The organism is Stenotrophomonas sp. 57 (genome assembly GCF_030291075.1).
In the GTDB taxonomy this organism is placed as follows: domain Bacteria; phylum Pseudomonadota; class Gammaproteobacteria; order Xanthomonadales; family Xanthomonadaceae; genus Stenotrophomonas.
The window spans coordinates 943,291-1,167,305 of sequence record NZ_CP127407.1 but is presented as its reverse complement, the minus strand read 5'-3'; the positions used below and the strand labels follow the sequence as shown (position 1 = coordinate 1,167,305).

At 67.1% G+C, this 224,015-nt stretch carries 211 protein-coding genes, 14 tRNA genes, 1 other RNA gene and 2 pseudogenes (1 of these 228 running past the window's edge); 108 read left to right on the top strand and 120 right to left on the bottom strand.

Features of this window, described 5'->3' with window-relative positions:
* Positions 1-9: 9 nt before the first annotated feature.
* Positions 10-1,764: an oligopeptide:H+ symporter gene (locus QP512_RS05360; protein ID WP_286071233.1), complete on the top strand. Its 1,755-nt coding sequence runs from the start codon at positions 10-12 to the stop codon at positions 1,762-1,764.
* Positions 1,765-1,818: 54 nt separating this feature from the next.
* Here QP512_RS05360 and QP512_RS05355 read toward each other — a convergent pair whose 3' ends face one another.
* Both QP512_RS05355 and QP512_RS05350 read right to left on the bottom strand, forming a co-directional pair.
* Positions 1,819-3,780 carry a prolyl oligopeptidase family serine peptidase gene (locus QP512_RS05355; protein ID WP_286071232.1) on the bottom strand — a complete coding sequence of 654 codons (1,962 nt, stop codon included), beginning with the start codon at positions 3,778-3,780 and terminating at the stop codon, positions 1,819-1,821.
* A 166-nt stretch (positions 3,781-3,946) separates the two neighbouring features.
* Positions 3,947-4,582, bottom strand: coding sequence for a LysE family transporter (locus tag QP512_RS05350; RefSeq protein WP_005408523.1), 636 nt, complete (start codon positions 4,580-4,582; stop codon positions 3,947-3,949).
* Positions 4,583-4,719: 137 nt separating this feature from the next.
* Between QP512_RS05350 and QP512_RS05345 the strand changes: the two genes are divergently transcribed.
* The 13 genes from QP512_RS05345 to QP512_RS05285 all read left to right on the top strand — a co-directional run bounded on the left by QP512_RS05345 (position 4,720) and on the right by QP512_RS05285 (position 19,321).
* Positions 4,720-5,625, top strand: coding sequence for a LysR family transcriptional regulator ArgP (locus QP512_RS05345; RefSeq protein WP_286071231.1), 906 nt, complete (start codon positions 4,720-4,722; stop codon positions 5,623-5,625).
* A gap of 172 nt (positions 5,626-5,797) precedes the next feature.
* Positions 5,798-6,244: a GNAT family N-acetyltransferase gene (locus tag QP512_RS05340; protein WP_286071230.1), complete on the top strand. Its 447-nt coding sequence runs from the start codon at positions 5,798-5,800 to the stop codon at positions 6,242-6,244.
* A 194-nt stretch (positions 6,245-6,438) separates the two neighbouring features.
* Positions 6,439-8,127 (top strand): malate dehydrogenase (quinone), encoded by a 1,689-nt coding sequence (mqo, locus tag QP512_RS05335; RefSeq protein WP_286071229.1) that lies wholly within the window; start codon positions 6,439-6,441, stop codon positions 8,125-8,127.
* A 326-nt stretch (positions 8,128-8,453) separates the two neighbouring features.
* Entirely contained in the window at positions 8,454-10,646 is a 2,193-nt protein-coding gene (locus QP512_RS05330; RefSeq protein ID WP_286071228.1) for a TonB-dependent siderophore receptor, read from the top strand.
* Between the two features lie 274 nt (positions 10,647-10,920).
* Positions 10,921-12,564 carry a malonate decarboxylase subunit alpha gene (gene mdcA / locus QP512_RS05325; RefSeq protein ID WP_286071227.1) on the top strand — a complete coding sequence of 548 codons (1,644 nt, stop codon included), beginning with the start codon at positions 10,921-10,923 and terminating at the stop codon, positions 12,562-12,564.
* A gap of 10 nt (positions 12,565-12,574) precedes the next feature.
* The gene (gene mdcC, locus QP512_RS05320) at positions 12,575-12,895 is read left to right on the top strand and encodes a malonate decarboxylase acyl carrier protein (protein WP_286071226.1); all 321 of its coding nucleotides are present in this window, start codon (positions 12,575-12,577) and stop codon (positions 12,893-12,895) included.
* Positions 12,892-13,800: a biotin-independent malonate decarboxylase subunit beta gene (locus QP512_RS05315; RefSeq protein WP_286071225.1), complete on the top strand. Its 909-nt coding sequence runs from the start codon at positions 12,892-12,894 to the stop codon at positions 13,798-13,800. The genes mdcC and QP512_RS05315 overlap by 4 nt, the downstream gene beginning before the upstream one ends.
* Positions 13,797-14,507, top strand: coding sequence for a biotin-independent malonate decarboxylase subunit gamma (gene mdcE, locus QP512_RS05310; RefSeq protein ID WP_286071224.1), 711 nt, complete (start codon positions 13,797-13,799; stop codon positions 14,505-14,507). The genes QP512_RS05315 and mdcE overlap by 4 nt, the downstream gene beginning before the upstream one ends.
* A complete protein-coding gene (gene mdcG, locus QP512_RS05305) occupies positions 14,500-15,141 on the top strand; it encodes a malonate decarboxylase holo-[acyl-carrier-protein] synthase (protein ID WP_286071223.1) in 642 nt (213 codons plus the stop codon). The genes mdcE and mdcG overlap by 8 nt, the downstream gene beginning before the upstream one ends.
* Entirely contained in the window at positions 15,138-15,995 is an 858-nt protein-coding gene (gene mdcB / locus QP512_RS05300) for a triphosphoribosyl-dephospho-CoA synthase MdcB (RefSeq protein WP_286071222.1), read from the top strand. Before mdcG ends, mdcB begins: the two co-directional genes overlap by 4 nt.
* Positions 15,992-16,912: a malonate decarboxylase subunit epsilon gene (gene mdcH, locus QP512_RS05295; RefSeq protein WP_286071221.1), complete on the top strand. Its 921-nt coding sequence runs from the start codon at positions 15,992-15,994 to the stop codon at positions 16,910-16,912. Before mdcB ends, mdcH begins: the two co-directional genes overlap by 4 nt.
* 104 nt (positions 16,913-17,016) lie before the next feature.
* On the top strand, positions 17,017-18,384 hold the full coding sequence (locus QP512_RS05290; protein WP_286071220.1) for an SLC13 family permease: 1,368 nt from the start codon (positions 17,017-17,019) through the stop codon (positions 18,382-18,384).
* 217 nt (positions 18,385-18,601) lie between these two features.
* Positions 18,602-19,321, top strand: a complete 720-nt coding sequence (locus tag QP512_RS05285; RefSeq protein WP_286071219.1) for a GntR family transcriptional regulator — start codon at positions 18,602-18,604, stop codon at positions 19,319-19,321.
* A gap of 64 nt (positions 19,322-19,385) precedes the next feature.
* Here the strand turns inward: QP512_RS05285 and QP512_RS05280 are convergent, their stop codons facing one another.
* Positions 19,386-19,712: a hypothetical protein gene (locus QP512_RS05280; RefSeq protein WP_286071218.1), complete on the bottom strand. Its 327-nt coding sequence runs from the start codon at positions 19,710-19,712 to the stop codon at positions 19,386-19,388.
* Between the two features lie 31 nt (positions 19,713-19,743).
* On the bottom strand, positions 19,744-20,202 hold the full coding sequence (locus QP512_RS05275; RefSeq protein ID WP_286071217.1) for a hypothetical protein: 459 nt from the start codon (positions 20,200-20,202) through the stop codon (positions 19,744-19,746).
* A 151-nt stretch (positions 20,203-20,353) separates the two neighbouring features.
* On the opposite strand from QP512_RS05275, the gene QP512_RS05270 reads away from it, so the two are divergent.
* Positions 20,354-21,301, top strand: a complete 948-nt coding sequence (locus QP512_RS05270) for a nucleoside hydrolase (RefSeq protein WP_286071216.1) — start codon at positions 20,354-20,356, stop codon at positions 21,299-21,301.
* A gap of 4 nt (positions 21,302-21,305) precedes the next feature.
* Here QP512_RS05270 and QP512_RS05265 read toward each other — a convergent pair whose 3' ends face one another.
* The 6 genes from QP512_RS05265 to QP512_RS05240 all read right to left on the bottom strand — a co-directional run bounded on the left by QP512_RS05265 (position 21,306) and on the right by QP512_RS05240 (position 27,237).
* Complete coding sequence (locus QP512_RS05265; RefSeq protein ID WP_286071215.1) at positions 21,306-22,565, bottom strand: MFS transporter; 1,260 nt, start codon at positions 22,563-22,565, stop codon at positions 21,306-21,308.
* A gap of 78 nt (positions 22,566-22,643) precedes the next feature.
* The gene (locus QP512_RS05260) at positions 22,644-23,657 is read right to left on the bottom strand and encodes a hypothetical protein (protein WP_286071214.1); all 1,014 of its coding nucleotides are present in this window, start codon (positions 23,655-23,657) and stop codon (positions 22,644-22,646) included.
* Between the two features lie 128 nt (positions 23,658-23,785).
* Positions 23,786-25,099 (bottom strand): HAMP domain-containing sensor histidine kinase, encoded by a 1,314-nt coding sequence (locus QP512_RS05255; RefSeq protein WP_286071213.1) that lies wholly within the window; start codon positions 25,097-25,099, stop codon positions 23,786-23,788.
* Positions 25,096-25,836: a response regulator transcription factor gene (locus QP512_RS05250; protein ID WP_286071212.1), complete on the bottom strand. Its 741-nt coding sequence runs from the start codon at positions 25,834-25,836 to the stop codon at positions 25,096-25,098. The genes QP512_RS05255 and QP512_RS05250 overlap by 4 nt, the downstream gene beginning before the upstream one ends.
* A gap of 57 nt (positions 25,837-25,893) precedes the next feature.
* Positions 25,894-26,439, bottom strand: a complete 546-nt coding sequence (locus QP512_RS05245) for a redoxin family protein (protein WP_286071211.1) — start codon at positions 26,437-26,439, stop codon at positions 25,894-25,896.
* A gap of 3 nt (positions 26,440-26,442) precedes the next feature.
* The gene (locus QP512_RS05240; protein ID WP_286071210.1) at positions 26,443-27,237 is read right to left on the bottom strand and encodes an alpha/beta hydrolase; all 795 of its coding nucleotides are present in this window, start codon (positions 27,235-27,237) and stop codon (positions 26,443-26,445) included.
* Between the two features lie 369 nt (positions 27,238-27,606).
* Here QP512_RS05240 and QP512_RS05235 point away from each other — a divergent pair, with 369 nt between their 5' ends.
* The 5 genes from QP512_RS05235 (at position 27,607) to QP512_RS05215 (ending at position 31,150) form a co-directional block, all read left to right on the top strand.
* Positions 27,607-28,251, top strand: a complete 645-nt coding sequence (locus QP512_RS05235) for a DoxX family protein (RefSeq protein ID WP_286071209.1) — start codon at positions 27,607-27,609, stop codon at positions 28,249-28,251.
* Positions 28,252-28,351: 100 nt separating this feature from the next.
* A complete protein-coding gene (locus QP512_RS05230) occupies positions 28,352-28,828 on the top strand; it encodes an EF-hand domain-containing protein (RefSeq protein WP_286071208.1) in 477 nt (158 codons plus the stop codon).
* A 58-nt stretch (positions 28,829-28,886) separates the two neighbouring features.
* Entirely contained in the window at positions 28,887-29,732 is an 846-nt protein-coding gene (locus QP512_RS05225; RefSeq protein WP_286071207.1) for a DUF692 domain-containing protein, read from the top strand.
* On the top strand, positions 29,725-30,459 hold the full coding sequence (locus QP512_RS05220; RefSeq protein ID WP_286071206.1) for a putative DNA-binding domain-containing protein: 735 nt from the start codon (positions 29,725-29,727) through the stop codon (positions 30,457-30,459). Before QP512_RS05225 ends, QP512_RS05220 begins: the two co-directional genes overlap by 8 nt.
* A gap of 52 nt (positions 30,460-30,511) precedes the next feature.
* Positions 30,512-31,150: a ferric reductase-like transmembrane domain-containing protein gene (locus QP512_RS05215; protein ID WP_286071205.1), complete on the top strand. Its 639-nt coding sequence runs from the start codon at positions 30,512-30,514 to the stop codon at positions 31,148-31,150.
* 136 nt (positions 31,151-31,286) lie between these two features.
* Here the strand turns inward: QP512_RS05215 and QP512_RS05210 are convergent, their stop codons facing one another.
* The 11 genes from QP512_RS05210 to QP512_RS05160 form a co-directional block, all read right to left on the bottom strand.
* Positions 31,287-32,423: a metallophosphoesterase gene (locus QP512_RS05210; RefSeq protein WP_286071204.1), complete on the bottom strand. Its 1,137-nt coding sequence runs from the start codon at positions 32,421-32,423 to the stop codon at positions 31,287-31,289.
* A gap of 102 nt (positions 32,424-32,525) precedes the next feature.
* Positions 32,526-34,067 (bottom strand): TerC family protein, encoded by a 1,542-nt coding sequence (locus QP512_RS05205; protein ID WP_286071203.1) that lies wholly within the window; start codon positions 34,065-34,067, stop codon positions 32,526-32,528.
* Between the two features lie 43 nt (positions 34,068-34,110).
* Complete coding sequence (locus QP512_RS05200; RefSeq protein WP_005408494.1) at positions 34,111-34,335, bottom strand: helix-turn-helix transcriptional regulator; 225 nt, start codon at positions 34,333-34,335, stop codon at positions 34,111-34,113.
* Positions 34,335-34,802, bottom strand: coding sequence for a DUF2975 domain-containing protein (locus tag QP512_RS05195; protein ID WP_286071992.1), 468 nt, complete (start codon positions 34,800-34,802; stop codon positions 34,335-34,337). The genes QP512_RS05200 and QP512_RS05195 overlap by 1 nt, the downstream gene beginning before the upstream one ends.
* A 184-nt stretch (positions 34,803-34,986) precedes the next feature.
* Positions 34,987-35,568 (bottom strand): hypothetical protein, encoded by a 582-nt coding sequence (locus QP512_RS05190; RefSeq protein ID WP_286071202.1) that lies wholly within the window; start codon positions 35,566-35,568, stop codon positions 34,987-34,989.
* A 127-nt stretch (positions 35,569-35,695) separates the two neighbouring features.
* Positions 35,696-36,217: a GNAT family N-acetyltransferase gene (locus QP512_RS05185; protein WP_286071201.1), complete on the bottom strand. Its 522-nt coding sequence runs from the start codon at positions 36,215-36,217 to the stop codon at positions 35,696-35,698.
* A complete protein-coding gene (locus QP512_RS05180; protein ID WP_286071200.1) occupies positions 36,214-36,654 on the bottom strand; it encodes a hypothetical protein in 441 nt (146 codons plus the stop codon). Before QP512_RS05180 ends, QP512_RS05185 begins: the two co-directional genes overlap by 4 nt.
* A gap of 71 nt (positions 36,655-36,725) precedes the next feature.
* Entirely contained in the window at positions 36,726-38,468 is a 1,743-nt protein-coding gene (locus QP512_RS05175) for a GGDEF domain-containing protein (RefSeq protein WP_286071199.1), read from the bottom strand.
* 162 nt (positions 38,469-38,630) lie between these two features.
* Positions 38,631-39,656 (bottom strand): AI-2E family transporter, encoded by a 1,026-nt coding sequence (locus QP512_RS05170; protein ID WP_286071198.1) that lies wholly within the window; start codon positions 39,654-39,656, stop codon positions 38,631-38,633.
* Positions 39,657-39,774: 118 nt separating this feature from the next.
* On the bottom strand, positions 39,775-40,827 hold the full coding sequence (locus tag QP512_RS05165) for a sensor domain-containing diguanylate cyclase (protein WP_286071197.1): 1,053 nt from the start codon (positions 40,825-40,827) through the stop codon (positions 39,775-39,777).
* A gap of 146 nt (positions 40,828-40,973) precedes the next feature.
* Entirely contained in the window at positions 40,974-41,981 is a 1,008-nt protein-coding gene (locus QP512_RS05160) for a LacI family DNA-binding transcriptional regulator (protein WP_286071196.1), read from the bottom strand.
* Positions 41,982-42,076: 95 nt separating this feature from the next.
* Between QP512_RS05160 and QP512_RS05155 the strand changes: the two genes are divergently transcribed.
* Genes QP512_RS05155 through QP512_RS05135 form a run of 5 tightly spaced genes read left to right on the top strand, consistent with a single transcriptional unit; the run spans position 42,077 to position 46,721 of the window.
* Positions 42,077-43,129, top strand: a complete 1,053-nt coding sequence (locus QP512_RS05155) for a sugar phosphate isomerase/epimerase family protein (RefSeq protein ID WP_286071195.1) — start codon at positions 42,077-42,079, stop codon at positions 43,127-43,129.
* Positions 43,130-43,156: 27 nt separating this feature from the next.
* Positions 43,157-44,395 (top strand): nucleoside permease, encoded by a 1,239-nt coding sequence (locus QP512_RS05150; RefSeq protein ID WP_286071194.1) that lies wholly within the window; start codon positions 43,157-43,159, stop codon positions 44,393-44,395.
* Complete coding sequence (locus tag QP512_RS05145; protein ID WP_286071193.1) at positions 44,396-45,520, top strand: Gfo/Idh/MocA family oxidoreductase; 1,125 nt, start codon at positions 44,396-44,398, stop codon at positions 45,518-45,520.
* Between the two features lie 19 nt (positions 45,521-45,539).
* The gene (locus QP512_RS05140) at positions 45,540-46,406 is read left to right on the top strand and encodes a sugar phosphate isomerase/epimerase (protein ID WP_286071991.1); all 867 of its coding nucleotides are present in this window, start codon (positions 45,540-45,542) and stop codon (positions 46,404-46,406) included.
* Positions 46,407-46,424: 18 nt separating this feature from the next.
* Positions 46,425-46,721, top strand: a complete 297-nt coding sequence (locus tag QP512_RS05135; protein WP_286071192.1) for a cytochrome c — start codon at positions 46,425-46,427, stop codon at positions 46,719-46,721.
* 10 nt (positions 46,722-46,731) lie between these two features.
* Here QP512_RS05135 and QP512_RS05130 read toward each other — a convergent pair whose 3' ends face one another.
* The 6 genes from QP512_RS05130 to QP512_RS05105 form a co-directional block, all read right to left on the bottom strand.
* Complete coding sequence (locus QP512_RS05130) at positions 46,732-47,475, bottom strand: DUF1080 domain-containing protein (protein ID WP_286071191.1); 744 nt, start codon at positions 47,473-47,475, stop codon at positions 46,732-46,734.
* 11 nt (positions 47,476-47,486) lie between these two features.
* A complete protein-coding gene (locus QP512_RS05125; RefSeq protein WP_286071190.1) occupies positions 47,487-48,062 on the bottom strand; it encodes a gluconate 2-dehydrogenase subunit 3 family protein in 576 nt (191 codons plus the stop codon).
* Entirely contained in the window at positions 48,062-49,747 is a 1,686-nt protein-coding gene (locus tag QP512_RS05120; protein WP_286071189.1) for a GMC family oxidoreductase, read from the bottom strand. The genes QP512_RS05125 and QP512_RS05120 overlap by 1 nt, the downstream gene beginning before the upstream one ends.
* Before the next feature lie 27 nt (positions 49,748-49,774).
* Positions 49,775-50,671: a TIM barrel protein gene (locus tag QP512_RS05115; RefSeq protein WP_286071188.1), complete on the bottom strand. Its 897-nt coding sequence runs from the start codon at positions 50,669-50,671 to the stop codon at positions 49,775-49,777.
* Positions 50,672-51,149: 478 nt separating this feature from the next.
* Positions 51,150-51,872 carry a hypothetical protein gene (locus QP512_RS05110; protein WP_286071187.1) on the bottom strand — a complete coding sequence of 241 codons (723 nt, stop codon included), beginning with the start codon at positions 51,870-51,872 and terminating at the stop codon, positions 51,150-51,152.
* A gap of 140 nt (positions 51,873-52,012) precedes the next feature.
* Positions 52,013-52,609, bottom strand: a complete 597-nt coding sequence (locus QP512_RS05105; protein ID WP_286071186.1) for a single-stranded DNA-binding protein — start codon at positions 52,607-52,609, stop codon at positions 52,013-52,015.
* A 293-nt stretch (positions 52,610-52,902) separates the two neighbouring features.
* Between QP512_RS05105 and QP512_RS05100 the strand changes: the two genes are divergently transcribed.
* From QP512_RS05100 to QP512_RS05090, 3 genes are all read left to right on the top strand, one after another.
* Complete coding sequence (locus QP512_RS05100; RefSeq protein WP_286071185.1) at positions 52,903-53,934, top strand: LacI family DNA-binding transcriptional regulator; 1,032 nt, start codon at positions 52,903-52,905, stop codon at positions 53,932-53,934.
* A gap of 130 nt (positions 53,935-54,064) precedes the next feature.
* On the top strand, positions 54,065-54,967 hold the full coding sequence (locus QP512_RS05095) for an ABC transporter ATP-binding protein (RefSeq protein WP_286071184.1): 903 nt from the start codon (positions 54,065-54,067) through the stop codon (positions 54,965-54,967).
* A 12-nt stretch (positions 54,968-54,979) separates the two neighbouring features.
* Positions 54,980-58,564 (top strand): M1 family aminopeptidase, encoded by a 3,585-nt coding sequence (locus tag QP512_RS05090; protein ID WP_286071183.1) that lies wholly within the window; start codon positions 54,980-54,982, stop codon positions 58,562-58,564.
* 133 nt (positions 58,565-58,697) lie between these two features.
* Here the strand turns inward: QP512_RS05090 and QP512_RS05085 are convergent, their stop codons facing one another.
* From QP512_RS05085 to QP512_RS05055, 7 genes are all read right to left on the bottom strand, one after another.
* On the bottom strand, positions 58,698-58,982 hold the full coding sequence (locus QP512_RS05085; RefSeq protein WP_286071182.1) for a hypothetical protein: 285 nt from the start codon (positions 58,980-58,982) through the stop codon (positions 58,698-58,700).
* Positions 58,979-59,443 carry a GNAT family N-acetyltransferase gene (locus tag QP512_RS05080; RefSeq protein ID WP_286071181.1) on the bottom strand — a complete coding sequence of 155 codons (465 nt, stop codon included), beginning with the start codon at positions 59,441-59,443 and terminating at the stop codon, positions 58,979-58,981. The genes QP512_RS05085 and QP512_RS05080 overlap by 4 nt, the downstream gene beginning before the upstream one ends.
* A gap of 140 nt (positions 59,444-59,583) precedes the next feature.
* Positions 59,584-59,970: an SseB family protein gene (locus QP512_RS05075; protein WP_286071180.1), complete on the bottom strand. Its 387-nt coding sequence runs from the start codon at positions 59,968-59,970 to the stop codon at positions 59,584-59,586.
* Positions 59,971-60,046: 76 nt separating this feature from the next.
* Positions 60,047-60,451, bottom strand: coding sequence for a hypothetical protein (locus QP512_RS05070; RefSeq protein WP_286071179.1), 405 nt, complete (start codon positions 60,449-60,451; stop codon positions 60,047-60,049).
* A gap of 83 nt (positions 60,452-60,534) precedes the next feature.
* Entirely contained in the window at positions 60,535-62,250 is a 1,716-nt protein-coding gene (locus tag QP512_RS05065; RefSeq protein WP_286071178.1) for an alpha-amylase family glycosyl hydrolase, read from the bottom strand.
* The gene (locus tag QP512_RS05060; protein ID WP_286071177.1) at positions 62,250-63,737 is read right to left on the bottom strand and encodes an MFS transporter; all 1,488 of its coding nucleotides are present in this window, start codon (positions 63,735-63,737) and stop codon (positions 62,250-62,252) included. The genes QP512_RS05065 and QP512_RS05060 overlap by 1 nt, the downstream gene beginning before the upstream one ends.
* Entirely contained in the window at positions 63,734-65,926 is a 2,193-nt protein-coding gene (locus QP512_RS05055) for a Six-hairpin glycosidase-like protein (protein ID WP_286071176.1), read from the bottom strand. Before QP512_RS05055 ends, QP512_RS05060 begins: the two co-directional genes overlap by 4 nt.
* Positions 65,927-66,205: 279 nt before the next feature.
* Here QP512_RS05055 and QP512_RS05050 point away from each other — a divergent pair, with 279 nt between their 5' ends.
* Together QP512_RS05050 and QP512_RS05045 are read left to right on the top strand one after the other, a co-directional pair.
* Positions 66,206-68,218: a glycoside hydrolase family 97 protein gene (locus tag QP512_RS05050; protein WP_286071990.1), complete on the top strand. Its 2,013-nt coding sequence runs from the start codon at positions 66,206-66,208 to the stop codon at positions 68,216-68,218.
* A 277-nt stretch (positions 68,219-68,495) separates the two neighbouring features.
* Complete coding sequence (locus QP512_RS05045) at positions 68,496-71,252, top strand: TonB-dependent receptor (RefSeq protein ID WP_286071175.1); 2,757 nt, start codon at positions 68,496-68,498, stop codon at positions 71,250-71,252.
* A gap of 214 nt (positions 71,253-71,466) precedes the next feature.
* Here QP512_RS05045 and QP512_RS05040 read toward each other — a convergent pair whose 3' ends face one another.
* Positions 71,467-73,080: an alpha-glucosidase gene (locus QP512_RS05040; RefSeq protein WP_286071174.1), complete on the bottom strand. Its 1,614-nt coding sequence runs from the start codon at positions 73,078-73,080 to the stop codon at positions 71,467-71,469.
* A gap of 215 nt (positions 73,081-73,295) precedes the next feature.
* Here QP512_RS05040 and QP512_RS05035 point away from each other — a divergent pair, with 215 nt between their 5' ends.
* Complete coding sequence (locus QP512_RS05035) at positions 73,296-74,294, top strand: polyprenyl synthetase family protein (protein ID WP_286071173.1); 999 nt, start codon at positions 73,296-73,298, stop codon at positions 74,292-74,294.
* 76 nt (positions 74,295-74,370) lie between these two features.
* On the opposite strand, the gene QP512_RS05030 is transcribed toward QP512_RS05035, so the two are convergent.
* Positions 74,371-75,162: a dienelactone hydrolase family protein gene (locus QP512_RS05030; RefSeq protein ID WP_286071172.1), complete on the bottom strand. Its 792-nt coding sequence runs from the start codon at positions 75,160-75,162 to the stop codon at positions 74,371-74,373.
* 137 nt (positions 75,163-75,299) lie between these two features.
* On the opposite strand from QP512_RS05030, the gene QP512_RS05025 reads away from it, so the two are divergent.
* Complete coding sequence (locus tag QP512_RS05025; protein ID WP_286071171.1) at positions 75,300-75,893, top strand: SMI1/KNR4 family protein; 594 nt, start codon at positions 75,300-75,302, stop codon at positions 75,891-75,893.
* Between the two features lie 87 nt (positions 75,894-75,980).
* Here the strand turns inward: QP512_RS05025 and QP512_RS05020 are convergent, their stop codons facing one another.
* From QP512_RS05020 to QP512_RS05005, 4 genes are all read right to left on the bottom strand, one after another.
* Positions 75,981-76,514: a hypothetical protein gene (locus tag QP512_RS05020; protein WP_286071170.1), complete on the bottom strand. Its 534-nt coding sequence runs from the start codon at positions 76,512-76,514 to the stop codon at positions 75,981-75,983.
* A 127-nt stretch (positions 76,515-76,641) separates the two neighbouring features.
* On the bottom strand, positions 76,642-78,051 hold the full coding sequence (gene murD, locus QP512_RS05015; RefSeq protein ID WP_286071169.1) for a UDP-N-acetylmuramoyl-L-alanine--D-glutamate ligase: 1,410 nt from the start codon (positions 78,049-78,051) through the stop codon (positions 76,642-76,644).
* Positions 78,032-79,384 carry a UDP-N-acetyl-alpha-D-muramoyl-L-alanyl-L-glutamate epimerase gene (gene murL, locus QP512_RS05010; protein ID WP_286071168.1) on the bottom strand — a complete coding sequence of 451 codons (1,353 nt, stop codon included), beginning with the start codon at positions 79,382-79,384 and terminating at the stop codon, positions 78,032-78,034. The genes murD and murL overlap by 20 nt, the downstream gene beginning before the upstream one ends.
* Before the next feature lie 76 nt (positions 79,385-79,460).
* Positions 79,461-82,055: a bifunctional aspartate kinase/diaminopimelate decarboxylase gene (locus QP512_RS05005; protein WP_286071167.1), complete on the bottom strand. Its 2,595-nt coding sequence runs from the start codon at positions 82,053-82,055 to the stop codon at positions 79,461-79,463.
* 75 nt (positions 82,056-82,130) lie between these two features.
* On the opposite strand from QP512_RS05005, the gene QP512_RS05000 reads away from it, so the two are divergent.
* On the top strand, positions 82,131-83,003 hold the full coding sequence (locus QP512_RS05000; RefSeq protein ID WP_286071166.1) for a PhzF family phenazine biosynthesis protein: 873 nt from the start codon (positions 82,131-82,133) through the stop codon (positions 83,001-83,003).
* A gap of 91 nt (positions 83,004-83,094) precedes the next feature.
* Entirely contained in the window at positions 83,095-83,973 is an 879-nt protein-coding gene (locus QP512_RS04995) for a PhzF family phenazine biosynthesis protein (protein ID WP_286071165.1), read from the top strand.
* Between the two features lie 99 nt (positions 83,974-84,072).
* Here the strand turns inward: QP512_RS04995 and QP512_RS04990 are convergent, their stop codons facing one another.
* Positions 84,073-84,504 (bottom strand): OsmC family protein, encoded by a 432-nt coding sequence (locus tag QP512_RS04990; protein WP_164137267.1) that lies wholly within the window; start codon positions 84,502-84,504, stop codon positions 84,073-84,075.
* Positions 84,505-84,875: 371 nt separating this feature from the next.
* Here QP512_RS04990 and QP512_RS04985 point away from each other — a divergent pair, with 371 nt between their 5' ends.
* From QP512_RS04985 to QP512_RS04970, 4 genes are all read left to right on the top strand, one after another.
* A complete protein-coding gene (locus QP512_RS04985) occupies positions 84,876-85,274 on the top strand; it encodes an HU family DNA-binding protein (protein ID WP_010483539.1) in 399 nt (132 codons plus the stop codon).
* Between the two features lie 296 nt (positions 85,275-85,570).
* The gene (locus tag QP512_RS04980) at positions 85,571-85,879 is read left to right on the top strand and encodes a DUF3861 family protein (RefSeq protein WP_286071163.1); all 309 of its coding nucleotides are present in this window, start codon (positions 85,571-85,573) and stop codon (positions 85,877-85,879) included.
* A 51-nt stretch (positions 85,880-85,930) separates the two neighbouring features.
* Complete coding sequence (locus QP512_RS04975; protein WP_286071162.1) at positions 85,931-86,473, top strand: hypothetical protein; 543 nt, start codon at positions 85,931-85,933, stop codon at positions 86,471-86,473.
* A gap of 82 nt (positions 86,474-86,555) precedes the next feature.
* Entirely contained in the window at positions 86,556-87,152 is a 597-nt protein-coding gene (locus tag QP512_RS04970) for a DUF1439 domain-containing protein (protein WP_286071161.1), read from the top strand.
* Between the two features lie 75 nt (positions 87,153-87,227).
* Here QP512_RS04970 and QP512_RS04965 read toward each other — a convergent pair whose 3' ends face one another.
* Both QP512_RS04965 and QP512_RS04960 read right to left on the bottom strand, forming a co-directional pair.
* Positions 87,228-87,770, bottom strand: coding sequence for a type 1 glutamine amidotransferase domain-containing protein (locus QP512_RS04965; protein WP_286071160.1), 543 nt, complete (start codon positions 87,768-87,770; stop codon positions 87,228-87,230).
* 91 nt (positions 87,771-87,861) lie between these two features.
* Positions 87,862-88,329 (bottom strand): SET domain-containing protein-lysine N-methyltransferase, encoded by a 468-nt coding sequence (locus QP512_RS04960; protein WP_286071159.1) that lies wholly within the window; start codon positions 88,327-88,329, stop codon positions 87,862-87,864.
* 208 nt (positions 88,330-88,537) lie between these two features.
* Here QP512_RS04960 and QP512_RS04955 point away from each other — a divergent pair, with 208 nt between their 5' ends.
* From QP512_RS04955 to QP512_RS04935, 5 genes are all read left to right on the top strand, one after another.
* Positions 88,538-88,993 carry an SUF system Fe-S cluster assembly regulator gene (locus QP512_RS04955; RefSeq protein ID WP_061479214.1) on the top strand — a complete coding sequence of 152 codons (456 nt, stop codon included), beginning with the start codon at positions 88,538-88,540 and terminating at the stop codon, positions 88,991-88,993.
* Positions 88,994-89,012: 19 nt separating this feature from the next.
* The gene (gene sufB, locus QP512_RS04950) at positions 89,013-90,488 is read left to right on the top strand and encodes a Fe-S cluster assembly protein SufB (RefSeq protein ID WP_286071158.1); all 1,476 of its coding nucleotides are present in this window, start codon (positions 89,013-89,015) and stop codon (positions 90,486-90,488) included.
* Positions 90,489-90,561: 73 nt separating this feature from the next.
* A complete protein-coding gene (gene sufC / locus QP512_RS04945) occupies positions 90,562-91,326 on the top strand; it encodes a Fe-S cluster assembly ATPase SufC (protein WP_286071157.1) in 765 nt (254 codons plus the stop codon).
* Positions 91,326-92,588 carry a Fe-S cluster assembly protein SufD gene (gene sufD, locus QP512_RS04940; protein WP_286071156.1) on the top strand — a complete coding sequence of 421 codons (1,263 nt, stop codon included), beginning with the start codon at positions 91,326-91,328 and terminating at the stop codon, positions 92,586-92,588. The genes sufC and sufD overlap by 1 nt, the downstream gene beginning before the upstream one ends.
* Entirely contained in the window at positions 92,585-93,841 is a 1,257-nt protein-coding gene (locus QP512_RS04935) for a cysteine desulfurase (RefSeq protein ID WP_286071155.1), read from the top strand. Before sufD ends, QP512_RS04935 begins: the two co-directional genes overlap by 4 nt.
* A 54-nt stretch (positions 93,842-93,895) precedes the next feature.
* Here the strand turns inward: QP512_RS04935 and QP512_RS04930 are convergent, their stop codons facing one another.
* Positions 93,896-94,363, bottom strand: coding sequence for a hypothetical protein (locus QP512_RS04930; RefSeq protein WP_286071154.1), 468 nt, complete (start codon positions 94,361-94,363; stop codon positions 93,896-93,898).
* Between the two features lie 87 nt (positions 94,364-94,450).
* Between QP512_RS04930 and QP512_RS04925 the strand changes: the two genes are divergently transcribed.
* The 12 genes from QP512_RS04925 to QP512_RS04870 all read left to right on the top strand — a co-directional run bounded on the left by QP512_RS04925 (position 94,451) and on the right by QP512_RS04870 (position 107,071).
* Complete coding sequence (locus QP512_RS04925) at positions 94,451-94,990, top strand: GNAT family N-acetyltransferase (RefSeq protein WP_286071152.1); 540 nt, start codon at positions 94,451-94,453, stop codon at positions 94,988-94,990.
* Positions 94,987-95,319, top strand: a complete 333-nt coding sequence (locus QP512_RS04920; protein WP_012479365.1) for a non-heme iron oxygenase ferredoxin subunit — start codon at positions 94,987-94,989, stop codon at positions 95,317-95,319. The genes QP512_RS04925 and QP512_RS04920 overlap by 4 nt, the downstream gene beginning before the upstream one ends.
* Before the next feature lie 203 nt (positions 95,320-95,522).
* The gene (locus QP512_RS04915; protein ID WP_286071151.1) at positions 95,523-95,915 is read left to right on the top strand and encodes a hypothetical protein; all 393 of its coding nucleotides are present in this window, start codon (positions 95,523-95,525) and stop codon (positions 95,913-95,915) included.
* 113 nt (positions 95,916-96,028) lie between these two features.
* Positions 96,029-98,353 carry a catecholate siderophore receptor Fiu gene (locus QP512_RS04910; protein ID WP_286071150.1) on the top strand — a complete coding sequence of 775 codons (2,325 nt, stop codon included), beginning with the start codon at positions 96,029-96,031 and terminating at the stop codon, positions 98,351-98,353.
* A gap of 49 nt (positions 98,354-98,402) precedes the next feature.
* Positions 98,403-99,080 carry a Fe2+-dependent dioxygenase gene (locus QP512_RS04905; RefSeq protein ID WP_286071149.1) on the top strand — a complete coding sequence of 226 codons (678 nt, stop codon included), beginning with the start codon at positions 98,403-98,405 and terminating at the stop codon, positions 99,078-99,080.
* A 164-nt stretch (positions 99,081-99,244) separates the two neighbouring features.
* Positions 99,245-99,646 carry a hypothetical protein gene (locus QP512_RS04900; RefSeq protein ID WP_286071148.1) on the top strand — a complete coding sequence of 134 codons (402 nt, stop codon included), beginning with the start codon at positions 99,245-99,247 and terminating at the stop codon, positions 99,644-99,646.
* 145 nt (positions 99,647-99,791) lie between these two features.
* On the top strand, positions 99,792-102,212 hold the full coding sequence (locus QP512_RS04895) for a TonB-dependent receptor (protein WP_286071147.1): 2,421 nt from the start codon (positions 99,792-99,794) through the stop codon (positions 102,210-102,212).
* Between the two features lie 169 nt (positions 102,213-102,381).
* Positions 102,382-103,020 (top strand): PepSY-associated TM helix domain-containing protein, encoded by a 639-nt coding sequence (locus QP512_RS04890; RefSeq protein WP_188247970.1) that lies wholly within the window; start codon positions 102,382-102,384, stop codon positions 103,018-103,020.
* 26 nt (positions 103,021-103,046) lie between these two features.
* The gene (locus QP512_RS04885) at positions 103,047-103,565 is read left to right on the top strand and encodes a DUF2271 domain-containing protein (RefSeq protein ID WP_004147429.1); all 519 of its coding nucleotides are present in this window, start codon (positions 103,047-103,049) and stop codon (positions 103,563-103,565) included.
* Positions 103,566-103,642: 77 nt separating this feature from the next.
* The gene (locus QP512_RS04880) at positions 103,643-104,446 is read left to right on the top strand and encodes a DUF4198 domain-containing protein (protein ID WP_286071146.1); all 804 of its coding nucleotides are present in this window, start codon (positions 103,643-103,645) and stop codon (positions 104,444-104,446) included.
* Between the two features lie 52 nt (positions 104,447-104,498).
* A complete protein-coding gene (locus QP512_RS04875; protein WP_286071145.1) occupies positions 104,499-105,470 on the top strand; it encodes an FAD:protein FMN transferase in 972 nt (323 codons plus the stop codon).
* A complete protein-coding gene (locus QP512_RS04870) occupies positions 105,467-107,071 on the top strand; it encodes a sulfite reductase subunit alpha (protein ID WP_286071144.1) in 1,605 nt (534 codons plus the stop codon). The genes QP512_RS04875 and QP512_RS04870 overlap by 4 nt, the downstream gene beginning before the upstream one ends.
* Before the next feature lie 114 nt (positions 107,072-107,185).
* On the opposite strand, the gene QP512_RS04865 is transcribed toward QP512_RS04870, so the two are convergent.
* The 4 genes from QP512_RS04865 to QP512_RS04850 all read right to left on the bottom strand — a co-directional run bounded on the left by QP512_RS04865 (position 107,186) and on the right by QP512_RS04850 (position 110,293).
* On the bottom strand, positions 107,186-107,791 hold the full coding sequence (locus QP512_RS04865) for a HutD family protein (protein ID WP_286071143.1): 606 nt from the start codon (positions 107,789-107,791) through the stop codon (positions 107,186-107,188).
* Between the two features lie 34 nt (positions 107,792-107,825).
* Positions 107,826-108,551 carry a murein L,D-transpeptidase catalytic domain family protein gene (locus QP512_RS04860; RefSeq protein WP_286071142.1) on the bottom strand — a complete coding sequence of 242 codons (726 nt, stop codon included), beginning with the start codon at positions 108,549-108,551 and terminating at the stop codon, positions 107,826-107,828.
* A 16-nt stretch (positions 108,552-108,567) separates the two neighbouring features.
* Positions 108,568-109,653, bottom strand: coding sequence for a L,D-transpeptidase (locus tag QP512_RS04855; protein ID WP_286071141.1), 1,086 nt, complete (start codon positions 109,651-109,653; stop codon positions 108,568-108,570).
* Between the two features lie 352 nt (positions 109,654-110,005).
* Positions 110,006-110,293 (bottom strand): helix-hairpin-helix domain-containing protein, encoded by a 288-nt coding sequence (locus tag QP512_RS04850; protein ID WP_258012983.1) that lies wholly within the window; start codon positions 110,291-110,293, stop codon positions 110,006-110,008.
* 240 nt (positions 110,294-110,533) lie between these two features.
* Here QP512_RS04850 and QP512_RS04845 point away from each other — a divergent pair, with 240 nt between their 5' ends.
* The 4 genes from QP512_RS04845 (at position 110,534) to murU (ending at position 114,159) form a co-directional block, all read left to right on the top strand.
* Positions 110,534-112,027 (top strand): M20 family metallopeptidase, encoded by a 1,494-nt coding sequence (locus QP512_RS04845; RefSeq protein ID WP_286071139.1) that lies wholly within the window; start codon positions 110,534-110,536, stop codon positions 112,025-112,027.
* Between the two features lie 70 nt (positions 112,028-112,097).
* Positions 112,098-112,367, top strand: a complete 270-nt coding sequence (locus QP512_RS04840) for a GlsB/YeaQ/YmgE family stress response membrane protein (RefSeq protein WP_286071138.1) — start codon at positions 112,098-112,100, stop codon at positions 112,365-112,367.
* A 59-nt stretch (positions 112,368-112,426) separates the two neighbouring features.
* A complete protein-coding gene (locus QP512_RS04835) occupies positions 112,427-113,452 on the top strand; it encodes a phosphotransferase (protein ID WP_286071137.1) in 1,026 nt (341 codons plus the stop codon).
* A complete protein-coding gene (gene murU, locus QP512_RS04830; RefSeq protein ID WP_286071136.1) occupies positions 113,449-114,159 on the top strand; it encodes an N-acetylmuramate alpha-1-phosphate uridylyltransferase MurU in 711 nt (236 codons plus the stop codon). The genes QP512_RS04835 and murU overlap by 4 nt, the downstream gene beginning before the upstream one ends.
* A gap of 522 nt (positions 114,160-114,681) precedes the next feature.
* On the opposite strand, the gene hda is transcribed toward murU, so the two are convergent.
* Genes hda through QP512_RS04815 form a run of 3 tightly spaced genes read right to left on the bottom strand, consistent with a single transcriptional unit; the run spans position 114,682 to position 117,682 of the window.
* The gene (gene hda, locus QP512_RS04825; RefSeq protein ID WP_286071135.1) at positions 114,682-115,389 is read right to left on the bottom strand and encodes a DnaA regulatory inactivator Hda; all 708 of its coding nucleotides are present in this window, start codon (positions 115,387-115,389) and stop codon (positions 114,682-114,684) included.
* Positions 115,389-116,558, bottom strand: a complete 1,170-nt coding sequence (locus tag QP512_RS04820; protein ID WP_286071134.1) for an AI-2E family transporter — start codon at positions 116,556-116,558, stop codon at positions 115,389-115,391. The genes hda and QP512_RS04820 overlap by 1 nt, the downstream gene beginning before the upstream one ends.
* Complete coding sequence (locus QP512_RS04815; RefSeq protein WP_286071133.1) at positions 116,555-117,682, bottom strand: DUF2066 domain-containing protein; 1,128 nt, start codon at positions 117,680-117,682, stop codon at positions 116,555-116,557. Before QP512_RS04815 ends, QP512_RS04820 begins: the two co-directional genes overlap by 4 nt.
* Before the next feature lie 112 nt (positions 117,683-117,794).
* Between QP512_RS04815 and purM the strand changes: the two genes are divergently transcribed.
* The 7 genes from purM to QP512_RS04780 all read left to right on the top strand — a co-directional run bounded on the left by purM (position 117,795) and on the right by QP512_RS04780 (position 122,729).
* Entirely contained in the window at positions 117,795-118,853 is a 1,059-nt protein-coding gene (purM, locus tag QP512_RS04810; RefSeq protein WP_286071132.1) for a phosphoribosylformylglycinamidine cyclo-ligase, read from the top strand.
* Positions 118,854-118,874: 21 nt separating this feature from the next.
* A complete protein-coding gene (locus QP512_RS04805) occupies positions 118,875-119,369 on the top strand; it encodes a hypothetical protein (protein WP_286071131.1) in 495 nt (164 codons plus the stop codon).
* Positions 119,366-119,788, top strand: a complete 423-nt coding sequence (locus QP512_RS04800; protein WP_286071130.1) for a hypothetical protein — start codon at positions 119,366-119,368, stop codon at positions 119,786-119,788. Before QP512_RS04805 ends, QP512_RS04800 begins: the two co-directional genes overlap by 4 nt.
* Positions 119,789-119,829: 41 nt before the next feature.
* A complete protein-coding gene (locus QP512_RS04795; RefSeq protein WP_286071129.1) occupies positions 119,830-120,489 on the top strand; it encodes a DUF2238 domain-containing protein in 660 nt (219 codons plus the stop codon).
* Positions 120,489-121,148, top strand: coding sequence for a phosphoribosylglycinamide formyltransferase (gene purN / locus QP512_RS04790; protein ID WP_286071128.1), 660 nt, complete (start codon positions 120,489-120,491; stop codon positions 121,146-121,148). The genes QP512_RS04795 and purN overlap by 1 nt, the downstream gene beginning before the upstream one ends.
* 67 nt (positions 121,149-121,215) lie before the next feature.
* A complete protein-coding gene (locus QP512_RS04785) occupies positions 121,216-122,043 on the top strand; it encodes a DUF3108 domain-containing protein (RefSeq protein WP_286071127.1) in 828 nt (275 codons plus the stop codon).
* 2 nt (positions 122,044-122,045) lie between these two features.
* Positions 122,046-122,729 (top strand): DUF3108 domain-containing protein, encoded by a 684-nt coding sequence (locus QP512_RS04780; RefSeq protein ID WP_286071126.1) that lies wholly within the window; start codon positions 122,046-122,048, stop codon positions 122,727-122,729.
* Between the two features lie 36 nt (positions 122,730-122,765).
* Here the strand turns inward: QP512_RS04780 and QP512_RS04775 are convergent, their stop codons facing one another.
* Genes QP512_RS04775 through QP512_RS04765 form a run of 3 tightly spaced genes read right to left on the bottom strand, consistent with a single transcriptional unit; the run spans position 122,766 to position 124,603 of the window.
* Entirely contained in the window at positions 122,766-123,083 is a 318-nt protein-coding gene (locus tag QP512_RS04775; RefSeq protein ID WP_286071125.1) for an EF-hand domain-containing protein, read from the bottom strand.
* A complete protein-coding gene (murA, locus tag QP512_RS04770) occupies positions 123,080-124,351 on the bottom strand; it encodes a UDP-N-acetylglucosamine 1-carboxyvinyltransferase (protein ID WP_286071124.1) in 1,272 nt (423 codons plus the stop codon). The genes QP512_RS04775 and murA overlap by 4 nt, the downstream gene beginning before the upstream one ends.
* A gap of 21 nt (positions 124,352-124,372) precedes the next feature.
* Entirely contained in the window at positions 124,373-124,603 is a 231-nt protein-coding gene (locus QP512_RS04765) for a BolA family protein (RefSeq protein ID WP_005408396.1), read from the bottom strand.
* Between the two features lie 54 nt (positions 124,604-124,657).
* On the opposite strand from QP512_RS04765, the gene QP512_RS04760 reads away from it, so the two are divergent.
* From QP512_RS04760 to QP512_RS04685, 16 genes are all read left to right on the top strand, one after another.
* Positions 124,658-125,659 (top strand): KpsF/GutQ family sugar-phosphate isomerase, encoded by a 1,002-nt coding sequence (locus QP512_RS04760; protein ID WP_286071123.1) that lies wholly within the window; start codon positions 124,658-124,660, stop codon positions 125,657-125,659.
* 66 nt (positions 125,660-125,725) lie between these two features.
* Positions 125,726-126,274 (top strand): HAD hydrolase family protein, encoded by a 549-nt coding sequence (locus QP512_RS04755; RefSeq protein WP_286071122.1) that lies wholly within the window; start codon positions 125,726-125,728, stop codon positions 126,272-126,274.
* Entirely contained in the window at positions 126,271-126,846 is a 576-nt protein-coding gene (lptC, locus tag QP512_RS04750; RefSeq protein ID WP_286071121.1) for an LPS export ABC transporter periplasmic protein LptC, read from the top strand. The genes QP512_RS04755 and lptC overlap by 4 nt, the downstream gene beginning before the upstream one ends.
* A 99-nt stretch (positions 126,847-126,945) precedes the next feature.
* Complete coding sequence (gene lptA, locus QP512_RS04745; protein WP_164083650.1) at positions 126,946-127,497, top strand: lipopolysaccharide transport periplasmic protein LptA; 552 nt, start codon at positions 126,946-126,948, stop codon at positions 127,495-127,497.
* The gene (lptB, locus tag QP512_RS04740; protein ID WP_005408391.1) at positions 127,497-128,216 is read left to right on the top strand and encodes an LPS export ABC transporter ATP-binding protein; all 720 of its coding nucleotides are present in this window, start codon (positions 127,497-127,499) and stop codon (positions 128,214-128,216) included. Before lptA ends, lptB begins: the two co-directional genes overlap by 1 nt.
* Positions 128,217-128,256: 40 nt before the next feature.
* Positions 128,257-129,675: an RNA polymerase factor sigma-54 gene (locus QP512_RS04735; protein WP_286071120.1), complete on the top strand. Its 1,419-nt coding sequence runs from the start codon at positions 128,257-128,259 to the stop codon at positions 129,673-129,675.
* Between the two features lie 58 nt (positions 129,676-129,733).
* Positions 129,734-130,051 carry a ribosome-associated translation inhibitor RaiA gene (gene raiA / locus QP512_RS04730; protein ID WP_004147311.1) on the top strand — a complete coding sequence of 106 codons (318 nt, stop codon included), beginning with the start codon at positions 129,734-129,736 and terminating at the stop codon, positions 130,049-130,051.
* 21 nt (positions 130,052-130,072) lie between these two features.
* Positions 130,073-130,525 (top strand): PTS sugar transporter subunit IIA, encoded by a 453-nt coding sequence (locus QP512_RS04725; protein WP_286071119.1) that lies wholly within the window; start codon positions 130,073-130,075, stop codon positions 130,523-130,525.
* Positions 130,522-131,472 (top strand): HPr(Ser) kinase/phosphatase, encoded by a 951-nt coding sequence (gene hprK / locus QP512_RS04720; RefSeq protein WP_005408388.1) that lies wholly within the window; start codon positions 130,522-130,524, stop codon positions 131,470-131,472. Before QP512_RS04725 ends, hprK begins: the two co-directional genes overlap by 4 nt.
* Before the next feature lie 27 nt (positions 131,473-131,499).
* The gene (gene rapZ, locus QP512_RS04715) at positions 131,500-132,384 is read left to right on the top strand and encodes an RNase adapter RapZ (protein ID WP_164083653.1); all 885 of its coding nucleotides are present in this window, start codon (positions 131,500-131,502) and stop codon (positions 132,382-132,384) included.
* A gap of 437 nt (positions 132,385-132,821) precedes the next feature.
* Positions 132,822-133,214 carry a PTS fructose IIA subunit family protein gene (locus tag QP512_RS04710; RefSeq protein ID WP_164082419.1) on the top strand — a complete coding sequence of 131 codons (393 nt, stop codon included), beginning with the start codon at positions 132,822-132,824 and terminating at the stop codon, positions 133,212-133,214.
* Entirely contained in the window at positions 133,207-133,476 is a 270-nt protein-coding gene (locus tag QP512_RS04705) for an HPr family phosphocarrier protein (RefSeq protein WP_005408385.1), read from the top strand. The genes QP512_RS04710 and QP512_RS04705 overlap by 8 nt, the downstream gene beginning before the upstream one ends.
* A gap of 2 nt (positions 133,477-133,478) precedes the next feature.
* The gene (gene ptsP / locus QP512_RS04700) at positions 133,479-135,248 is read left to right on the top strand and encodes a phosphoenolpyruvate--protein phosphotransferase (protein ID WP_164082420.1); all 1,770 of its coding nucleotides are present in this window, start codon (positions 133,479-133,481) and stop codon (positions 135,246-135,248) included.
* Positions 135,249-135,415: 167 nt separating this feature from the next.
* Positions 135,416-136,777, top strand: coding sequence for a magnesium transporter (gene mgtE / locus QP512_RS04695; protein ID WP_008266103.1), 1,362 nt, complete (start codon positions 135,416-135,418; stop codon positions 136,775-136,777).
* A gap of 59 nt (positions 136,778-136,836) precedes the next feature.
* The gene (locus QP512_RS04690; protein ID WP_014036236.1) at positions 136,837-137,103 is read left to right on the top strand and encodes a hypothetical protein; all 267 of its coding nucleotides are present in this window, start codon (positions 136,837-136,839) and stop codon (positions 137,101-137,103) included.
* A 71-nt stretch (positions 137,104-137,174) separates the two neighbouring features.
* On the top strand, positions 137,175-137,969 hold the full coding sequence (locus QP512_RS04685; RefSeq protein ID WP_286071118.1) for a prolyl oligopeptidase family serine peptidase: 795 nt from the start codon (positions 137,175-137,177) through the stop codon (positions 137,967-137,969).
* A 140-nt stretch (positions 137,970-138,109) separates the two neighbouring features.
* On the opposite strand, the pseudogene QP512_RS04680 reads toward QP512_RS04685, so the two are convergent.
* From QP512_RS04680 to QP512_RS04665, 4 genes and pseudogenes are all read right to left on the bottom strand, one after another.
* A pseudogene (locus QP512_RS04680) lies at positions 138,110-138,562 on the bottom strand (transposase); the annotation flags it as partial.
* 98 nt (positions 138,563-138,660) lie between these two features.
* Positions 138,661-139,611 (bottom strand): aspartate carbamoyltransferase catalytic subunit, encoded by a 951-nt coding sequence (locus tag QP512_RS04675; protein ID WP_164082423.1) that lies wholly within the window; start codon positions 139,609-139,611, stop codon positions 138,661-138,663.
* A gap of 15 nt (positions 139,612-139,626) precedes the next feature.
* Positions 139,627-140,094 carry a Holliday junction resolvase RuvX gene (gene ruvX / locus QP512_RS04670; protein WP_286071989.1) on the bottom strand — a complete coding sequence of 156 codons (468 nt, stop codon included), beginning with the start codon at positions 140,092-140,094 and terminating at the stop codon, positions 139,627-139,629.
* Positions 140,095-140,113: 19 nt separating this feature from the next.
* On the bottom strand, positions 140,114-140,680 hold the full coding sequence (locus QP512_RS04665; protein WP_005408377.1) for a YqgE/AlgH family protein: 567 nt from the start codon (positions 140,678-140,680) through the stop codon (positions 140,114-140,116).
* An 88-nt stretch (positions 140,681-140,768) separates the two neighbouring features.
* On the opposite strand from QP512_RS04665, the gene QP512_RS04660 reads away from it, so the two are divergent.
* Positions 140,769-141,314: a DNA-3-methyladenine glycosylase I gene (locus QP512_RS04660; protein ID WP_164082424.1), complete on the top strand. Its 546-nt coding sequence runs from the start codon at positions 140,769-140,771 to the stop codon at positions 141,312-141,314.
* Between the two features lie 83 nt (positions 141,315-141,397).
* Here the strand turns inward: QP512_RS04660 and QP512_RS04655 are convergent, their stop codons facing one another.
* Both QP512_RS04655 and QP512_RS04650 read right to left on the bottom strand, forming a co-directional pair.
* Positions 141,398-142,105, bottom strand: coding sequence for a YitT family protein (locus QP512_RS04655; protein WP_029379885.1), 708 nt, complete (start codon positions 142,103-142,105; stop codon positions 141,398-141,400).
* A gap of 111 nt (positions 142,106-142,216) precedes the next feature.
* Positions 142,217-142,429 carry a DUF4287 domain-containing protein gene (locus tag QP512_RS04650; protein ID WP_164082426.1) on the bottom strand — a complete coding sequence of 71 codons (213 nt, stop codon included), beginning with the start codon at positions 142,427-142,429 and terminating at the stop codon, positions 142,217-142,219.
* Positions 142,430-142,710: 281 nt separating this feature from the next.
* On the opposite strand from QP512_RS04650, the gene QP512_RS04645 reads away from it, so the two are divergent.
* Positions 142,711-143,610 (top strand): LysR family transcriptional regulator, encoded by a 900-nt coding sequence (locus QP512_RS04645; RefSeq protein WP_164082427.1) that lies wholly within the window; start codon positions 142,711-142,713, stop codon positions 143,608-143,610.
* A gap of 55 nt (positions 143,611-143,665) precedes the next feature.
* Here the strand turns inward: QP512_RS04645 and QP512_RS04640 are convergent, their stop codons facing one another.
* The 3 genes from QP512_RS04640 to QP512_RS04630 form a co-directional block, all read right to left on the bottom strand.
* The gene (locus QP512_RS04640; protein ID WP_164082428.1) at positions 143,666-144,649 is read right to left on the bottom strand and encodes an aldo/keto reductase; all 984 of its coding nucleotides are present in this window, start codon (positions 144,647-144,649) and stop codon (positions 143,666-143,668) included.
* A gap of 343 nt (positions 144,650-144,992) precedes the next feature.
* Positions 144,993-146,087 carry a PilT/PilU family type 4a pilus ATPase gene (locus QP512_RS04635; protein WP_049411044.1) on the bottom strand — a complete coding sequence of 365 codons (1,095 nt, stop codon included), beginning with the start codon at positions 146,085-146,087 and terminating at the stop codon, positions 144,993-144,995.
* A 147-nt stretch (positions 146,088-146,234) separates the two neighbouring features.
* On the bottom strand, positions 146,235-147,272 hold the full coding sequence (locus QP512_RS04630) for a type IV pilus twitching motility protein PilT (RefSeq protein WP_004147099.1): 1,038 nt from the start codon (positions 147,270-147,272) through the stop codon (positions 146,235-146,237).
* Positions 147,273-147,359: 87 nt separating this feature from the next.
* Between QP512_RS04630 and QP512_RS04625 the strand changes: the two genes are divergently transcribed.
* Both QP512_RS04625 and proC read left to right on the top strand, forming a co-directional pair.
* Entirely contained in the window at positions 147,360-148,037 is a 678-nt protein-coding gene (locus QP512_RS04625) for a YggS family pyridoxal phosphate-dependent enzyme (protein ID WP_164082429.1), read from the top strand.
* 18 nt (positions 148,038-148,055) lie between these two features.
* The gene (gene proC, locus QP512_RS04620) at positions 148,056-148,877 is read left to right on the top strand and encodes a pyrroline-5-carboxylate reductase (protein WP_286071117.1); all 822 of its coding nucleotides are present in this window, start codon (positions 148,056-148,058) and stop codon (positions 148,875-148,877) included.
* A 59-nt stretch (positions 148,878-148,936) separates the two neighbouring features.
* On the opposite strand, the gene QP512_RS04615 is transcribed toward proC, so the two are convergent.
* Entirely contained in the window at positions 148,937-149,812 is an 876-nt protein-coding gene (locus tag QP512_RS04615; protein WP_286071116.1) for a LysR family transcriptional regulator, read from the bottom strand.
* A 98-nt stretch (positions 149,813-149,910) separates the two neighbouring features.
* On the opposite strand from QP512_RS04615, the gene QP512_RS04610 reads away from it, so the two are divergent.
* Positions 149,911-150,513: a short chain dehydrogenase gene (locus QP512_RS04610; protein ID WP_164082432.1), complete on the top strand. Its 603-nt coding sequence runs from the start codon at positions 149,911-149,913 to the stop codon at positions 150,511-150,513.
* A gap of 48 nt (positions 150,514-150,561) precedes the next feature.
* On the opposite strand, the gene soxR is transcribed toward QP512_RS04610, so the two are convergent.
* Positions 150,562-150,996, bottom strand: coding sequence for a redox-sensitive transcriptional activator SoxR (gene soxR / locus QP512_RS04605; RefSeq protein ID WP_164082433.1), 435 nt, complete (start codon positions 150,994-150,996; stop codon positions 150,562-150,564).
* Positions 150,997-151,025: 29 nt separating this feature from the next.
* Here soxR and QP512_RS04600 point away from each other — a divergent pair, with 29 nt between their 5' ends.
* Positions 151,026-152,447 (top strand): MFS transporter, encoded by a 1,422-nt coding sequence (locus QP512_RS04600; protein ID WP_286071115.1) that lies wholly within the window; start codon positions 151,026-151,028, stop codon positions 152,445-152,447.
* A 38-nt stretch (positions 152,448-152,485) separates the two neighbouring features.
* Here QP512_RS04600 and QP512_RS04595 read toward each other — a convergent pair whose 3' ends face one another.
* Both QP512_RS04595 and QP512_RS04590 read right to left on the bottom strand, forming a co-directional pair.
* Complete coding sequence (locus QP512_RS04595) at positions 152,486-154,507, bottom strand: alpha/beta hydrolase (protein WP_286071114.1); 2,022 nt, start codon at positions 154,505-154,507, stop codon at positions 152,486-152,488.
* Positions 154,507-155,481, bottom strand: a complete 975-nt coding sequence (locus QP512_RS04590) for a DUF4105 domain-containing protein (RefSeq protein WP_164082468.1) — start codon at positions 155,479-155,481, stop codon at positions 154,507-154,509. The genes QP512_RS04595 and QP512_RS04590 overlap by 1 nt, the downstream gene beginning before the upstream one ends.
* 172 nt (positions 155,482-155,653) lie before the next feature.
* On the opposite strand from QP512_RS04590, the gene QP512_RS04585 reads away from it, so the two are divergent.
* A complete protein-coding gene (locus tag QP512_RS04585) occupies positions 155,654-156,058 on the top strand; it encodes a GFA family protein (protein WP_164082436.1) in 405 nt (134 codons plus the stop codon).
* A 272-nt stretch (positions 156,059-156,330) separates the two neighbouring features.
* Here the strand turns inward: QP512_RS04585 and QP512_RS04580 are convergent, their stop codons facing one another.
* A complete protein-coding gene (locus tag QP512_RS04580) occupies positions 156,331-157,194 on the bottom strand; it encodes a DMT family transporter (RefSeq protein WP_286071113.1) in 864 nt (287 codons plus the stop codon).
* Positions 157,195-157,325: 131 nt separating this feature from the next.
* On the opposite strand from QP512_RS04580, the gene QP512_RS04575 reads away from it, so the two are divergent.
* Positions 157,326-158,705, top strand: a complete 1,380-nt coding sequence (locus QP512_RS04575) for a PLP-dependent aminotransferase family protein (RefSeq protein WP_286071112.1) — start codon at positions 157,326-157,328, stop codon at positions 158,703-158,705.
* A 98-nt stretch (positions 158,706-158,803) separates the two neighbouring features.
* A pseudogene (locus QP512_RS04570) lies at positions 158,804-159,049 on the top strand (methyltransferase); the annotation flags it as partial.
* 3 nt (positions 159,050-159,052) lie between these two features.
* Here the strand turns inward: QP512_RS04570 and smqnr are convergent.
* Positions 159,053-159,700: a SmQnr family pentapeptide repeat protein gene (gene smqnr, locus QP512_RS04565; RefSeq protein WP_286071111.1), complete on the bottom strand. Its 648-nt coding sequence runs from the start codon at positions 159,698-159,700 to the stop codon at positions 159,053-159,055.
* 159 nt (positions 159,701-159,859) lie between these two features.
* Between smqnr and QP512_RS04560 the strand changes: the two genes are divergently transcribed.
* Together QP512_RS04560 and QP512_RS04555 are read left to right on the top strand one after the other, a co-directional pair.
* Complete coding sequence (locus tag QP512_RS04560) at positions 159,860-160,636, top strand: DeoR/GlpR family DNA-binding transcription regulator (RefSeq protein WP_164082440.1); 777 nt, start codon at positions 159,860-159,862, stop codon at positions 160,634-160,636.
* Positions 160,637-160,647: 11 nt separating this feature from the next.
* Positions 160,648-161,781, top strand: coding sequence for an MFS transporter (locus tag QP512_RS04555; protein ID WP_286071110.1), 1,134 nt, complete (start codon positions 160,648-160,650; stop codon positions 161,779-161,781).
* 9 nt (positions 161,782-161,790) lie between these two features.
* On the opposite strand, the gene QP512_RS04550 is transcribed toward QP512_RS04555, so the two are convergent.
* The 18 genes from QP512_RS04550 to QP512_RS04465 form a co-directional block, all read right to left on the bottom strand.
* Positions 161,791-163,296, bottom strand: a complete 1,506-nt coding sequence (locus tag QP512_RS04550; RefSeq protein WP_286071109.1) for a PepSY domain-containing protein — start codon at positions 163,294-163,296, stop codon at positions 161,791-161,793.
* 11 nt (positions 163,297-163,307) lie between these two features.
* Complete coding sequence (locus QP512_RS04545; protein WP_286071108.1) at positions 163,308-165,446, bottom strand: TonB-dependent receptor; 2,139 nt, start codon at positions 165,444-165,446, stop codon at positions 163,308-163,310.
* Between the two features lie 129 nt (positions 165,447-165,575).
* Positions 165,576-165,962 (bottom strand): DUF2946 family protein, encoded by a 387-nt coding sequence (locus QP512_RS04540; protein WP_286071107.1) that lies wholly within the window; start codon positions 165,960-165,962, stop codon positions 165,576-165,578.
* Between the two features lie 207 nt (positions 165,963-166,169).
* Positions 166,170-166,550 carry a tautomerase family protein gene (locus QP512_RS04535; protein WP_286071106.1) on the bottom strand — a complete coding sequence of 127 codons (381 nt, stop codon included), beginning with the start codon at positions 166,548-166,550 and terminating at the stop codon, positions 166,170-166,172.
* 206 nt (positions 166,551-166,756) lie between these two features.
* A tRNA-Val gene (locus QP512_RS04530) sits at positions 166,757-166,831 on the bottom strand.
* A 172-nt stretch (positions 166,832-167,003) separates the two neighbouring features.
* A complete protein-coding gene (locus tag QP512_RS04525) occupies positions 167,004-167,357 on the bottom strand; it encodes a PilZ domain-containing protein (protein ID WP_286071105.1) in 354 nt (117 codons plus the stop codon).
* A complete protein-coding gene (locus QP512_RS04520) occupies positions 167,354-168,310 on the bottom strand; it encodes a DNA polymerase III subunit delta' (protein ID WP_164082445.1) in 957 nt (318 codons plus the stop codon). The genes QP512_RS04525 and QP512_RS04520 overlap by 4 nt, the downstream gene beginning before the upstream one ends.
* Entirely contained in the window at positions 168,307-168,972 is a 666-nt protein-coding gene (gene tmk / locus QP512_RS04515; RefSeq protein ID WP_164082446.1) for a dTMP kinase, read from the bottom strand. Before tmk ends, QP512_RS04520 begins: the two co-directional genes overlap by 4 nt.
* Positions 168,969-170,030, bottom strand: a complete 1,062-nt coding sequence (gene mltG, locus QP512_RS04510) for an endolytic transglycosylase MltG (RefSeq protein ID WP_164082447.1) — start codon at positions 170,028-170,030, stop codon at positions 168,969-168,971. The genes tmk and mltG overlap by 4 nt, the downstream gene beginning before the upstream one ends.
* A gap of 126 nt (positions 170,031-170,156) precedes the next feature.
* On the bottom strand, positions 170,157-171,521 hold the full coding sequence (locus QP512_RS04505) for an aminodeoxychorismate synthase component I (protein ID WP_164082448.1): 1,365 nt from the start codon (positions 171,519-171,521) through the stop codon (positions 170,157-170,159).
* Positions 171,522-171,712: 191 nt separating this feature from the next.
* Positions 171,713-172,975: a beta-ketoacyl-ACP synthase II gene (gene fabF / locus QP512_RS04500; RefSeq protein WP_286071104.1), complete on the bottom strand. Its 1,263-nt coding sequence runs from the start codon at positions 172,973-172,975 to the stop codon at positions 171,713-171,715.
* A gap of 143 nt (positions 172,976-173,118) precedes the next feature.
* On the bottom strand, positions 173,119-173,358 hold the full coding sequence (acpP, locus tag QP512_RS04495; RefSeq protein ID WP_005408313.1) for an acyl carrier protein: 240 nt from the start codon (positions 173,356-173,358) through the stop codon (positions 173,119-173,121).
* 152 nt (positions 173,359-173,510) lie between these two features.
* Positions 173,511-174,254 (bottom strand): 3-oxoacyl-ACP reductase FabG, encoded by a 744-nt coding sequence (gene fabG, locus QP512_RS04490; protein ID WP_286071102.1) that lies wholly within the window; start codon positions 174,252-174,254, stop codon positions 173,511-173,513.
* A gap of 82 nt (positions 174,255-174,336) precedes the next feature.
* Positions 174,337-175,281 (bottom strand): ACP S-malonyltransferase, encoded by a 945-nt coding sequence (fabD, locus tag QP512_RS04485; RefSeq protein ID WP_286071101.1) that lies wholly within the window; start codon positions 175,279-175,281, stop codon positions 174,337-174,339.
* Between the two features lie 159 nt (positions 175,282-175,440).
* Complete coding sequence (locus QP512_RS04480; protein ID WP_164082452.1) at positions 175,441-176,223, bottom strand: serine/threonine protein phosphatase; 783 nt, start codon at positions 176,221-176,223, stop codon at positions 175,441-175,443.
* A 77-nt stretch (positions 176,224-176,300) separates the two neighbouring features.
* Positions 176,301-177,278 carry a beta-ketoacyl-ACP synthase III gene (locus QP512_RS04475; protein WP_164082453.1) on the bottom strand — a complete coding sequence of 326 codons (978 nt, stop codon included), beginning with the start codon at positions 177,276-177,278 and terminating at the stop codon, positions 176,301-176,303.
* Between the two features lie 91 nt (positions 177,279-177,369).
* On the bottom strand, positions 177,370-177,564 hold the full coding sequence (gene rpmF / locus QP512_RS04470; RefSeq protein ID WP_005408308.1) for a 50S ribosomal protein L32: 195 nt from the start codon (positions 177,562-177,564) through the stop codon (positions 177,370-177,372).
* A 107-nt stretch (positions 177,565-177,671) separates the two neighbouring features.
* Positions 177,672-178,181, bottom strand: a complete 510-nt coding sequence (locus tag QP512_RS04465) for a YceD family protein (RefSeq protein WP_164082454.1) — start codon at positions 178,179-178,181, stop codon at positions 177,672-177,674.
* A gap of 113 nt (positions 178,182-178,294) precedes the next feature.
* Here QP512_RS04465 and QP512_RS04460 point away from each other — a divergent pair, with 113 nt between their 5' ends.
* The gene (locus QP512_RS04460) at positions 178,295-178,864 is read left to right on the top strand and encodes a Maf family nucleotide pyrophosphatase (protein WP_164082455.1); all 570 of its coding nucleotides are present in this window, start codon (positions 178,295-178,297) and stop codon (positions 178,862-178,864) included.
* Between the two features lie 282 nt (positions 178,865-179,146).
* Here the strand turns inward: QP512_RS04460 and QP512_RS04455 are convergent, their stop codons facing one another.
* A complete protein-coding gene (locus tag QP512_RS04455; RefSeq protein WP_286071098.1) occupies positions 179,147-180,988 on the bottom strand; it encodes a glycosyltransferase family 39 protein in 1,842 nt (613 codons plus the stop codon).
* 42 nt (positions 180,989-181,030) lie between these two features.
* Between QP512_RS04455 and QP512_RS04450 the strand changes: the two genes are divergently transcribed.
* Genes QP512_RS04450 through QP512_RS04435 form a run of 4 tightly spaced genes read left to right on the top strand, consistent with a single transcriptional unit; the run spans position 181,031 to position 185,397 of the window.
* Entirely contained in the window at positions 181,031-181,984 is a 954-nt protein-coding gene (locus QP512_RS04450; protein ID WP_111204530.1) for an AAA family ATPase, read from the top strand.
* Between the two features lie 2 nt (positions 181,985-181,986).
* Entirely contained in the window at positions 181,987-182,931 is a 945-nt protein-coding gene (locus QP512_RS04445; RefSeq protein WP_286071097.1) for a DUF58 domain-containing protein, read from the top strand.
* Complete coding sequence (locus QP512_RS04440) at positions 182,924-184,873, top strand: DUF3488 and transglutaminase-like domain-containing protein (protein ID WP_286071096.1); 1,950 nt, start codon at positions 182,924-182,926, stop codon at positions 184,871-184,873. The genes QP512_RS04445 and QP512_RS04440 overlap by 8 nt, the downstream gene beginning before the upstream one ends.
* Positions 184,870-185,397, top strand: a complete 528-nt coding sequence (locus QP512_RS04435) for a Slp family lipoprotein (RefSeq protein WP_014036182.1) — start codon at positions 184,870-184,872, stop codon at positions 185,395-185,397. Before QP512_RS04440 ends, QP512_RS04435 begins: the two co-directional genes overlap by 4 nt.
* Positions 185,398-185,500: 103 nt before the next feature.
* Here QP512_RS04435 and QP512_RS04430 read toward each other — a convergent pair whose 3' ends face one another.
* The 4 genes from QP512_RS04430 to dnaX form a co-directional block, all read right to left on the bottom strand.
* On the bottom strand, positions 185,501-185,860 hold the full coding sequence (locus QP512_RS04430; RefSeq protein WP_286071095.1) for a histidine triad nucleotide-binding protein: 360 nt from the start codon (positions 185,858-185,860) through the stop codon (positions 185,501-185,503).
* 66 nt (positions 185,861-185,926) lie between these two features.
* Positions 185,927-186,526: a recombination mediator RecR gene (recR, locus tag QP512_RS04425; RefSeq protein ID WP_164082460.1), complete on the bottom strand. Its 600-nt coding sequence runs from the start codon at positions 186,524-186,526 to the stop codon at positions 185,927-185,929.
* Positions 186,527-186,608: 82 nt separating this feature from the next.
* Positions 186,609-186,929 (bottom strand): YbaB/EbfC family nucleoid-associated protein, encoded by a 321-nt coding sequence (locus tag QP512_RS04420; RefSeq protein ID WP_010483846.1) that lies wholly within the window; start codon positions 186,927-186,929, stop codon positions 186,609-186,611.
* 6 nt (positions 186,930-186,935) lie between these two features.
* Positions 186,936-188,975 (bottom strand): DNA polymerase III subunit gamma/tau, encoded by a 2,040-nt coding sequence (gene dnaX, locus QP512_RS04415; RefSeq protein WP_286071988.1) that lies wholly within the window; start codon positions 188,973-188,975, stop codon positions 186,936-186,938.
* 144 nt (positions 188,976-189,119) lie between these two features.
* Between dnaX and QP512_RS04410 the strand changes: the two genes are divergently transcribed.
* The 3 genes from QP512_RS04410 (at position 189,120) to QP512_RS04400 (ending at position 190,567) form a co-directional block, all read left to right on the top strand.
* Positions 189,120-189,212 (top strand) — tRNA-Ser (locus QP512_RS04410).
* 549 nt (positions 189,213-189,761) lie between these two features.
* Complete coding sequence (locus QP512_RS04405) at positions 189,762-190,103, top strand: hypothetical protein (protein ID WP_286071094.1); 342 nt, start codon at positions 189,762-189,764, stop codon at positions 190,101-190,103.
* A 20-nt stretch (positions 190,104-190,123) separates the two neighbouring features.
* Positions 190,124-190,567: a GNAT family N-acetyltransferase gene (locus tag QP512_RS04400; protein WP_286071093.1), complete on the top strand. Its 444-nt coding sequence runs from the start codon at positions 190,124-190,126 to the stop codon at positions 190,565-190,567.
* Positions 190,568-190,624: 57 nt separating this feature from the next.
* Here the strand turns inward: QP512_RS04400 and QP512_RS04395 are convergent, their stop codons facing one another.
* Both QP512_RS04395 and sugE read right to left on the bottom strand, forming a co-directional pair.
* Positions 190,625-201,523, bottom strand: a complete 10,899-nt coding sequence (locus tag QP512_RS04395) for an autotransporter-associated beta strand repeat-containing protein (protein WP_286071092.1) — start codon at positions 201,521-201,523, stop codon at positions 190,625-190,627.
* 377 nt (positions 201,524-201,900) lie between these two features.
* Positions 201,901-202,218, bottom strand: coding sequence for a quaternary ammonium compound efflux SMR transporter SugE (gene sugE / locus QP512_RS04390; RefSeq protein ID WP_286071091.1), 318 nt, complete (start codon positions 202,216-202,218; stop codon positions 201,901-201,903).
* Positions 202,219-202,518: 300 nt separating this feature from the next.
* Between sugE and ffs the strand changes: the two genes are divergently transcribed.
* An RNA gene (gene ffs / locus QP512_RS04385) (signal recognition particle sRNA small type) lies at positions 202,519-202,615 on the top strand.
* Between the two features lie 90 nt (positions 202,616-202,705).
* On the opposite strand, the gene QP512_RS04380 is transcribed toward ffs, so the two are convergent.
* From QP512_RS04380 to QP512_RS04370, 3 genes are read right to left on the bottom strand one after another with little or no spacing between them, the layout of a single operon-like run.
* Positions 202,706-203,095 carry a nuclear transport factor 2 family protein gene (locus QP512_RS04380; protein WP_286071090.1) on the bottom strand — a complete coding sequence of 130 codons (390 nt, stop codon included), beginning with the start codon at positions 203,093-203,095 and terminating at the stop codon, positions 202,706-202,708.
* Positions 203,092-203,859 carry an MBL fold metallo-hydrolase gene (locus QP512_RS04375; protein ID WP_286071089.1) on the bottom strand — a complete coding sequence of 256 codons (768 nt, stop codon included), beginning with the start codon at positions 203,857-203,859 and terminating at the stop codon, positions 203,092-203,094. The genes QP512_RS04380 and QP512_RS04375 overlap by 4 nt, the downstream gene beginning before the upstream one ends.
* Positions 203,859-204,608: a 3-deoxy-D-manno-octulosonic acid kinase gene (locus tag QP512_RS04370; RefSeq protein ID WP_286071088.1), complete on the bottom strand. Its 750-nt coding sequence runs from the start codon at positions 204,606-204,608 to the stop codon at positions 203,859-203,861. The genes QP512_RS04375 and QP512_RS04370 overlap by 1 nt, the downstream gene beginning before the upstream one ends.
* A gap of 20 nt (positions 204,609-204,628) precedes the next feature.
* On the opposite strand from QP512_RS04370, the gene QP512_RS04365 reads away from it, so the two are divergent.
* Positions 204,629-205,675, top strand: a complete 1,047-nt coding sequence (locus tag QP512_RS04365) for a glycosyltransferase family 9 protein (protein ID WP_286071087.1) — start codon at positions 204,629-204,631, stop codon at positions 205,673-205,675.
* Between the two features lie 46 nt (positions 205,676-205,721).
* On the opposite strand, the gene QP512_RS04360 is transcribed toward QP512_RS04365, so the two are convergent.
* A complete protein-coding gene (locus QP512_RS04360; protein WP_164082466.1) occupies positions 205,722-206,126 on the bottom strand; it encodes a DUF6165 family protein in 405 nt (134 codons plus the stop codon).
* Between the two features lie 312 nt (positions 206,127-206,438).
* A tRNA-Ser gene (locus QP512_RS04355) sits at positions 206,439-206,529 on the bottom strand.
* A 164-nt stretch (positions 206,530-206,693) separates the two neighbouring features.
* On the opposite strand from QP512_RS04355, the gene QP512_RS04350 reads away from it, so the two are divergent.
* Positions 206,694-207,398 carry a protein phosphatase 2C domain-containing protein gene (locus QP512_RS04350; protein ID WP_164082257.1) on the top strand — a complete coding sequence of 235 codons (705 nt, stop codon included), beginning with the start codon at positions 206,694-206,696 and terminating at the stop codon, positions 207,396-207,398.
* Between the two features lie 62 nt (positions 207,399-207,460).
* On the opposite strand, the gene dnaQ is transcribed toward QP512_RS04350, so the two are convergent.
* The 3 genes from dnaQ to QP512_RS04335 are packed head-to-tail and all read right to left on the bottom strand — an operon-like array spanning position 207,461 to position 209,304.
* Positions 207,461-208,189 carry a DNA polymerase III subunit epsilon gene (dnaQ, locus tag QP512_RS04345; RefSeq protein ID WP_286071086.1) on the bottom strand — a complete coding sequence of 243 codons (729 nt, stop codon included), beginning with the start codon at positions 208,187-208,189 and terminating at the stop codon, positions 207,461-207,463.
* A gap of 4 nt (positions 208,190-208,193) precedes the next feature.
* Positions 208,194-208,646: a ribonuclease HI gene (gene rnhA, locus QP512_RS04340; protein ID WP_004154603.1), complete on the bottom strand. Its 453-nt coding sequence runs from the start codon at positions 208,644-208,646 to the stop codon at positions 208,194-208,196.
* A gap of 13 nt (positions 208,647-208,659) precedes the next feature.
* Complete coding sequence (locus QP512_RS04335) at positions 208,660-209,304, bottom strand: hypothetical protein (protein ID WP_286071085.1); 645 nt, start codon at positions 209,302-209,304, stop codon at positions 208,660-208,662.
* Positions 209,305-209,315: 11 nt separating this feature from the next.
* On the opposite strand from QP512_RS04335, the gene gloB reads away from it, so the two are divergent.
* Both gloB and QP512_RS04325 read left to right on the top strand, forming a co-directional pair.
* Positions 209,316-210,080 carry a hydroxyacylglutathione hydrolase gene (gene gloB, locus QP512_RS04330; protein ID WP_164082260.1) on the top strand — a complete coding sequence of 255 codons (765 nt, stop codon included), beginning with the start codon at positions 209,316-209,318 and terminating at the stop codon, positions 210,078-210,080.
* Positions 210,077-211,276, top strand: a complete 1,200-nt coding sequence (locus tag QP512_RS04325; RefSeq protein WP_164082261.1) for a lytic transglycosylase domain-containing protein — start codon at positions 210,077-210,079, stop codon at positions 211,274-211,276. The genes gloB and QP512_RS04325 overlap by 4 nt, the downstream gene beginning before the upstream one ends.
* A 180-nt stretch (positions 211,277-211,456) precedes the next feature.
* Here the strand turns inward: QP512_RS04325 and QP512_RS04320 are convergent, their stop codons facing one another.
* From QP512_RS04320 to QP512_RS04235, 18 genes are all read right to left on the bottom strand, one after another.
* Entirely contained in the window at positions 211,457-213,412 is a 1,956-nt protein-coding gene (locus tag QP512_RS04320; protein WP_286071084.1) for a peptidyl-prolyl cis-trans isomerase, read from the bottom strand.
* A gap of 147 nt (positions 213,413-213,559) precedes the next feature.
* A tRNA-Asp gene (locus QP512_RS04315) sits at positions 213,560-213,636 on the bottom strand.
* Between the two features lie 106 nt (positions 213,637-213,742).
* A tRNA-Asp gene (locus tag QP512_RS04310) sits at positions 213,743-213,819 on the bottom strand.
* Between the two features lie 87 nt (positions 213,820-213,906).
* Positions 213,907-213,983, bottom strand: a tRNA-Asp gene (locus QP512_RS04305).
* An 83-nt stretch (positions 213,984-214,066) separates the two neighbouring features.
* Positions 214,067-214,143, bottom strand: a tRNA-Asp gene (locus tag QP512_RS04300).
* Positions 214,144-214,169: 26 nt separating this feature from the next.
* A tRNA-Val gene (locus QP512_RS04295) sits at positions 214,170-214,244 on the bottom strand.
* Positions 214,245-214,255: 11 nt separating this feature from the next.
* Positions 214,256-214,528 (bottom strand): HU family DNA-binding protein, encoded by a 273-nt coding sequence (locus QP512_RS04290; protein WP_004146343.1) that lies wholly within the window; start codon positions 214,526-214,528, stop codon positions 214,256-214,258.
* A gap of 217 nt (positions 214,529-214,745) precedes the next feature.
* Positions 214,746-217,196: an endopeptidase La gene (gene lon, locus QP512_RS04285; RefSeq protein WP_286071083.1), complete on the bottom strand. Its 2,451-nt coding sequence runs from the start codon at positions 217,194-217,196 to the stop codon at positions 214,746-214,748.
* Between the two features lie 142 nt (positions 217,197-217,338).
* The gene (gene clpX / locus QP512_RS04280; protein ID WP_164082264.1) at positions 217,339-218,628 is read right to left on the bottom strand and encodes an ATP-dependent Clp protease ATP-binding subunit ClpX; all 1,290 of its coding nucleotides are present in this window, start codon (positions 218,626-218,628) and stop codon (positions 217,339-217,341) included.
* Positions 218,629-218,754: 126 nt separating this feature from the next.
* Entirely contained in the window at positions 218,755-219,381 is a 627-nt protein-coding gene (gene clpP, locus QP512_RS04275; protein ID WP_004146318.1) for an ATP-dependent Clp endopeptidase proteolytic subunit ClpP, read from the bottom strand.
* Between the two features lie 76 nt (positions 219,382-219,457).
* Positions 219,458-220,753: a trigger factor gene (gene tig / locus QP512_RS04270; protein ID WP_164082265.1), complete on the bottom strand. Its 1,296-nt coding sequence runs from the start codon at positions 220,751-220,753 to the stop codon at positions 219,458-219,460.
* Positions 220,754-220,943: 190 nt separating this feature from the next.
* A tRNA-Leu gene (locus QP512_RS04265) sits at positions 220,944-221,028 on the bottom strand.
* A gap of 110 nt (positions 221,029-221,138) precedes the next feature.
* The gene (locus QP512_RS04260; protein ID WP_164082266.1) at positions 221,139-221,444 is read right to left on the bottom strand and encodes a hypothetical protein; all 306 of its coding nucleotides are present in this window, start codon (positions 221,442-221,444) and stop codon (positions 221,139-221,141) included.
* 204 nt (positions 221,445-221,648) lie between these two features.
* Positions 221,649-221,724: transfer RNA gene (locus QP512_RS04255), tRNA-Lys, on the bottom strand.
* Positions 221,725-221,921: 197 nt separating this feature from the next.
* Positions 221,922-221,997, bottom strand: a tRNA-Lys gene (locus QP512_RS04250).
* Between the two features lie 79 nt (positions 221,998-222,076).
* A tRNA-His gene (locus QP512_RS04245) sits at positions 222,077-222,153 on the bottom strand.
* Positions 222,154-222,326: 173 nt separating this feature from the next.
* Positions 222,327-222,403, bottom strand: a tRNA-Arg gene (locus QP512_RS04240).
* A gap of 39 nt (positions 222,404-222,442) precedes the next feature.
* Positions 222,443-222,519, bottom strand: a tRNA-Pro gene (locus tag QP512_RS04235).
* 179 nt (positions 222,520-222,698) lie between these two features.
* Here QP512_RS04235 and QP512_RS04230 point away from each other — a divergent pair.
* Positions 222,699-223,457 (top strand): Bax inhibitor-1/YccA family protein, encoded by a 759-nt coding sequence (locus QP512_RS04230; RefSeq protein ID WP_164082267.1) that lies wholly within the window; start codon positions 222,699-222,701, stop codon positions 223,455-223,457.
* Between the two features lie 70 nt (positions 223,458-223,527).
* Positions 223,528-224,015: the 5' portion of a flavin reductase family protein gene (locus QP512_RS04225; protein ID WP_164082268.1), read on the top strand. The gene runs 133 nt beyond the window's last position; only the first 488 of its 621 coding nucleotides appear in the window; it begins with the start codon at positions 223,528-223,530; its stop codon lies off the right edge, out of view.

The following is a 224,015-nucleotide window of genomic DNA, read 5'->3' as shown; positions in this document are numbered from 1 at the left end:
AATTCCGCGATGAATTCCACCGCTATCGCTTCCGACGATTTCCTGGGCCACCCCAAGGGCGTCTACGTATGCTTCTTCACTGAAATGTGGGAGCGCTTCTCCTTCTACGGCATGAAGGCACTGCTGCTGCTGTACCTCACCAAATACCACCTGTTCGGCGACAAGGCCGGCCTGGACCTGCTCGGTGCCTACGGTGGCCTGGTGTACTGCATCCCGGTATTCGGCGGCATGCTGGCCGACCGCTGGCTGGGCATGCGCCGGGCGGTACTGTTCGGCGGCATCCTGCTGGTGCTTGGCCACCTCGGCATGGCCTTCGAGGGCCACCCGGCGTACCGGGTCAACGGTGAGGTGGTGCGCGACACCTCGGCGCTGGCGGTGACCTACCTGTCGCTGGCACTGATCATCATGGGCGTGGGCTTCCTGAAGCCGAACATCTCCACCATCGTCGGCAAGCTCTACGCCAAGGACGATCCGCGCCGCGATTCGGGTTTCTCGCTGTTCTACGCCGGCATCAATCTGGGCGCGCTGTTCTCGTCCCTGGTGTGCGGTTTCCTCGGCGAAGCCTACGGCTGGAAATACGGCTTCGGTGCCGCGGGTATCGGCATGCTGGCCGGCCTGGCGATGTTCCTGTGGGGACAGAAGTACCTGCAGGGCCACGCCGAACCGCCACAGCCGGCCGCGCTGAAGCAGAAGGTGCTGGGCCTGCCCCGCGAATGGCTCATCTATCTGTGCGCGGTGCTCGGTGTGCTGCCGGTGGCGTGGCTGATGTGGGCGGCTGGCAATGGCGCGTTCGCGCTCGGCGGTGAAATCAGCCTGGCGTTGATGCTCATGCTGGTGGTGCTGGGCGGCGTGCTGGTCTGGTTCGCCTGGTTCACCGGCACGCAGTGCACGCCGGTGCAGCGCCAGCAGATGATCGCCCTGATGGTGCTGATCTTCATGGCGCTGGTGTTCTTCACGATGTACGAGCAGTCCTACGGCTCGTGGGTGACCTTCACCGACCGCCTGTTGACCAAGGATATCGTGCCGTCGCTGGTGATCACCGGCGGCACTCCACTGCCATGGTCGATCATCTCGCTGCTGCTGGCACCGCTCGGCTTCGTGGTCAGCGCACGGTTGTCCGAGCGCCGTCCGGGCTCGTCGGCACCTCGCATCTTCTTCGCCGCCATCGTGGTGCTGATGCTGGTGCTGCTGGTACGCGACTGTCTGGTGATTCCGCAGACCGCCGGCTCGCTGACCTACCTGGGCGGCCTGTTCCTGGTGCTGCTGGCGCCGGCCTTCGCCGCACTGTGGACGTGGATGGACCGGCGCGGCTGGGAACCGGGCAAGCCGGTCAAATCGGCCTGGGGTCTGGTGATCGGCGCGCTGTCGTTCGTGCCGCTGGCACTGGCCGCACAGCAGGTCGGCGCTACCGGCGAGATGGCCAGTGTGTGGTGGCTGGTGCTGGCCTACTTCCTGCTGGCCAGTGGCGAGATGTGCCTGTCGCCGGTCGGCCTGTCGGCGGTCACCCAGTTGGCCGTGCCGCGGGTGATGAGCCTGATGATGGGCACCTGGTTCCTGGCCACCGCGTTCTCGGAAACCCTGGCCGCGCTGTTCGGCAAGCTGGCCGCGATCGAGGTACCCGAAGGCGAATCGCTGGACATGGTGGCTGCGGCCGGTGCCTACGCGCACCTGTTCTGGCTGCTGATGTGGATCGGCCTGGGGTGTGCGCTGGCCGCCTTCATCGCCGCGCCGTTGCTGAAGCGGATGATGCACGGGGTCAAATAGGCCCAGCGCAGGCAGGAACCGGGGCGGCGGATGAGTCATCGGCCGCCCTTTGCGTTACGGCGCCTTGCCCTTGCTGTCCGGTGCCGTGGCGGTCTTGCCGCCGAGGCTGCGCGACAGGAAGGCCAGCAGCCTGCCGTAGTACTCGCTGCGATGGGCCTCGGTGTAGAAGCCGTGGCCCTCGGTCCGGTAGTAGAGGCTTTCCACCGGCGTGCCGGCACGCTTGAGGGCCGCTTCCATGCGCTCGGTATGCTGGATCGGGGCGCGCTTGTCTTCACCGCCTGCCGCCAGGAACACCGGCACCTTGATCCGATCCGCCAGGTTCACCGGCGAGAGCGCACCCAGCGTTGCCGGATCACCCAGCCACTCGCGCAGATAGCCCGTTGTCGAATCGCTGCCTTTGGCGTCGCCGCTGGTAAACATCAGCGGCAGGTCGTAGACGCCCACATAGCCGGCCGCGCACTGGTACAACCCTGGCTCGCGGGCAGCGCCCATCATCGCCGAGTAGGCACCGTAGCTGGCACCGTAGATGCAGATGCGCCGGGCATCGGCGATGCCTTCGCTGATCGCCCAGCGTGTGGCGTCAGTCACGTCGTCCTGCATCGTGCCGCCCCATTGCTTCAGTGCGGCCCGGCTGTGGGCACGGCCGTAGTTGCCCGAGCCACGGAAATTGATCTGCAGCACGGCGTATCCGGCAGCGGCCAGCAACTGGTTCTCGCGATCGAAACGACCGTCGTCGAATATTCCGATCGGCCCGCCATGCGGCACCACCACCATCGGCAGGTCACGGCCGGAACTGCCATGGGGCACGGTCAGGAACCCATGGAGGTCCATTCCGTCGCGCGCCTTCAGCAGGACCGGCCGCACCGAAGCGGTGGTCTCCGGGTCAAACCACTCGCTGCGGGCCAACAGGAAGCGCGCTTGGTTGCGGTCACGGTCGTAGAGATAGAACTCGCCCGGATTGGAACCGGATCCGGTTTCCACCAGCAGGCGGCGACCGTCGCGGGTACTGGAGGTGATGAACACTGCACGCCCGGGGAAGGCCGCTTCCAGGCTGCGGTACAACCGCGCCTCCTCGGAGCTCTCGTCGAAGAACCGGGTATGCGGTGTGTTTCCCAGGAACACCGCGCCGACCGGCACAGTGCTGCCCGGGCGGTGGATCAGTCGCGCCGGATCGACGACCTCGTCGCGCAGCACGACCTTGCGCTCCTGCGTCGCCGGGTTCCAGCTGACGATGGCATCGGGGCCGCTCGGCTGCTCACTGAGCAGGTAGGCCAGCTGACCGTCGGCGGAAAAGCCCAGCGCCGCCTCGCCGCGACCACTGCGTTTCTCATCATTGACCAGCACCCAGTCGCCACCGTTGCGGTGGTAGAGCCGTCGGACGTTATCGGTACCGACGCCCTGGACGAAACGCACGTCGCCTCGGGCATCCACCACATAGGAGGCACCGGGCATCGGCGCGCGGGCCAGCAGGCGCTGCTTGCCGCTTGCCAGTTCAAGCTGGGCCGCATAGCCATTGGCGTCCAGCCGCGATCCACCCACCGCGATGACCACATGGGCATCGTCGCCCGGCAAGGCGTCACTGAGGAAGGCCGCAGCCGACGTCCGGTACTTGGGCCGCACGCGCAGGCCAAGATCGCGGTAGCCCACCAGTAGTTCCGGTCGCCCGGTGCGCGCATCAAGGGTGAGCAGCTCGCCGGTGGCCCAGGGCGCATCGCGGGTGCCGAACTTCTGCGCCAACCCGAACATCACCTGATCGTTGTTGACCCAGTGCATGTCGAAGACATGCGAATTGAGTGGCGGCCGCAGGTTGCCCACCGGCGTGTTGTCGTCCGTGCGCAGGATGATCACGGCGGTGAATCCGTCGCCGGGCACGGTTGCCGCCAAGTATTCGCCCCCGGGGGACAGCAGGACATCGCCGAACTTGTCCGCCCGCACGTAGGCGCCCAGATCGACCGCAGCAGCGGTTCCACACCATAGTACCGCCACGATGAGGGCGGCCAGCCAGCGCTTGTGCATCCATCTCTCCCCTGCCTGGACCCCTTGTCCCGGCTGGCCGATTCTAGGCAGGCCAGTGCCCCGCCCGCCAGTGGCGCACAAAAAACGACGGCACCGTTGCCGGTGCCGTCGTTACCACTACCTTGGAGAGAGAGTCAGGACGTGGGTTCGGGGGGCGTGCGCCGGGTCAATGGACCCCGCGCACCGCCAACGTGAGGGCCAGGATGCTGAGGATCACCGCGATGGTGCCGTCGAGCACGCGCCAGGTGCTGGGCTTGGTGAACAGCGGCGCCAGCAGGCGCGCGCCCAGGCCCTGCGCGGTCAGCCACAGGCAGCTGGCGGTGACCACGCCGGCGGCGAAGGCCATGCGGGCGTTGCCGAAGTTCTCGGCAATCGAACCGATCACCATCATGTCCAGCCAGAAGTGCGGGTTGATCAGCGAGAAACCGACCGCGGCCATCAGCACCGCGCGGCGGCTGCCGTCGTCGCTGTCGGCCTCGCCCATGCCGCCCCCACCGGCGATCGCACGGCGCGCCGACTTCATCGCGTACCACGCCAGGAACGCCACGCCGGTCCACAGCACGGCGGTGGTCAGCCACGGCAGCGCCGAAGTGAGCGTGCGCAGGCCGGCCACACTGGCAAAGATGAAGATCGCATCGATGGCCGCACAGGTGGCGACCACCGGCACGATGTGCTTGCGCAGGATGCCCTGGCGCAGGATGAAGGCGCTCTGGGCGCCGACCACGGCGAACAGGCCGATGCCGGTGGCTGCACCAGAGAACCAGGCACCGAGGCCGGTGCTGGCGGAGATGACCGAGAACATGGGATTCACTGCCTTTGCTTGCTTCGGGGACGGTGCCTCGCGAAGGCGGACAGCACCGGAACGAGCGCCATTGTCGCGCCGCAACATGAGAAAGACGAGCTAAACTTCCTAAACCAACATTAGCGGAGCTTAATTCGATGCGTATCGATCATGCCCAGCTGCGTGCCCTGGCCGCGGTGATCCGCGAAGGCAGCTTCGACCGCGCCGCGCAGTCGCTGAATGTCACCCCGTCCGCCATCTCGCAGCGGGTCAAAGCGCTGGAAGACCGGATCGGCCGCCTGCTGGTCAAGCGTGGCACCCCGGCCACCGCCACTGCCGAGGGTCAGCTGCTGGTGCAGCTGGCCGAGCAGACCGCCCTGCTCGAACACGATGCATTGCACCGGATGGGCCTGGCGGACGAGGATCTGCCACAGGCCAGCATCCCGGCGGCGGTGAACCACGACAGCCTGGAGACCTGGTTCCCGCAGGCGGCCTATCAGTTCGCACAGACCACCGGCACCACGCTGGACCTGCGCGTAGAGGACCAGGACCACACCGTCGAACTGCTGCGCCAGGGCACGGTGCTCGGTGCAGTGACCACACTGGACGAGCCGGTGCAGGGTTGCCAGATCCACGCGCTGGGCAGCATCCGCTATGCGGCGACCTGCACCCCTGAGTTCCGCGAGCGCCATTTCGCCAAGGGCGTGACCGCGCAGGCGCTGGCGCAGGCCCCGGTGCTGGTGTTCAACCGCAAGGACGACATGCAGTCGCGCTTTGCCCGGCGCATGGCCGGCGACGACCTGCCCAGCACCGCGCCGACCTGGTGGATCCCGTCCACCCGCGCTTTCGTGCAGGCCAACTTGGGCGGCATGGGCTGGACCATGAACCCCCTGCCGCTGGTGAAGCGGCACCTGGACGCCGGCCGCCTGGTCTACGTGCGCCAGCGCGCCTGGGAAGACGTACCGCTGTACTGGCAGCACTGGAAGGGCGACGTGCAGACCATGGCGCTGCTGACCCGCGCGGTGCTGGACGCGTCCTCCGCGCTGATCCGGCGCAAGCGCTGAAAAAAAAGCGGACTGAGGGGATCACGTCATCTTTGCCCTGCATGACGTTTGGGCCTTAAACGACTTAATCGCCTCCGTCTCCTTTTTCTCCATCCAATCTCCATGCGCCCTACACACCGGGTCCATGCGTGATGCGGATACTGGCCGGCCGATCACTGCAAGGAAGCCCTGCATGCCCGTATTCGTCCGCGATGCGCGCCCCGAAGACGCTGCCGCCTGCATCGACCTGCGTGGGCGCACCCGCGAGAACGCCTTCAGCGCCGCGCAACTGGCGGAGCTGGGCATCACCGCGCAGACATGGGCCGAAGCCATCTCGGCAGGCGACTTCATCGGCCGCATCGCCTGGGACGGCGAGCGCATGGCCGGCTACTGTTTCGCCGATCGCGACAGTGGCGAAGTACTGGTGCTGGCCCTGCTGCCTGAATATGAAGGCCGCGGCATCGGCCGCCAGCTGCTGCAGGAGGTGGTCAGCCTGACCCGCGATGCCGGCCACCCGCGGCTGTTCCTGGCCTGCTCGGCCGACCCGCGCTCGCGCTCGCACGGCTTCTACCGGCGCCTGGGCTGGCGCCCGACCGGGGAGGTCGACGAGGCCGGTGACGAGATTCTTGAGTTGGTTTGATTGACGGCGCCGCCAGGCATCGCCCGGCGCTACCGGGTAAGGATGGCGCGAAGTGCCGGATGCTGCGTTGCATCAAAAACGGACCGGATCCGGTTAGAATCGCAGCTGGATGCTGCAAGGCGTTGTTTCTTCACGCCCTTTCCCTGCTCCCTGCGCATCCTGGACTCCTCCCCTCCGCCAACGATCCCGCCCCCATGAAGAAATTTGGCAAGGCTCTTCTCGCCCTGCTCGTGCTGCTGTTGCTGGCCGCCGCGCTGTTCCTGTACTGGCCGCTGACCCAGCGCTCGGTGCCCGCCGCCAGCAATGACAAGCCCGTCGACGTTGTGCTGGTCGGCGCCGGCATCATGAGCATCACCCTGGCCACCTACCTGCAGGAACTGCAGCCGGACTGGAACATCCAGGTCTACGAACGCCTCGACACCGTCGCCGGCGAAAGCTCCGATGGCTGGAACAACGCCGGCACCGGCCACTCGGCCTTCGCCGAACTGAACTACACCCCGGAACTGCCCGACGGCAGCATCGAGACCAAGCGCGCGGTCGGCATCGCCGAATCGTTCGAGGTCTCGCGCCAGTTCTGGTCGCACCAGGTCAAGGAAGGGCGGCTGAGCCAGCCCAGCGACTTCATCAACCCGACCCCGCACATGAGCTTCGTCTGGGGCGATGACAACATCGCCTACCTGCACAAGCGCCAGCAGGCGCTGGTGAAGAACCCGCTGTTCTACGGCATGCAGTACTCGGAAGATCCGGCGCAGATCAAGCAGTGGGCCCCGCTGCTGATGGAAGGCCGCGACCCGAAGCAGAAGGTGGCCGCCACCTGGATGCCGCTGGGCACCGACGTCAACTTCGGCGTGATCACCCGCCAGCTGACCGCCGGCCTGCAGCGCAGCCCGAACTTCACGCTGCACCTGAACCATGAAGTGAGCGCGCTGCGGCAGAACGCCGACAAGAGCTGGAACGTGACGGTGAAGGACCTGAAGGCCAACGCCGAAACCACCACCCATGCCCGCTTCGTCTTCATCGGTGCCGGTGGCGCCGCGCTGAAGCTGCTGCAGATGTCCGGCATTCCCGAATCGAAGGATTACGCCGGCTTCCCGGTGGGCGGCCAGTTCCTGGCCTTCCAGGGCCAGGACGTGACCTCGCGCCACGGCGTGAAGGCCTACGGCATGGCCGAAACCGGTTCGCCGCCGATGTCGGTGCCGCACCTGGATGCGCGCAAGCTGGACGGCAAGCCGGTGGTGCTGTTTGGCCCGTTCGCGCTGTACAGCACCAAGTTCCTGAAGCACGGCTCGTGGTGGGACCTGTATTCGTCGGTGAACCACAACAACGTCGGCCCGATGCTGGAAGTGGGCAAGGACAACCTGGACCTGGTGCAGTACCTGATGGCCCAGGCACGCCTGAACGACGCCGATCGCCAGGCCGAGCTGGTGAAGTACTTCCCCAACGCCAAGCCGGGCGACTGGAAGCTGATCACCGCCGGCCAGCGCGTGCAGATCATCAAGCGCGACCCGCTGAAGGGCCCGGTGCTGCAGTTCGGTACCGAGATCGTGACCGACAAGGACCACACCATCGCCGCGCTGCTGGGCGCCTCGCCGGGCGCGTCGACTTCGCCGCCGATCATGCTGGACCTGATGGCCAAGGCCTTCCCGGACCAGATGAAGGCCGGTTGGGAAGCGCGCCTGCGCGAGATCGTGCCGTCGTACGGGCGCAAGCTCAACGACAGCGCCGCGCTGACCAACGAGATCCGCACGCTGACCAGCCAGACCCTGCACCTGCCCTACCTGGAAGTGCCGGTGGATGCCAATGCGGCAGCGCCTGCGCCGACCGCGGTTCCGGCGCCGGCCAAGGAAAAGCGAAACGCCAACGAGGAACTGCAGGCGCTTTAAGCCCGCCATTTCCTTTCGATGCAGACGGACGGCCACCTTCGGGTGGCCGTTCGTTTTTTGGGAGGGGCTCCCTGGTGTAGAGCCGAGCCCATGCTCGGCTCCAGCCAGAAGCAGCCGAGCATGGGCTCGGCTCTACGGACGGCCGTGCCCGGTGCCAGGACGCCCCTGCGCATCGATACGAATTGTAATGTTGTTAAGAATTATTTACATTTGCGCCCTGCGCAGTGACCGCGCCCTCCCAGATGGACCTGATGTGCCCGAAGCCGCCGCCCCGGGTACTGGACGACTGTCGCCACCCTTCCCCGCTTCCAAGCCTCGAGCCCACCATGTCCTTGACCCTGCGTAACCGCCTGCCCCGCCGCGCGCTGCTGCCGGCTGCCCTGCTTTCGTCGCTGTCCCTGCTGGCGGCGCCCAGCGCGTTTGCTGCCGCCGACGGCTCAGCCGATGCCAAGACCCTGGACCGGGTCAGCGTCCGTGCCGAGCAGTCCGCTCCGCCATCCAGCACCACCCGCCTGCCGATCACGCTGCAGGAAACCCCGCAGTCGGCCACGGCGATCAGCCTGAAGCGCCTGCAGGACGAATCGCTGTTCAGCATCAACGACGTGATGCGCAACGTCACCGGCGTCAGCGTGTCCTTCTATGACACCCAGCGGCCGCTGTACTACGCACGCGGCTTCGCCATCACTGACTTCCAGGTCGACGGCATCCCGACCTACAGCGGTTCGACCAACCAGGAGTACGACACCGCCTTCTATGACCGCATCGAAGTGATCCGCGGTGCCAACGGCCTGCTCAGTGGCGCCGGCGTGCCCTCGGCCACGGTCAACCTGCTGCGCAAGCGCCCGGGCAAGGAGTTCGATGCCTCGTTCGCGATCAGCGCCGGCAGCTGGGACTACCGGCGCATGGAGGCGGACGTGACTGCGCCGCTGACCGATGATGGCCGTTTCCGCAGCCGCGTGGTCGCCGCCTATACCGATCGTGGCCTGTATTACGATCGCTACGACGAGAACAAGATGGCCGGCATGGCGGTGCTGGAAGGCGACGTCACCGACAGCACCACGATCACCCTCGGCTACCAGAGCCAGGACAACAACCCGACCGGCTCGACCTGGGGCACCGTGCCGTTCTTCGACAACCAGGGCAACTTCGCCCACCTGCCGCGTTCGACCAACCTGTCGCCGAAGTGGAGCTACTGGAAGCGCGAGAGCAACACCGCGTTCGCCAACCTCGAACAGCGCTTCGGTGACAACTGGCTGCTGAAGATCAACACCGCCTACACCCGTGGCAACGTGCAGAACGTGCGCCTGTACGGCACCGGCAACCCGGACCCGGTGACCGGCTCGGGCATCTTCCTGCGCGCGGCCGCCGGTGATTCCAAGGACACCCGCCGCAACGTCGACGCCTACCTGACCGGCAGCTTCGACCTGTTCGGCCGCGAGCACGACCTCACCGTTGGCGCGCAGTGGTCGGACCTGGAAGGCACGACGAACACCCTCGCGCTGAACTACCCGACCGACTGGGCGCGCTGTGGCAGCGAACGCTGCTACTACATCCCCAATGTGTACAGCTGGAACGGCGACATCTCCGAAGTGACCTACCGTCGTACCGGCGCACGCCGCGTAGCCAAGACCACGCAGAGTGGCGTGTACCTGGCCACCCGCCTGCGCCTGGCCGATCCGCTGTCGCTGATTGCAGGCGCGCGGCTAAGCCGCTGGGAAACCCTCAGCCGCTCCTACAACGCGGCAGGCGCCTATACCGGCACCAGCGGCGCCTACAAGGTGAGCGATGAAGTCACCCCGTACGTGGGCCTGGTCTACGACATCACCCCCAATGTGTCGGCCTACGCCAGCTACACCGAGATCTTCAATCCGCAGAACTACAAGGACCGCAACGAGAACCTGCTGGCGCCGGTGCAGGGTTCGAACCTGGAGGCAGGCATCAAGACGCAGTGGTTCGATGGCCGCCTGACCGCCAACGCCGCCGTGTTCGAAGCCAAGCAGGACAACTATGCAGTGCGTGACATGGGCGTACCGGAAGGCTCGCTGAGCGATGGCACCTCGGCCTACATCGGCGTCAACGGCACCAAGGCGCGCGGCTGGGAGATGGACGTCAATGGCGAGATCCTGCCGGGGTGGACGGTCAACGCCGGCTACACTCACGTCAAGGTGACCCGCGCCGCCACCGACCTGCTGTACGCCAACCCGCCCAAGGACCTGCTGCAGCTCAACACGCAGCTGCAGCTGCGCGGCGCGCTGGAACGACTGAGCATCGGTGGCGGGGTGCAGTGGCAGAGCAAGGTGCAGGGCTACAACATCGCGTATCCGCTGGGCGGCACGGTCACAGTGAACCAGCCGGCGTACTCGCTGGTGCAGTTCAACGCCAACTACCGCATCAGCGACAACTGGACCGCGACGCTGAGCGTGCGCAACGCGCTGGACAAGACCTACTGGGCCAACCTGGACTACAACAACTTCGGCGAGCCGCGCTTCGTGTCGGCCAGCCTGCGCTGGAAATTCTAAGCCCGCCGCATGCCGGGGTCGGATCCCTTTCCGCAGGAAAGGGCTCTGACCCCACACCGGGGCCCTATCCACGCATGCCCTGGAACTACCGGCGCAAGCGCGGTGGGTGCCGACCGTTGATCGACACCTGCCTCCCCGCACTGCCACGACCGACGGTCGCGGCCTATCTGAATGGGCCCGCCTGCGTGCGGGCCCTTTTTTTTGCTGCGCTGCGGGTTGCACATCCCTCGGTAATTATGCCGTAATTATTCCAATACCAATCGGAAGCCGGTCGATGAACCCGAGCTGGGACACGTTGGAACGCAGCCGCCAGGCCCGCCTGGAACGGGCCGCGCCATGGGCCAGGGGCCGCGAGGTCGCCGCCGCGGATGTGGCCGAACTGCTGCACGCCCTGCTGGAACCGGGCGACAAGGTCTGCCTCGAGGGCAACAACCAGAAGCAGGCCGACTTCCTCGCCCAGGCCTTGGCCGACCTGGACCCCGCCCGCGTGCACGACCTGCACATGGTGCAGTCGGTGCTGTCCCTGCCCTCGCACCTGGATGTGTTCGAGCGCGGCATCGCTTCGAAGCTGGATTTCTCGTTTTCCGGCCCGCAGTCGGTGCGGCTGGCCAACCTGGTGGCCGAAAAGCGCATCCAGATCGGTGCCATCCACACCTATCTGGAACTTTTCGGGCGCTACTTCATCGACCTCACCCCGCGCGTGGCGCTGGTCGCCGCGCAGGCCGCCGACCGCCACGGCAACCTCTACACCGGCCCGAACACCGAAGACACCCCGGTGATCGTCGAAGCCACCGCCTTCGGTGGCGGCATCGTCATCGCCCAGGTCAACGAAATCGTCGACACCCTCCCCCGCGTCGATATCCCCGCTGATTGGGTCAACTTCGTGGTGCAGGCACCGCGCCCGAACCACATCGAACCGCTGTTCACCCGCGACCCCGCGCAGATCTCCGAGATCCAGGTGCTGATGGCGATGATGGCCATCAAGGGCATCTACGCCGAGTACGGCGTCAACCGCCTCAACCATGGCATCGGCTTCGACACCGCGGCCATCGAGCTGCTGCTGCCGACCTACGCTGAATCGCTGGGGCTGAAGGGAAAGATCTGCCAGCACTGGGCGCTGAACCCGCACCCGGCGCTCATTCCGGCGATCGAATCGGGCTTCGTCAAATCGGTGCATTCGTTCGGTTCGGAACTGGGCATGGAGAAGTACATCGCCGCACGTGGCGATGTGTTCTTCACCGGTGCAGACGGTTCGATGCGCTCCAACCGCGCGTTCTCGCAGACCGCCGGCCTGTATGCCTGCGACATGTTCATCGGCTCGACCCTGCAGATCGACCTGCAGGGCAACAGCTCCACCGCCACCCGCGACCGCATCGCCGGTTTCGGTGGCGCACCCAACATGGGTTCGGACGCACGCGGACGCCGCCACGCCAGCGACGCGTGGATCAAGGCTGGCCAACAGGCCGCGCGACCGGGCGAGATGCCGCGCGGGCGCAAGCTGGTGGTGCAGATGGTGGAAACCTTCCGCGAGCACATGGCGCCGGCCTTCGTTGAACGACTGGACGCCTGGGAACTGGCCGAGCGCGCGGACATGCCGCTGCCGCCGGTGATGATCTACGGCGACGACGTCAGCCACGTCTTGACCGAGGAAGGCATCGCCAACCTGCTGCTGTGCCGCACGCCGGAGGAACGCGAACAGGCGATCCGCGGCGTCTCCGGCTACACCGCCGTCGGCCTTGGCCGCGACCGCGCGACGGTGGAGAACCTGCGCGACCGCGGCGTGATCCGTCGTCCTGAAGATCTTGGCATCTCACCGCGCGATGCCAGCCGTGACCTGCTGGCCGCGCGTTCGGTCAAGGACCTGGTGCGCTGGTCCGGCGGACTGTACGACCCGCCCAAGCGCTTCCGCAACTGGTAAGGGACTGAGCATGGAAACCCTCGACTATCGATTCGACGGCCGTACCCCCGTGCGGTTCCCGCGCGATGCGGTGCTGGTGGGCGTGCTCGCCTCGGGCAACCTGGAAATCCTGCTGGAACCCGCCGCACTGGACGGCGCAATGACGGTGCGCATCATCACCGCCGCGCAGGGCTTCGGCACCATCTGGCAGGCGGTCATCGCCGATTTCGCCCAGCGCCATCCCCTGCGCGACGTGCGCGTCTCGATCAACGACGCCGGTGCGACCCCGGCCGTGGTCAGCCTGCGCCTGGACCAGGCCGCGGAAACCCTGCTGGCCGGAGGCACGCCATGAGCCACGTGCAACGCCACAGCTATTACGAAGCCGATGCACGCGAACGCATCGCCGGCCTGGTCGACGCCGGTTCATTCCGCGAATTCCTCGGCCCCGCACGGCGCATCATGAGCCCGCACCTGGCCCAGCTTGATCAGCCAGCCGCCTTCGACGATGGCATCGTCGTCGGTGAAGCGACGCTGCAGGGCAGGCGCGTGCTGCTGGCCGCGCAGCAGGGTGGATTCATGGGCGGTGGCGTCGGCGAAGTGCACGGCGCCAAGCTGACCGGCCTCCTGCGCCGCGCGGCGGAAACGCAGCCTGATGGCGTGCTCCTGCTGCTGGATACCGGCGGCGTGCGACTGCACGAAGCCAATGCCGGTCTGATCGCTATTTCCGAAATCATGCGCGCCACGCTGGGCGCACGCTCCGCCGGCGTTCCAGTCGTGGCGCTGATCGGCAGCGGCAATGGCGCGTTCGGCGGCATGGGCATCGTCGCCCGCTGCTGCACCACCGTCATCATGTCCGAGGAAGGCCGGCTGTCGCTGTCCGGGCCGGAAGTGATCGAGACCGTGCGCGGCGTGGAAGAGTTCGATTCGCGCGACCGCGCACTGGTCTGGCGCGTCACCGGCGGCAAGCACCGCTATCTGATCGACCAGGCGCAGGTGCTGGTGCCCGATTCGATCGAAGCCTTCGCCCGCGCCGCCGCCAATGCATTGCAGGTCGACGCCGCCAGCCGCGATACCGACACCGCCTTGAGCGCCCTGCAGGCCCGTCACGCCGCGCTGAAGGCACGCGTGCAGGCCTGGGGCGACTGCCGCGATGGACTGGAGATCTGGGCCCGCCAAGGCATTGCCGAGCCCGAACGCCTGCCGCTGCTGGACACCGACGCCTTCCTCGCCGCCACCGCCGACCGGAGCCTGCCATGAGCGCCCCGCTGCAGACCCTGCTCGACGCCCTGTTCCCGCGCGGCCACCGCATCGACATCCACGATTCGGTGCTGACCGGTACGGCCACTACCGAAGATGGCGAAGTGACGGTGATCGGCACCACCGACCGCATCGAGGTCGGCGTCGACCACGCGCTGGCGCTGGCCGAAACCGTGCTGGCCAGTACCGCCGCACACCCGCAGCGACCGATCGTGATGCTGGCCGACACCGCCGGCCAGCGCCTGGCCCGCCGCGATGAACTGCTGGGCATCAACGGTTACTTCGCCCACCTCGCGCAGACGATCGACCTGGCCCGCCGTCGTGGCGCGCGCCTGGTCACCTTGGTCTACGGCGAATCGGTGAGCGGCGGCTTCCTGTCTTTCGGCCTGATGGCCGACCACATCCATGCCCTGCCCGATGCACAGGTGCGGGTGATGGACCTGCGCGCGATGGCGCGGGTCACCAAGCAACCGCTGGACAAGCTGCAGGCGCTCAGCCAGAGCTCACCGGTGTTCGCTCCGGGCGTGGCCAACTACGTATCGATGGGCGCGGTCGAATCGCTGTGGGACGGCGACCTTGCCCAGCACCTGCTGCAGGCGCTGCGTACGCCCAGCGACGGCGACCTGCGTGCCGCACGCGGCGCCGAACGTGGTGGCCGTGCGTTGGCGGCCGATGTCTGCATTGCGGTGGCCCGCGGCGATGCCTGACCGGCCCGCCCGCCACACGCTGGTCTGGCTGTCGGCGCTTGCCGACTGGCGGGCCGACGTGGCCGCGCAGGAACCGCGCCTGGCGACGTGGTTCGCGCAGGGGCTGCCCGCGATGGTGGCGCGGCGTGCCGTGGATGATCCCGACCCGCGCCTGCGCCTGGGCGTGCCGCTGCCGCCGAGCGAAGGCAAGCAGCGGCTGGGGCTGCGCGTGCCGCTGCATGACGTGCTGCGCCAGCAGCCACCGCCGACGCTGGAAACCATCCTCACCACCGGCGTTGCCAACGACTGGCAGGCCGCGCTGCACGCACTGGCGCGCCTTGCGCCTGCCCGTGTGTTCGGTGCCTTCGCCTGGCAGCACCTGAGTGGCCTGCCCTATGTGCATGCCGCATCGGACATCGACCTGCTGTGGCAGGTGGACGCCACGGCACAGGCCGATGCACTGGTGGCGCGACTGCAGCAGTGGGAAGCCGAGCACGGCCGTCGGGTGGATGGCGAACTGTGCCTGGCCGACGGCGGCGCGGTGAACTGGCGCGAATACGCCGGTGGCAGCCGCCAGGTACTGGTCAAGCGCCTGGAAGGTGCCGCGCTCGAAGCCCGCGAACGGCTGTTGGTGGCCACCGGAGTGGCCGCATGAACGCACTCGCCTATGCCACCCGCCCCATCGCGCGCCGCGTCGACAGCGCGCGCTTGGGCCGCCTGGCCATCGCCAGCCTGCATGCCGAACTGGCCTGCGCGCCCAAGCCGGGCCTGGTCACGCCGTTCGATACCGGCAGCCATGACGACATGGATGCCGGTACGTTCCTGCGCAGCCTGTTCGCGCTGCGCCACTACTTCATCGCGATTGCCGACGCCGGCGCTGCTGATGCGCCTTTCGCCACCCTGCGCGCGCACGGCATCGCCGCCGAGCACGCGATGCTGCGCGCCACCGGCGGCATCAATACCCATCGCGGTGCCATCTTCAGCCTGGGCCTGCTGGTGGCCGCTGCCGCACGCTGCCGCCGCCAGCAGGGCCACCCCGCGCCCGCCGCGCAGATCTGCCTGGCCGTGCAGCACTGGGCCGATGCGTTCGCCGCGGCGCCGCTGGATGCGAACAGCCCCGGCCAGCGGGCGCGCGCGCGCCATGGTGTGCCGGGCGTGCGCGAACAGGCCGCCGCCGGTTACCCCGTGCTGCGCGACCTGGCCGTACCGACCCTGCGCCATGCCCTGCACAACGGCCTGCCGCGTGGTGCGGCGCTGTGCCAGACCCTGATGCAGTTGGTCGCGCAGGTGGACGATCTCAACCTGCTGCACCGTGGCGGCGCCGACGGCTTGACCTGGGCGCAGCAGCAGGCGCGCCGCTTCATCGAGGCGGGCGGTGCCTTCGCACCCGGCTGGGAAACTCGCCTGCACGGCATCGGTGAGGGCTTCGTCGCGCGCCGCCTGAGCCCAGGGGGCAGCGCCGACCTGCTGGCCTGCAGCTGGTTCCTGCTGCAGCAGGAGGGCGCATGAGCCTTGCCCTGCTCTGCCCCGGACAAGGTGCGCAGCACGCGGCGATGTTCGACCGCGTGCGCGAGCTGCCCGCGGCCCGCGACGTGCTGACGTCAGCCAGCGCTGTGCTCGGCCGTGATGTGTTCGCGGCCGCCGCCGACGAAGCACGCTTCGACAACGCACTGGCGCAACCGCTGCTGTGTGCCGCAACGCTGGCGCACTGGCACGGCCTGCGCGAGGCGCTGCCGGCACCGCTGCTGGTGGCCGGCTACAGCATCGGTGAACTGGCCGCGCATGCGGTGGCCGGCAGCGTTGATGCAAGCACCTGCCTGGCCCTGGCCGCGCAGCGCGCGCGTCTGATGGATGCCGCCAGCCCCACCGATGCAGGCATGCAGGCCGTGCTGGGGCTGGAGCGCCAGACGCTGCAGCCGCTGTGTGATGCGCACGGCGCGCATGTGGCCATCGCCAACGGTCGCGATCACTTCATCGTCGGCGGCACGCCGGCGTCCCTGCAGGCCCTGGCCGATGCCGCGCGCGCGCAGGCTGCTGAGATCCGCCCGCTGCCGGTGCACGTCCCCGCGCATACGCCGCTGCTGCACGCTGCCGTCGCACCGTTCGCCGCCGCACTCGATGACTCGCCGCTGCAGGCCCCGCGCCTGCCGTTGCTGGCCGGCATTGATGCGCGCCCGGTGCGGGACCGCGCGGCAGCGGTGCACACGCTGTCGGCGCAGCTGGCACAGACCATTGAATGGGCGCAGGTGATGCGCCAGGCCTTCGAGCGCGGCGCGCGGGTATTCCTGCAGCTGGGCCCGGGCAATGCACTGGCGCGCATGGTCGCGCCGTCCTACCCGTGCTGCGAGGTGCGCGCGGTGGAAGAGTTCCAGAGCCTGGACGGCGCGGCGGCATGGGTCCGCAGCGCGCTGGAGCGGCTGCAGTAACGGGTTCGAGCAGTACGTATCACGCATCACGTAGTACGACGCCTTACCCCGGGATGGCGGGTCTCCATCCGAGCTGTACCCGAGTCACGTGTCTGGGAGGGCGCATGAGTCCACAAATCGCAACGATCATCGGTCTGGTGATCATGTTCATCGTCGCTACCGCGATGCCCATCAACATGGGTGCGGTGGCTTTCGCCCTCGCCTTCATCATCGGCGGGATCTTCGTCGACATGGGTGGCAAGGACGTGCTCGCCGGCTTCCCCGGTGACCTGTTCCTGACCCTGGTCGGCATCACCTACCTGTTCGCCATCGCACAGAAGAACGGCACCATCGACCTGCTGGTGCACTGGGCGGTGAAAGCCGTGCGTGGCCACATCGTGGCCATTCCGTGGGTGATGTTCGTCATCACCGCCGTGCTGACCGCGTTCGGCGCGCTGGGCCCGGCCGCGGTGGCGATCATCGGCCCGGTCGCGCTGCGCTTTGCCAAGCAGTACACCATCAACCCGCTGATGATGGGCCTGCTGGTGATCCATGGTGCGCAGGCCGGTGGTTTCTCGCCGATCAGCGTGTACGGCAGCATCACCAATGGCGTCGTGCAGAAGGCCGGCCTGGAAGTGACCGAAATGGCGGTGTTCCTGACCAGCCTCGGCTTCAACTTCATGATGGCGATCATCTGCTTCCTGGCCTTCGGTGGCATCGCGCTGATGCGTCGCGGTTCGATCACCGCCACCGGTGGCGTGGGCAACGCCGAGCTCGCCATGGCCGGCGGCCCGCAGGCGTCATCGCAGCAGTTCGCCATCGAAGGCCACGGTGCGCTGGTCGCCGCCGGTGGTGGCACGCTGTCCAATGACCCGGCCGCGCTGGATGCGGTGGGCTTCACCCGCGAGCGTCTGTTCACCCTGATCGGCCTGCTCGGCCTGGGCGTGGCCGCGCTGATCTACAACCTCAATGTCGGCCTGGTGTCGATCACCGTGGCGGTGGCGCTGGCCCTGCTGTCGCCGCAGAGCCAGAAGGGTGCGGTCGATGGCATCAGCTGGTCCACCGTGCTGCTGATCTGCGGTGTGGTGACCTACATCGGCGTGCTCGAACATGCCGGTGCGGTGGACTTCATCGGCCATGGTGTTTCCAGCATCGGCATCCCGCTGTTGGGCGCTCTGCTGGTCTGCTACGTGGGCGGCATCGTGTCCGCATTCGCCTCCTCGGCGGCCGTGCTGGGCGCGACCATTCCGCTGGCGGTGCCTTTCCTGCTGCAGGGCCACCTGGGTGCGGCCGGCGTGATCTGCGCGCTGGCGGTGTCGTCCACCATCGTCGACGTCAGCCCGTTCTCGACCAACGGCGCGCTGGTGGTGGCCTCGGCCGCGAAGGAAGAGCGCGAGACGCTGTTCCGCCGCTTCCTGGTGTACAGCGGCCTGGTGGTGGCGTTCGGCCCGCTGCTGGCCTGGCTGGTTTTCGTGGTACCGGGCTGGATGTGAGTGCGAGGGGCGCTGGACGATTCCGGCGCGTTTCAAGCCACGGGGCGGGATCGGCTGGGGAGGCGACTGGGTAGAGTCGACCATTGGTCGACTATCGCGCGCAGCGCGGGATCTTCGGCATCCATGCGAAGCGCAGTCGACCGTTGGTCGACTCTACCAAGCCGTGTTTCCGCACCGCGTTACAGGTTCCACGCAGGGAGGCAGTACACTTTCCACCATGGCCATTGCTCCCGCCCCGCGTTCGCCGAAGAAGCGCGCACCTCTGTACGAAGAGGTGGCCGAGCATGTGCGCGAGCGCATCTACGATTACCGGCTGCCGCCGGGCGAATGGATCGACGAACCCGCGCTGTGCGAGGAACTCGGCATCAGCCGTACGCCGCTGCGCGAGGCGGTGAAGCTGCTGGCCGCCGAAGGGCTGGTGCAGATCGATGCCGGCCGCGGTGCGCGAGTCACCCGGCTCACCCTGGAAGACCTCAACCAGCTGTTCCCGGTGATGGCGATGCTGGAAGGGCGCTGCGCGCATGAGGCGGTCAAGCACATCGACGATGCCGGCGTGCAGCAGTTGGAAAACCTGCATGCGGCGATGGAAGCGGCTGCCGCCAACGGCAACATTGCCGAGTACTACCGCAACAACTACCTCATCCACGAGACCGTGCAGCACTACGCCGGCAACCCGTGGCTGATCCGTATCACCCACGACCTGCACCGCATCCTGAAGATGCATCGCGGCCGCCAGCTGCTCGCACCGGGCCGCACCGCGCAGTCGCTGGCCGAGCATCGCGAGCTGATGGACTGCTTCCGCCGCCGTGACGCGCAGGCGGCAGAGCGCACGATGGAACGGCACCTGCTGAGCCAGGGCCAGGCGCTGGCCGCGTACGTGGCCGATGGTGGGTTGTTGAACGTGCCCGCACCGCTGCCGACCGAAGGCGGCGGCTGAGCTGGCTGTTGCCTCGCCGGGCATGGCCCGGCGCTGCCGATGGCTGCGGATCGCTATCTGCGCCTCAATCGCCGCAGCTGCCACCATCGCCGCCGCCGCTGTCGCTGCTGCAGTCCGATCCGCCATGGCTGTGGCTGCCGTGGCTGTCACTGGCATACCCGCCCGAGAAATCGTGGCTGCCCGCGAAGCTGCCATCACCGCGGCTGACCGGGCCATCGGCGGTGGCGATCGCCATGCACAGGATCGCCCCAACCAGCGGCAGCAGCCAGACAAGCAGCAGCTGCACCATCCGCCCTCCCACCGACACGTGGTCGCGCTGCAACACCACATACGTGGCAACCAGGTTCAGGCCCAGCACCAGGGCGATGAGGGCCAGAGTCACCACCAGCATGGCATGCCTCCGCAGCAGCGAACCGGCGCGGTCATGGCGCCACCATCAATGACTGGATCTGCGCGCGCTCATTCAGTGGCCGCTGGAAACCCGTCGGATAGACCGGTGCATGGCGCTCGCCCTTGAGCAGGAACAGGCTTTCGCTGCCCAGCGTGGCCTCGCGGATATGGCCCAAGGTGTAATGCCACATCGTCCACAGCGGCACCCGGATCGTCGCCGGCACCTTGCCCTCACGCGGCCGCAGCACTTCCTGCACCTGCAGCACCAGGCGGATTTCGTTGTCCAGGCCTGGCCCGGTGCGCGATCCAGGATCGGTCAGCCGCCGTCCCTTGCCATCGACCATCTCCACGTCGACCACCTTGGCGCGGACGATCTGGCCGGCTTCCGCCACCATTTCCTCCAGCGGCTTCGGCACCACCGAGGTGCCCAATGCCGGCGCGACGGCGCCCAGGCACAACAGGCCGGCCAGCAGGATCGCGGGGGTCTTCATGGCGGTTCTCCTTCCGTGGATACCCCCTGACGATAGCACCGCCGCCCCGGTTCGCCCTGCCTGTCATGAAGATGGGACAATGTAGGGCGCGCCGGCCTGTCTCCGGGCCGCCGGCGCCCCCCGCACCACACGGAAGAAGAAGAACAACAACATGCTGAAAGTCATTTTCGATACCGACCCGGGCGTCGACGACGCCCTGGCCCTGCTGTACCTGCACAAGCACCCGCAGATCGACCTGATCGGCGTCACCACCACCTTCGGCAATGCCTCGGTGGAGTCCACCACGCACAATGCGCTGTACCTGAAGCAGGCCTGGGGCTTTGCCGCCCCGGTCGCGCGCGGCGCCGCTGGCCCGCTGCAGCCGGAAGCCACCCCGGAAGCCTGGCCGGTGCACATCCATGGCCACAACGGCCTGGGCAACCACCCGGTGCCGGCTGCGCTGGACGTGGCTGCCGATGCGCGCCCGGCCCACCAGCTGATCATCGACCTGGTCCGCGCCCACCCGGGTGAAGTGACCCTGGTCGCGGTCGGCCGCATGACCAACCTGGCCCTGGCCCTGCAGCAGGCGCCGGACATCGCCGGCCTTGTGCGCGGCGTGGTGCTCATGGGCGGCGCCTTCCACGTCAACGGCAACATCACCCCGGCCGCAGAGGCCAACATCTGGGGCGATGCCGAAGCAGCCGATGTGGTGTTCACCACCGATTGGCCGGTCACCGCGATCGGCCTGGACGTGACCACCCGCGTGGAAATGGACCGCGACGGCCTGGACAAGCTGGCCGCCCTCGGCGGCGCCGACGCCGAGCTGGTCCGTGCGCTGTCGCAGGACTACGTGGACTTCTACCTGCAGGCCGGCCACAAGGGCATGGTCGTGCACGACTGCTGCGCCTGCATCGCGCTGACCCGTCCGGAGCTGTTCCAGTTCGAACGTGCCAGCGTGCGCGTGGCCACCGACGGCGTTGCCCGTGGCATGACCATTCCGAAGCCGGAAGGCATGGGCTTCGGCCCCAGCGTGTGGGATGGCCACGTGCTGCAGTCCGTCGCCATCGGCGTGGATGCGGCCGCGGTACTGGCCGACATCGAGCAGACCCTGAAGGTCTGATCGCCTAGCGCTTGCCCCTGCCCGGGGTCGTCTCGGGCAGGGTCCACAGCACCGGCAGCACCAGCACCGCCACCAGCGCGATCATCGCGCCCGGCGCCGCTGCCCAGCCGCTGCGCTCCACCCACCACTGCGCCAGCCACGGTGTCGCGCCGCCGAACACCGCCGTGGCCATGGTCACCCCCAATGCCAGCCCGCTTACCCGGCCCTCGCCCGGGAACTGCTCGGCCGTGGCCGGGGCCGCGACCGCGCTCACGCCACCGGCCACGCAGGCCAGCAGCACCGCGGCCAGCGCGATGCCCCACACCGAAGCCTGCGCCATCCACGCGAACAGCGACAGCGGCAGCAGCGCCGCCAGCACGGTCAATCCCAGCAGCATCGGCCGGCGCCCCACGCGGTCGGACAACGCACCGCACAGCGGGGTGATCGCAATCACCGCCACTGCCGCAATCGTCGACAGCCACAACGCGTCGCCTTCGTCGTGGCCCTGCGCATGCAGGAATGCCGGCACGTAAGTGATGCCCACGTAGTAGGTGATCGAACCCAGCGCCGAGATCGCGAAGGTGCGCACCACTGCTGCCGGATGATTGCGCAGCACATGCCGAAGCGGCGTGGCGGGAATGCTGCCCTCGCGCCGCTGGCGCTCGAACTCGGGCGATTCGTGCATGCCCGAGCGCGCGACCAGGATCACCAGCGCCAGCGCGGCACCGACGAAGAACGGAATGCGCCAGCCCCAGCTGTCCAGCTGCGCGGTGGGCAGCAGCGCGACCGTAAGCGCGGAAATCGCCACCGCCAGCAGCGCGCCCACTTCACTGGCGGCCGACGCCAGCGAGGTCACCAGGCCTCGTCGCCGCACGGGTGCGCTTTCCAGCAGGTAGGCCACCACGCCGGTGTATTCGCCGCCCACCGAAAACGCCATCACGCAGCGCAATACCAGCAGCAGCACGCCAGCGGTGGTGCCTGCGGTGGCGGCGGTCGGCAGCAGCGCGGTGGCCAGCATCGCCGCGGCCATCAACGCCATCGACGCCAGCAGCATCCAGCGCCGGCCGAGCCGATCGCCGAGATGGCCGAAGCACAGCGCGCCCAGCGGGCGCATCAGGTAGGACACCGCAAAGCCGGCCAGTGTCGCCAGCAGCGCCTGCTCGCCACCGCCGAAGAACACCCGCGACAGCACCGTGGCGAAGTACAGGTACAGGGTGAAGTCGTACCACTCCACTACCGTGGACAGGCCGGCCACCCACATCGAGCGCTGCCGCGCCACCGTCATTGCGTATTCGCCTTCAACAGCCTCGTTCCCGTGGGTGCAGGTTCCGGGCAGGGTGTCACGGTCGGGGTGAAGTACTGGTCATCGGCCATCCATCTGCTGCATGTACTGCGTCCCGTGCCCGGTGAAGCGCTCACCGTCAAAGCCAAAGCAGAACCGTCCTTCCTCGAACACACGGTAGACCAGCAGCGCGCCATCCAGGCAGAACTGCTGCTGGTCAACGCCCGTTTCCAGGGTTCCGTAGCGGCTGGTGTCTCCGCCCTTCTCCGCTGGCCCGGTGAACGCATCCACCGGCAATGGCGTGGCTCGACCCGTGCGGGTGTCGACCAGCACCACCGAGCGCTGGAAGAACTCGGGGCGATCATCGACCTGCACCAGCAGGTAGTGCTGGTTGAAGTTGGGCTTCTCGTTGCTGAGGGCTTCCTCGACGCGCGCCACGTGCTGCGCATCGCAGAAATCGACCGGGCTGTAGCGATAGCTGCATCCGTCGTGGTCGTAGGGCAGGTTCATCCCTGAATAGCTCACGCCTGCCTGGTTGCCCAGGTCGTCTCCCGGCTCCGGTGTGCTGCACAGCAGCCACGAGCGCTGCGCATCCTCGGGATCGGCCATCAGCTTCGGCTCGCGGCCCGCTTCGTAAGCCGCACCACCCGGGAACTCCTCCCCGAAGCGCTGGCGGACGATGGGACGTGCCTTCTCCAGCGGCAGGCCGATCTTCGCCCCACGGAACGAAACGAACGTCATCGTCGGAAGGATCACCTCCTCCACCGGCAATCCTTTCCATTGCCCCCGCACGCAGAACGTGGCGATCTCGTTTTCCTCATCCACCCTGCAGGGTTTCGGCGCGTTCACGGCCAGCCAGGGATGGGCCGGGCGATCGGTCTGAAGGTCGATGTACCAGCCGTCCAGCGCACAGGTCGGCAGCGCATCCAACAGCGGAGAGAGGTCGGCGCTGGCGGTCGGCATCAGCGCCGGTGGGACCGCAGGCGTGTGCTCGGCCGGTATATCCGGCGAGCGCTGGCAGGCCAGCAGCAACCCTGCACTGATCAGCAGCGCGATACGGCGTGCGTGCCCGATTGAAGGCTGGCGTCCCTGCATTGCGTAGTGCTCCCTGGTTTCAACACTCGCTGCAGATGATCGCTGATCCTGGTGCCATGCAGGAACGTCGCAGATCCCACATCCGGGTCAGAGCCCTTTGCTCCCGCAAAGGGATCCGACCCCGCCAGTTACCCCGGCAGCTGCAATTCGGCCCGCAGGCCACCGCCCTCCCGGTTGTGCAGCCGCAGCGAGCCGCCCAGCGACTGCGCCAGCTGCACGGCGATGGCCAGGCCCAGCCCGGTGCCGCCGGTATCGCGGTTGCGTGAGCTTTCCAGCCGATGGAACGGTGCCAGCACGGCCTGCAGCTGGTCCTCCGGAATGCCGGGGCCGCGGTCGGACACGCTGATCCACGGCCGGCCTGCTGCATCGCGCCCCGCCTCGATCTCGGCACTACCGGCGTAGCGCAACGCGTTGTCGACCAGGTTGCCGACCACCCGCCGCAGCGGCTGCGGCCAGGTCTGCACGGTCAGGCCTGTGGGCGCGCCACCACTGACCGCCTTGCCCATGTCTTCATAGTCGCCCACCACGCTGGCGAGGAACGCGCCAAGATCCATCGCCACCGGCGCGCCACTGGCCACGTGGCTGCTGCGCGCATAGGCCACGCCTTCGCGCACCAGTTGCCCCAGGTGGTCCAGGTCATCCAGCAGGCGCTGCTGGGTGGCATCTTCGGGCAGGGTTTCCACGCGCAGCTTCATGCGCGTGATCGGCGTCTGCAGATCGTGCGAGATGGCCGCCAGAATCTGCAGCCGCTCGCTGACATGGCCACGGATGCGCGCCTGCAGTGCATTGAGCGCGGCTGCGGCCGTGCCCACTTCGGCGGGGCCGTCTTCGGGCAGCATCGGTGCGTCCTTGCCGGGCTGCAGTTGCTCGACGGCGTGCGAGAGCTGCCGCAGCGGGCGCAATGCCAGCCGCACCGCCAGCCACGCGCATACCAGCAGCAGGGCCAGCTGCGCCAGCAGCACGGCCGGCAGCCAGCGCGCCAGCGGCAGGCCCGACGGTGTTACTTCGATGGTCAACGGTGAACCGTCGTGCAGGCGCAGCTCCACTTCGAAACGTTCCGGCAGGCGTGCCACCTGCCGCGCCTGCAGCGGATAGCGGCGTTCCAGGCTGTCATCGATGATGGCGGTGACCTGGCGCGCACGATCGGTTTCCAATGCCGGGCCGGCCTCTGCCGGGCGCAACAGGTAGCGGTACGTACGCCGCTCCAACCGCGGCACCCAGGCCTGGCGCTGGTCGGCCGACAGGTGTTCCAGCAGGGCCACGCTCACTGCAACATCCTCGTCCAGGTTGCGCAGCATCATGCTGCGGGTGGACTGGTAGCGTTCGTAGAACAACAGACCGAAGGACAGTGCATGGGCCAGGATCAACCCGCCCAGCAGCACCAGCAGCAGGCGCGCCGACAGCGTGCGCGGCCACGGCAGGCGGCGCGCGCGGGCGTTCATTCCTCCGGCCCCAGCAGCTGCACCGGCACGCTGAACACGTAGCCTTCGTTGCGCACGGTCTTGATGTAGGTGGGCTCACGCGCGTCATCGCCCAGGCGCTGGCGCACGCGGCTGACCAGCAGATCGATGGAACGATCGAACAGTTCTGCATCACGGCCCTGGGTAAGGCTGAGCAGCTGGTCGCGGCTGAGCACGCGGTTGGCGTGGTCGAGAAACACGCGCAGCAGGCGGAATTCCGCACCGCTGAGCGGATAGGCGGTGTCCTGCGCATCCAGCAGATGGCGGGCAGTGGTATCCAGGCGCCAGTCGCCGAAGCCCAACTGGCGGCCGGCTTCGCTCACCTGCAGGTTCGGCGGCAGCATCTGCGTGCGTCGGATCACCGCATTGATGCGCGCCAGCAGTTCGCGTGAGGAGAACGGCTTGGTCACGTAGTCATCGGCGCCCATTTCAAGGCCGATGATGCGGTCGGTTTCATCGTCGCGGGCGGTCAGCAGCACCACCGGCACCGCGCGACGCTTGCCGGCACGCAGGTTGCGGCACAGGCTCAGCCCGTCCTCGCCGGGCATCATCACGTCCAGCACCACCAGGTCCACCGCGTGGGTATCCATCAGCGCGCGCATCGCACGGCCGCCATCGGCCTGGCTGACACGCAGGCCGTTGCGCTGCAGGTAGTCGGCCAGCATCTGGCGGATCTCGCTGTCATCGTCGACGACAAGGATGTGCGGTACGTGGTTCATTGCGTTCTCGATGAAGACGGAGGTCAAGGCCGCGCGGCGCGGCCATGGTAGCGCGGCTCAGGGGCTGGCCAGCAGGCGCTGGATCTCGCTTTCGGTACGTGCGTAGTCGCCTTCGCCGTAGTGGCGGTAGACCACCCTGCCCTGCCGGTCGACCAGGTAAAGCGCCGGCCAGAAGCGGTTGCCCCAGGCGTTCCAGATCCGGTACTGGTTGTCCTGCACCACCGGCCAGGTGATATCCAGCCGCGCGATGGCCTTGCGCACATTGCCAGGCAGGCCTTCGTAGGCGAACTCCGGTGTATGCACGCCGATCACCTGCAGGCCCTGCCGCGCGTAACGTGCATGCCACTGGTGCACATGCGGTGCCACGTTGAGGCAGTTGCTGCAGGCATAGGTCCAGAACTCGACCAGCACCACCTGCCCTCGCAGCTGGTTCAACGCGAGCGGTGGGCTGTTGTGCCAGGGCCCGCCGCCATCGAACCCGGCAGCAGGAGCGGCCTGCGCCGGATGCGCATCGGCCGCCGGGCTGGGCCAGGCCATCAGCAGCGCCGCCCCACCCAGCAGGCCCAGCAACAACGGCAGTGCATACACACGCAGCCCGGCCATCGTTCAGCCCCCCTGCTCGGCCAGCGGCAGTTCGGCCGGCTTCACGCCTGCGGCTTCCAGGATGCTGTCAGCCACCTGGGCCGGGTGCGAGAGCAGCGACACATGGCTGCTGCCGATCGATTGCAGCTGCGCGCCAATGCGCTTTGCGGTGGCCGCCTGCAGCTGCGGCGACAACATGCGGTCGTCACGGCTGAGCACGTACCAGCTCGGCTTGCTGCGCCATGCGGCCACGCGGACCGGCTCACCAAGAGCGCTGGCCTTCAATGGCACCTGCGTGCTGTACAACAGTGCGGCGGTCTTCTTCATCACATCCGGTGCGAAGTCCTGGGCGATGGCGTCGGCTGGCAGGGTCAGGTAGCCGTCCTTCTCCTCCAGGCGCGTCAGGCCCGGGCCGACCGGATAACCCTCGCCCTGCTGTGCCGATGACTGCCCGGCATCCGGTGCGAATGCGGCCACGTACACCAGCGCCTGCACCTTGGGATCGTTGCCCGCTTCGGTGATGACCGTGCCGCCCCAGCTGTGGCCGACCAGCACGACCTTGCCCGGTGCAGCGGCAATCGCGCGACGGGTGGCGGCCACATCGTCGGCCAGCGAGGTGAGCGGGTTCTGCACCGCCACCGCCGGCAGCTTCCAATCGTGCAACGTGGTGATGACCTTGTTCCAGCTGGAGCCATCGGCGAAGGCGCCGTGTACCAGGATGACGGTGGGCGGGGCGCCGGCATCGGCCTCGTCGGCGAACGCCGGCGTCGCGACGCCAGCAAGGGCGAGGGCAGCGGCGAGCAGGGTGATGCGGATCATGGGGGGTACTCCGGTGTTGGGAGTGGCCATTTCCGCCTGGGGATGTATCGGCGCTGTTTCGCTGCGAGGCAGAGTTGTACCGGACTGTAGGGCGGCGGCGGGTTCCTACAGTTGGATACATTCGGCCGCCGGGCATGGCCCGGTGCAACCGCAGCCGGGTGTCCTCGCGCGTACATGCGGGGAACCTTCTCCACCCGATAGCGCCAGGCCATGCCCGGTGAACGCCCGACCCGGCGCCTTTGTATCTGACTGTACGAAACCCCTAACACAGCCACAGTCGCTGACAAAACCCCGGGCAACAGCACACGTTGCCGATACCTGCGCCGCCTGAAATGGCCTCCATCGACCACTGGCCCGCAGGACACCCCCATGATCAGCACCGCCTCTTCCGTGTACACGCCGCGCCTGGACGCCGTCGGCCGCTGGCTCTCGCCATTGGCGCTGCGCACCCTGCTGGCCTGGGAGTTCTTTGAATCCGGCCGCGAGAAGCTGGCCGGCCAGAACTGGTTCGCCGACCTGGAAGGGCGTTTCCCGTTCCCGTTCTCCACCCTGCCTGCGTCACTCAACTGGCAGCTGGCCACCTGGCTGGAACTGGTGGGCGCTGTGATGCTGCTGCTGGGCCTGGCCACGCGCTCGGTGGCCTACATCTTCTGGGTGCTGACCCTTGTTGCCATCGCCGCTGTGCACTGGCCCGGCCAGTGGAACGGCCTGGGCGAACTCTGGCAGGGCTATGCGATCACCGACCAGGGCTACGGCAACTTCAAGCTGCCGCTGCTCTTCCTGGCCATGCTGCTCCCACTGATCCTCAACGGCGGCGGTGCGCTCAGCCTGGACCGCCTGTTGGCCGGCCCGCAGCGCCCCACGGCGGGCAACGACGGCCTCGGCTGGGGCGTTAGCCTGATCGCCCTGCTGCTGCCGGTCGCCGTGCTGCTGCCCGGCGTCGGCTTCGGTGGCGCGCTGCTCGGCGGCGCCCTGCTGTTGGGCTACGTACTGCGCCGTCGCCGCAACGCCTGATCCGCATCGCCCCTCCCCACGCTTCTTGCCTTCGTTTCCGTCGCCTTCAAGCGGCGTCCATCCCGCACGCCCTGCGTGCCAATCCCAAGGAGTCATCATCATGTCCGTCTCGACCAAGAACACCGCTGTTTCCCGTCTGCCGCGCATCGGCGCCATCGGCATCGCTCTGGCCGGTGGCCTGCTGCTGGCTGGCCAGGCCGCCGCGATCCAGCCAATGGCCATCGGTGCCGTGGCGATGAGCGCCGCCGCCGAAGGCAAGTGCGGTGAAGGCAAGTGCGGCGCCAACAAGGCTGCCACCGGCAAGCCTGCCGGCAACGCCAGGGTGGCCGAAGGCCAGTGTGGCGAAGGCAAGTGCGGCGACGCCTCGTTTGCCCGCACCGACCGAGACCACGACGGCCGGGTCTCGCGTGCCGAGTTCAACGCCGTGGCGGCCACGCGCGCCGCCGAATTCGACCGCATCGACACCGACCACGACGGCTACATCAGCGAACAGGAAGCGCACGACTACCTGCGCAGTGTCTACACGGCCAACGGCAAGCCGATGCCGAAGGGCCTGTTCTCCCGCGTCAACGACTGATCGTTTCCCCACCCGGCGCCGCCCTTGCGGCGGCGCCACCGCCCTGGAGTACCGTCGCATGTCCCTGCCCCTGTCTTCCGCCAGCGCTGGTCTCGGCCTGCGCCGTGGCCTGATCGATGAACTGCTGGCGATGCCGGCCAATGCCATCGACTTCCTCGAAGTGTCGCCGGACAACTGGATCGGGGTTGGCGGTGCCCACGGCGCGGCGCTGCGCCAGTTGAGTGAGCGCCATCGCCTGACCTGCCACGGCCTATCGCTGTCGCTGGGTGGTCCGGACCCGCTGGATCGCACGCTGCTGGGACAGACGCGCGCCTTCCTCGATCTGCACCAGGTGCAGCTGTACAGCGAACACCTGAGCTACTGCGCCGCCGGTGGCCATGTCTACGATCTGCTGCCATTACCGTTCACCGCCGAGGCCGTGCGTCACGTTGCCGGTCGCATCCGCCAGGTGCAGGACACACTGGGCCGGCGCATCGCCGTGGAGAACATCTCCTACTACGCCGTGCCGGGTGCGGACATGAGCGAGATCGACTTCATCACTGCAGTGCTGGCCGAGGCCGACTGCGACCTGCTGCTGGACGTCAACAATGTCTTCGTCAACGCCTGCAACAACGGCTACGACGCCTTCGATTTCCTGGCACGCGTGCCGGCGCATCGCGTCGCCTCGCTGCACGTGGCCGGCCACTTCGACGAGGACGATGGCTTCAAGATCGACACCCACGGCGCGCCGGTGAAGGGCGTGGTCTGGGCGCTGCTGCGTGAGGCATATGCACGTGTCGGCGTACGCCCCACCCTGCTGGAGCGCGATTTCAACTTCCCGCCTTTGGCCGAGCTGCTGGCCGAGGTCGAGCAGATCCGCCACGCGCAGGCCGATGTGCTGCTGCCCGAGGTGGCCCATGGCTGAGCCGCTGGGCACCCTGCAGCAGCGCTGGGCCGACCATGTACGCGACCCATCGATGCCCGCGCCTGAGGGCGTCGATGCACGGCTGATGGCAGTCTACCGCCGCCTCTGCATCGACAACCTGGGCAGCCTGCTGGCAGGCAGCCTGCCGCGCCTGCAGGCGCAGCTGGGTGATGCCTGCTGGCGCGACACCGTGGACCACTACTACACGGGGCATGCCTGCCACACCCCGCTGTTCCCGCAGATCGCCGGCGAATTCGCCGCGTGGCTGGGCGTGCAGGCAGACCTCGCGCTGCCAGGCTGGGTGGCGGAACTGGCGCATTACGAAAGCACGCAGCAGGCACTGCACATTGAAGCGCGTGACGCCGGCCAGCAGCCATTGCATGCGCCACAGGCAGGCAGCGTGCTTGCACTGTCTCCGCTGGTGCGGGTGGTGGGCTACCAGTGGCCTGTGAATGAGGATGCCGGGCTGAGCGGTGCGCCGACCACGGTGCCGACGTTGCTGCTGCTGCGACGCCTGGATGACTTCAGCCTGCAGGTGCAGGAACTTGCACCGCTGGCATATGCGCTGCTGTCGGCGTTCGGCGATGACGGCGCCCGTGCGGAAGACGCGCTGCAGGGACTGGCCGACCTGCAGGGCGTGGCCGCCGACGAACTGCGCACAGCCTGCACTCCGCTGCTGGGCGAGCTGTGCGGGGCCGGCGTGCTGGTTGTGCCTAGCGACTGTTGAAGGTGCCGGCCAGAGGCCAGTGCCACCCATCTCCATTCTTCGAGGTCTGATCATGGCTGTTTCGAATACCTCCTCCCTGCACGGCTGGCGCCTGTTCGTGGCCATCGCCGTGGTCCTGATCGCCTTCGCACTGGCGGCGTTCGCCCTGCAGCCCGACGTGGTCGAGGGCAGCCGCGCGGCGATCCGGGTGACGGCACGCACATCGTTCCTGCTGTTCCTGGCCGCCTTCACCGCCTCCTCGTTCGCCAGCCTGCTGCCCGGTCCGTTCACCCGCTTCCTGTTGCGCGAGCGTCGCATCGTCGGCCTGTCGTTCGCGTTCTCGCACCTGCTGCATGCAGTAGCGATCACCGCCTTCGGCATCCTCAACCCCGCGTTCTGGCCGGCGCGCTCGGCCCTGGCCAACCTGCCGGGCACGATCGGCTATGTAGCCATCCTCGCCCTGGCCATCACCTCGCATCGTGGCATCGCCCGCCGCATGGGCCCCACCGCGTGGCGTCGCCTGCACGTGACCGGCATGTGGATCATCGCCGCAGTGTTCACCTATTCGTACTTCAAGCGCGTGCCCGGCAACTTCTGGTACGCGGTGCCCTCCGCGTTGCTCTTCACCGCTGTCGTGGTGCGTGCGATCGCCAAGCGGGCGCAGTCGCTGCGGCGCAATGCGCATGCGCGGCCGCCGCTGTGGAGTTCCTGAGGAGGCCGTTACCTGTAGAGCCGAGCCCATGCTCGGCTGCCCCTGGTTCAGCCGAGCATGGGCTCGGCTCTACAGAGGGATCCCAGCACGATAGACAGCGAATTCCCCGCGGAAAGGGATCTGACCCCACTTCAGGTCACGCGGCACGGCGCAGCGTGATCAGGGTGATTTCCGAGGGCACCCCGATGCGCGCGGGGAATCCGGCCCACAGGCCAGCGCCATTGCTCACGTACAGGGTCATCCCGTCCACCTCGTAGCGGCCGGACACGAAACCACCATTGGCCCGCCTCACCAGCTGGTCCATGCCGATGATCTGCCCGCCGTGGGTATGCCCGGACAACTGCAGCTTCACACCGCGCGCAGCGGCCTCACGCGCATTGCGTGGGCGGTGATCGAGCAGGATCACCGGTGCGGACGGATCGGCACCCTCCAGTGCAGCCTGGAGATCCGGCAGCGGCAGGCCGTAGCGTGCCGCCACCGGGTCGGTGACACCGGCGATGGTGAGCGCCGCATCGCCGCGTCGTACCTGCAGATGACTGTTCTCCAGCACCTGCATGTGCAGCGCGCGGAACGCCTGCATCCAGTCCTGGTACTGCGCGTAGTACTCGTGGTTGCCGGTGATGGCAATGACGCCGTCCGGCGCCTGCAGATCGGCCAACGGACGCGCGTCGTCGCGACGGGCCTCGACGCTGCCATCGATCAGATCGCCAGTGATCACGATCAGGTCCGGCTTCAACGCGTTGCTCTCGGCCACCACCCTGCGCACCCACTCGCCGGTCAGCAGGCGGCTGGCGTGGATGTCGGTCAGCTGCAGCACGCGATAGCCGTCGAATGCGGCCGGCAGATCCTTGATCGCCACGTCGATCTGCCGGGGCTTGGGTACGGCCATGCCCTGGCTGATCCCATAGCCACTCACCAGCAGGGCCAGCAGGCCGACCAGCGGCCGCAGCTTCGGTGCACGCAGGGCCGATACCATGCACGGCCAACGCAGCAGGCGCGAAACCAGCAGGCCGGCGTCCAGTACCAGCATCACCAACGCCAGCAGCAGCACCGCAGTGGAGCCGGTCGCCAGCGCGGCGATCGCCATTTTCGGAATTTCCGGCGACGCCATCGTGCCCCAGAAGGTCGCCACGATGCGCAGCTGCACGGCCACAGCCACCATCAGCAGCGACAGCACGACCTTCAACCCGATGGGCATGCGCAGCGGCCAGAACAGGCGCCAGGCCACATACAGGCCCATCAACAAACCGATCGTACTCAGCACTGCAACCATCCATGACAAAAAACGGGCCCGCCATGGTGACGGCTGCGGGCCATGTTGTGTAGAGCCGAGCCATGCTCGGCTGCATCCCCGAAGCCGAACATGGGCTCGGCCCTACAACGGCTGGTCGAGGTGTTCCACCCGCAGGCGGGCAATGCGGCGCTTCTCCATCGCGAGCACAGTGATGCGCACGCCGGCCACGTCCACCGCATCACCGATGTCCGGCAGGCGTCCCAACTGCTCCAGCACCAGTCCGGAGATGGTCATGTAGTCGGCACTGCGCGGCAGCGACACGCCAGCCAGGCGCTGCAGGTCATCCAGGGTCAACGCGCCATCGGCCTCCCACTGGCCTTCCCCCTGCGCGATCACGCCATAGCGTTCGTCCTGGGTATCGACCAGATCACCGGCAATCGCCGCCAGCAGGTCGTTGGCCGTCACCAGGCCTTCCACGCTGCCGTACTCGTCCACTGCCACCGCCAACGGCACCGGATGCTGGCGGATCAGCTCCAGCGCCTGCAGCGCACTGGCGCTGGACAGCACGTACTGCGGCTCGCGCAGGTTGCCTTCCAGCTGCAGCGGCCTGCCCTGCAGCAGGTCGGCCAGCAGATCGCGGCTCTGCACCACGCCGCGCAGGCTGTCCAGATCACCGTCGCCGACCAGCAGGCGGGTGTGCGGCGACGCCACCAGGCGTGCCACCACGTCTTCCTGGCCACGGGCCAGGTCGATCCACTGCACGTCGGCGCGCACGGTCATCACGCTCGACACCGGACGGTCGGCCAGGCCCAGCACGCTGCGGATCATCTCGTGCTCGGCCGGCTGCAGGCGCTCTTCGGCATCGACGTTTTCGTCAGCGCTTTCGTCGTCGTGGCCATTGGCCGGGCGCGCGCCCAGCATGCGCAGCACCGCATCGGCAGTGCGCTGGCGGAACGGCTGGCGACGCTCGTTGCGCTCGCGGTTGAAGCGCACCCACTGGTTGAATCCCTCAACGAGGATCGAGAAGGCAATGGCCGCGTACAGGTAGCCCTTGGGGATCTTGTAGCCCAGGCCCTCGGCCACCAGGCTGAAACCGATCATCAGCAGGAAGCCCAGGCACAGCACCACCACCGTGGGATGCTTGTTGACGAAGCGGGTCAGCGGCTTGCTGGCCAACAGCATCAATGCCATCGCGATGGTCACTGCGGCGTACATCACGCCCAGGTTGTCGACCATGCCGACCGCAGTGATCACCGAGTCCAGCGAGAACACCGCGTCGAGTACCACGATCTGTGCCACGACCATCGCGAAGCTGGCGTAGACCTTCCTGCCGTTGTCCTCGTGCTGGCGGCCTTCCAGCCGCTCGTGCAGCTCCATGGTGCCCTTGAACAGCAGGAACAGGCCACCGCCCAGCAGGATCAGGTCGCGTCCGGAGAAGCTGTGGTCAAACAGCGTCAGCAGCGGTTCGGTCAATTTCATGATCCACGCCAACGCCGCCAGCAGCACCAGCCGCATCAGCAGGGCCAGCGCCAGGCCGATCACGCGCGCGCGGTCGCGCTGGTGCGGCGGAAGCTTGTCGGCAAGGATCGCGATGAACACCAGGTTGTCGATGCCGAGAACGATCTCCAGCACGACCAGGGTTGCAAGGCCCATCCATATCGAGGGGTCAGCCAACCATTCCATTTCAGGTCCGTTTCGTCAGTAGGTGAGGGAAAAAAGCGATCACTCAGTCAGCGTCCTGTGCCTGCGCCGGGTCATGCCCGAGCAGGTCGCCGGGCGTGCACTGCAGCTCGCGGCAGATCGCGTCAAGGGTGGAAAAGCGGATGGCTCGCGCCTTGCCGGTCTTCAGGATCGACAGGTTGGCCAGGGTGATGTCGATGCGCCCGGCCAGCTCGGACAGGGTCATGCCCCGTTCCTGCAGCATGCGGTCCAGGGTGATGACGATCGCCATCAGATGACACCATCGAGGTCATCGCGCATGGCTGCGCCCACGGCGAAGACGCGCGCAAGCACGAACAACATCAGCACGGCCACCAGGCCAGTGATCGACATGCCACCACCGACTTCCATCCAGGTGAAATCCGGGCCCATCCAGGCCGCATAGGCACCGATCAGGATCGACAGCAGTTCCATCGACAGCATCAGCCAGGCCATGCGCTGCAGGCGCCGTGCATTGGCGTGGGTGAACGGCCGCTCGCGCGCCGCCGACTTCAGCAGCCTCAGCAGATGGCGCAGGAACAGCAGGCACAGCACCAGCAGCGTGACGATCGCGCCCAGGCCCAGGGAGAAGTGCAGGAACAGATCATTGCCATGCGCGGCGGCAGCGGCGCTGTCGTGCACGCTGTCGAGCAGCCAGCGGCGGTCGTGGGCCACCAGCAGCACCGCCAGCAGTGCGGCCAGGATGCCCAGCCAGCACATCGCCCGCACAGCCTGTACGGCGGCCTGGGCCAGGGTGAACAAGCCTCGCGCAGATCTGGCGCGGGCGGGACGAGCGGTCAAGCGGCCTCCGGCATTGGGGTGGCCTCGCCGCCCCGGAGTGGATTTATCGATAAACGATATACCACATGCCGCGTGAAAGGCTGAATCGCGAGCGTGGTCCCTGTCAGGGCCCAGGCGCGCCCTGCTCCAGCATCGCTTCGCCCGGGGCCGCCGAGGCCATCGCCTGCACGCCGGCTTCGGCCGCCTGCCGCGTGACCAGGCGGAAGCGCACCTGCAGCTTGCCCTGCCCCGGCGTGGCCCAGCCGTACTGGATGGCCATCTGATCGGCCGACAGTGGCCCACGCCCTGGCAGCGATCGCACCTGCAACGGCTTGGGTGCGGCCTGCACCAACCGGGCGAATCCCTTCTGCACGACCGCCGCATCGGCCTTCTCGGCGTAGACCGTGCAGGTGCCATCGTCGGCCCAGCTGACCGCATAGCGCCCGCTGGCCAGCGGCACCATCCAGGCCACCCCCGGCTGGCCCTGCAGCAACGTTGCAGCCTCGGCGGGCTGCAGCGGCGACAGCCCGTTGGATTCCATCAACGACTGCAACCGCGCCGGCGCACCGATGTGCTGCATGCAGGCGGTGTCGAACAGTTCGCTGAAGGGATCCTGCACCGGGGCCTTGGCCTTGGGAGTACGCGCGGGTTGCGCCACCGCCAGAGTGGGCAGCAGGGCCAAAGCCAGCCAGAACGCAGGACGCATCGGGATTCCACGCTACGGAAAACAGCAGGGAGGATGGCAAAGCCCGGGCGTGCCGCGCAATGGGTCATTGCTTGACATACGTGGATGACGCCCCCGGTGCACCGGTGATGCCGGCCAGCGGCCGGCACTACCCGGTGCTGTAGCGGTAGACCAGATCATCGGCATCACTGCGCACCGCGCGCGTGTCGAGCACACCGCCCAGGCGCCGCGCGACGGCCTGCGATGCCAGGTTGTCCGGCGCCATGTAGCTGACCAGGGTCGGCAGCTGCGGCACCACAAAGGCCCAATCCCGCAGCGCACCGGCCGCTTCGGTCGCAAAGCCCTGCCTTTCGTGGCCGTCATACAGCAGCCAGCCCAGTTCCTTTTCCGGAAACAACGGGCCGTGATTGATCCCCACCTGGCCGATGCAGGCACCGCTATCGATGCGCTCGATCATCAACGCGCCATGCCCGAACAGATGCCAGCTGGCCAGGTCGTGGCAGAACTGGCCCCACGCCGCGACTTCACCGAACGGACCGCCCATGCCCTGCGCACGCGGCGAAGCGAGGAAGGCGGCATAGACGTTGAAGTCATCCAGCCGTTGCGGCCGCAGCCGCAATCGTTCCGTGTGCAGGGTCGGGATCTCGAACATGGCGGCGCGCGGGCTCAATACACCGCCAGATGACCGCAGCCACGGCGCTGCGGCTGTCCTTCCATCGTGACCTGCACGCTGGCCTGGGTATCCCTGCCTTCTGCATCGCGGCACGACGCGCGCTTGATCTCGACGATGGCCGGTTGCCTGCCGAGTTCACCGTTGAGCACGATCAGCGAGCTGGGCACACCCGCCGGCTGGCCGCGATAGCGCAGCGCGCCCTTCCAGGTACGGCCATCGGCATTGAGGCGGGCATCGAGGTTGCCCTTGCCCGTCGAGGCGATCTCGATGCTCCAGCCCTCACCACCACCGGTGAAGGACGGCACCGGGCTCAGGTCGGCAGCGATGGAGGGATGCCGTGGCTCGTCGGCCAGGGACTGCGCGGGCGTGGTACATCCTGCAAGCAGGCCGGCCAGCACGCCGGCCGCAGCAAGGGCGATGGGACGCATGACCATGTCGGGCTCCTGCAGGCATCGGGGCCGCCAGTCTAGGCGGCGCAAGGTGCGTCGGTGATGAATGCCACCGATCAACGCGCAATGCGACCTCCGCCTGCCACCCTTACCCGGTCGCGGCCCTGTGCCTTGGCCTGGTACATGGCCGCGTCGGCGGCACGCAGCAGGCTGCGCCAGCCGAGCGCATCGGTTCCCCCTTCGGCCACCCCGAAGCTGGCGGTGACCTGCAGCACACCACCATCGGCCAGTGCGATATCCATCTGATGCAGGGCCACGCGCAGGGACTCGGCCAATTGGCGGCCACCGGCCAGATCACCGTCGGCCAGCAGCACCAGGAACTCCTCACCACCATAGCGGGCGATGCTGTCGCTGCGGCGCAGGTGCCGTTGCAGCAACTTCGCCACCTGCACCAGCACTTCGTCTCCGGCATCGTGGCCGTGGCCGTCGTTGATCGCCTTGAACCGGTCCACGTCCAGCAGGATCACCACGGCGCCGGCGCCTCCTTCGGCATGGCGCTGCTGCACCTTTTCTTCCAGCGCGCGCCGGTTCAACAGCCCGGTCAATTCATCGGTACCCGCCAGCTGGCGCAGTTCGCTGGTCAGCGCAGAGCGCTCGCGCGACTTCTCGCGCAGGACTTCGATCGCATCGAACAGGCGCTGCATTTCGGCCAGCGGGTGGGTGACATGCTGCTCCGGCCCGGGTGCCTCCGAAGCAATCTGGATGACCTGCTTCTGCGCCTGCAGCAGCGGCCGCAGGATCTGCCGGTGGGCAATGCGCAGGGCCACGCCCAGTACCAGCAACGTACCCAGCACCGTCGCCACCAGCACCACCAGGCGCGTTGCTTCACGGTTGCGGGTGCGTTCGAAGCGGGCGATGGACACGTTCAGGAAGCCGTCGCGCAATGCTTCCAGCGATTGCAGGGTCGGCACGTAACGCTGAGTGAACTCGGCCGCGGTCCACGGCGGAGGCAGGCCGCGGCGACCGTCTTCGATCAGTTGCTCGATCATCGGCAGCGATTCGCCGAAGAACTGACGGCGCGCCATGTCCCAGTGCCAGGACAGCACCGGGTCGCTTCGAAACACCGACTCATGGCTGCCCGCCAACCGCCACAGTTCCAGCAGGCGCCCCTCGGTCTGCTGGGCCGCGCGTACCTGCTCGTCGCGCCAGGCGCCGGGAACCGCCACCGGCGCCATCACGTTCGAGGCCAGGCGGCCACCATGTTCGCGCAGGTCGATCAGTACCTGGCCCTGCATCGCCGGAATCGCTGCTTCGCGATCGGCGGCGACCAGCACATTGATCTGGGCGGAGGTGAGCCGGTGCAGGCGATCGACCACGGCGAACATGCTGTTGATCGCACGCTCCACCTCTTCCACCTGGCGCGCATCGTGTGGCCGGGCTGCCACCCGGTCGACGGCGGCACGTGCAGCGTGCAGCCGGCGTCGTGCGTCGGCCAGCAGACCCTGCCCGTCGACCACGCCCGGGTCAGCCTTGAACGCCGTGTCCAGCTGCAGCATCGCGGCATCCACGCGTCTGCGCGCCGCTGCCAGCTGGGCGCCAAGCCGCGCCTGCTCGGCCGCATCATGGGGATCGGCGCCGAGCAGGCTGTTGGCCGGGCCGCGCTCGGCCGACACCAGGTTGGCCAGATCGAAGGTCTGCCGCAGCTGGCGCAGGCTGGCCAGGTTGTCTTCGGTACCGGTGTAGCGCAGCGTGCCCTGCATCAGGGCGATGGCCATCAAGGGCAAGGTGCAGACCACGAACAACCCGGTGAGGATCCAGACCCAGGTCCGCAACCCGATGGGTGATGCCTTGCCGGCCATGCAAATTTCCCCTGACGTGCCGATCACTGTAGCGGCCGGTTCCGGCAGCGCCAAGCCAGCGCCGTGCAGACCGTGGCGACGGGTATCGCACAACGACCGCGAACGCGCCGACAAGACGGCAAGGCCCGCCTCAGCGTAGTGGAAATGTCACATCAGGCCGGGTCAGATCCAGCGCTGATCGACCAGCTCACGCTTCACGTAGGCATAGAACACCGGCGCTGCCACCAGGCCGGGCAGGCCGAATGCCGCCTCCATCACCAGCATCGCCAACAGCAGCTCCCAGGCACGGGCCTGGATCTCGCCGCCGACGATGCGTGCGTTGAGGAAGTACTCCAGCTTGTGGATCACGATCAGGTACAGCAGCGCGGCCACCGCCACATAGAACGAGACCGACAGCGCGACGATGGTGATGATGGTGTTGGAGATGATGTTCCCCACCACCGGCAGCAGGCCGGCGATGAAGGTGATCAGCACCAGCGTCTTGGACAACGGCAGGTGCACGCCGAACAGCGGCAGCACGCCCAGCAGGAAGATCGCCGTGAACACGGTGTTGAGCAGCGAGATCTTCACCTGCGCGAACACCACCTGGCGGAACGCGGTGGCCAGGCGGCTGGTGCGGCCGACCAGCTCCTGCGCCAGCGGCCCGAGCTGTGGCAGCGGCAGTTCGTCATACAGCGCGATCATCGCGCCCAGCACCATGCCGATCAGCACCCGTACGCCAATCTGCACCGCCGAGGTACCGGCCACGCCCAGCTGGCGCTGGTGCTCTGCCGCCCAGTCGTTCAGTGCCGTGCGCAGCGCGGGCATGTCCTCGGGAATATACGGCTGCAGCAGCGCCGGCACCTGATGGCGCGAGCTGTTGAGGATCTCCATCAGATGCCCCAGCAGTGCATCCGGGCCACCGGTCTCGGTACGGAAGAACGAGGCGACGCCGATACCGGCCATCACCAGCGCACTGATGATCACCGCCGACAGCACGATGACCGCGATCGCGCGCGCACGTCCCGGCGGCAGCTTGCCCTCGACCGTGGACGCCAGCACGTGGGTCAGCTGGAACACCAGCAGGCCCGACAGCAGGGTCACCACCAGGCCCAGCTTCAGCGCCAGCCACATGCCCAGCAGCATCATCAACCAGGCCGCGATCCTCGGAACAGGGGGCTTGGACTGGGCTACGAGGGCGTCTTGCATGGGGGGCACGTCCGGGCGGGGTGGCCCATGGTAGAGGATTGGAGGCGACGATTCCGCGCGCAGGATGAATGGCTGTCTGGCAGCGCGTGCAGGGGCCTGCGGCCTCGACACATCATCTTCACTCGCCGTAGCTGGCGGTGTTCTTGCCCTGCCGCTTGGCGTGGTAGAGCGCACGGTCGGCCTGCGCCAGCCAGTCTTCCACGCTGCCACCGCGCGGGGTGGCGGCAATGCCGATGCTCACGCTGAACTCGATGCCCGGCGTGGCCTGACGGGCGGCCTCGAGCAGGTGCAGGCGCACCCGCTCGGCCACATGCATCGCATCCACGGGCGCGCAGTCGTGCAGCAGCACGACGAACTCGTCGCCGCCCAGTCGCGCCGGGGTGTCGCCGGGCCGGGCGAAGGCGCGCAGGGTCGAGGCGATGTGCCGCAGTACTTCATCACCGGCGCGGTGCCCGTGCGAATCATTGATGTGCTTGAAGTCATCCACATCGAGCATCAACAGGCAGGCAAAGCCGCCCTGCCCGTGTGCCTTGTCCAGCGCCTGCTGCGCACGCAGGATCAGGAAGCCGCGGTTGGCCAGCTCGACCAGCGGATCCATCCGGCTCAACCGCTGCAGCTGACGGTTCTGCGATTTCACCCGGCGCGCCAGCTGCCAGCTGAGGATGCTCAGCCCGATGCCATAGACGAACAGGAACGGCACGCTGAGTACGACCGTGCGCTGCGATGACACGGGTTGGTACGGGAAGCCGAGTGCCCACCAGGTGAGCGCGAATCCCACCACCAGCGCCAGCGTGGCCCGCATCGCCAGGCGCACGCCGTCGGCCGCGATCTTGTCGGCCACCAGCAATGCCGCGAACAGGGCGCTGGGCACTGCGCTCAGCGCCATGAACGCGATCCAGCCACCGCCGAAGAAGGAATCGACCACCATGCAGCGGAACTGGACCGCGGCCGGCTTGCGCGAGCGCTGGGTCAGCACCCGTGCCAGCGCCGGCCACGCCAGCGCATTGAGCAGCAACAGGACCCAGGGCAGCGCGCCATCCTGGCGCTCCAGCATGATCGAGGCGATGGGGATTGCCCCCAGGCCGTTGCCCACGAAGCGCATCCAGCCGATGCGTCGTGCCGCGCCGACGCCTTCGATCGCGACCTCCGTCGAGTCAGTCAAGAACGGCATTGCCGCCCCCCTTGCGCGATCGCACGATCCAGCCCGGCCCGTGCCGGGCTGCCTGTCGCGAGTCTGACAGCTTTACGTCAATTCGGGATCAAGGTTGCAGCCAGCTGCGCTGGCTGTCACGGCGCCCGAAGGCACCCCGCCCGCCCTTACCCGCGCCTGGGCGCAGCCGTTGACCCCCGCACCATCAAGCTGAAATCCAGCGTCTGCTGAAGCGGCACATCCGTCTGTTCGATGATGGCGAGCAGCAGGTTGACCGCGCGCTCGCCGATTTCCCGCATCGGCTGCCGGATGGTCGTCAACGGCGGTGTGAGGTAACGCGAAGAGGCCAGGTCGTCGAAGCCGACGATGGACAGCTCGTCCGGCACGCGGATGCCCCGGTCGCGGCAGGCCGCCAGCGCGCCCAGCGCCATCTGGTCGCTGAAGCAGAAGACTGCGGTCGGTGCGGTCGCGTCCGCCAGCAGCGCCATCGCCGCCGCATGGCCGGATTCCACGGAAAAGTCTCCCGGCACGACACTCAGCTGGCGCAGGCGGCCGCGCGCCTTGCCGGCGGCCCGCACCCCTTCCAGGCGCTGCTGGTGCAGCGGATTGTCGGGCGGCCCGCCGACCACAGCGATGCGTTCGTGGCCCAGGGCGTACAGGTGCTCCATGACCGCGCGCGCGGCGGCGGCATTGTCGATATGCACACTGGGCAAGCCCAGCGTGGGGTCGAACTCGCATCCGTTGACCACCGGCGCGGCCGCACCCCTCTGCTGGACAATCTCGCGCGCCGTCGGTGGCAGCCGGTGGCCAAGCACGATCATGCCGTCGGCCTCGTTGCGCCGGAGCATCTGCGCGTAGCGCTCCTCGCGGTCGGGTTGGTCCTGGGTATCGCCCAGCAGCACCGCGTAGCCGACCGCCTGAGCGGCGTCTTCGGCACCCTGCAGGATCTGCGCGAAGAACGGGTTGGCGATATCCGGAACGGTGACCAGGATCTTGCCGCTGCGCTGGGTCTTCAGCGTGCGGGCCACCGTGTTGGGCACGTAGCCCAGCGCGACGGCGGCCTGCTCGATGCGCGCGCGCGTGGCCGGCAGCACCTTGTCCGGCCGCGAAAGCGCGCGCGACACCGTGCCGGCGGAGACGCCGACGTGCTTTGCAATGTCGTAGATGGTGGCCATGGCGTTAGTTCTCCTTTCCGCTGTGCAGTGCACAACAGGTCCTGCGTGAGCCCCTGCTAGGATAATGCAATCGATTGCATCGAGGGCGAATCACGTTGAAGACGCTCAAGGGTCCAGCGCTGTTCCTGGCGCAGTTCATCGGCGACACAGCTCCTTTTGATCGGCTGGACACGCTGGCCGGCTGGGCCGCGGGCCTGGGCTATTCTGGCGTACAAGTGCCGACCAGCGCCCCCCACCTGTTCGACCTGGCCGAGGCGGCGCGCAGCCAGGCCTACTGCGACGATGTGGCCGGGATGCTGGCCGGGCACGGCGTGCGGATCACCGAACTGTCGACCCACCTGCAGGGGCAGCTGGTCGCCGTCCACCCCGCCTATGACAGCCTGTTTGACGGTTTCGCACCGGCGGGCACGCGCGGCGACCCCGCCGCTCGCCAGGCCTGGGCCGTGGATCAGCTGATGCTGGCCGCCAAGGCCAGCCAGCGGCTGGGACTGACCGCGCACGCCACGTTCTCCGGCGCGCTGGCCTGGCCGTATTTCTATCCCTGGCCACAGCGCCCGCCCGGCTTGGTGGAAGAGGCCTTCGCCGAACTGGGCCGTCGCTGGCGACCGATCCTCGATGCCTTCGATGCCTGCGGCGTGGACCTGTGCTTCGAGATCCATCCTGGCGAGGACCTGCACGACGGCGCGACTTTCGAACGCTTCCTCGAGGTGGTCGACCATCATCCGCGCGCGAAGATCCTGTACGACCCCAGCCACCTGCTGCTGCAGAAGATGGATTACCTCGGTTTCATCGACCGCTATCACGCGCGCATCGGCATCTTCCACGTCAAGGACGCGGAGTACCGCGCCAGCGCCAGCAGTGGCGTGTATGGCGGCTACCAGGACTGGATCGATCGCCCCGGCCGGTTCCGCTCACTGGGCGACGGCCAGATCGACTTCAAGTCGATCTTCTCGAAGTTCGCGCAGTACGACTTCCCCGGCTGGGCGGTACTGGAATGGGAGTGCTGCCTGAAGCACCCCGAGGACGGCGCACGGGAGGGGGCCGCCTTCATACGCGACCACATCATCCGCGTGACCGAACGCGCCTTCGACGACTTTGCCGACAGCGGCACCGACGCCGCATCACTGCACCGCATGCTGGGACTCTGAGCCGATACCGCCCCGGGAGGGCAAGCCATGACGCACGCCATGTCGCGCTTGGGCGCGATGATGTTTCTGCAGTTCTTCATCTGGGGGGCGTGGTTCGTGACCCTCGGCACTTATCTGGTGCAGGGCCCGCTGCAGGCCAGCGCCAGCCAGGTGGCCACGGCCTTCCTCAGCCAGTCCATCGGCGCCATCGTCGCGCCCTTTTTGGTTGGCCTGATTGCAGACCGCTACTTCGCCGCGCAGCGCATCCTTGCGGTCCTGCACCTGGCCGGCGCAGTACTGCTTTGGATGGCCTCCACGGCGGACAGCTTCAGCACGTTCTCCGCCTGCGTGATGGGCTACATGCTGCTGTTCATGCCAACGCTGGCGCTGGCCAACAGCGTGGCAATGCGGCACATGCAGTCGCCGGAGAAGCAGTTCCCGCTGGTGCGGGTGGCCGGCAGCGTCGGCTGGATCGTCGCCGGGGTGCTGATCGGCTGGCTGGGCTGGGAACAAGCACACCGGCTCGAGCTTACCTTCCAGATGGCGGCGCTGGCCTCGCTGGCGCTTGGCCTGTACGCGTTCACCCTGCCGCACACGCCGCCGCTGGCGAAGCAGCGCGATGCCGGCCTCGGGCAGATCCTTGGCCTGGATTCGCTGCGCCTGCTGAAATCGCGCGCGTATCTGGTGTTCTTCCTGGCCTCCATCGCCATCTGCATCCCGCTGTCGTTCTACTACAACTTCACCAACCCCTACCTCAACGACCTGGGCGTGCGCGGCGCTGCGGGCCTGCAGTCGCTGGGCCAGGTGTCCGAAGTGCTGCTGATGCTGGCCATGCCGTTCCTGTTCGTGCGGCTGGGGGTGAAGACGATGCTGGCGGTGGGCATGGCCGCGTGGGTGGTGCGCTACGTCATGTTTGCCTTCGGCGACATCGGCGATGCCGGCGGCGGTTTCATCCTGATCGTCCTCGGCATCGTGCTGCACGGCATCTGCTACGACTTCTTCTTCGTCACCGGACAGATCTACACCGATGCGCATGCCGGCCCCGACGCGCGCAGCAGTGCACAGGGCTTCATCACCCTGGCGACCTATGGCGTGGGCATGCTGATAGGCACCTTCCTGTCCGGCGCGGTGGTGGAGCACTACACCACCGCCGCCGGACGCGACTGGCAGCAGATCTGGCTGTTCCCGGCCGGTGTCGCACTGGTCGTGCTGATCGCCTTCCTGCTGCTGTTCCGCGATCGGCCACTGGTCGCAGCCGCACCGGCTTCGTCCCGGGGAATCCAGTAGATGGCGACGCTTGGAATCGCCATCGTCGGCACCGGCATGATTGGCGCCGTGCATCGTCGCGCGGCGCTGTTGGCCGGTGCGCAGATCCGCGGCGTGGCCGCCTCGTCCGCGCAGCGTGCACATGACGTGGCGCAGTCCTGGAATGCCCCGCGCGCCTATCGGGACATCGACGAGGTCATCGCCGATCCGCAGGTGCAGGTCGTGCACGTCTGTACGCCCAATCATCTGCACCGGCCGATGGCAGAGGCCGCACTGGAAGCCGGCAAGCACGTCATCTGCGAGAAGCCACTGGCCACCTCGCTGGAGGACGCCGAGGCGCTGGCTGCACTGGCTGCCTCGCGCGGCCTTGTGGCCACGGTACCCTTCGTCTACCGCTACCACCCGGTGGTGCGCGAAGCGTGTGCACGCATCGCACAGGGCGAGCTTGGGCCGTTGCACCTGATCCACGGCAGCTACCTGCAGGACTGGCTGCTGGACCCGGCCAGCAACAACTGGCGCGTGGACCCGGCACTGGGCGGTACGTCGCGCGTGTTCGCCGACATCGGCTCGCACTGGTGCGACCTGGTGGAATGGATCAGCGGCGAGCGTTTCGCCGAGGTCAGTGCAGCATTCGCCACCGTGATCGCCGAGCGCGGCGCGGCCAGCGGTCAGAGCTTCAGCACGCCGACGGCCAACGGCGCGATGCAGGCGGTCACCAGCGAAGACGTGGCGGCGGCGATGTTCCGCACCGGCGCCGGCACGCTGGCGTCATTGACGGTCAGCCAGGTCTCGGCCGGACGCCACAACCGCCTCTGGTTCGAGATCGATGGCGCCCGGGCCAGCGTGGCCTTCAACCAGGAGGACGCCGAGCGACTGTGGATCGGAAGACCCGACCAGCGCGAGGAGATCTTCGTGCGCGGCCCGGGTGCAGGCAGTGCCGAACAACGGCGGCTGTCGGTGCTGCCGGCCGGCCACGCGCAGGGCTACGGGCATTGCTTCGAGGCATTTGTCGCCGACAGCTATCGCGCGATCGACGGCGAACGGCCCGAGGGTCTGCCCACTTTCAACGACGGCGTGCGCTCGGCACGGATCGTCGACCGCGTCATCGCATCGGCCAGGTCCCGCGCCTGGACCACCATCGGTTGAGTTCCCGGAGGAACGCATGATGAAGACCCCAGTTCGAAGAATGACGGCCATGGCACTGTTGCTGCTCGCTGCCCTGCCCGCCTTTGCCGGCGAAGCCCCCGCGCCGCAGAAGCCGATCGCGGTGCAGATGTACTCGCTGCGCAACGCCGGCTCGCTCGACCAGCAGCTGAAGATCGTCCACGACGCAGGCGTGCACGCGGTGGAAACGGTGGGGACCCAGGGCGTCAGTGCCACCGAACTCAAGCAGTTGCTGGACAGGTATTCGATCAAGGCGATCTCCTCGCACGTGGCGCTGGCAGAGCTGCGCAAGGACCTGGACGGCGTGGTGGCCTTCAACCGCTCGATCGGCAACACCACGCTGGTCGTGCCCTACCTGGACGCGAAGGACCGGCCTACCGATGCGGCGGGCTGGACCGCACTGGGCCAGGAGCTGGGCCGGCTGTCGAAACAGGTTCGCGCCAAGGGCATGCGCCTGGCGTACCACAACCACGACTTCGAGCTGACCGACTTCAACGGAAAGACCGGCCTGGAGCTGCTGTTCGCCGCCGCCGGGCCCGACCTGCAGACCGAGCTGGACCTGGCCTGGGTTGCGCGCGCTGGCCACGACCCGGCCGAGATGCTGGGCAGGTTCCGCGGCCGCCTGTTCGCGGTACACGCCAAGGACAACGCCCCGAAGGGCCAGGCTGAAGACGAAGGCGGATTCGCAGCCGTCGGCCAGGGGGTACTGGACTGGAACGCGATCCTGCCAGCCGCGGCCGCCGCGGGCGTGCACTGGTACATCCTCGAACACGACCAACCACGTGATCCGGCCAAGGTGATCCAGGCTGGCGCGGACTACCTGCGTGAACACCTGACCGTCAGCCCGCCGGCCGGCACACAGCGCTAGCCCGCGAAGGAGACTCGCTTGAAGACGATGCTGAAACTTGCGGTAATGCTGTGCGGCGCGACGCTTGCCACCACCGCGTGGTGCAAGGACGATCCCGCCGCCGGCGCCACGCTCTACAGCGCGAACTGCGCGGCCTGCCATGGCGCCGATCGCGCCGGCATGCCAGGGGCGTTCCCGGCGCTTGCCGACGTCAGCAAACGGTTGGACGCTGCGCAGATCAAGGACAAGATCCGCAAGGGAGGCGGCCTGATGCCGCCCTTCGCCCAACTGTCGCAGCAGGAGATCGACGACATCGCCAGTTACCTGGCGAAGTAGTCGGCGGGTACTACAGCTCGCGCACCCAGATGTTGCGGTAGCTGACCCTGGAATCATGCTCCTGCAGATAGAGCGGCGCGCACGCATGGGGTGAGTACGACGGCGCGCCGATGTACTCGGTCTTCCCCGCCAGCACGGTGTCATCCTGCACCAGTACGCCGTTGTGCAGCACCGTGATGCGCGCAGGCGAGAGGAGTCCGCCGCCCGATGAGAAACGTGGCGCCTTCCAGATGATGTCGTACGCCTGCCACTGCCCCGGTGCACGCGAGGCATTCACCAGCGGCAGGGCCTGCTTGTAGATCGAACCCGCCTGTCCATTCGCATAGGTGGGGTTGTTGTAACTGTCGAGCACCTGCAGCTCGTAGAGTTCCTGCAGGAAGATGCCGCTGTTGCCACGGTTCTGGCCGTCGAAGCCCTTCGTCTCCATGGGTGTGCGCCATTCGACATGCAGCTGCACATCGCAGAAGCGTTGCCGGGTGCGGATGCCTTTGCTGCCCGGCAGCACGGTCATCGCGCCATCGGCGATCTCCCAAGGCACAGGCCCGCCCTGCTCTGCCTCCCACGCCGAGACACTCTTGCCATCGAACAGCACGATGGCGTCGGAAGGCGCCTTGCCTGCAGGTGTTGCCACGACGGCGGGCACAGGTTCCCACACCTCGGTCTTCTTCGGATCGCGTGCAGGATCGGCAGCGGCATGTGCGAGGGCAGGTGCAGCGGCCAGAACGCCAGCGGCGATCACCAGAGCCTTGATCATCACGGTCTCCATCAGCTGGTCCCCCACGCAGGTGTACCGGGGGTATAGGCCAGGTCGCCGTCGTAGCGACCCGGCACGGCGACGTACTGCAGCACCCCGGTCGCACCGACTTTGGACGTGAAGAAGCCGAAGATGGCCAACTGCTTGAGCATCGTGAAGTAATGCGGCATCGCGTCGCCCTCTTCAGGCGTACCGGTCTCGGTCACATCGGCATTGCGTGCCTTGGCTTCGGCATCCAAGGTCCGCAGCAACCCGGTGCGGGCTTCCGGTGTAAGCGATACGAACCGACCACCCGCGCGCTTGTCGATGTCGACCAGTCCGGCGCGGAACGTTGCCTGCTGCCGGGCGGTGTAGCAGTCGCTGACGAACGTTGCCATGAACGCACCGGCGCCCGCGTCCTTCGCCCCGGGTGTCCTTGTCCGCGGCAGGATGGTCTCGGCGATCTCGTCCAGCATGCCGATTTCGGCATCGGAGAACGCTGGGATCGCCCCCGCCGCGGGCGCCTTGCCCTGCACCAGTGCCGGCAGCCCGACCATCGCCGCACCGGTGGCGGCCACGATCATCTTCAGCAGTTCGCGACGATCCATCACAGGTTCCCCGCTTTCAGTTCGCGCACGGCGTGGTCGGCGGCACGTGCCGTCAGCGCCATGTAGGTCAATGAGGGATTCACGCAGGCACTGGACGTCATGCAGGCACCGTCGGTGACGTAGACGTTGGGTGCGTCCCAGACCTGGTTGTGTGCGTTCAATACGGAGCTCCTGCGATCACGCCCCATGCGCGCGGTCCCCATCTCATGGATGCCCTTGCCCGGGGCGTAGTCGTTGTCGTGCATCTTCACGTCCTTGACCCCGGCCGCCTCCAGCATCTCGGCAGCATCGGCGGCCATGTCCTTGCGCATCGCCAGTTCGTTGGCGCGCATGGACACGTCCATCGCCAGCACCGGCAACCCCCACTTGTCCTTGCGCTCGCGGTCCAGGCGGATGGTGTTGTCGTGGTGCGGCAGCATTTCGCCAAAACCGGTCATGCCGATCCGCCAGTCACCGGGTACGGTCAGCGCCTCCTTCAAGTCGGCGCCGATGTTCAGCTCGGCGATCTCGCGCGACCAACCGGTGCGGCTGGCACCGCCCTGGTAGCCGAAACCGCGCAGGTAGCCGCGCTTGTCGGCCGCGACGTTACGGAACCGCGGAATGTAGAAGCCGCAGGGACGGCGGCCGAAGTAGTACTTGTCTTCGTAGCCCTCCACCCGACCCGAGGCACCTGCGCCGAAATGATGGTCCATCACGTTGTGCCCCAATTCGCCCGACGAAGAACCCAGCCCGCCGTCCCAGACATCGGTCGCCGAGTTCATCAGCAGCCACGTCGAGTTGAACGACGACGCGTTGAGGAAGATCACTTTGGCCGTGTACTGGTAGGTCTGGCCGGTTTCGGCGTCGATGACCTCCACGCCGCGCGCACGCTTGCGATCCTTGTCGTACAGCACCTCCTTGACGATCGAGAACGGACGCAGCGTCAGGTTGCCGGTCTTCATCGCCGCTGGCAGCGTCGCCGCCTGGGTGGAGAAGTAGGCACCGAAGGGACAGCCCAGGATGCACTTGTTGCGATACTGGCAGTTGACGCGGCCCTGCTCGGGCATCGGCTTGGTGATGTTGGCCGTACGCGAATGGATCATGTGCCGCGTTCCGCCGAAGGCCTTCTTGATGCGTGCGGCCACATCCTTCTCGACGATGTTCAACGGGATCGGCGGCAGGAACTCGCCGTCCGGCAGCACGTCCAGTCCTTCGCGCGTACCGGCGATGCCGGCAAACTTCTCCACATGGTCATACCACGGCGCGACATCGGCATAGCGGATCGGCCAGTCGGTGGCGATGCCGTCCTTGAGGTTCGCCTCGAAATCCAGGTCGGAGAAGCGATAGCTCTGCCGCCCCCACATCAGCGAGCGCCCGCCGACGTGGTAGCCACGGAACCAGTCGAAGCGCTTGGTCTCGATGTAGGGCGAGTCCTGCTCGTTGGCCCACATCCCTTCCAGGTTCTCGGCCAACCCGTAGTCGCGCATCAACACCGGGAACGCGGCCTTCATCGCCTGCGTCGGCCGGTTGCGATGCGGGAAATCCCACGCTTCCTTCATCGCGTTGACGTAGTCCTTGACGTGCTCGATGTTGCGACCGCGTTCCAGCATCAGGACCTTCAGGCCCTTCCCGGTCAGCTCCTTTGCTGCCCAACCGCCACTGATTCCCGAGCCAACAACGATGGCGTCGTAGTGATTATCTGCCATGGGTCTCTCACCTGGGTGGATATCGTTTCAGACGTCGCAGAGGCGGATCGCCTCGCGCAATGAAGCAGCGGGATCGGGCGCCGCAGGCATGAATTCCTGCGCCAGATATCCCTTGAAACCGGTGTCGCGGATCGCGCGGCAGATGGCCGGATAGTTCAGCTCCTGCTGGTCTCCGATCTCGTTGCGGCCGGGCACGCCTGCGGTGTGGTAATGCTTGAAGCACGCGTGATGCCTGCCGATGGTGGCGATGATGTCGCCCTCCATGATCTGCATGTGATAGATGTCGTAAAGCAGGCCGAAGTTGTCCGAGCCGAGCCGCTGGCACAACTCCACGCCCCATGCGGAGTGGTCACACAGGTAGTCGCGATGGTCGACCCTGGAGTTCAGAAGCTCCATCACCAGCACCACGCCACGCTTCTCCGCATGCCCGAGGATGCGCTTGAGGCCGGCCTCGGCATTCGCCATGCCGTCCTGCGGATCCATACCGTTGCGGTTGCCGGAGAAGCAGATGAGGTTGCGGTAGCCGGCATCGGCGACCAGATCGATGTGCCGCGTGTAGCGTGCCACCAGCTCATCGTGGAACTCGCGACCGGCAAAGCCCTTGGTCAGGCCCAGCTCCGCGCCGTTGCACATCGAGCTGTAGACGCCGTGGGCCTTCAGCGTGGGCCAGTCTTCGGGGCTGACCAGGTCGATCGCGGCAAAGCCGATGTCCTTCACCGTCGCGCAGAGCTGGGCAACCGACAGCTGCGGGAAGGTCCAGCGGGCCACGGCCTGCTTCAGGTTGCCCTTCAACGGTGCAGTGGCGGCGAATGCAGGCAACGCTCCCGCAGTACCCAGGGCTACGCCCCCAGCAATCGCCATGCGCAGCGCATCGCGCCGCGTGAGCCCCGGGGGCGGGATCGGTCTGATCGTATGGATGGACATCCACCTTCCGGCCTCCCAACCGGCATCAAACGCAACAATTCACAGCAATGCAATCGATTGCACCATAGGGGATGAATTTGACTGTTTGCAAGTCGCGGTGCACGAAAATCGATGCTGCGAAGCACAACGCAGTCGACATCGCGCAAAAAGAAAAGCCCCGCATGAGCGGGGCTTTCTTTTCTGCTGCGAACGAGCTTTCGATCAGAACGGTTGTGCACACTTGATGACTCAGCTCCAAACCCGTCGAGCGGTAAAAGCACTGAATCATTCACTTAAAGAGCACGTCGACCGTTCCTTCTTCAACAGACCAAACGGAATCCGTAGATCCCCACTTCCTTGTCGACGCGTAGACCGTGGAAAATTTCAACTCAATCAGTCTCATTCTGGCCAGTCCCTCCACCCATTTCTGCTTCCCGATACCGTGTCAGGCAAGAGGCATCACCAACTGCATCAACATGTGCTGGTGCAGTTCCAACGTTCATGACCTCGTGATCTCGAAACCTCTGACCAAAGGGTTCTTCAGCGCAGTTCTCCACGACCAACCGCAACCGCTGAGATAACCCAGCATCATTGTCACGCGCCCGAGCCGGCGCTCTATGGATGCAATGGTGTAGCCGGGTGGCATGCCGGTCGCCGCCATCCATTCAACCAACTTGGCCAGCTTTTGATTGGGTGTAACGATCTCAACCGTGTCCCCCGACTGCAGCTCACTGATTAGGCAGGTCTTCAACGTGCTCCTCGCCATCACACCCACGTTCGAAATTGAGGGTTTGCGCCAGAACACTTGCATGCGAAAAATTCGGCAGCAGCGTTTGTGATGTCGAGGCGTGATGTGCAGGCCATATCGCGATCCGCCGATCTCTTCAAGGTTGTATCTGTACTGATCGCGAGCTTCGCCCCCCTCAGGCTCTGGTTTCGAGGCCACCATGACCCGTCCCACAATGATTACACCCACAAGCCATACGCCCAGGGGGATCAGTGGCCCGAAGTAGAACAGCAACGCGACATCAAACTGATACGAGTAGATCGCACCGTTGACGATCCGCATCGCAATCGGCGAGAACAACGAGATCAAGACGCCAGCATTTCGCAGCTGCGAGGTCGCGTACAACGTGGGATAGAACAGCGGAAGGCCCGACTCGTCGTGGAGCATCGGAACTCGCTCGCCGTATTGCATCACATGGACCGACAGCTTGGGCATCATCCCTTGCTCGCCTGATTTCACGTATGTATGACTATAGCCGTATTTCTTGCCATCCTGGGAACGTACAAAAAAAGAGGAGGAGCCCCAGTTACGGGGCTCCTCCTCTGCGTATATCTACTTTTTTTACTAAGTGTGGTCTAGAACGGAATATCGTCGTCAGCGAAGTCGTCCATCGGCGGCGCCTGCTGCGGCTGCGGGCGCTGGTTGCCACCCTGGTTGCCGTAACCGCCACCCTGGTTGCCGTAACCGCCGCCCTGGTTGCCGCCCTGGTTGCCATAGCCACCGCCCTGGCCGCCACGCTGGCCGCCGCCACCGCCGCCGTACTCCTGGCGCGGGGCCTGCTGGCGCTGCGGGCGATCGCCGCCGTAGTTGCCGCCACCGCCACCACCGCCGCCTTCACCGCGGCCGCCCAGCATCTGCATTTCGTCGGCGACGATATCGGTGGAGTACTTCTCCACGCCGTCCTGGCCGGTGTATTTGTCGTAACGCAGGCTGCCTTCAACGTAGACCGAACTGCCCTTGCGCAGGTATTCGCCGGCGATCTCGCCGAGCTTGCCGAAGAACACCACACGGTGCCATTCGGTGCGCTCCTGCTGGTTGCCATCCTTGTCCTTGCGGACGCTGGTGGTGGCCAGGCTGATGCGGGTGATCGCCATGCCGCTCTGGGTGTACTTCACGTCCGGGTCGTTGCCGAGATTGCCGACCAGGATGACTTTGTTGATGCCGCGCGCCATAGGTACCTTCGTCCGTTGTCCAAGGGCAGACCGCCAGTGATAGCACAGCCCCAGGCAGGGGTGCAGTACGCTGGGCCGCCCCTGGTGAAATTTGGGGGAATGCGAGAACGATGCATCTTAGCATTGCCGCCGCCATCCGCCGGGTCAGAAGTCCCTGACCGCAGCCAAGGCTCAGACTGATTTCTTTGTACGGCAATGACTTAGCGTCGCCCCGACGGACGCCTGCAAGGGCATTCGCGTCTGCCCATGGCATCATGCCCGGGCACCTTCCACCTGCCCCCTGCCGTTCGCCCATGACCATCAAAGGCAAAGCCACCTCCCTGGACATCGCCCACCTGGCCGGGGTCTCCCAGCCGACCGTGTCGCGGGCCCTGCGCGGCAGCCCGATGGTCAACGCCGAGACCCGCGAGCGCATCCTGCGCATCGCCCGCGAGCTGAACTACAAGGTCGACAAGAACGCCTCCAGCCTGCGCCTGCGCAATGCCGGCACGCTGGCCCTGCTGTTCTTCGAAGACCCGACCAACGACGACTCGCTGATCAACCCGTTCTTCCATTCGATGCTCGGCTCGATCACCCGTGCCTGCGCCCTGCACGGGCAGGACCTGCTGGTGTCGTTCCAGCAGCTGTCCACCGACTGGCAGGCCGATTACGAGGACAGCAACAAGGCCGACGGCATCATCCTGCTCGGCTACGGCGACTACCACGAGTCGCGCGACCGCCTGCAGCGGCTGGTCGAACAGGGCACGCACTTCGTGCGCTGGGGTGCGGCCCTGCCCGGCCAGCCCGGCGTGTCGATCGGCAGCGACAACTTCCAGGGTGGGCACGACATCACCACCCACCTGCTGCAGCAGGGCTGCCGCCGCATCGCGTTCCTTGGCCACGCTTCCAGCCACTACCCGGAATTCCAGGAGCGTTACCGCGGCCATGTGGCGGCCCTGCAGGACCACGGCCTTGTCGCCGAACCGGCGCTGCAGCACGACGCGATCACCACCGAAGCGTCCGGCCAGGACGCCTGCCAGCTGCTGCTGGCGCGTGGCGAGCCGATCGATGCGATCTGCGCGGCCAGCGACCTGATCGCCATCGGGGCGATCCGTGCCCTGCGCGAAGCCGGCCTGCGGGTGCCGCAGGACGTGGCGGTCACCGGCTTTGACGACATCCCGCTGGCGGCCTCGGTGTCCCCGGCGCTGACGACGGTCCAGCAGGACACCAAGCAGGCCGGCCAGCTGCTGGTGGAACGCCTGCTGGCGTTGATCGGCCGGCAGCCGGTGGAGAGCCAGAGCATCCCGGTGAAGCTGGTGGTGCGGGAATCGTCGCTGCGCCGGTAAGCGCCACCAGACCTCCCGCCACGCCCCAATGTGCGAGGGCGGAATTCTCCCCCCATGACCAACGGCGGATGCGCACGGAGGCCGATGCGCGGATAACGCGCAGACACGCCCATGGAAAGGTGTACGTCGCATGCTGAAGATCGATTCGCTGTCCAAGACGTACGCCAACGGCGTGCATGCTCTCAACAATGTCAGCCTGGACATCCCGCGCGGCATGTTCGGCCTGCTCGGGCCGAACGGCGCCGGCAAGTCCTCGCTGATGCGCACGCTGTCCACCCTGCAGGAGGCCGACAGCGGCTCGGCCGTGCTCACCATTCCTGGGGAGGCGCCGATCGACGTGCTGCGCGACAAGGACGCGGTGCGCCGCCGTCTGGGCTACCTGCCGCAGGATTTCGGCGTCTACCCCAAGGTCAGCGCGCTGGATCTCCTGGAGCATTTCGCGGTGCTCAAAGGCCTGACCCAACGCGCGCAGCGCCGCGAAGTGGTCGACGGCCTGCTGCAGCAGGTGAACCTGTGGGACGCGCGCAAGCGCAAGCTGGGCACCTTCTCCGGCGGCATGCGCCAGCGCTTCGGCATTGCCCAGGCGCTGCTCGGCGACCCGCGGCTGGTGATCGTCGATGAGCCCACCGCTGGCCTCGATCCTGAGGAACGCAACCGCTTCCTCAACCTGTTGGCGGCGATTGGCGAGAACGTGGCGGTGATCCTGTCCACCCACATCGTCGAGGACGTGACCGACCTCTGCCCGACGATGGCGATCATGAACAAGGGCCAGGTGCTGCTGACCGGGCGCCCGGCCGATGCCATCGACGCGCTGCAGCAGCAGGTCTGGCGCAAGCAGGTCGACCCTTCCGAGCTGGCCGACCATGAGGCGCGCTACGTGGTGCTGTCCACGCGCCTGGTCGGGGGCCGCCCGGTGATCCACGTGCACAGCGCCAACGACCCAGGTGATGGCTTCGCGGCCGTGGCTCCCGATCTCGAGGACGTGTACTTCCAGCGCCTGCGCCTGCAGGCCCGTGCCCGCGTGGCAGCCTGAGCGGAGCACACCATGATCCTCAACTTCTTCCGCTTCGAGCTGCGCGAGCAGCTGCGCTCTCCACTGCTGTGGCTGCTGGCCGGGCTGTTCGCCCTGCTCGCCTTCGCCGCGGCCTCCAGCGACGCGGTGCAGATCGGTGGCGGCACCGGCAACGTGCACAGCAATGCGCCGACGGTGATCGCGCAGATGCTGGGCATCTTCACCCTGCTCGGCATGCTGGTCACCGCGCTGTTCGTCAGCAATGCACTGCTGCGTGATTTCGAACTGGGCACCGCCGAGCTGATCTTCGCCAGCCCGGTGAAGCGTCGCGATTATCTGGCCGGTCGCATCGCCGCAGCACTGGCGGCCGGGCTGCTGGTCTACGTGGTGATCGCGTTCGGCCTGTGGCTGGCGCCGTTCATGCCCTGGGTCGATCCCGAACGCATGGGCCCGATCAGCTGGCAGGGCTATGCCTGGACCTTTGCGGTCATCGTCATCCCCAACCTGCTGTTCACCACCGCGCTGCTGTCACTGCTGGCCGCGGTGACCCGCTCGATCCTGTGGGTCTACATCGGCCTGGTGGCCTATCTGGTGCTGTTCGGTGCCAGTGCCGCCCTGCTGCGCGACATCGACAACACCTGGATCGCGGTGCTGAGCGAGCCGCTTGGCATGCGCGCACTGGGCCGCACCATCCGCTACTGGTCCACCGCCGAACGCAACAGCGGCATTCCGGCGCTGACCGGCTACCTGCTGGCCAACCGCGCCCTGTGGCTGGGCGTGGCCGCCGTGTTGTTTGCCGCCACCTTCGCGCTGTTCCGCACCGAACGCAGCGGCAGCGGCCGCCGCCGCTGGGGACGCAAGCCGACGCTGGCGGCCGCCGATGCGGTGATCGTTCGTCCTGCCCGCGCAGCCGTGCCGCGCGTGGTACCGGCGTTCACTGGCAGCACCGCATGGCACCAGTTCCTGCGCCAGGTGTGTTTCGACACCGGCGGCGTGCTGCGCAGCGTCCCGTTCATCGTGCTGCTGGTGTTGGGGCTGGCCAACTTCCTGCCCAGCGCCCTGTTCCGGCAGACGCTGTATGGCACCTCGATCTGGCCGGTCACCTCACAGATGATCATGGGCCTGCAGGGCGCCTTCAGCTGGCTGCTGATCATCATCGTGCTGTTCTTCGCCGGCGAGCTGGTCTGGAAAGAACGCGGCGCGCGCATCAACGAAGTGACCGACGCCATGCCGGTGCCGAACTGGGTACCGCTGCTGGCCAAGTTCACCGCGCTGGTGGCGGTGATCGCCTGCTTCCAGGCCGCCGGCGCCTTCGCGGCGATGGGCGTGCAGCTGGCCAAGGGCTACACCCATCTGGAGCCGCTGCTGTACCTGCGCAGCCTGGCGCTGGATTCGGTGGTGTACGTGCTGATGGGCGGCATGGCGCTGGTGCTGCAGGTGCTCACCAACAACAAGTTCGTGGGCTACGCGCTGCTGATCGTGGTGATGATCGGCCAGGGCGTGCTGGGCATGCTCGATTACACGCAGAACATATACAACTTCGGCAGCTGGCCGATCGCTCCCTATTCGGACATGAACGGCTACGGCCACTTCCTCACCGGACAGCTGGCGTTCCAGGGCTATTGGGCGTTGTTCCTGCTGGCATTGATGTGCCTGGCGTCCGCGTTCTGGGTGCGTGGTGTCAGCCAGGGCCTGCGCCAGCGCCTGGCCCTGGCCGGGCGTCGCCTGCGCGGTCCGACCGGTGCCTTCGCCGCAGTGGCCACCCTGGCCTTTGTCGGCGTCGGCGGCTGGCTGTACTGGAGCACCAACATCCGCAACGAGTTCCTTTCCCCGGATCAACAGCTGGACCTGCAGGCCCGCTACGAGCGCGAGCTGTCGAAGTACCGCAACCTGCCGCAGCCGCGCATCGTGGCGGTGGACAACGGCGTGGACCTGTTCCCCGAATCACAGTCGATGGTGATCGACGCGGACTGGACGATCCGCAACCTGCACGCGCAGCCGATCCCGGAACTGCATGTCTCGATGGGTGATGACAAGCAACTGGTGGCGGCCGATCTTGGCGGACAGACGCTGACCTTCCACGACAAGGATCTCGGCTACCGCATCTACCGGCTGGACACGCCGCTGCAACCGGGCGAAACCCGTAGCGTGCATTTCCGGGTGGTGCAGAAGCCCAATGGCATCACCGCCGGCCAGGCGCCGAGCAACCTCGTGGACAACGGCACCTTCTTCAACAGCCGCGTGCTGCCGTCGTTCGGCTACAACGAAGGCGCCGAGATCACCGACCGCAACGAGCGGCGCAAGCGTGATCTCGGCGAGCCGCGGCGCATGCCCAAGCTGGAAGACGAAGCGTCGCGCGCCAACACCTACATTTCCAATGATGCTGACTGGCTCGATTTCCGCACCACCATCTGCACCGCGCCGGACCAGGTCGCGCTGGCCCCGGGCTACCTGCAGCACGAGACCACGGTGAATGGCCGACGCTGCTTCAGCTATGCCATGGACCGGCCGATGCTGAACTTCTACGCCTACCTGTCGGCGCGTTGGGACGTGCGCAAGGCGAAGTACAAGGACATCCCGATCGAGGTCTATTTCGACCCGGCGCACGGCTACAACGTGGACCGGATGATCGAAGCGGTGCAGAAGTCACTGGCGTACTACGAAGCGAACTTCACGCCGTACCAGCACCGCCAGGTGCGCATCATCGAGTTCCCGGGCTATGCCCGCTTCGCGCAGTCGTTCGCCAACACCATCCCGTATTCAGAAGCGATCGGCTTCATCGCCGACCTGCGTGATCCGGACAAGGTGGACTACGTGTTCTACGTGACCGCGCACGAGATCGCGCACCAGTGGTGGGCGCACCAGGTGATCGGCGCCAACGTGCAGGGCGCCACGGTGCTGTCCGAGTCGCTGTCGCAGTACTCGGCGTTGATGGTGATGGAGCAGGAGTACGGCCGCCAGCACATGCGCCAGTTCCTCAAGCGCGAGCTGGACGGCTACCTGTCCGGGCGCGGTGGCGAGGCCATTGAAGAGCAGCCGCTGGAGCGCGTGGAGAACCAGCAGTACATCCACTACCAGAAGGGGTCGCTGGTGTTCTACCGGCTGCGCGAAGAGATCGGCGAGCAGGCGTTGAACCGTGCGTTGAAGCGATTCCTGCAGGACAAGGGCTACCAGCAACCACCCTACACCACTTCGCGCGAACTGCTGGCCTACATCCGCGCCGAGACCCCGGCCGACCGCCAGCAGCTGGTCACCGACCTGTTCGAGAAGATCAGCTTCTACGACAACCGGGTGATGGCCGCCAGCGCCCGCAAGCGCGATGACGGCCGCTACGACGTGACCCTGGACCTGCACGCAGCCAAGCAGTATGCCGACGGCAAGGGCCAGGAAAGCGACGGCACGATGGACGACTGGGTCGAGATCGGCGTGTTCGCCAACGGGCCTTCAGGCAAGGAACGCGACCAGAAGGTGCTGTACCTGCAGCGCCATCACATCACCAGTGCCGAGCCGAAGATCACGGTGACGGTGGACGAGAAGCCGGATGAAGCGGGCTTCGACCCCTACAACAAGCTGATCGACCGGGTAAGCGACGACAACCGGCGCAAGGTGACGATGTGAGGCAATGTGGCGCCGGCCTGTGCGCCGGCGTTCCACGCAACACGTGCGGGCTTGGCTCGGCCTTGCTGTTTGGCTTGGCCCTACTGTAGTGCCGAGCCATGCTCGGCGCATTGTCTACGGCAGCCGCGAAAATTCAGTGCACCGCGGCCTTCGGCCCCAGCAACGCCAGCAGCACATACACCACGATCGAGGCGACCGTACCCAGCGCTGCCGGTACCCCGAACGCCCAGCCCGAGCGCCCCTGCTGGCGCGCCCACTGGGCCAGATGCCAAGCCGCGCCCAGGTTGATCAGCCAGGCGATGACGAACACCGGCCACTGCACCATGCCTACCGCGCGCAGCACCGGAATGGACACCAGCGCGACGACAATGGCCGCGATCAGGAAGATCAGGGCCGAGCGGGAATGCTGCGCCGTCATGCGGTCACCTCGCGCACCATCACCAGCACGCGGTAGCCGTTGCTGTCGGCTTCGTGCACGGACTTCCAGCCGAGCCGCGCATACAGGCCGCCATCCAGGGCCTCGGTCTGCAGGTACAGGTCGGAAACGCCCATCCGCGCGGCCTGTGCCGCAGCCTGTTCGACCAGACCACTGGCCAATCCGCGGCCACGATGGCTGTCGGCCACGAATACGCTGCCCAACCAGTACCCGTACTGTGGAAAGGCCTGCATCTCGCGGCGCTTGAGCTGGACTCCACCGACCACCTGCCCATCTTCGAAAGCGGCGATCAGGTGCGGGAAACCTTCAGCATCCTGCGGCGGGTTGAGCCGTTGCAGTTCCTGTTCCAGCGTCAGGCCGGCGTCCTGGCCCCATTGCGCGTGGTACCACTGCGCCAATTGCTGTCGTTCCGCTGCGTCGGCAGGCAATACCCTGAACTCCATGGCCAGGCCTCGATCCCGATGTCGCCCAAGGGGATCACGGACGGCGTTCGAAGGGAAGCCTTCTGTAGCGTCGAGCCGTGCTCGACTGAGCTGGGATTGTGTGAAGGGCAGCCGAGCATGGGCTCGGCTCCACAGGGCAATCAGCCCTGGGCGAAGTCATTCAGGATTTCGCCGATACCGCTGGGCGAGATCTCGAAGCCCAGCGACGTGCCGGGGTTGATCACCACGCCGTAGCCGCCCGGTACGCGGCGCAGCACGTCCAGCATCAGCCAGTGGATCTGATGGGGAACCTGCTGGCTGTAGATGCCCACGCGCGCAGGGTGGGTGAACACGGCCACGTGCAGGGTGCCCTGCTTGTCGAACAGCAGCGGGTCGAAACCGCTGCCGTCGGGGGTGACCAGGCTGCCGGTCAGCAACACCACCTCGGAGGCGACGAAGGCTTCCATGAAGGCGCGGATCGGCACGGCCCCGTCCATCGCCGCCTTCAGCAGGGTTTCGATCGGGGTCTGCGGGGCGAGGTCGGTCATGGCGGTACGGCAGGTTTCGGGGGTCGCTTATTGTAGGGGCGCGCCCGATTGGCTGCTCAGCCAGGCACGCCTGGCTCTACTGGGCTTGCGCCTGAAGGGGTTTCTGCCCGGACGACCGCCAGAAGCCGTGTACCAGCGCGGCCAGCAGCATGCCCACGGCCCACGCCAGAAGCACGCTGCCGCCGCCGTCCAGCGCGTCCACCAGTTTCAGGGCAGCCACGACAGCGAACATGGCTGCCACCAGCATCGCGGCCACTTCAAGCCCACGTGCGCGGGCCACGCGCAGGCCCAGCAGCATGAGCGGCAGCGCCACCACGCTGGCCCCCAGGCCGAATACGACCAGCGCGTCCCACAGATGGACGTTGAACGTGCGCGGCATGGCAATGGCGGCGGTGCGCGCCAGCCATGGGAAGGTCACTGCAGCGATCAGGGCACCGGTGACCACACCACCGCCCAGCGAAACCAGCAGACGTCGCATCATTCAACCCATCCTTGTCGTGGTGCCGGCCGCTGGCCGACAGTTGAATATGCCATCCATCTACCGCTGCCGGCCAGTGGCCGGCGCTACCGCTTCAACCGCTGGTCGCGCGCCTGCTGGTCGGCCATCGCCTTGTCCAGCTCGACCTGCAGGGCCGGCTGCTGTACGGGTGCATCCAGTACGTAGACCTTCACCCCATGCGCCGGCACCTCCACCTTCAGCGTACGTTTGACCTTCAGCTCGCCGCCACCCAGCGCATCACGCCACGTGCCGGCCTGCAGGTAGCGCTCCACTTCGAAGGTGCGCGCCGCATCGCCCTTGTTCAGCAGCACCAGCGCCGTCTGAGCCACATCGCCATGCTGCAGAACGCGCAGGAACACCGCCTCATCGCCCTGCAGCCGCTCGTTCACCTGCAGGCCGCGCTGCAATGCCGGGGTCGCCTCACGCAGCTTGGCGATGCGCTGCAGCGGCGCGAAGATCGGGCTCTGCGGTGCAGCGTGCACGCGCTGCTGGCCGAAGTAGGCGCGGTTGCCGGCATGTTCGGCGCGGCCGCGCATGAAGCCGGTTTCCGAACCGTAATAGACCACCGGGATGCCGCGCGCGGTGAACAGCCAGTTGTGCGCGTCGATGAAGCCGTTGTCACTGGCCTGCAGGCGCGGCATGTCGTGGTTGTCGTAGAAGCTCATCAGCTCGTACGGATTGGCATACGGGCCACCGCTCAGGTGCAGCGGCTCGGCCAGCGTCTCAAAGCCCTTGCCGGCGGTGCCGAAGGTCTGCTCCAGAGCACCGCGCAACGGGAAGTCGAGCACGCTCACGTTCGCATTGGCCGGCCAGGTGTGCTCGGCGATGCGCGCGGCATCGTAGTCGAACGCTTCGCCGAACATGAACATGCCCGGGTGCTCGGCGCGGATGCGGCTGACGAATTCATGCCACCACGGGTGCGGCAGCCAGCCGATGGTATCGATGCGCAGCGCGTCCACGCCCTGCGCGGTCCATTGCAGATAGGCACCGACCAGGTAGTCCATCACCGCCGGATTGTCCTGGTTGAAGTCGGACAGCTCGGCCAGGTTGCCGTCGAAGATCGAGCCGTCCTTGCTGTCAACCGGACCGATGTTGTTGTAGAACGCGTGCAGCGGGTTGTGCTTCGGATCCAGCTTCTGCGGCGGCAGGTTCTGGTGGTCGGCAATCAGCGTTCCATCCTTGTCGAAGATCTGGCCGAACTGCGGCTGCCGCGTCGGCATGGCCCAGGCTGGCGAGCCATGGTTGCCAACGATGTCCAGCACCACCTTCAGGCCGGCGCCGTGCAGGCCCTTGGTCAGGCCGGCGAAATCCAGATCCTTGCTCGGCAGGTGCTCGTCGAGTGTGTAGAAGTTGATGCCCCAGTAGCCGTGGTACCCGGTCTTGCCACGGTCGGTCAGCGTGCTGGTGCAGCTGATCGGCTTGCTGCCGGTGAACGCCTCGTCCGGATTGTCCACGATCGGCGTGATCCACACCGCGCCGAAGCCGAGGTTGCGGATGTACTGCGCGTTGTCGAGCACGCCGCGGAAGTCACCGCCGAGGTAGCCGATGTTGCCGTCCACCTTGTCCGGGCACGGCACCGGGATATCGAAGGTGCGGTGCTTGCCACCCTGGTCGCGGTGATCGTTGGAGGGATCGCCGTTGACGAAGCGGTCTGTGACCACGAAGTACACCGCATCGCTGGCGAACGGCTCGGTGGTACCAACGTAGTCCGGGCGCGGAGTGGCCACGGCCTGGCCAGCGAACAGGGCAAGGGAAACAGCAACAGCCAACGCAGCACGCATCACACCACCTCCGGACGGGACGGAACCCGCAGCACGCACAGGCCGGCGACGAACAGGCTGCAGCCGCCCAGTACCAGCACATGCATCGGCTGGCCGCCCAGCCACGCCCGCAGCGCAAAGCCGAGCGCGCTGGCGGCGACCAGTTGCGGGATCACGATGAAGAAATTGAAGATGCCCATGTACACGCCCATCTTCGACGCCGGCACGCTGTCGGACAGCAGTGCGTAGGGCAGTGAGAGGATCGACGCCCAGGCGAAGCCGACGCCGACCATCGACAGCAGCAGCCAGTGCGGATCGCGGATGAACATCAGCGAGACCAGACCGGCGCCACCCAACCACAGGTTGACCAGGTGGCTCCAGCGCAGGCCGATGGCACGCACCATCGGTGGAATCAGTACCGCGGCCAACGCAGCGAAGCCGTTGTAGGCGCCGAACAGTACGCCCACCCAGTTGGCGCCCTCGTTGTAGGCCGCCGTCTTCGGGTCGGCCGAACCGAAGTGGACACCGGCCACCGCCGCGGTGGTGTAGATCCACATGGCGAACAGCGCGAACCACGAGAAGAACTGCACCCAGGCCAGCCGGCGCATGGTCACCGGCATCGCCCGCAGGTCGCCGACGATGGCGGCCAGCATATGGGTGCCAGGCAGCGCGCGGGCCAGGGCCAGCAGCAGGCCGTAGCCTGCGCACAGCCCCGCCAGCACATACAGCATCCTGTCACCCTGGCGCCAGGCGATCAGCAGGGCCAGCAGCGCGCCCAGCCCCAGCCACAGCGCCACCTGCATCCACGGTGCCGGTCCGCTGACCGCGCGCGCGGCATGGTGCGAGGGTGGCTCGGCATCATCGAATGCAGCCAGCTGTGCCGGCGAATACTCCCGCGTGCTGAACACCGTCCAGCTGATCGCCGCCAGCAGCACCATCGCGCCGAAGTAGAACGCATAGCGCACGGTGTCCGGCACTTCACCGGCAGCGGCCGTATTGGCCACGCCGAAGTGGGCGAGGATGAACGGCAGGAAGCTGGCGACGATCGCGCCCACGCCGATGAAGAAGCTCTGCATGGCATAGCCAGTGGGCCGCTGGCGCGGTGCCAACTGGTCGCCCACAAAGGCGCGGAACGGTTCCATTGACACGTTGATGGAAGCATCCAGCACCCACAGCGTACCGGCGGCCATCCACAGCGTCGGCGAGTTGGGCATCACCAGCAGGGCCAGCGTGGTCAGCACCGCGCCGATCATGAAGAACGGACGGCGGCGGCCCCAGCGCGTCCAGGTACGGTCGGACAGGTAGCCGATCACCGGCTGCACCAGCAGGCCAGTGAGCGGTGCGGCGATCCACAGCCCGGGCACTGCATCAATGTCCGCGCCCAGCGTCTCGAAAATGCGGCTGGCATTGGCGTTCTGCAGCGCGAAACCGAACTGGATGCCGAGGAAGCCGAAACACATGTTCCAGATCTGCCAGAACGACAGCTGTGGCTTGGCGGGACGATTCATCGTGCGCCCTCTTCCACGGCCACCTGCGCCACTTTCAATGCCTGCACCTGCGCCCGATTCAGCATACCGTCGCGCCCGCCCTTGCCACCGGTGTAATGCGCGAAGTGTTCAAGCGCGCTCATGTTGAAACCCTCTTCAAGCGTGACCGTGCACGGCCCCTTGGGTACCGCGAACGTCGCCGCCGTGGAATCCTGCACGGCCACGCTGTGCGGCAGTGCAACCGTGTGCCGTTGCAGCGGCTGGCCCGCGCACTGCAGCGCCAGCTGCTTCACAGCAGCGGTGACGCCCGTATTGATCGGCCCGTTCGGGTTGGCGTACCGCAATCGCAGGCGTACATGCCCGGCCTTGGCCGAGGTGAACTGCCAGCGCTGCTCCCCTTTCAGCCGCTGCTCCGGCCCGACACAGACCATCGGGCTGTGCAGCGATTCCAGCCCGCCCTCGCGGCGGGTCAGGCTGAGGCAGTGCTGCAGGCCATCGTCGCTGATGCGCGCCGCGCCGTTGCTGGCGGTGACCGCCTGGCCGTCCTGCCACAGCACGTGATGCGTCGCGACCTGCACGTCCCAGCCCGCGCCCTTGCGCAGAACCTGCGGCGCCACCGGCGTGGCCGGCGCGCGTGCGTTGGCGTCCGCGCTCGTGATGGCAACACCGGCCGCTGCCGGTGCAGCGACCAGCTGCACCGTGGTGGTCGTGCCGCGCGTGATGGTGCTGCCCGCCACCAGCAGGCCGTCGCCCAGGGTCTGCGGGCGCTCCAGCACGTAGCGCTTGTTGTTGGCTTCCAGGGTGATGCTGCGCTGCGTGCCGAACAGCTCCGGCACCAGCACCGTCGGCAGCTTGGGTTGCACACGGCCATCGTCCTGCACGCCGAATACGCCTTCGACCACCATCGACAGGTACCCCGCCACCGACCACAGCTGCCGTTCGGAATTGACCACCGGGCCGCTCAGTGCGCCTTCATCCACATGGACGGCCTGGGTGACCAGTTCGTAGTTTTCCATATTGGAGCCGGCCAGCGCGGCACCCTGCATCAGCGAGCGGATCTCGGCGGCGATGCGTGGCGCATCATCCAGCTGCCGCGCCGCACGCAGCGAGTAGGCACTGACGAACGGCCAGATCGCGCGGTTGTGGTAGATCGGCTGCCGCGCTTCCTGCGGCCAGGCCACCGGGCTGCCGGCCGGCCCCATCGGGTACGCCGCCAGCGCACGTCGCGCACGCTCCGGCGGCAGCACGTCGGCGAGGATGCCCAGCGACAGCCCGAGCAGATCCAGCTTGGCATACGGCACAGGATGCGCGGCTTCACCGATGTAGCTCATGTACTGGCCGATGTCCTCGCGCCAGAAGCGCACATCGATCTGCTGCGCCAGCGCATCGGCCCAGGCCTTGTATTCGGCCGCACGGCTGTCGCCACGCTGGGCCGCCAGCTGCTCGGCCAGGCGCAGCGCCTGGTAGTGCAGCACGTTGGTGGACAGCGCGTAGGAATCGCCGAGGAAGCGCACATCCTCGCGGGTCCAGTCCGGATAGGTCTGCTCGCGCCAGTCCAGGAACGAGGTCTCGCCGCGGTACAGGCCCGACTGCGCGTCGAACACCATCGCGCGGTCCTGTGCCAGCGTGCCCTGCAGCGCCTGCCAGACCTGATCGGCAAACGCCGGATCATCCAGCAGGTGGCGCGCGGCCAGGAACCACACCACGCGGTCGCTGCTGATCGGCCAGCTGCCGCCGGACCCGGTGTCCTGCGCCACGAACAGGCCGGGCGAGTGACCATCGCGGGCCGCCGACAGCTTGAACTGCAGCGACTGCCGGGTGCGTTGCGGGTCCAGCCGCGCCAGCGCCAGATCGGCGGCGAAGCTGACATCGCGGGTCCACACATAGGGCCAGCGCGCGCCGGTCTGGAAGCACTCGCACGGCACCGGCCGGCCTTCGTCGAACGCGGGATCGCGGATCGCGTCCACACGGTCCTGGTCCATCTCCTGCTGGGCCAGCGCGAACAACGCGTCGAACATCACGCTGCCGGTCTGGCTGCGCATGGGCGCGGCGGCAATGCGCACCTCACCTTTCGGTGCATGAAGTACGAAGCTGCCGTTGGCAGCGCCTTCGGCACGCGCATGGCGGCCGTCGAATTGCAGGTCGGCCGCCTGCGCGGTCGATCCCAGCGCTGCCCCGAGGGCAGCGGTCAGGCAAATGATCTTCAGCATCGAAGCGGCGGACCGGCTTGCGCCCGTCGGCCTCCCTCCCTCTCTGCACGCGTTGTAGGTCCGCACCGTCGTTGCCGGCGGGCGGGCACGGCCCCTCCCTCAAGGTGCCTTGGCCCCATGGTAGACGCGGGGCCGTCGGCTGCGTCCAGCTGCATACGTATTCATGGCGCCACGCGGTAGCGCGCCTGCCGCGCTGGCTTATGGTCCGGGTCTGCCAACGGCACCTTGGGAGGGGACATGCCGATGCCACACATGGTTGTACGCGCGCTGTTCGCGCACATGCTCGGCCTGGCCCTGTTGGGAGTGGCCTCGCTGGCGCAGGCTGCGCCACAGGTCGCCAGCGTCGAATCACCCGGGAAGGTGCTCAAGGTCAGCCTGGTGCTGGACGGCGGCACGGCGCGCTATCGCGTCGAGCGTTTCGGCGAGACCGTGGTGGAGGATTCGAAGCTGGGCTTTGCCCTGCGCGATGGCCGCCTGGATCGTGATTTCGCGGTGATCGGCCGGCAGCAACGCAACGTCGATGAACGCTGGGAACAGCCGTGGGGCGAACGCCGTCTCACCCGCAACCACTTCAACGAGCTGACCGTGCAGCTGGCCGAGACCACGGGCAGCAAGCGGCGGCTGGATGTGGTGTTCCGCGTCTACGACGACGGCCTCGGCTTCCGCTACGTGTTCCCCGAGCAGCCGAACCTGCGCGAAGCGATCATCGATGACGAGCTGACCGAGTTTGCCATCGCACAGGATTCCACCGCCTGGTGGATTCCCGCCGGCGAACCGATCCATTACGAGTACCTGTACCAGCGCACCCCGCTGCGCGAAGTGCCGCTGGTGCATACGCCGATGACCGTGCGCAGCCGCGATGGCCTGCACGTGGCGATCCACGAGGCTGCGCTGGTGGACTACGCCGGCATGTGGCTGCGCCGCACCGAGGGCCAGCGCCTGCGCGCGCAGCTCTCGCCCTCGGCCGAAGGCTGGAAGGTCCGCCGCGCGCTGCCCTTCGCCACACCCTGGCGCACGCTGCAGATTGCTGACCGCGCAGGCGGGCTGGTCGAGTCAGACCTGATCCTCAACCTCAACGAGCCCAACGCACTGGGCGACGTGAGCTGGGTGAAGCCCGCCAAGTACCTCGGGGTGTGGTGGTCGATGCACCTGGACAACGAGAGCTGGGCGACCGGGCCGAAGCATGCGGCCACCACCGCCAAGACGAAGAAGGTGATCGATTTCGCCGCTGCCCACGGCTTCCGCGGCGTGCTGGTGGAAGGCTGGAACCCCGGCTGGGACGGCATGTGGGTCGGCAATGGGTACGACTTCGATTTCACCCGTGCCACGCCCGATTTCGACATTGAAGCGCTGTCGGCGTATGGCCTGAAAAAGGGAGTGCACCTGATCGGCCATCACGAAACCGGCTGTGCCATCGAGCACTACGAGGATCAGTTGGGCGCCGCGCTGGACCTGTACGCACGGCTGGGGGTGGACCAGTTCAAGACCGGCTACGTCTGCGACGATGGCCAGGTCGACCGGCGAAATCCGGCTGGCGGCCCGCTCTGGCGCGAGTGGCACGACGGGCAGTTCATGGCTCGCCATCACCTGAAGGTGGTGCAGGAGGCCGCGCGCCGGCACCTGTCGGTGAACCCGCATGAGCCGATCAAGGACACCGGCCTGCGCCGCACCTACCCCAACTGGATCTCGCGCGAAGGCGCGCGCGGCATGGAGTACAACGCCTGGGGCCAGCCGCCGAACCCGCCGGAGCACGAGGTCAACCTGGTGTTCACCCGGATGCTGGCCGGGCCGATGGATTACACCCCCGGCATCCTCAGCCTGAAGGGCCGCCACGGCCAGGCCATCCCCAGCACGCTGGCCCGCCAGCTTGCCCTGTACGTGGTGCTGTACAGCCCGATCCAGATGGCCGCCGACCTGCCCGAGCACTACCTGCAGCACCGCGAGGCGTTCCGCTTCATCGAAGACGTGGCGGTGGACTGGGAACAGAGCCGCGTGCTCGATGGCGAAGTGGGCGACTACGTGACGATCGTGCGCCGCGACCGCAACAGCCGCGACTGGTTCCTCGGCAGCATCACCGATGAACACGGCCGCGTGCTGCCGGTGTCGCTGGGCTTCCTGGAACCCGGAGTGCGCTATCGCGCAGAGATCTACCGCGATGGTGAAGGCGCCGACTTCCGCAGCAACCCGTTCGCGTTCGCCCGCGAAACCCGCGAGGTGACCAGCGCCGATGCCCTGACGCTGGTGCTGGCTCCGGGCGGTGGGCAGGCCGTTCGATTCACGCCTGTTCGCTGAACGTTTTCCGGCCTGCGCGCCCCTGTAGCACCCGAGCCCACGCTCGGGCGGCGGTGCGCAGCACCGGAACGCAGCCGAGCATGGGCTCGGCTCTACGGAACGACGCACCTGAAAGCGATTACACCCCTGCAAACACCATTGAATACGTATGCAGGGTGATTCCCGCGAAGAATGCGCTGCCTACCATAGCGGCGACGACAGCGGCCACCGCGTCGCACGTTCACGGCACCACCGGAACGCTCACAGATCGATCTGCAACATTGCCTGGGAGGGGAAAATGTTGAACCACAAGCGCAGTGCGCTGAGTCTCGCGCTGGCCGTTGTGCTGGCGCCCACGCTGGCGTCGGCACAGTCCACGCAGAGCACCACCACGCCGGCCGGCACCGCCGCCACCAACCTGGATACGGTGCAGGTCACCGGCATCCGCCGCGGCATCGAGAGCGCGATCGCGGTCAAGCAGGACGCCACCTCGGTGGTCGAAGCGATCTCCGCCGAGGATATCGGCAAGCTGCCCGACGTCAGCATCGCCGAATCGATCTCGCGCCTGCCCGGCCTGGCCGCGCAGCGCGTGGCGGGCCGTGCGCAGGTGATCAGCGTGCGCGGCCTGTCACCGGACTTCGCCACCACCCTGCTCAACGGCCGTGAAGTGGTCAGCACCGGTGACAACCGTGGCGTCGAGTTCGACCAGTACCCGTCCGAGCTGGTCAATGGCGTGACCGTGTACAAGACCCCGGATGCCGCGCTGGTGGGCCAGGGCCTGTCGGGCACCATCGACATGCAGACCGCGCGTCCGCTCAGCTTCGGCGAGCGCGTGATCGCGGTCAGTGGGCGCTACCAGAAGAGCTCGCTCGGCCGTGCCGCCAACGTCGATCCCTACGGCAATCGCTTCAGCGCCAGCTACATCGATCAGTTCCTGGACAAGACCCTGGGCATCGCCATCGGTTACGCGCACAGCGACATGCCGATCCAGGAGAACCAGGTCGGTCTGTACGAGCCGTGGACCACCGAGCACACCGACAAGGGCGACCGCCCGGGCGTGGGCGCAGGCACCTATTTCTCCGACGGCATCAAGGCGCTGCGCCGCACCGGCAACAACAAGCGCGACGGCGTGATGGCCACGATCCAGTTCCGGCCGAACAACAGCTGGACCAGCACCTTCGATGCATTCCACACCGAAGCCGAGCAGGTCGATACCGCCAACCAGTTCGAGCTCAACCTGAGCAACTACAACGGCAATTACACCCCGGGCCTGCTGGTCAGCAACCCGCAGGTCAACGCCAATGGTTCGTTCACCGGCGGCACCGCCAGCGGCGTGTACCCGCTGGTGCGCGGCATGTACAACAAGCGCAAGGACAAGATTGATGCGTTCGGCTGGAACAACGAGTTCAACTTCAGCGGCGTCAAGCTGGTCGCCGACCTGAACTACTCCAAGGCCACGCGCGATGAGCTGAACCTGGAAAACAACCTGCAGCTGACCCCGATGCCGCAGCTGGATACGGTCGGCGTGTCGATCCGCCAGAACGGCTTCTCGCAGATCAGCCCGGGCCTGAACTACTCCAATCCCGATGCGCTGTTCCTGACCAACACCATCTATGGCTCCGGCTACGGCAAGGTGCCGCAGGTGGAAGACCGCCTGAAGGGCGGCAAGCTGGCCGCGACGATTGCGCTGCCCGAGGCCATCGCTTCGTGGGCGCCGGATCTGGACATCGGCGTGAACTACGCCGACCGCCGCAAGGTCAAGACCCAGTCCGAAGGCAACATCCTGCTCGGTGCACAGGGCGATGCCAACATCGCCTCGGACCTGCAGTACCGCCCGGTCGACCTGAGCTTCGCCGGCCTCGGCACCATCCCGGCCTGGAACGTGCCGGCCGCGGTCGGTCGCTACATGACCTTCAACCCGGTCGACAACCTGGACTACCTGATTCCCAAGTCGTGGACGGTGCAGGAAAAGATCACCACCGCCTGGGCGCGCCTGAACATCAACACCGACATCGGCGTGGTCGGCGTGCGCGGCAACATCGGCGTGCAGATGCAGCACACCGACCAGAGCTCGGATTCGCGCTACTGGGACAGCTCGCAGCCGGCTGGCAGCAACATCCAGCCCTACTCCGCTGGCCGCAAGTACAACGACTGGCTGCCGAGCTTGAACCTGGCCTTCATGTTCCCGCACCAGCAGACGCTGCGCTTCGCCGCCGCCAAGCAGGTCGCACGCCCGCGCGTGGACCAGATGCGTGCCGGCCTGGAATTCGGCGTGGATACCGGCACCGGCCGCCCTGGCGGCAGTGGTGGCAACCCGTTGCTGGACCCGTGGCGCGCCACCGCACTGGACCTGTCCTATGAGAAGTACTTCGGCGAGAAGGCCTACGTGGCCGCCGCGATCTTCTACAAGGACCTGAAGAGCTACGTCTACACCCAGTCGGTCGACAACTATGACTTCACCGCACTGCTGGGCAGCTACGTGCCGCCGCCGGGCATGACCGCACCGGTACTGACCACCGGCACCTTCTCCGCGCCGCAGAACGGCAAGGGCGGTACGCTGAAGGGCCTGGAACTGACCGCGTCGTTCCCGCTGGAGATGCTGACCGACACCCTGCGCGGCTTCGGCGTGCAGGCCAGCGCGACGTTCAACAAGAGCGACATCACCATCCTGGATCCGGAAAGCGCGTCCAGCGTGGGCACCGATCCGATCAGCCTGCCCGGCCTGTCCAAGCGCGTGTACAACTTCACCGCGTATTACGAGCGCAGCGGCTTCGAGGCACGGGTGAGCCAGCGCCGCCGCTCGGACTTCATCGGTGAGATCGGCAACTTCAACGGCAACCGCAGCCTGCGCTACGTGGTGGGCGAAAACGTGACCGATGCGCAGGTCAGCTACACCTTCAGCGACAGCAGCGCCCTGCGTGGCCTGACCCTGCTGCTGCAGGGCAGCAACCTGACCAACGAGCCGTACCGCACCTACGCCGGCAGCAAGGACCGTCCGCTGGAGTACATCGAGTGGGGCCGCACCTACATGCTGGGCGTGAACTACAAGTTCTGAGGTCGCGCCGGGCCCTGCCCGGCGCCCCCGGACCCGGCGGTGCCGGCCGCTGGCCGGCAACAGGAAACAGGGAGCAGGACCGGAAACCCGCTGCGCAGGCAGCGGGTTTTCTTTTGCGCGAAGGCTGGCCGTTGGTCGTCAGGGCGCCGCCCACAAAAAAGGGACGGGGCGCTTCGGCCCCGTCCCCGCAAGTACCGCCACCGGAGAAAAACGGTCAGCTGCGTCGAGCGCAATACACCGCGCGCGGCGGCAGCTGGAGTTCATTGCCCTGCACCGTGCCCGCATCCGGGCCCGGCACCTCCACCTGCTGCCAGTTGCCCGGCGGCAGCGGATGGCACACCGCCTCGGCCGACAGGTTGAACGCCAGGAGGAGGGTTTCATCTGCAAGCATACGCTCGAACAGCAGCACTGGCTCGGTACTGTCGATGAACCGGATGCTGCCATGCAGAAGTGCCGGCTGACTGCGCCTCCAGGCCAGGAATGCCCGGAACGCGGTCAGCACCGAGTGCGGGTCGCGTTCCTGCACGGCCACCGCCGCCGCCCGGTGCTCGGCCGGAATCGGCAGCCACGGCTGGCCGGACGTGAAACCGGCCAGCGGCGCATCGGTCCACGGCATCGGCGTGCGGCAGCCATCACGGCCCTTGAAGTTCGGCCAGAAAGTGATGCCGTAGGGGTCCTGCAGGGCCTCGAACGGCACCTCGGCCTCGGCCAGGCCCAGCTCCTCGCCCTGGTACAGGCACACCGAGCCGCGCAGCGAGCACAGCAGCGCCACCAGCATCCGCGCCAGCCGCGGGTCGGCCGGGTGCCCGCCCCAACGGCTGACCGCCCGCTCCACGTCGTGATTCGAAACCGCCCAGCACGGCCAGCCTTCGGTCATCGCCGCTTCCAGGCGGGAGACCGTGTCGCGGATGTAGGCCGCGCTGTAGTCGTCCACCAGCAGCTCGAAGCTGTAGCCCATGTGCAGGCGGCCGTCCCGGGTGTACTCGGCGGTGGTGGCCAGCGAGTCCTCCGAGGAGATCTCGCCCAGGCTCACCGCGCCCGGGTACTCGTCCAGCAGCGCGCGCAACTGCTCCAGGAAGGGCAGGTTCTCCGGCTGGGTATTGTTGTAGTAGTGGTACTGGTACGCGTACGGGTTGTCCGGGCTGAAGCCGCGGCCCACGCGCTTGTCGGCGGGTTTTGGCGGGTTGTCGCGCAGCTGCGCGTCGTGGAAGCAGAAATTGATGGCGTCCAGACGGAAGCCGTCCACGCCGCGGTCCAGCCAGAAACGCACGTTGTCCAGGGTGGCCTGCTGCACGTCCGGGTGGTGGAAGTTCAGGTCCGGCTGGTCGACCAGGAAGTTGTGCAGGTAGTACTGCTCACGGCGCGGCTCCCACTGCCAGGCGCCGCCGCCGAACAGCGACAGCCAGTTGTTGGGCGGGGTGCCGTCCTCGCGCGGATCGGCCCACACGTACCAGTCGGCCTTCGGATTGCTGCGGTCCTGGCGGCTCTCGCGGAACCAGGCGTGCTCGATCGAGGTGTGGCTCAGCACTTGGTCGATCATCACCTTCAGGCCCAGGCCGTGGGCCTTGGCCAGCAGCCGGTCGAAGTCGCCCAGGCTGCCGAACAGCGGGTCGACGTCGCGGTAGTCGGCGATGTCGTAGCCGAAGTCGGCCATGGGGGACTTGAAGAACGGCGAAATCCAGATCGCGTCCACGCCCAGCGCGGCGATGTGGTCCAGCCGCTCGATGATGCCCGGCAGGTCACCCACCCCGTCGCCGTTGGCATCGAGGTAGCTGCGCGGGTAGATCTGGTAGATGACGGCTCCGCGCCACCATGGATAGTGCGACATCGACAGCCCCCCTCCGGGCATGCAGGGCCCACCGGAAGCGGGCCGAAATCCTGTTCCGGCAAGCTTAGCGGTGGCCTCCGGGGCATGGCGCGGCCTGCATACGTATTCACGCTGGCGGCTGGCGTGACGGCGCCGCAGCGGCGTGCCAGTCCGGTTTGCGCCCGGAGTTCACGGGCAACGCCTATAATCAACGGTGAGCCTGAAAGCCTGATCGCATGACCATCACCGAAGACACCCGTCCCGCCCTGGGCCTGCCCCAGATCCAGTCGCTTGCTGCGGCCGACATGGCCGCCGTCGACGTCCTGATCCGGCGCCGGCTGTCCTCGGACGTCGTGCTGATCAACCAGATCGCCGATCACATCATTTCCGCCGGCGGCAAGCGCCTGCGCCCGATGCTGGTCATGCTGGCCGGCCATGCGGTCGGCCAGGCCGGCCCGGATCACCACCAGCTGGCGGCGATCATCGAGTTCATCCACACCTCCACCCTGCTGCATGACGACGTGGTGGACGAATCCAGCCTGCGCCGTGGCCGCAGCACCGCCAACGCGCTGTGGGGCAATGCACCGAGCGTGCTGGTCGGCGACTTCCTGTACTCGCGCAGTTTCCAGCTGATGGTCGAACTGGAGCGCATGTCGGTGATGCAGATCCTGGCCGATGCCACCAACCGCATCGCCGAGGGTGAGGTGTTGCAGCTGCTGCACGTGCACAACCCCGATACCGACGAAGCCGCGTACCTCCGCGTGATCGAGCGCAAGACCGCGGTGCTGTTCGCCGCCGGCACCCGCCTGGGCGCGCTGGCCAGTGGCGTGGACGAAGCCAAGCAACAGGCCCTGTTCGACTACGGCATGCACCTGGGCTACGCGTTCCAGATCGCCGACGACGTGCTGGACTACTCGGCCAACGCCGACGAGCTGGGCAAGAACCTGGGCGATGATCTGGCCGAAGGCAAGGCGACGCTGCCGCTGATCCACGCGATGGCCCACTCCGACGACGCCACTCGTGAGCGCCTGCGCACCATCGTGCAGGACGGCGACGCCTCGGCGATGCCGGAGGTGCTGGCGGCGATCCGTGCCACCGGCGGCCTGGAGTACAGCCGCGCGCGTGCAGAGGAATATGCCGAAGCCGCCGAGCGTGCGCTCGATGGCCTGGGCGAGAACGACGCGGTCGCCGCCCTGCGCGGCCTGGCCCGCTACGCGGTGCAGCGCTCGCATTGATGGATGCGTGCCGACCGTTGGTCGGCACTGAAGCATCGGTAGTGCCGGTGGCTGGCCGGCACCACCACTGCACGAATCAGCGTTTTTCGAAGCGCTCCTCGAAGAACTCATCCAGCGCCTTCCATGCGCGCTTGGCCGCCCGTTCGTTGTACTGGCAGCCCGGCGGGCTGTTGGCATCACGCTCCGCAAAGCAGTGCACCGCGCCGCTGTAGTTGGTGAATTCCCAGTCGACCTTGGCCGCGTTCATTTCCCTCTGGAAACCGGCGATGTCCTCGGCGGTCACGCTCTTGTCGTCGGCACCATTGAGCACCAGTACCGACGGGTGCGTCCCACCGGCCTGCGCCGGCAGCGGCGAGCCCAGCCCACCGTGCAGGCTGACCACACCGGCCAATGGCGCACCGGCACGGGCCAGTTCCAGCACCGTGGTGCCGCCGAAGCAGAAGCCCACCGCACCGATCCGGGTGGCATCCAGCGGCACCTTGCCGGCCTGCGCCTTGAGCACGTTCACCGCCTCCAAGGCCCGCGCACGCAGCACCGGCCGATCGTTGCGCAGCTTGGTCGCCACCGGCCCCGCCTCCGCATCGGTCTTCGGCCGCACGCCCTTGCCGTACACATCGGCCACCAGCACCACGTAGTCGTCGCCGGCCAGCTGCTTGGCCTTCTCGATGGCCGATTCGTTCACACCCTTCCAGTTCGGGACCATTACCAGGCCCGGGCGCTTGTCATGCTCGCCGTCGTCGTAGACCAGCACACCACTGAAGGTCGTTCCCTCGTGCTTCCACTCCACCGGCTGCGTCTTCATTGCTGCCCAGGCCGGCATCGCCGCCAGCCCCAGGATCACCGCCACACCGCATCGCCAACGATTCATGCGCCTGCTCCGCAAGAAAAAGGGGACGGAGGGGATCAAGCCGTATTCGCCCCTCCCGCGTCGCATTCTGCATTGGCGGCGTGACGCAGGTGTGGTTGGATACGACTTGATCCCCTCCGTCCCCTTTTTTTTGCCGCATGAATCTTGTTGTTCGCTTTCTGTCTGGCCTGAATTCGCGCCTGCCTGCTGACGATGCCCGGCAATGGGCCCACGTGCAGGGCGCAAGCGCCGAAGACTTGCAACGCCTGCGCGCGCAGTGGCCACAGGTGCCGGACAGCCTGGTGGAACTGCTGTCGCGCGTGGATGGCACGCACTTCCGCGAGTATCCCGATGGCGAGGTCTGCGTGCTCATGCTGGGCTCGGACGTCGAGGACGGCGGCTATCCCTACTACCTGCGCTCGGTGGCACAGATCTTCGAGGACCAGCAGCAGTGGGACGACACCATCCGCTCGATCTACGAAGAGTGGCTGGATGACGAACCGGAGATCCTCGGCGACGGCATCGACGCCGACGTACCGATGAGCCGCCGCCTGTGCTTCTCGCACTGCATGAACAATGGCGGCACCTCGATGCTGTACCTGGATTTCGATCCGGCGCCGGGCGGCACCGTCGGCCAGGTGGTTCGCTACCTGCATGATCCGGACAACTACGCGGTCATCGCGCCCAGCTTTGATGCGTACCTGCAGCAGCTGATTGATCGCGATTACGCGTTCTTCGACGAAGACGAATGAGGGCAGCCGAGCGTAGGCTCGGCTCCACAGTAGAGCCACGCCATGCGTCGATGAATGTCTCCGCAGGTTGCCGGCCAGCGGCCGGCACTACCCGCGCCCGATCCAATGCAACGTCCCCGGCTCAAATGCCAGCAGATCCGCCGCCGCCAGCGACTTCCGCGCCCAGCGACGTTCTGGCAGCGCCGGCTGCCGCGCACTCACCGCGCCATCGTAGTCGCGCACCAGCAGGCCGATACGTCCTGCACCAGCCTGCAGCAGCGCATCGATGCGCTGCAGCCAGTGGCCAGCATCATGCAGGGCTTCCTCGCGACGCACCTGTTGATCGTGTTCATGACGCGCCAACTGCTCGGCCAGCGCGCGGGCGATCTTCGCCTCGCTCCAACCCTTCTTCCGCCAGCGTTCGGCATCGCCGTTCCACACCGACCCGGCCCGCGCCGACGCCAGCGCCGTGCCGCAATCACAGTGCGCGGCACTCAGCCACGGCTGCCAACCGGGGCCGACGACCGCCTGCAGGCTGGGCGAATCCTGTGCGAACAGGCGCCGGCCGCTGCGCTGCATGATCGCGGCGGCCGTATCGTGGGCCAGCGTGGTGGGCAGGAATATGGTGATGAAGGTGCACATCGGGCTTCTCGAATCCGTCCGTGAATGCGCCGATGATAGATCCACGCCGCGCGTGGATGGTGCGCGAGGGTCCCGCTGGGGTGAGAGCCCTTTCCTGCGGAAAGGGATCCGACCCCGGGCCCGCGGATCACCCGATGCCCAACCCCGGAATCGCGCTGATGCTGTCCGGGTCGAACCCGGCCAGTTCGGCGAAATGGCGGCCACGCGCCACGTAATCGCGGTAGGCACCAAAACTGGGCGCCCCCGGCGACAGCAGCACCACCCCGCCCTGCGCACCGAGCGCCGCGCGTGCAAGCGCCATCGCCTCGGGCAGGTCGCCGGCGGCGTGCAGGCCGAAGCGGCCGGCATCGGCCAGCGGCTGCAGCATCGCGTGGATGCGCGGACCGTTGCTGCCCATGGTCACGATCTCCACCGGCGGCACGTCATGCGCCATGTGCTGCATGAAATCGGTCCAGTCCAGCCCACGATCGTGCCCGCCCACCAGCAGCGCGATGCGCTGGCCGGCGAAGCATTCCAGCGCGGCCAGGCTGGCATGTGGCGTGGTGCTGATCGAATCGTTGACGTAGGTCAGGCCATCGGCCACGCCAATGCGCTGCAGGCGGTTCGGCAGCGGGCGGAAATCCTGCACCGCCGGTGCCAGCGCCACCGCATCCAGGCCCAGCGCTTCCAGCGCGGCCAGCACCGCGCACAGGTTGCCGCGATTGTGACGGCCCGGCAGCGGCGTGTTGCGCGTATCGAACACCGCCTGCTCGGCGCGATGCACGATGTCACCGCGCATGTGCCAGCCCTGCGGCTGGTTGAACCAGACCACCTCGCTGGCAGGCAACGACAGCGCGGCCAGGTGTGGATCGGTGGCGTTGAGCACGGCAATGCGCGGTGCGGCTTCAGTCACCAGCCGCAGCTTGTCCTCGATGTAGCGCTGTTCGCTGCCGTGCCAGTCCAGGTGTTCCGGGAACAGGTTCAGCACCACGGCCACCTGCGGGCGGGCGCCACTGCGGGCCACTTCACCGGTCTGGTAGCTGGACAACTCGACAGCCCAGTACGCGGGCGCCGGCTGCGGGTCCAGCACTTCCAGCAGCGGCAGGCCGATGTTGCCAACCAGGCCGGTGCGATGGCCGGCCGCGCGCAGCAGGTGCGCGACCAACGCGGTGGTGGTGCTCTTGCCCTTGGTGCCGGTCACGCACACGGTGTCGTGCACGATGCCATCGTCGGCCGCGTGTTCGGCGAACCACAGCGCGGTGCCGCCGATGAAGGCGGTGCCCTGCCCTGCGGCCGCCAGCGCGATCGGCTGGTAGGGGCTGATACCGGGCGATTTGATCACTACGTCGAACGCGGCCAGCGCCTCGGCGCTCGGCTCACCCCGAACGTCCAGCGCGCCCTGCGTTTCCGCACGCGCGGCTTCGGCTTCAGCAGCCGGGCAGAACAGGCTCAGGCCAAGCGTTGGCAGGCGCTCACGGAGCACCGCAAACGCCGCGCGGCCCTCACGACCCCAGCCCCACAGCGCAACGCGCTTTCCCTCAAGCGTCGAAATCTTCACGCACCCTTTCCCACAGCGCAGCCGGAACACGGTGCTCGCCCTGCAGCTGGAGCAGCGGAGCCAGTTCCAGTTCGGCGGCATCCAGCTGCGGCTGGATCTCATTGCAGAAGCGCTTTACCAGCACGTCCTCCTTCCACTCCGGGCGCTGCGCCAGGGTCGCCATCGCCGCACGCGATTCGCGGCCTTCGCCGACGCACTCGAACGGCTTGTGGTCCTGGAACTCCAGCAGCGCATCGAAGCCACCGGCCTGTTCGGCATCGTCCAGCAGGTTGCGGCCGAAGATGCGCACCAGGCGCGTCTTGGGCATGAACGGGGCCAGCGCCAGGAACACAAAGTGGCACTTCGGGCAGACGCCGCACCAGCGGTTCACCGGGCGCTCGCCGAGGATGTGGAAGTTGCGGTTGCAGCTGGAGAAATGCGCGTCGTAGAAATCGGTCTTGGCGAACTGGCGGGCCACCGCCAGCTCCGACATCGGGCGCAGCAGCGAGTAGTACTGCAGGTCTGCCGCCACGTGCTTCTGCACGTGGCTGCCGAACGCCTGCTCGAACGCCCAGCCCTTGGACCACTGGTGGTTCACTTCGCCGGTGCCCGGAATCTGGCTGCCGTAGCTGGCCGAACGCTCGTTGGAGAACACCACCTGATCCACGCCCTGCAACAGCGCGGCCAGCACCATGATCGCCGAGTTCACCGCGGTGACCGGGATATGCCCGTTCCACGCGCCCTGGCGGTTGAGCTCGAACAGTTCCGGCGCCAGCGCGCGGCCCAGGTTCAGCGTCGGCAAACCGGTGCGCTCGGCGCAGGCGCGGATCAGCTGCGAACCACCGATCCAGGTCACCGTTTCGTCCACGCCGGCACGGCGCAGCGCTTCGATGCTGACCAGCGAATCCTTGCCGCCACCGATGGCCACCAGCGCATGCGCCTGCAGGCCCAGCACCGGGGCCTGCACCGCTTCGTCCTGCACCGGCAGGCGGAAACGCCCGCGCAGGTTCAGGCCGTTGCGGTAGGCGAATTCGCCCAGGCCGTTGAGGTAGACCGTCTCCACCAGCGCCGCGGTATCGGCATCGATGGCATAGCTGTCGATGCTGACCGTCTCCGGCACGCCGGCCTTGTAGTAGCTGACACCGGCAATCAGGTGCAGCAGCTGCAGCGCACGCTGCACGGCGGCGGCGCGCGCCTCGTCCAGCACGAACGGGGCGCCCGGCACGGTGATGGTTTCCACCATCTCCGGGCCGTCATCGAAGGCGTAGACCAGCTTGGCCACGCCAGTTTCCGCGGCGAATTCGCAGCGGACGAAGCGGAAGCGGGAAACCTGGTGTTTATCGAAAGCAGTCATGGTGTATCCGGTCAGGCACGGGCGCGCGCAGCTGCGCGGGGCGTGTCGGTGGGCGGGTGCAGGGCGCGGGTGGCGATCACTCGATCACGTCTTCGCGCGGCAGCATCCGCTGGTTGTAGGTGTTGGCCATCGAATAGCCGTAGGCACCGGCATCGGCGATCAGCATCACATCGTCCGGCGCGGTCGACACCGGCAGCTTGCGGCGCTTGCCGAACACATCGCTGGATTCGCAGATCGGGCCGACCACATCGAATGCCGCCTCGGCGTAGCCGCCCTGGCGGCTGAGGTTCTCGATGTCGTGCCAGGCGTCGTACAGCGCCGGGCGCATCAGTGCATTCATGCCGGCATCCAGGCCAACGCGGCGCACGCCGTCCTTTTCCACCACCTGGGTGGCGTGGGTCAGCAGCACGCCCGATTCGGCCACCAGGTAACGGCCCGGCTCGATCGCCAGGCGGAACGCAGGATGCAGCGCTTTGACCTCGGCCAGACCCTCGGCCCACGCATCCAGGTCGAACGGTTCATCCTCGGCGGAATACGGAATCGGCAGGCCGCCACCGATGTCGATGGTCTGCACGCTGCCGATGCGGCGGGCGAAACCCGCCAGCTCATCGCACATCAGGCGCCAGTGCTGCGCGGTTTCCACGCCGCTTCCCAGGTGCGCGTGCAGGCCGACCACGCGGCTGCCCAGATCGGTGGCCGCGCGCACGAACTCGTCAACGCGGGCGATCGGCAGGCCGAACTTGGACTCCTTGCCGCCGGTGCGGACCTTGGCGTGGTGGCCTTCGCCACGGCCCAGGTCGACGCGCAGCCACAGCTCGCGGTTGCGGAACAGGTCCGGCCAGCGCTGCAGCGCTTCCACGTTGTCGACAGTGACGGTCACGCCGAGCGCGAATGCGGCTTCATACTCGCTGCGCGGGCAGAAGCTGGGAGTGAACAACACGCGCTTGGGCGAAAGTTCCGGCAGGTGCTGGAACACGTGCTTCAGCTCGCCGTGCGACACGCACTCCAGGCCAAAGCCCTCGGCTTCCAGCAGCTGCAGGATGGCCGGGTGGCTGTTGGCCTTGATCGCGTAGTAGCGCTTGTCGATCGGCTTGATCGCGGCCAGCGCGCGGGCACGGGCGCGCACCGTTGGCAGGTGGTAGACGTAGCGCGGCGTACCGGCGTCGGCCAGCTGCAGCAGGTGCGCACGCTGGCCACGCCACCACGGCGTACCCCGCGGGCGCACGGTGCCGGCGATCTCGCGCCAGCGCGGGCCGAACACCTCGGTCTCTTCCACCGGCATCGCACCACTGTCGATCAGCTCGGCGTGCAGGATCGGCAGCAGGCCATCGGCATCGGCCTCGTCGATGACGAAGGTCAGGTTCAGGTCGTTGGACGACTGCGAGATCATGTGCACACGCTCGCGGCCGAAGGTGGCCCACACGTCCGACAGCTTGTGCAGCAGCGAGCGCATGCCACGCCCGACCAGGGTGATGGCGGCGCACGGCACGATCACCTTCACCTTGCAGATCTGCGACAGGTCGGCCGACAGCGCGGCCAGCACATCGGTGTTGACCAGGTTCTCGGACGGGTCAAGCGACACGGTGACATTGGTCTCGGCCGAACCGATCAGGTCCACCGACAGCCCGTGCTTCTTGAACAGGTTGAACACATCGGCCAGGAAGCCGACCTGCTGCCACATGCCGATGCCTTCCATCGACACCAGCACGATGCCGTTGCGGCGGCTGATCGCCTTCACCCCGGGAACCGGTGCGGCGCTGCCATCGATGCTGGTACCCGGCAGTTCCGGACGCTCGGTATCGAGGATGGCCATCGGCACGCCGGCATCGCGGCACGGCTTGATCGAGCGCGGGTGCAGCACCTTGGCGCCGGTCGTCGCGATTTCCTGTGCTTCGTAATAGTCCAGGCGGGTCAGCAGGCGCGCGTCTGGCACATCCTTCGGGTTGGCGCTGAACATGCCCGGCACATCGGTCCAGATCTCCACGCGGCTGGCGCCCAGCAGCGCACCGAAGTACGCCGCCGAGGTATCCGAGCCACCGCGGCCGAGGATGGCGGTGCCACCATCGGCATGCCGCGAGATGAAGCCCTGCGTGATCAGCAGGCGGGTCGGCTGCGCGCGGAAGCGCTGCATCCACTCCGCGTCGGCACGCCATTGGCAGTTCACCGACAGGCGCTGCGACCAGTCGCTCTGGTTCGGCTGCGGCGGCATCGCATCCAGCCACTGGCGGGCATCCATCCAGCCCATGTCCAGGCCCGACGCGCGCAGGTAGGCCGCACCCAGCGTGGAGGAAAGCAGCTCGCCCTGGCCCAGCACGTCGGCCTGCCAGTCCAGCGGACGGGTCGAGGCGCGCGCGTCGTCCAACAGGCCCTGCAGCGCCGCCAGGCGCTCGGCCAGCACTTCGCGGCCCAGGCCCAGTTCAACCAGGAAGCCCTCGTGGCGCTCGACCAGCGCGGCCACGCGATCACGGCTGTCCGGCGCGCCATCGGCGATCGCGGTCAGTTCGTTGGTGACCCCGGACAGCGCCGAAACCACCACCAGCACGCGTGAGCCGGTCTCTTCCGCACGTTTTTTCGCCAGCTTCCCGATCGTGTCCCAGCGATGACGACGCGACACCGAGGTGCCGCCGAACTTCAGTACGATCCAACGATCGACAAGGGGGGAAGCTGACATGGATTGGCTATGTAGAATGTGGGGAAGCCGCCCTCGGGGGCGGAACCTTTGATTCTAAGCGCAATATCCCCGTAGATGGCCGTCCTTCGTTACCTGCAGCTCGATGTCTTTGCCCCCCGCCCCGGAACCGGCAACCCACTGGGCGCCCTCCTGGACGCCGACGGGCTCTCCAGCAGCCAGATGCAGGCCCTGGCTGCCTGGCTGAACCTGTCCGAGACGGTGTTCTTCCTGCGCCCCAGCGCGCCCCGCGCCGACTACCACATCCGCATCTTCACCCCGACCCGGGAACTGGCGTTCGCCGGCCATCCCAGCGTCGGTGCGGCCTGGGTGGCGGTGACCCGTGGCCTGGCCCGGCCGCGCGACGGCGCGTTGGTCCAGCAATGCGCGGCGGGGTTGCTGCCGGTACGGGTGAGCGGCCCGGCCGAGGCACTGCAGATCCAGCTGGCCAGCCCACCGGCGCGGCAACTGGACACAGCGGCCGGCACCGCACCCGCAGCGCTGCTGGCGTTGGCTGCCGACGGTTGCGCACCGGAACTGTGGGACAACGGCGCACGCTGGTGGCTGCTGCCGCTGCGCGATGGCGCCGCCGTGCGCAGCCTGGTGCCGGACATGGCCGCGCTGGCCGCCTGGAGTCTCGCCACCGACGCCACCGGCGTGGCGGTGTTCGCCGACGAAGCCGGCACCGACCACACCCGCGTGGTGCGCGCGTTCTGCCCCGCCGACGCGCCGAGCGTGCCGGAAGACCCCGTCACCGGCAGCGCCAATGCGCTGATCGGCGCCTGGCTGCGGCAGCGCGATGCCCTGCCCGGCGGCGAAGGCCGCTACGTGGCCAGCCAGGGCCGCGAAGTGGGGCGCGATGGCCGCGTGCAGGTGCAGGTCGACGCGCAGGGCACGGTGTGGATCGGCGGCCAAGTGCAATGCGTGATCGACGGCAGCATCCATTGGTAGCGCCGCCCCACGCCGGGCGAACGCAGCACACGGACGCCGGGCATGGCCCGGCGCTACCGTATCCCCTCTCGTTTTACGGAGTTTGCCCCCTATGACCACCCGCCGTTTCCTGCAGCTGGATGTGTTCTCCCCGCGCGCCGGCGCCGGTAACCCGCTGGCCGTGGTACTGGATGCCGAGGGCCTGGATGACGCCAGCATGCAGGCCATCGCCCGCTGGACGCGCCTGCCCGAAACCACCTTCGTCTTTTCGCCGCAGGCACCCGGTGCCAGCTACCGGCTGCGCATGTTCAGTCCGCAGAAGGAAGTGCCGTTCGCCGGCCACCCCAGCGTTGGTACCGCGCATGCGGTGCTCCAGACGGGCCTCGCTACACCGGTCGAGGGCGTGCTGGTGCAGGACGGCATTGCCGGTGCGCTGCCGCTGCGCGTCAGCGGTGAAGGCGCGCAGCAGCGCATCGCCATCCGCACCCCGCGCGCGCAGCTGGCCGAGACGGCCAAAGCCACCGACCCGCGCCTGCAGGCCGCGCTGAAGGACTGGCCGCTGGGCACGCTGCCGCCGGCGCGCATGCAGGGCGGACGCAGCTGGTGGGTGGTGCAGGTGGCTGATGAAGCCGCATTGCGCGCCCTGCATCCGGACTGGAACGCGGTGGCTGCACTGGCCGAGTCCACCGACAGCATGGGCGTGTTCGCCTATGCCTTCAGCGATGGCAGCGAGGGCTTCGATCTTGCAGTACGTGCCTTCGTCGGCAACGGTCGCCGCTTCGAGGACGCCGCCTCAGGTGCTGCCAATGCGGTGCTGGCCGCGTGGCTGGACCTGCGCGATGCCCTGCCGCGCGGCCGTGCACCGTTCGAAGTCAGCCAGGGCCGCGAAGTCGGCCACGATGCGCGCCTGACGCTGCTGGTCGATGAGGATGGCGAGGTCTGGTCAGGGGGACAGGTGCAGACGGTGATCAGCGGCACTCTTGATTGGTAAAGGGACACTGTAGCGCCGAGCCCACGCTCGGCTGCTCCTCGGCCAGATCACGGGACCTGCAGAAGCCGAGCGTGGGCTCGGCTCTACAGATGCGCCGGCTCAACCCAGCTCGGCGTCCAGGCTGATCGGCACCGCGCTCAGCGCCTTGGATACCGGGCAGTTCTGCTTGGCGTCATCGGCAATGGCACGGAACTTGGCCGCGTCGATGCCCGGCACCACGGCCTTCACTTTCAGCCGGATCTGCGACAGCTGCGGGCCGCCTTCCAAAGACAGATCGACCTTGGCTTCGGTATCCAGCGAGGTCGGGGTGAAACCGGCTTCGCCCAGCTTGGCCGACAGCGCCATGGTGAAGCAGCCGGCATGCGCGGCAGCGATCAGTTCTTCCGGATTGGTGCCCTTCTCGTCGCCGAAGCGACTGTTGAAGCCGTAGCGGGTCTTGTCCAGCAGGCCACTCTGCGGCGTGCTCAACTGCCCCTTGCCCGACTTCAGATCGCCTTCCCAGTGCGCGGTGGCGTGTCGCGAGATTCCCATGTGCTGTTCCTGCGTGGCGGTGATGAACGATCACCCTGCCACGGGACGCGTTAGCCCTGCGTCGCTCCGCCGCACGCCCTGCGTCCACCCGACCGCAGGTACGTGGACACTTCCTGGCCAGCGGGAAACGCATTTCCCCCTTGTTTTCAGTAGTTTCGCGCATCCCCCCGATTGCGGAGCGCTGCCCGCCAGCCGCGTCCCAGCACCCCCATCCCCCACCGCCGGCCATGTACTGAATCGGCCTGGATATGAAAAAACATGCACTTTCCGCGCTTCGGGCTATTGGCGGCGCCCGAGAGTTGCCCTACATTGCGCTTGCCGACGGGGTTCGGCGCCGACCAAACAACCAACCGTTCACGGAACAGGAAACCATGGCAAAGACCGCTAAGAAGGCTGCCCCGAAGAAGGCAGTGAAGAAAGTCGCGACGAAGGCAGCCGCCAAGCCGGCCGCTCCGAAGCCGATCAAGGAAGTGCTGACCAAGTCCGGCCTGGTTGCACACATCGCTGAAGCCTCCGGCGTCATCGCCAAGGACGTCCGCGCTGTGCTGGCCTCGCTGGAAAGCGCCGTCGCCTCCTCGGTGCACAAGAAGGGCGCTGGCTCCTTCACCCTGCCGGGCCTGCTGAAGATCACCACCGTCAATGTGCCGGCCAAGCCGAAGCGCAAGGGCATCAACCCGTTCACCAAGGAAGAGCAGTGGTTCGCCGCCAAGCCGGCCACCACCAAGCTGAAGGTGCGTCCGCTGAAGAAGCTGAAGGACGCCGCGCTGTAAGCGCGCGCCCCAACGCAGATTCCGACGGGACGGCTCTGGCCGTCCCGTTTTTTTTTGCACGCGTCCGGCAGTGGATCCACGCCATGCGCGGACCTGCCGCCACGGGGCAATCCGCAACACAGCGTTGCCGCATACTGGGAAATTCCCGCTCAGGCCCGTCGCCATTAGCCGGGCGCGGCCTGGGCAGGCCCCGGAACGCACCGGGTGGAACACTGCGTGCAGCGGCGGCCATCGCCGCCGGCCGCGGCCTTGCCTATGGTGGGCACATCCTCCACTGCTACGGCGAGCATTCCCTCATGGCCAGCCCCTCCACCCGCTACCGGATCTCGGTGACCCCCATCGAAAAGGACGGGTTGCAGTGCACCGGGCGCTGCACCATCGAACTGGAACACCGCGCCAGCCGCGACCTGATGCGCCTGCTGGAAGCGGCACCGCGCACGGCCGGCCTCAGCGGTGACGAACGCGCGACGCTGGTCATCGCCACCCAGCTGCTGCGCGATGTCGTGCAACGCCATGCCGAAACCGACGGGCACGCGTTGGCCGCCATCGCCGGGCAGGTGCTGCCCGTACTGGACGCGCTGGAACAGTTGCCCTCCTCCCGCTGATACCCGCGCAGCCGATACACTGCCTCCTCCACGTCGCCTCGGGGAGGAGGCATGCGCAGGACCCTTTTCCTGATCGCGCCCCTGGTGCTGCTGGGCTGCTCCAGGCCCGCTGCAGCGCCAGAGGTTGCACCATCACCGGCTGTCTCCAGCAACGGAACACAGGCCATCGCCGGTACCGACGCGGCGTTCGTGCAGGCACCGGCGATCGATCCACTGTTTGCTGCGGTCGACGCCGACGCCGACGCCGACGCCGAAACACCGTCGGTGATGCTCAACCGCTACGTGATCGCGCTGCTCAACCGCAATCGCAGTGCCAGTGACGCAGCCTGGGCATTCCCACCCGCTGACCCGCGGCACGCAGACGATGCCGCACTGCGCCAGCTGCAGGACGTGCGCACGCTGCGGCTGGACAGCGAGCCCCCTGTGGCGCGCGATGGCCAGCAGCCCCCCAGGCTGCTGGAAGTGCCTGTGCGGATCCGCGCGGTCACCACGCAAGGTACTTTCCGCTTCGGCGGCTGGTACCGCGTGCAGCCCAGTGCTGATGGCCGCGCCTGGCAGATCCAGTCGGCGCAACTGCGGCCAACGCTGGACTGAACCGTTGCAGCGGCATGCACGCGCGATTCAGCCGCCCCGGCTACTCTTTCCTTCATCCATTCCCTGTCCAGCGGTCACCGCCATGCGCCTGCGTTCCCTGATGACCCGCCTCGCCGCCTCCACCGTACTGATCGCCGCCGCGATCGGCGCGCAGGCTGCCCCTTCCATTTCCGGCCGCGAACTGTCGGTCGGCGCCAGCGATGTGCAGCAGTATCTCGACGGCAGCTTCCCGCGTACCCAGGATGCGCTGGGCGGGCTGATCGCACTGACCATGAGCCACCCGCAGCTGAGCCTTCCTGCCGGCGAACGCCTGAACCTGGGCATGGACGTGGCGCTGGCCACTGCCGGTGGCAACCCGGCCAAGCTGGGAACGGTGAAGCTGAGCAGCGGCCTGCGCTACGACGCGCAGACACAGGGGTTCCACCTGCAGCAGCCGAGCGTGGATGACTTCACCCCGGCCAACCAGGGCGGTCGTCTCGACTCGCGCACCCGCGGTCTGCTCAATGCCTGGCTGAGTGACTACGCCCAGCGTGAGCCGATCTACAAGCTGGACCCCGCCGTGGCCGGCGTGCTCGGCGCACTGCAGGTGCAGTCGGCACAGGTGAAGAACGGCAAGCTGGTAATCACCTTCAACCAGAACCTGGGCAACCTGGCGCCGGCGGGCCTCCTCGGCAAGTGATGGGCAGTGCCGGCCGCTGGCCGGCACCCCGGTTATTGCATCTGCCGGCCAGCGGCCGGCCCTACCAGCAACGCATCACGCAGCCAGCGCGTTGACCACGGCCTCGCTGAAGGCCGGAATGTCATCGGGCTTGCGGCTGGTGATCAGGTTGCCGTCCACCACCACCTCGGCATCGCGCCAACGTGCGCCGGCATTGGCCAGGTCCTGCTGCAGCGACGGCCACGAGGTCACCTCGCGCCCCTTGGCCAGCCCGCTGTTGATCAGCAGCCACGGCCCATGACAAATCGCGGCCACCGGCTTGCCGGCATCGGCCACGCTGCGGATGAAGCCCAGCGCCGCCTCGTCGGTGCGCAGGGTGTCCGGGTTGATGACGCCGCCCGGCAGCACCAGGGCATCGAAGCGCCCGGCATCGGCCTCGGCCAGCGCCAGGTCCACCGCCACTACGCCGCCCCAGTCCTTGTCCTTCCAGCCCTTGATGCTGGCCTCCTGCGCAGGGGAGACCACGGTGACGATCGCGCCCTGCGCTTCCAGCAGGCGCTTGGGTTCGATCAGTTCGGACTGTTCAAAGCCGTGGGTCGCGAGGATGGCGACCTGCTTGCCGGCGATACGCTGTGCCATGTCGTGTGCTCCAGTGAGGGAGCACACAGGGTCGGCGAACGACCATTGCACGGCGGTGACCCGATCGTGCACGGCAGGTGGAGAGGCCCGGTCAGCGCTTGGGCTGCAGCATCGTACCGGAGCACTTGGGCGAGCCGCAGCGGCACTCCCAGATCTTCTTCAGCTTGGCGGTGTGGCGTTCGGCCAGGGTGATGCCGTAGTTGTAGGTCAGTTCCTCACCGGCCTTGATGTCCCGCAGCGCTTCGATGAAGACCTTGTCGCCACGGCTGTCGCCGTCCTCGTCTTCCTCGATCACCGCCTCGCAGTTCGGATCGCAGCTGTGGTTGATCCAGCGCGCGTCGTTGCCCTTGTAGTTGGCGTCGATCACCCAGTCGTCGTTGAGGGTGAACAGGAAGGTATGGCCACTTTCGACGTCGCCGCTGTCATCGGCATCAACGTCGCCGTGGCTGCGCAACAGGCCCTTGTACTGGATCACGCGCTCGCCCTGCTTGATCGGGGCCACGGCGAACACGCCGTTGCCATGGATGGAGGACTTGCGGGCTTGGATCTTCTTGGGCATCGGCAAGGGAGGTCTGCAGCGAAAGGAACGTTGATTCTCGCCCATTCCGGGTGATTGCGAAAATCACCCCGTTGGCGCAGCATGGCGCCCCGGCAATGGCCCCGGTGTGTCGTCCCGGTCCGTCCCAGCGCCGGCTGAATGCCCGGGTTGGATGCCGGCGAATAAAAGCGTACAATTTCAGTCCGCTTTAAGAACCGCTCGCATTCCCATGTTGCGTGTCACCAAGCTCACCGATTACGCCACCGTGGTACTGACCGTGCTCGCCGCCCGTCCGGGCGAGGTACTCAGTGCCACTGAGCTGGCCGAATTCACCGGTCTGGAGCCGCCCACCGTCAGCAAGGTGCTCAAGCCGCTGGCCCAGGCCGGCCTGGTGGAAGGCCTGCGTGGCGTGCGTGGCGGCTATCGGCTGACCCGCCCGGCCATCGAGATCTCGCTGTTCGAAGTGGTCGAAGCAATGGAAGGGCCGCTGGCCTTGACCGAATGCAGCCACGACCACCACCAGTGCGGCATGGCGCCCAAGTGCGGCGCGCGCAGCAGCTGGCGGCTGATCAACGACGTGGTCTCCGAGGCCCTGCGCGATGTCAGCCTTGCGCAGATCCTGCCCCCTCTTCCCCTTGTCGATGACGAACAGCGCCGCACCATCGCTGTCGACGTCGTCTCCTGATCCGTAGGCAGCCCCCCCCATGGCCACCGAAACCATCGAAACCGTCGCCCACGACGACACCCCCAACCGCGAGATCCACGAGCAGCTCGGCCGCAAGTATTCGGCCGGCTTCATCACCGAGATCGAATCGGACTCCCTTCCTGCCGGCCTGGACGAGGACACCATCCGTGCCCTGTCGGCCAAGAAGGAAGAGCCGGAATGGATGACGCAGTGGCGCCTGGACGCCTACCGCCACTTCCTGACCATGCCGATGCCGGACTGGGCCAAGCTTGAGATCGCCCCGATCGACCTGCAGGCGCTCAGCTACTACTCCGCGCCGAAGGGCCCGAAGTACGCCTCGCTGGATGACGTGCCCAAGGAACTGCTCGACACCTACGACAAGCTGGGCGTGCCGCTGCACGAGCGTGCCAAGCTGGCCGGCGTGGCAGTGGACGCGGTGTTCGACTCGGTGTCCGTCGGCACCACCTTCCGCAAGGAACTGGCCGAGAAGGGCATCATCTTCTGCTCGATGTCCGAGGCCATCAAGGAGCACCCGGAACTGGTGCGCCAGTACCTGGGCACCGTGGTGCCGGTGGGCGACAACTACTTCGCCGCGCTGAACTCGGCGGTGTTTTCCGATGGCAGCTTCGTGTTCATCCCCAAGGGCGTGCGCTGTCCGATGGAACTGAGCACCTACTTCCGCATCAACGCCGGCCACACCGGCCAGTTCGAGCGCACCCTCATCGTGTGCGAGGACAAGGCCTACGTCTCCTACCTGGAAGGCTGCACCGCGCCGATGCGCGATGAGAACCAGCTGCACGCCGCGGTGGTCGAGCTGGTCGCGCTGGAAGATGCCGAGATCAAGTACTCCACCGTGCAGAACTGGTACCCGGGCGACGAGAACGGCGTTGGCGGCATCTACAACTTCGTCACCAAGCGTGCCGAATGCCGTGGTGCGCGCAGCAAGGTCACCTGGACCCAGGTCGAGACCGGTTCGGCCATCACCTGGAAGTACCCGTCCTGCGTGCTGCTGGGCGACGATTCGGTGGGCGAGTTCCACTCGGTGGCGCTGACCCACCACCGCCAGCAGGCCGACACCGGCACCAAGATGATCCACGTCGGCAAGCGCACCAAGAGCAAGATCGTCAGCAAGGGCATCAGTGCCGGCCGCGGCCAGAACACCTACCGCGGCCTGGTCAAGGTGGACCGCAACGCCGATGGCGCGCGCAACTACACCCAGTGCGATTCGCTGCTGATCGGCAAGCAGTGCGGTGCCCATACCTTCCCCTATATCGAGGTGAAGAACCCGGGCGCCACCGTCGAGCACGAGGCCACCACCTCGAAGATTTCCGACGACCAGCTGTTCTACTGCCGCGCCCGTGGCATCAGCCAGGAAGACGCGGTGTCGATGATCGTCGACGGCTTCTGCAAGCAGGTGTTCCGCGAACTGCCGATGGAGTTCGCGGTGGAAGCCAAGAAGCTGCTGGAAGTCTCGCTGGAAGGTTCGGTGGGCTGACCGCCCGCCCCTGCCCTCGCAAACGCATTCTCTTTATCGGCGGGCTGCGGCCCGCCCCACGGAAATCCCCACCATGCTGAAGATCGACAACCTCCACGCCCGCATCGGCGACAAGGAAATCCTCAAGGGCCTCTCGCTGGATGTGAAGCCCGGCCAGGTGCACGCCATCATGGGCCCCAACGGCGCCGGCAAGTCCACCCTCGGTAATGTCCTGGCCGGCCGTGACGGCTACGAAGTCACCGAAGGCAGCGTGCAGTTCGACGGTGTGGACCTGCTCGAGCAGGAACCGGAAGTGCGCGCCGCCGCCGGCCTGTTCCTGGCCTTCCAGTACCCGGTGGAAATCCCGGGCGTGAACAACACCTACTTCCTGCGCGCAGCACTGAATGCACAGCGCAAGGCGCGTGGTGAAGAAGAACTCGATTCCATGCAGTTCCTGAAGCTGGTGCGGCAGAAGCTGGCCGTGCTGCACCTGAAGGACGAGCTGCTGCACCGTGGCGTCAACGAAGGCTTCTCCGGTGGCGAGAAGAAGCGCAACGAGATCTTCCAGCTGGCCGTGCTCGAGCCGAAGCTGGCGATCCTCGACGAAACCGATTCGGGCCTGGACATCGATGCGCTGAAGAGCGTGGCCGACGGCGTCAACGCACTGCGCGCCGCCGACCGCTCGTTCCTGGTCATCACCCACTACCAGCGCCTGCTGGACTACATCAAGCCGGACGTGGTGCACGTGCTGGCCGATGGCCGCATCGTCAAGACCGGCGGCCCGGAACTGGCGCTGGAACTGGAAGCGCACGGCTACGATTTCCTCAAGGATCGCGTGGTGCGCGAGGCGGCGGTCTGATGAGCGCCCTGCTTGATTCGATGGCCCAGGCCTTCTGCGGCAGCGATGCGCGCCGCGAAGTGCTGGATGCGGCCCTGCGCGACGGCCTGCCGGCCGCCCGCAACGAAGCCTGGAAGTACACCTCGCTGCGCCAGCTGGAGCGCCGTGCGTTCTCGGCTGCACCGCTGCAGGGGCCTGCCCTGGATGCCGCGCTGCTGGAGGACATCCCGGCGCCGCGCCTGGTGTTCGTCAATGGCCGCCTGGATGCCGCGCTGAGCGACGTGCACGCCCTGCCGGCCGGCGTGCAGCTGCAGCCGCTGTCGGCCGCACTGGCCTCCGGCGAAGACGCCGTGCGTTTCCTTGGCCGCCGTTACGAGCGCAGCGAAGAGATCTTCGCCCGCCTCAACGCCGCACTGGCCGATGAAGGCGTAGTGCTGCGCGTGGACGACGGCGTGCAGGTCGAAACGCCGCTGCAGCTGGTGTTCGCCAGCGTCGCCGGCGCCACCGACCTGGCCTGGCACCACCGCCACCTCATCGAACTGCGTGCAGGCGCCAGTCTGGGCGTGGTCGAGCACCGCTTCAGCGTGGGCGACTCGGCGCACCTGGACAATACCGTGCTGCATGCCCACGTCGCCCGCGATGCCGTGCTCAAGCACGCCCGCGTGCAGGCCGGCAGCGCGCGCCAGACCAGCTTCCTGCGTACCGACGCGGTGCTGGCCCGCGACGCGCAGTACCACCGCGTCGACCTGGAACTGGGCGCCGCGCTCAGCCGCCACGAACTGAACGTACGCCTGGAAGGCGACAACGCCCAGCTGACCGCCAACGGCGTGCTGCTCGGCAATGGCCGGCGCCACGTCGAAACCCGCCTGGGCATCGACCACATCGCACGCGATACCGCCTGCGGACTGCTGTGGCGCGGCGTCGCCGCCAACCGCAGCCGCGTGGTGTTCCATGGTGGCATCCAGATCCGCGAAGGCGCCGATGGCACCGACGCGAACCTGTCCAACAAGAACCTGCTGCTGTCGGCCGATGCCGAGATCGACACCCAGCCGACGCTGGTAATCGACGCCGATGAAGTGAAGGCCGCGCACGGTGCGACTGTCGGCCAGCTCGATGCCAACGCGCTGTTCTACCTGCGCTCGCGCGGCCTGCCGCAGGCACAGGCGCAGGCCCTGCTGAGTGCGGCTTTCTGCCATGAGCCCCTGAAAATCCTGCCGGATATCCTGCGCGAGCAGCTGGCACGCCGCCTGGACAAGGCACTGGCCGAGGCGGGTGTGGCATGAACCTGTCCACCCCGCGCCCGATCGAAGAACGCTCAGGCGCCCCCGACTGGGACCGCGTCCGCCTCGACTTCCCGCTGCTGATGCGTGAAGTGCATGGCAAGCCGCTGGTTTATTTCGACAATGCCAACACCGGCCAGAAGCCGGTGCAGGTGATCGGCGCGGTGGACGAGTTCTACCGCCGCTACAACGCCAACGTCAGCCGCGCGGTGCATGCACTGGGCAGCGAAGCCACCGACGCCTACGAAGGCGCACGCAACACGCTGGCGCGCTTCCTCAACGTGCGGCCCAGCGACCTGGTGCTGTGCAGTGGCACCACCTTCGCCATCAACCTGGTGGCCTATTCGTGGGCGCTGCCGCGGCTGAAGGCCGGCGACGTGATCCTGATCACGCGCATGGAGCACCACGCCAACATCGTGCCCTGGCAGCTGGTCGCTCAGCGGACCGGTGCCACCATCCGCGTGGCCGAGATCACGCCCGATGGCGCACTGGACCTGGATGCGCTGCGCGCGGCGATGACCCCGGAGGTCAAGCTGCTGGCCGTCACCCATGTCTCCAACGTGCTGGGCACGGTCAATCCGGTGCGCGAAATCTGCCGTGAAGCGCGCAAGCGCGGCATCATCACCGTGGTCGATGGCTCGCAGGCCGCGCCGCACCGCAAGGTCGACGTGGCGGCGATCGGCTGCGACTTCTACGCCATCACCGGCCACAAGATGTGCGGCCCGACCGGTACCGGTGCACTATGGGCGCGCCGCGAGCACCTGGACGCGATGCCGCCGTTCCTCGGTGGCGGCGAGATGATCAAGGAAGTCAGCTTCGACGGCACCGTGTTCAACGATGCCCCGCACAAGTTCGAAGCCGGCACCCCCAACATCGCCGGCTTCATTGGCCTGGGCGTGGCGGCGGACTATCTGCAGAACGTCGGCTTGGACCACGTGGAAGCGCGCGAAGCCGAGCTGCTGGCGCACTTCACCGAAGAGCTGCGCCGGGTCGATGGCCTGCGCATCATCGGCGAGGCACCGGAAAAGGCAGCGGTGGTGTCGTTCCTGATCGACGGCGCCCACGCGCATGATCTGGCTACCCTGCTGGATCTGGAAGGCGTGGCCGTGCGTTCGGGCCAGCACTGCGCGCACCCGCTGCTGCAGTATTACGGGGTGGCGGCAACCTGCCGTGCGTCGTTGGCGTTCTACAACACACACGCCGAGATCGATCGGTTCATGACTGCGTTGACCAAGGTACGCAAGCTGCTGGGGTGAGATTCCCCGGCCAGCCCGAAACATCGAGAACGCCGCGGGAAACCGCGGCGTTTTTCATGGCGGCGCCAATGGCAGGATCGAAGACACACAGAGCTCCGCAGGCCATTGCCCAATATGCCCCTTGCCGAAAGGGAAAACGGGCCGGCCCGCCGCTACGATTCCGGTGAGTTCAACCGTCTGCTGCGGCGGCAGCACCAGGATGGGAATTCCATTCACCCACACGCCCTCAGCCGCCCATGGGTTCCGTACCGGTGGCCCGGGATGCAGTGCAGACATTTCAAAACGATCAACGTAAGCACCCCGCACGCGCACCAATCTCCCGTGATAGCGCGTGGGATCGGCCCGCAGCGCCTCGAGCGTGACCGGCAACGCACGGGACGGACTGAAACCCGGGCACCCCAGGCCGTTGGGCGCAATGCCGCCGCCGTCTACGTGCGCCGGCAGACGTACCAGCGCCGTCATCATCCCCGCGGTCAACGCCAGCGCGATTCCCTTCGACACGTCCACGCCACGGTCCTGCATGACAATTGCTGAAGCGCGAGCATACCGTTGCCGGAACTGCCGGGGTGCCCCATTTGCGCCCGCCCCCACCCCACCTAGAATGTGCCCATGAGCACCCTGACCTTCCGCGCCGCCACGTCGGCCGACATCCCCGCCCTGATTACCCTGGTCACCTCGGCCTACCGTGGCGACGCCAGTCGCGCCGGCTGGACCACCGAAGCCGACCTGCTGGATGGCGCCCGCATCGACGCCGAAGGCATCCAGGGCGACCTCGACCGCCCGCGCTCCACGATCCTGCTGGCCGAACGCGAGGGCCAACTGGTGGCCTGCGCCCACGTCGCCGATGTCGACGGCAAGGGCTACTTCGGCATGTTCTCGGTCGACCCGGCCCAGCAGGGCGGTGGCGTCGGCAAGCAGCTGATGGATGCTGCCGAAGCGCACGCCGCGCGCGAATGGAATGTGCCGGTGATGCAGATGACCGTCATCGACGTGCGCGAAGAACTGATTGCCTTCTACGAGCGCCGCGGCTACAGCCGTACCGGCATCAAGAAGCCGTTCCCGTATGGCGACGAACGCTTCGGCATCCCCAAGCGCGACGACCTGCGCTTCGAGATCCTGGAAAAGCCGCTGGCCGGAGCCGCCGCGTGAGCGAGGCCTGGACCTTTGTCTGTGCCGGCAACGAGCTGCTGCCGGGTGAAATGAAGAGCGTGTTCGACGAAGTGACCGGCACGCCGATCGTGGTGTTCAACCTCGACGGCGAGCTGTACGCACTGGAAGACCAGTGCACGCACGAAGAGTTCGAGCTTTCCTCGGGCGAGTTCAACACGACCGAAGGCAGCGTGGAGTGCGTGCTGCACGGCGCGCGCTTCGACGTGCGCGATGGCCGCGCCCTGTGTGCCCCGGCCTATACCCCGGTGCCCAAGTTCCCGGTGAAGCGGGAGCACGACGCGGTCTGGACCCGCGACGACCGCGATTGAGGCCGCGCCCGGCCTTCAGGGATCACCCTCGGGCGCTCCTACCGAAGAGCACCCACCCGCCGGGTGGATCTACCAGGGCGTCCTGAGCGGCGCCCCAGGGCCCTTTCGGGCCATCCGGATGGACCCCTGGATTGCGCATATGCGAATCATTATCGTTTATGTTATTCTACGTAACATCTTCGTAACGACTCCGCCTCTGCGCCATGGCTTCGCCCGCGCCCACCGCCGCGTTGTGCCAGCTCGCCCGCCACGGGTGGCCGCTGCTGGTGGCCGTGTTGCTGACGCTGCTGCTGGGCTGGTCGGCACTGCACGAAGGACGTGGTACGGCAACCGACGTGATGCCCACGGTGCACGCCCAGGGTGCCGCGCCCGCGTCCCCGCCACATGCACTGCCGCACGAACAGGCGATGCACCGCGCGGAGTCCGAACCTGATGGCAATCGCGGCGACAAGCCACCGGTGTTGCGACGGCTCTGCCTGCAGTTCCCACAGAGTGCCCCTGCGGACGCTCCGGCGACGCTGACACCGGCTCCCGCGGTGCACGGGCCGGACCGACGCCAGCCCCCCTCACAGGCACCGCCCGCGCTGCTGGCCTGACGCTCTGCTGCGCGCTGCGCAGTCGTATCCGCACGTTCCCCTTTTCGCTCCATGTCCTGCTGCCGCGCCGCCTGCGCCGGCCGCCCCTTCCTGTTCCCTCTCTGCAGACGCCCATGAAACCGATCAAGAGCCGCAAGCACGCTTCACCGCTTCGTACCCTGCCGCTGGCCACCGCCAGTCTTGCCGCCGGCTTTGGCCTGGCGGCGCTGCCCATGCTGGCCTACGCCGAAGCCGCCGACAACGCGCGCACCCTGGACAAGATCGATGTGCACGCTACCCGCGGCTACAAGGCTGACAAGGTGGCCTCGCCGAAGTTCACCCAGCGCCTGCAGGACACCCCGCAGACCATCCAGGTCATCACCAGCGACCTGTTCAACCAGCAGGGCGCCACCACGCTGACCGAAGCGCTGCGCAACAGCCCCGGCGTGGGCACCTTCTATGCCGGCGAGAACGGCAACACCACCACCGGCGACGCGCTGTTCATGCGCGGCTTCGACACATCCAACAGCCTGTACGTGGACGGTGTGCGCGACCTGGGCTCGATCTCGCGCGATGTGTTCAACATCGAACAGGTGGAAGTGACCAAGGGCCCGGCCGGCACCGACAACGGTCGTTCGGCACCGACCGGTGCAATCAACCTGGTCAGCAAGCAGGCCAACCGGCAGGACGCCACTTCGGCCAGCATTTCGCTGGGCAGCGACCAGCAGCGCCGCACCACGGCCGACTGGAACCAGTCGCTGGGCGCCACCAGCGCGCTGCGCATCAACGGCATGTGGCAGGACAGCGACCAGCCCGGCCGCGACCACGTGCAGAACAAGCGCTGGGGCATCGCACCGTCGCTGGCCTTTGGCCTGGGCACTGCCACGCGCTACTACCTCAACCTGCTGTACGTGAAGCAGGACAACGTGCCCGATGGCGGCGTTCCCACTCTGGGCTTGCCAGGCTGGACCCCGCAGCCGACCCTGGAAGCGCTGGCCGGCCACCCAATCGATCCGGAAAACTTCTACGGCACCCGCGCCGACCACGATGACGTGACCGCGAAGATGGCCACGTTCCGCTTCGAGCACGATTTCAACGACAGCGTGCGCCTGACCAACACCGCGCGCTGGGGCCGCACCGAACAGGACTACCTGCTCACCGCCTTCATGGGCACCGGCGTGCGCGGCGCGGGTGGCCGACCGACCGGCAACATCACCTATACCAACCCGGCTGACCTCTCCAGCTACGCCATCGCGCGCAGCCTGCCGACCTTCAAGGACCAGCGCAACACTATCCTCACCGATCAGCTGAACCTGCGCGCGGACTTCGCCACCGGCGCGGTCGGCCACGCGCTGAGCGCCGGCCTGGAGTTCACCCGTGAGGAACTGGACAGCTACGGCCAGGCCGCTACGGCCGGTACCAGCTGGCCCGCCGCCAACCTGTACGACCCGGACTGGAACGTCAGTGGCCTGAGCTGGGCGCACAACGGCGCCGATGCGCACGGCAAGACCACCACCTCCTCGGCCTACCTGTTCGACACCCTGTCCTTCGGTGAAAGCTTCCTGCTGACCGCTGGCGTGCGCGCCGACCACTTCAAGACCGAATATGCCAGCGCTTCGGTGTGCGGTGGCCGCGGTGGCCCGGCCTGCGGCAGCAACCCCACCGGTACCGTGCTGCGCAATCCGACGCTGGAAGCCAGCGACACCCTGCTGAACTGGAAGCTGGGTGCACTGTACAAGGTCGGCGACACGGTCAGCCTGTACGCCAACTACGCCATTTCCCAGCAGCCGCCGGGCGGTGCCAACTTCCAGCTGAGCAGCTCGGCCAGCAGCGCCGACAACCCGAAGCTGGACCCGCAGAAGGCCAAGACCTTCGAAGTGGGCAGCAAGTGGGGCTTCATGGACGATGCGCTGGCGGTGAACCTGGCGCTGTTCCAGACCGACGTGGACAACGAAATCAACACCACCGTGCTGGATGATGCCGGCAACCCGACTCAGACCGGCAGCAAGCGCGTCAAGGGCGTGGAGCTCTCCGCAGTCGGCCGCCTCACCGACAACTGGTCGGTCAGCGCCGGTTACAGCCATCTGGACACCGAAGTGAAGGAAGGTGCCAAGGTGGCCGCCGACGGCACCACCAACCTGACCTATACCCCGGACGACACGTTCACCGGCTGGACCAGCTACATCCTGCCCTACGGCATCACCGTGGGCGGCGGCGTGCGCTATGCCGCCGGCATGCACCGCGGCACCGACGGTGCGGTGGGCACCCCGTCGTTCACCAAATCCTACGTGGTGTACGACGCTGTCGTGTCCTGGGCGATCAACGAGAACATCTCGCTGCGCTTGAACGGCTACAACCTGTTCGACAAGCAGTACGTGGCCAGCATCAACAAGAGCGGCTACCGTTACACCCCGGGTGCCCCGCGCACCTTCCTGCTCAGCGCGGACATCCGCTTCTGATGCATTGCGCGGGGGAGCCACGCTCCCCCGCGCCCCAAAAGGAACCGCCATGCTGCTGCACATTCCCGACGTGCTTTCACCCCAGGACGTGGCGCAGGCACGCAGGCGGCTCGACGCTGCAGACTGGACCGACGGTCGCGAGACCGTCGGTACGCAGGGTGCAATGGTCAAGCACAACCAGCAGCTGGCGGATACCTCGCCCCTGAAAGCGGAGCTGGGCCGGGACGTGCTGGCCGCACTGAGCCGCAGCCCCCTGTTCTTCGCTGCAGCGCTGCCCCTGAAGATCCTGCCGCCGCGCTTCAACCGCTACACCGGCGGTGGCACCTACGGCTTCCATGTCGATGGCGCGGTGATGAACCTGGGCAACGGCGAACAGCTGCGCTCGGACATCTCCTGCACCCTGTTCCTGTCCGATCCGGACGAGTACGAGGGCGGCGAGCTGATCATCAGCGACACCTACGGCGAGCATGAAGTGAAGCTGCCGGCCGGCGACCTGATCGTGTACCCGTCCAGCAGCCTGCACCAGGTGCGGCCGGTCACCAACGGCGCGCGCGTGGCCTCGTTCTTCTGGGTGCAGAGCATGATCCGCGATGACGTGCAGCGGCGCCTGCTGTGGGAAATGGACGGCTCGATCGAGCGCCTGCGCCAGACCGGTGGCGACGCTGAGGCGGTGCTACAGCTGACCGGCGTGTACCACAACCTGCTGCGGCGCTGGAGCGAGGTCTGAGCCGGTTGCGGCCGTCCCGCGATCGTTTGGCAATCATTCTCATTTGCAACGGCTAACAGCTCTCATTACAATCACGCCCCGTTGATGCCGGCCGCTGCCGGCGACCGCCCGGGGACCCCTGCTTGCTGCGCCCGCTCCGCCCTCGCCCACTGATCCATCGCAAGATGGGTACCGCCATGCGCGGTCAGCGTCCCGCGCTGGCCAGCCTGCTGGCGTGGGTGGCGATGCTGGTGCTGCTGCTGGGCACCCTGCCGCTGTTGCCGCATCCGGCCACAGCGATGGCCGTGCAGGTCCCGCTGGAAGAACGTGGTGGCGAAGGCCCGTTGCAGGAAGAGGCCCCGGCCAAACTGCGCCGCTGCGCCTCCACCCCGACAAAAGCGGCCGAGAAGGCGCCGCCGCCGCTGTTGCTGGCCAGCCAGTGGCTGCGTACAGAACTTGAACTCGTACCCGCCACGCCGGCCATGCCCGGCGTGCGCCCGGACTGGCCGCTGGCCGCTCCGGACACGCCCTGGGCCGACGCGCCGGGGCGTCGCCAGCAACGCGGCCAGGCGCCGCCGCTCGCCTGATCCACGGCCCGACGTGACCGCCTGCGCGGTCGCGCCCGCACGCCGCTGCCTGCTTCATCCCTGCCGCCCCTGACCGGGCTTTCCGTGCATGCCGCGCCCTTCGCGCCCGGCATCGCACCTCTCTGCATCTTTCGAGGTAACTGCCATGGCCCAGCGCCATCGTGTCCGTTCGTCCCTGTCCCGCCCCCTGCTGACCAGCGCCGTGCTGGCGGCGATGGCGGCCCCTGCTCTCGCCCATGCGGAGATCGCCGACGCCCCGCAGACGCTGGACAAGGTGGTGGTCACCGCCTCCGGCTTCGAACAGAAGGTGGTCGATGCACCGGCCAGCATCAGCGTGGTCAGCCGCGAGGAACTGAGCAAGCGCCCGTACACCAACCTGGTCGACGCGCTGCGCGACGTCGAAGGCATCGACGTCGGCCTGGAGGCCACCGACAAGAACGGCCGCGCCACCATCTCGATGCGCGGCCTGCCGTCCGAATACACCCTGGTGCTGATCGACGGCCGCCGCCAGAGCAATGTCGGCCAGCTGTACCCGAACAACTTCGGCGGCGGCCAGTTCGCCTACCTGCCGCCGCTGGACGCGATCGAACGCATCGAAGTGGTGCGCGGCCCGATGTCCACCCTGTACGGCTCGGACGCGATGGGCGGCGTGATCAACATCATCACCCGCCGCAACCAGGACAGCTGGCACGGCGCGCTCACCCAGGGCTTCACCGTGCAGCAGGACAACCAGTTCGGCGATGCACGCACCACCGACCTGTACCTCAGCGGCCCGCTGCTGAAGGATCGCCTGAGCCTGGCGGTGCGCGGCAGCTACTACGATGCCAAGGCATCGAACCCGGAATGGGATGCGCTGACCCTGCCCGATGGCACGCTGTGGGAGCGCAGCATCGGCTTCGGTGGCGGCGGCAAGTCGGTGGCCAACACCAACTGGAACACCGGCGTGCGCCTGGACTTCCGCGTCAACGATGACCACGAGCTGTGGCTGGACTACGACGTCTCGCGGCAGAAGTACGACAACAGCGAAGGCCAGACCGGCACCCTGGACAGCCTGGCCAGCCTGTGGCGCGTCGGCAATGCGGTCATCCCGAACCCGAACGGCAGCGGCACGGTCACCCGCCGCGTGGTGCAGCCGCGCGTGGGCTACACCGCCTACCAGCGCTACGAGCGCGACCAGCTCTCGCTGACACACCAGGGCCGCTACAGCTTCGGCACCTGGCAGACCTCGCTGACCCACAGCAAGAGCAGCAACCTCGGCCGCTCGCTGCCGCTGACCCTGGACGAGCGCGCCAACCTGCAGACGCTGTGGAATGACGTCTGCCGTCGTACCGGTGCCGCCAACAACTGCGCGGCGGGCCGTGGCAATGCGCTGACCGCACTCAACCCCAGCGAAATGGCGCGCCTGCAGTCGTTCCTGCCGCGTCCGCTGCGCACCATGGAACTGGAAGGATACGTGCTCGACACGATGCTGGATCTGGACTTCGGCGCGCACACGCTGACCGTCGGCGGCCAGTACAACGACACCGACATGATCGACGGCGTGTTCGGCATGGATGGCGCCGGCTATCGCAGCAACACCCGGCAGAAGCACCGCATGTGGGCGCTGTTTGCCGAGGACAACTGGGCGCTGACCGATACCCTGACGGCCACCTTCGGCCTGCGCCACGACGACCACAACATCTTCGGCAGCCATCTCAGCCCGCGCGGCTACCTGGTGTGGAACGCCAACGATGCGTGGACCTTCAAGGGCGGCGTCAGCACCGGTTACAAGACGCCGCGCCCGGACCAGCTGTTCCCGGGCATCACCGGCTTTGGTGGCCAGGGCGTGCTGCCGCTGGTGGGCTCGCCGAACCTGAAGCCGGAAACCAGCACCAACTACGAGCTGGCCGCCTACTACGAAGGCCAGCGCTGGGGCTTCAACGTCACCGGCTTCATCAACACGTTCGAGGACAAGATCGCCAGCGGCGGCACCTTCCCGAACTGCGAAGTTGCGCCGGCCGGCAGCGGTTACTGCGTGGACATCGGCCCGGGCTGGGCGGCGCTGGGCTACAGCACCTTCACCCAGAGCGTGAACATCGACAAGGTTGAAACGCGTGGTGTGGAAATGGCGGCGCACGTCGACCTGCTCGACAGCCTGCAGCTGCGCGGCAACTACACCTGGACCCGGAGCGAGCAGACCAGCGGCGCGCAGAAAGGCCTGCCGATTGCCGGCACCACCCCGGCCAAGCACATGGCCAATGCCAGCCTGAACTGGCAGCTAAACGACGCCATCAGCCTGTCGCTGATCGGCGAGGGCCGCTACGACCGCTACCGCGACACCCTGCTCGACGCCAACGGCGCCAGCCAGACCCGTTACTACGAGGACTACACCCTCTTCCACCTGGGGGGCAGCTGGAAGGCAACGCCGTGGCTGACGGTCAATGCGCGGGTCAACAATCTGTTCGACAAGAACTTCGTCTCGCAGTCGTGCCTGCTGATCAGCCCGAGCGAGTTCAACTGCGTGGACGACTACGCGACCAAGGACCAGCGCCGCAGCTACTGGATCTCGTTGAACGCGACGTTCTGATCGCCGCGCCCTGCCCCTGCTCCACCCATGGCGTGGATCCAGCGATCGATGGTGCCGGCCGCTGCCCGGCAACCCGAAATACCTGCTCCGGGATACAGAACGACACGCAATTGCGAGCTATTCTCATCAATGATGTAATGGGCAGTCCCCGTCCGCCCCGAACCGTGCCGTGAGCCGTCCCGCGTCTTCCACCGTGCAGCAGCAACAGAACCGGGGCTTCTGGCTGCGGACGCTGCACCAGTGGCACTGGATCAGCTCCGCGGTTTGCCTGATCGGCATGCTGCTGTTCGCGGTGACCGGCCTGACCCTCAACCATGCCGCGAAGATCGAGGCCAAACCCCAGGTGCAGAACCAGCATCTGGAACTGCCGGCCGCGCTGCTGGGCCAGCTGGGCACGCGCGAGGACGGCAACGCGCCGATTCCGCGCCCGGCCCGGCAATGGCTGGATACGCAGCTGGGCATCGCCATCGGTGGGCGCCCGGCCGAGTGGTCGGCCGAGGAGATCTACCTGTCGCTGCCGCACCCCGGTGGCGACGCCTGGCTGAGCATCGACCGCGAAACCGGCGCGGTGGAGTACGAATCGACCTCGCGCGGCGTGGTCTCCTACCTCAACGACCTGCACAAGGGCCGCAATGCCGGCCCGGCGTGGGGCTGGTTCCTGGACCTGTTCGCCGTGGCCTGCCTGGTGTTCTGCATCACCGGCCTGTTCCTGCTGCACCTGCATGCGCGGCAGCGGCGCATGACCTGGCCGCTGGTCGGCCTCGGCCTGATGATCCCGCTGCTGATCGCCCTGCTGCTGATTCACTGACTTTCCCTCGTTTCCGGAGCCGCCCCATGCGCGTCACCCTGACCATCGCCCTCAGCGGCCTGCTGGCCACCTCGCCGGCCTATGCCACCACCCTCGACATCAACGTCGAAGTGCCCAAGCTCAACGTGGCCGAGTACCACCGCCCGTACGTGGCCGTGTGGCTGGAAGGCGCCGACCAGAAGGTCGCGGCCAACCTGTCGGTCTGGTACCAGCAGACCAGCAACAGCGAAGGCCATGGCACCAAGTGGCTGCCCGACCTGCGCCAGTGGTGGCGCAAGAGCGGCCGCACTCTGCAGGTGCCGGTGGACGGCGTGACCGGCCCGACCCGCCCGGCCGGCAAGCACGCGCTGTCGTTCAACGACAAGCAGCCGGCGCTGAAGCAGCTGGCCCCGGGCAACTACACCCTGGTGGTGGAAGCGGTGCGCGAAGTCGGTGGCCGCGAACTGCTGAAGATCCCCTTCACCTGGCCGGCCACCGCCGCGCAGAACGGCAAGGCGCAGGGCGCCACCGAACTGGGCCAGGTCACCCTCGCCGTCAAGCCCTGACCGTCTGTTCCGGGGTCAGAACCCCTTCGCAGTAAGGGCTCTGACCCCATCCACCCAACGCCCCTGGAGTCTTCCGCATGAAGCGCACGCTCGTCCTCGCCGCCGCCCTGGCCGCTGCCCTTCCCTTCTCCGCCCTGGCCCACAAGGCCTGGCTGCTGCCCTCGCAGACCGTGATCGCCGGCAACGCGCCGTGGATCACCGTTGACGGTGCGGTTTCCAACGACCTGTTCTATTTCAACCACATGCCGCTGCGCCTAGAATCGCTGGTGATCACCGCCCCGGACGGCAGCAGCGTGCAGCCGCAGAACGCAGCCACCGGCAAGTACCGCAGCGTGTTCGACCTCGAACTGAAGCAGCCGGGCACCTACCGCATCGCCTCGGTCAACGACGGCCTGTTCGCCACCTACGAACAGAACGGCGAGCGCAAGCGCTGGCGCGGTACCGCCGCCACCTTCGGCGAACTGCCCAAGGATGCGAAGAACCTGGAAGTGAGCCAGTCGGTGGGCCGCGTGGAGACCTTCGTCACCAACGGTGCGCCGAACGATACCGCGCTGAAGCCCACCAACCATGGCATCGAGCTGATTGCCGTCGGCCACCCGAACGACCTGTTCGCCGGCGAGGAAGCCACCTTCCGCGTGCTGGTCGATGGCAAGCCGACCGCCGGCCTGGCATTCGAGATCGTGCGTGGCGCCACCCGCTACCGCAACGCGCAGGACGAGCTGAAGCTGACCAGCGATGCCAAGGGCGAAATCAAGGTGACCTGGCCGGAAGCCGGCATGTACTGGCTGGAAACCGGCACCGAAGACAGCAAGACCTCGGTGAAGCAGGCCGCCAAGCGTCGCCTGAGCTACGTGGCCACGCTGGAAGTGCTGCCGCAGTAATGTGGACCGCGATGCCGGGCGCGCCCCGGCGTCGCCGCCGCAACGCATCACCATGACCGATTCCCTGCTCGACATCGCCCGCCTCGGCGGCACCACCATGGGCACCACCTGGAGCGTGTCGCTGGTCGCGCCGCGCCAGCGCGACCTGCACCCGCTGCACGCCGGCATCCAGGCGCGCCTGGACGAGGTGGTCGCGCAGATGAGTACCTGGGAAACCCGCTCGAACCTCAGCCGCTACAACAGCGCCGATGCCGGCCAGTGGTGCACCCTGCCGAACGAGACCCGCACGGTCGTGGCCTGCGCCCAGGCCATCGCTGCCGCCAGCGACGGTGCGTTCGATCCCACCATCGGTCCGCTGGTGGCACTGTGGGGTTTTGGTGCACATGCCGGTGACCGCCGCCAGCCCGACGCCGCTACGCTGCAGGCCACGCGCGAGCGCTGTGGTTGGCAGCGCCTGCAATGGCAGGGCGACGCACTGCTGCAGCCGGGTGGACTGGTACTGGATCTGTCGGCGATCGCCAAGGGGTTCGGCGTCGATCACGTGGCCGCCTGGCTGCGCGATCAGCGCATCGCTGCTGCACTGATCGAGGTCGGTGGCGAACTGGCCGGCTACGGCCGCAAGCCCGACGGCCAGCCGTGGCGCGTGCTGGTGGAATCCGCACCCGAAGAAGACGCGCACACCGGAACACCACCGCGGGTGCTGGCGCTGGACGGCAAGGCGGTCGCCACATCGGGCGATCGCTGGCACCAGTACCAAGCCGATGGCGAGGCCTACAGCCACAGCCTCGACCCGCGCAGCGGCAGGCCGGTTCGCCAGGTTGCAGCGGCGGTGACGGTGGTCGCCGACGACGCGATGCATGCTGATGCCTGGGCCACCGCACTGACCGTACTCGGCCACGAACAGGGCATGGCGCTGGCCGAACGCGAAGGACTGGCCGTGCGTTACCTGCAACGGGCCGCCGAAGGCCCCCGCGAATTCCTCAGCAGCGCCTTCCAGCGCCTGCTCGACGGGCAGGACGCATGAGCGCACGCCCATCGCGCGCCTGGCTCGGCAACGCGCTGGTCCTGCTGCTGCTGGCAGTGATCGGCTGGGCGCTGCTGCGCCTGCATCTGGGCGACGCCTGGTGGCAGGGCGCCCCACCGGCACGGCAGTCGCAGATCGCGGTGATCGCCACGGCGCTGTATGCGCTTGCCTGCGCTGCACTGTGGTGGCGTGGGCGACCGCGCGACGATGCTGCTTCTGGCGACGTCGCACCGATCCTGCTGGTCTGGTCCAGCCAGACCGGCTTCGCCCGCGAACTGGCCGAACGCAGTGCCGAGGCATTGCGTGGTACCGACGTGCCGGTGCGCGTGCGCGGCCTGCATGAGGTCGATGCCACCTTGCTGGCCGGCAGCCAGCGTGCATTGTTCATCGCCAGTACCACGGGCGAAGGCGACCCACCCGATCATGCGCTGCCGTTCCTGCGCGGGGTGATGGCCTCACCGCCTGCGCTGCAGCACCTGCACTACGGCGTGCTCGCACTGGGCGACCGCAGTTACGGCCACTTCTGCGGATTCGGCCACCAGCTCGACCAGTGGCTGCGCCAGCACGGTGCGCATCCGCTGTTCGATGCGATCGAAGTCGACAACGCCGATCCGGCCGCACTGCGCCATTGGCAGCAGTTGCTGGGCCAGCTCGGCGGCGGCGCCAGCGAGCTGCCCGACTGGAGCCCGGCCGAGTACCAGCCGTGGACGCTGCTGCAACGCACGCATCTGAATCCCGGCAGCCCGGGCGGCGCGGTGTACTGGCTGCGCCTGCAGCCACCGGCAGGCCACAACGTGCAGTGGCAGGCCGGTGACATTGCGGAGATCGGACCACAACACGCACGGGACAGCGCGCGTGCGTGGCTGGACGCGCAGGGGTTCAATGCGGATACCGTGCTGGATGACGGGCAGACGCTGCTGGCACGCGTCGCGCGCTCACACCTGCCCTCATTGGTTCCCCCGGGTGATCTGCCCGCATTGCTGGCGACCCTGCAACCACTGCCCCATCGCGAGTACTCGATCGCCTCGGTGATGACCGACGGCGCGGTGGAACTGCTGCTGCGTCGCCAGCTGCGCGCGGACGGCACGCCTGGCATCGGTAGTGGCTGGCTGTGCGATCACGCGGTCATCGGCGAGCCGGTGCAGCTGCGCCTGCGCCGCAACGACAACTTCCGTGGCGTGGCCGCCGACATGCCGTTGCTGTTGATCGGCAACGGCACCGGCATCGCCGGCCTGCGCGCGCACCTGCACGAGCGCGCCTTCAGTGGTGCGCGCCGTACCTGGCTGCTGTTCGGTGAGCGCACCGCTGCGCATGATTTCCACTTCGGTGAGGAACTGCGGGCGATGCTGGCCGACGGCTCACTGGCGCGGTTGGATGCCGTGTTCAGCCGCGATGGCGGTGCGCATCGCTATGTGCAGGACCGGCTGCTGGCCGAAGCAGCAACACTGCGGCAGTGGGTGGATGAAGGCGCGACGATCCTGGTCTGCGGCAGCCTGCAGGGCATGGCCCCGGCCGTGGATGCCGTGATCGAGCAGGTGCTGGGAGCGGACGGCAAGGAAGCGTTGCTGCTGGCCGGTCGTTATCGACGGGATGTGTATTGAACGAACCCTCGGGGTCGGATCCCTTTCCGCAGAAAAGGGCTCTGACCCAACCACAAATGCTCTCTGGCGGGTGCGAACCTTGGTTCGCACCATGACGCCGGGCATGGCCCGGTGCTACCCGGCGCTCGTTACCCGAATCGCCAACAACTCGCCACCGCCCTGCACCGCATGCCGCTGCCGCTCACCGGCTGCCAACCACGCGGTATCGCCGGCCTGCATCGGCGACAAGCCGCTGTCGGCACCAAATTCGAGATGACCGGCCAACAGGTGCAGCGCCCAGGCAACACCCGGTTCGCAGAAGAAGAACATCGACCCCACCAACGGCCGGTGCAGCAGTTCGGCCTGCAGCAGCCCGCGCTTCCACATCAGGTTGAAGTCATGGGTGGTGCCGTTCACCAGTTCGCCATGCAACGTTTCCTCACCCGCAAAGCGCACCCGTCCATGCGGTGGCAGCACTTCCGCCACGCGGCCATCTTCGAAGCGCAGGCGCACGCCATTGCCCTGCAGCAGCACCAGCTCGCGCTCCACGCCGGGGAAGGCGGAGAACGCGGCATCCTGCTCGATCTCGGCCACCGACAGGCGCAGCGCCCAGTCATCGCCCTGCGCGGGCAGGCGCAGGATCTCGCGGGTCCAGCCAAGCCCATTCCGCCAGCGTTCGCGACGATAGTCCAGGCTGGAAATGACCTGGCTCGGAGTGTGCAGCAGGGAGTCGATGTTCATCGGCGCATTGCATCATGCCGCGCGCCGCCGTGCATCACCGCGTAGCGAGCGTGCCCTGGCCACCACACTCGCCGCCCAGCAGCTGCGAGTGCTTCAGCCAGTCCTGGTCGGGGTAATAGGCGAACACCATCGTGCCGCCACGCAACGCGTCGATGAGTGGCTTGGCCACCGACAGGCGCACCGCCGGGCAGCCCAGGCTGCGGCCGAGCCGTCCCTGCAGCTGCGCGGTCGCCGGATTCACGTACGGCGCGCCATGGATGACGATGGCCCGTTCCCGCGCCCGGTCGTTGAAGCCCGGTTCCAGCCCCGCGAGGCGCAGCGAATAACCGTTGCCGCCCATGTAGGTTTCCTGCGCGGTGAACGCGCCGAGGCTGGACATGAAACTGCCGTCGCGGTTGGAGAAGTGCTCGGTGCGGTTCTCGCCGCTGTTGCGGCCATGCGCCACCCATTCCTCGAACAACAGGCGCTGGTGGGCCAGGTCGAACACCCACAGCCGCGGCTCGGTGGAGGGCCGCGAGTAGTCGATCACGCTGAGGCGATCACCGTTGATGCCCAGCTCCGGCCGTTGCAGTGCGCAGCGCATGGCGTGTGCCGCCAGCTGCAGCACGTGGCGGTCGGCCTTGGGCGCGCTGCGCGACAGCAGGGCAGCGAGATCATCGGCAGAGGTGGCGAGGGCGGGCGTCTGTGCCAGCGCCGGGGCGCTGGGCGAGGTCGCCAGCAGGCCGAACGCGGCCAGCCGGCACAGGCGGGATGCAGTCATGGGCACAACGAGGGCGTCAGTTGCCCTTGAGGGTGGACCCTGGCGGCTCGGATTCCAAGACCGGCTGCATTCCGGATTCAGCCGGGCTTGGGCGGACCGCCGGCAGCGAGGTCACCAGCAGGGTCGTGCCCGGCACCAGCACCTGGTACAGCTGGCGGGCGAAATCGGCCGGCAGCGCCATCGGCAGCGAGGGCGTGGCCAGCAGGTCCGGGGTGGCCTGGGCCCGGTCCTGGCCCAGCAGCGGGTAGGCCGTCCACTGGTGCAGGCGCTGGTTCGCGTCCAGCGGGCTGGGGGTGTCGCTGTAACCCTGCCCCATCACGAACAGGGTGGTGCCCTGGAAGGCCGGCAGCGCGTCGGCCTTCAACGGTGACTCGCCGATCATCACGCCATCGCGCAGCACGTACAGGCGCTGGTCGTGCAGGCTGACCAGGATGCCGACCTGCCCGGCCGGGGCCAGGCTGTCGTTCCACCAGGCCTGCGCCGGAGCAGCGCCCCCGGTTTCCGGCAGGGCCTGGCCGCGCGCGTTCACCGGCGCCAGCACCGACGGATAGGCCAGGGTCATCGGCGAGCTCTTGGCATCGGCCACGACCACCGTATCGCCGCGCTGGGTTTCGCTGAACAGCTTCTGCGCGAAGGCCTGCGGCAGGCGCACGCAGCCGTGCGAAGCCGGATGCCCGGGCAGGCTGCCGCCATGCAGGGCGATGCCGTCCCAGGTCAGCCGCTGCATGTAGGGCATCGGCGCGCTGTTGTAGAGGTTGGACTTGTGGTCCTTGTCCTTCTGCAGGATGGTGAACACACCCGTCGGCGTCTCGTGCCCGGCCTTGCCCGAGCTGATCGTGGTCAGGCCGATGGCGATGCCATTGCGGTAGACGTAGGCGCGCTGTTCATCAAGGCTGACCACCAGCACGATCGGGCCGGTCGGCGAGATTTCCGGATGCCACAGGTATTCGCCCGGCTTGAGGTCGGTCGGACCGCGCACCTCGGCGGTGGCCGCAGCGGCAGCCGGAGGCTTGGCGGCCGGCGTCGGCGCAGCGGCCTGGGCCAGCAACGGCAGGGCCAGTGAAAGGGCGAGCATCAGGGTCGTGGGGCGATGCGGAAACATCCAGCGGGTGTCCTTTCCATGCGGAGCGGCCACCGTACACCATCGCCCCGTGGTGGCTGCGGCAAAACCGGGCGCCGGAAATGAAACTGCCCGGCGACACAGCCATGTGTCGTACCGGGCAATCGTTACGTCCCTGTCGGCCTGCTGCCGCCCCCTCGCATCCTGCGCTGTGGGGGTAGCGTTGCATCCTGCACGCGGCCGCGTCTGTCCTGTTTGTATCTCAGCCCCTTCCACAGGTCTGTGATGCCACCATCCTGGTGATTGGTGCCGCGTCCTGCGGCGGTCGGTGGGCACAGGCGTCCTGCCTGTGTCCGGTGAACCAGCCTCCTGCCGGTTCCGACGATTCCTGCTGTCAGCGCCTGGGTACGGTTCGCACCGGTACCGATCCGGGTACCGGATCCGCCGGCAACAACCTGTTGCCTACGGTGATCCGCTGTCGATTCCGTTCGACGATTGCATTCCCTATTCCCTTCACCTGCGTCAGGTCCTCGACGCGATGAAACGGACCGTGTCTGCGCCGGTGCTCGACGATCGCCTCGGCCTTGGCGGCTCCGACCATCGTCAATCCCTGCTGCAGCGCCTGGGCATCGGCGCGGTTGATGTCGATCGGTTCGGCGGCATGCGCCCCAGCGATCCCCATTCCCAGCACCAGTGCCCTCAACACGACAAACCAAGGCACGACGTGTATCTCCTTGTGGTTCTGGCCGTCCCGACCGGCAATCCCGTCGGCAGGAACAGTGTCCGTCACCACATGTGCACAGCCTATCGGTTTCCCGTATTTCCGTAAGCCAGCCAAATACCCGACGTTATGTAGGAAAAACCCTACCCACGGCACAGGCGTAGAATGGCCGGATCACAGCCCATGCAACCGGAGTTTCAGATGGACAGCGCCAAGCTCGGCCAATTCGTCAATGACAAGTGGGACAGCGAGATCATCCCGCAGTTGGTCGACTACATCCGCATTCCCAACAAGTCGCCGATGTTCGACGCCAATTGGGTGCAGAACGGCTACATGGAACAGGCGGTCACCCTGATGGAGAACTGGGCCAAGGCCCAGCAGCTGCCCGGCCTGAAGGTTGAGGTGGTGCGCCTGGAAGGCCGTACCCCGCTGATCTTCCTGGAAATTCCGGCCACCGGCGCCGAAACCGGCGACGACACCATCCTGCTCTACGGCCACCTGGACAAGCAGCCGGAAATGACCGGCTGGGACGACGACCTCGGCCCGTGGACCCCGGTCCTGCGCGGCGACAAGCTGTACGGCCGCGGTGGCGCCGACGACGGCTACGCCATCTTCGGTTCGCTGGCCGCGGTGCTGGCGCTGCAGGCCCAGGGCCTGCCGCACGCCCGCTGCGTGGTGCTGATCGAAGCCTGTGAGGAATCGGGCAGCTACGACCTGCCGGCCTACGTCGACCACTTGGCCGACCGCATCGGCAAGCCGTCGCTGGTGGTCTGCCTGGATTCGGGTTGCGCCAACTACGACCAGCTGTGGTGCACCACCTCACTGCGCGGCCTGACCGGCGGCAACTTCACCGTGAAGGTGCTCAACGAAGGCGTGCATTCCGGCGATGCCTCCGGCGTGGTGCCGTCCAGCTTCCGCCTGCTGCGCCAGCTGCTCTCGCGCATCGAGGACCAGGACACCGGCCGCATCTTGATCGACGGCATGAACGTTGAAATTCCGGCCGAGCGCCAGGAACAGGCCAAGCGCGCCGCCGAAGTGGTCGATACCGAGATCTTCGAGAAGTTCCCGATGGTCGACGGCCTGCGCCCGATGAACGAGGACCTGACCGAGCTGGTGCTCAACCGCACCTGGCGCCCGGCGCTGTCGGTCACCGGCGTCGGCGGCATGCCGCCGCTGGAATCGGCCGGCAACGTGCTGCGCCCGCAGACCTCGGTGAAGCTGTCGCTGCGCCTGCCGCCGACCGCCGATGGCAAGACCTGCGGCGAGCTGCTGAAGGAAGCGCTGCTGCGCGACCCGCCGAACGGCGCGCAGGTCACCCTGGACCTGGAAAAGGCATCCACCGGCTGGAACGCCCCGGCCATGGCGCCGTGGCTGACCCAGGCCATCGACGACGCCAGCCAGGCCTTCTTCGGCAAGCCGGCGATGTACATGGGCGAAGGCGGCTCGATCCCGTTCATGGGCATGCTGGGTGAGAAGTTCCCGGGTGCGCAGTTCATGATCACCGGCGTGCTCGGCCCGCACTCCAATGCGCACGGCCCGAACGAGTTCCTGCACATCCCGATGGGCAAGAAGGTCACCGCCTGCGTGTCCAAGGTGATCAGCGAGCACTACGCCGCCAGCCTGCGCGGCGAGACCAGCGGTTCGCCGGTGGCGGCCGACAGCGGCACGCGCCACGGCGACCACGGCTGCTGCTGAATCCGGTACACCGTGACGGACGCAGCCTGGCCTTGCTAGGCTGCGTCCACCCCAAGCGGAACACATGCACATGAATGGTCTGTTCGGCAGCAGCAGCTGGCTGTACATCCTGCTGGTCGGCTTCTTCGTCGGCCTGCTCGGGCGCTTCTTCATGCCCGGCAACAACCGCATGGGCTGCCTGTTGACCATCGTGCTGGGCATCCTTGGCGCGTTGCTGGCCGGCTGGTTCGGCCAGTACATGGGCTGGTACGCGCCCGGCGAACCGGCCGGTTTCCTCGGTGCGGTGTTGGGCGCGGTGGCCGTGCTGGCCCTCCTGCGCCTGTTCAGCGGCCGCCGCTGAGCCCTCCTTCCCTTCCTGTTCCCGACGTTGGCGCGCCCGGCGCGCCCGGATATGCCTGCATGACCGAACCCGCCTCCGATCCCCAGCGCAGCGCGCAGCGCCTGCAGTGGGCCCGTAGCCAGCTCGAAGATGCGAGTGCAGTGGTCGAACGCGCTTCGGTTGATGCCGGCATGCGCAGCTACTGGCGCACCACCAGCACGCGCGGCACCCACATCGTGATGGACGCCCCGCCGGGGCTGGAAGATCCGCGGCCGTGGCTGCGCATGCGCGGCCTGCTGCACGACAACGGCCTGCGCGTGCCCCTGCTGCTCGCCCAGGACCTGGAAGCCGGCTTCCTGCTGCTGGAAGATCTCGGCGGCCCGACCCTGGCGAAGATCCTCGACGAGCGCAACGCCGATGAATGGTTCGGTCGCTCGATCAAACAGCTGCTGCGCCTGCAGGCGATTCCGGTGCCGGCCGACTTCGGCCAGTTCGGCGAAGCGCTGCTGCAGCGTGACGCTGGCCTGTTCGACGAATGGTTCCTGCAGCGCCACCTGAACCTGGAGCTGGACTGCGGCGAGATCGAAGGCCTGCAGCTGGTGCATCGCCGCCTGATGGACAACGCGCTGGGCCAGGCCCAGCTGATGACCCATCGCGACTACATGCCGCGCAACCTGATGCCGGCCGACGACGGCCCCGCCGTGCTGGATTTCCAGGACCTGGTGCGCGGCCCGATCGCCTACGACGCGGTGAGCCTGTTCAAGGACGCTTTCCTGAGCTGGCCGCTGCAGCGCGTGGACGAGTGGCTGGCGCAGTACCACGAGCGCGCGCGCGATGCCGGCCTGCCGGTGCCCGACCGCGCCACCTTCCTGCGCGACGCCGACTGGATGGGCATCCAGCGCCATGTGAAGATCCTCGGCCTGTTCTGCCGCCTGCGCTACCGCGACAACAAGGGCCACTACCTGGACGATGCGCCGCGCTTCATCACCTATCTGGATGAAGTGCTGCCGCGCTATCGCGAACTGGCGCCGCTGCAGCAGTTGCTGGACGACCGCATCAAGCCGGCGCTGGCCGAACTGGCTGCACCGATGCGCGCGGCCCGATGAAAGCCTTGGTCTTTGCCGCAGGCCTCGGCGAGCGCATGCGCCCGCTGACCCTGCACACGCCCAAACCGTTGCTGGAAGTGGCCGGCAAGCCCTTGATCGTCTGGCACCTGGAACGCCTCGCCGCGCTGGGCGTGCGCGAGGTGGTGGTCAATACCGCATGGCTGGCCGAGCAGTTCCCGGCGACGCTGGGCGATGGCAGCCAGTGGGGCCTGCAGCTGCACTTCGTGCACGAAGGCGAGACCCCGCTGGAAACCGGCGGCGGCATCCTCAACGCACTGCCGGTGCTGGGCGATGCACCGTTCCTGGTGGTGAATGGTGACATATGGACTGATTTCGATTTCGCCACGCTGCCGCGCGAACCACAGGGCCAGGCGCATCTGGTGCTGGTCGACAATCCGGTGCAGCACCCCAACGGCGACTACCGGCTGGACCCGCAAGGCGTGCTGCATCACGACCGCGAAGGCCCGTGCCTGACCTATGCCGGCATCGGTGTGTACCGGCCTTCGATCGTGGCCGATTGGCGCGCGGTGATCGGTGATGCGCCGGGCAGCGAGCGGGTGCCGCCGAAGTTCTCGGTGGTGCCGCTGCAGAAGCATTTCATGGCGCAGGGATTGATGACGGGGCAGCACCATCGTGGGCGTTGGACCGACGTGGGTACCGTGGATCGCCTGCGCGCGCTGGATGTGGAGTTGGCGGCGAACGGCTGAGCCCCTCGTGGCTGGACTCATTGAAAGCAGAAGCCGTGCTTGGCCGGGCGGGGTGGGCCCGCGGGGGACGCCGTGAACCCGTCCCTGGGGGCTTGGCCGCGGCATCCATGCCGCGGACACCCCCGCGAACCCACCCCGCCCGGCCTCTGACAGTTTCCGTGGGCGTCCAGGCACGGAAGAAAGAAAGAAAAGCAGAAGCGGGTCGCTTCGCTGCGCTTGCTCCGGTGACGACCAACGGTCGTCACCCACCACAAGCAAGACACTTGTCGACCAAGGTCGACACCCACCAACAGCAGTGCAGTACGCAGTCCCGGCAGATCGCGGGAACCTGTCGAAGGCGGGGTGGGTCCGGTTGCGGGGGCGTGAGCCGCATGGATGCGGCGACCGAGCTTACATGGACGTACTTGCAGCGTCCCCCGCAACCGGACCCACCCCGCCATCCCACGGATAGCCAGCTTTTGACGTTGACGTTGCTTCGGCTTCAGCGGGTGCAGGGCGCAGCCCTGCAAACAAACCCCACCCTCAGTAACGAGGCCGGCCTTCTTCCAGCACCTGGCGCAGGAACGGCACGGTGATCCGCCGCTTGGCTGCCAGCGATTCGCGGTCCAGCCAGTCCAGCAGCGTGATCAGTCCACCCAGTTCACGCCCGGTGTGCGACAGCAGCCACTCGATGGCGGCCTCGTCGATCGCCAGCCCACGGCGAAGTGCACGCTCACGCAGCACCGCCGCGCGACCTTCCTCATCCAACGGCTGCAGCAGCACGCGCACGCACTGGCCCAGCCGCGAACGCAGGTCCGGCAGCACCAGGCCCAGTTCTTCCGGCGCCTTCTGCGCCGTGTACAACACGGTGACGCCCGCGGCGCGCGCACGGTTGTGGAAATCAAACAGTGCGATCTCGTCCTCGCGATGGCCGGCGACCTCATCCAGGCCATCCAGCGCCACCAGTTCGCGCGAGTCCAGCCCATCGAGCGCCGCGCGCACGCGGCCGGCCGCGCTGGCCAGCGGCACGTAGGTCGGCAGGCGGCCGGCCTGCTCGGCACTGGAACACATCGCCAGCGCCTGATGGGTCTTTCCGGTGCCCGCCGCCCCTTCCAGGTATACCCAATCGTGGCTGGCGCCCACTGCGATCGCGCGCAGCTGCGCCAGCGCGCCATCCGGCGCGCCGATGAAGGTCTCCAGGCGCTGGTCCCGCGGGTAGTGCAGGGCCAGCGGCAGTTGCGGCACACCCATCACTTCAGGTCGGGGCCCTTGTCGTTCGGGATGATGATATGGGGCTGGTCGACCACGCCATCAAGCACGATCGCCGGCTTCTCACCGACGTACAGCTCACTCTGGCGGTAGCGCTGGTGGGCATAGCGCAGCAGCACGTTGGTCACCGCCGCCACCGGCAACGCCAGCAGCATGCCGAGGAAACCGAACAGCTGGCCACCGGCCATCACCGCGAAGATCACCGCCACCGGATGCAGGCCGATCTTGTCGCCGACGATGCGCGGGGTCAGCACGTAGCTCTCCAGCAGCTGGCCGACGGTGAACACCACGCCGACCAGGATCAGCAGCTTCAGGTCGAAGCCCTGCGCCTGCACCAGCGCGGCCACGATCGCCATCAGGATGCCGGTGGTCGCGCCCAGGTACGGGATGAAGCTGATCAGGCCGGCAATCAGGCCGATCAGCAGGCCCAGCTTGAGGCCGACCAGCGACAGGCCGCCGGCGTAGATCACGCCCAGCGCCAGCATCACCAGGAACTGGCCGCGGATGAACGCGCCCAGCACGTCGTTGGACTCACGCGCCAGCGCGCTGATGGTGCCGATGTGGTTGCGCGGGATCACCGAAGCCACGCGCTCGACCAGCTTGTCCCAGTCACGCAGGAAGTAGAACGCCAGGATCGGCAGCAGCAGGATGTTGACCACCCAGGTCACCATCGCAAAGCCCGAACGCGAGACGTAGCCCATGAACGTGGTGGCGAAGCCGCCGGCCTGCTGCCAGTGGCTGCGCACCCAGTCGATCAGGCGGTCCGGATCCAGCCACTGCATCACTTCCAGGCCGGTCTTCTGCTCGAACCAGGGAATGCCCTTTTCCATCAGCCACGCCTGTGCCTGCGGCGCGACTGCGATCAGGGTGGTGATCTGGCGCTCGATCATCGGCACCAGCACCAGCAGCAGGGCCACGATCACCAGCACCATCGCCGCGAACACCAGCACCACGCCGGTCATGCGCGAACGGCCGGTGGCCTCGATGCGGTCCACCAGCGGGTCGCCCAGCCAGGCCAGCGCCAACGCCATCACGAACGGAGTCAGGATCGGCGCCAGCAGCCACACCACCCAGCCGACCAGGCCGGCGAACAGGATGTACTTCAGGCGGCGCAGGAACTGCGCGATTTCCGCTTCCGGGGTCAGAGTCATCGCAGGCGGTACTCGTTGCTGACCGGGGCGGCCACGGGGGCACCGGTGGTGTCATCGATCGGCGCCGGCAGTGCCGGCAGCGTGGCGCTCGGCACCAGCACGCCGTTGTCGCCCAGCATGCGGTTGAAGCCGGCCAGGCCGGTGGTCATCTCCAGGCTCAGTTCCAGCTGGCCAGCCGAGGCGTGCAGCGGGGTGACGTTGCGCACCACCGGCACCTCGCGCAGGCCGGCGGCCAGGCGCAGGTAGTCGTCGGCGCTGTTGATGCCGGTCACCACCACGCGGTAGGTGCCGGCCTGGCCGGTCGCCACGCCGGCCTTGGCATAACGCTTGACCAGCGCATCGGCGGCGCCGTCGGCACCGGCCGCCATCGCACGCATGGCGTTGGCGTCCTTGCTGGTCCACTTGTTCAGTTCGCGGCCGTTGTCGACGAACACCCAGTCGGCCTGCCAGCCACCATTGGCGCGGTACAGCTTGCCGATCAGCTGCATCGGCGGCGAATAGCGCGACGAGGCGCGGGCCACGGCGGCACTGTCCTGGCGCCAGATGGCCCCGGCCAGCGCCTGTTCGGCAGCCCCCCCAGTGGGCAGCCCCAGCTTGTAGCCACGCTCGATGGCGCGGTTCAGCAGCGGTCGGGCGGCATTGGCCTGCTGCACGCTGACAAGGCGCGGGCCGGTGCCGTCATCGACGGCCAGCCACAGCACCGGCTTCGGTCGCGGCTGCGGCCACAGCGGCAGGCCCAGCGCCGACACCAGCGAATCCACGTCGTCCTCGCGGAAGCGTGCCACCAGCAGGGTACGGAAGCTGGGGGCGCCGCTGGCGCTCACGCTCTGGTCCTGCTTGTAGTCGTAGCTGGCCACGTAATCCTTGGCATTGCGCAGGGCCTGCACAACGCCGGGGCGTGACATCACGTTGCGATCGCCGGACAACTTGCCCAGAACCACGCTCAGCGCGCGGGCCAGGGCGCCGTTGCGATCGGCTTCGGCCTGGCTGTTGACGGGCACTTCGGCCTCGTACGCGCCCGTGGCGGTGGCGACATCACCCTCGGTGCGCAGGCCACTCTGGGCCATCGTGGCCACCGGCAGGCTCAGTGCAATGAGCAGGGTCAGAATCAGGCTGCGGCGCATCAGGACATCCATTGGCTCGACGTATCCGGGGGGAATTGTTGCCCGAATACGGACTTTGCGCCAATGCGGCCTGTTAAAATCGCCCGTTCAACCCCTGCCAGCGCCGACGCCCGTGACCAACACCCCGTCTTCCGCCCCCTCCCCCCTCACCTACCGTGACGCGGGTGTCGACATCGACGCCGGCAATGCGCTGGTCGAGCGGATCAAGCCCCTGGTCAAGCGCAGCTTCCGCCCGGAAGTGATGGGCGGCCTGGGCGGCTTCGGCGCCCTGTTCGACCTGTCCAACAAGTACCGCGAGCCGGTGCTGGTGTCTGGTACCGATGGCGTGGGTACCAAGCTGAAGCTGGCCCACCAGCTGAACCGCCACGATACGATCGGCATCGACCTGGTCGCGATGTGCGTGAACGACGTGCTGGTGCAGGGTGCCGAGCCGCTGTTCTTCCTGGACTATTTCGCCACCGGCAAGCTGGACATCGACACCGCTGCGGCGGTCGTGGGTGGCATCGCCAACGGCTGCACCGAGGCCGGCTGCGCGCTGATCGGCGGCGAAACCGCTGAAATGCCCGACATGTATGCCCCGGGCGAGTACGACCTGGCCGGCTTCACTGTCGCCGCGGTCGAGAAGAGCGAGCTGAAGGACGGCGCCAGCGTGGCCGCCGGCGACGTACTGATCGGCATCGCCTCCTCCGGCCCGCATTCCAACGGCTATTCGCTGGTGCGCCGCATCTACGATCGCGCCGGCCGCCCGGCCGATCTGGAGCTGGAAGGCGGCGTGAAGCTGGTCGATGCGCTGATGGCGCCGACCCGCCTGTACGTCAAGCCGATCCTGTCGCTGCTGAAGTCGCACGGCGAGGCCATCCACGGCATGGCCCACATCACCGGTGGTGGCCTGACAGAGAACATCATCCGCGTGGTGCCCGACGGCCTCGGCCTGGACATCCAGGCCTCGTCCTGGACCCTGCCGCCGGTGTTCCAGTGGCTGCAGAAGGAAGGCGCGGTAGCCGACAGCGAGATGTGGCGCACCTTCAACTGCGGCATCGGCTTCGTGCTGATCGTCGCGCCGGACCAGGTGGCTGCGGTGTCCGAGGCGGTCAAGGCGCAGGGCCTGGAGCACTGGACCATCGGCCAGGTGGTCAGCGCCGAAGGCGCCGAGCGCGTCCACATCGGCTGAGCCCGGCAACCAGGAGCCCGCATGGACGCAACGCCCCCCGTGTCGCCCGCCCCCGCACCCGTGCCGCCGCCGCTGGCGACGGTACCGGCGTTCAGTGTCCAGGATGCCGACCACCTGCGCATGCTGGCCATCGCGCACTACGTGGTCGGTGGCCTGATCGTGCTGTTCTCGATGATCTTCATCCTGCACATCGTGATCGGCATCGCTGCGTTGACCGGCGCGCTGCCGTTCGAGTCCGACGGGCAGACCGCCTCGCAGCAGGAGCAGCGTCTGGTCGGCTGGGTGTTCACGCTGATGGGCTGCGCCATCGTGTTCGGCGGCATCACCCTGGGGACATTCGTGATCTATGCCGGCCGCTGCCTGGCCCGCCGCCGCCGCCATCTGCTGTGCCTGATCGCGGCCGGCCTGGCCTGCCTGTTCACGCCGGTCGGCACGGTGCTGGGGGTGTTCAGCCTGATCACCCTGCTGCGCCCGCAGGTGAAGGCCGCGTTCGCCGCTCCCGCCACGGCCGCATGACCGCCTCCGGCAATCCACCGCCACTGCCGCATCAGACCCTGGCGCAGCTGCAGCGGATCAGCCATCTGCAGACACTGAGCGTGCTGTTCTACGCCTTGGCCGGTTTCCACTGGATGGCCGCCGTGGCCTTCCTTGGCCTCAGTGGATGGGTGGCCCACTCGCGCGGGCTGGACGATGCCTGGATGCTCACCACGGTCTATGCCTCGATCGCCCTGCTGGCCATCGTGCTGGGCGTCGTGCAGCTGCATACCGCGCGCCTGCTGTCACGCCGCACTGGGCTGGTCTGGTGCCAGCGCGCGGCGTGGCTGGGCGTGCTGGCTGGCCCGCTGGGCATGGCGTTGACCGCCTATGCCTGGGTGTTCCTGTCCAAGCCGGAGATGACTGCGCTGTTTGACCGCGGCGACCATCTCAGCGTCTGAGCCAGCAGGCAGACGACCCGCCCTTCCCAGATCGCCCCGACATGTCCTCGCCTGCCCTCCCAACGACCGCCTCACCCACCCGCTACCGTTTCTCGGGCCCGAAGAAGCTGGCTTTCAGCGCCGTGCTGGCCGTGTTTGCGCTCAGCTGGGTGCAGCCGCTGTGGCCGACCGAACAAGCCCTGCACAGCACCCTGACCGTGATCGGCCTGGCCGCGCTGCTGTGGGTCGACCGTCGCGGTGGCTGGCTGGGCAACGGCGCTTTCATCGCCATCTGTGGCTTCATCGCCCTGCACTGCGTGGCGGCGCGCTGGCTGTACTCCAACGTGCCCTACGACGCGTGGGCGCAGGCGCTGACCGGATGGTCGCCCAACGCGGCATTCGGCTGGCAGCGCAACCATTTCGACCGCCTCATCCACTTCCTGTTCGGCGTCTGCTTCACCCCGGCGCTGCTGCAGCTGGCGCGCCATGCATGGCCGGCGCTGCGCCTGGGCCAGGCCTTCACCCTGGCGGTGATGACGGTGATGTGCGCCAGCCTGGTCTACGAGTGGTTCGAGTGGGGTATCGCGATGGCGCTGTCGCCGGATGCCGCCGAGGCCTACAACGGCCAGCAGGGTGACATGTGGGACGCGCACGCCGACATGTTGATGGCCACCGTCGGCAGCCTGCTGATCTGGCCGCTGGTCCGCCGGAGTTCCCCGTAATGAATACCTCCACCCGTATCGCCGTGCTTGCCTCGGGCCGCGGCAGCAACCTGCAGGCCATCCTCGACGCAATCGGCAGCGGCCGCCTGCAGGCCGAGGTGGTCGGCGTGTTCTCCGACCGCCCCGCTGCCGAGGCACTGCAACGCGTCGATCCGGGCCTGCGCTGGGCACATGCGCCGAAGGAATTCAGCGACCGCGCCGCCTACGAGCTGGCTCTTGGCGACGCGCTGGCAGCAGTACGGCCGGACTGGATCGTCTGCGCCGGCTACATGCGCATCCTCGGCGCGGCCTTCGTGCAGCGCTTTGATGGCCGCCTGGTCAACATCCATCCGTCGCTGCTGCCACTGCACAAGGGCCTGGATACGCACGCCCGGGCGCTGGAGGCCGGTGACGCCGAACACGGTGCCAGCGTGCACCTGGTGGTGCCGGAGCTGGACGCCGGCGCGGTACTGGCACAGGCGCGGGTGCCCGTACGGACCGGCGACGACGCGCAGGCCCTGGCCGAGCGCGTGCTGGCGGTGGAACACCCGCTGCTGATCGCCACCCTGCAGCTGCTCTGCGCGGGTCGCCTGGCTGAACGGGAAGGACAGCCCTGGCTGGACGGTCACCCCCTGTTTAGCCCGTTGGCCCTAGATTCCGCCGGAAACCTGAACCGGTAACGCCTTTGCACACGCCCCGCTGACTGCGGGGCTGGCATCCTGCCTCCTCCTGCGGTCCCTGTCCTTCATGAAGACCACGACACTGCTGTCCACTTCATTGCTGCTGTCGCTTGCCGTGCTCCCCGGCGTGGGCTGGGGCCAGCCACAGGCGCCCGCTGCGTCGCCGGCGCCGCCGCCGGCACCCGCTGCGCTGCCGCCGAACGAGCCGAGCGCGCCGTTGTTGCCGGCGCTGGCCTGGGAGCCGCCGCCGCTGCAGCCGTTCACCGCCACCTACCAGGCCTTCTACAAGGGCAAGGAGGCCGGTGATGCCAGCATGCAGGTCACCCACACCGGCGGCAGCCAGTGGCGGGTGGACATGCAGGTGGTCGGCCGCCGTGGCTTCGCCAGCGTGCTGGGCCTGAACATCGAACAGAGCACCGTGTTCGAGGAGCGCGGTGCCACCTATGCGCCGTTGAGCCAGAGCACCGTGCGCAAGGGCCTGTTCCTCGGCAAGAAGGCCGTCGGCACCTACAACTGGCAGGCCGGTACCGCGCAGTGGACCGGTGACGTCAAGAAGGAACGCGCGCAGCCGATCCCGCTGCAGCCCGGTGACCAGAGCGCGCTGCTGATCAACCTGGCAATCATGCGCGACGCCCGCCCGGGCGCCACCATGCATTACCGCTACGTGGACATGGGCAAGGTCCGCCAGCATGACTACCAGGCCGCACCGCAGACCGAGAACGTCGAGGTCGGCGACCTGTCCTACAACGCGCTGCGGGTCTACCGGACCAACGGCGGCAACAACGAAACCATCCTCTGGATCGCCAACGGTGTCCCCACCCCGGTGCGCATCCTGCAACGCGAAGACGGCGAAGACCGCGTCGACCTGCGCCTGATCGAATACCAAGGAGTCTGAGCATGAGCACCCTGACCCGTCCCCTCACCTGGATCGCCGCTGCCGCGCTGACCGTGGCAAGCCTGCCGGCGATGGCGCTGGAACCGTTCAAGGCCGATTACCTGGCCAGCTACATGGGCATGCAGGCCAACGGCAGCATGACGCTGAGCAGCGAAGGGGCCAACAAGTGGCGCTATACGCTGCAGGTGAAGAACCAGCTGGCCGACCTGAGCCAGAGCACCGTGTTCGAGGAAGTGCGTGGCCAGCTGCGCCCGCTCAGCAGCCAGGACCGTTCGGCCCTGCTGGTGAAGAAGCGCAACGTGCAGGCCAACTACAACTGGACTAGCAACCAGGCCACCTGGACCGGTGACATCAAGCCGGACCGCGCAGGACCGATCGCGTTGAAGACCGGCGACATGGATGCCCTGCTGATCAACCTGGCGATCGCCCGCGACCTGGCCGCCGGCAAGCCGCTGACCTACCGCATGGTCGACGAGGGCCGGATCAAGAACATGACCTACCGCGTGATCGGCAAGGAATCGATCACCGTGGGTGGCAAGAGCTACGAGGCCACCAAGGTCTCGCGTGCCGACGGCAACAAGGAGCTGATCGCCTGGATCGTGCCGGACTTCCCGGTGCCGGCGCGGATGCTGCAGCGTGAGGGCGGCCGCGATGCGCTGGACCTGACCATCAAGGCGATGAACTGACCCCACAGAAAAACGCCCGCTTGCGCGGGCGTTTTCTTATTTCTTCTCTTCCGCTTCGGCCGCCTTGAACTCGGTACGGCAGTCCACGCGGATCTGCTCGCCGGTGCTGCGCCAGACGAAGGTACGGCAATGGCGGTTGCCGTCCTGGCTGTCGTTCACCGCAACCGCATAGAACGACTCGATGATCTCGTCACGCGTGACCGTACCGTCGCCGTTCCAGTCCATGTCCTTCTGCTCGATGCCCTGGGTGATGGCGATGTTGGCGTACCAGGCATAGCCCAGCCACGCCAGCACGATCAGCACCAGCGCCAGCAGCGCCTTGCGACGCGGGCTGAATTTCCCGCGCAGGATCATGGCACGCGCCGGATGGTGGCGCCGAGCGAAGACAGCTTCTCTTCGATGTTCTCGTAGCCACGGTCAAGGTGGTAGATGCGGTCGATGGTGGTGTCACCGTCAGCCATCAGGCCGGCCAGGATCAGCGACGCCGACGCACGCAGGTCGGTGGCCATCACCGGTGCACCGCTCAGGTGCTCACTGCCACGCACGATGGCGGTGTGGCCTTCGACCTGGATGTCCGCGCCCAGGCGCAGCAGTTCGTTGACGTGCATGAAACGGTTCTCGAAGATCGTTTCGTTGATCACGCCCACGCCGTCGGCCACGCAGTTGAGCGCCATGAACTGCGCCTGCATGTCGGTCGGGAACGCCGGGTACGGCGCAGTGGTCAGGTTCACCGCCTTCGGCCGCTTGCCCTGCATGTCCAGGGTAATGGTGTCTTCGGTGGTGTCGATCTTGGCACCGGCCTCGACCAGCTTGGACAGCACGGCATCCATGGTGTTCGGGCGCGCGCGGTTGACGGTGACCTTGCCGCCGGTCATCGCTGCGGCCACCAGGAAGGTGCCGGTCTCGATGCGGTCGGGCAGCACTTCGTGGCGGCCACCGGACAGCCGCTCGACGCCTTCGATCACCAGGCGGGCGGTGCCCAGGCCTTCGATCTTCGCGCCCAGCGCGATCAGGCAGTGCGCCAGATCGGTCACTTCCGGTTCCATCGCACAGTTGTCGAGGATGGTGGTGCCTTCAGCCAGCACCGCGCCCATCAGCACGTTCTCGGTGCCGGTGACGCTGACCATGTCGAAGGTGAAGTGCCCACCCTTCAGCCGCTTGGCGGTGGCCTTGATGAAGCCATTCTCGACCACGATCTCGGCACCCAGCGCCTGCAGGCCCTTGATGTGCTGGTCGACCGGGCGCGAGCCGATCGCGCAGCCGCCCGGCAGCGACACTTCTGCGGCGCCGAAGCGGGCCAGCAGCGGGCCCAGCACCAGGATCGAGGCGCGCATGGTCTTGACCAGCTCATACGGTGCCACGTGCTGGTTCACCGGGCGCGGGTCGACCACGATCGCGCTGCCGCGCGACAGCGTGCCCTGGTCGATGGTGACGTTCGCGCCCAGTTCGCCCAGCAGCTTCACCGTGGTGACCACGTCGTGCAGGTGCGGCACGTTGGTGATCTCCACCGGCGCATCAGCCAGCAGGGTCGCGCAGAGAATGGGGAGGACGGCGTTCTTGGCGCCGGAGATGCTCACTTCACCGTGCAGCGCAGCGCCGCCGGTCACAACGATCTTGGCCATGTATTCGGGATCTTCTGCGGTTCAGCCGGCTTCGGCCGGGGTCACGGTTTTCAGCGCCAGCGCGTGGATCGCGCCGCCCATCAGGTCGCCCAGGGTGGCATACACCATGCGGTGGCGGGCCAGCGGCATCTTGCCGGCGAAGGCCTCGCAGACCACGGTCGCTTCGAAATGCACGCCATCGTCGCCCTGCACGTCGGCGCGGGCGCCGGGCAGGCCGGTTTCGATCAGATTGCGGATGGTGTCGGCGTCCAACGGGCTTTCCTAATAAAATGTGCCTCCATTCTACTTCCGCTGCGTGGCGTCCGCATGGCCGAATCCCTGTTGCCCCCCCGTTCCGTCGACCCTGCCGGCCTGGTCGCCAGCGGCCGCCGCGTCTTCGAGATCGAGCGGCAGGCGCTGGATGCCGTGGCCGACCGCCTCGGCGAGGCCTTCCAGCAGGCCTGCCAGGCGATCCTGGCCAGCCGCGGCCGGGTGGTCGCCACCGGCATGGGCAAGTCCGGGCATATCGCGCGCAAGATCGCCGCCACCCTGGCCTCCACGGGCACGCCCGCGTTCTACGTGCACCCGGGCGAAGCCGGCCACGGCGACCTGGGCATGATCACCGAGGACGACGTGGTGCTGGCCCTGTCCTATTCCGGAGAATCGGACGAAGTGCTGATGCTGCTGCCGGTGCTCAAGCGCCAGGGCAACGTGCTGATCTCCATGACCGGCCGTGCGCAGTCCAGCCTGGCTGCCGCCGCCGACGTCCACCTGGACGTGAGCGTGCCGGCCGAGGCCTGCCCGCTGGCGCTGGCGCCCACCTCCAGCACCACCGCCTCGCTGGCGATGGGCGATGCGCTGGCCGTGGCCCTGCTTGACGCACGTGGCTTCACCGCCGATGACTTCGCCCGTTCACACCCGGCTGGCAGCCTCGGCCGCCGCCTGCTGCTGCATATCACCGACGTGATGCATACCGGCGATGACCTGCCCCGCGTGGCCGCCGACGCCAGCCTCAGCGAAGCGCTGGTGGAAATGAGCCGCAAGCGGCTGGGCATGACCGCCGTGGTCGACGCCGACGGCGTATTGATCGGCCTGTTCACCGACGGCGACCTGCGCCGCGCGCTGGACAGTGCGCTGGACGTGCGCACCGCGAAGATCGCCGACGTGATGACCCGCAACCCGCGCACCATCGGTGCCGACCAGCTGGCCGTGGAGGCCGCCCGGCAGATGGAAACCCAGAAAATCAATGGCCTGATCGTGGTCGATGGCCACGGCCGCGCGGTCGGCGCCCTGAACATTCATGACCTGTTGCGGGCCCGGGTGGTTTAACCGAGAGTCCATAGACCCCATTCAGTCTGTAACGCCGCACCCGCCCCCAACGAGCCTGCCGCCCTGATGCCCTGGTCCCCCCTGCCCGCCTTCCCCGCCCACCTGCATGCCGCCGCGGCCCGTATCCGCCTGGCCTGCTTCGACGTGGACGGCACCCTCACCGACGGTCGGCTGTACTACGACAAGGACGGCAACGAGAGCAAGGCGTACTTCGTGCAGGACGGTCTGGGCCTGAAACTGCTGCAGCAGCACGGCATCCATCCGGTGCTGATCACCGCGCGCAACAGCCAGTCCGCGCTCAAGCGCGGCGCCGACCTCGGCATCGATACCCAGATCGCCGTGGGCGACAAGCTGGCCAGCGTGCAGGCCCTGTGCGCGCAGCACGGCATCGGCCTGGAACAGGTGGCGTTCATGGGCGACGACCTGCCCGACCTGGGCCCGCTGGGCGCGGTCGGCCTGGCCGTCGCCCCGGCCAATGCCCATCCGTGGATCGCCGAACGCGTGCACTGGCAGACCCGCGCCGAGGGCGGCCGTGGTGCCGCGCGCGAGCTGTGCGACGTGCTGCTGGCCGCCCAGGGCCGCGTGGATGCGGTGCTGGCGAGGTTCGGCGCATGAACCTGCCTGCACTGAACTGGCGCACCGTGCTCGGCATCGGCCTGCTGCTGGCCGCCCTGCTGAGCAGCTGGGCGGCGCTGCGCAACCGCGACAAGGGGCCGGCCAAGGGTGGCCAGGAAGTCGGCGTGGACTACGTCCTGCACGACTTCCAGATCGTCGCCCTCGACGAGCAGGGCAAGGAATCGACCACGCTGCGCGCGCCGCTGCTGGAGCGCCAGCGCGGTGACCAGACCATCAACATCGCCACCCCGCTGTTCGAGATGCCCGACAAGGATGGCCGGCACTGGACGCTGCGTGCCGAGACCGGCTGGCTCAGCGCCAAGGGCGACGAAATGAAGCTGCGCGGCAAGGTTGCCGGCGACAGCCCGGCCGGCCCCGGCGTGGTGCCGACCACCTTCCGCACCGACCACCTGGATGTGTTCCCGAAAGAGAACCGCGCCCGCACCGATGCCCTCGTGACCATGACCCGCCCGGGCATGGAGCAGTCCGGCGTCGGCTTCGAAGTGGATTCGAAGAACAACACGTATCATTTCCTCAGCCAGTCCAAGGGTCGTTACACGCCCAAGCACTGATTCCGCCACCAGCCTGCGACGTCTCCGGACAGGCGCAAGGCCGGCAGCCCCGCCCGCCCCCGGTTCGCCGGGTGGCCCTCACCGGTAGAACGGACCCCGATGAAGATTCCCTTTGCCGCAGTACTCGCGCTCGGACTGCTTGTTCCCGGCGCCGCCTTCGCCAAGTCCACCGACCGCAACGAAGACATGCACATCGATTCCGGCGCCCAGTCGGGCATGCTCACCGGCGACGGCAAGACCGTGCTGTCGCAGGGCGTGATCATCACCCAGGGCACGCTGGACCTGCGCTCGTCCGAGGCCGAGATCTACCTCAAGGACGGCGAGCCCGTGCGTGCGGTCTTCACCGGCAAGCAGGCCAAGATGAAGCAGCAGCTCGATGACGGCACCTGGATGGACGCGCTGGCTGATCGCATCGACTACGACATCAAGACCGAGATCATCACCCTGACCGGCAACTACAAGGTCACCAGCGCGCGCGGCACCAATGCCGGCCAGCGCATGGTCTACAACACCCGCACCGGCGAGATGAACTCCGGTGGTGACGGCAGCCGCGTGCGCACCGTCATCCCGCCGAAGAACAAGACCCCGGCTGCACCGGCAGCACAGCCCAAGGCCGCCACGCCGGCACAGCCGGCCGGGAGCAAGAAGTAATGCTCGTCGCCAAGGGCCTGCGCAAGAAGTACAAGCAGCGCGAAGTCGTCAAGGACTTCGGGCTTACCCTCGATGCCGGCGAAGTGGTCGGCCTGCTCGGTCCCAATGGTGCCGGCAAGACCACCTGCTTCTACATGATCGTCGGCCTGGTGGCTGCCGATGCCGGCAGCATCGTGCTCGACGGCAAGGACATCACCGGCGACCCGATGTACACCCGTGCCAAGCAGGGCGTGGGCTACCTGCCGCAGGAACCCTCGGTGTTCCGCAAGCTGACCGTGGCCGACAACATCCGGCTGGTGCTGGAACTGCGCGAGGACCTGGATTCGGCCGGCCGCGAGCGCGAGTTGAACGGGCTGCTGGACGAACTGCAGCTGGGTCATGTCGCCGACCAGCTCGGCGCCAGCCTGTCCGGTGGCGAACGCCGCCGCTGCGAGATCGCCCGCGCCCTGGCGGCGCAGCCGCGCCTGATCCTGCTCGACGAACCGTTTGCCGGCGTCGATCCGATTTCGGTCGGCGAGATCCAGCGCATCGTCACCCATCTCAAACAGCGCGGCATCGGCGTGCTCATCACCGACCACAACGTACGCGAAACCTTGGGTATCTGCGACCGCGCGTATATCCTCGCCGAGGGCAGCGTGCTGGCCCAGGGTTCGCCGGAGGCGATCCTGGACAATGCCGACGTGCGTCGGGTCTACCTTGGAGATTCCTTCAAGCTGTGACCGCAGTCGGCGGGTCCCTTTCCTTCCTTTCGGCACAGGCATGAAGACTCGGCTGCAGACATCGTTGGGACAGCACCTGGTGCTCACGCCCCAGCTGCAGCAGGCGATCAAGCTGCTGCAGATGTCCACCACCGAGCTGGAGCTGGAGATCGCGCAGGCAGTGGAGAGCAACCCACTGCTGGACTGGGCCGACAGCAACGACAGCAGCGCCGTCAATGAAGGCGGCGATGGCAACGACAACGAAGCGCCCGCAGAACGCAGCGAAGGCGACGACTGGGCGCCGGCCGAACTGGACTGGAGTGCGGCTGGCAGCGGTGGCAGCTTCGATGATGACGACGATACCGGCAGCGCTGCCGAGCGCGTGGCCGAAACCGAAACGCTGGCCGACCATCTGCTGTGGCAGCTGCACCTGTCGCATCTGTCCGCGCGTGACCGCAGCATCGGCGCGGCACTGATCGATGCACTGGACGATGACGGCTACCTGCGCGAACCGCTGGCCACCATCGCCGAAACCCTGTTGCCGGCGATCCACGCCGGCGAGGACGAGATCCTCGCGGTGCTGCATCGCATCCAGCGTTTCGATCCAGTGGGTGTGGCCGCACGCACGCTGGGCGAATGCCTGCAGCTGCAGCTGGACGTGCTGGCCGACGAAACGCCGGGCCTGCTGCTGGCGCGACAGATTGCCGCAGGACCGCTGGAGCGGTTGCCACGCAGCGGCGTCGCCGGGCTCGCGCATGAGCTGAAGCAGCCGCTGGACGAGGTCGTGACTGCCGTCGCACTGCTGCGCTCGCTGGACCCGCGCCCCGGCACGCAGATCGCGCCACTGTCGCAGGACACCTACGTGGTACCGGACGTAGTGGTGTGGCGCCAGAACGGCGTCTGGCGCGCAGCGCTGGCCGCGCACGCCGGGCCCAGGGTGGTGATCCATCGTGGCTACGAACAACTGATCCGCCGCTGCGGCGACGCCGATGCAGGCTACCTGCGGGCCCAGCTGCAGGAAGCGCGCTGGCTGCTGAAGGGCCTGCAGCAGCGCGGCGAGACCCTGCTGCGGGTGGTCCGCAGCCTGATCCTGCAGCAGTCGGGCTTCCTGGAGTTCGGCGAACAGGCCCTGCGCCCGCTGACCCTGCGCGAGATCGCCGCCGAGCTCGGCCTGCATGAATCCACGGTGTCGCGCGCGATCGCCCGCAAGCACGTGCGTACCCCGCGCGGCACCCTGCCGCTGCGCGCCTTCTTCGCCTCCGGCATCGATACCGAGGGCGGAGGCGAGGCGTCCAGCACGGCCATCCAGGCGATGATCCGGCGCCTGATCGACGACGAAAACCCGCGCAAGCCGCTTTCTGACGCCAAGCTGGCTGACCTGCTCAAATCGTCGGGAATTCCAGTAGCGCGACGCACCGTGGCGAAGTATCGTGAAGCCATGAACATTTCCGCCTCGCACGAAAGGGTCAGAATCGCTTGACGCGCCGCCGCGCCCGGCGGAGAGGTTCATTGGCACATCCGAACACAGGAGAAACCCGATGCGCATCGAAACGTTTGGCAAAGATGTCGAAGTCACCCCGGCCCTGCAGTCGTATGTAGAGGAGAAGCTGGCCCGGATCGGCAAACACTTCGACCAGCACTGCGAAGCGCGGGTGACCCTCAAGCTGCAGAAGACCGAACACCACGTCGACGCCAGCCTCAACATTCCCGGCCAGACCCTGCATGCCGAGGCCAATGCCCAGACCATGTATGCCGCGATCGACCTGCTTGCGGACAAGCTTGACCGTCTGGTGATCAAGCACAAGGAGAAAAAACAGCAGCACGCACCGCTGCCGGTGGGCGACAATGGTGGCTGATCGCCACTGTTCCCCGCAGACATGCCCCTGACTGACCTCCTGGCGGCCGTGCAGACCCAGCTCTGCACGGCCACCGACCGCGACAGCGTCCTGCAGGCCGCCGCCGGGTTGCTGGCCTGCCGCCAGGCCAACGCCGAACAGATCTATCTGAACCTGTGCCAGCGCGAAGCGCTGGGCAGCACCGCGATCGGCCACGGTATCGCCATTCCCCACGGCCGCGCGCCGACCCTGGAGCGCCCGCGGGGCGCCCTGCTGCGATTGGCCACCCCGGTCGACTTCGGTGGCGACGAGCCGGTGGACCTGGTGTTCGCGATGGCCGTTCCCGCCCACTACACCCACCAGCACCTGATGCTGCTGTCCGAGCTGGCCGAATTGTTTTCCGCTCCGGACATCCGCCAGGCACTACGCCAGGCCGGCGACGCGCGGGCCCTGCGCGAAGCGCTGGACATGACCCCGCCTGCGAGTGCCGCATGAATACCAGCATCACCGCCCGTGAACTGTTCGAACAGCAGCGCGAGCGGCTGGGCCTGCGCTGGGCTGCCGGCAAATCCGGCGAGAAGCGCGAGCTGGAGGCCGGCAATACGGTCTCGCGGCGCCCCTCGCTGGCCGGCTACCTCAATGCGATCTATCCCAACAAGGTGCAGATCCTCGGTACCGAGGAACTGTCCTGGCTGGATGCGCTGGAACCGCGCCAGCGTTGGGAGACCATCGAAAAGATCATGCAGTCGCATCCGCTGGCGCTGGTGCTGACCCGCAACCAGGCGTGCCCGGAAGACCTGCGCGCCGCCGCCGATGAATCCGGCACCCCGTTGTGGCTCTCGCCCAAGCGGGGCCACGAACTGCTCAACCACCTGTCCTACCACCTGGCGCGCACGCTGGCGCCGCGGGTGATCCTGCATGGCGTGTTCATGGAGATCTACTCCATCGGCGTGCTGATCACCGGCGAGGCCGGATCGGGCAAGAGCGAGCTGGCGCTGGAGCTGCTCAGTCGTGGCCATCGCCTGGTGGCCGACGATGCGCCCGAGTTCACCCAGATCGCACCCGACGTGCTCGACGGCACCTGCCCCGAACTGCTGCAGGACCTGCTGGAAGTGCGCGGCCTGGGCGTGTTGAACGTGCGCGAGATGTTCGGCGACACGGCTGTAAAGAAGAACAAGTACCTTCGGCTGATCGTCCACCTGACCAAGCCGATGACCGAACCCACCCCGCATGGCTACGAGCGCCTGACCGGCGATTCGGGCACCCGCCATGTGCTGGACCTGGACGTGCCGCTGATCACGCTGCCGGTGATGCCCGGCCGCAACCTGGCCGTGCTGACCGAAGCGGCCACCCGCCTGCATATCCTGCGTACCAAGGGCATCGACCCGGCGGCGATGTTCATCGCCCGCCACAGCAACCTGCTGGAACGGCGAACACCCTGATTCCCCTGCCCTTCGAAGAGCCTGTCCATGAGCACCGTCACCCCCTCCGCCCCGACCCTGATGATCGTCAGCGGCCTGTCCGGCTCGGGTAAATCCGTCGCCCTGAAGACCTTCGAGGACCAGGACTACTACTGCTCGGACAATCTGCCGATCAACCTGCTTCCGGACTTCGTGCGCAGCCTGCTGGCCCATCACGGCGGCGCCGCGCCGCGCCGGTTGGCGGTAGGCATCGATGTGCGCGGCCAGGCCGACCTGAGCCAGCTGGGGGAATGGCGGCAGCTGGCCGCCGACGCCGGCGTGGACGTGAAGGTGCTGTTCTTCGAAGCCAGCGACGAGACGCTGCTCAAGCGCTACGCCGACACCCGCCGTCGCCATCCGCTGAGCCAGCTGGGGCTGTCCCTGCCCGAAGCCATCGCCCGCGAACGCGAGTTGACCGCACCGCTGCGCCGCGAGGCCGATGCGGTGATCGACACCAGCAGCCTCAACGTGCACCAGCTGCGGCGGCGGATCATCACCGAGTTCGCAATGGACCATGCCACTGGCCTGTCGCTGCTGTTCGAATCGTTCGCCTACAAGCGCGGCGTGCCGGCCGAAGCGGACTTCGTGTTCGACGCGCGGGTGCTGCCCAATCCGCACTGGGATCCGGACCTGCGGGCGCTGAGCGGGCGCGAACCCGGCGTGCGCGATTACCTGGAAGCGCAGCCGGATGTGCAGCGCTACCTGGCCCAGCTGATGGACTTCCTTGATACCTGGCTGCCGAAGCTGGGCGATGGCACCCGCAGCTACGTGACCGTGGCGTTCGGCTGCACCGGCGGCAAGCACCGCTCGGTGTTCCTGGCCGAGCGCCTGGCTCGGCATGCCCGCGAGATGGGCTGGGAAGACGTGGCCACGTACCACCGCGAACAGGATTGAGAGGGGGTCGGCCGGGCTGCGCCCGGCACCCGCTGTAGAGTCGAGCCATGCTCGACTGAAGCAACGTCAAAAGCCGGCATTCCCCGGGTGACGGGGTGCGTCAGCAAGCGGGGGACGCTGCAAGTACGTCCCTGTAAGCTCGGTCGCCGCATCCATGCGGCTCCCCCCCCCCCGCTTGCTGACCCACCCCGCCTTCGACAGATTCCTGCGATCTGTCGGGACGCTATTGTGTGCTGCTGTTGGCGGGTGTCGACCTTGGTCGACACGGCAGATCCACGCCATGCGTGGATGAGTCCCGGTCAGGCATCGAAAAACGCATGGGGTCGGATCCCTTTTCCAGAGAAAAAGGGCTCTGACCCTGGCAACGCTGAATACGGGACACAGTGCCCCTCTCCTGCTGCTATCGCCAATTCACCTTGACCTGTTAACGTGCAGTAATGACCTGTGGCATTCTCCTCGTAACACATCCCGGGGTCGGGACCGCCCTGCTTGACGTGGCGACCCGGCTCCTGCGGCATCTGCCGCTGAAAACCGAAGCTTTCGAAGTACCGTTCGACGCAGACCTGGACGCTCTTCTCCCGCTTGCCTCGGCCGCGCTGCGGCGGGTCGATGGCGGTGAAGGTGTGCTGATCCTGACCGACCTGTACGGCGCCAGCCCCGCCAACCTCGCCGGGCAGCTGGCCCGGCTGGGGACCCCGGTTCGCCGGGTGTCGGCGCTGAGCCTGCCGATGTTGCTGCGGGTGATGAATTATCCGGAACAGGGACTGGATCAACTGCCTGCCACAGCCGCGGCGGGTACCCGTAATGGAGCGATAGTCGACGATGCTTGAACGAGAACTCACCGTGAGCAACCGCCTGGGCCTGCATGCCCGGGCCACCGCCAAACTGGTGCAGACCCTGGCGCCGTTCCGCTGCAACGTGACCATGGCCGCCAAGGGCCGTGAGATCAACGCCAAGAGCATCATGGGCGTGATGCTGCTGGCCGCCGGCCAGGGCACTCCGGTCACCGTGCGCATCAACGGCGAGGACGAAGCTGCCGCGATGGAGGCGGTGGTCGGCCTGTTCGAACGCCGTTTCGACGAGGACAGCTGAGCGTGCCACGCGCACGCGCCGGCCAGCCCCCTTCCGGCCAACGGCCGGTACTGCTGCTGGCCGGCCATGGTGCCGCCCGCGGCACGGCAATGGGCCGCGCCCGCGTGCGCCTGCCGCATGCACTGGAAGTGGCCGAGCAGCGCGTTGCCGCCAACCAGATCGAGGCCGAACTGGCCCGCCTGCACCGGGCGGTGGATGCCGCACGCACGGAAATGCACGAGCTGCGCCAGCGCCTGCACGGTGCACTGAACCAGGAAGTGGGCGAGTTCCTCGACCTGCACGCGCTGCTGCTGGATGATCCCGAGCTGCTGTATGGCCTGGATGAGCTGATCCGCAGCGGTCCGTACAGCGCCGGCTACGCGTTGCGCCTGCAGCGCGACCGGCTGGCCAAGGTCTTCGACGGCATGGACGATGCCTACCTGAAAAGCCGCATGGACGACCTCGACCATGTGATCGGCCGCATCCATGCCTTCCTGCAGCCCGAGCGCCCACCTGCGGTCAAGGGCCTGGCCGGGGAAATCCTGGTCTGCGACAACATCGCACCTTCGGAACTGGCCCAGCTGCAGGCACAGGGCGTGGTCGGCATCGTCACCGCCGCCGGCAGCGCGCTGTCGCACAGCGCGATCCTCGCGCGCAGCCTGCATCTGCCCTTGATCGTCAACGTGCCGCAGCTGCTCAGCCGCGTTGCCGACGGCGACGTGCTGATCATCGATGGCGCCGACGGCAGCATCACCGCCAATCCGCAGGCCGACAATCTGCGCGACTACCGCGCGCGATTGAAGGAACACGCGCGCGAACAGCGCGAGCTTGGCCGCCTGCGCAGCAAGCCCAGCCGCACCCGCGACCAGGTCGACATCGCCCTGCTGGCCAATGCCGAATCGCTGGAGGATGTGACACAGGCGCATGCGCTGGGCGCCCACGGCCTGGGCCTGTACCGCACCGAATTCCTGTTCCTGCAGCGCAACGAGCTGCCCGACGAAGAAGAGCAGTTCCAGACCTACCGCGATGCCGCCCTGGGCATGAGCGGGCGACCGGTCACCATCCGCACCCTGGACCTGGGTGCGGACAAGGCTGATCGCACCGGCCTGACCCTGAGCAACGAGGAGAATCCCGCATTGGGCCTGCGCGGCGTGCGCCTGTCGCTGGCGCGACCGAAGGTGGCCGACACCCAGCTGCGTGCGATCCTGCGTGCCTCGGCCTACGGCAAGCTGCGGGTGCTGGTGCCGATGGTCAGCACCCGCGAGGAACTGCTGGCAGTGCGCCGGCGCATGCTCAAGCTGACCGAACAGCTGCGCAGCGAAGGCCACCTGGTATCCGACCACGTGCCACTGGGCGCGATGATCGAAGTCCCGGCCGCTGCACTGGCGCTGGAGAGCTTCATCGACCTGGTCGACTTCCTGTCGATCGGCACCAACGACCTGGTGCAGTACCTGCTGGCGGCCGACCGCAACAACGAAGCGCTGGGTGAGTTGTATTCGCCGTTGCACCCGGCGGTGCTGCGGCTGCTGCAGATGGTGATCGAGACCGGCGCGCGGCATCGCATCCCGGTGGCGGTCTGCGGCGAGATGGCCGGCGATGCGCGGATGACACCGCTGCTGCTGGCACTGGGCCTGACCGAATTCAGCCTGCACCCGGGCACGCTGCTGGAGGTTCGCCGCGCCATCCGCGAGGCCGACCTGGCGACATTGCGCACGCGCGCACCCAAGCTGCTGGCCGCGCGCGACCGCCGCGCCATCGAGCGCTGGCTGGCGCTGGTAGCCGATACGCCCTGACGCGCGGTCTGGCGGGGTCAGATCCCTTTGCCGCAGGAAAAGGGATCTGACCCCTTTGCCCGGCGGCTATGCGTTGAAACATCCCCTTGCGATAATGACGCGCTGAACACCCCTGTTGCCGCATCCTTGCCGGGATCGCGGCTTTTCTTATCCCCGCGGGAGCTGCGATGGCTGAAGCTGTACGCCACGACAAGACTGCGCGCCAACTGCGGATGTTGTCCGATGCACTGGACAGCGGCCGGCTGGGCCCGGTGCGTCGCCTGGTCAACACCCTGGCCCCGGCCGAGATCGGCAACCTGCTCGAGTCGCTGCCGCCGGGCAAGCGCGAGGTGGTGTGGGGCCTGGTCGATCCGGAAGATGACGGTGAGGTGCTGGTCCACGTCGGCGAGGACGTGCGCGAAAGCCTGCTCGCCGACATGGACCCGGACGAGATCATCGCTGCGGTCGAAGACCTGGACATCGACGATCTGGCCGACCTGGTCGAGGACCTGCCGGACACGGTCATCGACGAGGTCCTCAAGTCGATGGACCGCGAGAACCGCGAGCGCCTGGAACAGGTGCTGTCCTATCCCGAGGACAGCGCCGGCCGCCTGATGAACCCGGACGTGGTGACCGTGCGCGCCGACGTCAACGTCGACGTGGTGCTGCGCTACCTGCGCCTGCGCGGTGAACTGCCGGACCACACCGACCACCTGTTCGTGGTCAGCCGCCGCCACCAGTACCTCGGCCGGGTGTCGCTGGCAGCACTGGTAACCCACGAGGACACCACCCCGATCAACCGCCTGATCGACGACGAGCAGCCGGCCATCGACGTCGGCGAAAGCGACCAGGAAGTCGCCCGCCAGTTCTCCGACCATGACTGGATCTCCGCGCCGGTGGTGGATGACAACAACATCCTGATCGGCCGCATCACCATCGATGACGTGGTCGACATCATCCGCGGCCAGGCCGAGCACCAGGCGCTCGGCGCCGCCGGTCTGGACGAGGACGAGGATCTGTTCAGCCCGGTCTGGCGCGCGATGCGTCGCCGCCTGATGTGGCTGTCGGTCAACCTGTGCACGGCCTTCCTGGCCTCCAGCGTGGTCGGCCATTTCGAAGGCACGATCGACAAACTGGTGGCGCTGGCGGTGCTGATGCCGATCGTCGCCGGCCTCGGCGGCAACGCCGGTACCCAGGTGCTGGCACTGATGGTGCGCGGCCTGGCGCTGGGTCAGGTGGGCGCCTCCAACGCCCGCACCCTGCTGTGGAAGGAAGTGCGGGTCGCGCTGCTGAACGGCGTGATGCTGGGTTCGGTGCTGGGGCTGATCGTGCTGGCCTGGTTCCACTCGCCCGGGTTGTCCGCGGTGATTGCCATCGCATTGACCTGCAACCTCCTGTTCGCTGCCTTGGCGGGCGTGCTGGTGCCGTTGACGCTGAAACGCTTCGGCTTCGACCCAGCGCTGGCCAGCGGCATCTTCCTGACCGCCGTGACCGACTCGATGGGCTTCTTCACCTTCCTAGGCCTGGCCACTCTGGTGCTGCTGCACTGATCCCTGCAGGGTCGGATCCGCGCAACGCGGGGCTCTGACCCGTCCCCAACTGAATCCCTATGGCAACCACGATCGAAAACTACTTCCAACCCGGCTGGCGCGATCAGCAGCACACCTGCCCGGCCTGTGAATGGAAGGGCAGCTCGCGCGCCATGGAAATGGAGCTGGACGAGGACGCCACCGAGTACGACTGCCCGGTCTGCGAGAACCCGCTGCTGGTGGTGCTGCACCCGGACATCGCGCAGGTGCAGGCCGCCGCTGCCGACGGCAATGCCGAAGCACAGGAGCAGCTGGACATCATCGCCAGTTTTCCGCGGCCGGAGTGACGCGGCGCATGATGCTGCGTTGACCCACGCCGGGCTACGATGCGGGTGACCCTACCGCCTCGGAAACGCCCATGGTCCGTTCGATGTCACGCTGGCTGCCGATGCTGGCCTTTCTGATGATGACGGGCTGTGCCTCGCTGCCGGACAGCGCGCGCGGACGCTTCGAGGCCCGCGCAGTGAAGGTGGATGGCGAAACGGCCTACTACCAGGTGTTCATTCCGGCGGCATCGGCGCGCACGCCGGGCTCGCTGCCGGTCGTGCTGTTCCTGCACGGCTCGGGCGAGCGCGGCGGCGATGGCGTCAAGCAGACGTACGCGGGACTGGGCCCTTACCTGCGCGAGCACCCCGACTTCCCTGCGCTGGTGGTGTTCCCGCAGGCTCCCCGGCATTCAGAGTGGAGCGGTCGCAACAACCGCATGGCCGTGGCCGCGCTGGATGCCGCCATTGCCGAGTTCGATGCCGATCCGGCACGCCAGTACCTGACCGGCATGTCGATGGGCGGCTACGGCAGCTGGAACATCGCACTGGACGATCCACGTCGCTTTGCTGCGATCGTGCCGGTATGCGGTGCCGTGTTCGCACCGCGCTCGAGGCGACCGACCCTGTTCGTCGAGCAGGTGGCCCACGAAGCCGACCCGTATGCGGTCATCGCCCAGCGCCTGCGGCACACCCCGATCTGGATCTTCCACGGCGCACTGGATGACGTGGTCCCACCGGAGGACGATCGCAGGCTGTACGCGGCCTTCCAGGGCGTCAACGCACCTGACGTGCGCTATACCGAGTACCCGGAAGGCAACCACAACGCCTGGGATGCCACCTACGCGGACCCGGCGGTGTGGGATTGGCTGTTCAAGCAGAAGCGTTGAACCACAACGTCCGGTGGTTGCCCACCAAGGTTGGAGCCTGGTTTGGGTAGGTACCCACTAAGGTTGGAACCTGCTTTCGGTGGGTGCCAACCTTGGTTGGCACTATCTGTCCGCCCCATGAACTCCGCCTTGGCACAGGAACCCTCGAGTTCCCACTCACACCACGCATGCGGGTACTCGCCAAGCTGCGTTGCCAGCCCCGCCCTGATCGGATTCGCCATCACATACATTGCGTGCCGGAACAGCGATTCATCAGAGCGGATCGCGTGATCGTGATAGCAGGACTGCCAGAAGCGCCCCACCCTGCCCAGTACCCTGTTTGTGTACACCGCCGTACGCGACGTGAAGCGCTTCATGACAACGTCGAGCGATGCAGCGCGCAGCTGCATCAACCAGTGGATGTGATCCGGCATGACCACGTAGGCGATCGAATGGGTCAGACCTTCCAGATCCAGACGCTGGAACTGCTGGATGGCGGTAACCGCAACGGCGTCATTGGCGAACAGAGCCGCCCGGTCATGCACGTTCGTGGTGAGGATGTAGCTCTGGCCGATACTGGAATGACGGCCTAGCAGGAGACGGGTGCTGTTCATGCAGAACAGCATGGGCGGGCGCATGTTCGCTGGACATCAGGAATTCACCTTCGCCCGGGTAGGCCAGTGCCAACCAAGGTTGGCACCCACCAGAGCGATCAGCCCAGCAGGGTTTCCAGCACGGCCATGCGCACGGCGACGCCGTTGGCGACCTGGCGCAGCACCCACGACTGCGGGCCGTCGGCCACCTCGTCGGTCACTTCCACGCCGCGGTTGATCGGGCCCGGGTGCAGCACCGCCGCATCCTTGCCGGCACGTGCCAGGCGCTCATTGGTCAGGCCGTACTGAGCGTGGTACTGCTCCAGCGACGGCACCAGGCCTTCTTCCATGCGCTCGCGTTGCAGGCGCAGCATCATCAACGCGTCGACGCCTTCCAGCATCGCATCGAAATCATCGCCGACCACGCAGCCCTTCAGCGTCTCGTCGTCCGGCAGCAGCGACTGCGGGCCGCACACGCGGATCTCGCCCACGCCCAGCGTGCGCAGCGCGTGCAGGTCGGTGCGGGCCACGCGCGAGTGCTTCACGTCGCCGACGATCACCACCTTCAGCTTCGAGAAATCCGGGCCCTTGGCCTGGCGCAGGGTCAGCATGTCCAGCAGGCCCTGGGTCGGGTGCGAACTGCGGCCGTCACCGGCGTTGATCAGCGCAGTGCCCTCGCCCGCCGCGTCGGCCAGTGCGGCCACGGCACCGTCATCGGGATGGCGCACGACGAAACCGCGCACGCCCATCGCTTCCAGGTTGCGCAGCGTGTCGCAGGCGGTTTCGCCCTTGCGCGTGGACGAGGTCGAGGCATCGAAGTTCAGCACGTCGGCGCCCAGGCGCTGCGCGGCCAGCTGGAACGAACTGCGGGTGCGGGTGGACGGTTCGAAGAACAGCGTGCATACCGCCGAACCGCCCAGAACGTGGCGCTTGTTGCCGACGCGGCCGACCGCAGCATCGCGGATCTGCCCGGCGCGGTCGAGCAGCTGCAGCAGGGTTTCGCGCGGCAGGCCCTCCAGGGTCAGCAGATGGCGCAGGCGTCCGGAGGCATCGATTTGCTGGGCGGTCATGGCGGTGTCGGGCAGTCAGGGAATGGGGGTGGCGTCGTCCGGGGACGACAGCCAGCGGTCGATGATCACCGCCGCAGCCACGGCATCGAGGGCGGCCGCGTCGCGGCGGCGCTTGCGCCCTTCGGCGCGCTCGACAGCGAAGCGGCGGGCGGCCTCGACCGAGCTGGAACGCTCGTCGATCATCACCACCGGCAGCTTGAAGCGTTCCCGCAGCTGGCGGGCGAAGCCCTGCGCGCGCTTGCGGTTGGGCTGGTCCTGGCCATCCAGGGTCAGCGGGTCGCCGACCACCAGGCCGTCGGGCTTCCATTCCTTGAGCAGGCGTTCGATCGCGGTCCAGTCCGGGCCGTTGCCGTGCACATCGACCACGGCCACTGCGCGCGCATGCGACGCGAACGCACTGCCGATTGCCACGCCGATCCGTCGCGAGCCGACATCGAAACCCAGAACGGTACCGTCACGGCGAATCGCCGGGGCAGGCGATATCGGTGCGGGCGCGGCCGGCTCAGACATGGCCGCTGTAATCCGTCAGCCGGAACAGGTCCACGCCGATACGCGAGGCCGCTCCCTGCCAGCGCTGCTCCAGCGGCAGCTGGAACACCAGCTCGGCGTCGGCCGGCACGGTCAGCCAGCTGTTCTCGGACAGCTCGCTTTCCAGCTGCCCCGCGCCCCAACCGGCACAGCCAAGGGTTACCACAGCGTTGGCCGGGCCTTCGCCACGTGCCATCGCTTCGAGGATGTCGCGCGAGGTGGTCAGGTACAGGCCGTCGCCCACGGTCAGGCTGGAATCCCACGCCCGTGCGTCGTCATGGATGACGAAGCCGCGTTCCGGATGCACCGGACCACCGTTGAGCACCATGCGCGCCTGCAGGTCGCCATCACCGGTGGTGATATCCATCTGCGCAAGCACTTCACCCAGCGTGTATTCGGACGGCTGGTTGACCAGCACGCCCATCGCCCCGTTCTCGTCGTGCTGGCAGATCAGCGCAACGCTGCGGGCAAAGGTCGCGTCGAGCAGCGACGGCAGCGCGACGAGCAGGTGATCGGCAAGGGAGGTCGGCGTTACGGGCATGGCCCTATTCTAGCGGCTGGGCGCGCCGGGCGCCTCCACCCGGCGGTCACGCCGCGCATAATGACGTCCCACCGCGCAGGAGTTCGACGTGTCCGGTTACTGCCTCATCGCCCCGGGCCATCCGGTGCACGACTACTACCACGCCAACGAGTACGGCTTCCCGCAGCGTGACGAGCGCGAGCTGTTCGAACGGCTGGTGCTTGAGATCAACCAGGCCGGCCTGAGCTGGGAAACGATCCTGAAGAAACGCGAGGGTTTCCGTGCAGCCTATGACGGCTTCGATGTGGACCGCGTGGCGGCCTATGCCGAGCAGGACATCGAACGCCTGTTGTCGGACGCGGGCATCATCCGCAACCGGCTGAAGGTGCTGGCGGCCATCCACAACGCGCAGGTGATCCAGCAGCTGCGGGCCAGTCATGGCAGCTTCGCGGCGTGGCTGGATGCGCATCACCCGCGCAGCAAGGCCGACTGGGTGAAGCTGTTCAAGAAGACGTTCCGCTTCACCGGTGGCGAGATCACCGGCGAGTTCCTGATGAGCCTCGGCTACCTGCCGGGGGCGCATGCCGAGGACTGCCCGGTGCATGCGCGGCTGCTGACGCTGTCGCCGCCGTGGCTGAAGGCCGCCGACCGCTGATGGATATCCGGCGCGCATGGCCCGGCGCTACCACGCGTGGGTTCCGGTAGTGCCGGCCGCTGGCCGGCACCGCCGTTGAACGCTCACACCCCCATGTAACGGCCCGGGCGGTGGTTGAACATCAGCACCAGGCTGAGCACCACCGCGCCGATGGCCGAGTACAGCACCTTCGACGGCGACAGCACGAAGAACGCGGCCACCATCAGGCAGGCGTCGTAGGACATCTGCACCTTGCCCGCGCTCCAGCCACGGGTGCGCTGCAGGTACACCGCCAGGATGCCGATGCCACCAAGGCTGGCACGGTGGCGGATGAAGAACAGGATGCCCAGGCCCGACAACGCGCCACCGACGATGGCCGAGTACAGCGGGTGGATGTGCGAGAAATCGATCCAGCGCGGCAGCAGGTCGGTCAGCACGCCACAAGCGGTGACCGCGGCAAAGGTCTTCAGGGTGAATTCCCAGCCCATGCGCCGCACCGCCACCCAGTAGAAGGGCAGGTTGACCAGCACGAACACCACGCCGAAGTTCCAGTCCAGTGCGTAATGCAGCAGGAATGCCATGCCGGCCATGCCGCCGATCATCAGCCCGCTCTTGGCAAAGATGGCCAGGCCCAGCGAGGCCACCATGGTGGCCAGCACCATGCCCTGCACGTCCTCGGCAATCGAGTGACGCAGCGCTTTTTCATCGGCGGTGGTGCCGGCGCTGTCGGGCGGCGGGGTCAGCGGACCGGCGGTGACCAGGTGGCCGTCAGCGTCGTCGCACGGCGCGGGGCCATGGGAGGGAAGGGACATGCGGGTGGGGGAACAGCAGGTGGGGAGCGCTATTAGACACGATCCGCATGACAGTTGCAGATGAAATCGTTCAGCTGAATGCGCTTCACCCTGCCCTCCGCCGGCCGTTGGTTACCCCTTGCCGACCAGGTGGTGCGCCACCAGCGCGTTGGCGTGCCCATGGCCCAGGCCGTGCTCGCTCTTCAGGAAGCTGACCAGTTCCATGTGCCTGAGCCCCTTCTTCTTGGCCAGCAGCCCGAACCAGTGCGCCACCGGCTGACCGTAGGTCTTTTCGATGGAGGGGAAATACGAGGCCGGGCCTTTCGGCTTGGTGTCAGTGCTCATCTGCAGCTCCCGTCGAAGTCATTCATTCGACGGACCACAGTCCCTGAAATCGACATCCCCACACGTCTACACAGAATGAGGTAAGGGCGCTTTGCTTGCGAAGCACTGCTTCGCAAGCGCCCGAACGCACAGCGGCCAGCGGCTGGGCCGGGCCCCGTAGGGGACGTGCGCCGTCCCCCGCAACCTGAGCCATCCCGCCTCCGGCAGGAAGCCAGCTTTTGACGTTGCCGTTGACCTTGATTCGGCAGGTGCCGGGCGCAGCCCGGCCGTATCATTCCCTCATGCCCCGTGAAAACCTCAACGACCTGCAGGCCTTCGTGCACGTTGCCCGCGCGGGCAGCTTCACCAGGGCCGCCGCCCAGCTGGGTGTCTCCCAGTCTGCGCTCAGCCACGCCATGCGCGGCCTGGAGCAGCGCCTGGGCCTGCGCCTGCTGACCCGCACCACGCGCAGCGTGTCCACCACCGAGGCCGGCGCCCACCTGCTGGAAACGCTTGCCCCGCGCCTGGCCGAGATCGAGGACGGACTGGCCGCGCTGGCCGAGTATCGCGAGCGCCCGGCCGGCACCATCCGCATCAACGCCACCGGCCACGCCGCCGAATACATCGCCTGGCCGCGGTTGGCACCGCTGCTGCAGCACTACCCGGACCTCAAGGTGGAACTGACCGCCGACTACGGACTGGCCGACATCGTCGCCGAGCGCTACGACATCGGCATCCGTCTGGGCGAGCGGCTGGCCCGCGACATGATCGCCGTGCCGGTCAGTCCGCCGCTGCGCATGCGCGTGGTCGGCGCACCCAGCTACTTCCGCCAACACGTGGTACCCCGGCACCCGGACGACCTGGCCGCGCACAACTGCGTAACCCTGCGCCTGCCCACCCATGGCGGGCTGATGCCGTGGGATTTCGGCCAGGACGGTAGCGAACTGAGCGTGCGCGTGAGCGGCCAGTGGATCTTCAACAGCATGGGCATGACCCGGGCCGCCGCGCTGGCCGGCAGCGGCCTGGCCTGGCTGCCGGAAGACCAGGTGCAGCCAATGCTGGACGATGGCCGGCTGCAATCGGTGCTGGACGACTGGTGCCCGCACTTCGATGGCTACTACGCGTACTACCCGTCGCGCCGGCATGTAACGGTGGCGATGCGCACGGTGCTGGATGCGCTGCGTGGGCCGATGGGGGGCTGAGGAGTGCGGACCAACGGTCCGCACCCACCACCAACAGCCTGCACCCACCCGGTGGTCAGCCCTTGGCTTGCGCCGCACGCTGCGCGTTGTAGCGCTCGCCGACGATCGACACTTCATCCAGCGCCTGTGCGATGCGCTGCAGTTCCTCTGGCGCCAGCTGCAGGTCGGCGGCGCCCAGGTTCTCTTCCAGGCGATGGATTTTGGTCGTGCCCGGAATCGGCACGATCCACGGAGCCTGCGCCAGCAGCCACGCCAGTGCCACCTGCGCCGGGGTCGCACCGCGTGCTGCGGCAATCGTGCTGATGCGATCGACCAGCGCCTGGTTGGCGCGACGCGCTTCCACTTCGAAACGCGGCACGCTGTTGCGGAAATCGTTGGCGTCGAAGGTGGTGTCGGCGTTGATCGCGCCGGTCAGGAAGCCACGGCCGAGCGGGCTGAACGGCACGAAGCCGATGCCCAGCTCCTGCAGGGTCGGCAGCAATTCGCGCTCCGGCTCGCGCCACCACAGCGAGTACTCGCTCTGCACCGCAGCCACCGGCTGCACCGCATGCGCGCGGCGTACGGTAGCGGCGCTGGCCTCGGACAGGCCGAAGTGACCGACCTTGCCCTCGGCAATCAGGTCGCGCACGGTGCCGGCCACATCCTCGATCGGCACGTCCGGGTCGACGCGGTGCTGGTAGAACAGGTCGATATGGTCGGTGCGCAGGCGCTTCAGGCTGGCCTCGGCCACCGCGCGGATGTTTTCAGGGCGGCTGTCCAGACCGGTATCGGTGCGCGCATCCTTGAAGCCGAACTTGGTGGCGATCACCAGCTTGCTGCGGTAGGGCGCCAAGGCCTCACCGAGCAGGTCTTCATTGGTGTACGGGCCGTACACTTCGGCGGTGTCGAAGAAGGTGACGCCGCGTTCCACGGCAGCGTGCAGCAGAGCGATGCCCTGGCTGCGCTCGACCGGCTGGCCATAGGCATGGGTCAGGCCCATGCAGCCCAGGCCGAGGGCGGAAACCTTCAGGCCGCTGCGGCCGAGTTCACGTGTCTGCATCGTCGTGCTCCGGAGGGGGAGCGCTGACGATACGCCTGCACCGGCAATGGATTGAACCGACTGGATGGCAGTCGGTCATGACTGGAATTCATCAATCGGCAGCGCGCCCGGTAGAGTCGACTGGTAGAGTCGACTGTTAATCGACTGCTCCACCAACAGCCAGGAAAATCCCGCGCTGCGCGCGATAGTCGACTGACAGTCGACTCTACAGATCTGCAGGTCACCGGATCTCCGGGCTCCACGCTTGTAGAGTCGACTGTTAGTCGACTGCTCTTCCAACGGCCAGCAGAATCCCGCGCTGCGCGCGATAGTCGACTGACAGTCGACTCTACAGATCTGCAGGTTACCGGATCTCGGAGATCTCCACGCCATCCAAGCCCTGCGACAGGGTGCGCGCGTCGCCGCCCTGGCTGAGCTTGATGCGCAGGCGCACCTCGTTCTGCGAATCGGCGTAGCGCAGCGCGTCCTCGTAGCTGATCTCGCCGGCCTGGTACAGCTCGAAGAGGCTCTGGTCGAAAGTCTTCATGCCCAGCTGGACCGAGTCCTTCATCACTTCCTTCAGCTTGTGGATCTCGCCGTCGCGGATGTAGTCCTGTACCAGCGGCGTGCCCAGCAGGATCTCCATCGCCACCTTGCGCGAGCGGCCATCGGGCGACGGCACCAGCTGCTGCGCGACCACGCCCTTGAGGTTCAGCGACAGGTCCATCAACAGCTGGTTGCGCCGGTCTTCCGGGAAGAAGTTGACGATGCGGTCCATCGCCTGGTTGGCATTGTTGGCATGCAGCGTGGCCAGCACCAGGTGGCCGGTTTCGGCGAACGCGATGGCGTGGTCCATGCCCTCGCGGGTACGCACCTCGCCGATCATGATCACGTCCGGCGCCTGGCGCAGGGTGTTCTTCAGCGCAGCCTCCCAGCTGTCGGTATCGATGCCGACCTCGCGCTGGGTGATGATGCAACCCTCGTGCTTGTGCACGAATTCGATCGGGTCTTCGATGGTGATGATGTGGCCGGTCGAGTTCTGGTTGCGGTAGCCGATCATCGCCGCCAGCGAAGTCGATTTACCGGTACCGGTAGCACCGACAAACAGGATGATGCCGCGCTTGGTCATCGCCAGCGTCTTGATGATCGGCGGCAGGCTCAGTTCTTCCACGGTCGGAATGCGCGTCTCGATGCGACGCAGCACCATGCCGACCTGGTTGCGCTGGTAGAAGCAGCTGACACGGAAGCGGCCGACACCGGACAGGCCGATGGCGAAGTTGCATTCGTGGGTCTTCTCGAATTCCTCGCGCTGTGCCGGGGTCATCACGTTGAGGACCAGGTCGCGGCTCTGCTGCGGCGTCAGTGGCGTCTGCGTGATCGGCGAGATCTTGCCGTTGACCTTCATCGCCGGCGGCATGCCCGCAGTGATGAACAGGTCCGAGGCGCGCTGGTGCGCCATCAGCTTGAGGAACGAAGTGAAATCGATGGTGGTCGCGGTGGTGTTCACGGCGGGCTCCCGGAAAGCGGTTTACCAGGTAACGGTCGATGGAGGAAACAGCACGGGGGCGGCGCCGCACTGGTGCACGCCGCCCGTGGTTGCCCCGCCTTACTCGAACAGGCGCTTGTCCTTGGCGTACTCGCGGGCCTGGTTGCGGGTGATCAGGCTGCGCTTGACCAGGTCCTGCAGGTGCTGGTCCAGGGTCATCATGCCGTACTGCTGGCCGGTCTGGATGGCCGAGTACATCTGCGCCACCTTGTCCTCGCGGATCAGGTTGCGGATGGCCGGGGTGCCGACCATGATTTCCCACGCTGCGGTACGACCGCCGCCGACCTTCTTCAGCAGCGCCTGCGAGATCACCGCACGCAGCGACTCGGACAGCATCGAGCGCACCATCGGCTTTTCGCCGGCCGGGAACACGTCGATGATGCGGTCGATGGTCTTGGCCGCCGAGCTGGTATGCAGGGTGCCGAACACCAGGTGGCCGGTTTCCGCGGCGGTCAGCGCCAGGCGGATGGTTTCCAGGTCGCGAAGTTCGCCCACCAGGATGATGTCCGGATCCTCGCGCAGCGCCGAGCGCAGTGCTTCGTTGAAGCCATGCGTATCGCGGTGCACTTCGCGCTGGTTGATCAGGCACTTCTGCGAGGTGTGCACGAATTCGATCGGATCCTCTACGGTGAGGATGTGGCCGTATTCGTTCTTGTTGATGTAGTCGATCATCGCCGCCAGCGTGGTCGACTTGCCCGAGCCGGTCGGGCCGGTCACCAGGATCAGGCCCTGCGGCTGCTGGATCACTTCACGGAACAGCGGCGGGCAGGCCAGGTCCTCGAGGGTGAGCACCTCGGACGGAATGGTACGGAACACCGCACCGGCGCCACGGTTCTGGTTGAACGCGTTCACACGGAAGCGCGCCAGCGACGGGATCTCGAAGGAGAAGTCCACTTCGAGGAATTCCTCGTAATCGCGGCGCTGCTTGTCGGACATGATGTCGTACACCAGCGCATGGACCTGCTTGTGGTCCAGGGCCGGGATGTTGATCCGGCGAACGTCGCCGTCAACGCGGATCATCGGCGGCAGGCCTGCGGACAGGTGCAGGTCGGACGCTTTGTTCTTTACGGAAAACGCCAGCAGTTCGGCGATATCCATGAGCGGCTACTCCCCAATAACGGCTTCGACTGGAAGGATCTTTCCCCGGGCGGCAGTATAGCCTCCTGATTCAACGGAACGCGTTACGTGGCCACTCCCCTGCCCCAGATCCTGAGCAACCTGCATGCCGCCGCCGAGGCCGCGGGCAGGCCCGACCCACGCCTGCTGGCGGTGTCCAAGACCCAGCCGGCCGAAGCCGTGGCCGCGCTGGCCGCGCAGGGCCAGCACGCCTTTGGCGAGAACTATGTGCAGGAAGCGCTGGCCAAGATGCAGGCGCTGCAGCATCTGGCGCTGGAGTGGCACCTGATCGGCCACCTGCAGTCGAACAAGGCCGAGGCCGTGGCCCTCCACTTCGACTGGGTGCAGAGCGTGGACAGGCTCAAGCTGGTCGCCGCACTGGCGCGCCATCGCCCTGTGGCGCGCGGCCCACTGAACGTGCTCATCCAGGTCAACATCGACGACGAATCCAGCAAGCACGGCTGCGCACCGGAGCAGGTGGAGGAACTGGCCACCGCGATTGCCGCCGAGCCGAACCTGCGCCTGCGCGGGCTGATGGCGATTCCCGCGCCGTGGCCCGAGGCCGAGCGTCGCCACGACGCGTTCGTGCGCATGCGCACACTTTTCCAATCACTGGCGGCCCAGCACCCGCAGGTGGACACGCTGTCGATGGGCATGAGCGGCGACTACGCTGAAGCCATCGCCGAAGGTGCCACCCTGGTGCGGATCGGTACCGCCCTGTTCGGTGCGCGCCCACGCCCGGCCTGACTTTTCAAGGAGATTTCCATGGCAGCTGATTCCATCACCTTCATCGGCGGCGGCAACATGGCGCGCAGCCTGATCGCCGGCCTGATCCGCCAGGGCATGCCGGCCGCGCACATCCATGTAGCCGAACCGGTGGCCGCACTGCGCGAGTCGCTGGCTGCCGATTTCGGCGTGAAGGTACATGACAACGCAACCGATGCCGCCGCACAGGGCGGTACCTGGCTGCTGGCGGTGAAGCCGCAGGTGCTGCGCGATGTCTGCCAGTCGCTGCAGGAACTGGCCCAGGCGAACCGGCCGCTGGTGGTGTCGATTGCCGCGGGCATCACCAGTGCGCAGCTGGAACGCTGGCTGGGCGGCAATCTGCCGATAGTGCGCGCGATGCCCAACACCCCCGCCCTGCTCGGCGCCGGTGTGACCGGTCTGTACGCCACACCGTCGGTCGATACGCAACAGCACGCGCTGGCCGAGCAGGTGCTGGCCAGCGCCGGGCGCACCGTGTGGATCGACAGCGAAACACTGATGGATTCGGTCACCGCCGTCTCCGGCAGTGGGCCGGCCTATGTATTCCTGCTGGCCGAAGCGATGGAAGCGGCTGGCATTGCCCAGGGCCTGCCAGCCGACACCGCGCGCACGCTGGTGGTGCAGACCCTGCTGGGCGCCTCGCGCATGCTTGATGAAGCCGGTGAGAACCCGGCTGAACTGCGACGCCGCGTGACCTCGCCGAACGGCACCACCCAGGCCGCGATCGAGAGCTTCCAGGCCGGTGGCTTCGAGGCGCTGGTGGACACGGCGCTGCGCGCTGCGCAGGTGCGTGGGCAGGAACTGTCTGCGGCGAATGATTGATCCCGATGCGTGCCGACCAACGGTCGGCACCCACCGTCATCCACGCCATGCGTGGATGCTCATTGCCCCAGTGTGGTCATGACGAAATCGACGAAGCACTGCAACCGCGGGCGCGGCCTGCGGTCAGGCAGGTAGATCAGGTGCATCGGCCGGGGTTCGGGCAGGTAGTCGCGCAGCAGCGGCTTCAGGCGCCCGGCTGCGATCTCGCCCGCCAGCAACGCCGTCGGTTGCAGCACCAGCCCTGCTCCGGCCACGGCCGCTTCGCGCAAGGCGAAGCCATCATTGCAGGTCAGCCGCGCTTCCCAATCGACCTGCTCGCCGTTGGCCAGCTGCCAGCCGTGGCCGCCGCGCCAGGCCAGGTGGCTCAGGCAATCGTGCCCTTCCAGATCGGCGGGTGTACGTGGCGTACCGCGTCGGCGCAGGTACGACGGTGATGCACACAGGCTCATTGCATACGGCGGCAACGGCCGCGCGACCACCTCCTGCGACGGCAGGGGACCGACCCGGATCGCCACGTCGAAACCGTCCTCGATCAGGTCCACGCGGCGGTTGCTCAGGTCCAGCTCGATGTTCAGCTGCGGCTGCGCGCGCAGCAGCCCGGCCAGCTGCGGCGCCAGCACACAGCTGCCCCAGGTGGTCGGCGCGCTGACCCGCAGCAGGCCCCGCGGCTGCACCTGAAGGCCTGCGACATCCGCCTCGGCCTGCTGCACCTGCTCCAGCACCTGCCGGCAACCGGCCAGGTAGGCGCCGCCGGCTTCGGTCAGGCGTTGGCGGCGGGTGTTCCGCTGCAGCAACGCCGTGCCCAGGTGCGCCTCCAGCTGCTGGATGTACTTGCCGACCATCACCGCCGAAACCTGCAGCTGTTCGGCGGCGCCAGCGAAGCTGCCGCGCTCAGCTACCGCGACGAAGGCCTGCATGCATCGAAGGGTATCCATTACTAATCCAGAGTTAGGAATCTGCGAATCATACGCGGCTTACCCAACCCCACTGTGACGGCGCAGACTGCGCTCACTCCCTCACGCAAGGAACGGCCATGAAGATTCTCCTCGTCGGTGCCAGCGGCACCCTCGGCCAGGCAGTCGCCCGACAGCTCGGCCAACAGCACCAGATTGTCGCCGCCGGCCGCAACAGCGGCGAACTGCGCGTCGACCTGACCGACGACGCCAGCGTCGCCGAACTGTTCGCCCGCACCGGGCCGGTCGATGCGGTGATCTCCACCGCCGGCAAACTGCACTTCGGTCCGCTGCAGGACATGACGCCCGAGCAGTTCAACCTGGGCCTGCAGGACAAGCTGCTGGGCCAGGTGCGGCTGGCACTGGCCGCGCAGCACCATCTCAACAGCGGCGGCTCGATCACCCTGACCAGCGGCATCGTCAGCGCACAACCGATCCGCGACGGCGTCAACGCCACCTCGGTGAATGCCGCACTGGAAGGCTTCGTGCGTGCCGCCGCACTCGAGCTGCTGCCGCGCGGCCTGCGCATCAACGTGGTCAGCCCGAACGTGCTGATCGAATCCATGGCGGCCTACGGCCCCTACTTCCCGGGCTTTGAAGCGGTAAGCGCGCAACGCGCCGCACTGGCCTTCCAGCGCGCGGTGGAAGGCATCCAGAGCGGCGAGACGATCACGGTCTGGTGATCCGCCGGGCATGGCCCGGTGCTACCGGGAGCGCGACCCTTTCTTCGCTCACTCCCAGCGCATCGGGCCATCGCCGCGTTCGCCCAGCACGTCGCCCGGGTTGGCCAGGCGGCAGCGCTGCAGCGACAGGCAGCCGCAACCGATGCAACCGGTCAGTTCATCGCGCAGCAGCTGCAGCATGTGGATGCGTTCTTCCAGCTCGGTGCGCCAGCGCGCGGACAACTTGGCCCAGTCCGCCTTGGTCGGTGCGCGACCATCGGGCAGGCTTTCGAACGCACGGCCGACCGCGTCCAACGGCATGCCCACGCGCTGCGCCACGCGGATCACCGCCAGCCGGCGCAGTACATCCCTGCTGTAGCGGCGCTGGTTGCCCGAAGTGCGCAGGCTGCTGATCAGCCCCTTGCGCTCGTAGAAATGCAGCGCCGAAACCGCCACGCCACTGCGCTGGGAGACTTCGCCAACGCTCAGTTCCTGGGACACCATTGCTTGACCTCAACTGCAGTTGAGGTGTCATGCTGCTATCTTCGCTGCCTGTTGACAAGCGCGGCCCGCATCCGACCCGTATGACCCAGACTCTCTCACCCGCCGACGCCAGTCTGCCGGCCGACTCCTCGATCCTGTCAGCGCGCTACCGCGCGACCACCCTCGGCATGGTCGCGCTGGTCGCGCTGCACGCCTTCGAGGCCTTGGCGGTGGCCGCCGCCATGCCGACCGTGGCCGTGGCACTGGACGGCCTGCGCCTGTACGCCCTTGCCTTCGGCGGTACCCTGGCCACCAGTGTGATCGGCATGACCCTGGCCGGACGCTGGGCCGACCGCCATGGCCCGGCGCGACCGTTGTGGTACGGCCTGGGCTGCTTCGTGCTGGGCCTGCTGCTGGCCGGCTTCGCGATGCGCATGGGCATGCTGGTGGCGGGGCGGCTGCTGCAGGGCCTCGGCGCGGGCGCGATCTCGGTTTCGCTGTACGTGATGGTCGGCCGCAGCTACCCCGAGCACCTGCGGCCGAAGGTATTCGCCGCCTTCTCGGCCGGTTGGGTGGTGCCATCGATGGTCGGCCCGGCGTTGAGCGGCCTGATCGTGCAGCACCTGGGCTGGCGCTGGGTGTTCCTTGCGGTGCCATTGCTGGCGGTTCCGGCGGCCCTGCTGCTGCGCCCTGCGTTGGCACGCATGCAGCCCAGTCCTGCCGGCAGCGCCGATGATGGAGGCGGCAAGGTGGTGCGCTGGGCCAGCGGTGCCTCGCTGGCAGCGTTGTTGGTGTACTTCGGCGGCCAGCAGCAGGGAGCAGCGGCCCTGCTCTGTATCGGCATGGCGATGCTGGCGCTGCTGTTCTGCGTGCACCGTCTGCTGCCGGCCGGCACATTGATGCTGCGCCGTGGCCTGCCCAGCGTGATCGCGCTGCGTGGCATCGCGGCTGCAGCGTTCTTCGCGTGCGAGGCCTATCTGCCGCTGCTGCTGCAGCGCGAACGCGGACTGTCGCCCAGCTGGGCCGGCGCCGTGCTCAGCCTCGGCGCGCTAGGCTGGTTCGCCGGTTCATGGCTGCAGGGCCACCAGCAGCGCGGCTGGTCGCGCCAGCAGCTGCTGCGCACGGGTACGTCATTGATGACCGTCGGCATCACCGCCACGCTGGCGGTGCTGTTCAACGTGGTGCCCCTGCCGGTGTCGCTGCTTGGCTGGGCCGTGACCGGCTTCGGCATGGGCATGATCTACGCCAGCCTGTCGGTGCTGACGCTGTCGCTGTCGGCGCCGCATGAGCAGGGTGCCAATACCTCGGCACTGCAGCTGAGCGAAGCGCTGTCAGTGACCACCGCGCTGGCGGTTTCCGGCGCCTTGTTCGCGCTGTTCGTGGAATCGGCACCACACACCGGCTACCTGCTGTGCCTGGTGATCACCTTCGGCCTGGCCATGCTGGCCACGCTGATCGCCAGGCGGGTGTAGCGATGCCGCATTGCGGGATTGCCGGCCAGCGGCCGGCACTACCGGGTGCCAGTCCCCATGTCATCGATGTCCCGGTGCAGGATGCGGCGCACTTCCAGCACCGCCTGCGGGGTCTCCTGCACGCTGTGGCCGGAAATGATCACCTTCTCCGACAGCGCGCCCGGCAGGTGTGCACTCCAGTACGGCACCAGCCCGTCATCGGATTTCTCAACCGGCAGTTCCGGCTTGCGCTGGGCGATGATCGAGTGGTACTTCAGGCCCGCTTCGATCGGCAGCTGCGCGGCCGCCTTCACGAACGGATCGCTGGCCTTGAGGTTGTCGATGCTGTTGGGGATCTTCGGCTTGGCGGTGCCATCAACCTGCTGTTCGGCCTGCGCCAGCGCCATGAACACATCCTCGAACTTGCCGAGAATGGTCAGCGGCAGGCGCACCAGGCGACCGATCAGGCGGCCAACCTTGTTGCCGGCGATGTCGGTGCCCTGGTGTGGCGCTGCGATGAAGATCGCACGCTCCACGTTCGGCTGGGCCTTGAAGTGCAGCAACGGCCCCAGCTTGTTCTGCACCCGCTTCAGGCGCTCACCCTTCAGGTCGTAGTTGGCCAGCAGGTCATTCCACAGCACGTCGCCCGAATCGCTGACCAGCAGGCGCGCCAGCACGCCGCCCATGCTGTGCCCGATGTAGACCATGTCCTTCGATGCACGCGTACTGCCGTTGGGGTCGAAATGCTTCAGCGTATCGTTGAACGCATTGGCGATCTCGTAGCGGTTCAGTGCGATCGGCGCATTGGTCGGGTAGTAGACCTGCCAGACCTGGAACTGCTGGCGCAGCTCGGGATCACCCATGATCTCGTTGGCCAGGTTCACCCATGCTTCCGGGCTGCTGGCCAGGCCATGCAGCATGAAGATGATGCGCCGGTTCGGGTCCCAAGGCTGCATCAGGTAGATGTGCGGTTCGCCGATGCCCTCGCTCATGCCGAACAGGGTGCGCAGCGATTGCCGCGCGAAGCCACTCTGCGCCAGCCACAGGCCGTAGGCAGCCGTGAAGTTGCCGGCCAGAGGCACCTGTTCGCCGTGCAGGGTGATGCGCTCGGTGGCTTCCGGCGAATAGGCATCCAGCTCGACCCGGCGCGTGCGCATCACGTCTTCCAGGCTGCTGCCCTCGAAGCGCAGCAGCGCGGTAACGTTGATCGAGGACATCTCGCTGAACTCGGGCACCGCGTCGTCATGGCGATGGCGGCGGCCACGGTGCGCGTCGTCGCCGTCGTCCTGCGTGCTCTCGGCCTTCGGGCCATCGGGTGAGATCACCGGTGCGACCAGCTTCGGCGGATCCATCACCATCACCAGCTCGGCGCCGAAACCATCGCGGCGATAGGTGCTGCGCAGGCCGACGAAGCTGACGGTACCGGCCGGCACCAGCTGCGCCGGGATGCTCTTCAGGTTCAACTGCTGGTAGTTGGAGGCCAGCGACCAGCTGCCGACCGAGACCGGCTTCGTGTAGTCCTCGCCGGCAAGTGCCGCCCCACGCGCACGCACGAACAGCACCACCGCTGCTTTCTCGGCCGCGTAGTTGTAGTAGTCGCGCACCTGCGTCTGCCGGTCCTCGAAGGCACGGTCGGATGGGGACCTGCCGCTGTAGAACAGATACGCGTACGCGTAACGCGCCGCTTCCAGCCAGGCATCCAGCGCCGCATCGCTCATCGGCGGATCGCCGGCAGCGGTCTTCTTCGGGGTCAGCGCCAGCGCTGCCTTCACCCACAGTTCGGACAGCGCCGACAACCGCTGCTCGACATTGAGATCGTCGGTCATCAGCAGCGTGCTGCGACAGACCAGGAAGTCCTTTTCGCACTGCGACTCGTCCAGGCCTGCTGCGCTGAGCGTCTCGCGCGCGGCCGGGCTGAGCTTGCCGGTGTTGAGCACGTCGGCACGCTTGTTGACCAGCGAATCGCTGGAGGTGACCTGTTTGACGGTGACCATCGCGCAGCCGCTGCTGCCCAGCAGCAGGAAGGCGGCGAACAACACCGGCAGCAGGCGCTGCCAGCGGGACGGGAAGGAGTGGGTCATTACTGCGGGTCCTGCTCGGTGCCGGGCACGCCCTGGCGGATCACGGTGGAGAAGTGCGGGCCATCGCCCAGGTCCAGCGCACGCTGGGTGATGCGTCCCTTGTCATGCAGTTCGGCGTACGGCACGCCCGGAGCAAGCGCGCCGACCTCCTGCGCATACTCGGCCAGATAGCCGGACAGCAGCAGCCGGTAGTCCAGCGGCAGGCGCGGCGCGATGTGGCGGGCCAGGTCGAAGACGATGGTGGTGCAGTTGCTGGTCAGCGTGTTGTAGAAGCCCGGTTTCGCATCCAGTTCACGCGCCTGTTCGATGTAGGCCGCGAACAGTGCCTTCAGCTGCGTGTGGTCCATGCCGTGCAGCCGGTACAGGTAGACATCCTCGCCGCGCGCGTTGGTGCGGGTGCGGATGATATCGGTCTCCTCCGAGGCCACCAGGGTCATCTCGAATTTGCGGAAGAAGCCGCCCAGCGCCGAGAACGATTCACCGCGTTCCTTGCGGATCTCCAGCGAGAACACCACATGGCGGCCATCCTCGAAACCGAACGAGACCAGCGTATGGGCGATGGCCGGTCCCATCCAGTACGACAGGACGAGGTCGGCCGAGCGCAGCTGGTCCAGGTCGTACGCGCGGCGCACCCAGTGCGCGTCGTAATCGTTCTCGGTGCGCCACGTGAAATCACGCACGTTGTCGAACACCACGCGGCGGCCATCGAAGGACACCACGTGCAGGCGCTGGGCCACGTCATCGGCCCACACCCGGTCCTGGCGCGGGGTCAGCAACAGCCACCACAGCGCGGCCAGCGCCAACGCGCCCCCGAATGCCATGCCCAGGCGGCGCGTGGCTAGGCCTCGCGCAACCCGCCACGACACCCCCAGTGCAACCAGCAGCCACAGCACGGCCACGCTGGTGCTCAGCCAGCCCGGCCCCGGCAACTGATACGCCAGCAACCCGGTCACCCACAGCGCCGCCAGCGCCATGGCACTTCCTGTCATCCAACGTCCTGCGGCTTTCACTGGCATCCTGTCGCGGTCTTCAAGCCGCATAGTTAGCCACAAGCCGCATCAGCGTGGCATCTACGGTCCGTTCAGGCACGCCGGCGCACCGTCTGCGACGGTCGAGGCGATCCGTTTCCACTGCACAGGAGCAACGATGGGTATCACGTCCGTGGCCGGCGTTCCGGTCCAACCCCAGCACCGCGCGACCTGCCACTGCGGCACGGTCGAACTGCTGCTGGACCTGCCCGATGGCATCGTCGACCCGCGCCGCTGCGACTGCTCGATGTGCCGGCGCCGGGGCGCCATCGCCGCCAGCGTTGCCCGCGCGGGCCTGCAGGTGGTGCGCGGGCAGGGCCACCTGCAGCTGTACCAGTTCAACACGCACGTGGCCGAGCACTATTTCTGCGGCGTGTGCGGCATCTACACCCATCACCGGCGGCGCTCCAACCCTGACCAGTACGGCTATAACGTGGCCTGCCTGGAAGGTATCGATCCGTTCGCTCTGGGCGTGATCCCGGTCAACGACGGGGTGAACCACCCGGCCGACCGCATCGCCTAGTGGTGGGTGCGCCGTAGCGGCGCGGCGACCTTCTGCCAGGGCGCCATGCCGCTGCGTCCCGCCCGTGCGGGTCGTTTCAGCCAGGGCCGGCGGGGCGGTGCCTGCGGTACGTCCACGACCGGGGAAGGAAGCGGCTTACGGCCGGGCCAGAGATGGTCGAGCAGCCACATGGCGGGTCTCCGTGGGGGACGGGGACGATCAACACTAGGCCCGGGCGGGCATAGGCGGCGTGATCGGGAAACGACAACGGGATGACGGCAAGCCACCGCAGGTCAGCGGCTGAAGCGACGGGCGCCTGCCACGCAGATCACGGCAACCACGGTCACCAGCACCATGCTGAGGCTGACCGACTCGTGCAGCAGCAGTGCGGCCAGAGCCAGGCCGAAGAACGGCTGCAGCAGCTGCAGCTGTCCGACGGCGGCGATGCCCCCCTGCGCCAGCCCGCGATACCAGAACAGGAAGCCGAGCAGCATGCTGAACACTGCGACGTAGCCCAGCGCCCACCACGCCGTGGCGCCCACCGCCGTGAACGAGGCCGGGCGCATCAGTAGCGCCAAAGGCAGCATCGCCGGCATCGCCAGCAGCAACGCCCAGCTGATCACCTGCCAGTCGCCCAGGTGGCGGGCCAGCCGGCCACCCTCGGCGTAACCGAGGCCGCATACCACGATCGCCGCCAGCATCAGCAGGTCGGCCTGCAACGAGGCTTCAATGCCGTTGCGCGCGGCATAGGCGACCACGCAGGCGCTGCCCAGCAACGAGAACAACCAGAACGCCGGGCGCGGCCGCTCGCCACCGCGCAGCACGCCGAACACGGCAGTGCTCAGCGGCAACAGCCCCAGAAACACGATGGTGTGTGCGGACGACGCATGACGCAGGGCCAGCGCGGTCAGCAGCGGGAAGCCAACCACCACGCCGAGGCTGACCAGCGCCAGACCGGGCAGGTCGCTGCGCCGTGGCCAAGGCTGGCGCAGTATCAGCAGCAGGCCCAGGCCGAGGACCGCAGCGATGGTGGCGCGGGCAGCGGTGACGAATCCGGCGTCCAGCTGCAGCACCGCCAGGCGCGTGGCCGGCAGCGAGCCGGCAAAGATCACCACGCCAATGAATCCATTGATCCAACCACTCGCCGACCGTTCCACGCCTGTGCTCCGGGGTGCCGGGCGGCGCCCGGCGGGATCTCCATGGAAGCACCTGCGGGCCCCGCCCCCCAGCTACAATCCAGTACAGTTTCAAATAACTGTACTGCCGACACTTCCAGCACACTTTCGCCATGTCACGCCCACTTACCCGCATCGAATCGGTCATCCAGACCGTGCGCGCCCGCATCAGTGCACGGGTGGATGGCCCCGGCTCGCGCCTGCCTTCGGTACGCGCGCAGGCGGCAACGATGGGCGTGTCGGTCTCCACCGTGGTCGAGGCCTACGAGCGCCTGGCCGCCGAAGGGCTGATCAGCGCGCGTGCCGGGTCGGGCTTCTACGTCAGCGGGCCGGCCGCACCGCTCGCGCTGGCCGAAATGGAACCGCGGCTGGATCGCGCGGTCGACCCGCTGTGGGTATCGCGGCAATCGCTGGAAACGCCGGCCGGGCACCTCAAGCCAGGCTGTGGCTGGATGCCGAGCGACTGGCTGTACCAGGACGGCATGCGCCGTGGCCTGCGTCGGCTGGCGCGTGTCGATGCCGCGCATCTGGTCGACTACGCGGGCCCACTCGGGTTGCCCGCATTGCGCCAGCTGCTGCAACGGCGCAGCGCTACGCTGGGCATCGACGCACCGATGGAGAAGATCCTGCTGACTGAATCGGGTACCCATGCGGTCGACCTGATCTGCCGCTTCCTGCTCAAGCCCGGCGACTGCGTGCTGGTCGATGATCCCAGCTACTTCAATTACCACGCGCTGCTGAAGGCACACCAGGTCCAAGCGGTGGGTGTGCCCTACACGCACACCGGCCCGGATCTTCAAGCATTCGCGCAGGCCTTGCAGGCGCATTCGCCGCGGCTGTACATCACCAATTCCGGCCTGCACAACCCGACCGGCGCGGTGCTTTCCGCGAGCACCGCACACCGCCTGCTGGGCCTGGCCGAACGCAGCGAACTGATCATCGTCGAGGACGACATCTTCGCCGACTTCGAACTGCAGCCGGCGCCGCGACTGGCCGCGCTCGATGGGCTGTCGCGAGTGATCCACGTCGGAAGTTTCTCCAAGACCCTGTCGGCCGCTTCGCGCTGTGGCTACATCGCTGCACGCCACGACTGGATCGAAGCGCTGACCGACCTGAAGCTGGCCACCAGCTTCGGCGGTGGCCATCTGGCGATGCAGCTGATGCGCATCGCGCTGACCGACAGCGGCTATCGTCGCCACATGCAATCGGTGCGCTCGCGCCTGGCTGATGCGCGCCGGCACACACTGCGGAAACTGCACACGCTGGGCATCACGCCGTGGCTGCAACCGGAAGCCGGCCTGTTCCTCTGGTGCCAGCTTCCCGATGGCCGCGACGCCGCTGCGCTGGCACGGCAATGCCTGCGCGAAGGCATCGTGCTGGCCCCGGGCAACGCCTTCAGCCAATCGCAGCGCGCGGCCGACTATCTGCGCTTCAACGTTTCGCAGTGCCAGGACCCGAGGATCTGGCAGGTGCTGGCGCGCGCGCTGCGTTGAGCTGGCAATGCGGGACCATCGCATCCGCCACCACGCGCACGCCCGGCAACTGGCCGCGACGATGCGGCAGCGGCACGCAATGCCACTTGCGCGCCGCGGCGCATCACAGCGTGCCGCAGGATCCGGCCGGCAAGCTGCGCTGGCTGCAGCGCTACGCGGCGTTCGCTGAAGCATCCGGCGTGGCACACGCCGATGCACGGCGCGCGGTCGAAGCCATTGCCGAGCGGCTGCCGCTGCTGGCGCCCGAGCAGGAGGTCGCCCTGCTGCAGGAGGCCGGCTTCGACGATGTGGAGCTGTTCTACGCAGGCTTCAGCTTCAGGGGCTGGGTGGCGTACGCAGGGTGATGCCTACGGCACCACCGTGATGCCGATGCGCTGCATCAACAGCGCCACCTGCTGCACATCCAGCGTGGCGCCGCGCAGATTGGTGCTGCGCAGGTCCAGCTCGCCCAGCTCCGAGTTGGTCAGGTCGCAGTCGGTGAAGTTCGCGCTGTTCCAGTCGATGCCCTCGAACTGGCCTCCGGACAGGTCCGAACCGGCGAAGCTGGCGCCGCTCACGTTCGCACCGTCCCAACGGTTCTCCCACAGCTCGCACTTCTCCAGCGTCACCCGCGAAAAGTTGGCATAGCGCAGGTTCGACTTCTTGATGAACGCACTGCAGAACCCGCTGCGCGCGGTGATCTGGTTCATGAAGCTGGCGTTGCTGAAATCCGCGCCCTGCGCGCGGCACTCGCTGATCTCCAGGCCCAACGCCTTGATGAAATTGAAGTGACACATGCTGATGTCGCAGCTGCGGAAACTGGCTTCCTTCAGCATGGCGCCGTTGAAGCGGCAGCCGGCGCGGCTGTCGGCATCGTAGAAGCTGCAGTTGATGAACTCGGTGGCGGTCAGGTCGGCACCGGAAAAATCGCATTCGTGGAACTGCTGGTCGACCACTTTCTGGCCGGTGTATTGGTTCGCGCCGATGCGCAGATTGCGGTGAACGGTGGGGGACATCAGGGATTCCATGCCAGGTGCCCCGCCATGATGCCGGGCTGGGAGAGCGATCCATAGACGTAGGCGCGGGCGGATTCACCGGCAGTCCAGCCGACCTGTGTCGCCCACGGCCATGTGCATGTTGTTGCACGTTTATGCACGAACGCGCAGACTTGCGGCATGAGCTCCGATCCCAGCCCCCTCCCCGCCCAGCGCACCCGGCAGATCCTCGAGGAACTGCGCCAGTTCGGCCGCGTGGTCGCCGCCGAACTGGCGCGCCGCTATGCCGTCTCCGAAGATTCGATCCGCCGCGACCTGCGCGAGCTGGCTGCGCAGGGCCTGTGCCAGCGTGTCTACGGCGGCGCCGTGCTGCCGCCACCGAAGGAACGCCCGCTGCGCGAGCGCCTGACCCGCGACCGCAGCGACAAGGCCGAGCTGGCCGCCCGCGTCTGCGCGCTGCTGCACCCCGGCCAGGTCGTACTGCTCGATGCCGGTTCAACCAACCTGGCTATCGCCCAGCAATTGCCGGCCGCCCTTGGCCTGACGGTGATCACCAACGCCCCGCAGATCGCCACCGCCGCCAGCATGCTCGAAGGCACCTCGGTGCAGCTGATCGGCGGGCGCCTGGCCAGCGGTGGCGGTGCGGTCGGCGCCGAGGCGTTGGCCCAGGTGCAGCGCCTGCGTGCCGACGTGTACCTGCCCGGCCCCTGCGCGGTGGACGGTGACACCGGAGTGTGGGCGATGGATGCCGAAGAAGCCACGCTGAAGCGCGCGATGGTGGCCTGCAGCAGCCGCATCATCGTCGCCGCCACCACGGAAAAACTGGGTGCCCGCGGCCACTGGCAGATCGCCAGCCTGGACGAAATCGACGACCTGGTGCTGACCACATCGGCACCACCGGCACTGGCCGCCCGCTTCCGCGCCGCCGGTATCGCGGTACACCCCACTCCGCCGTGAGCACACTTTCAATGTCCCTCCCCCACCGCGCGCGTGCCGAACAGCACGCGACCCGCGCTGCGTTCTTCATTCCCGGCTTCGCCACCGCGCTGTGGGCCACGCTGGTGCCGTTCGCCAAGGCGCGCACCGACATCAACGACGCCACGTTGGGCCTGGTGCTGCTCTGCCTCGGAGCGGGTTCGCTGCTGGCCATGCCGTTGTCGGGCGTGCTGGCCGCGCGCCTGGGCTGCCGCCGGGTGATGGTGGCCAGCAGCCTGCTGATCTGCCTGACGGTGCCCGGCCTGGTATTGGCCAGCTCGGCGTGGGCGCTGGGCCTGGTGCTGTTCGTGTTTGGTGCCGCCGTGGGTGCGATGGACTGCACGATGAACGTACAGGCGGTGATCGTCGAGCGCGAGGCACGGCGCGTGATGATGTCCGGCTTCCATGCCTTCTTCAGCATCGGCGGCTTCCTCGGCGCGGCCACAATGACCGTGCTGATGTCCGCGCAGCTGCCACCGCTGGCATCGGTACTGATCGGTGTTGCCGCCATGCTGCTGGTGATGCTGCTGTCGGCGTCGTACTGGCACAGCGAACGCATGTCCCATGACACCCCGATGCTGGCGATGCCACACGGCATCGTGCTGTTCATTGGCGTACTGGCCTTCGTCGCCTTCCTGGGTGAAGGCGCGATGCTGGACTGGAGCGCGGTGTTCCTTACCGATGTACGTCGCGTCGATGCCAGCCTGGCAGGCATCGGCTATGTGACCTTCACCCTGACCATGACCGTCGCCCGTCTGTTCGGCGATGCACTGGTCTCGCGCGTGGGACGCCAACGCGCGATCGTGTTCGGTGCACTGCTCGCTGCCAGCGGCGTACTGGTGCTGACCCTGGTCACGCCGTGGCAGATATCGTTGGCCGGATACGTGCTGGTCGGCCTCGGCTGCGCCAACGTCGCGCCGGCGCTGTTCTCGCTGGCCGGCCACCAGCACCACATGCCGGGCGCGCTGGCGATCACCGCCGTTTCCACACTGGGCTTTGCCGGCATTCTCGCTGGGCCGGCACTGATCGGTTTCGCCGCCAACCACTTCGGTCTGATCGCTGCGTTCATCGGCGTGGCCGTGGCCTTGCTGTTGGTGGCGGTGTCCACGCGCTGGCTGCGGGTCTGATCCGGTGCGTCAACGTCGCCTGCGCCGCAGCTTCATCCGCAACCGGCGGTAGCCGATCACCGCGGCCGTCGCACACAACGCCGTACCCGCAATGCTCAACAACAGCAGAAAAGCCAACCGGGCGGCGTTGAAGCGCAGCATCGCCGGCAGATCCCAGCTGTGCAGGAAGTAAAACAGCCAGCGCCCGACACGCTCGCGATGTCCCATCGTCAGCAGCGGGTCGCCGGTGGCCAGGTCGAGATAGACGCGCGTCGCCTCGGCATCACCGAAGTCCGCCACCGCCACCGGGAAGCGGCGTACGGCTGCACCGTTCATGGCTTCCGGTGCACGCGGGTAGAAGTACGCATCCGCAGCATGCTGGACCGCGAACGCCCGCATCGGCGCATCAGACATGGCGCGCGCCTTCTGCTGCAGCCAGCCCGCAGGCAGATACTGCAACACCCGCAACCCGCCTTCCGCGCTGGACACGATGCGGGATTCGCCCTTCCCATCCAGCAACACGGCGAACAGCTCACCGCCGATGCGTCGCCACTGGATCTCCACCGGCGTGAACCGCGCATCGTCGACTGCAGACAGCAATGCCGCCGGCTCAGCCAGCGCGCCATCCAGCGCCACCACATCGCCGCGATAACGCGCCACGTCGATCGCCCCGCGTGCACTGCTGAACACACCCAGCGGATTCATCGACATCAGCCCGCTGAAGATCCAGGTGAACACAAAGGCCGCTGCCATCAAGCCGATAAGGTGGTGCCAGCGCATCCACGACTCCACATACGGCGTCTTCGCGCCAGTGCGGTAGTGCCCGCGGAAGCGCCAGCGCCACACGCCCACCACGATGCCGCTGACGGCAGCCATCGTGCACAGGGCGGACAGCACGATCACCAGCCACGTCCACACCGGGTCGACCGACTGCATGCGCAGGAAGTACAGCCAGTGCAGCCATGCGCCCACGTAGTTCCAGCGCTGCTGCACGCGTGGTGCGTCCAGCACCACTTCACCCGTGTGCGAGGACACATACACATCCCCTGGCTGCGCACCCCCCACCTCGACCCGGTAAAGCGGCCGATGCGCATCCAGCGCGCGCGAATGGGTCCAGCGGTCCTCATCCACGCGCATCGCGCCAACGAAGGCCTGCCCACCGGCGAACTGCGCGGCCGACGCTTCGGCACGCTGCGCGGAAACCGGCAGCAGGGCTTGCCCGTTCTGCGCCGACCATGCGCCCCCGTGGCGACCACTACGCACTACATAAGCGGGCTCTCCACGCAGCGTCGTCAGCGCCACGCTTTCCGGCTCAGCCTGCACCGTCGCCGGCAATGCCGACAATCCAAGCAGCCCGTGTGCGTCGCCCAGGACCGGCAACGCCGCCAGGCGCTCGCCGGGCGTCAACTTCGGGTAACCAATGAACAGCATCACCATGCCGCTGACGAACCACAGCAGCATCAACAGGCATCCGCCGATGCCCAGCCAGCGGTGCACCAGATAGGTCCAGCGCTTGGCAGTGGATCGCAACGACATGGCCAGTGCCCTCAGAACCGATGGTCGACGGTGAACTCGACGCGCCGATCCGGTCCCAGCAGCCATTGGGTACTGGTGTAGTACGCCGTGGCGTAGTACGCCCTGTCGAACACGTTGAACAGGCGCGCGGACACGCGCGTGCGCGGCGCCGCCTGCCAGGTCAGTGCCAGGTCCGTGGTGCTGTAACCGGGCAGCTCCAGGGTGTTGGCATTGTCGGCGTAGCGCTTGCCGACGTAACGCACGCCCCCAGCCGCGCTCCAGTCTGGCAGAAACTGCCAGCTCAGCCAGACATTGGCCAGACGCTCGGCCACGTTCGGCGGCACGTTGCCATCGCGCGAGACCAGTACCGGTGGCGAACCGGTGGTTTCCAGGAAGTCCTCGAACCCGGCCTTCAGCACCGTGGCATTGGCATCAAGCGACCACCGCGGCGCGAAGGCCCAGTTCAACGATGCCTCGATACCGCGCGAGGTCTGCGCGCCCACCTGTACCCGGCGATCCGGTACCAGCGGATCGCGGCTGAGCAAGCCGGTCTTGCGGATGCGATAGGCCGCCAGGGTCCACTCGCCACCGTCAAACGCCTGCTTGAGGCCCACCTCGACCTGCCGCCCCTTGGCCAAGTCGAAGGCACCGTTGGCTGGGCTGATCATCAGCAGGCCGCTGACCGGGTCCGCCGCCTGTGAGTACTGCGCATAGAGGCTCAGCGTCGGCTGCAGCACGAATACGGTGCCTGCACGCCAGCCGGTGCTGCTGTAGGTCTTCGAGAATGCGCTCTGGCCGCTGATCAGATCGGTGCGGTCGATGTGCGCGCGGTCATGCCGCAACCCACCCAGCACCGACCAACGCTCGCTCAGCGTCAGGTGGTCTTCCACGAACAGCGCGTACTGCTCGGCACCGTTGCGATAGCGCGGCAGATTCGGCGCATCGCTGGCGAACTGGCCCGGCGCCGGATGGACCGGATCGACCGGGCCGGAGCTGCCGGCATAGGTATTGTTGGTGTGCTTGAAGTGCGCACGGTTGGCGTCCAGGCCCACGGCAAAGCTGTTCTGCACGCCACCCACGCTGCCCCGCACGCGCAGCGTCGAGTTCAGCCCGGTCTGGTCCTGGTTGTGGGTGATCTGGGTATTGCCCGAGCGGTCGATCAACCCGGTTCGCGGGTTGTAGACATAGGTCTCGGCATTGCGCCAGTCGCGCTGGCTGTCGATCTGGTAGACGCGTGTGCGCCATTCCACGTTCGAGGTCGGCGTCCACAGCGCATCCAGCTGGGTCCAGCGGTCGCGGTAGCGGATCTCGCTGTCCTCCACGTTGTAATTGCGGTGACGCAGCGCGTCCAATTGACGCCCATCCACCAACGGCGTACCGAAGTAGCGCATCGGTTTCTGGTGGCCCTGCGCATGGGTCAGGGTCAGCTTCAGGTCCGTGCGTGGCTGCCACAACAGTGCGCCGGAGAAGGTGGCATCACTGCTGCGCCCGCGATCAACCCAGCCACCGCTGTAGTTGCCGCTCACGTCGACTCGATAGGCCAGCTCCGGCGTCAGCGCGCCACCGCTGCCGAAGCCAAGGCGCGCGGTGTCCTCGCTGCCCACGGTCACGCTGATCTCGTTCTCGATGGCACCGCGCGAAGGCTTCTTCGGCACGATGTTGATCACCCCGCCAATGGCGCCATCGCCATGAATGACCGAGGCCGGACCGCGCAGCACTTCGATGCGCTCGATGGACCAGGTATCGAACGGGAACGTGATGCCCACGCCGCCGTACTGGCGCAGCCCGTCGTACAGGCGCATCACTGACGCGCCATCGGTGAAGCCACGGCTGGACAGCGCACTCAGACCGTTGCCCGGGTGCGGCATCGCACTGATCGCACCGGCGCGGCTGATCGCATCGTTGAGGTTGCTATCGCCGCGCTGCTCCAGTTGCTCGCGCGAAATCACCGTCAGGCTGGCCGGCGTCTGCAGAACGCTCAGGCCCAACGCAGAGCCTGCACTGGTGGTGGAGGACAGCTCGCCGCTGCGGGTATCGACCACGCGTACGGTATCCAGCGTGGTCGGTGGTGCCGCGTCGGCGGCAAGCAGGGGCGCGGCATGCAGGAGCAGCGCGCACAGGACAGGCAGCGTCGCCCGGCGCAGGCGCGCGGGGTTGGGGTTCGTTTTCATTTTTTCACGGCATGCAAGGCCACCCCGCAATGGCAGGGCAGCAATCAGAAAGGGACAAGCACGCGCGTGCGGGCGCCGGCCGTAGCCGGCAACCTCATGGAAGCACGATCAATGCACCGCGCGTGTGGCTCAGGCAGCCATGAAGGCCGGTGGCCCGCGCGCTCCCAATGTGCCGCTGACCCGCTGCGGCAACGCCTGCACCGCACCCTGCAACGCATGGCATATCGATACCACCGGTGCCAGCAGCAGCAATGCCGCCACCAGCAGGGTGATCAGCCGTGCGGCGATCAGGCAGTAGTCGCAGTCCACGCCCATTTCATGATCGGCGTGTGGATCGACAGCAGGCCTCGATGCCGCGTCGCCATGCTGCATCGCCATCGCATGATGGTCGTGATGGCCTTCCATCGCATGCTGCGCATGCTGGGAATGATCCATCGCCGCCACCGGCACAGCCACTGCAACGTGCCCCTGCGCCAGCCCGCGGCTCACCAGCGGGGCAAGCAGCACCAGCAGCATGGCTAGCCATGCCAGGGCCTGTAACCGGCGGTGGAGGACAGAACGACGCACCCCGCCATTCTACGGGCCCTCAACCAACCTTGGACCATGTTCAGGGTTTACCCCCTGCGACACGGTGACGCAGGCCTGTGCTGCCGGCCAGCTCGATGGGCACGCCCTGCCCCAGCGCTCTGTAGATCCACGCCTTGCGTGGATTCACCTCGCCCATCAACTCGCGTACTGCGCCACCCCATTGCCGAACGACCAGTTTTCCCTCTTCACTTCCACCAGGTTGATGAACACATCCTCGCGGCGGATGCCCACCGCCGCGTGCAGGCCATCAGCAATGTCGGCATACAGCGCCTTCTTCTGCTCCAGCGTGCGCCCTTCGTTCCAGGTGATCTGGATACAGATGAAACCGTCGGTGCGGGCCACGCCCAGGTAACCGGGATCGTAGATCAGCGTGCCGGGCTCGTGCTGCTGGAAGATCTGGAAGCGATCGTTTTCCGGCACGCCTACTGCGCGCATGGCCTGGTAGATGGTTTCACCGACGCGTTGCAGGTAGTCGGCGGATCTGCCTTTACGAAGATCGATGCGGGCAAGCGGCATGGTGGCACTCCGGAACGGGTGGGCACGGCAATGGCCCGAGAGTACGCCCGCCGGGAACCGCAGAACAATGCTTTGCGCGGATTACGGAATCCGGTGAATCGCGCCATCAACGATGGCGCCGGACGCTGCCTGCTGCAGGAAAGCCGCGTCGATGCGAAGGCAACAAAAAAGCCCCCATTTCTGGAGGCTTCTTTCGTTCTGCAACATGGTGGGCGGTACAGGGATCGAACCTGTGACCCTTGCCGTGTGAAGGCAATGCTCTACCGCTGAGCTAACCGCCCGGTGTGTTGCTGAGCCGCTCATTATAGGGGCTTTTCAGAGGCCGTCAACACTTTTTCACATTTGTATTCGCGGGTGTGTCGGGATGTGCAGCCGAGCATGGCTCGGCTCTACAGAACAGCAGGTCACGGGTGTTTCGATTGTTCCGCCCGCCATCGCCCGGCGCCACCGGAATCACATCGTATGGGTCGGCTTGTCCGAGCTGGTCAGGCCGGCCAGCAGGGTCTCGATCTTGTGCCGCACGCCCTCGCCCTCGACCCCCTCGGCCAGCTGCACACCGATGCCGGCGGTGCGGTTGCCCTGCGCGCCGGCCGGGGTCACCCAGATCACCTTGCCGGCCACCGGCAGGCGCTCGCTGGAATCGGGCAGGGTCAGCAGCAGGAACACCTCGTCGCCCAGGAAGTAGCGCTTGGGCGTGGGCACGAAGATGCCCCCATTCTTCACGAACGGCATGTACGCGCTGTACAGCGCGGCTTTGTCCTTCACAGCCAGGGACAGGATGCCCTGGCGAGCGTTGCTGGCACTCATCGATTTCCCCTTGCGGCAGGCCGCTCGTTCACCTTGTTCCAGGCCAGCAGCAACTCGACCACCGCAAGGTCTGCACGCACCGTGGTGCGCAGCAGGTCGCGGGTGCGGTTGGCCGCATCGAACCAGGCTGCAAGCTTGTGCAATCGCTCCGGCGTGGTCAAGGCATCGGTGCTGGCCTGGGCCAGCGCCAGGTCGGCGGCAAAGCGCAGGCGCAACGCCGCGTTGTCGTCGCCGCACCACTTCTGCGCCAGCTCCACCGCACCGGTCCTGCCGGCGGCCAGCTGTTCCAGCTCGCGGCCGACCTCGCGGCGCAGGCTCAGGCCGTCTTCGCGCAGCCAGTTGTCGGCCTGGCCGGGATGCCCGCGTGCAGCCTCCAGCGCTTCACGCGCCGAGGCCTCGCCATGGCCCTGCTGCTGCAGCCAGGCCAGCGCTTCGTGCTGCGGCGGCAGCTTGAATTCCAAGCGCTGGCAGCGACTGCGGATGGTCTGCGGCAGGCGTGCCGGGTCGCTGCTGATCAACCACAGGTAACGGCCGGGCTGCGGCTCTTCCAGAGTCTTAAGCAGTGCGTTTGCGGCCGAACGGTTGATCGCATCGGCCGGGTCGACGATCACCACCTGCGCCACGCCGTACTGCGGGGTCAACGCCAGCTTGTCGGTGATCTCGCGCACCTGTTCGATGACGATCTCGGTGCGCAGCTTGTCGCCGCTCTTGTTCGGAATGAAGCTGACCAGCTGCAGGTCCGGGTGTGTGCCCGCTGCGATCAGCTGGCGCGTGCGCGTGGCGTGGGCTGCATCGCCCTGCGCCAGCACGTGGTCGGCAAGCGCCAGCGCGACCTCGTGCTTGCCCAGCCCGGCCGGGCCGCAGATCAGCAGGCCATGACCGAGGCGACCGGCGTCGAGCGCGGCCACGGTCTGATCGAACGCGCGCTGCTGCCAGGGCGAAAACGTGCTCATGCGCCCTCCCCGTCCCGCAGCCAGCGCTCGACACGCGCGACCACATCGGCGGCCACGCGCGCCTGCTCCTGGCCCGCATCAATCAACGCGAAGCGCTTCGGGTCCTGCTGCGCACGGCCGCGGAACACTTCGCGCACGCGCTGGAAGAAATCGTCCTGCTCACTCTCGATGCGATCCGGCCACAGGTCGCGGCCGTTGGCGCGCGCGCGGCCCACTGCCACATCCACGTCCAGCAACAGCGTCAGGCCGGGAAGCAGGCCCACCGCGCGGCGCTCCAGATCGGCAATCCACTGCGGATCGAGCCCGCGACCACCGCCCTGGTAGGCATAGCTGGAATCGGTGAAACGATCACTCAGCACATAGGCACCGCGCTGCAGCGCCGGCTGGATCACCTGGCGCACATGCTGCGCCCGCGCGGCGAACACCAGCAGCAGTTCGGCTTCGGCACTGAGCGGTTCGGCGGCGATCTCGGCATCGGGCTTCAGTACCAGGCCGCGGATGCGCTCGGCCAGCGGTGTACCGCCCGGTTCGCGGGTCAGCACCACCTCGTGGCCGTGGCTGCGCAGGCAGTCACGGATGGCATTGATGGCGGTGGTCTTGCCCGCGCCCTCGCCGCCTTCCAGGCTGACGAAACGCGGGTGGCGAAGCAGCGCGGAACTCATTGCGCCGGGGTCTCCTGGGTACGTTGCTGGCGCAGCTGCTGCAGGTAGCGGGCCACTGCGGCGTTGTGCTGGTCCAGGCTGGGCGAGAACACGTGCGCTCCACTGCCATCGCCGACGGCGACGAAGTACAGCGCATCGCCGGCGGCCGGCTGTGCCGCAGCCATCAGCGCATCGCGGCTGGGCATGGCGATCGGCGTCGGGGTCAGGCCGGCACGGGTATAGGTGTTGTAGGGCGTATCGGTGGTCAGGTCGCGGCGGCGGATGTTGCCGTCGTAGGCCGCACCGATACCGTAGATCACGGTCGGATCGGTCTGCAGGCGCATGCCGATCTTCAGGCGGCGCATGAACACGCCGGCAATCTGCGGGCGCTCGCTGGCCAGCGCGGTTTCCTTCTCGATGATCGAGGCCATCGTCAACAGTTCGTAGGGCGTGTTGATCGGCAGGTCTGGCGCACGGCTTTCCCAGGCCTCGTCCAGCGCCTTCTCCATCGCGGCATGGGCACGCTTGAGCACGTCCAGGTCGCTGTCGCCGCGCTGGTAGACGTAGGTCTCCGGCAGGAAGCGGCCTTCCGGATGCTGGCCACCGAAGCCGAGTCGCTGCATCAGCGCGGCGTCATCCAGATTGTCGGTGGTGTGCAGCAGCGGCTCGGCGCGCTTGAGCGCGGCACGCAGCTGGCGGATGTTCCACCCCTCGACGATGGTGACGCGGTGCTGCAGCACCTTGCCGGCACGCATGCGCAGCAGCAGCTCGCGCGGGGTCAGTTCGCCACTGAGCGCGTACTCGCCCACCTTCAGCTTGCCGGCGGCATCGAGCTGGCGCGCCAGCAGCTGCCACTGGGTGTCCTGGCCCTCGTCCACGCCTGCGTCGCGCAGCTTGCGCAGCACGCTGTTCATGCCGTCGCCGCTGGCGATGACCACGCTTTCGGCGGTGGGGGTGATCGGGGCATCGGCGAAGCGGGTCTGCTGATAGAAGAACCACGCGCCCACGCCGGCCACGACGGCGGCCAGCACCACCACCAGCGTTACCACGAACAGACACCCGCGCTTGGCTCCCGCCATGGACTACCTCTGAACTCGATTCCGTCGTGCAGGATACCGTGCCGCTGGTGTGGGGTCATGACCGGGGTGGCGTCTCCGTGCCGACCAACGGTCGGCACCCACCAGAGGCCTTGACCGGCCGGCAGCTCAGCCCTGCTCGCCCAGCGCCCGCAGCAGGCCGCGCGCCTTGGCGCGGGTCTCGTCCAGTTCCTTGTCGGGGTCCGAATCCACCACGATGCCGGCGCCGGTACGGAAGCTCACCTCGTGGCCATCCACTTCGGCGGTGCGGATCAGGATGTTCAGGTCCAGGTCGCCATCGCGGTTCAGCCAGCCGAACGCGCCGGTATAGGCACCGCGCGGCACCTGCTCCAGTTCGCTGATGATCTGCATGCAGCGCACCTTGGGGCAGCCGGTGATGGTGCCGCCCGGGAAGGTGGCGGCGATCACCTCGCCGGGCGTGACCTCCGGGCGCAGGTGGCCGCTGACGTTGCTGACGATGTGGTGCACGTGCGCGTAGCTCTCCACGGTCATCAGTTCATCCACCACCACGGTACCGGGCAGGCAGATGCGGCCCAGGTCGTTGCGCTCCAGATCGATCAGCATCACGTGCTCGGCACGCTCCTTGGGATGGCCGACCAGTTCCTGGATGCGCGCGGCATCATCGTCACCCTCGAAGCGTGGCCGCGTACCTGCGATCGGACGGGTCTGCGCATGACCGGCATGCACCGACACCAGCCGCTCCGGCGAGGAGCTGACCACATGACGGCCGTGCGCGCTGAACAGGCCGGCGAACGGCGCCGGGTTGGCGCGGCGCAGCTGTGCATACAGCGCCTGCGGGCTGACCGGCGCGGCGAACTGCGCGCTCCAGCGCCGCGACAGGTTCACCTGGAACACGTCGCCGGCGCGCAGGTACTCGATCACCCGGCGCACGCCGTCGGTGAAGCGCTGCGGCGCGTCCTCGCCCACCGACTGCGGCGGCTGCCAGCCCTGCCCTGCTTCGGGCAACGCCGCCGAGGCCAGTGCCACCAGCGCATCCAGCAATACCTGCTCACCGGCTTCGGCGATGACGAAGCTGGCGTCGTTCTGGTGGTCGTGCAGCACTGCAGCCGGGCAGCGCAGCGCCAGCGCGGTCGGGCGGCCGTCATCGCGCGCACGCGCCGGCAGCACCGGCTCGATCTGGCTGGCCACTTCATAGTCCAGCATCAGCGCCCAGCCGCCGCGGAACGGCAGGCTGTGGCTGCCGTCGTGCGACAGGCGCTCGGCCTGCCAGGCGCGATCCAGCGCCTGCAGGAAGCTGCCAGGCTGCACGGTGCCATGCAGGTCGCGCACCTGGCCGTCGGCGTCCAGCCGCAGGCCCTCGCCCTGTGCGGCCAGCAGCAGGCTCCAGCGGCCCTGGGCAGTGCCCGAGGCGGTGGATTCCATCAGCAGCGGGAAGCGCGCCGGATCGTGCTGCTGCAGCGCCAGCAGGTCGATCGGGTGCGGCAGCGGGTGGATCAGCGGTGCGTGGGTCATGGTGGCCAGTTCAGGGGTTCAGATGCACGGAAGCCGCCTTGCGGCGGCTCCGTGGTGCACGGCGTTGATCCGATTCTGCGGACGCCGAACGGTAGAGTCGACTGTTAGTCGACTATCGCGCGCAGCGCGGGAATTTGGCTTCCCGCGAAGAGCAGTCGACTAACAGTCGACTCTACAACCTACCGCACCGGTCAGACGCGCTTGAAGATCAGCGTGCCGTTGGTGCCGCCGAAGCCGAAGCCATTGGACATCACCACGTCCACCTTGGCTTGGCGTGCTTCGTTGGGCACGTAGTCCAGGTCGCAGCCTTCGCCCGGCTGTTCCAGGTTGATGGTCGGCGGAATGATGTTGTCCTGCAGCGCCATCACCGAGAAGATCGCTTCCACGCCGCCCGCGGCACCCAGCAGGTGGCCGGTCATCGACTTCGTGGAGCTGACCATCATCCTGTAGGCGTGGTCGCCGAAGGCGGTCTTCATCGCCATGGTCTCGCCCAGGTCGCCCAGCGGCGTGGAGGTGCCGTGCGCGTTGAGGTAACCCACCTGTTCGGGGGTCACGCCGGCATCCTTCATGGCCATGACCATGCAGCGCGCGGCACCTTCGCCGTTCTCGCTCGGGGCGGTCATGTGGTACGCGTCGGAGCTGGCACCGAAGCCCGCCAGTTCGCAGTAGATCTTCGCGCCGCGTGCCTTGGCGTGCTCGTACTCCTCCAGGATCAGGATGCCGGCGCCGTCGCCCAGCACGAAGCCGTCACGGTCCTTGTCCCACGGGCGCGAGGCCTGTTCCGGGGCGTCGTTGCGGGTGCTCATGGCCTTCATCGCGCAGAAGCCGCCCAGCGCGGTCGGCGACGAGCCACGCTCTGCACCACCAACCACCATCACGTCGGCATCGCCGTACTGGATCATGCGCATTGCGGTGCCGATCGAGTGGTTCGAGGTCGCGCACGCCGACACCGCCGAGAACGACGGGCCCTTCAGGCCGGTGATGATGCTCAGCTGGCCCGGCAGCATGTTGATGATGGTCTTGGGCACGTAGAAGGGCGAGATCTTCTTGCCCTCGTGGAACTCGATGGTCTGCTCTTCGATGCCGAGCAGGCCGCCGATGCCGGCGCCGACGATGGCACCGATGCGCTCGGCATTGGCGTCGGTGATCTCCAGGCCCGAGTCGTGCAGGGCCATGAACGAGGCACCGAGGCCGTAATGGATGAACGGGTCCATCTTCTTGGCATCCTTGCCGCTGACCCGATACTTGCCGAACAGTTCGTTGTCGGCGGTGATGTCGAATCCCTTGACCTCACCTGCAATCTTGGTGGTGAACCGATCCACGTAGGCATCAGCAACGTTGGTCAGCGGACCGATGCCCGAACGGCCGTGGGTGATGCCTTCCCAGCTGCTGGCCAGATCATTGCCCAACGGCGAGACGATACCCAGGCCGGTTACGACGACGCGACGTTTCATTGCTGTTTCTCCTGACCCGGATGGTTTCTACGGGTAACTCGGTTTGCTTCGATGTGATGCCCAAACACACGGGGCCGCAACTGCGGCCCCATGGGGTGCGGTGCGCGGCGAGGATGAGTTCGCACGCGCACTGCCGTCTGACATCAGGCCTTGACGTGGGCCTTGACGTAGTCGATGGCGGCCTGCACGGTGCTGATCTTCTCGGCTTCTTCGTCCGGGATCTCGCACTCGAATTCTTCTTCCAGGGCCATCACCAGCTCGACGGTGTCCAGCGAGTCAGCGCCCAGGTCATCGACGAACGATGCGCTGTTGGTGACTTCTTCTTCCTTGACGCCAAGCTGTTCGACGACGATTTTCTTGACGCGTTCTTCGATGGTGCTCATGGGATCTCGCTCCAGATGGAGTTGTGGTTCAAAAGTGGTCGCCATCAAAGGCGATGGCCGTGGGATAGTGTAGTGGAAACCGGCGCGGCCTTGCATCGCAGCAAAAACCTCAGCAGATCAACCACTTGCGGCGCAATCCCTGCGCCCCTTGCTTACGGCATGTACATGCCGCCGTTCACATGGAGGGTTTCGCCGGTGATGTAACCGGCAGCCGGGCTGGCCAGGAAGGCCACCGCATGGGCGATGTCCTCCGGCGAACCCAGGCGTTCGAGGGCGATGTCGTTGATCAGCGCGGTGCGCGCTTCTTCCGGCAACGCCTTGGTCATGTCGGTATCGATGAAGCCGGGCGCGACCACATTGACGGTGACACCGCGCGAACCGATTTCCTTGGCCAGCGACTTGCTGAAGCCGATGATGCCGGCCTTGGCGGCCGCGTAGTTGGCCTGGCCGGCATTGCCGGTGACGCCCACCACCGAGGCGATGTTGATGATGCGGCCCTTGCGCGCCTTCATCATGCCGCGCATGACCGCCTTGCTGGTGCGGAACACGCTGGTCAGGTTGGTGTCGATGATCGACGCCCAGTCCTCGTCCTTCATGCGCATCAGCAGGTTGTCGCGGGTGATGCCGGCATTGTTGACCAGGATCGAGATCGGGCCGAACTCCTTGGCGACCCCGTCCAGCACGCTGTCCAGCGCGGCAGCGTCGGTGACGTTCAGCGCGCGGCCGTGGCCGCCGTGGACAGCCAGGCGCTCGCCGATGGCGGCGGAACCGGATTCGGTGGTGGCGGTGCCGATGACGGTGGCGCCCTGGGCGGCCAGCAGATCGGCGATGGCGGCACCAATGCCACGGCTGGCACCGGTGACCAGTGCGATTTCACCCTGCAGGGGCTTGCTCATGATGTTTTCCTCAGGCTGGGGCGGCCGCCGCACCCGCGCCGCGTGCAGCGGCCACCGGTACGATCGGCAGGAACAAGGGGGATCAGGCCGACCATGCCTCGCGGGCGGTTTCGAAATCGCCCGGGGTGGCCAGCGAACGGCCGTCGATGGCCTTGTCGATACGCTTGACCAGGCCGGTCAGCACCTTGCCCGGGCCACACTCGGCGATCTGGGTGATGCCACGGCCGGCCAGCGCCTGCACGCACCCGGTCCACTGCACCGGCTGGTACAGCTGCTGCACCAGCGCGGTACGGATGGCGTCGATACCGTCATGCACCTGGGCATCGACGTTCTGCACCACCGGCAGCTGCGGCGCCCGCCAGGACAGGCCAGCCATTACTTCGGCCAGGCGGTTGGCAGCTTCGCGCATCAGCGGGGTGTGCGAGGGCACGCTCACGGCCAGCTTGACCGCCTTGCGCACGCCCTTCTCGGCCAGCAGCGCCAGCGCACGGTCGACCGCGTCGGCGTCGCCGCCGATCACGATCTGGCCCGGCGAATTGAAGTTGGCCGGCACCACCACCTGACTGCCTGCCGCTTCAGCGCAGACGTCCAGCACCAGCTGGTCTTCGGCGCCGAGCACGGCAGCCATGGCGCCGACACCGGCCGGTGCGGCTTCCTGCATCAGCTGGCCGCGCAGGCGCACCAGGTGCGCGCCGTCATGCAGGCTCAGCGCGCCAGCGGCGACCAGGGCGGTGTACTCGCCCAGGCTGTGACCGGCCAGCACCGACGGGCGCGGACCGCCCACGGCGTTCCAGGCGCGCCACACGCCGATGCTGGCGGCCAGCAGGGCCGGCTGGGTGTATTCGGTACGGTTGAGCATTTCCTCCGGGCCACCCTGGGACAGCGCCCACAGGTCGACGCCGGCACCATCGGATGCCTCGGTGAAGGCTTCACGCACCTGCGGGTGCAGTTCGGCCAGCTCGGCCACCATGCCCACAGACTGCGAGCCCTGGCCGGGGAAGACAAAAGCGAGGGTGGATACGGTCACGCGGTCATCCGCTTGTTGCAATCGAAGCGGGCCATGATAAGGGCGAATCCGCCGTGTCGTCTGTACGTGCGCGTATGCAGGCGTATGGAGCGCGGCCGGGCAAGCGCGACGGGGTCAGATCCCTTTTCCGCAGGAAAAGGGCTCCGACCCTATCAGCCATCAGCAGAACAGCTGCAGGACGTCCAGATCGCCGTCGGCGAGGAAGTCCACGCACAGGCCCACCAGCATCAGTACACCCGCGGTGCTGGCGCCATGGGTGATGAAGATCGAATGCGCCAGCGCGCGCGCTGAACGGCCCAGCTTCATGCACACCCGAGCGAGACTGCGCAGGCGGCCGCTCACCGCATGCACGTGCTCGCGCACCGGCGCCTGGGCGTCGCCCATCGCCTCGGCCATCATCGCCTGAAGCTGCTCGGGGCGGTCGGCGTAGTACTTGGCCACGCCGTAGCCGAACATCAGCCAGTCGCGGGCCTGCGCTTCGGACAGATCCATCACTTCCAGCGGATCTTCCTCGAAATCGATGAAGCCCACCTTCTGCCCGTCCCAGGTGAGGTTGCGCGGCAACGGCTGGCCGAAATAGGCCCCATGAGCGTGCGCTTCGGCGATGGCCTGCATCGCGGCCATCACCAGCCGATCGCGGCCGGCATCATCCGCCTCACGCAGGCAGGTATTGAATGAGCTGCCGTTGTCGCCGATCACCAGCGCAGCATGGCCGCTGCCGAGCACGTCGGGCACGTTCACGCCCTGCGCCTGCAGTTCTCCCAGGCGACGGGCTTCGGTTTCGCGGGCGGCGTCACCGCCACGGTGCGGTGGCGGACGCAGGGCGTCGAGATGGAATCGGCGGGCAACAAAATTGAGCAGGCCCAGGGCCAATGCGCGGCTTCCCTTGCCGTACTGCTTCAGCCAGGCGCGCTGCCCTTCGATGACGATGGGCTCAACCATGACGGGTACTCCTATAAACGCGTTACGGCCCCAGAGGGGCCGTAACGACAAGCTTCACATTGTCGTAACTTGCGCTATCAATAGCGCAGCAGGGCAGAACCCCACGTGAAGCCGCCGCCGAAGGCTTCCAACAGCAGCAACTGGCCGCGCTCCACGCGGCCCGAACGCACGGCGGCATCCAGCGCCAGCGGCACCGAGCCGGACGAAGTATTGCCATGCTTGTCGACAGTCACCACCACCTGGTCCATCGACATCTCCAGGCGCTTGGCGGTGGCTTCGATGATGCGCAGGTTGGCCTGGTGCGGAATCAGCCAATCCAGGTCGGACTTGTCCAGGCCGTTGGCGGCCAGGGTCTCGTCCACGACCGAGTCCAGCGCCTTGACGGCGTACTTGAACACGTCGTTGCCCTTCATGTTGATGGTGCCGCCACCGTTGGCACCGTCCTTGAAACCGGTCGAGACGCCCACCGGGTTCCACAGCAGCTCCTTCTTGCTGCCGTCGGCATGCAGGTGGGTGCTGAGGATGCCGGTTTCTTCGTCGGCCTTGAGCACGACGGCGCCGGCGCCATCGCCGAACAGCACGCAGGTGGTGCGATCGTTCCAGTCGACCATGCGGGTCAGCGTTTCGGTGCCGATCACCAGAACGTGCTTGCAGTCGCCGGAACGGATGAACTTGTCGGCCACGCCCAACGCGAACACGAAGCCCGAGCAGGCGGCGTTGACGTCAAAGGCAGGGCACCCCGCAACACCGAGCTTGGCCTGGATCAGGCACGCAGTGGAGGGGAAAATGAGGTCAGGCGTGGTCGTGCCGACCACGATCATGTCGAGCTGGGAAGCGTCGATACCGGCCGCTTCAAGTGCACGCAGCGCGGCCTGGTAGCCGAGGTCGCTGGTGGTTTCGCCTTCGGCTGCAATGTGCCGTTCACGAATTCCGGTGCGCGACTGGATCCACTCATCCGAGGTTTCGACCATTTTTTCCAGGTCGGCGTTGGTCAGGACTTTTTCCGGCAAATAGCTACCGGTGCCCGCGATCCTCGAATAGATCCGCTTGCTCATCATGTTTCCTGTTGCGCGGGCCGCCGATCACCGGCACGCCCGGGAAAGAAGGCAAAGGCCGCTGCCCGGGGGCAGCGGCCTTCCCGGCACATCAATCTTCTTCGACAGCCGAGGTCTTGGTCTGGATGACCTTCTTGCCGCGGTAGAAACCGTCAGCAGTGATGTGGTGACGCAGGTGCACTTCGCCGGTGGTCGGGTCGGTCGACAGCTGCTTGGCGCTCAGGGCGTCATGCGAACGGCGCTGGCCGCGGCGGGACGGGGTAACACGGGATTTCTGCACAGCCATGGGATTGCTCCAAACTCGGTTCGTTTTGCTTCGTCGTATCGTCGCGCAGGACGCCAGCGCCCAGCACACTTTCGCTTTCGCCGCAGCCGCCGACGACAATCCGGCTGCTATTGTTTCTTCAATGCCGCCAACGCCGCGAACGGATTGGCTTTCTTTGTTTCTTCTTCGCTTGGCGCCCAGTCCTTGTCGACTGCTTCACCGTCGGGCGACAGCGGTACCACCGGCACCGCCAGCACCAATTCGTCCTCGACCAGATCCAGCGGCTTCAGCTGGCCATCTTCCGGCACCAGCAACGCCTCGTACTCCTCCGGCAGGGACGATTCCTCGTCCTCGTCGCGGATCAGGCCAAGCCTCTGGGTCACCTTCACCGGCAACAGGAATCGCTGCATGCTGCGCTGACAGGTCAGCGGCAACGCGGTGTCGATGGTCAGTTCCACATAGGATACCCGCAGGACTTCGTCGCGACCGAATTCAAGCGAGTAGGAACACTCGCCGTCGGTATCTGCGACCAGCCCCTGCAGGCGGGTCAATTCAGCCAGGGAAACCTGGCCGTCGAAGCGCCTACGCGCTACGACCATTCGCCAAGCATCCAGCGATTCGGGCACGTTCGCGGACATAAGCCGCTGAATACTAAGGATCGGGGCGGCGGCTGTCAAATGCCCGCCATACAGGACTTGCCGCTGGCGCTGCGCACGGGCCAGACTGCCGCGCCCTGCCCCGGAATTGTCGCATGTCACTGGTACTGGCCTCCACCTCCCGCTATCGCCGCGAGCTGCTGCAGCGGCTGGGCCTGCCCTTCGACTGCGCACGCCCGGAGGTGGATGAAACCCCTTTGAACGGCGAGGCCCCGCTGGCCGTGGCCACGCGCCTGGCCACGGCCAAGGCGGCCGAGGTAGCGGCCCGCTACCCGGGCGCCTGGGTGATCGGCTCGGACCAGGTGGCGAACCTGAACGGGCAGCCGCTGGGCAAGCCGGGCACGGCCGAGACCGCCTGTGCGCAGCTGGCGGCGATGTCCGGGCAGACGGTGCGCTTTCATACCGCCATCAGTCTCATGCGCGACGGAGAATCATTCAGCGCCGTGGATCTCACCGAGGTCCGTTTCCGCACGCTGGGCCAGGAGGAGATCGCCCGCTACGTGGCCGCCGAACAGCCGCTGGACTGCGCCGGCAGCTTCAAATGTGAGGGCCTGGGCATCAGCCTGTTCGAAGCGATCGACAACCGCGACCCCACCGCGCTGATCGGCCTGCCGTTGATCGCGCTGTGCGGGCTGCTGCGCAGGGCCGGCTTCGCCCTGCCGTGAGGGCGGCACACTGATTGCCGGCACCGATTGCGGAAACAGGCCGGGCCTGGACCGGGCAGGACCCAGACCGGGTAGAGCCGACTGTCAGTCGACTATCGCGCGCAGCGCGGGGTTTTGCCGGCGGCCGGAAGAGCAGTCGACTAGAAGAGCAGTCGACCAACAGTCGACTCTACCAACGCGGAGCACCCGACCAACCTGGAGCATGCGACCAACCTGGCACGCGCAACCAACCCGGAGTACGCGACCAACCTGGCGCGCCACCGACCTGGACCGCGCGCCGTCTCAGCGCCTGCGCACCTCGAACGGCTGCTCCTGCCATTCCTCCACGCTGCCATCGCGGCCGTACAGGCGCAGGCCCAGCCAATGCCGCCCGGGCGCCAACGTGGCCGTGTCGAACGCGGCATCGAAGCCGACCGCCGGATGCTGCGGGTCGGTGCTGTCCGGCCAGGTCTGGCGCACGTCGAATGCACGTCCATAGCGCGCGTCGCCGACCGAGCGGCCATCAACCAGCACTTCAACCCGTGCCAGGCCGACACCGTCCTTGAATGCCCATCCCTTGATGGCCAGCGTACCGGACACGTTCTCGCCATTGGACGGCGCATCCAGCCACGCCATCGCCGGAGTCACGCATGGACCCGGTGCGCGCTGCGCCGGCAGCCGGAACAGCAGGAATCGCTGGAATCCATGGTCATTGCTGACCACCCGCGGCGCCGGCAACGGCCCCACCTGTTCGCAGATGGCGTGATAGCGCGCCAGCAGATCGCGGTAGCGCTGATCGCTGGGCGACAGCACCAGCAGCTTCGGTGCGGAGCGCTCGCCCTCATGCAGCAGACCCCACTGCACCAGCTGCGCGGTGCGCCCATGCTTGTCGTTCAGCGGGTGCGGCAGCACTTCAATGTTCCCGTTGCCCAACTGGAAGCCCAGCTCGGCCCCCACCTTGAAGTTCCCCGCCAGCACCTGCGTGCCTGCAGGCATCTGCTGGAGTTCTTCGCGCACGGCCACCGCCAACGGCTGCCAGCCGGCGAAATTGCGCGGGTAATACTTGCTGCCCACCAGCTGCTCGCGCAGCGCAGGCGTGGACGCCATCAGGTAAAAGCCGAACGCCAGCACCATGCCAGCGCCCGCCAGCCACCAGCCGGTGCGCCGCAACCAGCGCGGCCAGCCGTTGAGCACCACCGGCACCGCCACCAGCAGGGCCAGGTAGCCCGGCAGCGGCCAATGGAAACTGATGCGTTCGACATCGGTGAAGAAGCCGAGCACGAAGATGCCCAGCGTGGATACGCCACCGACCAGGCCGAAGTAACGCCACTGCGCGCGTGCGCCGCCGCCCCTGCGGGTACCGGCCAGCGCCACCTTCCACATCGCCATGCACAGGATCGGGGTGACCAGCATCGGCTGGATCACCAGGAACCACAGCCCGTTCCATTCGAACGTCCACGGATGGCGCTCAACCACCTGGAATTTCAGGCCCGCATCGTGGTTGTCCGCGTTCCATGCCAGCAATGGCAGCCACGCCATCACGCCCACGGCCAGCGCGACCCATACGCGCGGATCGGCCAGCATGCGTCGCCCCTGCGGCAGCGCCAGCAGCGCGATGAAGCCAACACCGATGACACCGATGAAGCGGTAGTGGCTGAGCGCACCGATCGCCAGACCCAGCGCCAGCTTCATCGCCGAGGATGCATCAACGTTGTGCAGCAGCCGTGCACCGGCGTGCAGGCAGATCACCGCCGCCAGCGCCATGGGCACATCCGGCACCGCCAGCAGGCCCAGCGTCGCCGACAACGGCATCAACAGCGTGAGGCTGCCCGCCTGCCAACCGGCCACGTTGCCGAACCAGCGCGTGGCCGTGCGCACCACCAGCAGCGGCAACAGCGCACCGATGGCCAGGAACGGCAGGCGCAACGCGAGCACATGGTGGCCACCGATCTCCACACCCAGGCGCGCCAGCCATGCGGTCAGTCCGGGAAGGTCCGAATATGCAGCGGCCAGATGCTGGCCTTCCTGCCAGTAGAACGCCTCGTCAACGAACAGTGGCAGGCGCGCAGCCACCACCAGCTTGGCCGCTGTGACCAGCGTCCATAACCAGAGAAATATTGTCCGCGCGCGCTGTTCGCCTTGCATTGCTCTATGGATAATCGAATGGATTCCAGACCTGAGACGATCATGCCAGCCTCGTCCCCCAATCCCAGCATGCTAACCGATCAACTGCGCCAGGCCCTGCGGGAGGCACAGGATCAGGTCAATGCACTGGTGCTGGGCAAGGTGCCGGAAGTCAGGCTGGCCTTTGTCGCCCTGCTTTCCGGTGGCCATCTGCTGATCGAGGATCTGCCTGGCCTGGGCAAGACCACGCTGGCGCATGCGTTGGCCAGCAGCCTGGGGCTCAGCTTCCAGCGCGTGCAGTTCACGTCCGACCTGCTGCCTGCCGATGTACTCGGCGTCTCGGTGTACGAGGCCGGAAGCCGGCAGTTCCAGTTCCATCCGGGCCCGGTGTTCACTCACGTGCTGTTGGCCGATGAGATCAACCGTGCGCCGCCGCGCACGCAGAGTGCGCTGCTGGAGGCGATGGCTGAACAGCAGGTCACGCTGGATGGGCAGACCCATCCCCTGCCCGATCCGTTCTTCGTGATCGCTACGCAGAACCCGGTGGACCTCTCCGGTACGTTCCCGCTGCCGGATTCGCAGCTGGACCGTTTCCTGCTGCGACTGGCAATGGGCTACCCCAGCGCGCAGGCCGAACGCGAACTGCTGCGCGGCACCGACCGTCGTGACCTGATCGCACGTGCTGTGCCGAAACTGGACGACACCCAGGTACGCGCGCTGCGTGAAGCCGTCGGCCAGGTCCATGCCAGCGATGCACTGGTCGATTACGTGCAGGCCCTGCTGACCCGCAGCCGTCAGCACGCCGGCGTGCGCGTGGGCCTGTCACCGCGTGCAGGCCTTGCGCTGCTGCGCGCGGCCAGGGCGCATGCACTTCTGCTGGGCCGCGGCCACGTAGTGCCCGAGGACGTGCAGACCCTGTTCGTGGCCGTGGCCGGTCACCGCCTGGTGGCCGAAGCCGAGTCCAGCTCGGGACCGGCACTGGCGCGGGCCATCCTGCAGACCGTCGCGGTGGATTGAGGGTGGCCACACGCTGGCCACGACTGCAGCTGCTGGCACGCCCGCGCCGGCCTGAAGCACTGCCACAGCGCCTGGACCGCCACCGCATCTACGTGCTGCCGACCCGCTTCGGCCTGTTCGTCGCCACGCTGCTGGCGGCAATGCTGCTGGGCGCGCTGAACTACAACAACAACCCGGCGCTGCTGCTGGCCCTGCTGCTGGCGGCAGCGGCGATCGCCAGCGCCATCGCCGCGCACCTGCAGCTGTCGGGCGTGCAGATCGATGCGATCTCCGCCGAGCCGGTTCCGGCCGGCCAACCGCTGCGCCTGCGCGTGGACCTGTCACTGCACGATCCGCGCGCACGCCACGGCCTGCACCTGCAGCTGGGTGAGAGCGAAGCCTGGACCTCGCTGCCTGCACACGGTCGCGGCGAAGTGGAACTGCAGGTTCCCAGCGAACGCCGCGGCTGGCTGGAACTGCCACGCATCCGCCTGTCCACCACCCAGCCCCTGGGCCTGGTGCGGGCGTGGTCGTGGGTGTGGCCGGAACAGCCGCTGCTGGTCTATCCACTCCCCGAGACGCTGGCACCTGCACTGCCGGAAAGCGGCAACGATCCGTTGCACACCCGCGCCCATGCCAGTGGCGAGGAACTGCATCAGCTACGGCCCTATCGTGCAGGTGATGCACCACGCAGCATTTCATGGAAGCACTCGGCGCGCCGCGACAGCCTGCTGGTGCGCGAGTACGAAAAGCCGGTGGGCATCGACGTCATCCTCGACTGGCGCACGCTGGCCCCCCTGGGCCATGAAGCACGCATCGCGCGCCTGGCACGATGGGTCGACATGGCCGAGCGCGAAGGCCACCGCTACACCCTGTTGCTGCCTGCACATCCGCCGTTCGGGCCCGGGCAGGGCGCCAGTCACCACCACCTGTGCCTGCGCGCACTGGCATTGATGCCGCATGACTGAAACCACGCCCGCGCTCGACCGCAACGCCCGCTACTGGACCCTGGCCAGTGCGGCATTGGCGCTGTTGCCGTTGCTGCTGCAGCTGCCGCCCCTGCTGGCCGGCGTGATCGCGGCTGCAGCGCTCGTGACTGCAGCCCTGTCGTGGCGGAAGGTACTGCCCATGCCGGTGCGCCTGCTGCTGGTGCTGGCCATGCTCGGCGCCATCGTCTGGCAGATGGGCATGGTGCGGCCCGGTCGTGATACCGGCTGTGCCCTGCTGGCAGCGATGCTGGCGATCAAGTCCAGCGAACTGCGCAGCCTGCGCGATGCCCGCAGCCTGCTCGGCTTCGCACTGTTTTCTCCGTTTGCCGCATTCCTGCTCGACCAGGGGCCGCTGACCACGTCGTTGGCCGCATTGGCGGGCGTCAGTGCGTTGCTGGCACTGCAGCGACTGGCCGGGGATGAGGGCCATGCCGGGCACCTGCCGCTGCGTGGGCAGCTGCGCGGTGTCGGCCGCCTGCTGGCGATCGGCCTGCCACTGGCATTGGCCTGCTTCTGGCTGTTCCCGCGGCTGGCGACCCCACTGTGGGGCGTTCCCGAGCGTGCTGTCAGCACACCGGGGCTGTCGGACAGCATGGAACCCGGGCAGTGGCTGGACCTGATGGCCGACGATACCCCGGCGCTGCGCGTGCAGTTCTTCGGTGCAGTACCCGAGCCGACGCAACGCTACTGGCGAGGGCCGGTACTGACCGCCTTCGATGGCCGGCGCTGGACGCGTGACTGGGCCAGCGAGCGACGGCCGGCGGCCGTGGTCGAGGCCGGCGCGCAGGGCTGGGACTACCAGATCGACTACGAGCCCACCGACCGGCGCCAGCTGGTGGCACTGGACCTGCCCAGCCGCGCCCCTGCAGGCAGCACGCTGGATGCGGACATGAGCCTGAACAGCGAGCGGTCGCTGGCGTCGCTGAGCCGCTGGCGGCTGCATTCGGCCCCGCCACGACGCTTCGACAGCACGCTGTCGCCTTATCTGCGACGGGCCGCGCTGCAGCTGCCCAGTGGCTTCAACCCGCGCACGGCCACCCTGGCGCAGCAATGGCGGCAGGATGCCGGCGGCAATGACGAAGCCATCGTGCAGCGCGCGCTGCAATGGATCACTACCGATTTCTCCTACACGCTGCAGACGCCACCGGCCGGGCGTGATCCGGTCGACGAGTTCCTGTTCGGCTACAAGGCCGGCTTCTGCGAACACTTCAGTTCCGCCTTCGTAGTGCTGATGCGCAACGCCGGCATTCCGGCACGCGTGGTGACCGGCTTTGCAGGTGGTACCCGCAACCGGCTTGGCGACTACTGGATCGTGCGAAGGATGGACGCCCATGCCTGGGCCGAAGTGTGGCTGCCGCAACGTGGCTGGGTGCGGATCGATCCCACTGCCGCGGTGGCACCGGAACGCATCCTCGACACCCTCGACGACCGCCTGCAGGCCGGCACCGACAGCGCGCTGCAGCAGCGCTGGCTGCAGTTGGGGCAGATGGGCGACTGGCTGCGCCGCGGCTGGAACGACCTGGTGCTGTCCTTCGATGCGCGCCGCCAGCAGCAGCTGCTCAAGCCGCTGGGGCTGGACAACCTCGGGCCTGGACAGCTGGTCGCGGGCTTCGTGGTGACCACGGTGCTGGCCTTGGCGTGGATGGCCTGGCTGCTGGCCCGTGGCGAGCGCGAACGCGACCCGCTGCTGCGCGCCTGGCATCGACTGGGCCGGCGCTATGGCCGCCTCGGGCTGGCCCGGCATCCCCATGAAACCGCGCGGGACTGGGCGCAGCGGGTGCACGCGCAGCGCCCGGATCCGGCCCTGCTCGCACTCAGCCAGCGTTTCACCGACGCGCGGTACGCTGGAACTTGCACCGACCTCGCTTCATTATTGCGGGACCTGCGCAGGCATCGCCCGACTTCCGGAGCCTCCCCATGAACACCAAGTTCCTCCTCACCGCCGTGGCCACGCTGGCCCTGTCGGCCTGCGCCACGGCCCCGAAGCCGCTGCAGGGACAGTTCAGCCTGGTCTCTCCCCGCGATTCGGTCGCCACCCAACAGGTCGGCACGCCGGTCCGCTGGGGCGGTCGCATCATCGAAACCAAGCCCGGCCAGGGCGAGACCTGCTTCCAGATGATCTCGCGCCCGCTCAACGCCAGTGGCCGCCCGAACACCACCTCGTCCGACGCCAGCGACGGTCGCTTCATCGCCTGCCGCGCCGGTTTCTACGATCCGGCCGTGTTCGAAGCGGGTCGTGACGTGACCTTCATCGGCAAGATCGACGGCTACCAGAACACCCGCATCGGCGAGTACGACTATCGCCTGCCGAAGCTGTCGGCCGATGTCATCTACCTGTGGCCGGAACAGCGCCAGGTCGATGTGGTGCCCTACCCCTATGGCCCATGGGGCCCGGGCCCGTATGGCCCGTACTGGGGCGGCTACGGCCGTTGGGGCTGGTGGTGATCGCCACCTGCCACGCGCAATGAAAAAGGCCGCCTTCGGGCGGCCTTTTTTCATCAGCGCATGGCGTGGATCCACTACGAGGCGATGGCGGATACCGGGCGCATCAACGGCCCGGCGCACCGAAATGGCCCAGCGGACCACCGGCCAGCAGGTGCATGTGGATGTGGAACACGGTCTGCCCGGCATGCTCGCGGCAGTTCATCACGATGCGGTAGCCGTCCTGTGCGAAACCCTCGCGGCGCGCGTACTCGGCGGCGGCCAGGGCCAGCTTGCCGATCAGGTGCGCCTGCGACGGCTGCAGGTCGTCCAGGGTAGGGATGATCTCGTTCTTCGGAATGAACAGCACGTGCACCGGCGCCTGCGGTGCGATGTCCTTGAAGCCCAGCACCTCGTCATCCTCGTAGACGATGGTGGCCGGGATCTCGCGACGGATGATCTTGCTGAAGAGGGTTTCGGTGCTCATGTTCGGCCTCGGCGGGGTGTCATCCCCATTGTAGGCCGGCCGCGCCGGGCGATGCCCGGCGGATGCTCAATCGCGGAATTCGCTGCGCGTTCCGAACGCATGCGACAGAGTGCCGCGGTCAACGTATTCAAGCTCGCCGCCGAGCGGCAGTCCCTGCGCCAACCGGCTGGGCTGCACCTTGCGCGCGCGCGCCAGCTGCGCCAGATAGTGCGCTGTGGCCTCGCCCTCGACGGTGGCACTGGTGGCGATGATCAGTTCCTGCACCTCGCCTCCGGCCAGGCGCTGCTCCAGCTGCTCAAGGCCCAGCTCACGCGGGCCGATGCCATCGAGCGGCGACAGACGCCCTTGAAGCACGAAGTAGACGCCGCGGAAACCGGTGGCGTTCTCGATGGCCAGGCGATCGGCCGGCGATTCGACCACGCACAGCTGGCTGCGCTCGCGGCTGCTGTTGGCACAGGTGGGGCACACCTCGGTTTCGCTGAAGTCGCGGCACTGCGCGCAATGGCCGATACGCTCCACCGCCAAGGCCAGCGTCTCGGCCAAGCGCTGGCCACCTTCACGCTCGCGCTCCAGCAGGTGGTAGGCCATGCGCTGCGCGGTCTTCTGGCCGACGCCAGGCAGCACCCGCAACGCGTCGATCAATTGTTCAAGCAGGGGTGCGGACACGGCGGCAGGCTTTCATGACGTCGATCAAGCTCGACGGCTACAGGTTCCGTGGCACCCGCTCGCACGGGTGCCACGCCGGAAATCAGAACGGCAGCTTCATGCCCGGCGGCAGCTGCATGCCGGCGGTGGCCGAACCCATCTTCGACTTCGACTCGGCATCGATCTTGTTCGAGGCGTCGTTGAAGGCGGCGGCGATCAGGTCTTCCAGCATCTCCGGGTCGCTGGCCAGCGACGGGTCGATGCGCACTTTGCGGCATTCCTTGGCGCCGGTCAGGGTCACGCTGACCATGCCGCCACCGGCGCTGCCGGTCACTTCGATCCTGGCGATTTCTTCCTGGGCCTTCTGCAGGTTTTCCTGCATCTTCTGGGCCTGCTGCATCAGTTGGGCGATGTTTCCGCGCATGGTGTCTTACTCGTCAAAAGTACGGATGGAATCGGAAACAACCCGGGCGCCGTGCTGCTGGATCAGCACCTGCACTTCCGGGTCGTCCATGAAAACGGCCTCTGCTTCCTGCTGCCGCTCGCCACGCTGGCGGTCGGCACGCTGGTGCAGGGTCTCGGCCGGAACGTGTTCGGTTTCCACGGTCTCGACCACGATCTTCGGCGCCTGGCCCAGGGCCTTTTCCAGCATCTCGCCCAAGGCGGCCAGCGCGCGCTCCGAGCGCAGGTATTCAAATCCGGGCGAAAGGCCCAGTTTCAAGGTCCCGTGCTGGCAGCTGATGAACGCGGCATTGGCGGCCAGCTGGCGCGATGGGCCGCTGAGACCACTGTTGGCGACCAGATCCAGCCAGTCCTCGGCCGTGGCCAGCTCGCTGACGCCATCCTGCGGCGCGGTATCACGCGCCGGGATCGGTTCGGCTGGTGCAATGGCGATGCCGTCGGCGCGGAACGGGCGCTCGGGCTGCGCAGGTTCGCTGGAGACCGCGACAGGAGCCGGCGGCTCATGCCAAGGCGCGACCATGGCGGCCTCCGGGCCGGCCATCTCGGCCACCAGTGCCGCATCACGGGCATCGGCTTCATCGGTGGCCCACGGCGGCAGGTCGTCGCCCGTTTCTGCTTCCGCGGGCGGCACCGCTGCTTCGGCCTTTACCGGCGGCGGCGACACGGGCTCTTCCACCGGAACCGGCTCGGCTTCCGGCGTCGGGTCAGGTTCGGGGTGCGGGGCCGGCTCCGGCTCGGGGTCAGGTTCCCGCGGCGCAGCCTGGGACGGCGCGGCCACCTGCGTCGCCGGGGCCGGGCCCGCCTGAGCGGCGGCAGCGGCCGGCGTCGCTTCGTGGGTACCCGCGCCGCTGCCTCCACCGGCGACGTTGCCGCCTGCGGCACCTTCAACCGACTTCGGCACCGGCGGTACCGCAGCAGCCGGACGGAACGCCAGCATGCGCAGCACGGCCATTTCAAAGCCCGCACGCGGGCTCGGTGCCAGCGGCAGGTCACGGCGGCCATTCAAGGCCATCTGGTACCAGAGCTGCACCACTTCCGCGCGCAGGCGCTCGGCGAATGCGGTGGCATCCAGGCCTTCGGCAACGGCCGCACCCGGCACCAGCTGCTGCACCTGGATGCGGTGCAGGCCTTCGGCCAATGCTTCCAGCACGCCACTCCAGTCCGGCGAGAACTCGGCCAGTGCGGCCACTACCTGCAGCAGGCGCGGGCCATCGCCCTCGGCCAGCGCATCCAGCATCGCGGCCACCTGGGTGCGGTCGACCGTGCCCAGCATGGTGCGCACCACGTCCTCGCGCAGCGCGCCGCCGGCATAGGCGATCGCCTGGTCCAGCAGCGACAGGCCGTCGCGCAGGCTGCCATCAGCGGCCTTGGCCAGCTGCACGATGGCACTGCCGTCGGCCTCGATCTCTTCTGCCGCCAGGATGCGAGTCATCTGGCCCTGGATCTGGTCCTCATCCAGGCGCTTGAGGTTGAACTGCAGGCAGCGGCTGAGCACGGTGACCGGCAGCTTCTGCGGGTCGGTGGTGGCCAGCAGGAACTTCACGTGCTCCGGCGGTTCTTCCAGCGTCTTCAGCAGCGCATTGAACGCCGCCTTGGACAGCATGTGCACTTCGTCGATCAGGTAGACCTTGTACTTGCCACGCGAAGGCATGTACTGCGCGTTCTCGATCACCTCGCGCACGTCGTCCACGCCGGTGTTGGACGCGGCGTCGATTTCCAGCAGGTCGATGTAGCGGCCGGCGTCGATGTCCAGGCAGGCCGCACACTGGCCACACGGATCGGCGCTGGTGCCCTGTTCGCAGTTCAGCGACTTGGCGAAGATGCGCGCGATGGTGGTCTTGCCCACGCCGCGGGTGCCGGTGAACAGGAACGCATGGTGGACCCGGCCGCTGTCCAGCGCGTTGCTGAGCGCACGGACCACGTGTTCCTGGCCCACCAGCTCGGCAAAACGCTTCGGACGCCACTTGCGGGCAAGGACGAGGTAGGACATCAGGCCACCGTTCTCCATCGGATGTTCCATTGTGCCATGCCTGTCCAGCCCCCTCGCCTCCGGCACGTCCTTCGCGGGTTCCTGGCTGGGGTGCTTGTGAAGTGCCGCGCAGCCCGCTAGAATCTGCGCCCCTGCTGAGGCGTTTGCCGATGGCAGGGATCCGGAGAGGTGTCCGAGTGGTTGAAGGAGCACGCCTGGAAAGTGTGTAAGCGTCTAAACCGCGCTTCGGGGGTTCGAATCCCCCTCTCTCCGCCAGTTAACTGAAAAAGGCTGCCCTTACGGGCGGCCTTTTTCAGTTAACTGGCGCGGGACGCGAAGTGCGCTGCGCGCGCTTCGCCCCAAACGTTGCTGCGCAACCTTTGGGCCCCTCCCTTTGCCTGCCTCTCCCCGCCCCTGTCGGAGCAGCCCCTCAACAGAGGGGCTTGTTCCTCCAGACCGATCCGATCCACGCCATGCGTGGATGCTCTTCGCGCCGCCCCTGCCTCCCCACGTGCGCCTTAACCAAGCTGGCGCGGGACCCGAAGTGCGCTGCGCGCTTCGCCCCAAACGTTGCTGCGCAACCTCTGGGCCCCTCCCCTTGCTGCCTCTCCCCGCCCCTGTCGGGGCAGCTCCTCAACAGAGGGGCGTGTTCCTCCAGTTGCGTCAGTAGACCCGCGCCATGCGTGGATGCTCTTCGCGACGGACCACGCCTTCCGTACGCCACCAAAAAAACTGAACGAAACCTTAAATCCGCCATCGTAGGCGTCTTCATCCTTCAACCACAGCCTCAACGGGGGACCGGGGGATGCGGACACCAATTCCACCGTGGTTGCCGGCTGGCCGCAGTTCGCCAACCGATGGCTCGACAAGCGCCTGCAGAACGGCAACGCCAACATCAAGCGCATGGGCGGCAAGACCGACCTCTACATGCAGGCGATCCTCACCGCGCTGCCAGGGGCCCTGTTCTTCCTGATGCCGGTGTTCGCGCTGGTGCTGCGCTTCGACTACATCCCGCGGCCGATGGGCTACCTGGAACACCTGGTGGTGGCGCTGTACAGCCCTGGTCAGCTTCGTGGTGATGTACGCGGTGCTGGCCGGCATTTCGGCGTAAGCGGGAACACGCAGGGCATGTCGGCAGCGAATCCACGCATGGCGTGGATCTACTGACGATCGTCTATCGTGGGTGCATGACACTCCGCCTCTACCGCCCCGCCGATGCCAGCGCCTGCCTGTCGATCTTCGACAGCAACGTACCCACCTATTTCGCGCCCGAAGAGCGCAGCGACTTTGAACGCTTCCTGTGCGAACAGGCCACGGACTGTGCATTCCAGGTCATCGAGCGCGATGGCAGCATCGTGGCCTGTGGTGGCCTGTCGCGCTGCGGCGATGGCAGCGCCGGTTTCTGCTGGGGCATGGTCGAGCGCGCGCTGCATCGCCAGGGAATCGGCCGCGAACTGGCGCTGGCACGCCTGCGCCAGGCCGAAGCGGCCCCGTCCATCGCCCGTATCACGCTCAGCACCAGCCAGCACACCCAGGGGTTCTACGCCGGCCTCGGTTTCCAGGTGACACGGGTGGTACCCGATGGCCACGGCGCCGGCATCGACGCCGTGGAGATGGAGCGGAGGGTATAGCCCTCCGCACCGGCCCGGATCCACGTCGCGCGTGGATCCCTTGCTGCCCTACTCCCCTCAGAAGCCCACGCGCAGGTTGATCTGCCCGCCGACATCGCGGCGACCATCGCCGTGCTGGCCCTGCACGAACATCGACAGCTGGCTGTTGCGACCCAGCCCGACCGCCACGCCCACCTGGCTGACCAGTGCATTGCGTGCCATCACCGCACTGTAGACGTCGAACGCGTTGCCACCGACGGCGAAGCGGTTGCGGCTGGCCACATCGGTATCACCCGACGCGTGCTGCCACCCCAGGCCGACTGTCAGCTGCGCCGGGAAGCGCTCGCCACTGCCCACGTCCCAGCGGCCGCGCACGCCCACGGTACTGACATTGAGCGTGTCCTTACCGCCTTCCAGCACCAGCGCGGCGTTACCACCCTGCTCCTCCGCGCGATCGCTGTCGACCCAGTGCCTGGTGAACTGCACGTACGGCTGCAGCTGGGTCCGGCCGTGGGTCCAGGTCCAGCTGCCTTCCACCTGGGCGATGGTCACGTCCGAATCCTGGCGGCTGTACAGGGTCTGGCCCAAAAGCGGCACCTCACGCGTGGTGCGCGTGCGGTAGTCGCCGCGCGACACGCTGCCACCGACCGCGAAGCCGTTGTTCCACTCGCCCTGTGCATACAGGCCGAAGGTGTTGCCACGCAGGCGGGCCCGCGAGCTGCGATCGTACAGGCGCGTATCCAGGCGTTCGTTGCCGGCGGCTGCGCCCAGCACCACATGCTCGCCCAGCTGCCAGTCCACACCGGCCATCAGTGCATTGCGGTTGGCGCGGATCTCATCGCCATTGCCATCGCCATCCTGCTTGAACACCTTGCCGCTGCCGGCCAGCCAGGCCGAAGCGCGCTCGCCACGCACGGTCGGCAGCTCACTGCCCAGGCGCTGGCGGATGCCCTCTTCCAGGTAGTTGTCGTACAGCAGCACTGCACGGCTGGCTGCATGCACTTCACCGGACAACTGGTCGAACGCGCTGCGCGCGGTGGCCGCGTCATAGATCAGCACCGTGTTGTACAGGCCCAGCGCCGGACCACTCTGCGGCAGGCTGTCCAGCGCGGCCGCGGTGTTGTACTGGTTGCGGCTGTTGGCCACCGAAGTGAACGCCGCGGTCTGCGCCACGTCGATCTTCAGGTTGGCGGTGTTGGCGGTGTAGACCGGGGTGATGGTCAGGAACGCCGACGGCGAAGTGGCGGAAGCGAACTGCCCGCTCACCCCACCGGCCGCGTTGACCACCGTGTACTGCTGGCCCTGCTGGTAGCTGGTGCTGGGCGAAATGGTGTTCACCTGCACCGTGCTGCCGCCCACCGTCGCGCCGCCACCGACCTGCACGGTATCGCTGCCGGTGGCGCCCAGGTCGATGCCCAGCGTGCTGCCCGGCGACAGGGTCAGGTTGCCGCCCACGGTGATCGTACCGGTGCCGTTGCCCGCACCACTGCCGTTGCCCGGCCCGTTGCCCGGCGACAGCACGCCGCCGCTGGATATCGTTACACCGCCGCCGCTACCACCGATGGTGCCGGTGCCGGACAGCGTGGTGCCGCTGCCGATGGTCCACTGGCCACCGATGTTCCCGGTGACATTCAGGCCGCCGCCGGTGACCTGGCCGGTGCCACTGAAGCCACCGCTGTTGCCGCCCAGGTTCAGGCCACCCGGACCGGCCTGCACGATGCTGCCGCCGCCGCTGATGGTGCCGCCCAGGGTGGTGGTACCGCCGGTGTTGATGATCAGGCCACCGTTGTTGGTGATGTTGCCGGTGATCGAGCCGCTGGCGCCGCCGTTGCCGACCTGCACGGTACCGCCGGCATTGATGATGGTGCCGCCGGTGTAGGTGTTGTTGCCGGTCAGGGTGACGGTGCCGGTACCCGCCTGGGTCAGGCCGCCACTGCCGCTGATGGTGCCGCCGACCGTGGTGTTGCCACCGACGTTGAACACCAGGCTGCCGTTGTTGCTGACGTTGCCGGCAATCGATCCACTGGCGCCGCCGTTGCCAACCTGCAGCGTGCCACCGGTGTTGATGGTGGTGCCACCGGTATAGATGTTGTTGCCGCCCAGGATCAGCGTGCCGCTGCCGGCCTGGGTCAGGCCACCGCTGCCGCTGATGGTGCCGCCGACGGTGGTGTTGCCGCCGACGTTGAACACCAGGCTGCCGTTGTTGCTGACGTTGCCGGCAATCGCGCCGGTCGCGCCACCGTTGCCGACCTGCAGGGTGCCACCTGTATTGATGGTCGTGCCGCCGGTGTAGGTGTTGTTGCCGGTCAGGGTCAGCGTGCCACTGCCGGCCTGGGTCAGGCCGCCGCTGCCGCTGATGGTGCCCCCCAGCGTGGTGTTGCCCGCCACGTTGGACGCCAGCGCACCGTTGTTGGTGATGTCGCCGACGATCGAACCGGTCGCACCGCCATTGCCCAGCTGCAGCGTGCCACCGGCATTGATGGTGGTACCGCCGCTGTAGGTATTGCTGCCGGTCAGCACCAGCGTGCCGCTGCCAGCCTGGGTCAGGCCACCGCTGCCACTGATGGTGCCGCCCAGCTGCGTGTTGCCGGCCACGTTGGAGATCAGCGCGCCATTGTTGGTGATGTCACCGGCAATCGAACCGGTGGCGCCGCCATTGCCCACCTGCAGCGTGCCGCCACTGTTGATGGTGGTGCCGCCGGTGTAGGTGTTGCTGCCGACCAGGGTCAGCACACCGGCACCGGCCTGGGTCAGCGCGCCGGTGCCACTGATGGCACCAACGACCGTGGTGTTGCCGGCCACGTCGAACACCAGGCTGCCGTTGTTGGCGACGTTGCCGGTGATCGCACCGGTCGCACCGCCATTGCCCACCTGCAGCGTGCCACCGGCATTGATGGTGGTACCACCGGTGTAGGTGTTGTTACCGGTCAGGGTCAGCGTACCGGCGCCGGCCTGGGTCAGGCTGCCGCTGCCGCTGATGGTGCCGTCCAGCGAGGTGCTGCCGGCCACGTTGGAGACCAGTGCGCCGTTGTTGGTGATGTCACCGACGATCGCACCGGTCGCGCCGCCATTGCCCACCTGCAGCGTGCCACCGGCATTGATGGTGGTACCGCCGGTGTAGGTGTTGTTGCCGGTCAGCACCAGCGTGCCGCTGCCGGCTTGGGTCAGGCCACCGCTGCCGCTGACCACGCCACCCACCGTTGCCGTGCTGCCGAGGTTGTAGACCAGGCTGCCGTTGTTGGTGATGTCACCCAGCACCGAGCCGGTGCTGCCGCCGTTGCCGATCTGCAGCGTGCTGCCACCGTTGATGGTGGTGCCACCGGTGTAGGTGTTGTCGCCACTCAGGGTCAGCGTGCCGGCGCCGCTCTGCACCAAGCCGCCGGTACCACCGAGGACGCCGGCAAACGTGGTGCTGGCGTTGTTGCCGCCGGTGGTCAGCGTTGCACCGCCCAGCGCCACCGTGCTGCCAGCAACACCGGCCAACCCACCGATGCTCTGGTTGCCGCCGGCGCTGATGTCCAGCGTACCGGTGCCGGCCAGGTTCACCGTGCTGGCACCGGACAGGCTGCCGCCCGCGCCCACCGCCAGCGTGCCGCTGTTGATGGTGGTAGTGCCGGTGTAGCTGCTGGCGCCGGTCAGGGTCAGGGTGGCCGCGCCATCCTTGGTCAGGCCGCCCGCGCCGGAAACCGCACCGCCCAGGGTCAGGTCGTTGCTGCCCAGCACATCCAGCGTCGCGCCGGCGCCCAGCGCAACGTCGTTGGCCAGGGTCACCGCCGCATTGGCATCCAGCGAGCCGTTGCCGGCCACGGTCAACGCCCCCGTGCCGAGCGCGGCATTGTTGCCGACCACCAGCCCGCCCGCATTGAGGGTGACACCACCAGTGAACGTGTTGGCACCACCCAGCGTCTGCACGCCAGCTCCGTCCTTGATCAGGCCACCGGTGCCGCCGATGCTGCCATTGAACACGCTGTTGCCGACGCCACCGAGGGTCAGCGTGTTGCCGCCCAGGGACACGTTCGAGCCCGTCACGCCCGCCAGCGAGCCGATGCTCTGGTTGCCACCGGCACTGATGTCGAAGCTGGTGCCCGCGTTGGCGAGGGTGACTGCGCCGGCCGGGGACAGGCTGCCGCCGAGACCGATCGCCAGCGTGCCGGCGTTGATGGTGGTGCCGCCGGTGAAGGTGTTGGTACCGGTCAGGGTCTGGGTGCCGGTGCCTTCCTTGATCAGTCCGCCGGTACCCGCCAACGAACCGCCGAAGGTGCCGTTGGTGGCATCACCGATCGTCAGCGTGTTCGCGCCCAGGTTCACCGTGCCGTTGCCGATCAGTGTGCCGAACTGCTGCGTACCGGCACCGGCCGACAGATCGAAGGTCGCGCCGGCAGCCAGGTTGACGATGCCATTGGCGTGCAGGCTCGCGCCCGCGCCCAGTGCCAACGTACCTGCGTTGATGTTGGTTCCGCCGGTGTAGGTGTTGGTGCCGTTCAAGGTCAGCGTGGCTGCCCCCTCCTTGGTCAGACTGCCGGTGCCGCTCAGGCTGCCATTGAGGGTGAGATTGTTGCTGCCCAGCACGGTCAACGCGTTGTTGAGGACGAAGTTGTTGGCAAGGATGACCGCAGTATTCGAATCGAGCGTCGCAGCGCCGCCGACCGTCACCGTACCGGTACCGAGCGCGGCATTGTTGCCGACCACCAGGCCACCGGCGTTGAGCGTGACGCCACCGCTGAAGGTGTTGGCACCGTTCAGCGTCTGCACGCCGGCGCCGTTCTTGACCAGGCCGCCGCTGCCGTTGATCACGCCGTTGTAGGTGCTGTCAGCGACGCCGCCGAGGGTCAGCGTATTGCCGCCCAGCGCCACTGTGCTTCCGGCCACGCCGGCCAGCGAACCGATGCTCTGGCTGCCGCCGCCGGAGATGTCCAGCGTGCCGGCACCGGCCAGATTCACCGCACCGGTGGATGCCAGGCTGCCTCCGGCACCAATGGCCAGCGTGCCGTTGTTGATGGTGGTGCCACCGGAATAGGTGTTGGCGCCGGTCAGGGTCACCGTGGCCGCGCCGTCCTTCACCAGGCCACCGGCACCGCTGATGACGCCCCCCAGGGTCAGCGCATTGCTGCCGAGCAGGGTGAGGTTGTTGCCGGAAGAGAGGTTGATGGCGTTGCCAAGGGTCACTGCCAGGCTGCTGTCCAGCGTCGCGTCGGCGCCCACGTCCAGCGCCCCCGTACCCAGCGCGCTGTTGTTGCCAACCACCAGGCCGCCGCCGTTCAAGGCCAGGTCACCACTGAACAGGTTGGCGCCACCCAGGGTGAGGATGCCCACGCCGTTCTTGACCAGCCCACCGGTGCCGGAAATCGCACCGTTGAAGGTGCTGCTGTCGGCGCCGCCGAGGATCAGCGAGTTGGCGCCGAGGCTGACCAGGGAACCGGTAACGCCGGACAGCGAACCGATGGTCTGGTTGGCACCGGAAGCGGAGATGTCGAAGCCCGCACCGGCCGCGGCCACGTTCACCGCACCGGTCGGGGACAGGCTGCCGCCGAGGCCGATCGCCAGCGTGCCGGCGTTGATGGTGGTGCCGCCGGTGTAGGTGTTGGTGCCGGTCAGTGTCTCGATACCGCTGCCGACCTTGGTCAGTCCACCGGTGCCGGCGATCGAGCCACTGAAGGTGCCATTGGCAGCGCTGCCCACTTCGATGTTGTTGGCACCGAGGTTGACCGTACCATTGCCAACCAGCGTGCCAAACACCTGCGTGCCGTTGCCGGCCGACAGGTCCAGCGTGGCGCCGGTGGCGAGATTGACGGTACCGCTTGCGGCCAGGCTGGCCCCGGCGCCGAGCGCCAGCGTACCGGCGTTGACGTTGGTACCACCGGTGTAGGTGTTGATGCCGTTCAAGGTCAGCGTTGCGCCACCGTTCTTTGTCAGGCTGCCGGTACCGGAGAGCACACCGTTGAGGGTGAGTGCGTTGGTGCCCAGCACGGTCAGCCCGGCATTGAGCACAACGTTGTTGGCCAGCGTCGCCAGTGCAGTGGTATCCAGCGTGGCCGCGCCGCCAACGGTGAGTGCGCCGGTCCCCAGCGCCGCATCATTGCCCAGCACCAGGCCGCCGGCATTGAGCGTCACGCCGCCACCGAAGGTGTTGGCACCGGACAGGGTCTGCACCCCGGCACCGACCTTCACCAGGCCACCGCCCCCGCCGATCACGCCATCGAAGGCGCCATTGGCCGCGGTGCCGAAGGTCAGCGAATTGCCACCCAGCGTCAGCGTGGTTCCGGCCACACCGTTGAGCGCACCAATGGTCTGGTTGCTCGTTGCACCAGAGATGTCGAAGCCGGCACCGGCATTGCCGAGCGTGACGTCGCCTGCGGCGGCCAGGCTGCCGCCCGCACCCAGCGCCAACGTACCGGCATTGATGGTGGTACCACCGCTGTAGGTGTTGGCACCGTCCAGTGTCAGCGTGGCGGCGCCGTTCTTGATCAGGCTGCCATTGCCGGACACGATGCCGCCCAGGGTCAGCGCGTTGCTGCCCGGCACGGTCAGTGCCACGCCCGAGCCAAGGTTCACTGCGTTGCCCAGCGTCACCGCGGCGCCGGCATCCAGCGAGGCACTGTTGTTCACCGCCAGCGTGCCGGTACCCAGCGCACCGTTGGCGCCCACCACCAGGCTGCCGCCGTTCAAGGTCAGGCCGCCACCGAACGTGTTGGTGTTGTTGAGCGTCAGCAGACCAGGGCCGTTCTTGATCAGGCTGCCGTTGCCGCTCAGCACGCCGCCGAATGCAACGTCACTGGTCCCGCCCAGGGTGAGCTGGGTGCCGGCACCGAAGTTCACCGCATTGGCGAGGTTCAATGCCACTGTGCTGTCGAGGCTGACCGTGCCACCGATGCCGAGCGCGCCGGTCCCCAGCGCATCGGCGTTGCCCAGCTGCAGGCCGCCGGCATTGAGTGCCAGGCCACCACTGAAGGTGTTGGCACCGGACAGCGTCTGGATGCCGGTACCGGTCTTGACCACCCCACCCGTGCCGCTGATCACGCCATCGAAGGTGGCGTTGGCATTGGTGCCGAAGGTCAGCGAATTGCCGCCCAGCGTCAGCGCGGTTCCGGTGACACCATTCAGCGCGGCAATGGTCTGGTTGCCGCTGGCGCCGGAGATATCGAAGCCTGCGCCGACATTGCCAAGGGTGACATCACCGCCAGCGGCGAGGCTGCCGCCTGTGCCCAACGCCAGCGTGCCGTTGTTGATGGTGGTGCCACCGGCGTAGAGATTGGCACCGGCCAGGGTCAACCGTGCCGCGCCGTCCTTGATCAACCCGCCGACGCCGAACACCGGCCCGCTCAGTGTCAGGTCGTTGCTGCCCAGCACTGTCAGGCTGGCACCCGCGGCGAGGCCGATGCTGTTGCCCACGGTCAGTGCCGCACTGGTATCCAGCGAGGCACTGCCACCGACGTTCAGCGCCCCGGTACCGAGCGCGCTCGCATTGCCCAACTGCAGCAGGCCGGCGTTGAGGCCGACACCACCGGAGAAGGTATTGGCGCCATTCAACGTCAACGTCGAGCCGCCGTTCTTGACCAGCTCACCGGTACCGGCGATGACACCGCCCAGGGTTACGTTCTCGGTGCCAAGCAGGTTCAGTACAGTGCCTGCGCCCAGGTTCACCGCATTGCCCAGGTTGAGCGCCACACTGCTGTCCAGCGTCGCGTTTGCCCCAACATTCAAGGCGCCCGTGCCGAGTGCACCGGCATTGCCCAGCAGCAGGCCACCGCCGTTGAGCGCGAGGCCGCCAGTGAAGGTGTTGGCACCGTTGAGCGTCAGCGTGCTGGCGCCGTTCTTGGTCAGGCTGCCCGCGCCCGATACCACGCCGCCGAGGGTGATGGCCTGCGTGCCCGGCAGCGTCAGTGCGGCGCCAGCACCCAGCGCGATGGTGTTGCTCAGATTGAGCGCCGTCGCTCCATCCAGGGTCGCCGAACCATTGACGTTCAGTGCACCACTGCCCAGCGAGGCGCTGCTGCCCAGCAGCAGGCTGCCAGCGTTGAGCGTGAGGCCACCACTGAACGTGTTGTTGCCGTTCAACGTCAGCAGCGACGCACCATTCTTGACAAGGTTGCCGGTGCCGGCGACCACGCCGCCCAAGGTCACGTTCTGCCCGCCCAGCAGGTTCAGCGAACCGGTCAGGTTCACCGCATTGGTCAGATTCAACGCCGCAGTGCCATCGAGCGATCCGTTGCCGCTGACCGTCAGCGCACCGGTGCCAAGGGCGCCGTTGTTGCCCAGCAGCAGCCCACCCGCTGCCAGGTTCAGGCCCCCGCTGAAGAGGTTGGCGCCGGACAACGTCTGCGTGCCGGCCCCTTGCTTGACCAGGCCACCGGTGCCGGTGATGACGCTGGCCAGCGTCTGGTTGGTGGCATCACCAAAGGTGAGCGTGTTGGCGCCCAGCGCCACGGTCGTGCCGAGCACGCCGGTGAGTGCACCCACGGTCTGGTTGCCCGCCGCGGAGATGTCGAACGTGGCACCGATGCCACCGAGATTGACGCCGCCGCCGGCAGCAAGACTGCCACCGGCACCGATCGCCAGTGTTCCTGCATTGATGGTGGTGCCGCCGGTGTAGGTGTTGGCACCGGTCAGGGTCAGCGTTGCGGCGCCATTCTTCACCAGGCTGCCAGCGCCGCCGATGACACCGCCCAGCGTCAGCGCGCTGCCTCCCAGAATGTCGAGCGAGCCACCAGCGCCTAGATTGATGTTGTTGCCCACACTCAACGCCGAGCTGCCATCGAGGGTCACGGCTCCGCCGACGTTCAAGGCCCCGGTTCCCAGCGCGCTGCCATTGCCCAGCAGCAGGCTGCCTGCATTGAACGCCAGCCCGCCTCCGAACGTATTGGCACTATTGAGCGTCAGGCTTGCCCCGCCATTCTTGATCAGGCCCCCATCGCCACCGATCACGCCGTTGAAGGTGAGCGCCTGGTTGCCCAGCAGATTCAGGCTGGCCCCGGCACCGAGGTTGACGGCATTGGTCAACGCCAACCCGGTCGTGCCGTCCAGCGTGGCATTGCCGCCGACGGACAGGGCGCCGCTGCCCAACGCTGCCGCGTTGCCCAGCAGCAGTCCACCGGCGTTGAGTGCAACGCCGCCGCTGAGGTTGTTGACACCGGACAGCGTCTGCACGCCCGTACCCAGCTTGATCAGGCCACCTGTGCCGGCGCCGAAGGTGCCGCTGTAGCTGGTGCTGCCCAGCCCGCCCAAGGTCAGCGTGTGGCTGCCCAGATTGACTGCGCCGCCAAGGCCGGCCAGCGAGCCGATGGTCTGGTTGGCCGCTGCCGTCAGGTCCAGCGTGGTGCCGACGCCCAGGGTCACCGCACCCGTGGGTGACAGGCTGCCGCCCGCGCCAAGCGCGAGCGAGCCACCGGCAAGGCTGAAGTTGCCGGTCAGCGAATTGGCACCGTTCAAGGTAAGGGTGCTGGCTCCATTCTTGACCAGGTTGCCGGCACCGGAAATCGCGCCGTTCAATGACAACGGGTTGTTGCCCAGCAGGTTCAACGAGCCACCGGCGTTGATCACCAGGTTGTTGGCCAGGGCGAAATTGGCCGTCGTATCCAGCGAGGCGCTGCCACCGACGGTCAGGTTGCCGCTACCGAGCGCACCGGCATTGCCCAGCACCAGGCCGCCGGCATTGAGGTTGACGCCACCGGAGAACAGGTTTGCGCCACCGAGAGTAACAATGCCGGTGTTGTTGACCGTTAGTCTGCCAGCACCTGACAGCACGCCATTCAAACCGAACGCATTGGTTCCGGCCAGCGATAGATTGCCGCCGAGGTTGAACGCATTGGCCAGATTCAGACCGGCCGTGGAGGATGCGATGGCACCGCCATTGGCGGTGAACAGCCCTGTGCCGAAGGAACCGGCATTGTTGAAATTGACCAGGCCATCATTGAGCGTGGTCGTACCAGCCCCCGCCCACGCACCCTGCAGGTTCCAGGTGCCGCTGTTGACGGTGAGCTTCTGGAAGTTGAGGTACTGGTTCCAGCCCAGCGTGGTCACCGCTCCACCGGTGCCGGACCCCGGACCGCTGACGACGTTCTGCAACACCAGCGTGTTGTTGGCCGCACCACCGCCGGTACCGGCGTCGACCGATCCCGCAGCCGCAACCTTCACCCCGGTAACACCGGTAATCACGCCGCCAAGAGCGCTGCCGCCACCGGTCACAACGCTGGAACCCGACACTGCGGTGAAGGTATTGCCGCCGGTTGAATCACCCAGGTGAACGCTGCCACTGACCGCCCCCGCGTTGAGGAACGTATTGCCGCCAGAAGCGCCCAGGCCGACACGCCCGTCGATGGTGCCGGTGTTGGTCACATTGGCTGCCGCACCACCGTAGGTCACCACCGTGGTCGCGTCGGAAACGCTGCCTGCGCCGATCAACGACGTGCTGATCAGGCCGGCGTTGTTGATGGTGGTGGTGCCGTTGACATTCTGTGCCACCAGCGCCTGTCCACCGAAGCCCAGCAGCGTTGCGATGTTGACGACACCCTTGATCTGTCCGCTGGCGTTGTTGTTGACGACAATCGCGCTGTTGTTGGCAGAGCCATTGCCGATGACAAGGCCAGGCGAGGCGAGGACGATCGAGCTCGGATCGATCGTGCCATTGTTGTTGACCGTCACGTTGTCGCCGGTCAGCGTTGCTGCGTTGCCTCCACCTACGATCGGCGGTGTACGCAGCAACGCACCCGCAGCGATGTTCAGCGTGAGGCCGTTGGTCGCGTTGGAGTAGTTGTTGATGTTGGTGGTGCTGTCGCAGTTTACGGTCGTGGTGCCCGTGCACGCTGCGAATGCCGATCCGCTGGCCAGTGTGGCGGCCAACGCCGCCGCCAGCTGGTGAGCCCGCAATCGCGGCACCCGCCCTGCGCTGACCGCGCTTCCGCCGGGATTCTGGGCGACCTCCGAAGCAACCTGCATTACGCCGAGGGCGCGATTGAAAACCAGACGGTAAATGCGGTTCATCGGCAAATCTCCATGAAAAGACCGGATGGCACTGCGGGCAGGTTTTTTTTTGAAGACGATGCGTCCCTTCCCGGCTCCCGGAACGGGAACAAGGCCTGGCTGCATTAACTTCTGAAAATCTTCACACCTTCACGCGAGCGCAGCCTGGAAAGGCACGCCAACGTATCCACACGCCAACGTATCCATAGGAGTGAAAACTCCCCGGTTTCGCCCTACGAATGGCGGCACTGTGCGGCCGGCGGTGCCAGTGCGACGTGAATCACGCGCGCTATTTTCATGACGCACGTCAAATAAATCCGACGGACAAAATGGTTTTGCCGAAAATGCATATACCTACAGATGACGGGGATTCCATTCCCCGCCACAAGTAAATGCATTCAGGTGCTCGAGAGTTTCATGAGTACCAGGCCGGAAACGATCAACGCCGCTGCGCCGATCCGCATCGGGCTGACCTGCTCGCCCAGGAACACAATGCCGACCACGAACGCACCGACCGCGCCGATGCCGGTCCAGATCGTATAGGCCGTGCCCAGCGGCAGGCTGCGCATGGCCACGGCCAGCAACCAGAAGCTGGCGATCATGCCGATGATCGTGACCACGGTGGGGGTGAGACGGGTGAAGCCTTCGGACTGCTTCATGGACACGGCCCAGACGATTTCCAGCAGGCCGGCAAACAACAGATAGATCCAGGCCATGACGGCCCTCCTCTTGGCAGGGCCAGGCCGTCCTGGTCTTTGATTCCCGATGTGGGGGAGGCCGTTCCTCCTGGCCGGCATTCTAGCAACGGGAGCAATGCCGGGCCGCCCCAGCCGGGAACGGGTTACAGGCGATTCAGTGCGTGAAGCTGGCATCGGCGGCCCTCCCTGCGCTAGAATGCGCGTCTGCCCTCGGACAACCGATGTGCAGTCCGGCTGTGGTCTCTGGCGCGTCGCGCGCTGCTTCCTCTGATCCGTGAACTGGCCGCCCTCGGGGCGGCCAACGTCTCTATGGTGGCCCCGTCGGCCCCTCGCGACGCTAGGTCGAAAACCCCGCCAGGGCCGGAAGGCAGCAACGGTATCGATCGACGCGGGCGCCGAGGTCAGCCGGCGGGGCCATCGCCTTTTCTGCACTGGGGTCAGATCCCTTTGCATGGCAGAGGGATCTGACCCTGGCTTCACATGCTTCGCCCGGCATGGCCCGGCGCTACCGTGCCTGCGGCGTTCCCTGGTGGAACACCACCCGCCACCCCTGCGCGTGCCGGCGCCACAGCGAGCTGCGCAGCACCCAGCCCTGTGGCTGGCCATCGAGGTGATAGCGGCTGCGATAACGCACCTGGGCCAGGTCCTGCGTCAGCAGCGAGACCGCGTACTGCTCCGATTCGATCTGCACCTGCGCCCGCTCCAGCGGGATCTCCGCCAGCGCAGCTGCACGGCCGTAACACCGACCGGAACTGCCGATCTCGCTGAAATCCTCATCCAGCAGCGCCGCAAGACGCGCACGGTCACCGCGCACCTGCGGGGTGTGCAGTGCGCGTTCCAGCTGTTCCAGTTCGGCGGCCAACCCTGCATCCGCAGGCTGGCCCACGTCCGTCACGGCGGGTCCTGCGCCAGCACGTGCGGCGCCGTCGGGCTGGCCAGCGGCACGCACTGCCCCGGCTGCGCCACCCGGTGGCCGCGCGCGGCCAGCGCCGCACCGTCAGCCACGCTGGCGTAGTGGTAGAGCATCATCCGCGCCTGCAGCTCGGCACTGTACTCACGTTCCAGATCGTCCACGCCGGTATGCGACGGGTTGCCGTGCAGGCCGCAGTCGTGGGCGATCAGTTCGTTGCCGTTGGCGAAGCGGGCCAGCATCTCCGGAACCGGCCGGGTATCACCACTCCAGGTCAGCGCGCCCTGCAGGCGCAGGCCGTAGGCCGTCTCCGGCCAGTGGTGGCGCACCGGGAAGACTTCCAGGCGCATGCCTTCGTGCCAGAACGCATCACCCACCACGATCAGCTGGAAGGCATCCCAGAAGTTGGCGCCGCCCTCGGCCAGCACGTTCGGATAGTCGCCGATGCGCTTGTGCAGCAGCGGCACCACCGTGGCCGGCACGTACAGGCGCACCTTGCCACGCCGCTGCGCACTGAAGAAGGTATCGACGAACAGCCGCTCGAAGCCGGCCACGTGGTCCAGATGCACATGGGTGACGAACAGCGCCTGCGGCATGTGCCCGTAGTGCGCCTTGAAGGCGGTCAGGCCTTCGCCGCCACAATCGATGGTCAGCCAGGGCCGGCCATCGCGTTCGATCACCGACATCGGCGAACCCAGCTCGACCGCCGACGCATTGCCGACGCCGAGGAAACGCAACGACCAGTCCATCAGGTGCCCCGGTTCCAGGCCATGTCATAGGCGCGGCGCAGCCGCGCGTAGTCCTTCTGCACGTCTTCCACGCTGCGTTCACCGCGCAGCTTGATCAGCGAGCGCAGCAGGCGCTTGAGATTGCGTTCACGCCAGGCGGTGGCCGGAATACGGATGACGCCACGGTCGAAGTCGATCAACCAGCCGTGGCCGTTGCCATCGAACAGGATGTTGTGCGCGTTGAGGTCGGCATGGTCCAGCCCGGCACGATGGAAGCGGGCGATCAGCCGACCGGTCTCCTCCCACGGCGCGCCGCGGCCGGCCACCAGTGCACGGTCGGCCAGCGAGCGCACGCCCTCGATCCGCTCCATCAGGATCGCAGCCCGGTAGCGCAGGCCCTCGCGCATGTAGAACGCGGCGATCGGCCGGGGCACGGGCAGCTTCTTTTCGCGCAGGGCACGCATCAGGCGGAACTCGGCAAAGCTCCGGGTCCGGTCCGACCCGCGCCAGAGGTACTGGTCGTGGCTGATCTTCGCTGCCAGGCCGCCGCGCAGGTAGTGGCGCAGCACGCTGGCGCCGAACGGCGCATCGATGAACCAGGCGCTGCCACGGCCGCCCTCGCCCACCGGCCGGGCCTTGCTGCCCCAGTGCTGGGGCGAGAACAGGCCGATCTCGGCTTGCCGCAGCCGCTCGCGGTCGAACAGAATGGCCCCGATGCCGCGACCCTCGCGGCATGGCGTCAGCGCTTCATTGGCGTCGAATGCGACCATTTCATTGAGTCTAACAACACATGGCATCAGCGTCCTCATCCTTGTGCCTCCTGCGCCTGTCCGCACTCGGCGATGTCACCCATGTCGTGCCCCTGGTGCGCACCCTGCAGGCCGCGCGCCCGGATACGCCGATCCATTGGATCATCGACAAGGCCGGCCACAAGCTGCTCGATGGCCTGCCGGGCGTCACCTTCCACGCCTACGACAAGAAGAGCGGCATGGCCGGCGTCAAGGAACTGCGCAAGCAGCTGCCACCGGGGCGATTTGAAGCGTTGCTGCAGATGCAGGTCGCATTCCGCGCCAACCTGCTGTCGGCCTTCATTCCGGCCGATCGCCGCATCGGCTACGACCGCAGCCGCTCCAAGGACCTGCACGGGCTCTTCATCAACGAACGCATTCCCGACCGCCCGGGCATCCACGTACTGGATGCGATCGGCAGCTTCTGCGAGCCGCTGGGCCTGCGCCAGACCGGGGTCAGTTGGGACCTGGCCGTGCCGCCGTCCGCGTACGCGTGGGCTGCGGCGCAGTGGCAGGACGATGGCCGCCCGGTACTGATGATCTCACCATGCTCCAGCCACGTGCGCCGCAACTGGTATGCGGACCGCTATGCAGCCGTGGCCAACCATGCCGCACAGCGCGGTTGGAAGGTGGTGCTGTGCGGTGGCCGCAGCGAACTGGAGCGCCGCATGGCCGATGCCATCCAGGCGCAACTGCACACGCCGGCACTGGACCTGGTCGGCAAGGATACGCTCAAGCAGCTGCCCGCCCTGCTCGCCCGCGCCACCCTGGTGATGACCCCGGACTCGGGCCCGATGCACATCGCCAACGCGATGGGTACCAAGGTGCTGGGCCTGCACGCAGCCAGCAACCCGAACCGCAGCGGCCCGTATTCGGACCGTCGCTACTGCGTGGACCGCTACGACGATGCCGCGCGCAAGTACCTGGCAAAGCAGGCCGCCGACCTGAAGTGGGGCACCAAGATCGAGTTCGACGATGTGATGGAACTGATCACCGTTGAAGACGGCATCGCCGCATTCGAACGATACGTGACGGACCACCTCACCTGAGTCGACGGATCATCGGTAGCGCCGGGCCACGCCCGGCGGTTCCACCTCACCCGCGCTGCGCGTAGTCCTGATAGGACTTCTCTTCCACGTACGCCGAACCCAGCGCCAGGTTGATCGCCTTCTTGATCCGCGCGCGCTCATCGTTGCGCAGGTAGACGCTGCGCGCCAGGTCGATGAATCCCTGGTCGAAGGCCTGCGCCTTCTCCTTCAGGCGGATGTCGTCCTCGATGTCCCACAGCTGTTCGTTGACCGCCTTCAGCTCGGCGCGCAGCTTGGCGATGTCCTTCACCGCTGCCGGGTGTGCCATCCAGGTCTGCTCCAGCGCCGACAGTTCCTTGCGCACGTTGGCCAGCTTGCCCTCGTCGCTGATGCGCTCGGACTTGATCTGCAGGATCGAGATCTTGTCCAGCAGCTCGCCGAAGGAAACGGGGACGAGGATTTCAGCGGTCATGGGGAGAAGCTCCAGCAGGTGATGCGTGCAGTTTAACCCGCGGCTCGCGATGGGACAGGTAGATCCACGCCATGCGTGGATGGTTCAGCCCGGCAGCAGGAGCATCCACGCATGGCGTGGATCTGCTGATGCATCTGGAGGAACAAGCCCCCCCCCTGTCGAGGGGCTGCCCCGACGGGGGCGGGGAGAGGCAGGCAAAGGGAGGGCCCCACGCGTTGCACAGCAACGTGTGGGGCGACGCGCGAAACGCGCGTCGCGTCCCGCGCCAGATAAAAGAAAAGGGCTGCCTTTCGGCAGCCCTTTTCTTTTATCTGGCGGAGAGGGGGGGATTCGAACCCCCGAGGCGCTATAAACGCCTGCCTGATTTCGAGTCAGGTACATTCAACCACTCTGCCACCTCTCCGGGTGGTCCCCGGCAGACCGGGGACGCGCATGATACGAGGAAGTGAGGCCGACGACAAGTCATTCCGGCCCATGAAGTGAAAATTTCCTGAGTGCATGCCTTGCCGGATGTCTGCTGCCCCCCGATGATGCCTGTCTCCCCGCAATACCCCGCCCCTGCCCACCATGATCGAATTCGGACACCTCACCCACCCCGGCATGCGCCGCGAGCTCAACGAGGACACCTACTACGGTGACAGCGAGCTGGCCCTGTGGCTGGTGGCCGACGGCATGGGCGGGCCCGCCTGCGGCGAAGTGGCCAGCGCGCTGGCACGCGAAACCATCGTGCGCGAGATCCGCTGCGGCGCGCCGCTGGCGCAGGCCATCCGCACTGCGGACGAAGAGATCATCCGCACCTCGCGCCGACGCAACGACACGCTGCCGATGGGCACCACCGTGGTTGCCGCGCGCGTGCAGGGCAATCGCTATGAAGTGGCGTGGGTCGGCGACAGCCGCGCCTACCTGTGGCGCGACGGCCAGCTTGCGCAGCTCAGCCAGGACCACAGCGTGGTGCAGGAACTGGTCGCGCAGGGCAACCTGACCGCCGAACAGGCGCGCGCACATCCGCACCGCAACGTGGTCACCCAGGCGCTGGGCGTGACCGACCCGGCGCATCTGAACGTGGCCACCACCAGCGGTGAGCTGCGCCCGGGCATGCAGCTGCTGCTGTGCAGTGACGGCCTGACCGAGGAAGTGGACGACCGCGGCATCGCCCGCACCCTGGCATTCGACGATGCCAGCGCGCAGGAATGCGTGGACACACTGGTGGCGGCCGCACTCGATGGCGGCGGCCGCGACAACATCAGCGTGATCCTGGTCCGCTGCCACTGAGCCTCGCGCACGAGCCGAGCATGGGCTCGGCTCGACAGTGGATCCACGAAATGCGTGGATGATCAGGCGCTGGCGGGTTCTTCCACCTTCGGGCCATCCCACAACGCGTGGCCAGCCTTCTTGCGCAGCCGCTCCAGGCGCGCATTGTGCGCTTCCAGTTCCGACGGCGTGGCCACCACGCGCGGGCGCGGCAGCAGCTTGCTGTGGTCGAAGGCCGGCAGCGCAGCGCCTGCCGCCCCGCCCTCATCTTCCAGGCCAAAGCCGATCTCTTCCTGGCCCGAGGTCAGCGCGATATAGACATCGCCCAGGATCTGCGCATCGAGCAGGCCGCCGTGCAGCGCACGGTGCGAGTTGTCCACGCCCAGCCGCTTGCACAGCGCATCCAGCGAGTTGCGCTGGCCCGGGAAGCGCTCGCGCGCCATCACCAGCGTATCGATCACGGTGCAGCGGTCAGTGATCTTCCCGTACTGCGGCCCCAGCAGCGACAGCTCGTTGTCGAGGAAGCCCAGGTCGAACGCCGCGTTGTGGATGATCAGCTCGGCGCCATCGATGAAGGCCAGGAATTCGTCGGCGATCTGCGCGAAGTCCGGCTTGTCAGCAAGGAACTCCAGGGTCAGGCCGGTGACTTCCTGCGCGCCCTGTTCGAACTCGCAGTCCGGCTTGATGTACTGGTGGTAGTTGTTGCCGGTCGGGCGGCGCTTGAACAGCTCCACGCAGCCGATTTCGACGATGCGGTTGCCCTTCTTCCATTCCAGGCCGGTGGTTTCGGTATCAAGGATGATCTGACGCATGGGCTCAGTTTACCGGGCTCGAGTCGCGGACCTGGATGGCCGCGTTGCGTGCCAGGGTATCCACGCGTTCATTGTCCGGATCGCCGGAATGCCCCTTCACCCAGCGCCAGTCGATCTGGTGCCGCAGCGTGGCCGCATGCAGGCGCTCCCACAGCTCGCGGTTCTTCACCGGGTCGCCGCCGGCGGTCTTCCAGTTCTTGCGGATCCAGCCCGGCATCCACTGGGTCAGGCCCTGCCGCACGTACTGCGAGTCGGTGTAGAGCACGATGTTGCACGGCTCGGTGAGCGTCTCCAGCCCTGAAATGGCCGCCATCAGCTCCATCCGGTTGTTGGTGGTGTGCGCTTCACCGCCACTGAGCTCGCGCTCATGGCCCTTGTAGCGCAGCAACGCGGCCCAGCCGCCGGGGCCGGGATTGCCGAGGCAGGATCCGTCGGTGTGGATTTCGATGGTCTTCAATACAACTCCAGAATCAGGTGGCAACGGTGCCGTGCCAGCGCACCGGCAACGGTTTTGGCCCGGGCAGGGCCAGCGTGCGTTTTTCCGCGTGGAACAGGCAGGCGGCGCGCAGCGGTGCCAAGCCTCCCGGACGCCGGCTGCCGGCACCCCGCCAGAGCGGGCCGAGGTAATGCACATCGTCGCACTCCAGGCCATGGCGGCCGAGCAGCAGGCGGATCCGCTGCGGGGTGCGCACGACCAGCCCATGCCGGCGCCAGTGCGTGCGGTACGGGCTGAACGGGTTGAGGCTGCTCAGCCACAAATGCCCGCCCGGCATCAGCACGCGCTCGCACTCGTCGAGCAGCTGGTCGGCATCGCCTGTGGTGACATGCTGCAGCACGATCGCATTGACGCTCTCGTTGGCCAGGGGCAAGGGCAGCGCGCAGCGGCTATCGCCGGCATAGCCCAGCCCCTGCCGGTACAGGCGCAGGCCGCGCGCACCCAGCTGCGCGTCCTCCAGCCAGGCCGCACTCGGCGCGATCCAGAGCCAGGGCTGCGTCGGCAGCACCGACAGCTGCGGCAGCAGCAACTGCCGTTCCAGAACGCGCAGGGCCGCCGCCGGCTCGCTGTCGAACCACGGGGTCTGGCTCGCTTGACGGGTGCTCTGCGACGCGGGCATGGTCCAATTCTATGCGACTGACTGCCCTGCCCGCATTTGCGGACAACTACATCTGGACGCTGATCGACGACGATGGCGCCGCCGTGGTCATTGACCCGGGCGATGCTGCGCCGGTGCTTGCGCTGGCCGATCAGGGCCTGCGCGTGGACACGATCCTGCTCACCCACCACCACGACGACCACATCGGTGGCGTGCCGGAGCTGCGCGCGCGTTTCCCCGACGCGCGGGTCATCGCGCCGGTCGAAGAGCGCATTCCCACCGCGACCGAGCGGGTCGGTGAAGGTGAACGCGTTCAGGCACTGGGGCAGATGTTCCACGTACTATCCGTGCCCGGGCATACCCGCAGCCACATCGCGTTTCACACCGCTGAACATCTTTTCAGCGGAGATTCGTTGTTCAGCCTGGGCTGTGGACGTCTGTTCGAAGGTACGCCGTCCCAGCTGCTGGCATCGATGCGCAAGCTGGGTACCTTGCCCGCGCAACTGCTGCTTTGTTGCGCCCACGAGTACACCGTGTCAAATGCCGTCTTCGCGCGGCATGTCGACCCCGCCAACGCTGCCCTGTGGCAGCGCCAAGAGGAGGCTTTGGCCATGCGCCGCGATGACCGTTCCACCCTGCCGGTAACCCTGGCCAACGAATTCGACTGCAATCCCTTCCTGCGTGTGCACGCGGCGCCGATCCGTGCGTCGGTATCCGCACACCTGGGCCGTGACGTCGTGGACGACGTCGACGTGATGGCCGGTCTCCGGCACTGGAAAGACGGCTTCCGCGCATGATGCGCCGAAGTCTGCCGCTGGCCCTGGGCCTTGTCCTGGGGCTGGCCGGAACCGCGGGCGCACAGTCGCTGGGCGCCGGCATCAGCCAGAACCTGACCGCCGCCGCGGCCCTGCCGCTGGATCCGTCCGCGCTGCCGGCGGCCTCGGTGCGCAACGGGCAGGATATCTTCACCAGCTTCCGCGACGGCCTGGCCGAACCCAGCTGTGACGCGGAGGCCACCAGCCCGCGCTGGCAGAAGCAGTTCGCCCACGCCCCCTCGCGCCTGGCCAACCAGGATGACGATGCGCTGGTGCTGTTCGGCTACGTGGTCGAAGAGCTGCGCAAGGCCAACCTGCCCACCGAATTCGCGCTGATCCCGTTCGTGGAAAGCGGCTACCGGCCCAATGCCCGCAACGGCAGCGGCCCGACCGGCCTGTGGCAGTTCATCGCCACCACCGCGCGCAACCACCGCGTGCCAATGGCCAACGGCTATGACGGCCGCCTGTCGGCGGTCGACTCGACCCAGGCCGCGGTTCGCTACCTGAAGACCCTGCACGGCATGTTCGGCGGCGACTGGCGCCTGGCCACCATGGCCTACAACGCCGGTGAGTACCGCGTGCTGCAGTCCATGCGCAAGGCCGGCATGAACGCGCAGAACGCCAAGCCTTCGGCGCTGCCCGGCCTGTCGCCGGTCACCCACGCCTACGTCGAGAAGCTGCATGCCCTGGCCTGCGTGCTGGAAGACGTGGAAGACCAGCCGGGCGTGATGGCCTCGCTGGACCGCACCGTGCCAGTGCTGAAGGACCATACCCTGCCCGCAGGCACCAGCGTCCAGCAGTGGGCCGCACAGCGCGCCCTGGACCCGGCCAGGATCGCCCGCCTCAACCCGGCCCTGGCCAGCGGGGGCCGCGCCTCCGGCACCACCCGCGTACTGGCACCGGTCTCGGCCGCAAATGCGACGGCAACGGAGGCCGCGACCGCGCTGGTCGCCAGCGCCGCACCGGTCGCTTCGGCCACACCGACGCCGCAGGTCGCCAAGACCGTTGCCGCGATCGCCGATCGTCCCCGCAACCGTCGCCACACCGTGCGCGATGGCGAGTCGGCCTGGACCATCGCCCGCCGTTACGGCATGCCGGTGAAGGCGCTGCTGTCCCTGAACGGCCTGAGCGGCAGCAGCGTGCTGAAGCCGGGCGCGGTGCTGCGCGTCGAGGACTGACGCGCGAGCCAGCGCCTCCCTGTAGAGCCGAGCCCATGCTCGGCTTTTTCATGTCCACGCCCTGCCGGGGTTCATGACAGGCCGAGCATGGGCTCGGCTCTACAGTTCAATGTCCACCGTCTCCCCCAACAAAAAAGGCCCGGCATTGCCGGGCCTTTCTCGTCCTGCCCGCCGCGAGGCTTACAGGTTCGCTTCGGTGGTCTGGATCACGAACTTCTTGCGCATCGTCTCGATGTAGCCCTTCGCAGCAGCCATGCCGTCGATCTGGCTCAGCTGGTCCTTCAGCTGCTTCTGCTGCTCGGCAGTCACTTCCTTGATGTCGCCCGGGTTGACCTTGTTCACCGCGAACAGCAGCGCGTGGCCGTTGACGTCGACCTTGCCGTAGCTCGGCTTGCCCTCGGCCGGCACCGGCGCGCTGAAGATCGCGCGGTTGATTTCCGGGGTCGGCACCGGCTGGCTGCGCGGGAGGCCCGGCATCGGGCTCAGCTGCAGCTTCTCGCTGGCGGCCAGCGACTGCAGCGTGGCCCCCGCCTTCAGCTTGGCCAGCACGGCATCGGCCGCCTTGTCGCTGGCCTGGCGCTGGCGATCGGCACGGATTGCCGCGATGACCTGTTCACGCGCCTTGTCCAGCGGCAGGGCCTGTTCCGGGGTATGCGCGGCCACGCGGATGACCACGCTGTGGTTGGTCGCGCCGCCCAGGGCGATCGGATCGCTGGCGGTCCCGTCCTGCACCAGCACGTCGGAGAAGGCGGCACGCAGCACGGCCGGATCAGCGGCGATGCCGCTGGCGGTGGCACGGGTGATCGGGCCCAGGGTCTGCAGCGGCAGGCCCACTTCCTTGGCCGCAGCGGCCAGGTCGCTCGGGCTCTTGTTGATGGCATCGACCAGACGGCCGGCCAGTTCGTTGAAGCCGCGCTCGCCGTCGGCCTTCAGCTGCTCGGCAGCCAGCGTGTCACGCACTTCCTCGAAGGACTTGCCCTGGCCACCACGGACCGCGGCAACCTTGATGATGTGATAGCCGAATTCGGTCTTGACCGGACCGATCACGTCACCGGCCTTGGCAGCGAACAACGCATCTTCGAACGGCTTCACCATTGCGCCGCGCTCGACCCAGCCCAGGTCGCCGCCCTGGTCCTTGGAGCCCGGATCTTCCGAATTGGCCTTGGCCAGTGCACCGAAGTCGGCGCCGGCGGCCTTGGCCTCTGCAGCGATCTTGTTGGCCTTGGCTTCAGCACCGTCGCCGGTGATCAGGATGTGCGCGGCCTGACGCTGTTCCGGCGAGGTGAACTTCGCCTTCTCGTCTTCATAGCGCTTGCGCAGGGTGGCTTCATCGGCTGCGGTCGGCGCCGGCAGGTTCGCGCCATTGAGTTCGACGTACTCCAGCGACACGCTCTCGGCCTGGCGGAAGTCCTTGCCGTGGCTGTCGTACCACTGCTTGATCTGCGCATCGGTCACCGGCGCGGTATCGGCCGGCACTTCCGGCAGCGCGGCCAGTTCGACGTCGCGGGTTTCGCCCAGCAGCTTCAGCAGGCGCTCGGTCTCGGACTGGGTAACAAAGCCGGAGTTCTGCAGGCCCGACGGAATCACCGACTGCTGCAGGCTCTCACGCACCAGCTCCTGGAACTGCGTAGGGGTACGCGGCGGATTGCCACCGGCCAGGGCCAGGCGGTAGTTGTTCTCGTTGAACTTGCCGTTCGCGTCGAGGAACGCCGGGATGGTGGCGATGTACTCGCGCACCGCGCCATCACCGATCACCACGCCGGCCTGCTCGCCGACCAGGCGCACGACCTGCTCGTCGATCAGCTGATCGAGCACGGCCAGCTTGTTCTCAGTGCTTTCGAACGCGCGCGGGTCGAAATTCTCGCCCTGCTGCTGGCGCTCACGCATGCGCTCCTGCTCGAAACGGGTGCGGAAATCCTGCGCGCTGATCTCATGGTGCTGCCACAGCATGCGCACCGGCCACCACGACGGGGCCGAACGCCACCAGGTCGGCGGCGCGGAAACCTTGGCCACGTTCTGTGCGCCAACGCCACCGAGGTAGCTGTTGTCGATCACGAACAGGAACGGAATCATCAGCAGCCCCAGGATCACGGTGACGATCCAGCCTGAGGTCTTGTCGCGGAGTTTCTGCAGCATGGTGAGGAATCACAAGGCCTGATTGGCGAGCCCGGCAGTGTAACCCGCTTCGCCGCAGGGACCAAAAGCAGCACCGGCGTGGCCTGCGCAACGCTTCGCGACGGCACAAAGAAAAAGCCCCCGGCTTGCGCCGAGGGCTTTTAGAGTTGGCGGAGCGGACGGGACTCGAACCCGCGACCTCCGGCGTGACAGGCCAGCATTCTAACCAGCTGAACTACCGCTCCGCGCTGAAACGTTGCAGGCGCCCAGTATATCCGAAGACTCCCTGGAAACCCAGCCCGATGAACACTTTTTTCAAAGTTTTTTCACAGGGACTTAAGAATTCTGCAATGGCGGAGCGGACGGGACTCGAACCCGCGACCTCCGGCGTGACAGGCCAGCATTCTAACCAGCTGAACTACCGCTCCGTTCTTGCAAAAACCTTTTCGCCTTCTTCCCGAACTTTCCGGGGAGAAGACAAGGCCCCCGGCTTCAGGCCGGGGGCCTCGATGTAATGGCGGAGCGGACGGGACTCGAACCCGCGACCTCCGGCGTGACAGGCCAGCATTCTAACCAGCTGAACTACCGCTCCGCGTTGTTGCTTTTCTGCTTTCCAGCCGGCCTGGACCGGGAAGAAAACAAAGCCTCCAGCTTTTGGCCGGAGGCCTCGTTGAATGGCGGAGCGGACGGGACTCGAACCCGCGACCTCCGGCGTGACAGGCCAGCATTCTAACCAGCTGAACTACCGCTCCACACTCAAACGTTTACCGCGGTGCTGTGGTGGGTGCTGAGGGTTTCGAACCCCCGACCCTCTCCGTGTAAAGGAGACGCTCTACCGCTGAGCTAAGCACCCCAGCGAGCCGCTTAGTTTACAGCATCCTTCAGGGCCTTACCAGCCTTGAAAGACGGATTCTTCGAAGCAGCGATCTTGATGGTGTCGCCGGTCTTCGGGTTGCGGCCGGTGCGTGCAGCACGGTCGCGGACCTGGAAGGTACCGAAGCCAACCAGGGTGACCGCATCGCCGTCCTTCAGCGCCTTGGTGACGGCAGCAACGACGGCATCGACAGCGCGGCTGGACTCGGCCTTGGTCAGGTCGGCAGCTTCAGCAACGGCATCGATCAATTCGGTCTTGTTCATTCTCTACAACTCCTTTGGCGGTGGGTTCCGCTTATTCGACAGGGAAGCAACCGCATGCCTTCTGCATGCGGCCGCCATGTGGAAACGGTTCGCCGATTCAGTCATCGCTGACAGCGATCACTCATTCGCGAGTGCTGCTTTTATACCAGTGGCCCTACCCCCACGCAAGCTGGAAAGCCAGCAACGACGCGGGTTTCGGGCCATTGGACAGCGCGCGTCAATGCTTGACGCGCGCGCTTCCACTCGGTTTGGCCTTGCTGCGCACCGTGACACGTTGCGCACTCTTGCGCGCCTTCTTCGGTACCAACGGACGCTCCAGCGCCAGGTCCAGGACTTCTTCGATGTACTTCACCGGCACGATCTCCAGATCGCGGGTGACGTTGGCCGGAATGTCGGCCAGGTCCTTGCGGTTCTCTTCCGGAATGATGACGGTGCGGATGCCGCCACGCAGTGCGGCCAGCAGCTTCTCCTTCAACCCACCGATGGCAGTGACGCGACCGCGCAGGGTGATCTCGCCGGTCATCGCCACGTCGGCACGCACCGGCACCTTGGTCAGCATCGAAACCAGCGAGGTGACCATCGCCGCGCCGGCGCTCGGGCCGTCCTTCGGCGTGGCGCCATCGGGCACGTGCAGGTGCACGTCGTGCTTCTGCAGGAAGTCGCTGTCGATGCCGAAGCCGACCGCGCGCGAACGCACCACCGACAGCGCCGCCGACGCCGATTCCTTCATCACGTTGCCCAGCTGGCCGGTCAGGATCAGCTGGCCCTTGCCCGGCACCAGCGTCGATTCGATCTGCAGCAGATCGCCACCGACTTCGGTCCAGGCCAGGCCGGTGACCAGGCCGATCTCGTTTTCTTCCTCGGCACGGCCGAAGTCGAAGCGACGCACGCCCAGGTACTTGTCCAGGTTCTTGCTGGACACGCTCACCAGCGCCTTTTTCTTCGCACCCCTCTTCGCCTTCGCCGCCGGCTGCGGGCCGGCCAGCGCGATCTCCTTGACCACCTTGCGGCAGATCTTGGCGATCTCGCGTTCCAGGTTGCGCACGCCCGATTCGCGCGTGTAGTAGCGCACGATGTCCTGGATGGCATCGCTGCCGATCTCCAGCTCTTCCGGCTGCAGGCCGTTGGCCTTGATCTGCTTGGGCACCAGGTAGCGGGTGGCGATGTTGAGCTTCTCATCCTCGGTGTAGCCGGGGATGCGGATCACTTCCATGCGATCCAGCAGCGGGCCGGGAATGTTGAGCGAGTTCGAGGTGGCCACGAACATCACTTCGGACAGGTCCAGGTCCACTTCCAGGTAGTGGTCGTTGAAGGCGTTGTTCTGTTCCGGGTCGAGCACTTCCAGCAGCGCCGAGGACGGATCGCCACGGAAGTCCATCGACATCTTGTCGATCTCGTCCAGCACGAACAGCGGGTTCTTGCTGCCGACCTTGTTGAGGTTCTGCACGATGCGGCCCGGCATCGAACCGACGTAGGTGCGGCGGTGGCCACGGATCTCGGCCTCGTCGCGCACGCCGCCCAGCGACATGCGCACGAACTTGCGGTTGGTGGCCTTGGCGATGGACTGGCCCAGCGAGGTCTTGCCCACGCCCGGCGGCCCGACCAGGCACAGGATCGGGCCCTTCATCTGCTTCACGCGCGACTGCACCGCCAGGTATTCAAGGATGCGTTCCTTGACCTTCTCCAGGCCGTAGTGATCGGCGTCCAGGGTGTCCTGCGCAGCCTTGAGGTCCTTGCGCACCTTGCTGCGCTTCTTCCACGGCACGCCCAGCAGCCACTCCAGGTAATTGCGCACGACGGCCGCTTCGGCCGACATCGGCGACATCTGCTTGAGCTTGTTCAGTTCGTTGCGTGCCTTGGCTTCAACAGCCTTCGGCATGCCGGCTTCGGCGATCTTGCGGGCCAGCTCTTCCAGCTCGCCCGGCGCGTCGTCCAGGTCACCCAGTTCCTTCTGGATGGCCTTCATCTGTTCGTTGAGGTAGTACTCGCGCTGGCTCTTCTCCATCTGCGACTTGACGCGGCCGCGGATGCGCTTCTCCATCTGCTGCACGTCGATCTCGCCGTCGACCAGGCCCACCAGCATCTCCAGGCGGTCGCCCACGGCCAGCGTTTCCAGCAGGCGCTGCTTGTCGGCCAGGCGCACGCTGATGTGCGCGGCGATGGTGTCGGCCAGGCGCGCCGGCTCATCGATGCCCGACAGCGTCTGCAGCAGTTCCGGCGGCAGCTTGCGGTTGGTCTTGACGTACTGCTCGAACAGTGACATCAGCGAGCGGGCGATCGCTTCGACTTCGCGCGCTTCGCGCTCGTCGGTGGCGTCGATCTCCACGGCCTGGCCGTGCAGCGAGCCGTTGCGTTCGTCCACGTGGGTGACCTGCACGCGCGACAGGCCTTCGACCAGCACCTTGATGGTGCCGTCGGGCAGCTTCAGCAGCTGCAGCACCTGCGCCAGCGTACCGACCTGGTAGAGGTCGGCCGCATGCGGGTCGTCGGTCTCGGCCGACTTCTGCGCCAGCAGCAGGATGCGCTTGTCCGATTCCATTGCCTGTTCAAGCGCGTGCATGGACTTGTCACGGCCGACGAACAGCGGGATGACCATGTGCGGGAACACCACTACGTCGCGCAGCGGCAGGACCGGCAGGTCGAGGGTTTCACTTGGGGAACGGGCCATGGGGGCTCCAGGGAAGGGGAAAACCGCCTCCGGGAGGGCATCTTCCGGAGACAAAAAAAGCCGATGGCCCCGTTATGGGGCCATCGGCTTTCAGATGCAAGGCATTCCTTGAAAATCCTTTCCAATCAACAACCTGGAAGGATCACTCGGCGCCTGCGGCCTTCTGTTCAGGGGCCGCCGGGGTCTGGTAGATCAGGTACGGCTCGGACTTGTGCTCGATCACCGACTCGTCCACCACCACCTTGCTGACGTTTTCCTGCGACGGCAGGTCGTACATGGTGTCCAGCAGGACCGACTCGACGATGGTACGCAGGCCACGGGCACCGGTCTTGCGCTTGAGCGCCTTGCGGGCAATGGCCGACAACGCGTCCGGACGGAACTCCAGCTCGACGTTCTCCATCTCGAACAGCTTCTTGAACTGCTTGGTGATGGCGTTCTTCGGCTCGGTCAGGATCTTGATCAGGGCCGGCTCGTCCAGCTCCTCCAGGGTCGCCACCACCGGCAGGCGGCCGACGAACTCGGGGATCAGGCCGAACTTGATCAGGTCTTCCGGCTCGACTTCGGCCAGCACCTTGCCCACTTCCTGCTTGCGCTCGCTGCTCTTCACCTTGGCGCCGAAGCCGATGCTGCCGACGTCGGCGGAACGGGCCTGGATCACCTTGTCCAGCCCGGCGAACGCGCCGCCGCAGATGAACAGGATGTTCTTGGTGTCCACCTGCAGGAATTCCTGCTGCGGGTGCTTGCGGCCGCCCTGCGGCGGAACGCTGGCCACGGTGCCTTCGATCAGCTTCAGCAGGGCCTGCTGCACGCCTTCGCCGGACACATCGCGGGTGATCGACGGGTTCTCGCTCTTGCGCGAGATCTTGTCGATTTCATCGATGTAGACGATGCCCTGCTGCGCCTTCTCGACGTCGTAGTCGCACTTCTGCAGAAGCTTCTGGATGATGTTCTCCACGTCCTCGCCCACGTAACCGGCTTCGGTCAGCGTGGTGGCGTCGGCCATGGTGAACGGCACGTTGAGCAGGCGGGCCAGGGTCTCGGCCAGCAGGGTTTTGCCCGAACCGGTCGGGCCGACCAGCAGGATGTTCGACTTCGCCAGTTCGACGTCGTCGTTCTTCTGCCGGCTCTCGATGCGCTTGTAGTGGTTGTACACGGCCACGGCCAGGGTGCGCTTGGCGCGGTTCTGGCCGATCACGTACTGGTCGAGCACCTCGAGGATCTCGCGCGGCTTCGGCAGCGAACTGCGCGCCGACTGCGCCTTTTCCTCAAGTTCCTCGCGGATGATGTCGTTGCACAGCTCCACGCATTCATCACAGATGAACACGCTCGGACCCGCAATCAGCTTGCGCACTTCATGCTGGCTCTTGCCGCAGAAAGAGCAGTAGAGGATCTTGCCGGTGTCCGTGGAACGACCTTGGCGGTCTTCGCTCATGCTTCGCTTACCCAGTTACCCCACCCGCTGAACGGGGGTTCGATTCGAGAATAGCACAGGGCCGAGGGGACGCCAGTCCCGCCCGACCCTGCAGGAACGGGGCCTCCATGGCCCCGTGAAGGCCGGTCAGCCGGCCTGGATCGACTCATCCGGACGACGCTCCAGGACCTGGTCGACCAGACCGTAGGCCTGCGCCTCGAAGGCGCTCTTGAAGTTGTCGCGCTCGGTGTCACGCGCGATCGTCTCCAGCGACTGGCCGGTGTGCTTGGCCAGCACCTCGTTCAGCCGCGAACGCAGGGTCAGGATCTCACGCGCGTGGATGTCGATGTCGGTGGCCTGGCCCTGGTAGCCGCCCAACGGCTGGTGGATCATCACACGCGAGTTGGGCAGCGCATAGCGCTTGCCGGCTTCGCCTGCGGCCAGCAGCAGGGCGCCCATCGAGGCAGCCTGGCCGATGCAGGTGGTGCTCACATTCGGCTTGATGTACTGCATGGTGTCGTAGATCGCCATGCCGGCGGTGACCACGCCACCCGGCGAGTTGATGTAGATGTTGATGTCCTTTTCCGGGTTTTCCGATTCCAGGAACAGCAACTGCGCCACCACCACGTTGGCCATGTGATCGTCGATCGGGCCCACGAGGAAGATCAGGCGCTCCTTCAACAGGCGCGAATAGATGTCGTAGGCACGCTCGCCGCGGCTGGTCTGCTCGACCACCATCGGAACCAGGTTCAGGGCTTTGGTTCGGTTGTCCATTACGTGAGGTACCTATCTTGGGGGGCAACAACCCCGCGCCGGCAAAGGCGCGGGGCATCCGGTGATCCGCCCGGGCTTACTGGCGGATCGCGTCCTGGAACGACAGCTTCTCTTCGGTGTGCTGGGCACGCTCGGCGATCCAGTCGATCACCTGCTCTTCCATCACACGGTTCTGCAGGCCAGACATCAGCTGGGGGTCATTGCGGTACATCTCAATGACCTGGTCCGGCTCTTCGTAGGTCGAAGCGATCAGGCGCATCGTTTCGTTCAGGCGCTTGGCTTCCAGGCGCAGGTCGTTGATGCGGGCCACTTCACCGACCAGCAGGCCGACCAGCACGCGCTTGGCGGCAGCGTCCTTGAAGCCTTCGTGGGCGTCGGCCGGGATCTCGCCGACGTTCTGGCCATTGCGGCGGATCTGCTCAACCTGCTGGGCCAGCATGGCGCGGGCTTCGTTTTCGACCAGGCGCGGCGGCATTTCCACCGAGGAATAGGCGGCGATCAGCTGCTCGCCCACTTCGCGGCGCAGGCGGTTCATCAGGGCGCCCTTCAGCTCGCGCTCCAGGTTGGCGCGGATGTCGCTGCGGAACTGCTCTACATCGCCACCCTTCACGCCGAAGCTCTTGATGAAGGCTTCGTCTACCGCCGGCACGACCGGCTCGGAGACTTCGGCAACCTTGACGGTGACCTGCACGGTCTTGCCGGCCAGCACCGGCACGCGCCAGTCAGCCGGGAACTCGACGTCCAGGGTCTTCTCTTCACCCTTGGCCAGGCCGACCAGGCCCTTCTCGATGGTCTCGAACATCATGCCCTGGCCGAGCACGATCGAACCCTTCTCGGTGCCCTCGGCCGGCAGGCGCTCTTCGCCGGCCTGCGACCAGGTTTCCACCGCGACCAGGTCACCGTCCTGCGCGCCACGGCTGACCGGGGCCCAGGTACGACGCTGGTTCTGCAGGTTCTCGATCATCTGGTCGATGTCGGCGTCGGTGATCTCGGCGGTGTGGCGCACGACGGTCAACTTGCTGACGTCGATGTCGCCGAAGTCCGGCACCACTTCCACGGTGGCCACGAAGGAGAATTCACCCTCGTCGCCCTTGTCGATGCGCGGGCTGCCGACGATGCGCAGGTCGTGCTCGCGAACGGCCGCGTCGAAGGTTTCGCGCAGCAGGCCGTCCAGCGCCTCGCCACGGACCTGCGCGCCGAAGCGCTGCTCGATCACCTTGGCCGGCACCTTGCCCGGACGGAAGCCCTTGATGCGGGTGGTACGGGCGATTTCGCCCAGGCGGCCGACGATGTGGCTCTGCAGACGGTCTTCCGGCAGCGAGAAGCTCAGGCGGCGTTCCAGGCTGCCGGTGGATTCGATCGAAGCTTGCATGTTGACTCCTGCCACCGGTGGCCCAGGCCCCCGGCTCGATGATTGGGATGAAACGGTTGTAAGGACACGGCGTCTGGGACGCGCCTGCTTGCCGCAGCCCTTTAGTTTCGCCCAATTTGGCCTGCACTGCCAGCGCGTGCTGGTCAAGGGGCGCAGCGGGCCCGATCTGGGCGGGGAGACAGGCCGGCACTGGTGCGAAAGGGGGGACTCGAACCCCCACGCCTTGCGGCACTGGAACCTAAATCCAGGGCGTCTACCAATTCCGCCACTTTCGCGTGGCCGGCACAGGCGTTCATTGTCGCAGGCGGGGGCCGGAAGCGGAAGGCCTGCACAAAGCTGAATCTGCCATCCCGGGCGACCGGCAGCCGCCCGGGACGGGCTTGGATCAGGGTTTCAGGGGTGCGGCGGGCGCTGCGTCAGCTCCCTGCCCGCCTGCTGCGTCCACGTTGCGGACCTCGATGCCACCGCCGTCGGTCCGGCGCAGCTGCACCGCTTCGGGCTGGGTCACGCCTTCAGCCGGTGCCGCCGGCTGCATCTCCATCGCCTCACCGACAGGACGTGCGGGAACATGCTGCGCATCGGCGTCGCGCTGCACGGTCTGCGCCGGGTCGCCCGGCGGGCTGCAGGCAGCGAGCGCCGCCAGCGCGAGCAGAACCAGCGCCCCTGAAACGCGTCGGTTGATATCGGTCATCAGATTCTTCTTCATGCATGCGCCATCGGCGCGGAAGAACCATTGAGTGCGATGCAGGACACGAAGCGGTGAGAAGCAGCGCACAGCATTGAAAACACTGATGACGCGTATGACCCCGGTTTCATCGCCGCTTCAGTGGATCCACGCCCACAGCCCGGCCACAGGCAAGAAAAAAGCCACTTGGCTGACCAAGTGGCTTTCGTCTGGTGGGCTGTCAAGGATTCGAACCTTGGACCTATTGATTAAGAGTCAACTGCTCTACCAACTGAGCTAACAGCCCGAAATCGGGGCGCGAATTATGACCCGATCCGCTCGGAGGGCGCAAGCACTTTTTTCAACGTCGTTGAAACCAGCACTGCGGTCCCGCTGCTGCTGCAGATCCGCGCCAGGCGGGGTTCTGCAGCATGTGATCCATCGAAACGAAGGGGTCACACTTATAAGAAAAAAGCCACCTGGCGTACCAGGTGGCTTCCGTTTTGGTGGGCCGTCAAGGATTCGAACCTTGGACCTATTGATTAAGAGTCAACTGCTCTACCAACTGAGCTAACGGCCCGTGAAACTCAGACGCACATTGTAGCGTGCATTCTGTTTATTGCAATACCGTTTCGGCTGCGCCGACGCGGTTGAATCAGTGGGGTGGCTGAGGGGATTCGAACCCCCGACCACCGGAATCACAATCCGGTACTCTAACCAACTGAGCTACAGCCACCACTGAAACTTTCGCTCCACGCCGCTACTGCCGACGCGGGAACTTCAAACCTTTGCCTGGAGACTGTCACCGAAGTTCCGATCCGCCGAAGCGAGTCCGATATTCTGGTGGAGTCTTTACGCTTTTGCAAGCACTTCTTCACATCCGTTGATGCGACCCCGGTGCCTCGCCAATGGCGCGCCCGACAGGAATCGAACCTGTAACCGCCGGCTTAGAAGGCCGGTGCTCTATCCAGTTGAGCTACGGGCGCCCGAACCGGAACGGTGTCCAATCCGACGTGGCGTGGGATTGGTCGGGGTAGAGGGATTCGAACCCCCGACATCCTGCTCCCAAAGCAGGCGCGCTACCAGACTGCGCTATACCCCGGTCTTGCAATCCCCTCGGGCCAGGCCCGGGGAGCTGGTCATTGTGGCCAAGCGCATCATGAACTGTCAACGCGGCGACCCGGACCCGACGCGTGGTACGGCACCACGCGCAGCCATCGGCTATGCTCCCGGTCATCGGCCGGATGGCCGTCCAGCCCCTCATTCGCACGGAGAACACGCATGCGCAGCGGCAACCCGGCTCTTTCCGAGTCGACCTTCCTCGACCTCGCCAGTGGCTCGGTGGTGACCAGCCCCGACCAGGTGATGACCCTCAACGGCACCGCCAACAAGACCGGCATCCTGCTGCTGCTGACCGTGCTGACCGCGGCGTTCGCCTGGGGCCAGTCGGTCGACGAGTACGACCAGGTCATGGACGCGGCCAAGGTGTACGCCATGGGCGGCGCGATAGGCGGCCTGGTGCTGGCGCTGATCACCATCTTCAAGAAGGAATGGTCGCCGGTCACCGCACCGATGTACGCGCTGGTCGAAGGCCTGTTCCTGGGCGCCGTCTCGGCCCTGTTCAACATGAAGTACCCGGGCATCGTATTCCAGGCCGTGCTGCTGACCTTCGGCACCCTGGCCGCGCTGCTGTTCGCGTACCGCAGCGGCATGATCAAGGCCACCGAGAACTTCAAGATGGGCGTGGTCGCAGCAACGGGCGGCATCGCCCTGCTCTACTTGGCCTCGTTCGTGCTCGGCTTCTTCAACATCGATGTGCCGGTGATCCACGATTCCAGCTGGCTGGGCATTGCTTTCAGCCTGTTCGTGGTGGTCGTCGCCGCGCTGAACCTGGTGCTCGATTTCGACTTCATCGAAACCGGCGTGGCCCAGCGCGCGCCGAAGTACATGGAGTGGTATGGCGCATTCGGCCTGATGGTGACCCTGGTCTGGCTGTATGTGGAGTTCCTGCGCCTGCTGTCGAAGATCCAGCAGCGCTGAGCCCCATCAGGTCGTAAACGACAAGCCGTGGTCCGCGAGGGCCACGGCTTCTTTTTTGGAATCCCGCCCCATGCCCCACACCTTCCACAGCTACCGCCCGACCGACGGCCACCGCCTGCCGCACGACCCGTTCAACGCCATCATCGGCCCACGCCCGATCGGCTGGATTTCCAGCTGCGACGCCGAAGGGGCATTGAACCTGGCGCCCTACAGCTTCTTCAACGCCTTCAACTACACCCCACCGATCATCGGCTTCTCCAGCCAGGGCCGCAAAGACTCGCTGCGCAACATCGAAGCGACCGGTGAATTCGTCTGGAACCTGGCCACGTTCGACCTGGCCGAGGCGATGAACGAAAGCTGCCGTGCGGTCGGGCCGGAAGTCGACGAGTTCGCCCTGGCCGGCCTGACGCCACTGGCCTCCACAGAGGTCGCGCCACCCCGCGTGGCACAGAGCCCGGTGAGCATGGAATGTCGCTGCACCCAGATCGTCCGCCTGCGCGATGCCGCCGGCCAGGACACCAACGGCTGGCTGGTGCTGGGCGAAGTGGTCGCTGTGCA

What these genes read in the sequence shown, in the direction of transcription:
- QP512_RS05360 (WP_286071233.1), top strand. Translation starts at nt 10, where the DNA reads ATGAATTCCACCGCTATCGCTTCCGACGATTTCCTGGGCCACCCCAAG.
- QP512_RS05355 (WP_286071232.1), bottom strand. Translation starts at nt 3,780, where the DNA reads ATGCACAAGCGCTGGCTGGCCGCCCTCATCGTGGCGGTACTATGGTGT.
- QP512_RS05350 (WP_005408523.1), bottom strand. Translation starts at nt 4,582, where the DNA reads ATGTTCTCGGTCATCTCCGCCAGCACCGGCCTCGGTGCCTGGTTCTCT.
- QP512_RS05345 (WP_286071231.1), top strand. Translation starts at nt 4,720, where the DNA reads ATGCGTATCGATCATGCCCAGCTGCGTGCCCTGGCCGCGGTGATCCGC.
- QP512_RS05340 (WP_286071230.1), top strand. Translation starts at nt 5,798, where the DNA reads ATGCCCGTATTCGTCCGCGATGCGCGCCCCGAAGACGCTGCCGCCTGC.
- mqo (WP_286071229.1), top strand. Translation starts at nt 6,439, where the DNA reads ATGAAGAAATTTGGCAAGGCTCTTCTCGCCCTGCTCGTGCTGCTGTTG.
- QP512_RS05330 (WP_286071228.1), top strand. Translation starts at nt 8,454, where the DNA reads ATGTCCTTGACCCTGCGTAACCGCCTGCCCCGCCGCGCGCTGCTGCCG.
- mdcA (WP_286071227.1), top strand. Translation starts at nt 10,921, where the DNA reads ATGAACCCGAGCTGGGACACGTTGGAACGCAGCCGCCAGGCCCGCCTG.
- mdcC (WP_286071226.1), top strand. Translation starts at nt 12,575, where the DNA reads ATGGAAACCCTCGACTATCGATTCGACGGCCGTACCCCCGTGCGGTTC.
- QP512_RS05315 (WP_286071225.1), top strand. Translation starts at nt 12,892, where the DNA reads ATGAGCCACGTGCAACGCCACAGCTATTACGAAGCCGATGCACGCGAA.
- mdcE (WP_286071224.1), top strand. Translation starts at nt 13,797, where the DNA reads ATGAGCGCCCCGCTGCAGACCCTGCTCGACGCCCTGTTCCCGCGCGGC.
- mdcG (WP_286071223.1), top strand. Translation starts at nt 14,500, where the DNA reads ATGCCTGACCGGCCCGCCCGCCACACGCTGGTCTGGCTGTCGGCGCTT.
- mdcB (WP_286071222.1), top strand. Translation starts at nt 15,138, where the DNA reads ATGAACGCACTCGCCTATGCCACCCGCCCCATCGCGCGCCGCGTCGAC.
- mdcH (WP_286071221.1), top strand. Translation starts at nt 15,992, where the DNA reads ATGAGCCTTGCCCTGCTCTGCCCCGGACAAGGTGCGCAGCACGCGGCG.
- QP512_RS05290 (WP_286071220.1), top strand. Translation starts at nt 17,017, where the DNA reads ATGAGTCCACAAATCGCAACGATCATCGGTCTGGTGATCATGTTCATC.
- QP512_RS05285 (WP_286071219.1), top strand. Translation starts at nt 18,602, where the DNA reads ATGGCCATTGCTCCCGCCCCGCGTTCGCCGAAGAAGCGCGCACCTCTG.
- QP512_RS05280 (WP_286071218.1), bottom strand. Translation starts at nt 19,712, where the DNA reads ATGCTGGTGGTGACTCTGGCCCTCATCGCCCTGGTGCTGGGCCTGAAC.
- QP512_RS05275 (WP_286071217.1), bottom strand. Translation starts at nt 20,202, where the DNA reads ATGAAGACCCCCGCGATCCTGCTGGCCGGCCTGTTGTGCCTGGGCGCC.
- QP512_RS05270 (WP_286071216.1), top strand. Translation starts at nt 20,354, where the DNA reads ATGCTGAAAGTCATTTTCGATACCGACCCGGGCGTCGACGACGCCCTG.
- QP512_RS05265 (WP_286071215.1), bottom strand. Translation starts at nt 22,565, where the DNA reads ATGACGGTGGCGCGGCAGCGCTCGATGTGGGTGGCCGGCCTGTCCACG.
- QP512_RS05260 (WP_286071214.1), bottom strand. Translation starts at nt 23,657, where the DNA reads ATGCAGGGACGCCAGCCTTCAATCGGGCACGCACGCCGTATCGCGCTG.
- QP512_RS05255 (WP_286071213.1), bottom strand. Translation starts at nt 25,099, where the DNA reads ATGAACGCCCGCGCGCGCCGCCTGCCGTGGCCGCGCACGCTGTCGGCG.
- QP512_RS05250 (WP_286071212.1), bottom strand. Translation starts at nt 25,836, where the DNA reads ATGAACCACGTACCGCACATCCTTGTCGTCGACGATGACAGCGAGATC.
- QP512_RS05245 (WP_286071211.1), bottom strand. Translation starts at nt 26,439, where the DNA reads ATGGCCGGGCTGCGTGTGTATGCACTGCCGTTGTTGCTGGGCCTGCTG.
- QP512_RS05240 (WP_286071210.1), bottom strand. Translation starts at nt 27,237, where the DNA reads ATGATCCGCATCACCCTGCTCGCCGCTGCCCTCGCCCTTGCTGGCGTC.
- QP512_RS05235 (WP_286071209.1), top strand. Translation starts at nt 27,607, where the DNA reads ATGATCAGCACCGCCTCTTCCGTGTACACGCCGCGCCTGGACGCCGTC.
- QP512_RS05230 (WP_286071208.1), top strand. Translation starts at nt 28,352, where the DNA reads ATGTCCGTCTCGACCAAGAACACCGCTGTTTCCCGTCTGCCGCGCATC.
- QP512_RS05225 (WP_286071207.1), top strand. Translation starts at nt 28,887, where the DNA reads ATGTCCCTGCCCCTGTCTTCCGCCAGCGCTGGTCTCGGCCTGCGCCGT.
- QP512_RS05220 (WP_286071206.1), top strand. Translation starts at nt 29,725, where the DNA reads ATGGCTGAGCCGCTGGGCACCCTGCAGCAGCGCTGGGCCGACCATGTA.
- QP512_RS05215 (WP_286071205.1), top strand. Translation starts at nt 30,512, where the DNA reads ATGGCTGTTTCGAATACCTCCTCCCTGCACGGCTGGCGCCTGTTCGTG.
- QP512_RS05210 (WP_286071204.1), bottom strand. Translation starts at nt 32,423, where the DNA reads ATGGTTGCAGTGCTGAGTACGATCGGTTTGTTGATGGGCCTGTATGTG.
- QP512_RS05205 (WP_286071203.1), bottom strand. Translation starts at nt 34,067, where the DNA reads ATGGAATGGTTGGCTGACCCCTCGATATGGATGGGCCTTGCAACCCTG.
- QP512_RS05200 (WP_005408494.1), bottom strand. Translation starts at nt 34,335, where the DNA reads ATGGCGATCGTCATCACCCTGGACCGCATGCTGCAGGAACGGGGCATG.
- QP512_RS05195 (WP_286071992.1), bottom strand. Translation starts at nt 34,802, where the DNA reads ATGTGCTGGCTGGGCATCCTGGCCGCACTGCTGGCGGTGCTGCTGGTG.
- QP512_RS05190 (WP_286071202.1), bottom strand. Translation starts at nt 35,568, where the DNA reads ATGCGTCCTGCGTTCTGGCTGGCTTTGGCCCTGCTGCCCACTCTGGCG.
- QP512_RS05180 (WP_286071200.1), bottom strand. Translation starts at nt 36,654, where the DNA reads ATGGTCATGCGTCCCATCGCCCTTGCTGCGGCCGGCGTGCTGGCCGGC.
- QP512_RS05175 (WP_286071199.1), bottom strand. Translation starts at nt 38,468, where the DNA reads ATGGCCGGCAAGGCATCACCCATCGGGTTGCGGACCTGGGTCTGGATC.
- QP512_RS05170 (WP_286071198.1), bottom strand. Translation starts at nt 39,656, where the DNA reads ATGCAAGACGCCCTCGTAGCCCAGTCCAAGCCCCCTGTTCCGAGGATC.
- QP512_RS05165 (WP_286071197.1), bottom strand. Translation starts at nt 40,827, where the DNA reads ATGCCGTTCTTGACTGACTCGACGGAGGTCGCGATCGAAGGCGTCGGC.
- QP512_RS05160 (WP_286071196.1), bottom strand. Translation starts at nt 41,981, where the DNA reads ATGGCCACCATCTACGACATTGCAAAGCACGTCGGCGTCTCCGCCGGC.
- QP512_RS05150 (WP_286071194.1), top strand. Translation starts at nt 43,157, where the DNA reads ATGACGCACGCCATGTCGCGCTTGGGCGCGATGATGTTTCTGCAGTTC.
- QP512_RS05145 (WP_286071193.1), top strand. Translation starts at nt 44,396, where the DNA reads ATGGCGACGCTTGGAATCGCCATCGTCGGCACCGGCATGATTGGCGCC.
- QP512_RS05140 (WP_286071991.1), top strand. Translation starts at nt 45,540, where the DNA reads ATGAAGACCCCAGTTCGAAGAATGACGGCCATGGCACTGTTGCTGCTC.
- QP512_RS05130 (WP_286071191.1), bottom strand. Translation starts at nt 47,475, where the DNA reads ATGATCAAGGCTCTGGTGATCGCCGCTGGCGTTCTGGCCGCTGCACCT.
- QP512_RS05125 (WP_286071190.1), bottom strand. Translation starts at nt 48,062, where the DNA reads ATGGATCGTCGCGAACTGCTGAAGATGATCGTGGCCGCCACCGGTGCG.
- QP512_RS05120 (WP_286071189.1), bottom strand. Translation starts at nt 49,747, where the DNA reads ATGGCAGATAATCACTACGACGCCATCGTTGTTGGCTCGGGAATCAGT.
- QP512_RS05115 (WP_286071188.1), bottom strand. Translation starts at nt 50,671, where the DNA reads ATGTCCATCCATACGATCAGACCGATCCCGCCCCCGGGGCTCACGCGG.
- QP512_RS05110 (WP_286071187.1), bottom strand. Translation starts at nt 51,872, where the DNA reads ATGCCCAAGCTGTCGGTCCATGTGATGCAATACGGCGAGCGAGTTCCG.
- QP512_RS05105 (WP_286071186.1), bottom strand. Translation starts at nt 52,609, where the DNA reads ATGGCGCGCGGCATCAACAAAGTCATCCTGGTCGGCAATCTCGGCAAC.
- QP512_RS05100 (WP_286071185.1), top strand. Translation starts at nt 52,903, where the DNA reads ATGACCATCAAAGGCAAAGCCACCTCCCTGGACATCGCCCACCTGGCC.
- QP512_RS05095 (WP_286071184.1), top strand. Translation starts at nt 54,065, where the DNA reads ATGCTGAAGATCGATTCGCTGTCCAAGACGTACGCCAACGGCGTGCAT.
- QP512_RS05090 (WP_286071183.1), top strand. Translation starts at nt 54,980, where the DNA reads ATGATCCTCAACTTCTTCCGCTTCGAGCTGCGCGAGCAGCTGCGCTCT.
- QP512_RS05085 (WP_286071182.1), bottom strand. Translation starts at nt 58,982, where the DNA reads ATGACGGCGCAGCATTCCCGCTCGGCCCTGATCTTCCTGATCGCGGCC.
- QP512_RS05080 (WP_286071181.1), bottom strand. Translation starts at nt 59,443, where the DNA reads ATGGAGTTCAGGGTATTGCCTGCCGACGCAGCGGAACGACAGCAATTG.
- QP512_RS05075 (WP_286071180.1), bottom strand. Translation starts at nt 59,970, where the DNA reads ATGACCGACCTCGCCCCGCAGACCCCGATCGAAACCCTGCTGAAGGCG.
- QP512_RS05070 (WP_286071179.1), bottom strand. Translation starts at nt 60,451, where the DNA reads ATGATGCGACGTCTGCTGGTTTCGCTGGGCGGTGGTGTGGTCACCGGT.
- QP512_RS05065 (WP_286071178.1), bottom strand. Translation starts at nt 62,250, where the DNA reads ATGCGTGCTGCGTTGGCTGTTGCTGTTTCCCTTGCCCTGTTCGCTGGC.
- QP512_RS05060 (WP_286071177.1), bottom strand. Translation starts at nt 63,737, where the DNA reads ATGAATCGTCCCGCCAAGCCACAGCTGTCGTTCTGGCAGATCTGGAAC.
- QP512_RS05055 (WP_286071176.1), bottom strand. Translation starts at nt 65,926, where the DNA reads ATGCTGAAGATCATTTGCCTGACCGCTGCCCTCGGGGCAGCGCTGGGA.
- QP512_RS05050 (WP_286071990.1), top strand. Translation starts at nt 66,206, where the DNA reads ATGCTCGGCCTGGCCCTGTTGGGAGTGGCCTCGCTGGCGCAGGCTGCG.
- QP512_RS05045 (WP_286071175.1), top strand. Translation starts at nt 68,496, where the DNA reads ATGTTGAACCACAAGCGCAGTGCGCTGAGTCTCGCGCTGGCCGTTGTG.
- QP512_RS05040 (WP_286071174.1), bottom strand. Translation starts at nt 73,080, where the DNA reads ATGTCGCACTATCCATGGTGGCGCGGAGCCGTCATCTACCAGATCTAC.
- QP512_RS05035 (WP_286071173.1), top strand. Translation starts at nt 73,296, where the DNA reads ATGACCATCACCGAAGACACCCGTCCCGCCCTGGGCCTGCCCCAGATC.
- QP512_RS05030 (WP_286071172.1), bottom strand. Translation starts at nt 75,162, where the DNA reads ATGAATCGTTGGCGATGCGGTGTGGCGGTGATCCTGGGGCTGGCGGCG.
- QP512_RS05025 (WP_286071171.1), top strand. Translation starts at nt 75,300, where the DNA reads ATGAATCTTGTTGTTCGCTTTCTGTCTGGCCTGAATTCGCGCCTGCCT.
- QP512_RS05020 (WP_286071170.1), bottom strand. Translation starts at nt 76,514, where the DNA reads ATGTGCACCTTCATCACCATATTCCTGCCCACCACGCTGGCCCACGAT.
- murL (WP_286071168.1), bottom strand. Translation starts at nt 79,384, where the DNA reads ATGACTGCTTTCGATAAACACCAGGTTTCCCGCTTCCGCTTCGTCCGC.
- QP512_RS05005 (WP_286071167.1), bottom strand. Translation starts at nt 82,055, where the DNA reads ATGTCAGCTTCCCCCCTTGTCGATCGTTGGATCGTACTGAAGTTCGGC.
- QP512_RS05000 (WP_286071166.1), top strand. Translation starts at nt 82,131, where the DNA reads ATGGCCGTCCTTCGTTACCTGCAGCTCGATGTCTTTGCCCCCCGCCCC.
- QP512_RS04995 (WP_286071165.1), top strand. Translation starts at nt 83,095, where the DNA reads ATGACCACCCGCCGTTTCCTGCAGCTGGATGTGTTCTCCCCGCGCGCC.
- QP512_RS04990 (WP_164137267.1), bottom strand. Translation starts at nt 84,504, where the DNA reads ATGGGAATCTCGCGACACGCCACCGCGCACTGGGAAGGCGATCTGAAG.
- QP512_RS04985 (WP_010483539.1), top strand. Translation starts at nt 84,876, where the DNA reads ATGGCAAAGACCGCTAAGAAGGCTGCCCCGAAGAAGGCAGTGAAGAAA.
- QP512_RS04980 (WP_286071163.1), top strand. Translation starts at nt 85,571, where the DNA reads ATGGCCAGCCCCTCCACCCGCTACCGGATCTCGGTGACCCCCATCGAA.
- QP512_RS04975 (WP_286071162.1), top strand. Translation starts at nt 85,931, where the DNA reads ATGCGCAGGACCCTTTTCCTGATCGCGCCCCTGGTGCTGCTGGGCTGC.
- QP512_RS04970 (WP_286071161.1), top strand. Translation starts at nt 86,556, where the DNA reads ATGCGCCTGCGTTCCCTGATGACCCGCCTCGCCGCCTCCACCGTACTG.
- QP512_RS04965 (WP_286071160.1), bottom strand. Translation starts at nt 87,770, where the DNA reads ATGGCACAGCGTATCGCCGGCAAGCAGGTCGCCATCCTCGCGACCCAC.
- QP512_RS04960 (WP_286071159.1), bottom strand. Translation starts at nt 88,329, where the DNA reads ATGCCCAAGAAGATCCAAGCCCGCAAGTCCTCCATCCATGGCAACGGC.
- QP512_RS04955 (WP_061479214.1), top strand. Translation starts at nt 88,538, where the DNA reads ATGTTGCGTGTCACCAAGCTCACCGATTACGCCACCGTGGTACTGACC.
- sufB (WP_286071158.1), top strand. Translation starts at nt 89,013, where the DNA reads ATGGCCACCGAAACCATCGAAACCGTCGCCCACGACGACACCCCCAAC.
- sufC (WP_286071157.1), top strand. Translation starts at nt 90,562, where the DNA reads ATGCTGAAGATCGACAACCTCCACGCCCGCATCGGCGACAAGGAAATC.
- sufD (WP_286071156.1), top strand. Translation starts at nt 91,326, where the DNA reads ATGAGCGCCCTGCTTGATTCGATGGCCCAGGCCTTCTGCGGCAGCGAT.
- QP512_RS04935 (WP_286071155.1), top strand. Translation starts at nt 92,585, where the DNA reads ATGAACCTGTCCACCCCGCGCCCGATCGAAGAACGCTCAGGCGCCCCC.
- QP512_RS04930 (WP_286071154.1), bottom strand. Translation starts at nt 94,363, where the DNA reads ATGCAGGACCGTGGCGTGGACGTGTCGAAGGGAATCGCGCTGGCGTTG.
- QP512_RS04925 (WP_286071152.1), top strand. Translation starts at nt 94,451, where the DNA reads ATGAGCACCCTGACCTTCCGCGCCGCCACGTCGGCCGACATCCCCGCC.
- QP512_RS04915 (WP_286071151.1), top strand. Translation starts at nt 95,523, where the DNA reads ATGGCTTCGCCCGCGCCCACCGCCGCGTTGTGCCAGCTCGCCCGCCAC.
- QP512_RS04910 (WP_286071150.1), top strand. Translation starts at nt 96,029, where the DNA reads ATGAAACCGATCAAGAGCCGCAAGCACGCTTCACCGCTTCGTACCCTG.
- QP512_RS04905 (WP_286071149.1), top strand. Translation starts at nt 98,403, where the DNA reads ATGCTGCTGCACATTCCCGACGTGCTTTCACCCCAGGACGTGGCGCAG.
- QP512_RS04900 (WP_286071148.1), top strand. Translation starts at nt 99,245, where the DNA reads ATGGGTACCGCCATGCGCGGTCAGCGTCCCGCGCTGGCCAGCCTGCTG.
- QP512_RS04895 (WP_286071147.1), top strand. Translation starts at nt 99,792, where the DNA reads ATGGCCCAGCGCCATCGTGTCCGTTCGTCCCTGTCCCGCCCCCTGCTG.
- QP512_RS04885 (WP_004147429.1), top strand. Translation starts at nt 103,047, where the DNA reads ATGCGCGTCACCCTGACCATCGCCCTCAGCGGCCTGCTGGCCACCTCG.
- QP512_RS04880 (WP_286071146.1), top strand. Translation starts at nt 103,643, where the DNA reads ATGAAGCGCACGCTCGTCCTCGCCGCCGCCCTGGCCGCTGCCCTTCCC.
- QP512_RS04875 (WP_286071145.1), top strand. Translation starts at nt 104,499, where the DNA reads ATGACCGATTCCCTGCTCGACATCGCCCGCCTCGGCGGCACCACCATG.
- QP512_RS04870 (WP_286071144.1), top strand. Translation starts at nt 105,467, where the DNA reads ATGAGCGCACGCCCATCGCGCGCCTGGCTCGGCAACGCGCTGGTCCTG.
- QP512_RS04865 (WP_286071143.1), bottom strand. Translation starts at nt 107,791, where the DNA reads ATGAACATCGACTCCCTGCTGCACACTCCGAGCCAGGTCATTTCCAGC.
- QP512_RS04860 (WP_286071142.1), bottom strand. Translation starts at nt 108,551, where the DNA reads ATGACTGCATCCCGCCTGTGCCGGCTGGCCGCGTTCGGCCTGCTGGCG.
- QP512_RS04855 (WP_286071141.1), bottom strand. Translation starts at nt 109,653, where the DNA reads ATGTTTCCGCATCGCCCCACGACCCTGATGCTCGCCCTTTCACTGGCC.
- QP512_RS04850 (WP_258012983.1), bottom strand. Translation starts at nt 110,293, where the DNA reads ATGGGGATCGCTGGGGCGCATGCCGCCGAACCGATCGACATCAACCGC.
- QP512_RS04845 (WP_286071139.1), top strand. Translation starts at nt 110,534, where the DNA reads ATGGACAGCGCCAAGCTCGGCCAATTCGTCAATGACAAGTGGGACAGC.
- QP512_RS04840 (WP_286071138.1), top strand. Translation starts at nt 112,098, where the DNA reads ATGAATGGTCTGTTCGGCAGCAGCAGCTGGCTGTACATCCTGCTGGTC.
- QP512_RS04835 (WP_286071137.1), top strand. Translation starts at nt 112,427, where the DNA reads ATGACCGAACCCGCCTCCGATCCCCAGCGCAGCGCGCAGCGCCTGCAG.
- murU (WP_286071136.1), top strand. Translation starts at nt 113,449, where the DNA reads ATGAAAGCCTTGGTCTTTGCCGCAGGCCTCGGCGAGCGCATGCGCCCG.
- hda (WP_286071135.1), bottom strand. Translation starts at nt 115,389, where the DNA reads ATGGGTGTGCCGCAACTGCCGCTGGCCCTGCACTACCCGCGGGACCAG.
- QP512_RS04820 (WP_286071134.1), bottom strand. Translation starts at nt 116,558, where the DNA reads ATGACTCTGACCCCGGAAGCGGAAATCGCGCAGTTCCTGCGCCGCCTG.
- QP512_RS04815 (WP_286071133.1), bottom strand. Translation starts at nt 117,682, where the DNA reads ATGCGCCGCAGCCTGATTCTGACCCTGCTCATTGCACTGAGCCTGCCG.
- QP512_RS04805 (WP_286071131.1), top strand. Translation starts at nt 118,875, where the DNA reads ATGGACGCAACGCCCCCCGTGTCGCCCGCCCCCGCACCCGTGCCGCCG.
- QP512_RS04800 (WP_286071130.1), top strand. Translation starts at nt 119,366, where the DNA reads ATGACCGCCTCCGGCAATCCACCGCCACTGCCGCATCAGACCCTGGCG.
- QP512_RS04795 (WP_286071129.1), top strand. Translation starts at nt 119,830, where the DNA reads ATGTCCTCGCCTGCCCTCCCAACGACCGCCTCACCCACCCGCTACCGT.
- purN (WP_286071128.1), top strand. Translation starts at nt 120,489, where the DNA reads ATGAATACCTCCACCCGTATCGCCGTGCTTGCCTCGGGCCGCGGCAGC.
- QP512_RS04785 (WP_286071127.1), top strand. Translation starts at nt 121,216, where the DNA reads ATGAAGACCACGACACTGCTGTCCACTTCATTGCTGCTGTCGCTTGCC.
- QP512_RS04780 (WP_286071126.1), top strand. Translation starts at nt 122,046, where the DNA reads ATGAGCACCCTGACCCGTCCCCTCACCTGGATCGCCGCTGCCGCGCTG.
- QP512_RS04775 (WP_286071125.1), bottom strand. Translation starts at nt 123,083, where the DNA reads ATGATCCTGCGCGGGAAATTCAGCCCGCGTCGCAAGGCGCTGCTGGCG.
- murA (WP_286071124.1), bottom strand. Translation starts at nt 124,351, where the DNA reads ATGGCCAAGATCGTTGTGACCGGCGGCGCTGCGCTGCACGGTGAAGTG.
- QP512_RS04760 (WP_286071123.1), top strand. Translation starts at nt 124,658, where the DNA reads ATGGCCGAATCCCTGTTGCCCCCCCGTTCCGTCGACCCTGCCGGCCTG.
- QP512_RS04755 (WP_286071122.1), top strand. Translation starts at nt 125,726, where the DNA reads ATGCCCTGGTCCCCCCTGCCCGCCTTCCCCGCCCACCTGCATGCCGCC.
- lptC (WP_286071121.1), top strand. Translation starts at nt 126,271, where the DNA reads ATGAACCTGCCTGCACTGAACTGGCGCACCGTGCTCGGCATCGGCCTG.
- lptA (WP_164083650.1), top strand. Translation starts at nt 126,946, where the DNA reads ATGAAGATTCCCTTTGCCGCAGTACTCGCGCTCGGACTGCTTGTTCCC.
- lptB (WP_005408391.1), top strand. Translation starts at nt 127,497, where the DNA reads ATGCTCGTCGCCAAGGGCCTGCGCAAGAAGTACAAGCAGCGCGAAGTC.
- QP512_RS04735 (WP_286071120.1), top strand. Translation starts at nt 128,257, where the DNA reads ATGAAGACTCGGCTGCAGACATCGTTGGGACAGCACCTGGTGCTCACG.
- raiA (WP_004147311.1), top strand. Translation starts at nt 129,734, where the DNA reads ATGCGCATCGAAACGTTTGGCAAAGATGTCGAAGTCACCCCGGCCCTG.
- QP512_RS04725 (WP_286071119.1), top strand. Translation starts at nt 130,073, where the DNA reads ATGCCCCTGACTGACCTCCTGGCGGCCGTGCAGACCCAGCTCTGCACG.
- hprK (WP_005408388.1), top strand. Translation starts at nt 130,522, where the DNA reads ATGAATACCAGCATCACCGCCCGTGAACTGTTCGAACAGCAGCGCGAG.
- rapZ (WP_164083653.1), top strand. Translation starts at nt 131,500, where the DNA reads ATGAGCACCGTCACCCCCTCCGCCCCGACCCTGATGATCGTCAGCGGC.
- QP512_RS04710 (WP_164082419.1), top strand. Translation starts at nt 132,822, where the DNA reads ATGACCTGTGGCATTCTCCTCGTAACACATCCCGGGGTCGGGACCGCC.
- QP512_RS04705 (WP_005408385.1), top strand. Translation starts at nt 133,207, where the DNA reads ATGCTTGAACGAGAACTCACCGTGAGCAACCGCCTGGGCCTGCATGCC.
- mgtE (WP_008266103.1), top strand. Translation starts at nt 135,416, where the DNA reads ATGGCTGAAGCTGTACGCCACGACAAGACTGCGCGCCAACTGCGGATG.
- QP512_RS04690 (WP_014036236.1), top strand. Translation starts at nt 136,837, where the DNA reads ATGGCAACCACGATCGAAAACTACTTCCAACCCGGCTGGCGCGATCAG.
- QP512_RS04685 (WP_286071118.1), top strand. Translation starts at nt 137,175, where the DNA reads ATGGTCCGTTCGATGTCACGCTGGCTGCCGATGCTGGCCTTTCTGATG.
- QP512_RS04675 (WP_164082423.1), bottom strand. Translation starts at nt 139,611, where the DNA reads ATGACCGCCCAGCAAATCGATGCCTCCGGACGCCTGCGCCATCTGCTG.
- QP512_RS04665 (WP_005408377.1), bottom strand. Translation starts at nt 140,680, where the DNA reads ATGCCCGTAACGCCGACCTCCCTTGCCGATCACCTGCTCGTCGCGCTG.
- QP512_RS04655 (WP_029379885.1), bottom strand. Translation starts at nt 142,105, where the DNA reads ATGTCCCTTCCCTCCCATGGCCCCGCGCCGTGCGACGACGCTGACGGC.
- QP512_RS04650 (WP_164082426.1), bottom strand. Translation starts at nt 142,429, where the DNA reads ATGAGCACTGACACCAAGCCGAAAGGCCCGGCCTCGTATTTCCCCTCC.
- QP512_RS04645 (WP_164082427.1), top strand. Translation starts at nt 142,711, where the DNA reads ATGCCCCGTGAAAACCTCAACGACCTGCAGGCCTTCGTGCACGTTGCC.
- QP512_RS04640 (WP_164082428.1), bottom strand. Translation starts at nt 144,649, where the DNA reads ATGCAGACACGTGAACTCGGCCGCAGCGGCCTGAAGGTTTCCGCCCTC.
- QP512_RS04635 (WP_049411044.1), bottom strand. Translation starts at nt 146,087, where the DNA reads ATGGCGCACCAGCGCGCCTCGGACCTGTTCATCACTGCGGGCATGCCG.
- QP512_RS04630 (WP_004147099.1), bottom strand. Translation starts at nt 147,272, where the DNA reads ATGGATATCGCCGAACTGCTGGCGTTTTCCGTAAAGAACAAAGCGTCC.
- proC (WP_286071117.1), top strand. Translation starts at nt 148,056, where the DNA reads ATGGCAGCTGATTCCATCACCTTCATCGGCGGCGGCAACATGGCGCGC.
- QP512_RS04615 (WP_286071116.1), bottom strand. Translation starts at nt 149,812, where the DNA reads ATGGATACCCTTCGATGCATGCAGGCCTTCGTCGCGGTAGCTGAGCGC.
- QP512_RS04610 (WP_164082432.1), top strand. Translation starts at nt 149,911, where the DNA reads ATGAAGATTCTCCTCGTCGGTGCCAGCGGCACCCTCGGCCAGGCAGTC.
- soxR (WP_164082433.1), bottom strand. Translation starts at nt 150,996, where the DNA reads ATGGTGTCCCAGGAACTGAGCGTTGGCGAAGTCTCCCAGCGCAGTGGC.
- QP512_RS04600 (WP_286071115.1), top strand. Translation starts at nt 151,026, where the DNA reads ATGCTGCTATCTTCGCTGCCTGTTGACAAGCGCGGCCCGCATCCGACC.
- QP512_RS04595 (WP_286071114.1), bottom strand. Translation starts at nt 154,507, where the DNA reads ATGACCCACTCCTTCCCGTCCCGCTGGCAGCGCCTGCTGCCGGTGTTG.
- QP512_RS04590 (WP_164082468.1), bottom strand. Translation starts at nt 155,481, where the DNA reads ATGGCGCTGGCGGCGCTGTGGGTGACCGGGTTGCTGGCGTATCAGTTG.
- QP512_RS04585 (WP_164082436.1), top strand. Translation starts at nt 155,654, where the DNA reads ATGGGTATCACGTCCGTGGCCGGCGTTCCGGTCCAACCCCAGCACCGC.
- QP512_RS04575 (WP_286071112.1), top strand. Translation starts at nt 157,326, where the DNA reads ATGTCACGCCCACTTACCCGCATCGAATCGGTCATCCAGACCGTGCGC.
- smqnr (WP_286071111.1), bottom strand. Translation starts at nt 159,700, where the DNA reads ATGTCCCCCACCGTTCACCGCAATCTGCGCATCGGCGCGAACCAATAC.
- QP512_RS04560 (WP_164082440.1), top strand. Translation starts at nt 159,860, where the DNA reads ATGAGCTCCGATCCCAGCCCCCTCCCCGCCCAGCGCACCCGGCAGATC.
- QP512_RS04555 (WP_286071110.1), top strand. Translation starts at nt 160,648, where the DNA reads ATGTCCCTCCCCCACCGCGCGCGTGCCGAACAGCACGCGACCCGCGCT.
- QP512_RS04550 (WP_286071109.1), bottom strand. Translation starts at nt 163,296, where the DNA reads ATGTCGTTGCGATCCACTGCCAAGCGCTGGACCTATCTGGTGCACCGC.
- QP512_RS04545 (WP_286071108.1), bottom strand. Translation starts at nt 165,446, where the DNA reads ATGAAAACGAACCCCAACCCCGCGCGCCTGCGCCGGGCGACGCTGCCT.
- QP512_RS04540 (WP_286071107.1), bottom strand. Translation starts at nt 165,962, where the DNA reads ATGCTGCTGGTGCTGCTTGCCCCGCTGGTGAGCCGCGGGCTGGCGCAG.
- QP512_RS04535 (WP_286071106.1), bottom strand. Translation starts at nt 166,550, where the DNA reads ATGCCGCTTGCCCGCATCGATCTTCGTAAAGGCAGATCCGCCGACTAC.
- QP512_RS04525 (WP_286071105.1), bottom strand. Translation starts at nt 167,357, where the DNA reads ATGAGTGCCAGCAACGCTCGCCAGGGCATCCTGTCCCTGGCTGTGAAG.
- QP512_RS04520 (WP_164082445.1), bottom strand. Translation starts at nt 168,310, where the DNA reads ATGAGCACGTTTTCGCCCTGGCAGCAGCGCGCGTTCGATCAGACCGTG.
- tmk (WP_164082446.1), bottom strand. Translation starts at nt 168,972, where the DNA reads ATGAGTTCCGCGCTGCTTCGCCACCCGCGTTTCGTCAGCCTGGAAGGC.
- mltG (WP_164082447.1), bottom strand. Translation starts at nt 170,030, where the DNA reads ATGGCGGGAGCCAAGCGCGGGTGTCTGTTCGTGGTAACGCTGGTGGTG.
- QP512_RS04505 (WP_164082448.1), bottom strand. Translation starts at nt 171,521, where the DNA reads ATGACCCACGCACCGCTGATCCACCCGCTGCCGCACCCGATCGACCTG.
- fabF (WP_286071104.1), bottom strand. Translation starts at nt 172,975, where the DNA reads ATGAAACGTCGCGTCGTCGTAACCGGCCTGGGTATCGTCTCGCCGTTG.
- acpP (WP_005408313.1), bottom strand. Translation starts at nt 173,358, where the DNA reads ATGAGCACCATCGAAGAACGCGTCAAGAAAATCGTCGTCGAACAGCTT.
- fabG (WP_286071102.1), bottom strand. Translation starts at nt 174,254, where the DNA reads ATGAGCAAGCCCCTGCAGGGTGAAATCGCACTGGTCACCGGTGCCAGC.
- QP512_RS04480 (WP_164082452.1), bottom strand. Translation starts at nt 176,223, where the DNA reads ATGGTTGAGCCCATCGTCATCGAAGGGCAGCGCGCCTGGCTGAAGCAG.
- QP512_RS04475 (WP_164082453.1), bottom strand. Translation starts at nt 177,278, where the DNA reads ATGAGCAAGCGGATCTATTCGAGGATCGCGGGCACCGGTAGCTATTTG.
- rpmF (WP_005408308.1), bottom strand. Translation starts at nt 177,564, where the DNA reads ATGGCTGTGCAGAAATCCCGTGTTACCCCGTCCCGCCGCGGCCAGCGC.
- QP512_RS04465 (WP_164082454.1), bottom strand. Translation starts at nt 178,181, where the DNA reads ATGTCCGCGAACGTGCCCGAATCGCTGGATGCTTGGCGAATGGTCGTA.
- QP512_RS04460 (WP_164082455.1), top strand. Translation starts at nt 178,295, where the DNA reads ATGTCACTGGTACTGGCCTCCACCTCCCGCTATCGCCGCGAGCTGCTG.
- QP512_RS04455 (WP_286071098.1), bottom strand. Translation starts at nt 180,988, where the DNA reads ATGCAAGGCGAACAGCGCGCGCGGACAATATTTCTCTGGTTATGGACG.
- QP512_RS04450 (WP_111204530.1), top strand. Translation starts at nt 181,031, where the DNA reads ATGCCAGCCTCGTCCCCCAATCCCAGCATGCTAACCGATCAACTGCGC.
- QP512_RS04440 (WP_286071096.1), top strand. Translation starts at nt 182,924, where the DNA reads ATGACTGAAACCACGCCCGCGCTCGACCGCAACGCCCGCTACTGGACC.
- QP512_RS04435 (WP_014036182.1), top strand. Translation starts at nt 184,870, where the DNA reads ATGAACACCAAGTTCCTCCTCACCGCCGTGGCCACGCTGGCCCTGTCG.
- QP512_RS04430 (WP_286071095.1), bottom strand. Translation starts at nt 185,860, where the DNA reads ATGAGCACCGAAACCCTCTTCAGCAAGATCATCCGTCGCGAGATCCCG.
- QP512_RS04420 (WP_010483846.1), bottom strand. Translation starts at nt 186,929, where the DNA reads ATGCGCGGAAACATCGCCCAACTGATGCAGCAGGCCCAGAAGATGCAG.
- dnaX (WP_286071988.1), bottom strand. Translation starts at nt 188,975, where the DNA reads ATGGAGAACGGTGGCCTGATGTCCTACCTCGTCCTTGCCCGCAAGTGG.
- QP512_RS04400 (WP_286071093.1), top strand. Translation starts at nt 190,124, where the DNA reads ATGACACTCCGCCTCTACCGCCCCGCCGATGCCAGCGCCTGCCTGTCG.
- QP512_RS04395 (WP_286071092.1), bottom strand. Translation starts at nt 201,523, where the DNA reads ATGAACCGCATTTACCGTCTGGTTTTCAATCGCGCCCTCGGCGTAATG.
- sugE (WP_286071091.1), bottom strand. Translation starts at nt 202,218, where the DNA reads ATGGCCTGGATCTATCTGTTGTTTGCCGGCCTGCTGGAAATCGTCTGG.
- QP512_RS04375 (WP_286071089.1), bottom strand. Translation starts at nt 203,859, where the DNA reads ATGGACTGGTCGTTGCGTTTCCTCGGCGTCGGCAATGCGTCGGCGGTC.
- QP512_RS04370 (WP_286071088.1), bottom strand. Translation starts at nt 204,608, where the DNA reads ATGGTCGCATTCGACGCCAATGAAGCGCTGACGCCATGCCGCGAGGGT.
- QP512_RS04365 (WP_286071087.1), top strand. Translation starts at nt 204,629, where the DNA reads ATGGCATCAGCGTCCTCATCCTTGTGCCTCCTGCGCCTGTCCGCACTC.
- QP512_RS04360 (WP_164082466.1), bottom strand. Translation starts at nt 206,126, where the DNA reads ATGACCGCTGAAATCCTCGTCCCCGTTTCCTTCGGCGAGCTGCTGGAC.
- QP512_RS04350 (WP_164082257.1), top strand. Translation starts at nt 206,694, where the DNA reads ATGATCGAATTCGGACACCTCACCCACCCCGGCATGCGCCGCGAGCTC.
- dnaQ (WP_286071086.1), bottom strand. Translation starts at nt 208,189, where the DNA reads ATGCGTCAGATCATCCTTGATACCGAAACCACCGGCCTGGAATGGAAG.
- QP512_RS04335 (WP_286071085.1), bottom strand. Translation starts at nt 209,304, where the DNA reads ATGCCCGCGTCGCAGAGCACCCGTCAAGCGAGCCAGACCCCGTGGTTC.
- gloB (WP_164082260.1), top strand. Translation starts at nt 209,316, where the DNA reads ATGCGACTGACTGCCCTGCCCGCATTTGCGGACAACTACATCTGGACG.
- QP512_RS04325 (WP_164082261.1), top strand. Translation starts at nt 210,077, where the DNA reads ATGATGCGCCGAAGTCTGCCGCTGGCCCTGGGCCTTGTCCTGGGGCTG.
- QP512_RS04320 (WP_286071084.1), bottom strand. Translation starts at nt 213,412, where the DNA reads ATGCTGCAGAAACTCCGCGACAAGACCTCAGGCTGGATCGTCACCGTG.
- QP512_RS04290 (WP_004146343.1), bottom strand. Translation starts at nt 214,528, where the DNA reads ATGAACAAGACCGAATTGATCGATGCCGTTGCTGAAGCTGCCGACCTG.
- lon (WP_286071083.1), bottom strand. Translation starts at nt 217,196, where the DNA reads ATGGCCCGTTCCCCAAGTGAAACCCTCGACCTGCCGGTCCTGCCGCTG.
- clpX (WP_164082264.1), bottom strand. Translation starts at nt 218,628, where the DNA reads ATGAGCGAAGACCGCCAAGGTCGTTCCACGGACACCGGCAAGATCCTC.
- clpP (WP_004146318.1), bottom strand. Translation starts at nt 219,381, where the DNA reads ATGGACAACCGAACCAAAGCCCTGAACCTGGTTCCGATGGTGGTCGAG.
- tig (WP_164082265.1), bottom strand. Translation starts at nt 220,753, where the DNA reads ATGCAAGCTTCGATCGAATCCACCGGCAGCCTGGAACGCCGCCTGAGC.
- QP512_RS04260 (WP_164082266.1), bottom strand. Translation starts at nt 221,444, where the DNA reads ATGACCGATATCAACCGACGCGTTTCAGGGGCGCTGGTTCTGCTCGCG.
- QP512_RS04230 (WP_164082267.1), top strand. Translation starts at nt 222,699, where the DNA reads ATGCGCAGCGGCAACCCGGCTCTTTCCGAGTCGACCTTCCTCGACCTC.